Origin of the sequence: Bacillus nitratireducens, assembly GCF_036320425.1 — a bacterium.
Lineage (GTDB): Bacteria > Bacillota > Bacilli > Bacillales > Bacillaceae_G > Bacillus_A > Bacillus_A nitratireducens.
Window position 1 is genome coordinate 576,716 of record NZ_JAUMJO010000001.1, and the last position, 230,686, is coordinate 807,401.

The following is a 230,686-nucleotide window of genomic DNA, read 5'->3' on the forward strand; positions in this document are numbered from 1 at the left end:
AACATCGTTGTCTCCCCTTCTACACTTAACGTCCACGTGCTGCTTGGTTAATTGCGTATTGCGTATTAATCGCATTAATTGAGATACCATATAATTGGTTTGTTTTCATTAAATCTAGCATTTCTGTCGTTACATCCACGCTATTTCCATCTTTATTCGTTTGCATTAATTTCGTTTGAATCTTTGCATATGTATTTTTCATATTTGCTGTCGGTAAGTGCATTTCATTCGTTTGATATAAGTCTGAATTACTCTTTAAATCCGCAGCGTTTTTTTTGAATAGTGGATTATTCATATTCATTTGTTCAGCAAATGTTACACCTTGCGCTTTATAGCCCGGTGTATTCGCATTTGCAATATTACTAGAAACAGTATTTCGCTTCGTTACTAAATAATTCATATAATGACTAACATCACTAACTAAGTCCGGCATATTCCACACCCTTCTTTTTTCCATCATACCGCTTACGGCATGATGGAAGTTTCACTTCATTATTCATTTCCTTATATTTATTTATTAAAATATTATCTATCATGTACCCTTTCATATTTTATTCCATTTTCCCATTGTTGTCTTTAGAAAAATTAAAAAATATATAAAATAATATAAAAAACTGTATTTACCTAGTAATCTATATAACATTTCGATATAAGAACAATAAAATAACGTTCATTTTTTTATTGTTTAAATTATTGCTATTTTTCCATTACAGTCATAAAGTGAAACCTAAATCAGTGGAACGTCTTTATTCAAACAACAGAATGGATCCCCCTTGTAATAAGAGGAACCCGTTTCCATACTTTACAATTAATATTTACCGTAAAACGAATTAGCCTTCATTCGCCCATCATTTGTCATAATCATTTCTTCCAAAATCTTTTGCTTATCTCGAATATGTTGAGCTGCCTTTATTATTAATGGACTCACTTCCGCTGCAACATCTGCTCGCGTCTTTTCACCCAAAGTCTTCATCCAGCGATTTAACATAGCACTTTTCTCAGTAAATTCTTCAGCTGACACTTGTAATTCACCGATTTCATTAAAACAGCCGACAAACGCTTGATAAATGTCATTGTTCATTTTCAATTGCTCCGCGGTAACCATCTATTAAATCTTGTAACACTTTCACAATCGCATCAATATCGTTTGCTTCACGCGTTACTTTCATCGTCTGAATTTGAATGCTAATCCAATCGTATAAACCGAATAGGCTATCATACAAATCTTTAGTAATCTCAGGATTTAATTGAAGCTTTAGCTCTTCAAAAATACGTTCTAATTTTTCAAGGAGCGTATCTCCTTCTTGGAGTTTAAAAGTATTTAAAAGCTCTTCTAAATTACGAAACTCAACGATACATCTTTCATAAATAAAAATTGTATTTTTAATTGGATTACTCGTCATAATGTCATTTTGCATATAGCGTTGCCATGCTTGCATACGATCACTTCCTCAACTTTCATTAATCATCACTTTTTTGTTTTGTCATTGCTTTAATTGTTTTTAGTTGCTGATCTAACATCGATAACTGTTGTTCTAACTTTGAATATTTATCAATAATGGTCTCTTGTTTTTGTTTATTCAGCTTATCGATTGCATCAATTTTTTTATCTAGCTCTTTTATTTGCCCCTCTATACTTTTTGACCTCTGCCCTATTACACCTTCATCTCCTAAAATACCATCTAGTTTTTTTTCTATCTCATGCCCTAGTCCATTAAAGCCAAAGAAGAACTGTTTTGCAGTTTCTGGATTCTCCTTAAAAGCCTTACTTAGCTTTTCTTCATCGAGAACCATTTTTCCAGTTTTATCGACTTCAATTCCAAATGAAAACATAAATTTATCATCTTGTTTGTGTCTAAATACATTAGCCATAATATTACTAATAGAAAATGCAATATTATTACCTTGCATAGCTCCATTTTCGCCGGCAAATAAATCGAGCGTTGAAACAGCCTTATTATATTGATCTCTCATTTTTTTTATCATATTGATTGATTCTTTAATGTTTGAATCTTCAATCGTAACCTTAATTGGTTCAGTCGTTTCCTTTTCCAAATTAATAGTTAATCCTGGAATTGTATCAATTTTATTAGAGGGACTGCTATCAGTCATACCATTAATTATAAATTCGGCATTTTGAGGCGCTGTTACTTGTTTGGCAATTACATTTTTTCCATCTATCATTTCTGAAGTTACCAATCCAATGTCTTTTAATATTCCACCTTCACCATCAACTAATTTAATTTCTCCATTTTCCCCAGCAGTAGTTGATGTAAAAAACAACTGTCCACCTAATGAATATACAGACACTCCATAATTTCCATTATTCATTTTATTAACAAAATCCTTATATGTCATCTCTTTAGTAAGCTTAACTTCTTTATCGTTAATACGAAATGTAGCATCTTTTCCAATTTCCGAATCCAATTCGATTATATTTTTAGGATTTTCAGAATCAGATTTATCTATGAGTGTAGTTGTAATCTGATGTCTTTCCGCTACTTTTTTAACATTAATCGTATACGTTCCTGCAAGTGCGGAAGCATCAGCTTGAACATTAATAAATCCCTCTTTAGACACCCCCGCTTTCTTCTCATTCCCTTTAAACGCATACATCTCCTTGAATACTTGCATAAAACTACCGAATTCCTTTTTCATACTCGCATATACATTTCGTTCCGTAGCTAAGGTTTGTTTTTGATTATTGTAAGGCGTTTTTTTCATTTCTAAAGCCTGTAATTCTAAATTTACTAGATTAGAGGTATCAATAATATTGTTACCAAGATTCCATACTTGCTGTCTTCCACCTAAATTTGATACTGAAGTCCCCAAATTTTTCACTCCTTTTCTAGATATAATCTAAAATACTTGTCTTACTCATTGTACTAACCGCTTTTAATGTTGCCTCATACGTCGCATTTATATAAGCTAAATCTGAAATTGCTACCGCTAAATCTACATCTTCTATCTCTTTTCTATTTTCTTGAAGAGCTAGATTTTGTTCACTTAATATCGTCTTAAATGTGTCCACTGTATTTAATATTGAACCTACTTCAGTCGTACGATTCAATATATTATCTAGATTTTTTTTATTTTCTCCCATTACAGATTCCAGTGCATCTTGGTCTCCATTTTGCATAACATCTCTTATTTTTGTTAACGTTTTAATTACGGGTTCCAATAAATCTTTTCCATTGCGAAACATTTTGAGTTCATATCCATCATTTAATTTCCAGGTAACGTCATTTTCCCCACCTTGATATGTACCATCTTCTGCAAATGGTGGTTTTGAAGCACTATCTCCACCAAAAATATATCGCCCTTGTTCTTGTTTATTCGCTAAATACACCACTTGTTTTAAAAGCTGATCAATTTCTGCAGCGCTTGCTTTTAATTCATTAGGACTATTCGTCCCGTTTACCGCTTGCAAAGTTAATTGCTCCACTCTCGTTAAAGATTTCACAATACCTTGTAATGTATTTTCCGTTTGACTTAACACATTTCTAGAATCTGCTATATCCTTTTGCATCTGTTCAATATTTGCTAATGAATGTTGAATCGCAAATGATTTACTTGCTGCAAGTGGATCTTCACTCATGAGAAGATTTTTTTTACCGGAAGTTACTTGATTTCGGTAATATTGCTGTTGCACATTCAAATCCATCATCTGATTCTTTGCCCAGTTTGCATTTTGAAACGTCGATACTCTCATCCCTATCTTCTCCTTTATCTATATTTGACTTGGCAAGAGGAAGCAACTGCCACTTTGTACGGTTATTTTCTTTCTTACCATTCAACCGTTTCATTTCTCTGATCTTATACGGCTTGATCCACTAAAAGGCTCTGTCCGCTTCTATCCTATATTGGATCCATAAAAAAGCTTTTCAATTCTTCTACATGTTATCTAATAATCGAAAACAGACTGTCAAATACTTCATTCATTGTTGTAATAGCCTTAGAGTTTGCCACGAAGTATTTCTGGAAGGCCATTAAATTAACCATTTCCTCTTCCATGTTGACGCCTTCTATACTCATTTTTTCTTGCTGAATACCTTCTAATAAATCTTTATGAATATTTTGATAAGCATTCACCACATTTTTATCAGAAGCTACACCAACTATAAATTGGTCTAACGCTTGTTTATAAGAAAGACCTTCTTTATAATCTCCATCTGTAATTCCTGCCAGTTTATTTGCTGTTTCAGCAGAAATTTTCATTTTTGAAACATCTTTTGCGAATTCAGGATTTAACTGTCTATCTTTCGCATGATCTCCAACGAAGAAGTCTTTTCCCATCACTGTATTCACTTGATTTTTCACAGAACTCATTAAGTCTTCAATATTTTTCTTATAACTAGCAATCTTCGCTTTCGTATCTATTGCCGATTGAATTGCTCCACCTGTTAAAGGAATATCCGAGCCATAAATCGCAACAGTCATCGGTTCGTTCCCCTTATTTAATTGAAGTGGATATGTGTCTTGTCCATTTACTGTTAAAACGCCATCAATTCTAATATTCGCGATATTCAGATTCATAGATTCATAAGACACTTCTATATTGGCATATTTAGACATCTCTGTAATAATGCGATCACGTTCATCAAATAGTTGATTAGGTACTTGTGTCCCTGCTTGTCCAATTTTTTTATTCGCTTCTGCTAAACTAGCACCAAGACGATTAAATTCATTGACATGCGCTTCAATATCTTCTGTCGTCTGTATTTCTGCTGTATCTAAGTTTTTCGCAAGACGATTTACTTGACTTGTGAACTTTCCAGTTTCAGCAGCTAATGTACTGTAGTAGTTTGATTGTTCCGGATTTTTCGCAACTTCACGAAACGCATTAAAAAAACCATCCATTAAACTTGATAATGAATTTTTTCCTGTAGTTCCTACCATAGACTCTACTCGTGATAAAGTAGAATTCATAAATGCGTAGTAAGAGAACTGTGACAACTGATCATTAAATTGCTTCGTTTTCACTTCATCAGTAATTCGGTCAACACCTAATGTTTGTACACCATAACCAATTCTCTGTCCTGGCGTATGACCGTTACTAGCACCTACAGATCCTAAATTCACGGCTTGACGCACATAACCAGGTGTGTGAATGTTAGATAAGTTTTGTTTCGTCGTTTGTAATCCCATTTGAGCCGCTAGCATACCAGATAGCGGCGTATTATAATCAGATAACCTCATAATGCTTCACTTCTCCTTTACAATAGTTCATTCATAAAGATTTGCGAATTATTGTTTTTTTCCAAATTGTATTCAGAAACGGAATCCACAATAATTTCTGTAGTTTTTAATAATACGTTTAAGTGATATTGATTTTTCAAAAGAACCATTTTTATATTTTCGTCTAATTCATTTAAACTTTTTTGCAACTCTTCTATTTTTTCAATTTCTCCCGGTGGAAAATACAAAAATAGCGAACGCATACGCAATGGTTCAACTTTCTTTTCTTTACAAAACTGAACAACCATCTCCTCAAAAGAGCGAGATAATCCTTTTACACCTTCTATGTACTGTAATTGTTCCACTTGCAGCTTTTGAACTGCATTTATATTTTTATGTTTTAAATTCTCATATATTTGTTCTCCAAACGTTTGAATATTTTCATATGTTTTTTGAATAATAACAAGCTTTTCATATAATTGTATGTACATATAGCTTCCTTCCCTTTTACAAAACTAAATTTACAATTAAACCATGAATTTCTCCAATTTGATTTAACATTTCTAAATGTCCTGTTTTCGTATTAATTAAATTCATAACATCTTCCAATTCATTCAATCCCACTTCAGCTTGTTTTACAATTGTCATTTTCTGCGAATATCCATAACGCGGATGACGAGACATAACGTCTTTATATTGCAGTAAGTTATCAACATAAAAATTCAAAAATGATTTCACAGTATTTTTGTATTCCATAACATTATCGAGCGTTAACTCTAATTCAATTTTCGCTTTAATTTCCCCAATATTATCAACTAACGCTTCCATTTGTTCTAACAATTTATCTTTTTTCGGATCTGCATGCAAATTATCCGAAAATGCAAGTCCTGTCCTGACATTTGCTTCTTTCGGCATTTGAGTAGCAGGCGGTATATGCGATAAAATCGGATTGTACGAGATAGAACGTAGCATATATATCACCTATTTATTTTTTTATTTCTTTCAAAACTTAATCGTAAAATCCAGTTATTTATAATTATACTCTGAACACTCATATTTTGCAGTTATTTTTTATAAAAGATATGTTACAATTTAGCATGAGGTGGCACAAAACTATGAATATTTTTCTTTGTGGTTCAAATCAAGTAACAGCATTAGATCAAGAAGAAATAAAAAAATTTTTAATTGACTATGCTCAAAAACATAAAATTTATATATTATGTTATAAATCTATCGAAAATGAAGTTCTTCGTTTTTTCATTGAAAACGAAAGACTCGCTCAAAATTTATGCCTTTATACGCTACAACCGTTACATGTATTAACAGGCGAATTTCAAGAAGTCGTTGATTATTTAAAAAAACACGGAGCTGAATATATTGCTTTTGATCATCCTTCCGACTCTATTTATCGATCAGATTATATGTTTTTTGTAAAGCAAATCGTCGAAGATACTGATTTAGTTCTCTGTTTTTATAATGGAGATAAACATACGTCTGTCATTCCTATTGACATTGCAAAAGAAGCAGGAATTGACGCCGTTATTTATGATTTACCAGGCTTACATGAAAAGCAGATGAAAAAAAGCTTTGAACAAAAAATTCGTATGATGTAAAGGGGGAGGCACAATATCGTTATTGTGCCTATTGTAAATATGAAAACTGAACAAGATTATAATCATTTTATTACGAGTTTTAAACAGCTATTTAATATGGATATCGCTTGCTATAAGCAAGATAGAATGCACAGAAGAATCGATACTTTCATTTCAAGAAAAGGTTTTGACAATTATACAAACTTTTTAAATAGTTTACGCACTGATCAAACATTATTTTTAAGTTTTATTGACTACATTACGATTAATGTTTCAGAGTTTTTCAGAAACAAAGAACGCTGGCAAACGTTAGAAACGAAAGCTTTACCAAAACTGCTTGAACAAAATAACGGTAAATTAAAAGTTTGGAGTGCTGCTTGCGCTGCCGGTGAAGAACCGTATACACTTTCTTTAATCTTATCGAAGCATCTAGCTCCGTTTCGTTATAAAATTCAAGCCACTGATCTTGATTATCATGTTTTAGAAACTGCGAAACGTGGTCAATATACAGAACGCTCTTTGAAAGAATTACCTATTGATTTAAAACAACGTCATTTCACAAAAGAAGATGATACATATATATTGCATGAAAATATTAAACAGCAAGTCACATTTAAGCAACACGATTTATTAATGCAGGCATTTGATACAAACTACGATTTAATCATTTGTCGAAATGTAATGATTTACTTTACAGAAGAAGCAAGAATAAAGCTCTATGAAAAATTTAGTCGTTCTTTACGAAAAGGCGGCGTACTATTCGTTGGTAGCACAGAACAAATTTTAACACCCGAACGCTACAACCTTCAGCGTTTTGATACATTCTTCTATGAAAAAATATAGAAAAAGGTCGTCATAATTGAAATGACGACCTTTTTTATTATAGAATACGAATCAATATGATACCAATAACCCATACAAAGAGAAATAGAGCTGTAACAGACCATTTATGCTCTTGAATCGTATGTTTCAACGCATGAGATAATTGCGGCATATTCATTTCTGCAAGTGCTCTCCACACACTTGCATCAAGATCTTTAGAAATACGATCCGTACTGCTAATTAAAATTGTTTCGTTAGATAACTTTGTCATATAAGCTGTAATGACCGTGATCATTAAATTCATATTTCCTTCTGATGAATCTTGTTCCACTCTAGAAACGAGCGCACTTACATCAAGTAACGGAATATGCACTTTTCTTCCAAAAGAAAGCTGCACTTTAGCGAAATCATACGTACCGTCTAATAACGGAACTCCCTTTATATGTACTTGTTTAATAAGCCCCTGCAAACTCCTAACAATTTGTTCATATGTTTTTTCCGATTGCTTTCCTTCCTCAGACAGCATATGTAGCTTTGAAAACAACTGCAACACTGTATCCATTTCCTTAGAAAGCATTTCTTTTACAATCTTTCCATCACCTAAACTCGCAAGTAGAATCCCTATTTCATTATTTTTCGAAATGATTTGGGACTGCCCCGTAAATACAAGTTTACTTTGTTTTTGTTCTTTCTGAATTTCATGTTCTGAAATAGCGGCAGGTTGTTTTAATGAATGTAGCGTCTTATTTTCAATTGTAGTACGTTTAATTTCCATTTAAGCGCCTCCACTACTATCAATTTATTAGCCCCACTCTTTATTACTCTTTAAAACTAAAAATAGTACAAATAATCCTGACATAATAGCAAACACATTAGAGGCTTGTACTCCCTGTTCACTTTTTTCTTCTTTTTTCCCTTGTCGTTCTTCTATTTTTTCTTCCTTTTTAGAAACGACTTGATTATCATTTTTGCTTTTTGTATCTTTATGAGCCTTCCCATTATTTACTTCCTTATTGTCTGTCAACGGCTCTTTTATAACGTAGTTGATTTCTTCTTTCTCTTTCAACGGCTCTTTTACAAAATAGTTTACTTTCTCGTCTTGCTTTGGTATTTGAACAACTGGAAGTTTTTCTTCCAGAAGCGGAGTCTCCATTTTCGAATCTTCCTGCTTCTCAGTTTCCTTCTTATCTTCTAGTTTATTGTGATTCGTATGTTCTTCTATATTTTCATCATCTTTCACTTTTGGTTCGATAATAGAAATGATATATTCACTCTCTGTCACAAGCTTGTTACCTGCCGCATCTGTTATTTCCACAATAAGTTGATGCGGACCAATAAATGCTTCTGTTATTTCAATTATTTTCTGCCAATCCATGTCGTGTTTATTATAGTCTAATAAAAAAGTAATATCGTTACTTTTTTCTTTTCCCTTTAATATAACCCGCACTTCTGTAACAACCGATTCTATATCTATCGTCTTTACTCGTATATGAACAGATTCTCCCTTTTTCCGTTCAATAAAATCCTCGTTCGCCTCATCAATAGTAACCTTCTCTAACTTCGGTAATTCTTTATCTATAGTGGGTGTTTCATTATTTATTCGAATGAGCGGAACATTTAATTCATTCTCTACTACTTCTTCCTTCTCATCTTCTTTATAGCTTTCAACGAGCTGAAGAGTCCAATCACCTTGCAAATCATATATTCCGACTTTGTAATCGGCAACCCATCGTTTTGTTTCTTCTTCATATTCGAAAGATATTACTCTTTCCTGCCTGTACTGCACACCATTTTGTTGTAATTGCAATACACCTTTTACACTTTGAATATTTTTTTCATTTGGCTCTACAGCAATTCGCAATTCTTCGCCAACCTTTAATTCCTGCTTATTAACTGTAATGATTCCTCGGTCTGTTTCTATCTTTCTTTCTTCTCGTTGTTCTTTCTCATTCTCTACTGCTTTTCTTTCATCTTCAACCGGGGGCATTTCCGTTCGTTCTGGCTGTTCCAGATTTTCTATATGTTGCTCTTCTTTCTCATTCACTTCACTTATATTTTGCTCTTGTACAATTACTTCTTCCGCTTGCCCTTGCAATGGGAAGAAGTAATTGTACAAGAGCAAACTCACTAGAAAAAACTTTACGTTTTTCATCTATTTGTTCAAACTCCTATAGCGATTTCGTCACTTTTACTCCGAAAAACCCATCTACATTTACAAGCTCTCCATACGCAACCAATACGTCGTTCACATAAATTTGAATTGGTTCATCAATATCTTCATCCAGTACGACTGCTTCGTTTTCTTGTAAACTTAAAATATCTTGAATTGTCCTCACTGTACTTCCAAACACAAATTTAACATTCATTTCTACATTTTTTAGAATAGATGCATTCATATACACTGGCTCTACCTGTTTAACTTCTTGATATTCAATCGGCTGTATGGCTGGTGCAGGAATTTTTTCCTCTTCAATAACTTCTTCAACCATTTCTTCTTGCTCTTCCACCATCGGATAAAGAAGTCGTCTAACCATTTCTTTTGCTTCTGCAATTGATAGTATTTGATACATCTTTGACTGAAGAAGGTCACCAATTTCAATATTAAAGGTGATTTGAACAAGCTCGTCCACTTCCATCGCTTCTCCCAAATACTCCATTTCTTCTTTTAACGAAACAAATTTAACATCTGGTGGTGTCATATCCATCTTTTCTTTAAACATTTCTGACATTGCTGTTGCAGCATGCCCCATCATTTGGTTCATGATTTCTTTAATACCACTTAACTCTAATTCACTTAGTTCCTTCTCCGGATCAATTTCACCCGTTCCCATCATCATTAAATCTACCATCGTTAAAGCAACGTCTTTCGTAAATACGAATACGTTCTCATTCTTTAACCCTTCAACAAAATCGACATTTAATATAACAAAAGGAACTGGCACTCCGTTGTAATGACGAACATTAATCGCCTCTACATTTGGTGTACTAATAGAAACTGGTTGGTTTAAAAGCGTTGATAGTACTGTTGAAGCTGATCCAATCGAAATATTTGCAATTTCCCCAAGTACATCTTTCTCTTCTTGTGTTAACTGCTCTTTCTCAATCTGTTCTTCTACAACCTCAGCTTCCATAATTTCCGCTTGCTCTTCTATTCCTTCTTCCACACCACCAGATAATTGTAATAATTTTTTTATCATTTGTTTCGCATGTTCAACTGAAACAATTTGTACAAGTTTAGAATCTACAAGATTATCTATTTTTAATTCAAACGATACTTTAACAATTACATTACTTCCATCAATACCAGAGATTTTCCCCATCTCTTCCTGAAGTCTCCTAACTTTAATTGTAGGTGGAGACATATCTACTGTATCCTGGAAGAACTCCGACATAGATGTTGCTGCGAATCCCATCATTTGATTCATTGCTTCTTGTACTGCACTTAGCTCTAGTTCACCGAGCTCTTTCCCTTCTTCAACTACCCCTGTACCCATCATCATTAAATCAGCGATAGATAAAGCGACGTCTTGCTTTAAAACAAGAAGGTTTTCCATATCTAATCCTTTTGTGAAATGAATATTTAATACAACATGCGGAATTTCAACATCACTTGTATCATATAAATCCACCATTTCTATATGAGGAGTAGTAATACTTACTTGCCTATTTAAGATGGTTGATAATACCGTCGAAGCTGAACCAAATGATATATTTGCAATCTCTCCAAGAATATCGCACTCTTGAGGCGTTAATCGCTCATTTTCTTTCTCTAGTACAATAGTGCTCGTATCCCCTTTTGTGTGTTGCTCAGGCATTTCCCCTGCCTCCTCATTTCTGTTTTTCTTTCATGATATAAACTTTCGATTGCACTCGTTTTTTCACCAAATTTATTAGTCACATTGTGAACATGTATTTATTTCCACAACATTTGTAAAATGCGGTTATCACACACTTAATTAACAGTTCTAACTAAAAAGCTCCCCAATCGTATACAAGTGGGGAGCTTCCTTCATTCCTATTATAAACCTTCTGGGTTTAAAATGAGGACCACTCGTCCATCACCGAGAATTGTCGCGCCAGAGAAATAGTTAGAACTCTCTGCAAAGAAGTCACCTAATGACTTTAAGACTATTTCTCTCTGTCCGATAATCGTGTTGACAATAAGTCCATAGCTGCGATATGAATTACGAACAATTAATACTGGAACCATTTGACTATCATATGATGCAAACGCATCACCTTCTGTTTCCTCACCAAATACAGTGCTTAAATGTTTCACTTCAATAATTTGATCGCGATAATTTAAAACATCTTTTCCTTGTAACGATTGAATGTCTTCCTTTTGAATTCGAATCGCTTCAACTATATTACCAAGGGGTAACGCATAACGCGTATCGTTTGTTTGAACAAGCATTGATTGAATAATTGACAAAGTTAATGGAAGTTCAATTCTGAATGTACTTCCTTTTCCTTCCTCAGAATCAATAATTAAATGCCCACCTAGACTATGAATTGTATGTTTAACAACATCTAATCCAACACCACGTCCAGAAAGATCCGACACAACTTCCGCTGTACTAAACCCCGGTTGGAAAATAAGTTCATACACTTCACGATCCGTTAATTTATTTGCCTCTGTTTCTGTTATAACACCATTTTTAATCGCTTTTTCTAATACTTTCTCTTTATAGATGCCGTTTCCATCATCAGTAATTTGAATTACGACATGATTCCCACTATGGAACGATTCTAATTTAATAGTACCTGTTTCGTTTTTTCCAGCATCACGGCGTTTTTCAACTGTCTCAACTCCATGATCAATTGCATTGCGGATTAAATGAACAAGCGGATCACCAATTTCATCGATAACAATTTTATCAACTTCAGTATCTTCACCTGTAATTTGTAAATCTATTTTTTTCCCTAAATCTTTCGCTAACATGCGCACCATACGCGGGAAACGGTTGAAAACTGTTTCGATTGGTACCATACGCATATTTAATAGTACATTTTGAATATCTTTTGAAATATCCCCTAATCGATTTAAATGCTCGATTAACTCTTTATTTTGAATTGTTTCTGCTAATTCATCGATTCGTCCTCGCTCAATTACACTTTCTTCAAACATATTCATTAATCTTTCGATTTTTTCTAACTGAACACGAATAGAACGATTCTCTACTTTAGCATTTTTCGTTTTTGTAGTACTTTTCGTTGACGTATTGCTTACTTGTTGAGTTGGTAGCTCTAAAGGTGACTCCAACTGTGCAGTTTCAACCTGCTGAATCGTTTCTTCCACGGGTACGACTTCTTGTACTACTATTTCTTGTGCTTTGTGTTTCCCTTGTTTCACTTCTACTTTCTCAATTTCTGAAACGTGAAGCACTACCTGTTTCAACTCTTCCACACTACGATCCGTATTCATATATACTGTAAACTCAAATCCAAAAGCGTCTGCTTCAATTTCTTCAATGCTCGGAACCGTTTTTTGTATTTTACCTAAATTTTGTAACGCTTCCATACACATAATGGCACGTACAGCTTTTAAAATAGCTTGTTTTTCAACTGTTATGTGTACTTCATGCGAAACTGTATCATTGTTGTTTTTACTACCTTGCTCTGCATTTCCGTTCAATAATGCTTCTAATTTAAGTTTCGTTGATATGACATCTATATTACCTATTCCACCTTGCTGCACATCTGCAACCATCTTTTCCAAATTATCAATGCATTCAAAAATAACATCAATAATATTAACATTGACCATCATATTACCATGACGAATTTCGTCTAAAACACTTTCCATCTTATGCGTTAAATCCGCCATTTCTGTAAATTCCATACTCGCAGACATACCTTTAAATGTATGAGCTGAGCGGAATATTTCTCCTACGACTTCCATATCGGCAGGATTCCGTTCTAAATTTAGCACATTTTCATTTAGCGACTGTAAATGTTCTTCTGCTTCTTCAAAAAATATATTTAATAGATCTGTTTGCATTTTAATCCCCTATCTGTCTAACAAACATTTCATTTATGTATAACGATTTAGTGTTTTAAAACAAGAAAAAAGGGGTCCACATATCTATCTACTATCATTGTTTTGATTCCTTGTGGCACCCCTTCTATATTAGCTGTTTGCTACTTTTGTTAAAGCTTCGATTACACGATCCGCTTGGAATGGCTTTACAATAAAGTCTTTTGCCCCGCCTTTAATTGCATCTAATACCATACCTTGTTGTCCCATCGCGGAACAAATGACAACCTTTGCACTCGAATCAATTTTCATAATTTCTTTTAATGCTTCAAGTCCGTCCATTTCAGGCATCGTAATATCTAGTGTTACAATATCAGGTCGAATCTCTTTATACTTTTGGATTGCTTCTACCCCATTCTCTGCTTCACCGATAACCTCAAATTCAGAATTACTTTTCAACAAGTTTTTAATCATTGTTCGCATAAACATCGCATCATCTACAACTAAAATTTTATGTGCCATTCTTTTTGGTTCTCTCCTTACTATGTATAAAAATATCTTAATATTTTCACCTTATCATTCTCACTCATTATACAAAATAAAACGATAAAATTTAATATTTTTTAAAAGAAATTCTTTGTTTTTATTATTTTATTACTAAAATATAAATATATTATTCCTTAATATATATTACAACGCGGCGAGTCTTCATCCAACGAGGCGATCCTTTTTGCGGTCGTTTTCTCATCATGTCACTCCTCAAACTGCTAGGTTGCTTGTTTTTCTTTTTTCATCTTCGTTTCATACACGTATGTATCGAGTTTCAACTTTAATTTGGAAGGAATTTGTCATCGGTACAGCTCTGAAATTTCTTCTATTACAAACTTCTTCTCTGTATACAAATCCTCAATACCACGATACACTTTTTCAGATAGCGGTATTACAATCATATTTGCAATAATAGATCCATATAATGTCGTCAACATTGCAACGGCCATCCCTGTAGCAATTTGTGAAGTATCTTGTAAGTTTTGAAGCATAATGATAAGACCGATTAACGTTCCTATCATGCCATATGCTGGAGCGAAATCACCAATCTTATCTAATAATGTTGCTCCTTTTCTTAACTCATACACTTCAGTTTCAACATCTTTCATTAACACCTCTTTTAATTCCGCCTCATCATAGCCGCTTAACATTAAACGAATTCCCTTTTGAATAAAAAAATTGTCTACTTACTCTCCATCAACTTCTAATGAAAGTAACCTATGTTTTTTCGACCTTTTTGAAAAATCAACAAACAAATCAGTTAACTGTCCTGATTCTTCTTCTCTTCTATGAAAAACAGTAAAAATACTTTCCATATATTTTTTTATTTCTCCAAATCTATATGCCACAACGATTGTCGCTGTTGTCCCCCCTACGACAATTAAAATAGATGAAACATCTAAGAAGTTTTTAAAACCTTTTATTCCACCGCCGCCAAAGATGATTGCCGCTATTACATTCACAAAACCTACTATAATGCCAATTGGGCTAGAAATATCAAACTTCCTTTTTTTCTTTGTGGTCTAGCTAATACTTGATTTTCGTCTCCCATATTCCTGGACTTCCTTTTCATTTTTATAAAACATTTTTTTATTTTAATAATTCGTTTTATCGTATAATATTCATTATACCCTTATAATCTATTTATCGCAATATACTAATAAAATTGACACATTTCATTTCTATACTAGAATTATAATATAGCAATGTGAGGAGGATTCCTATGGAACATAATATTTTACAGGTCATTGCATTAGCAGAAAAACTAAAATACGAAATGCGACACAGTTGGCTTTCAAACGGACGTCAAGAAAGTGTTGCAGAGCATACTTGGCGTATGTCCTTAATGGCTATCTTAGTTGAGCCTTATTTGGATCAAAAAGTAAACATAGAAAAATTACTTAAAATGGTCATAATTCACGATCTTGTTGAAGCAGAAGCTGGTGACATCCCCGCCTTTGATACGATGAATAGCCGTGAATTACAATTACAAAAACAAAAAAACGAACAAGAGGCTATTTTAAATATTAAACGTACACTAGAAGGTTCTCTTGGCGAAGAATTATACGATTTATGGATGGAATTCGAAGCGAAAGAAACGTATGAAGCAAAAGTTGCTAACGCGCTTGATAAACTTGAAGTGAAAATTCAGCATAACGAAGCTGATATTGATACTTGGCTACCAATTGAGCATAAAATGACTTTCCAAGTTGGTAAACATACAGATTTTGACTCTTTTTTATCTAAATTACAAAAAATCATTGAACAAGACGGAGAAAAAAAATTACTCGCTGCTGGCATTGACGTTGAGGCATGCAAGCAGTAACCATTTAATTATGAAATAAGACACTCATTTCGAGTGTCTTATTTCATAATTGTTGATATTGCTTGCTTATAAATAAGTTGTTGTTTTCCATCTACTAACATTAATACTGTAAATCTATCTACTCCAACTACTTCCCCTACTATTCTTACTCCGCTCTTTAAGAATATAGTAACTGCACCTTTTTCTTCTTTTATTTGTTTATACAACTCTTCTTGTAAATGTTCCAATAACTGTTCTCTCCTTTATCAGTAAATAATCCTAATATAAAAAATTAAAGATCAATTACTTATATACTTTATCTTTTATATTCATAAACTTATTAATTAGTATATCTAAATCCCGACTAAATAACAAAACTTTATCATGATCCAATCCATGCCTAGCAACAAGTTGAATTAACTCTTTCTTTTTGTATTCTATTTTATTATGTAATTTTCCCATCTCCATCTCTATACTAAAACTCCTTTTTCCCATAATATTACTTGTAAAATTATAGTACATTTTTACCAATAAAAAAATGAAAAAATGGTTTTTTTTACAAATTTTATATTTATGAAAAGAAATTTTAATGTAATTGTAAGCTACATCCCCCTATTATACGCTTCCATATTGTTTTACCCTTTTCAAAAAGTGCTATGAAACTAAGTGTATGTCATATCTAAATTAGCTCACAGGCTCTTGTCTAATTAAAAGTAAGACTTGCTCCTTTTCCAAATAAAAAACATATCTTATAAAGTAATCCATTAGTTATATAGATTAATTTCCTAAAAAGGAGGAAAAAACATGAGCTTTGGTGGTAGTTGCGCTGGTTTCGGCGGTGGATTTGCTTTACTCATCGTGCTATTCATCCTTCTAATCATTATCGGATGTAGCTGTTGGGGTGGCGGCGGAGGGTTTTAAATATAATACGTATCCTTTTCGCTAAACTCTAAATGAATAAAATATGTTAACTAAAAACTATACGAAAACAGCTCATATTTGAGCTGTTTTTTCATACTTTCGTATGAATTTATGTCCATCTTTTTTGTGATTTCAACTAACAAGAAATCGTTTACTATGGAATAAGAAACATTTTTACTAAGGAGGATTATAATGATTAAAGGTCTTTATGAAGCACATTTACCTGTCTGTAATTTAAAAATTTCGATACCTTTTTATGAATCACTGGGGTTAAAATTATATAAAAGAGACAAAGATATCGCCTTCTTTTGGATTGTAGAAAATGAAAGTTGGATTGGTCTTTGGGAAGGAAAAGAACACAAAGTCAATTATCATCCATCCTTACGACATATCGCTTTCCAAGTAAGCTTACACGATTTAGAAAACGCAATACACTGGCTCAAACAGAAAAGAATTCCAGCGCGAAAAGACTTTGGAATGGAGCCAATTGAGCCAATCGTTTTTCCAGAATTAGCACACGCCTCCGTATATTTTAACGATCCTGATGGGAATAGTTTAGAATTCATTGCACAATTACCTGTTGGACTACCTAAAGCAAAGAAAATGTATTTAAGTGAATGGAAAAAGCATGTACAAACATCGCCAATAGATAGGGATTAATTTTTATGTCAGTGCAATCAGTTTCTTATTCCACACTTCTTAGAACAAATACAAACTTCAAAAAACTATTTTATGGTCAAACATTAAGTGTACTTGGGGATTGGTTTCATACTGTCGCTTTATTAACACTCGTCTATAGCATAACAGAATCTTCATTTATGTTAGCACTCACCTTTATGAGCAAGGGGTTACCTCAACTTCTTCTGAGCCCATTCATTGGCGGAATTGTAGACCGTTTTTCAAAAAAGAAAATTATGATTTTCACCGATATTTTACGAGGAATTTTCGTCCTCACTTATTTATTAGCAGTCTACAAAATTGAAATTATTTTCATTTCTAATATATGCTTATCAGTACTCTCTTGCTTATTCGAGCCTGCTAAGCAATCAACTCTAAAAAATATCGTACTTCAAAAACATTTAATAACCGCTAACTCTCTTTCTAGTACAATCAATGGTTTTATGTCTATTATGGGAGCGTCTTTAGGTGGGATCATTGCACAATCTTTAAGTATCGAGATTGCCTTTTTTATTAATAGCCTATCATACTTTATTTCAGCCTATATTATTTATAAAATGAGTATTCCTGCTCGTGATACTTTTACCACGAAAAAAGCATTTTTTACTGATATAAAAGATGGTTATACATACATATTACAAAGCAAAATTATTTTAACATTAATTCTTGTCGGCATTTCATGGGGCATTATTGGAGGTGCCTATCAGTTACTTCTAACAATCTATGCCGAAAAAATCTTCCACACTAACATTGGTATTTTATATACGATTCAAGGGGCTGGGCTTATGATTGGCAGTCTCCTCGTTAATCTTTATATGTCTAAAAATGAAAACAAAATGAAAAGAGCATTTGGTTGGACCTATTTACTACAAGGAATTTTCTTTCTCGGATTCATTCTATCCGATCAACTTATTATCGGTATCATTACATTACTCTGTATGCGTATAGCAGGGGGAATCATCGTTCCACTTGATACGACATTACTACAAACGTATACGCAAGAAAGCATGATTGGTAAAGTTTTTTCATTTCATTATTCCATCTACGGATCGTTTATACAGTTATCTATGTTTATTACAGGATGGCTTTTAGAAATCCTTTCTCCTCAAGTAATTGGTAGCTTGTTTGCTATGTGCTGTATTTTTATTAGTTTTATATGGCTTTTCTTGTTTTATCGCGGGGAACTTAGTGAAGAATCTACTATCACTTAATAGCATGTATATGTACATGCTATTTTTATTTATGTCGAAATACAAAGGAAAAAGGCGATTTATTTTCCTTACGTTCTAATTTTTTAGAATGTACAATAAATTTAGATTATAAGAAAGGAGATACCATAATGTTTGACGATAGACTTACTATTTCAGCTGAGCAGCAGAAGCTCATTTCCAATGCAACTCGTATTCAAATTCTTCACCTTTTAAAAGACGAGGCACTCACTGCAAAGCAAGTAGCTACTAAACTAAATAAATCTGCTGGTAGCGTTCATTATCACGTTCAAATTTTATATGATGGAGGATTACTTGAATTAGTAGAAACGAAAGAAAAACGAGGAATTATTGAAAAATATTACAAGGCAAAATCTGCTCATTTCTATATTGAAGAAAGCGGCACAGAGGGAACGAATACAGGCAGTCATATTGTATCTCATTTATTTTTAACTCCAGAGGAATTACAACAGCTTACTTGGGAAGTTACACAAGTTTTATTACGCTGGGAAAACAAAACCGCTCGCCAATCAAACTCCGAAGAGGAATACGCTATTTCCTGCAGGATTAAAAAACAATGAAAGAAAGGTCCAACTGCTTATGAAAAATAAATTATTATTATTGTCGGGAACAGGAATTTCTCGTTTAGGTGATTTTATGTATCTCATCGCCCTAAACGTAATGGTGTTAAATAGCACAAACTCCCCTGCTGCTGTAGCAGGATTATGGATTGTTGGTCCAATTGCTACCGTTGTTACAAAAATATGGTCTGGTAGTATAGTCGATCGATTAAACAAACGGTCCATTATGCTCATCACAGATATCATTCGAGCAGCTCTCATTGGCTGTATTCCACTATTTGATTCTATTTGGGCCATTTATATTTTTATCTTTTTGACTCGTATTGCTACATCATTTTTCGATCCAGCTTCATTTACTTATAAAACAATGCTCATACGAGCTGAAGAACGCGCTCAATTTAACGCTTGGAATAGCTTATTTACAAACGGGGCTTTTATTATCGGTCCAGCCCTTTCTGGAATACTTCTCACCACGTACTCAGCATCTTTTGTTATTTACTGCAACTCACTTTCCTTTCTACTTTCTACTATTCTCATTTACTTCTTGCCAAACATTACATTACAAACAAAGCAAAACGAAGAGATTGCAAATACTTTCGTACAAACATTACGAAGCGATTGGAAACAAGTTTTTTCATTCGCTCGAACGGAAACTTACATTATTCTCATATTCGTTTTATTTCAAGCTACTATGCTTGTTTCTATGGCACTCGATTCACAAGAAGTTGTTTTCACAAGACAAGTACTGTTTTTATCCGATATAGAATATAGCATGCTTGTTAGTATAACTGGTGCTGCGTACGTTTGCGGTTCATTTCTTGTCTCTCTCTTTGCCAAACGATTACCAATTCAACATTGTATCGGATTCGGTATGATTTTCACAGCAATAGGCTATGTGATTTTCGCCTTTTCAAATTCATTTATAATCGCAGCGAGCGGTTTCATTTTACTTGGCATTTCTTCATCATTTGCTGGTACTGGCTTTATCACATTTTATCAAAATAACATCCCGGTTCATATGATAGGACGTATTGATAGCGTATTTGACTCAATAAAAAATTTCATCCAAATCTTTTTCGTTTTAGCAATTGGGGCATCCGCACAATTTCTTTCCGTTCAAATTACTGTAATCATTAGCTCGTTACTCATTCTTTTCCTTTCCTGTTTATTAGCAATCCGGGTAATGACGCCTTCACGAGAAAAATATTTTAAAGCTACAGGGTCATCTTTGGAATATTAACCGCAACATAAAAAACGGCTATTTTTCCGCTTTTCATCCCGCTATTTGCCGGGCAGTAAGATCCCGGATTGGTGTGGCTAATAATCAGTGTAGGGATGAACAAAACCCCCACTGATTAAAATTTCACTTTATGTTAAAATATTTATTGGATTTAATTATGTAGGGGGGCTATTTTGGAGATTATATTCATTTTCATATGTATTATATTAGTAGCTTCTATTTTACAAACAAGTACAGGTTTTGGCTTTTCTATTATGGCAACACCTTTTTTACTCATGTTATTTCTACCACAAGAAGCTATACAAATAAATATCATTTTATCATTAATTATTTCCATATCACTCATTTGGAAAATAAGAATGGACATTGATTTTATTCTACTGAAAAGATTAATTTTCGGAAGTATAGTTGGTGTTCCTTTTGGTATTTTAATTTTCATTTCCATTAACATCAACACATTTAAATTAGCAATTAGCATCCTGCTCTTACTATTAACGTTGATGCTAATATGCAACTTTAAGATTAAATCAACAAAATCTAGAGATTTCTTAGTGGGTGGATTATCCGGTCTTTTAACGACAAGTATCGGTATGCCAGGACCACCCCTGTTACTTTACTTTACAGGAACTGATACGAAAAAAGAGAAGTTGAGAGCAACTACATTGGCTTTTTATCTGTTTATATATTTCATTAGTCTAGTAACTCAAATACTCTTTACTGGCACTAACAAAACAATTTGGGAATCAAGTTTTTATGCAACTCCAATTGTATTTTTAGGTTTGTTTATAGGTCAAATTATTTTTAAATGGCTTAATCAACGGATTTTCAAAATATTTACGTACATCCTTTTAAGTTGTACGGGGGTTTATCTTCTTATTGAAAGTTTGAACTTGTTATAGAGGGTGCTTTAGATAGTGCACAATAATAGATAAGTTCAAACGAAATTATTGCTGCATTTTCAAGTGCGATGGGGCATTCTATATCAAAACTTAAATAACTTTATTGGCAGTTTACAATTAGCAATAATCGTTCTTTCATAAGACAAATATTTTAAATCGAATACTAAATAAAACGATAAAAAGCGGCTATTATGCCGCTTTTTACATTAAATATTTTATAAAGCAAAGACCTGCACTTACTATCACGAATATATTAAAAAATAAGAAAAACCCTTTTTCAAAATCTGTATACTTTTCTACTTTTACTCCGCGTTTTTTTAACTCCATAACTATCATTGCAACTTCACGTGCATACTCAATACTTCCAAATTGTATATGAGTGTTATTATATTTGATCTCAAAGACATTTTTCATTTTTTTATGTTGCGAAATAGATTGTATATCCTCTATTGGCATGCTATGCTCATTTGTTTTTTTAAAATAACAATCTAATCCTTTCATGATTACTCTTTTATTTGTTAAAACGATATAATAATAAAAAGTAGCTCCTACGTAATATATATTTGGTATTACTTTATTATTTGTCATATATCCTTCGTCTACTAATAGTTCCTTCTCAATTTCTTCACCAGTTTGTAATTCGTTCCTAATTGATTCTTCTAACATTTGTAAAGTTATTTTTTTTAGTAGATCTCCATTTCTCACATAATACTTATCTATATTGATAGACTCATTCGCCTCTTTTTCTAAACGTACAATTTCTTCATCTGAATATTGGAGCTCATTTAACATCGACAATAATCTTTTATCCATATTACACACTCCCCTTCCACAGTTTTTGAAGTTTTTTCTTCCCTCGAGAAATTCGATTGTATATATAATCAGCCGTTACTTTTAATTCTTTTGCAATATCGTCAATGGAATACCCATCAATATACCTCTTTAAAAAGATATATCGATACTTCGTATTTAAATCTTGTACGATTTCCATAATCTCTTCTTCTTGTTCTATTTCATACCTATCATGGATACCTGTATCTACTTCTACATCTTTATCGATTTTGTTCTCTTTATATACTTTCTTTTTATATTCCAATGCCTTTAATTTAGTAATACCAATCATCCAAGATTTTAAGTTTCCCTTTTCTATATCAAATTGGTCGATATTAAACCAAATGACAGTAAATACATCGTTATAACAATCATCTACATATTGTTTCTCAATAGGGGTACTTAATGATTTATGAATAATGTATAAAACTAATTTTCCATATTGATCAATCACTTCTTTCAAAGCATCTTGATCACGTTTTTTCATAGCTATAATTAAATCCTCTTCAGAATCGAAAATCATAAACATCTTCCTTCCTCAGTTCCCCTTTAGCAGCTGCTTTTACTTACTATTGGCACTTCATTCTCATTTTCTATCACTTTTGTAAAAATTTATTAATTTTTATTTCTATGTATATGATAGCAAAAAAAAGACATTTCTCCTCAAAAAAAAGACAAACCCGCATTACAGGTTTGCCTTTTTACTTATTTCTTATTTAATCCTTTTTCATTTAAAAACTCTTTCATATGCATTCTTTTCTCTTTGGACATAAATGAACTCATTGATTCTGTCCATGTTACGTTTTTTTGATTTGACGATCTTTCTTTGTAATACGCACTCATCGTTTCATCATATTCGTTTAATAATTCATCATATTTCTTTTCATCGTATCCATTTTCATGAAGAATTGCTGCTACCGGTAATCGTGGTTTTACTCCATGCTCTTCATCTGGTACGCCGACTGTCATTCCGAATACCGGATATACTTTATCCGGTAAATGAAGCAATTCACTCACTTCTTTCGGGTTATTACGAATTCCGCCAATATAACAAATACCGTATCCTAAAGATTCAGCTGCAAGCGCTAAGTTTTGTGCAAAAAGTGAAGCATCTACCGTCGCAACGATAAAGTCTTCCACTCCTTCATGTTTTATCTCTGTACCATGTTTTTCACACGCCATTTCAAGTCGTTTTAAGTCTGCACAACAAACAAAGAATGCTGCGCAGTCTTTCACGTGACGATTCCCGGATAATTCAGCTAGTTTACTCTTTAGTTCCTGATCTGTTACATATATAATAGAATACGCTTGTACAAAATGTGAGGAAGCTGCATGCTGTGCCGCGTGCACCATTCTTTCTACTACCTCTTTTGAAATTGGTTCTTCTTTATATTTACGAACTGAAACGTGTTGCTCCATTTTATGTATAATCTCATTCATGAAAAACACTCCTTTTTTTCTCTTCATAATGAAAAATTAACACATCTTTTTCAATATTCACAACTTATAAGCACAAAAAGAGCAATTCTTTTTGAATTGCTCTTTTTTTAAACGTCTATCAATACGGTAAATGAAATTATATCGACAATAATTTAAATATATCAACGTTTTTTCGAATATATCGACTTACCGACAAATAACAACAGATTTACACCAAATTATTTCTTGTCTTATTACGCCGTTTTCAAAACCTTAATACCTTTAACGATATTCCAAATGAAGTAGTAAATCCCTACAAGAATAAACACTGCATACGTTATAACCATCCCAATTCCAACGCTCTCAGACTGATTGAAACTTAAACCGTATACTCCTGATAGTGCTAATCCTCCAAATAAAATTGCGTATGGGAAAATATGTGACCAAAATGCTTTTTTCGCATGATATTTCACTTCATCCTCCGCAACGAAGTACACGATAATTGGCAGTAAAAATGGTGCAAAAAAGATACTAAAGTAACATAGTGAAGATAATATATTATTTCCTTTCATCCGATTCACCTCTAAATAGTTTTTGTTATCTTCATTATGTCAGGAATGCATTCTAGAAACTATCGCTTTACCTTTCATGAACATGACATATTTGTAAGATTTCCCTCAAAAATAATCCCGCCTGAAATTTCAGGCGGGATTATTTTTCTCTATATTCGATTCATAAACCAATATTGCGTAATGGCTAAATACTCTCGTATATTCGATGGAATGACAATTCGCTTCGGTGTTTCGGCCGGAAGACCTTCTAATTGTAAACCTTGTTTTGCTGCTATTTTTTTCGCTCTAAACATATGGAAATCGTTTGTAACGATCATTCCTTTTTTCATTTTGTCCGGAATTAAAGGCTTTGAGAATTTAATATTCTCATCCGTGCTCGTCGAACGGTCTTCCATTATAATGCGGTCTTCTGCAATATTTTGTTTCATTAATCCTTGTTTCATCGCTAATGCTTCTGTAATATCTTCACCTTTTCCTTGGCCTCCAGATACAATAGCAATTGTTTTATCGTGTGATTTTAAATACTCAGCTGCTTTATCAATACGATATTGCAATGAGTACGATGGTTTCGTTCCGTTTACTTTCGAGCCTAATACAATTATGTAATCAGCATCGTAGGTGGCATTCATATGTCCATGCTTATAAATGTTATATTGTAAAAATCCCGCATAAACCGCGCAAACCATTATAATTCCTATAATATACTTAATTATTTTCTTCTTTCTCATATCCATATACTCCTATGCCCTTTGCTTCTTTCATCATAATATCCATTTATTTGTTTGTATACAGACAAATTCCAATTCACCCTAATTTATCCTCTAAAAAGTAATATTTATATTCCTTTTGGGAACAGTAAGTACAACTTTGCACGAAGGAGTGTCCCTATTGCTTCTCTTTTTATGTAACGTATCGTTCTTTTTTATCTTATTTTTACTATCACTTAAGATGCTCGGTAAATCTGCTTTGGCACAACTAACTCCTCATGATTTTGGTGCTATTATCTTTTTATCTTATTTAGCTTTTCAGGCCATACCAGTCTCTGGTGCTTTGCAAGCTTTTCTCGGTATGGTCGTTATTACATGTTTGCATTTGCTTCTTACAAAATTAAGCTTACTAAACAAACTAAATCGTTTCATTCTCGGACACCCTATTATTTTAATTAAACATGGTGATATTATTTTTGAGAACTTACAAAAAAGTAGATATCCAATTGCTGAACTACTGTCTAACCTTCGCGTTGCAGGGTATCCAAGTGTTCACGAAATTGAATATGCTATTTTAGAAGCGAATGGAGCCATTAGCATTTTACCAAAGCGTGAACTTGTACCATTAACTCCTAAAGATTTGAACATAGATGTTAAATATGCCGGATTACCAATTGCCCTTATTGTTGATTCACAAATTCAATACGATAACTTAAAGTTAATCCATAAAAACGAAAAGTGGTTACATGCAGAGTTAAAGGAGAAAGGCGTTACAAATATTAAAAACGTTGCTTTCGCTTCTGTGCAGGAGACAGATGGATCTTTTGCGATTAGTTTAAAAGAATGAAAAAATCCCCTTATTTGTTCAAGGGGATTTTCTTCATTATATTGCCGCTTTCTCACTCGCCATGTTTAACGGAACAGGATGTTTCATACGATTCATCGTAAATACGATAATCGCTGTCAATACTTCAGCTACTGGCATAACGAGCCAAATTCCGTTTATACCAAATAATTTCGGCATAATCCATAACAATGGAATAATAAATAGTAAACCTCTGCTCATTATGATAAGTACTGATTTTTTCGTTTGTCGCACCGATTGGAAGTACTCTCCATATACAATGTTATAGCCTAAAAATACATATTGAATAAAGAATAAACTAATACCTGTTAACGTTAACTCCAGTAGTTCTGGCGATTGTACATCAAATAAACCAATAATATATTTCCCGAAGAATAAACCGATAACAATTGCAATACCTCCGAGTACTACTGCAATTTTTACAGCAAACTGCAATCCTTCACGTAATCTTTCTGATAAATTTGCACCATAATGGAAACTAGCAATTGGTTGTAATGCTGCACCAACACCGAAGAATAATAGTAATGTCATTGCATGAATACTATTCACCATCGCATAAGAAGCTACACCTAGTTCTCCTGCATATTGAACGAATGCAATATTAAAACCAATTGTTACAATTGCAACTGTACTTTCTGCTGTAAAGCTTGGGAAACCAATCACCATAATTTGTTTAACCGTATCCCATTCAAAATGGAATTTCGTCCATTTTAATACACTACTTTTTCTAAAGAAGTGAGTTAATAACACAAGGAAACCAATCGCTGCCGAAAGAATAGTCGCTGAGGCAGCACCTGTTACACCCCATCCAAAGATAAAAATAAAGATATAGTCAAACACTATATTTAATACAGCCGTTACAACAAGACCTGCCATTGCTAAATTAGGATTTCCGTCATTTCGTATAAATGTACTTAAAATATTTTCTAACACGTATATCATTCCAAATGTTAATAACACGTGTAAATAGTCTAACGCATATGGTAAAATCACTTCATTTGCACCGAATAAGTATGCTATATCTTCTATTCTCCATAAGCAAATAGCTGCTAAACCAGCTACGATAATAACTGCCACTGTCATAGATTGAGTAAAAATAGACCTTGCTCTTTCCAATTTATTTTCCCCTAGTGCAATGGAATATAACGTTGCTCCGCCCATTCCAATCCATAATGAAATAGAGAAGAAAATTGAAAACGCTGGAATAGCTACGTTTACTCCTGCCAAGCCGTTTGCGCCAACTCCTCTACTAATCATGACCGCATCAATCACAATATTAACCGACATTAATACCATCCCAAGAACAGCTGGTATTAAATACGTGATAAATAAACTTTTAATTGGTTTTTCTCTTAATTTTTCTGTTGTTTCCATCATATAAATGCTCCTTTTTCAATGCTCTGTTCACAGTTTAAACCTTAAAGTTACTTGAAGGTCAATAGAGAATCAAAAAATATATAAGCCTATTTTTTATTTATTTTTTAACAACAGGTATTTGAATTTCCGTTACTTGCTCCTTCGGATTTTCTGTTACAGACCAGTCAATTAGCGCAAGCTCAAGTGCATCTCCGCTTACTTCGTATCCTTCGTTATCAATGTGCTTTAATAATTCCGTATACGTTGCGTCTGTTTCTTCATATGGTCCATGGTGATAAGAACAAGCAAATAAACCTTCTTTAATTTCATCAGAAGTCTGAACTTGAAAAGGCATATAATCCAAAAGAATAAAAATACTACTATACGCTTGAAACTCATTTTGAAGTAATGCTTTTTTTGAAACTGTTACACCGATATCTCCTGAAAATACACTATTATCAATTTGCTTCATATTTTTTTGCAGCGAATGGATATAATATTCAAACATATCATCTGTTGTATTGGGTGCAACCGCAATTGCTGTTATTTTTCTCTTCGATATCTTTTTAATTACAATTCGATCTGTTTCCGCTTTCGTCGCTTTCTTCATTAAATGAATTTTATGTTCCATTTTTGCCAAAGCATACTCGATTTCTCTTTGCTTTTTTCGCATCATTTCTTGTTGTTTTTCTAGTAAATTCAACGCATAAGACGGATTCCGTTCATCAATATATTTTTTTATTTCCTTTAATGGGATATTTAATTGGCGTAAAAATTTAATTGTATCTAATAGTGAAAACTGATCGATTGTGTAATAGCGATAATTGGTTTGCGGATCAACAATTGACGGATGAAAAATTCCTTTTTCGTCATAATAACGTAATGTAGATTCCGCTATATTATGCATTTTTGCCATTTCTCCAATGGTAAAACGTTTATTTAATAACATTTTTCTTTCTCCATTCATTATATGTAAACTTTATTACTTCCTATTATATATCTATATCTCCCATTTCTAAAACGAATCCTCTCATGAAAATCTGCTATTTTTTCATTGATTTTTAATAAATTTTATTATATATTAATTACAGGTTCAAATTACGAGTTCAAAAGAACTTGTAATCAGACCCTTTGTTTAATGGGTTTTACATATTTTCATTAGGCAAATTCCGAGAAATCGTATGATAAAAATAAAAATGATGAGGAGATGATCAGATGGAATTCGAATTTTTCTTTCAAATTGCACTTATTTTATTAAGTACAAAGCTTGCTGGTGATCTTAGTGTTAGATTAGGTCAACCTTCTGTACTAGGTAAATTAATTGTCGGTATCGTTATCGGTCCAGCTGTATTCGGTTGGATTGAAAATTCAGAGCTTCTAACACAATTAAGTAACGTCGGGGTTATTCTTTTAATGTTCATGGCTGGACTTGAAACAGACTTAGAAGAATTAAACGCAAATCGTAATTCTTCTTTAGCAGTTGCACTCGGAGGTATCATTCTTCCATTCGTAGGTGGTTACGTTTCCGGTCTTGTTATCGGAATGGAACAAGGGAACGCTGTATTTTTAGGATTACTTCTATGTGCGACAAGTGTTAGTATTTCCGTTCAAACACTTCGTGATTTAGGTAAAATGAAAACACGTGAAAGTACAACAATGCTTGGAGCAGCTGTATTTGATGACATTCTTGTTGTTATTTTATTAGCATTCGCAATGAGCTTCTTAGGTACAGACGATGTTAACTTAACAATGGTTATCTTGAAGAAAGTTGTATTCTTCGCCTCTATTATTTTAATCGGGTGGAAAGGTGTTCCAGCGATTATGCGTTGGTTATCACCACTACGCGTATCTGAGTCTATCGTGAGCGCGGCTCTTATTATCTGTTTCTCATTCGCATATTTCGGCGAATTATTAGGAATTGCTGGTATTATCGGTGCTTTCGCAGCTGGTATCGCTATTTCTCAAACGAACTACAAACATGAAGTAGAAAAGAAAGTAGAACCAATTGCTTACGCTATGTTCGTTCCAGTGTTCTTCGTTAGTATCGGTATGAATATTACATTTGACGGTATTGGCGATCAAATTTGGTTCATCCTAGCATTAACAGTAATCGCTGTATTAACAAAACTAATTGGTTGTGGATTTGGTGCACGAATGACTGGATTTGACGCAAAGTCTTCGGCAATTATCGGCGCTGGTATGGTTTCTCGTGGTGAAGTTGCTCTTATCATCGCAGGAACAGGACTTTCTTCTGGCCTATTAGCACAAGATTACTTTACAGCAATCGTTATTGTCGTTATTTTAACTACAATGATTACACCACCAATGTTAAAATACACTTTTGGTGCAAAAGATAAAGCAATGAAAGCAAGTAAATAAGTTTCATATAATAAAAGGAGATTACTATCTAATAAGATAGTAATCTCCTTTTTCATTTTATCTTTAAACAATCCCGTTCTTTTTTAACCAGTTTTCAAACATAGTTCGTGCTTCTTCATCATCGATATCATTACTAAATGAATACACCTTAATGCCGTAATCATCTATATATTCACCTAGTTTCATTTCCTCGACTTTCTTATAAAAATCGTCTACCTCATAGTGCGGAATATAAGCATCCCAAACTGGTTCATTTATTCTTTTGTACGCCGTCACTTCTAAATCATATCCATCTTCATAATATCCGATGTGATAATGTTGACTAGGATCATATTTCTTCATAAAAATTCCCCTCCCTTTGAAAATTTATCATATTTCACATAATAAACAAAAGCGAGCCGTATTACGGCTCGCTTCGTTCATTAAATGCGTTCCATCGCTGTCTTCAACGTTCCAACAACAAAGGCAATTTCTTCACTTGAAATAACAAGCGGTGGTGCTAACGTTAAGACGTTATTATATCCTGCTGTTGTCATACCGTTACGCCCAATAATAAGTCCTTTTTCTTTACAGGCATTTACAACAGTTGCGATTTTATCATTATCAATTGGCTCTTTCGTTTCTTTATCATTTACTAGTTCGATCCCAACTAATAGCCCTTTCCCTCTAATATTCCCAACAAGTGGATGTTCTCCGATTTCTTCTTTTAATTGCTCTAATAAAAGTGAACCCATTTGTGCAGAGCGCTCGATTAAATTTTCATTTTCCATAATCTCTAAATTTTTAAGCGCTAATGCACAAGCCGCTGGGTTTCCACCAAATGTATTAATATGGCGGAAAAATTCATATTCTCCCGTTCCTTTAAATGCTTCATAAATTTCCTTTTTCACAGCTGTTACTGATAATGGTAAGTATGCGCTCGTAATACCTTTTGCCATCGTAACGATATCAGGCTTAACGTCATAGTTCATAAACCCAAATGCTTTTCCTGTACGCCCAAAACCACAAATAACTTCATCACTAATGAGTAGTGCCCCGTGTTTTTGACATGTTTCGTGAACAGCTTTCATATAGTCTTGTGGCGGCATTAAAATACCTCCACCTGTAATGATTGGCTCCATAATAAATGCTGCTATCGTTTCACTTAATTCCCATGTCATGACACGATCGACTTCTTTTACACACTCTACATCATAAATATTTTGTGATTCCATTTCTGGCATACGGTAACAATCCGGAGGCGTTACGTGTAAAAATCCTGAAGCAAACGGCTCATATTGATATCTACGCTGCGCTTGTCCTGTCGCTGCCATTGTCGCCATTGTATTTCCATGATATCCGCGGTAACGTGACATAAACTTATAACGATGCGGTTCACCTTTTTGAGCATAATATTGCCTTGCTATTTTAAAAGCTGTTTCATTCGCTTCTGATCCACTATTAGAGAAGAATATAACATACTCTCCACCAAGCCACTCGTTTAACTTTTCAGCAAGCTTTATAGCTGGCTCATGTGATTGTGACATTGGAAAGTATGATAATGTTTGTAATTGCTTATAAGCCGCCTCTGCGAGCTCTTTTCTGCCATATCCACTATTCACACACCAAAGACCACTCATACCATCTAAGTATCTTTTTCCTTGTATATCTTCAACCCAGCACCCTTCTGCTTTTGCCCCTACCATTGTATTATTTGGACTAAAGGGACGCATTCCGTGCCAAACATATTGCTCATCTTTTGCTAATAATTCATCAGTCTGTTTCGTTTTCATCATTTCTTCCACCTTCCATAACAACTTATTTTTCACAAAGCTGCGCTGGTACCATGATGATTTAAATTTCTCCCTGCTTATTTTCATTCCACAAAATTTTGACAAATCCTACTAACAATACAGTAATATTTACAAGAAAAAGAAGCTTTTCTTATATATCGAAAAGCTCCTCTTTTTTTAATGTGAAGAAGCATCACTAATACCATGACCAGTATTAGATTTCACAAGAATTTCATCAAACTTCGCTGCATCTTCTTTCTTACTAGAGAAAACAGTTCCTAAATATGCTGCAAGGAATCCAAGTGGAATTGAAACAATTCCAGGTGTCGTATATGGGAATATCGCTTCCCCGACAAAAATAGCTTTTCCAGCTACAGGATTCCAAACGTTTGGACTTAACGCTACGAGAACGATTGCTGATACAAGACCGACAATCATACCACAAATCGCTCCCGTTGTATTAAAACGCTTCCAATAAATTGTGAATAATATGACTGGTAAGTTTGCGCTAGCAGCAACTGCAAATGCTAATGAAACTAAAAATGCTACGTTCAATGTTTGCGCAAATAAAGCGAGTATAATAGATACTATCGCTACTCCAATAGACGCATAGCGAGCCATTGACACTTGCTCTTTTTCCGTTGATTTTCCTTTGCGAATAATTTCATTATAAAAATCATGTGCGAATGCTGATGCTGCTGTTAATACTAGGCCTGCCACTACTGCTAAAATAGTCGCAAAAGCAATCGCCGATACGAAAGCAAATAAGAAATCTCCACCTAACGCTTTAGCTAATAAAGGTGCTGCCATATTACCAGCAGGGTTTGCTTTAATAATTGCCTCATTTCCTACAAACGCCGCTGCTCCAAACCCTAAGAAAATCGTCATAATATAAAACGCGCCAATTAACCACGTCGCATATACAACAGATTGACGTGCCGTTTTTGCATCACGTACTGTGAAAAAGCGAACAAGAATATGTGGTAATCCTGCTGTACCAAGAACTAGTCCTAAATTTAAAGAAAGTGTATCAAGACCATCCTTATACTTTACTCCTGGATTTAAAAACGAATCTTTTAATGGAGTAGCAGTTTTCATTTGAGCGAACATTTCAGTCACACTGAAATTAAATTTGGAGAAAACGATAACAGAAATAATAAATGTACCAGCCATAAGTAGTACAGCCTTTACAATTTGAACCCAGCTAGTAGCTGTCATACCTCCAAAAATAACATACACGGTCATAAGTGTGCCGACAATTAATACAGATGTCGTGTATTCGATGCCTAATAATAATTTAATAAGTGCACCCGCACCAACTAATTGTGCAATCATATAAAAAATTGAAATCGTCATCGTATTAAGTGCTGCAACTCCGCGAACTTTTTTCGCATCAAAACGTGCTGCAATCATATCCGCTAACGTGTACTTTCCTAAATTTCTAAGCGGTTCTGCAACAAGATATAGAACAACTAAATAAGCAACTAAAAAACCGATACTATAAAAGAATCCATCAAACCCAGTTAATGCGATTGCTCCGGCTATACCAAGAAATGACGCAGCAGACATGTAATCTCCAGCAATGGCCAGACCATTTTGCCAACCAGTTAATCCCCCACCAGCTGTATAAAACTCACTCGCATTTTTCGTTTTTTTCGATGCAAAATAGGTTATGACGAGCGTACCGAGAACAATAATTAAGAATAGTGCAAACGCAGTAGTATTCAAATTCAGCCCCTCCCTTTTTGCATATCTTGCAGAATTTTTTGCGAGATTTCATCAAAGGATTCTGCTTTTTTGCTATAAATCATACATAATGCCCACGTCATTATAAATTGCGCAAATGCAAATACCCACGCCCATGTAACATCACCAAACACCGGTGTATTAAGCACCTTTGAATAGGATGTTAAAATAGGTAATGTAATAAAAAAACTTAAAAAGAAAATACTCATCGGAACGATAAACTTCTTTTTCTTATTTAATAGCAATTGAAACTCTTCTGACTGAACAACCTCGGTATAATTCACCTCATTTTGCAACTTACGTGCTGACGTATCATCTCGTTTCATTCCCTGGTCCCCTCTCTTACTTGAAATGCACTTCCCCCTTGCATACATAAAGGTTGAATTTTACAAATATTCAGAAACTTATTTTCATTTTAGACAATCCGTACATTCCTGCAAAGATTTTTCGATAGACATTTTTCGGCATTTTCCCCTAAGTTTTTAATATACTTTTTCAACATAAAATTTACGTACTTCAATCCCGCACCAGTCAAACTTTGATACTAGTTAAAACAGAATAAAAAAGTAGTGCTTATCGCACTACTTCTGTTTTTTTCTCTTTTTCTAAATTACGAGCTGTTTCGCTTAATTCAACTTCTTTTCCATCTTTAAGCGTTCCAAATATAAAATCGAATACTGGATTTGAAACACCAAACCAAAACTTTTCATTTTTATAATGGTGTAATATATGCTGTTTTTTTAACCATCTTCCAAAATTAGTAAAGGGACGAATCGGTTTATGTGCAATATAATGTTTCCATTCATAAACGAGGAGCATGATAATCATTCCGATTCCAAATGAAAGTGTAACAGTAAAACTTTTTGTAATACCATATGATATAAGTAAATATACAGTAAAACTAGGTATACTAAACCATACAGGCAAAAATAAAAGTTTCAAATCATCTGGATATACGTGATGATCATAATGTAATCTTCTTAACATTTTTAATAAAAATGCGTTTTTAGGCGGCTTTAAATGGAATAAAAAACGATGTGTCATATACTCGTTAAACGTATAAAAAACAATCCCAAACACACACGCTAACATACCAATCCATGTGAAAAATTGCATTTTTAAAATAACGATAAAAATTAATAAAATACTATACATAATAACAATATCATGTTGCAAAAAGAATTCCTTTACCACTCTCTTCACCTTTCTTCCCCCTTTTCCCAAAAAACAGCCGTAACATATCGTTACGACTATTTCTTTACTATTTTATTCTATTCACTTTACAAATTTGCCTGCTGTTCTATTGTCGAGAAAAAAGTGTTCGGACCAAATATATTTTGCTTAGGGATAATGTGTTCTATTGCAAACACTGTTACTTCACCCCTTTGTACTTCTCCAATAATAAGCCCAAATATTTCATGATTTACTGCAAACGTTGGTTGTTTCGTTTGCAGCAACCTTGCTGCATTTTTAAATACCGCTTCATATAATGGGTTCCTGTCAGTAATTTCTTTTCGGATTTTTGGTGCTAGTGTGATGATAATTTCTTTTCCGTCAATAGTGGTTCGATACATAAAAATCTCCCCTTCAATCTTATGTGAACAACTGTAAAGCTTTGTATGCAAAATGGATAGAATATCCTACTAAAATAATACCTGCTCCGGCTGTAATATAGCCAAGTGCTTTTGGTTTTAATAAAGTTCTTCCAAAATGTACAGAAAAAGCAATATTTAAGTTCCACAAAATAATACCAATAATAATGCAAAGACTGTACAAAAAAGCTTCTTGTTTCGTTACCTTTGTAAGCAATGAGCTAAGTGTACTTCCGTATATGCCAAACCAAAAAACTAGATTTAATGGGTTGGATATCGCAATTAAAAATCCCGCCATAAAGGATTGTTTAAGTCCACCTACCTCTTCTTTGTTATATTCCATATTCGAGTGGGAGATTCCTTGTTTTACACTTTGAAATCCTAAATAAAATAACAGGAAAAACCCAGTGCAGTACATAAAAGCTTGTACATATGTATACATAAACACAGAAGATAAACCAAAATAAATAAGAAGCATAAACAAAATATCAGCAGTCATGCCCCCGATTCCAACAATCCACGCATGCCAAAATCCACGTTCAATTCCACGTTTTAACATTTCAATATTAATTGGACCTACCGGTGCAGCTAATGAAATACCCAATACTATTTGTTGTATAATTGCTCCAAACATCGCTCTATCCTTTCTACTTCTTTTACTACTAAGTAATGATGGAAATATAGAAAATAGACTAGCTTTCATAAAAATTATTCACTAATACAATACCCTTTTTTATCCAAAATATACAAAAGAGCCATCCAGTTGATGGCTCTTATTTCTCTATCTTATGATGAAAAGGACATTTATCTTTAATCGGTTCTATATCATCTCCAATAAAATATTGCTTCCATTCACGATGGTTAGGATCGCCATAGTGACTAATGTTAGGATGCTTCGGCAGCTGATCCCACTTTTCCACTCGCTCACGAACCATTTGTCTCGAATATGAGCCTTTAGGACGATCTCCTTCTAAGCCCTCGAAAATAGTTCGTGGCTGGAATCCAATAACGAGAGAATTTCCTAAGTGCCTAGTCTTTCGCTGTTTATAAGCCGGTGCATTTCCAAACGCAAATATCGGTTCACCACCAAATGAAAATTCCCATAAATAATGATCTGGATCTGTTGGAATTTGCTTCGGCCATGTTTGATCATCGTTTTCATGTAAATATTGTAGTACTTTCCAAAAATAATCTCGATAATATTCGATTGATTTCTCTTCACATTCCGGCTCTACAAAAAGAAAAAATCCTCTTCTTACAATTGGCCGTTCTTTCATTAACTCCAAAAAAGATAACATTGTATTGGGTAAATGCCCCCAATCATTATGAGAGAGAAATGAATAACGAAGTTCATTCTTTTTCAACGCTGTTAAACCGAAATAACACGGAAAAGTTGGTTCTAGCACGACATTCGAAAAATCATGAAATTCTTTTGCAACCCAATTCGGTATGTCGACTCTATTTTTCATTCCTTCATTATCTAATAAATAAGACTCATTCATTCTTTCACCTCATTATGTACAGCTTTCATTTAAGAATATTACATACGTGGCTTGTCCTATACCTTATTAAAAATTTGAGCGGGAAGTTATTTAAAAATACAAAAAATAAAACCGCTTACTTGACTAAATTCTACCAATTCGTGTATATTTAAATTAATCATTTAGCAGAATATTCTAGATTATAGCATTTTAAAATTATATTTTCTTTTTAATGAATTTCACTAAATGAAAAAAGTAATCGTTTTTTAGGAGGAATTGTAACATGCAAGGAAAAGTAAAATGGTTTAACAATGAAAAAGGTTTTGGATTTATCGAAATGGACGGCTCTGATGATGTATTCGTACATTTCTCTGCTATTCAAGGTGACGGCTACAAAGCTTTAGAGGAAGGTCAAGAAGTATCTTTCGACATTACTGAAGGAAACCGTGGACCTCAAGCTGCTAACGTAGTAAAACTTTAATCCAACATATGACAGGAGGTTACCTAACTTGGTAACCTCCTTTGTTATTCCTTTGTATATTTCCGTTTTACAGAGCAAAAACTATGTGAAATGCGCAAAATACAAAGGAGGCAATAACAATGGGTTCACATGTAAATGATTTTGAAGAAGTAAAATTCCGTGTAGAAACTGCACAAAAAATGGTAGGTTCTGCAACGATTTCAATGGATCCGGACACATTAGAGCATGCTTCTACTGCAGTAGAAGCAGCTCGCTCTCAGCTTGAAATTATGAAATCTGTTGCAACAGATTTAGATGAGCCATTTTTAATGAATGAGGAAAAGAAATTAAGTAAGTGCGAGCATCAATTACATGAAGCAAGGCACTAAAAAACATCCAGAGAGTTTTCTCTGGATGTTTTTTTATGACAACTGTTCTCCATATTTTTTCAACGTTTCTCCAACTGTACATTGTCGTATACAAAATGAATGGGCATAATATTTACTATTTGTTTTTCGATTATGTTCTCGCAAAAAACATCCTTCACAATACGTTTCTAATAAGTTATTCACCTCTGTAATGAGTTGCTTTTTATCCACTTTTGCACCTCTCTATTCGGTTATTTCTTTATGACTATCAATGACTGTCCCTTCTAAAGCTTGCGTTGCTAATTGATGCGCCTCTTTATTTTGTTTTCTTGATATCGGTTCACAAACAAGCTTTAATTTCATTTGCTTCGCTTTTTGTTCAATTTGATCTAAGTAATGATTTAAATGTTCATCATAGCAAGGCCATTCACCAGCTAATTGCTGCAGTACAACTTGAGAATCCCCCCGAAGTGTAACCGGTTCATATTTAATTCCTAATTCCTCGAGTGTATTCATCCCGTATAATAATGCTGCATACTCCGCTTCGTTATTATCATATATGCCTTCTATGTATGCATTGCGACGAATTCGGTAATTTGTATTTCCTTTTTTATAGTATACACATATACCAACCCCAGCTTCTTTCGTCTGTACATCATAACCACCATCAAAATAAACTTGAATTTCTTGAGGATCTTCCTCCACTTGCTTACTCAGTTTTTTCATTTCTTTTAATGACCATTCCGCGTCCATTTCATCGAAAAATAACAGTTCTTTCACCCTACCTGTTTTCTCAAAATCCTCCGCAAATTGAAGTACTTCTTCTATGTTCATATAATCTGTTGTTAATTCGGTTTGTAAACCACGCTTCGTTTTATACAACCAATGTATTTTATATTTCATACTAGATTCCCCTTTTATAAGACTTCTTATATGTAGCCAGCTAATGAAAGCCTCACTTTATTTTATTATATTGTATCAAGAGTCACAGCATTATATTCAATGTGATTACATACAAAAAGAGCTATCCCTTTAGGAATAGCTCTTTCATCTATTACATAAATCTTTCAAATTGTACTCGTTTATTAATCCAGTACATTACAGGCATACCAATTGCCATTACAACAAATTCACCAACTGCACAAGTTAACCAAGTCAACATGAATGGTAAATCAAATGCAAGATGAAGTTCAATTGCTATCATAAACATTGTAATTGTAAAAATAACTGTATTAAAAATCATACGAGCCCAAACACCTTTAATAAAGCGCATAGAAATAATAGTTGCAAGTAGCGCAAGAATCGATTGTCCTACTCCAAATACTAAATCGTAAGCGATCATAGGTGAGAAAAAGAGATTCGTTAAAAATACACCTAATACAATCCCGTAAATTGCTTTCTTATTGAATACAACGAGATGATTAAACATCTCTGAAATACGAAACTGTACACTGGTAAAGCCAAATGGCTGAATAAGCATAGAAACAGCAATATATAATGCCGCTAAAATACCATTACCGACTAATGTTCTTATATTCATGACAAAATCTCCTTAGTTTTTTTACGTGGGATGGTTTCGAACCACGTTATTCGTTTTTAAGCAACAAGGTTATATTGTACGCAATAGGCACTCTTTCGTCAATAGATTCCTATCATTTACTACCTTTTTTCTTTTGGACGACGTATAATAAAACATATGAAAGATTTAGGAGGTTTCACTTCATGACAGCAACAATTCAAAATGAAAAAGTGATCGTTTCCATTTCTGACAAAGGTGCAGAATTACAAAGCGTTCGCTTAAAAGAAGATAACACTGAATACTTATGGCAAGGCGATTCTACTTATTGGGGGCGCCGCGCACCAATTTTATTCCCAATTGTCGGCCGATTAGTAGATAATACATACTACGTAGATGGTAAACCATATTCTTTAACACAACACGGCTTTGCTCGTGATCTTACATTCTCTGTAAAAGAACAAAGTGAAACGAAAATCACTTATATTGTTACTAGTAATGAAGAAACATTAAAAAAATACCCATACGAATTCGAATTACTCGTTTCTTATGAGCTAGACGGACAAATCGTTCATGTAACATATGAAGTAAATAACCCTACTTCAAAAGAGATGTTCTTCTCAATCGGAGCGCATCCTGGCTTCAACTTCCCCTTATTAGAGGGCGAATCATTTACAGATTATCATTTATCATTTAATGGTTCTGAACGCTTAGAAACAAGCGTATTAGAAGGACCTTATCTTTCAAGTAAAAAGCAATTAATCGCTGAAAATACGAATGAATTACCACTTACATACGATTTATTCAAAAATGATGCACTTATTTTTGAAAATATGAATACGGATGAAATCTCTATTCGTTCTCATAAACATAATAAATTTGTAAAAGTAGAATTTGACGGATTCCCATTTGTCGGCGTATGGACACCAGGCGAGAACGCATCTTTCTTATGTATTGAACCTTGGTACGGGATTGCTGATGAAATAAATCCAGCAAAAGATTTCAAGGAAAAAAAAGGAATTCAATCTTTACAAGCGAATGAAACATTTACATGTCGTTATAGTATTACAATTGGCTAAGTTACTCTATCCCCTACTTTAAAGAAACATATAAGTAGGGGATCATCTTATAATTTGGAGGTTTCTCATTTTGATTGAAGTATATATTGATGGTGCATCAAAAGGAAATCCTGGTCCTTCTGGTGCAGGAGTGTTTATTAAAGGGGTTCAACCAGCTGTACATTTATCATTGCCCCTTGGGACAATGTCCAATCATGAAGCAGAATACCACGCTTTACTTGCGGCATTAAAATATTGCACGGAACATGATTATAACATTGTCTCTTTTCGTACCGATTCGCAACTTGTCGAGCGAGCTGTTGAAAAAGAATACGCAAAAAATAAAATGTTTGCACCACTATTAGAGGAAGCACTGCAGTACATAAAAAGTTTCGATCTCTTTTTCATTAAGTGGATTCCAAGTAGTCAAAATAAAGTCGCTGATGAATTAGCTAGAAAAGCTATCTTACAAAATTAACGGGGGTATGAGTGTGAAAAAAGATTGGATTGCTCCTCTTGCTTTATTATTTGTCTCTTTTATTTGGGGAGCTACGTTTGTTGTCGTCCAAAATGCTATGTCTTTCGTTGGTCCATTTACTTTTAATGGGATTCGCTTTTTATTCGCTGGAATTATTTTATTATTCGTTCAAATGATTTTCTCAAAAAAAGCTTCAAAACAGGATATAAAACAGAGTAGCCTCGCTGGATTAATCGTTGGATTCTTTTTATGCGTTGGCTATGTATTACAAACATTCGGCTTGCTTTATACAACTTCTTCAAAAGCTGGTTTTTTAACAGGGCTTAGTATCGTTATGGTACCAATTTTGTCTTTTATCTTTTTAAAACAAAAAGCTACCATTTTTATCGTACTTGGTATTGCTGTAGCAACAGCAGGTTTATACTTATTAACGGCTGGTGATTCTTTTCAATTAAACATTGGAGATATACTCGTTCTCGGTTGTGCAGTTGCTTTCGCTGCCCATATTCTTGTTAACGGCTTCTTTTCTAAGAAAATATCACCTTTATTGTTAAGCACATCGCAAGTATTAGCTGTCGGTATGTTTTCTTCTATTTGCGCCTTTTTGTTTGAAGATTGGGAAAAATTATTTTCAGTAGCACTATGGACGAATTCTTCTTTTTTATTTGCTCTATTTCTAACTTCCCTATTCGCGACATCCATTGCTTTTTTCATTCAAACATCGGCACAAAAACATACGTCTCCAACGAGAGTAGCAATTATTTTCGCAATGGAGCCCGTTTTTGCTGCATTAACAGGCGTTCTCGTTGCAAACGAACAACTTTCCATTTCTGCTATTATCGGATGCCTATGTATTTTCCTAGGCATGGTTTTTGTTGAATTACCTTCCAAAACAAAAAAAGAAGCGCAGGCTGCGTGAAGTTACGCTTGTAACTTCCGCATAAAAGCCTTAGCGCTTTTTTTATCTGTAATCTCTTCTTCTTTCAATCGTTCTAATAACGCAACAAAATAACTACCATCAAACTGTAATTGATGTTTAATCGTCGCTTCTATTGCTACGTTCACAATTCCATCAGACGCACCGGTGTATCCTTGTCCGAACATAATAAACCCTTGTGCTTCCTCTGATAATTTAAATCCTTTCGTATGTAAGAATGAAAGATAATCTTCTACTGTTTGCATGGTATTCCCACCTACTCAAAAATTCTCCACTTCCTATCATACATGTTTTTATACTCTATGAGAATGAAATTTCTTTGACAACTTTGTAAATCGCTCGTCTACTTCACTCACGATAGAGGATTCTCATACACTATTACGGAATATATAAAGTGAAAATTATTCTGTATTAAAGGGGAGAAACAATGAAACAAGCACTATTAATTATCGATGCTCAGCAAGAATTAATGGATGGAAATGAACAAGAAAAAGAAGTTTTTCGTAAAACGGAGTTACTATCTACACTAAATACAGCCGTACAGAAAGCGATAGATGCAAATGTCCTTATTGTTTTCGTAAGAGATATCGATGTTGCTTCTGGTAGCGGAGAAGGATTTGAAGTACATAATGAAATTAAAGTACCTCAGTCTGCAATCCTTATTAATAAAGCAGCAACAAACTCATTCTATGGCACTTCTCTACTTGAACTTTTAAAAGAAGAAAAAATTAATCATATTGTTATCGGTGGATGTAAAACAGAACATTGCATCGACACCGCAGTTAGAACAGCGACTGTACAAGGATTTGACGTTACATTAATTAAAAATGGTCATTCCACAACTGATTCTAACGTATTGTCTGCAGAGCAAATTATTGGTCATCATAATAAAACTTTACATGGACATTATAACGTTGATCATTTTTCAATGGTTAGAGATGTCGAGGAAGACCTTTTTCAACCTATTCATGATCAATATCGCGATTAAGTTGGCTATAAAAAAGAATCCTTTTCACGAAAGGATTCTTTTTTATCCAAAAATTTGTGCTGCAATACTGTATAGTTCTCCATTTCTTTTCAAAAATTGATCACTATTTTTCATCATAATTGGTGGTGTATTAACCTTTTGAAAACCAGTAATCTCTAATTCTTTCATGAAACCTTTCTTTCCTTCTGGTACATCAATTCTTAATTTACCATGATGCTCTCTTGCTAAATAATGTACAATTCTCATTGCCATCGCATCATTTTTAGCAACGACTGGTCCTAATATTTTATTTTCTGGTGTTTGTATACTTAAACCGTAACCTAATACATTTTGTTTGTTGTCCTTTACAACGATGCACTGTTCACTTTGGATAATTCTTTTCTTTAAAAATGCTTTTCTATTTGTTCCAAACGCATATTCATCTATTTTTATTATTTTTTCTAAATCACACTCTTCATAATTTATCATATAATCTTCATTTCCTACACAATGGTCATTCGCATTGTACGAGTTACATATGTATTTAGAAACATAACTAACAGCCCTGAATCCTAGTTTTTCATATAAATTTTTTCCCTCATCCGTAGCAATAAGCATAATGGGGGTTTGAGCTGATACGCTTTTAACACATGAATCCGTTATTATCTTTCCAATCCCTCTTCCTTTATAATCTGGATGTACAATTACCATTCCAATTGAGGCTAATGTCTCCCCGTATAGTATAATTGCTGCGCTAGCAATAAGCTCTTCCCTCTCATTTACTACACCATATACTATACCCGTATTCAAAATCGTCTCAATTTCCTCTCTGCTGTAATCCCAGCCAATATAAGAAGATAATGCTACAATATCCTCTATTTTTCCTTTCCTAAGACGCTCTACTCTAATTTCCAATTCAATCATACTCCATCCCCTTATCTAGACATTTAAATCATTATTATCAAATCAACTCGTACATGTTTCCCTTTATTTGTCACACACATATCCTATTTTGACCAAGACTATATTGTAAATGAGGTGACAACATGCCCATTACGAATCGATTTTCTACCACCACTAACGGCGCACTCGCTATTACAGGAAACACACTAGGTTTAAGTAAAATTAGCAATCTAAACCGTGCTGGTACAATCGGGGCAATTGGTGCATTCGTAACTACGAATACCGCTTTACAAGTACCTACTTTTCCTACTGGTACAACATTAAACTATACACAAAATAGTTCTACCGCTCTTTTAAATATCCCTGCTGGTAGTACTATTCTTTACGCAGAACTCGTTTGGGGTGGAAACTATTTATCTCGGGATCAAAACATTACGAGTGTATTAGGAAACCCCGTTTCTTTTACAACACCTGTGTCAACATACTCAATTACCCCTTCGGCTGTTACAGCTTCAAATCAAACTTTCGTTTCTGGATCTGTCACATTTGGATTTTATACACGTTCAGCAGATGTAACCTCACTCGTTCAAGCTACTGGATCTGGCTCTTATACAACAGGTTCTGTTCCTGGACTTGTAGATCCTTTAGACGCTTCTAATGGAGCCATTAATTCTGCAGGATGGACGCTTATTGTCGCTTATCAAAACGGTTCCTTACCCGCAAGAAATTTAACAATTTACGTAGCTGGTAACCGTGTTTCTGTAGAAACCGGTAGTGCAGATGTATCTGTCTCAGGGTTTTTAACACCTGCCGGGGGACCTGTAAGCGGGAGATTATTTTTAAGTTCTACTGAAGGGGATGCTGATTTAACTGGGGATCAAGCTTTATTTGGACCAAATTTCAGTTCATTAAATGCATTATCTGGGCCAAATAATGCTGTTAATAATTTCTTCGGTTCTCAAATTAATAATGCTGCAGGGAACTTAGATACAACTGGTACATTTGGAACGCGAAACCAGAGTGCCTCTACAGGTACAAATATCTCCGCTGGAAGACAAGGATGGGACATTACTTCCATTGATATTTCTCCTTATTTAACAAACTCCCAAGTATCTGCCGCAATCCGTTTAACTACTAACGGAGATGCATATATGTTAAATACAGTCGGTTTACAAATCAATATAAACTCACCTAATATACAAGCAACTAAAAACGTGAATAAAAGTGTCGCTACAATTGGAGATATTCTAACCTATACAGTTACTGTTCCTAACACCGGGCTTCTTCCTGCAAATAACGTTACTTTTACAGACGTTCTCCCTAACGGTACTTCCTTTATACCTGGGACTGTAACAATAGATAATGTCCCGCAAACAAACGCAAATCCTGCCGCCGGTATATCTCTTGGGACAATTAATAATGGCTCTTCTCGTACAGTAGCTTTCCAAGCGACTGTCGTTTCTCTTCCAAGTCAAAATCCTATCTCTAACACTGCTAATATTACATTTCAATATACACCAATTGCCGGAGGAACGACTTTTAACGGTCTTGCAACAAGTAACTCTGCAGGAACACAAATTAACCTCGCAGATATTAATGGGACAAAATCAGTTAACAAACTTTTTACCGATATTGGCGATACATTAACTTACAGTATTGCCTTGGCTAATATAGGAAATATCGCTGCAACGAACGTTATATATACGGATCCGATTCCTAGCGGGACTACTTTCATTCCAGGGAGCGTAACTGTTAACGGGGTTACTCAAGGGGGAGCAAACCCTGCTAATGGTATATCAATTGGATCTATTGCTGCAAATTCTACTACTACCATTTCATTTCAAGTATTCGTTCCTTCTATCCCCCAAACAAATCCAATATTAAATAGTGGTACAACAACATATCAATACATTCCTGTACCAAATCAGCCGGCAGTAGGTGGGACTGATACGACGAATATTGTCTCCACTCAAGTGAATAATGCTACTGTAACAATGACGAAAGCAGTAGATAAAAACTATGCAGATATTGGCGATACACTGACTTATACCGTTGCCTTTACAGGAACAGGTAATACGAATGCGAACAACGTTATTTTTACAGATATCATTCCTACAGGAACAACTTTTGTCCTCAACAGTTTAACAATAGATGGTACGACACAAGTTGGCGCAAATCCAGCTAACGGTGTGAATATAGGATCCATCCCAACTGGCACAACCAAAAACGTTTCATTTCAAGTAGTAGTTAATACAATACCTGCGTCAAATGTCGTATCTAACGGATCAAGCGCTTCTTATCAGTACACGGTCAACCCTAGCCAATCGCCCGTTACGAAAAACATTTCTTCTAATCTCGTTTCTACTCAAATTAACAATGCGAATTTATCATTAACAAAATCTACAAATAAACAATTCGCCACAATTGGCGAAACTATAAGTTATACAATCCTTATTTCAAACAGTGGAAATACGCCCGCTAATAACGTTCAACTAACAGATCCACTTCCAAATGGAACGATATTGACTCCAGGCACTGTAACGCTAAACGGCGTCTTGCAAAATGTAAATTCTCTCATTGCCTTACCTATCGGCACAATTCCTGGTGGAGCTACTTTCAACTTATCCTTCCAAGTAACAGTCATCAATATTACTGCACAAAATCCTATCATTAATAACGCTTTTGCCTCTTATATTTACACTGTAAACCCAAGCCTGCCACCAAATTCAAAAACAGCAAATTCTAATTCTGTTACATCAACAATTAGACTAGCAGATCTTCATGCCATTAAATCTGTAGATATAACATTTGCGGAAGTTGGAGATGAATTAACTTACACCTTTGCTGTTACAAACGATGGAAACGTTGCAGCGAACAACGTATTACTATCCGATTCCATTGCGAATGGTACTTCCTTTGTACCGAACAGTGTTATAGTTAACGGTGTTACTCAGCCGGGCGCAACACCAGCTAGCGTTAATATTGGTAGCATCAATGCTAATACTACAATTACAGCTTCATTCCGAGTATTAATAACTAGTATTCCAAACCCAAATCCTATCTCAAATAGCGCTTCCATCTCCTATAACTTTATTGTTGATCCAAATGCTTCACCTGTAAGTAAAAATACAACTTCAACTACTACATTTACTCAAGTAAACGATGCAAATGTCATTTCGGCAAAAACAGTGGATCGAGAGTTCGCTACCGTTGGAGATATATTAATTTATACCGTTATTTTAACGAATGCAGGAAGTGTTTCTGCTGATAGTCCAACTTTCGTAGATACAAATCCAGATGGCACTACCTTCATTCCAAACACTTTCCTTATTAACGGTGTACTTCAAAATAATGCAGATCCAAATATAGGTGTTCCGTTACCTGCCATTCCTGCTAACGCCTCACTTATGGTCTCTTATCAAGTAACTGTCACCTCTTTACCAGTCCAAAATCCAACGACAAATTCATCTAGTACACAATATAGTTTTATTCTAAATCCAGGCGATCCGCCAACTATAGAGACATCTTTAAGTAACACTGTAAGTACACAAATTAACTTAGCAAACGTAGTTATTGTCAAACAGGTAGATCTAACTATTGCTGATGTTGGGCAACCAATCACATATACAATTTCCTTAGCTAACCTTGGCAATACTACAGCAAATAATGTTGTTGTTACTGATATACTTCCTGCTGGTACAACTCTCGTACCAAATAGTATTTTTATCGGTGGTGCTTTACAACTAGGCGCAGACCCAAGTACCGGGCTTCAAGTCGGCTCCATTCCTGCAGGTGGTTTTACAACGATTGTTTTTCAAATAAGTGCAAATGGGATACCTTCACCAAATCCAGTTCAAAATAGCGCTTCACTTCAATATAGCTTTATTGCTGATCCAAATTTACCTGCTGTTGTGAAAAACGCTACTAGTAATATAGTAACTACACAAATTAATACTGCTAATATTGTTGCTATGAAACTAACGAGCACAAATTTCGCTGATGTTGGCGATGTCATAACGTATGCAACGATTTTAACGAATAACGGCAATACCCCTGCTTCTAGTGTAACGTTTACAGATATCATTCCAGCTGGTACCATCTTCCTTCCTAATACTGTAACGATTAACGGTGTCCCTATAGCCAACGCAAATCCTGCTAATGGTATTTTTATAGGTACGATAGGAGCGAATTCATCACGAACCGTTGCATTCCAAATTTCCGTACCAACTATCCCTGCTGTAAATCCGATTACGAATCAATCAGGCACAACATTCCAATATACGTATGATCCATCCAAACCAGCTGTCATGCAAATGGTTGCTTCTAACATTGTACAGACAACTATTAATAATGCCTCAATTGCCGCTACAAAATCTGCAGATAAACAGTTTGCTAACGTAAATGAAATTATTACGTACACAACTACTTTAGCGAATAACGGGAACACACTTGCATCAAACGTAGTATTTACAGATGCAATTCCAAGTGGGACGTCATTTATTCCTAATAGTGTAACAGTAAATGGGAATATACTTCCTAATGTAAATCCAGCAAGCGGAATTGCAATTGATCCAATAAATCCGAATACAAATACAATCATCTCGTTCCAAGTACAAGTAAATTCCATCCCGAATCCGAATCCAATCCCTAATCAAAGTAATACAGCATACCAATATGTCGTAAATCCTAACTTACCTCCAACATCCGCCAATGCGTTAAGTAATGTAATAACAACTCAAATTAATAACGCTACGATCGTCGCTACTAAATCAGTGAATACACCGACAGCTGCAATTGGAGATATCGTTACCTATACGATTGCAGTTACGAACACTGGAAATATCCCTGCTAGTGCAAATGTTTTAACGGATGGGCTTGGCGCAGGAGCTTCATTTATCCCAAACTCCGTAACTATCAATAATGTTCCACAACCAGGATTAGATCCATCACTTGGTATTCACTTAGCAGATATTCCACCAGGTAATACTGTATTTATTACTTTTCAAGCACAAATTTTAGCGATACCGCCTAGTGGCACATTAACAAATAACGCCCTTGTAAATTATGAATATACAGTGAATCCAAACCAATCACCTGCTGTTGGTAGTACAATTACAAACACAACGGTTACTCCAATTATTGATGCTACTCTATCTATAAATAAAACTGTCAATTCAACATTCGCTACTATTGGAGATACACTTACTTTCACTTCTAGCATTACTAATTCCGGTAACACTACCGCAAACAATGTTATTTTTACAGATTTAATTCCAGATGGTACAGCGTTTATTCCAAATAGTTTTACAGTAAATGGAACAACCATTCCTAATGCAAATCCACAAAATGGTATCAATATCGGTAACATAAATTCAAATGCATCAGTTATACTCAGCTTTCAAGTAAACATTACAACGATTCCAAATCCTAATCCAATCCCTAATAAATCATCGGTTCAATATAGTTTTATTGTAGATATTAATGAACCACCTGTTTCACGAACAGTTAAATCCAATAAAACTTTTACACAAGTAAATACTGCTTCCGTTATCGCAACAAAAACTGCAAGCAGTGCATTTGCTGCTGTCGGAGATACAATTACGTATACAACTACTCTCACTAATAGCGGAAATACTACCGCAAACACACCTGTTTTTATCGATATATTGCCACCTGAACTTTCATTCGTTCCTGATAGCGTACAAATTAATACCATCCCACAACTCGGATTTAGACCAGATAGCGGAATTTCTTTAGATTCAATTCCAGTTGGAGGAACGACAACCATTAGCTTCCAAGCTATTATCGGTTCAATACCGAATCCAAACCCTACATTGAACCAATCTAGCACAACATACTCTATCATTGTGGATCCTACCCAGCCGCCAGTGACAGAAACAGCTACAAGTAATCCAACTTTAGTGCAAATTAACGAAGCAATTATTCAAGCAACGAAAAGTGTGGATCGTCTATTTTCTGACATCGCGCCTGGAAATTCATTTTTAACGTATACAGTTTTATTAGAAAATGTCGGGAACGCAACCGCTACTAATATCATTTTTACAGATCCGATCCCAAATAATACAGTATTTATAGAAGATAGCGTTCGAGTAGGTGGGGTTTTATTACCTGGAGTAAATCCAGCTAACGGGATACCAATTGGGGATATTATTGCAGGAGATTTTATTAACGTCACCTTCCGCGTGCAAGTAGTTAGCATCCCAAATCCGATTTTCACAATTGGACCTGGGGGGCCAAACTCGCCGGTTGTAAACGGCGCTTCTATTGATTATCAATTTATGACAGGATCTAATTTGCCCCTAGTTTCAAGAAGTACAACATCTAATTCTGTTTCGACACAAATAAATTCTGGGGAAGTTGTGGCAATTAAATCTGCAGATAAAACTTTCGCGACGATCGGCGATACAATTTCTTATACAATTACATTAAGTAACCCTGGAAATGTCACTTCACAAAATATAATTTTCACAGATATTTTACCTGACGGAACAATATTTATTTCCGGGACTCTTACAAGCGATTCTGGTACACAGCAAATTGGAAATCCAGCTAGCGGGATACAGATTGAAAATATAAATCCAGGTGGAACGGCCATTGTTACTCTCAAAGTACTTGTTACAAACATTCCAAGTATAAATCCAATTTCTAATTTTAGTTCTGTACAATTTGCACATGTGGTCGATCCTAGCCAACCTGCCGTATCACAAACGAATGTATCTAATGCAGTTTCAACAACAATTAATAGCGCAATATTAAATACAACAAAAACTGTTGATAAATCTATTATTTCCGTCGGTGATACACTTACGTATACAACGACTATTACGAATACAGGAAATACACCAGCAACGAATATAACATTCACAAGCGCTATTCCAGCTAGCACTACATTCATACCAAATTCAGTTACAGTAAATGGAGTTCAGCAACCTGGTGCGCAACCAGCACTTGGAGTAAATTTACCAAATATCGCACCCGGTGAAACAGTAACTGTTACTTTCCAAGTAAATGTTATTTCTATTCCCCCTTCAAGTTCGATTATGGGTAATGACACAATTTTATATTCTTATACTGTTGATCCAAACGGAACTCCTGCGACAACTTCTACTTCAACAAATATCGTTACAAATCCAGTACTAGATGCTATGTTAACAATGGTAAAATCGGTCGATCAAACGCTTGTAACACTAGGTGATACGATTACCTATACAACAATTTTAACGAATAACGGTAATACAAATGCAACTACTATTACTTTCACTGATCTTATACCAGATGGTACAACGTTTATTACCGATAGCGTTACAATAGATGGCATCACACAAATCGGACTCGATCCTAATACTGGTATAACAATTGGATCAATTGGTCCTAACAGCTCCATCTCTATAGCATTCCAGGTTACCGCTACTTCTACACCCGTCCAAAATCCTATTGCCAATTCCGCGACTGCATCTTACACATTTATCGCTGATCCAAATGCACCGATTGTTTCAAGAAATGCTACTTCAAACACAACGTTTACTACAATTAATACAGCTACCATTCTTTCATCGAAACAAGTTGATAAAGCATTTAGCAGCATCGGAGACACACTCACCTATACTGTCACTTTAACAAACAATGGAAATTCCTCCGCACAAAATGTTATATTCACAGATACTGTGCCAAGCGGAACTACTTTTATTACAAACACATTTTCTATTAATGGAATTCCTCAAAGTGGTGCAAATCCAGTGAACGGTGTAAATATCGGACCTATAACAGCTGGGTCTACAGTAAATGTTTCCTTCCAAGTAAACGTGACCTCATTACCAACTGAAAATCCAATTGTAAATTTCTCATCGACATCGTACCAATTAGTCTCACCGCCTGATGCAGAAACTTCAATTAGTAATCCTGTTTCAACACAAATTAGAGAAGCCATATTATCTATGACGAAAAATGAAAGTGTATCCTTTGTAGATATCGGGCAAACTGCTTTTTACACTACTTCTATTACCAATGTAGGCAATACGGATGCAACTAATATTGTATTCACAGATGTATTACCAAGCGGACTCACATTTGTTCCTAACACATTAACTGTCGATGGCATTTTACAACCTAATGCGGATCCAAATACAGGTGTATTACTTGCAGCACTTCCACCAAATGAAATATATAGTATCGTTTTTCAAGTTACAGTGAACAGCATTCCACCTATTAATCCAGCACCGAATACAACATCCACGACTTATGATTTTACTGTTGATCCTGTTAATCCTCCCGCTTCAAGCACAGCTAATTCTAACACTACGCTTCTCCAAATAAATAACGCAAATATTATAAGTACAAAAACAGCAAATCTTACTTTTGCAGATGTTGGTAATACAATAACATTTACACTTAACCTTCCTAATACGGGGAATGTGGCTGCAACTGATGTTACTGTTATCGATATACTTGATAGCAATTTAAGTTTCGTTCCGAACAGTTTCACAGTTAATGGGCAAACCATTCCAAACGCTGATTTATCTACTGGTGTAAATATCGGTTCAATTAATGGTGGAAACACATCAATTGTCACATTCCAAGCCATCGTTTCAACCCTCCCAATCAACAATCCTATTTCTAATTCGGCCCTTACCACTTACCGTTATATTGTTGATCCAGATCAGCCGTTCATTTCAACTTCTAATCAATCTAATACAACGACAACACAAGTTAATAGCGCTATCCTTACTGCACAAAAAAATTCAAATGTGGAAACAGTAGATATTGGGCAAGATATTGTTTACTCAGTTACGATTACAAATAGCGGCAATGTTAGTGCGACGAATGTTATTTTTACCGACCTAATTCCAGACGGAACTTCCTTTGAACCGAATAGTTTTACACTTAACGGAACTACCATCCCAAATGCAGACCTAATTACAGGCGTTCCAATTGGTGATATCGCGCCAAACCAGTCTGTCATCGTAGCATTTCATATTAATGCCAATGAAATTCCGCCTATAAATCCAATTACCAATCAAGCTAGTGTTAGTTTCCAACATATCGTCAATCCAGCTAATCCTCCTGTTTCAAAAAACATCACTTCAAATAGTGTTACAACAACAATTGAAAGTGCTATTTTAAACACTATTAAAATAGCAGATAAAGCTTTTGCAACGATCGGTGATACGATTACGTATACAACCACTATTACGAATACAGGAAACATCTCTGCTAATAACGTTATTTTCTCAGACCCGATACCATCGTGGACACAATTTGTTGCAGGGTCAGTCATTGTTGATGGCACTTCATTATCATCCGCTTCTATCATTGACGGTGTTGGCATAAATACAATAACTCCAAATCAAATCGTTACAATTATGTTCCAAGTGCAAATCGTAAGCAATCCAACAACTTTCACACCTGAACTCCAAAACTTAGGATTTGTTAACTTCCAATATAACGTAGGAAACACATTACAAGCTCAGCCTGGCAATGTGGAAACGAACGTCTTCGTTACTTCTATTAATTCAGCGATACTTTCAGCTGTAAAAACTACTAATACAGCCTTTGCAAATATCGGAGACACAATCACTTACACTGTCCTTATTCAAAATAGCGGCAATACAACCGCTACGAATTTAAATTTCTCAGATCTTATTCCAGCTGGAACGACCTTTGTTGAAAATAGTTTTGCTGTAAATGGAAGTACTATTCCAGGGGCAAATCCGAATAACGGAGTTAATATCGGAACCGTTAGCGCCAGCAATTCCTTAGCTGTTACCTTCCAAGTTATAGTTACATCTACTCCACCTTCAAACCCAATTACAAACGTTGCATCTATTCAATACGAATTTATTGTTGATCCGGCCTCTCCTCCTGTTACCGGCACAATAACTTCTAATAGTGCTTCCACACAAATTAATAACGCGACTGTTACAACTATTTTAGAAGCAAATCGAACAATCGTATCTATCGGAGATATAATTACGTATACAGCAACATTAACGAATACTGGAAACTTCCCTGCAAATTCTGTATTACTCATTAACGGAGTTCCTGAAGGGGCATTATTTGTTCCCAATAGTGTCACGCTTAACGGGATTTCACTTCCAGATGTAAGTCCAGCTCTCGGTATTCCAGTTGGTATTATCGCACCAGGTGATTCAGCTACTATTACGTTCCAATTTCTTGCTAGTTCTATTCCACCGCAAGGAGTGATTATAAATCAAGCCATTACAAATTACACGTATATTGTCGATCCAAGTCAGCCCCCAGTTACAGCAACATCCTCCTCTAATTCTGTGAGTACAGCTGTAATTGATGCATCATTATCCGCAACTAAAAATACAGATTCTCTCGTACAATCTACTAACGGTACAATCACTTACACAGTAATCATTCAAAATAACGGAAATACAACTGCAAATACAGTTACTTTAACAGATTTGGTCCCAGAAGGAACTGTATTCATTCCTAATAGCGTTACCATTAATGCCGTTTCAGTTCCAGGTGCCGATCCAAACGTAGGAATACCATTAAACTCCATCGCACCGTCAGAAATCGTCACCGTCACATTCCAAGTTATCGTTCAATCCATTCCAAGCGTTAATCCAATTTCTAATACAGCCCGTATTGACTATACTTTTGTCGCCGATCCAACTGCTCCTAGCATCTCTCGAACAATTACATCTAATCCAGCTTTCACGCAAATTTCGGATGCAAATATCCTTTCTTTAAAAGCAGTCAATGCACAACAAGCAACAACTGGCGATATTTTGACCTACACGATTACACTAGAAAACAGTGGAAATATCCCGACAACCAATCTCTCATTTTTAGATTCTACTTCAGATGGTACTACATTCGTAGAAAATAGTTTTACCCTTAACGGAACTACTATACCTGGTGCAAATCCAAATGTAGGCGTTACTTTGCCTGACCTTGCAGCAAACGCTACTCATCTTATTTCGTTCCAAATTCTTATTAACAATTCATTCTCGGAAGATTCTATTCAAAACCAATCTAACACGACATATACAATCCAACCGAATCCTGGGCAACCACCAATTACTGAAACCTCTACAAGTAACATCGTTATTACAAATTTTGTGCAAGCACAATTGACACTCACAAAAACATCCAACCCCATAACTGTAGATATCGGCGGAACTATACTTTATATTTCTGAAGTGAAAAATATCGGCAATGTTGACGCAATAAATATTATTTTTACAGATTCTATTCCAGCTGGGACTACATTTGTGCCCGATAGTGTCACAATTAACGGTGTACTTCAGCCTGGTGCAAATCCAGAAAACGGAATACCAATTGGAACGATTCCACCAAACAGTTCCAAAACGATACTATTTCAAGTGCAAACAAATAATCCACCTACTGAAACCGAAATTGTAAATCAATCATCTGCTAATTACCAATATGTAAGTATCCCTATAGCTCCACCAGTAAATCGCTCTGCAAATTCTAATATCGTTACAACATCACTTCAAAATGCAAATATTATTTCTGTTAAAAGGGCGGATGTAACTTTCGTATCAATCGGGCAAAATATTACCTACACAAATACACTACAAAATATAGGAACCATTCCAGCTAACAATATTGTGTTCATTGATAACATTCCAGAAGGTACTATATTCATTGAAAATAGCTTATCAATAAATAATGTGATTCAGCCTGGTGCGAACCCTGAAAATGGAGTAAATCTCGGCACGATACAACCAAATGAAACAGTCACTATTTCATTCCAAGTACAACTTACAAGTATCCCTTCTGGCAACACAGTCATTAACATTTCAGACACTTCGTATGAATACCAAATTGACCCTAGTTCCCCTACTATTCAGCGTAGATCGTTATCAAATGCAGTAAATACTGAAGTGCGGACGGCAAATGTTAGTGCAATTAAATCCGCTAACAGATCTATTACACGCATCGGTCAAATTATCACATATACAGTCGCAGTCACAAACGCTGGTACAGTACCTATTACAAATGCTCTCCTAATTGACGCAATTGCTGCTGGCACTACATTCGTTCCAAATAGCATCCTTGTAGATGGCATACCAAGACCTGACGAAAATCCAATTACCGGAATTACCCTTGGTGTTATCCTTCCAAATAATACGATTATCGTTACATTCCAAGTAAATGTAGTCTCTATACCTTCACAAAATAATATTAATAATATCGCTGTCATTCACTACGAATATCAACCGGATCCAAGCTCACCACCAATTTCAGAAACGACCTCTTCCAATAGTACAAATATACAATTTATTGATGCTATTCTTATCGCTACAAAATCCGCTAATAAAGTATTAGCTAATATGGATGAAATCATTGAATATACAGTATTAATCCAAAATAACGGATCCACTACAACTAACTCCATCTTTTTTACAGATACTATAGAGGATGGAACAGTATTTATTCCAGGAAGTGTGATAGTTAACAATACTGTACTTCCTGCGGCAGATCCGAATATCGGCTTTTCCATTGCTAATATCGCGTCAGGTCAATCGACAACAATTACATTCCAAGTTTCCGTTACGAATTTACCTGCTGTAAATCCAACACCTAATACTGCAAACATCGTCTACGACTTTATCTTCAATCCTGACTTTGTACCAATTCAAAAATCTACTACTTCCAATACTACTTTCGTTCAAATTAATGATGCTGATATCGTTTCACTTAAAACTGTTGATTTGACTTCTGTAACGATTGGTGACATTTTAACTTATACAACAACTTTAACGAATACAGGGAATACGGATGCTACTGCTGTTGTATTTACAGACAATATCCCTGATGGAACAACCTTTATAGACGGTAGCGTTTTAGTAAATAACATTCCGCAGCTTAACGCGAATCCAAGTACTGGTATACTTGTAGGAACGATTGCCCCTAACATTTCTATCCCAGTCACATTTTCTGTTACCGCCGTAGCTCTTCCAGCTAGCGGTCGTATTCAAAATCAATCGACTTCTCGTTATACAATAAATGGTGAAGAACAAATATCGACTAGTAATATTACCTTCACTGAAGTTATTTCTGCTAATGTAATTGCGACAAAAACAACGCCTATCCAATATGCGGACTTACAAACTATCATCCCTTATACAATTTCAATTATAAATAACGGAAATATACAAGTGGAAAACATTATTGTTACAGATATCATCCCAGCAAATACGAGCTTTATAGAGAGTAGTGTTATTGTGAATGGAAACGCTCGTCCAAATGACAACCCACTTAACGGTATACCAATTGATAACATTCCGCCTAATACGACAGCAACTATTCTATTCCAAGTACGGGTTACTTCCATTCCGCAAACAAATCCAATCTCTAACACGAGTACAATTGAATACCAATACACTGTACCGAATCGACCGCCTATTACCGAAACTATTATTTCATCAGCTGCCGTAACAGCAATTAATCATGCGAATTTGAATAGTAATAAAGCTGTTGACCTTGCATTTGCAACGGTTGGTGATACGTTAACGTATACGATTACATTAAATCAAACTGGTAATGTTGCAGCAAATGATGTAATCATTCAAGATATTATTCCTCAAGGTACTACGTTTATAGAAAATAGCGTCATTGTCAACGGAGAAACTCTTCCGGGAGTTAATCCAGTAAGCGGCATACCAATTGGCACTATAATTGTAGGTGGAAATACTATCGCTTCATTCCAAGTAACTGTAACTTCTATTCCAACACCAAATGAGCTCAACAACAAAGCAATTACTACTTTTAACTATATAGTCAATCCAAATAACTTACCTGTTACAAATACGACTACAACAAATACTGTGACAACAACTGTCCAAAATGATAATGTCGTTGCCATAAAGTCTGTTAATGCCACGAATGCATTACCTAGTCAAACTTTAACGTATACAATTACGATTACGAATAGTGGTAATGTGACTATTGAAGATCTTCTTGCCATAGATACCGCACCAGTAGATACGACCTTCGTTACGGGCAGCGTTACGATTAACGGAATCAATCAACCTAATGAGAATCCTGAAAATGGTATTACGTTAGGAAACCTTGCTCCTAATGCATCTGTTATTATTACGTTCCAAATAACAATATCTTCTTCGAGCCTTCAACCTACAATCAATAACGATGCTTCCGTTTCCTATACTGTTATCATCGATCCAACCGAACCACCTATTACAATTACAAAGCAAACAAATACCGTTACAACAACACTCATTGATCCAATGGTGCGCATTGAGAAAAACGCTGACAGATCTATTGTCGTTACAGGGGATATTATTACATTCACATTAGAGGTATTTAATCATTCCCCAATTCCTACAGTAAGTACTTCCGTTTTAGATATGATTCCGGCTGGTACAACATTTATAGAAAACAGCGTAACAATTAACGGTACTCCGGTTCCAACTGTCCGTCCAGACACTGGTATTAATATCGGCGCTTTACCTGCAGGTTCAGTAGCAACGATAACATTTCAAGTTCTCGTAACTTCTATTCCTTCAAACAGTACAATTATCAATTCTGCAACAGTTACAGTTGCTTTCCAATTGACACCACAAGACCCAATTATTACCTTCATTGTTAATTCGAATATTGTTCGTATACCAGTTCAATTTGTAACTGCAACAGTCACGAAAAACGCTTCCGTTAGCTCAGCTTATTTAAATCAACATTTTGATTATACGGTGCGTATTACAAATACTTCCGAGATTTCACTCTCAAATATTTCCTTACAGGATACCATTCCAGCAGGTTTACAATTTATAAACGGCACTGTCTTTATTAACGGTGAACGCTCTCCACTAGCGAATCCGAATATCGGTTTCCTAGTCGCTACTAATTCGGAACCAAACGAAACAATTATCGTGTTATTCACAGTACAAGTGATAAGTCCACCTGTTAATAATGAATTTAAAAATACGGCCAATATTTCGTTACAACTTCAAGTCTCCCCTACCGACCCACCAATTACAGTAACCGTTACAAGCAACGAAAACATCGTCAACTTTGTTCCAGAAAATCCAGATGAAACACTTCCAAATTTAAATTGTTTCTTTGACGGTGAACGTTTTATACGCATTACTCCTCGGAATATACGAAACTACTTTTGGACTTGGATTTGGTGGCGGTAATCAAAAAAGAAAAAGCTTGTAGTTTGATAACATTCAAACTACAAGCTTTTTTCATTCTACAGACTACACGTCCTCTTTTAAAACGAATTCATCACACCACCTAATACTTGTACAACTTATACAAAGAGAAGAACATCTCAAGTTATTTTAGTTGTAATAAGCTGACCCGCTTCATTTATAGTAACTTTCCATTTTACTCCACCAGCAGTTTTCATAATTACACCTTTACTTGCTTCTAACTCAATATCTCCAAACATTCTTCCACCAGTTGTCGCTAACCAAGCATTTCCATTTTCCATAGAAGACCTTGCAAAAATACGATTAATTCGAAAACGCTTATGGTCTTGAGAGTACCCACTCAATGTAATTCTTACTTTATATAACTGATTAGCTTTCATATTCGATATAATTGTATCTCCAACATTTAATGGAACATCTGCCGCGATAATCCAACTCCCAGTTGCACTTAATGCATATTCAATTTTAATTTTTTTTGGGCTCTCTCCCCATCCAAAGTACATCCCAATACAATTCAACATTTTAATCGGATTTTTCGTAAAGTCCAATTCAATAACAACTGGATTACTATCTGGAACATCGATATAATTCACACTTTGTTCATCTATTAAATTAAAACAATTAGCGATATTTCCTCCGTAAGGCAATTTCCCACTTACTTGCTTAACACTATACTTCAGCTGGGCATTTACTAAAATATCATCTTGATTTCCTATTAAATGTGGTTTATTCAGCGTCAAAGGTAACTGAACCCGAAGTGATTCTTCATAAGTAGACTTACAAACATTGTATTGTCCGTTATCTACAATAGTTGTTGAAAGTAAATTTGAAAAAAGGTAGTTACGATGGGAATTAGAAGAAAATTCAATTACTATTTGTTCACTACTCATCCTGTACGTATCCCAAATCATACAGTTGAATGTATTATAAGCACCTGAACAACGAATTGCTTTTTTCGTTTGTTGTCTACATTGCACTTGAATATCATGAAACGTATTTCCTGAACTTTCATTTGGTAAATCACTATTCCCATCTACTTCTATTCCATACTGACATCCATCAATAAATATAGATTGAAATACATTTGCGTTAATCCAGCAAGGTGTATTTATATTGTCTACATATTCCGTTTTTAAATATATTGCAGTTTGAAAATTTTTAACTTGAACATAGTTAACTTGAAAGAAACTAATATAATCCCACGCTTTTTGACAATAAAAATGTATAGCTTTTCCTTTATATGATGGTGTGGTATTTATTATATTTATATTTGATATGACAGATTGATTAGGCACTTCTATTTGTTGTGAACCGGAAACATAAATAACAGATGACTGAAATACTTGATTAATAACTTGAATAGTACCGCCAGTTATAGAAGCATTACTTTGTAACTCAAACGCATTAAAATCTCCATCAATTTGCAGCGTTACGGTAGGATCTAACTCTAATCTTACGTTGGATTTAATAACAATCGGCTTCAATATTTTATACGTATTAACCCCTGTAATTCTTACCGTTGAAATTCGGTTCGCTACACAATAATTAATCGCTTGTTGAATCGCTAACGAACTATCACTTCCTGAATTCGGAACTGCACCAAAGCAATCAATATGAACACTATTTTCTGGCGCACACTCCTCTTGTGAAGAAATATATTCTGACAAAATAAATTCACTCCTCATATTGCCTTTTTCATATAATATGTGAGTTCTCTCTTAAAAGTTTGTATCATAAAAAAAACAAACGACCTCCACGGTCATTTGTTTAATTCATATATATCCTTCGTTTCTTCTACCATTTTAGTTAACGAGAAATTTCTTTCCGCTTTTTCTCGCGCTTTCACTCTAATATCATTCACCTTTTCTTCATTTCCTTGTAATTCCTCCAGCACGTCTGCAAATTCAGATTCGCAATATTCAGTTATTAAAACACCTGATTCTCCATCTATTACCGCTTCATTTATTCCACCGACATCTATTGAAACAATTGGTGTTCCTGTAGCCATTGCTTCAATTACTACCATTGGAAACACTTCACGAAAAGATAATAAAAGTAATACATCCATATTTCCTATAAACTTATGTGGCTCTGAAATATTTCCTAACATCTTTACACTTTGTAGCAAGTCATATTTTTCCATTTCTTTCATAATAGATTCTTTCTCTGGTCCATCACCAGCAATATAAAACATAAAATCATTTCTCTTTTTCAACACATTTGCAATTTTAATAAATAGTTGATGATTTTTCTCCTTGGATAATCTAGCTAATATACCTACTTTATAAGTAGATTCTTTCTTTTTCTGCTGGAATAAAAATTTTTCAATATCCACACCGTTGTAGATTGTCTTTACTTTCTCTTCAGCTACATGAATTGAAATTAAGTTATTCTTTTCAAATTCACTTACTGTAATAATATTGTTCACATATTTATTCATGACATAACGAAAAAGAATTGGCATTTTCTTTTCTAGTATCGTTACATTATGTTTCGTATACACGATTTTTATCTTTCTTTTAATAAACTTTTGAAGTAGAAAAGCATATAATACCATTCGCAAACTATTTGCATGAATAAGTTCTATCTTTCGTTTATAAATCTCTTTTCGTAAGTAATGAATATTTCTCAAATGATTCCATCGACTAAGTAACATGAAATTTTCTTTTCTGGTAAGAGATTGATATAATTCTCCCTCACCTGCAGCTGTATAAACCGTAATGTTTTCATATTGCAAATTGTTTTCCAATTTACAGAAGTAGCTCTCGGCTCCACCAGTTATCAATTTATCTGTCATCAATAATATATTCATACTTGCGTCTTCCCAACTACATTGATTTTATTTTTTCTGTAAGCATGATAAGCATACTTACTAAAATAAAAAAAGGTTTGCAATGAATTAAGTGGTTTTTGTGCTCTTAACAGCTTCCAATATCGGAAGGCCGCCCTTATTTTATTTCTCGAAACAGAATTTGTAACAATCCTATATTTTGCCAATACTTGCTGTATCCCTTTCGCTTCATATCCTTTACTTAATAAGTTCAGCCATAATGCTGTATCTTCAGGCTGCACACTAGGCATTTCAATACAAGGAATTTTCTCACGATCAAGCATCACTGTTAAACACCCAATAATTGTGTTTCCTACTAAATAATGATAATCAACAAATTCCGGTACGTTCACCTCTTTATTCAGGGCATTACTATTTTCATCAATTAAACTATAGGACGTATACGAAAACGCAACATTCATTCCTTCCATAAATAACAATTGCGTCTCCAATTTATTGGGTAGCCAAATATCATCACTATCTAAAAAGGCAATATACCTTCCTCTCGCTTCTTTAATCGCTATATTCCTAGCTTTAGCAGCACCCATATTTTCTTCTAATGATAATAACCGAATTCGCGAATCCCCTTCTATCATCTCTTTAATTTTTACAAATGAGTGGTCCGTTGAAGCATCATCAACGATAAGCATTTCCCAATTTTTATAAGATTGACTCTGCACAGATGTGATTGTCTCACCAATAAAACGTAAACTATTATAAGAAGGTGTTATTATAGAAACACAAGGCGCCTCGTTATGTACTGATAGACACTTTACCATCTATCATTCCCCTTCCTTCATATGTTGAAATGTATTTCACAACAACTGCTAAAAATAAAAAGAAAGCTTCGTTAATAATAAGTGACAATGACATCATCTGAAATAAAAATGCAATCATAGTCAATAAAAGATATGGTTTTTCACGAAATAAGTTATACTTAGTCAACTTCACCATTAGAATACATAAAAAAGCACTATATAAAAGGAAACCAATTGTACCCGATTCAGATAAAATTTCTAAAAATGTATTGTGTACATATAGTTTTTCATTGAACTGATACTCATAATAATTCGAAAAATTAAAAGCACCGATACCAATATATGGATTAGATAAAAAATATTTGAAAGCAGCTTCCCATAGTGTAAATCTGCCACTCCCATTATCGTGCGAAAAATCAGAAATCCGATCATGTAATATATCATCTAGTTTTCCACCCATTACTACATTCGCTAAACTAAAAATAACAATACTAAATATTACTAAACCTATTACTATTTTCACTTTTTTAGCAAAGCTGGACATACATATATATACAACCAGAACAAGCGCAATTGCTAAAATCCCACCTCTTGAAAATGTTAATAAACTCGTCGTAACACATAAAACCAATCCGATGATGTTGGTCATGTTATATAAATTTGTCATATAATACATAAAAAATATCGTATTATAAAAAATAAAAATGTTAGGATCATCTAATAACCCAATTAACCTCGGATATCCTCTATCTACTAATAATCCAGCATAAATTTCTCTCTCTTCTCCGCCAGATAATCCAAAATGTTGTAACCCGACTATATAAAGTATGAGACTTACAATATTAAATACTAATCCTACATAGACAATGGCTGACTCGAGCACTACTATTTCGGTGTTCCCCAGTAAATTCCTCATAATAAAATAACATCCTAAAACAAGCAATACGCCAAAAATCATACGAATACTAGCACTTAAATATATAGAAAGAATACCACTTAAACAATAAATGAAATAGAACAGTAAAAATACCACTTCATGAAAATATAGCTTTTGAATATGAAAGTCTTTAATTGTTAAACAAAAATAAATGACTAAGAAAATCATATATATTTTCAAGGAAAATCCTATATATATATTGTATTTACTTAACATAACAAACAAAATTAAAAGAAAAATCCATTTCATCGAAATTTGCATATTATTTTCCATAGGCTATATCCCCTGTTTCGTAATATAATCCTTTTCTCGTGTCTTTCGTATAAACGAAAGAATAAGTTTTTTCAACTCCTGATCATATAGGAATATACCAACTACTGCGATAAACGTATGAAGTACAAGTGCAATCAAATTGTACGTATGTAACATATATTGCACTCCAATAAAAGTTACACCAAAATAAATTGTATACGGTATTACAATTTGAAATACAATTTTCCCCTTCACTACACTTACTGTTATATATCCAACTAAGGCCACTATCTCAAATAAAACCATAGCATAAGCTGCTCCTATAACTCCCCAGATACTACTGAAGCTGTATAGCATAATTCCACCAATCACTAAAGCAACACACTGCACGACAGTTCTTTTCTTTTGCCCCCCACTCGTTGTTAAACCATCAGCGATAGCAATATTTATACTTTGTAACACAATAAGAAAAGATAATATTTGAAGTGGCTCTACTGCATTACTCCATTCCTCATGAAAAAATATAGAAATAAAATATGGTGCTAAATTATATAAGCCTATCGTCATACATATACCCACAACTGCCATTGATTTCATTTGAAGTATATTTAATTTCGTATGCTCTTCTAAATTATTTTGGTTATAATGTTTAAAGAGCACCGGGAAAAACGCTCCTGCAATTACCCCCGGCACTTGGTATAAAGCTGCTGGCATCCGATAGGCAACCGCGAAAACACCTACCATACTTAATGACAATGTATAGTTGAGTAAAATAGGTGCTAATTGTGGCGTACTCATTATTAAAAAACCACTTACAATAAAAGGTGCTAATTGCCAAAATAATCCTTTATGAACTTTTACTTTCATATTCATATTCGTTTTTCTTCTCATTACGAAAAAACTAAATAAACCACCGATCATATAACCAAAACCATATAAACTAGCCGTTATATACACTGGTAGTTCTCCAAAAATACAGAAACATGTAATTATGATGACAATAGATGCTGATACAACTTTAATAAGGGCTATATATTTCATACGTTCCATCAACTGAAAATACGCAATCCCTATATTTTGCCACGTTAGTCCTATTAACATTAAGAACATTACGTTCAACATCATATAAATTAAATCCTTATCCTCATACACAAAATGAATAGCTATATAACCAATTACCGAAATGACAATTAGAAGAATCATCCTTATCTTTATATACGAAGATAAAATTGCCTCTAAATCTACTCCTTCCTTTGCTCCTTCTCGAAGAAATGTATTACTAAGTCCTAAATCTGTAAAAAATAACATAACAAATGTTAATGCGATTGCAACACTAAACATCCCGTAATTTTGTGCATTAAAAAAGTTGGCTAAAGCAATTAAACTAATGGCTTGAAGAAGATTAGCTAAAATCGTACTATAAAATAGATGTACAATATTGTTTAGAATGGATCTACCCATACCAGTTCTCCTTTGCATGTAACCTACTTAGATTCGTTGTATATTCATCTATTATTTGTATAAAAACATATTTACTATGTTTTTTATCTTGCACCATTCCCATTCAATACAATTAAAACAGTTTTACATAAAATACGAATATCCATCCTAATCGTTTTCAGTTCAATATACTCCATGTCTAATTTCAACTTTTCTTGCGGATCAAGATTATATCCTCCATTTATTTGTGCCCATCCAGTTAACCCCGGCTTCACTATTAAACGATCCTTAAATTCTGGAATATAAGCATCAAATTGATTATAAAAATACTCCCTCTCTGGTCTAGGACCAACAAAAGACATATCACCTTTTAAAATATTTATAAGTTGTGGTAATTCATCAATTCTCGTTTTTCTTATAAACAATCCAATCTTTGTAATTCTTGAATCATTTTCGTTTGCCCATTGCGGTCCGTTCTTTTCAGCGTCCTTTATCATCGACCTTAATTTAAATAAATTAAACTTCTTTCCATTTATTCCTAAACGCTCTTGAAAGTAGATTGGAGCTCCAGGTGTTTCTAAAGCAATCATAATACAAAAGAACAACATAAGTGGTAACATTATTAGTAACAATATGAGTGAAAATATTATATCAAACAAGCGTTTTACACTTCGATTCAAAATGCTATCCTTTTCTTGAGCCGGAATAGTATACAACTTAGCTTGATTTGTTTCACGAATCATGGATCGTTACCCCCATATTCAAGAATATAAAACTATACCGATTAATTCACATTCTTTCCTCTTTATATCCGTTATTACTTTTTGTACTGTACGTAAGGAATCTTTTCGTTTTTTGACTGCCAAGACCACTCCATCGCATTTACCCGCAATAATGTGCGTAGCAGGAAGCTCAAATACTTCAGATGAATAAAAGAAAATGTAATCAAAATCTTCTTTCCACTTAGCAATTACATTATCAAATTCATCCATAGCAACTAAGGGCGTTCCGCTGTGTACCGTTTTTTTTGCAGGAATACAATACAAGTATTTAGACAAATCACTTGAAAAAGTTTCATAATTACATGGAGGGGAGCTTATTATATCGTTTACTGTTGTCGCAAGATCGCTTTGTAATAGTAGGTGTAGTTTAGGTTCCGAAAAATTCACATCGATAAGTAACACCTTTTTTTTCATTTCCGCAAACACTAGCCCCATATTTACTATAAGCGAGGCAACGACGCCTCTGTCTTTCGTTGAAGTAACTGAGAATAGTTGTTTTCCAGATTTTTTCAACTCATGATATACAGTATAAAACTGCTCTTTCATCAGAGCATCATGCGGATCGAATGGCAGATTTTTCTTTGTCTTAAACATCGACATGTTCACCTCGATATATAGATGATTGCTTATCAAACTCTGTAGGTTTCTTTTTTCTTTTCGGTTTCATATTTATATGACCAATAACAGAGACTGTCGTTATTTTCTCTAAATCCTGTTCCACGTATATCCGTTCATCAAAATAATCTCGAAATACAGCTAAACCTACACCAACAAAAAAACTAACAATTAAAGAGATAGGAATGATAAGTTGAAATTTCGGAAACAGCTTTTCAGCTTCTTCCTGTAACTCTCGGTCAGTTAATATTTTTACCCCCTGTACATTCGTATACTGTTGAAAGCTTTTTTGAGATTGTTCTGCCAATGACTTTACAATCTCTTTCACGATTTTAGGATCCGAATCTTTTACTGTAACAGTAACAATTTGTGAGTTGTCCGTATTCAACACCGAAATTTTTTGTGCTAATTCATAACTTGATTGTTCTAATTTCAAAGTGTTTTTTACTGTCGAAATAATAAGTGGACTTTTTAAAATGTCAACAAACGATGTTACAAGTTGCTTATTTTCTTGTGTTTTATTCGCTGTATTTTCCTTATTAAACTCATCTAAATTTCCAACAAGAATTTGCGCTGAATATTGATACGAAGGCTTTAGCACATACATAGAAATAAGAACTAGAGAAACGGTTAAACAACACATCGTCAAAATGATCGTTACGAATCTCCTTTTCAATAACTGTTGAAAATCTTTTATACTCATTTCTTGCTTCAATTATTTCACCGCCTTTGTCTGAATAACATCCTGCACATCATTTTCTACTAATAACTCTTTCCTCTCTCTATCCGCTCGCTTTGTTACATACTTTCCGACTCTAAATGCAAATTTTTCTACAAATACATACGAAATCGTTGCTAGTATAAGCGAAAGAATAAGCGACAAAATTAAAACAATAGGTAACGGTAATATTTCATGGAGCACGTATATAAGAGAAAACAAAGATATGCTATGGTACAAATAAAGACTGTAAGAAATCTTCCCCAAATATAACAAGTATTTATTATGCAGTAAGGACGACAAAGTTGATACTGACAAGCTTAATATGACAAATAGACATGCGCTTATCGCTACTACGAAGTCTCGAAATATAAAATTATTGAGCACTTTAATTTCTCCAATAAGCCCTTCATACATATAAAGTAAAATCGCAAATAAAAACCATGTAATTTTCGTATTTTTAGTACAATTACTATAAAAAGCTATTAAATTATTTTTATACTTCGCAACTAGTGCTCCTAGTAAAAACAGCACTGTGTAATGCAACGTTAATACATAGCTTGTTAATGTTAAACTTGAGCGAAATAATAATAATATCACGACAGAACATATACTAAAACTAAACAATGATAGCAATGAACCCCTTACTGTTTTGCGTAAACAAACCATCAAAACTAACGGGAAAATTATAGATATTCGCATTTCATGTACAAGTGACCAAATCACACTGTTATATGTATCTGTATTATATTTCCCAACCAATAAAACATGCTGTGCTATTAGACTTAAAGAACTTTCAATCGTCCATGAGCGATTAAACCATTCGCTTAAATAAGAAATACCATATTTACTTATTGTAGTCTGGCATATAATAGCTATGACTATTGCCACAATATACGGAATATATATTCTGCATATACGTTTTAAAAGGTATGATCCATAGCTACTATTTGTTTTTTGAATAGATTCATACAAAACAAATCCACTCAAAACAAAAAAGATAATAACAGATTCGTTACCACTACTAAAAATAAGACGTGCAGGCGTTTCTTTTAATAGATATACAACAAATGGTTTATTATCTTCATAACTGTAATTTTGAAATGCTGAGAAAATCATCAAATGATGACCAATCATTACTACCAATGAAGAAATTCCTCTTATAGAATCCAGTTCTTCATGCCTCTCCATCGTTTTACATCAACTCCTAATGAAATGATAATAATCATTTCAAAGCGACATCTTTATTCATATTCCTCTCCTTTCTTTTCATTCCAATTTTTCATATTAAAATGATTTTATAGTATAAATTTGAGTGTATTGTAACATTTTTTGTAATATTATGAATAGTGAATTTTCAAAATTGGTATATACCAATTTCAACCTCGAAAAATGGTTAATATTGTTAGAAAAACACTATAAAAATATGTTGCATACTTACAAAATTAAAGAGAGGACTAGTGTTTTTTCAAAATAAAATAAAAAAGATAGCCTTTATTTATAGGCTATCTTTTTTATTTTATTTAATTATTAGCACCATTATATGCTACATGTCGTTTCTCAATCCGTTCTTCAATTTCTTTCATATTCTCTTTATTAGTTAGTAGGGATTGTTTATTTTCTATTAATAATTGTTTAAAGGATTTTCTCACTTTTTTTCGCATGTTTATTTTCCTCCTTGGGGGATGGTTTATATAAAAGATAAGGAATTATCTGTGTGTTCTTATAATAATTGATTGTTGTGAATTCCATTTGAACTTCAGATGAAAATTCCGTTTATTTTCTGACAACTTTGTGAACAAAAAAAGAAAGGTTAATCAAAAATATATTTGATCAACCTTTCCATACTCTTTAAAGCATATTAATTAATATTTCAGGTCTTCCCCAATTCATTTCTTCACAAACAAATCGTAGTTTTTCTTCGTCCATTGTGTGCAATCCTTCTTCTAATGAGCATGAAATTGGAACTTCACAATGAATTTGCGCTAATTGTAATGAAATATTTAAGTTCTCTAAATCACTTTCAATTTTTGTACGCTGTGCTTTCGTTAATGACGCTACATTTTCTAGTACAGCTGATACTGTTCCGTGTTCTTGAATAAGCTTATATGCTGTTTTTTCACCGATACCTTTTACACCTGGATAATTATCACTCGTATCCCCCATGAAAGCTTTCGCATGGACAATTTGCCACGGTTCTACGCCTTTCTCTTCCATGATTTTCTCTGGTGTGTAATACTCGTAATTGCCAATTCCTTTACGCAGAAGCATAACTGTAACGTTCTTATCAACAAGTTGAAGTAAATCTGTATCACCAGTTAAAATATAAACTTCAGCCTCATTACAATATTGCTTTGCAAGCGTACCAATACAATCATCAGCTTCATAGCCTTTCATTCCGATGACTGGAATTGATAATTTAGCAGTCATTTCTTGCACTAAATCAAATTGTGGAATTAATTCTTCTGGCGGTGCTGCACGATTTGCTTTATAATTCGAGAACGATTCTGTTCTAAATGTCGTACTTCCCATATCCCAGCACGTTACAATGTGTGTTGGCTCAATTGCTTGTGTTGCCGTTAATAAATGCTTCATATAACCATGAATCCCATTCGTTGGGGTACCATCTTGTCTCTTCATAAATTGTCCGTAGACACTTGTTGCGTAAAAAGCACGAAATAATAGTGCCATACCATCAACTAATAATACTTTTTTCATAATACCTCTCCTACTAACAAAAAATAATAACCTCACGTTATCACATAAGGTTATATATAGATTACCATTCTACGTTTTTGTTCAACTTTGTCTATTATACATTGTTTTTTTATATTTAGCATCATTAACAAATTAGGACGTTCTACCACAACAAGTATGAAGTATTCCTGAATACGTATTTTTACCTGTCGAAACAACTACAGCTTTTGCAGTTCCGCCAACAATATACGTACCTTTGAAACATACATTTTCAAGTTCAAGTGGATTATAGTCTTTCATCCGTTTTAATGGAATAAATCGTTTACGTTCTAGATGATAGCAGCTTTCAAATTTCTCAATACTAGCATCGTTTCCTGTCAGCATAGATTCATTCACTAATAAATCATTTGCATAAATAATACGTACATCTGCTGGTACTGTATCGCCCTCTGAAAGAAAAATCATATCCCCAGGTACAAGCTCTTGTACTGGTAGCTTCATCATTTTCAATTCATTGTTTAGCCCTGGTAGGCTAGATGCTTCTACTCTAGAAACAGTAACTGTTTCACATTGTAATTCATCACTCACATTTTGTTTTGACAGACCTGGGATCATTTCACTTAGCTTCATCATTACTTCCGCAATACGTGCTCTTTTTGAAGTTAATTCATTTCGCCCGTATACTTGAATACGTTTTTGTGCCTCTTTCATAGATAGCCCGTCTCTTGTTGTTTTAAAATACGCAAATACAGATTTTACATCTCTTGTTGCGATTTCAATTAATAAATCTTTATTCTTTTGAAGCATTGTTTGTTCTTTCATTGCTTTTTTACTTAATTTATAAGTAGTGTTACCCACACTTTTATTTACATATAACATATTATCGTCTCCTCCTTTAAACATAGGAAGAAACGCTTTGTTTCTCAATTTATCCACTTTAGCGTGAAAGTGTCTAGCGCTGAAATACTTGAATAAACGCTACATTATGATAAATATAAAGGGAGGAACAAGTCGTTTCCTGCCTACATCATACATTTTTGATTTGAAGCATATGGGTAACGGAACCGAGTCAGAATTTGACATGCTCCTCACCTCCTCATTTATTTTTTAGTTATAATCTATACTATGAAATTATTCATAGCTTTGTAACAAAAAAAGACCCTTACTCATAAGAGAGCAAAGGTCATTGCATACACAAATAAGCGATTCCTAATATAATTAGAAATCTACAGACCTCTCCCTCGTCGAGTTTTAGCACTGTATAGCATAGGTTCATTACCAGCTACGTTAAGAAAAACCTTAATTCGATCATTCCTGTTGACCCATTGGCGTCTCTCGACATTTTTGGGCAGTAGCATTTCTCTATACAGGAGCCTCACCTAACAGAGACTTATTTTAATTACATAGAAAATGTTACTCTTATTTAAAATAGATGTCAACACTTTGTATGGAAACTTTTCCTTATTACGACAACTACCTCTAGTAGAGTACACTAATACGCATTCGACTACATAAAGTGAAACTTTAACCAGTTGGGGGGTTTGTTCATCCCCCACTGATTATTAGCCCTCACTAATCGGACTTTTACGGGCAGTTAATCTCCCAAATAACTTCTTTGTTCCAGCTGAATTTTGAGGTAAAAGTTTTACTGCCCACAAATATCGGGATAAATTACTTGAACACATATCGCAAAAAATTAGCACATAAAAAATAAAATCCTTACGTTAAAACGTAAGGATTTTAATATGTTACACAACCAGCAATTACAACTCCGATTGAAAGTGATAAAAACATAAGGAATAGACCGACTGCTTGATTATCTTCTTCAAGGCTTTTATTAATGTTAAAACGTGGTGTAAGCCATTCTGCTAAATAAAATACAACAATCTGTGCTAATATCCCAACTGCTCCCCACGAGACCATATCCAAAAGTGAAATAGAATTAGCAGCTGTTGAATATAAAACGATAGCTAGCCCAAGTACTCTTCCTCCAAGTACATAGCTTACCGCTTTGTTTCCTTGAGCCATTAACTTGAACTCTTTCACTTTCGTTGTTACTTCCATAAGAAAAAGGCCGATACATAGTAGTGCAAGTGATACTCCTAAATATAGTAAAAAATTAATCATTTATTTCCCTCCCTTTTTAATACCTACCGGTAAATAATACGATTCATTCCCTGTAATTTTTCCTCCAGCACGTATTCCGATACCGCTCGCTTTTCCAGCAATTAAAAACGCCCCAAATACATATGAGAGCTCTTCAATCCCTTTTTCAGTTTCAAGAACAACTACTGGAAGCTCTGTATATTCTTGAAATATCGGTAGTGACGTTTTATATGTTTCATGCACATTTCGAATTATAATACTTTCGTCTTTATCACGAATCGTAATCGTATCCCCTTCCCTACCAAACGAAGGTTTTTGAACGAAAGAATTCTTTTCCAAAAATAAATCCGGCTCTAAATATGTAGGTAGCATGTATTCTTTAATCCACTGTTGTTCCTCACTTGTGTAAAATAACCCCTCTTCTGCTAATCCCCAAATAAGACATTGAATTGATTTAGGCTGAAGTAAAAAAGCCGATACAGGATTTATAATAAAAAGCTTTCCTTCTTTCACAAGTTGCAAAAGTTCCACTCCTACCAAATCCCCTGTTTCCGGATCTCGATCTTCAATCAAATCTTCAATCGGATATGTTTGACGATACAAAACATCGATTCGTACACCATCTCCATCTACTAAAGCATCATCAGTAATTCTAAGCTCTGACATTGGCATCACTTTATTTTCAACTTGACATAACTGACTCAAATACATAGTCGTATTCCAATCTTCTATATGTTCATGATGAGATGTAAAAACGACATTTGGAGTCTCTATCCCTTTTGTCGCTTCCATTACAGCCTTTGTAATACCAGAAGACAGTAAACGCTCTTCATTTGCATTTGGATTATCATAGCCTAACTCTTCACAAACTTCCCCATTCATTTGAAAGCATTCTACAATAAAAGTTGGTGTATCACTATTAAACTCAAGCATTTTAATACAATTATCATCTGTTAAGGCAAAATCAAATCGTGAAATAACAGATTCCGGATACAGTCCTTTCATCCTAATAAAAGGCAAGCTTGTAGGTGGAAAACCAAATTCTAACAGCTGCTCGTCAGATAAACTCCGAAAAATTCTAGCAGTCTTAAAAAATATTTCCCCCATTCGTTCAGTCGCTACTTGCAACTGTTTCATAGTTTGCTCTGTTATTGGAAAAACATGAAACAAACTATACTCACTTTCATATAAATCCGACCAAAAATTCGGATATTTCGAATAAAACTCTTTTCGATCCCTTATGTATTGCGACATATTTTAGCCCCCAAATCCTCCCTTTGAACCGCTTCCAATTCCACCTTTAAATTCCGCAGACGATTGATAAGATTTAAACGCCGATGAATTTTTAAAAGTGGATTTATTTTGATAGTAACTCCCACCATAGAAGTAATGCCCACGATAACCTGAACTACTATCATCACACTGCCATACCCCAAGTTCATCATCCCAATCCCAATCTGAACAACTATTATCATTCGGTTTTGGGGGAAGATCTTGTGCGCAGCCAAATAAAGTGCCAGTCATTAAAGACGTTACGACACCACCTACTAGCCATTTCGTTTTTGTCACCTTCGCACTCCCCTTTTTAAATTCTATTCCTATTATATAGGATGGCATGATAAAGTAGAAGAAAAAGGAAGAAGAGGGATAAAATGCGCTTAGAATATCGACTTAATAACGAAACAAAAGGGTATCCTGCTTTATGGAACTACGCAAACATTTCTAATCCTGAAATCATCGCACGCATGACTTGTGAATATTTTATAAAAGATAAAAATACATATGTTGTTACTGCAACTTCAGTAGATCCAGACGGAGCAGCAGTTATATATATTCAAAAAGAAGAGTTTGCAAATGACCCTTCAGACCCTACATACTCCCACATCGGTTTTGAAGTTAGAGAACTAAGTGAAACGAGTTCATGCATAATAGATAGTAAAGATATATGGAACTATGAAGAAATTTTACCATCTCTTCATTCAGATATTATATATATTCAGCGCGACGGTATGCATATGGAGTTCACTTTAGATTCAAGAGAGATTGATGAAGACAGAAAGTGCTATATTTATTATGGAAACTTCACAGGTGAATCCAGATAAAGTAGATATATTTATGCAACAAAAAAACCTTACGTATAAAACGTAAGGTTTTTATTTAGCCCCACATATGCCGTTCTCTCTAGATGTCCATAAACCTGCTCTCACAGGTGGATGCTCTCACAAATGTTTGTAACTTCCTTCTTAAAAAGACGGCTTGTTAGCTACATTTAAATATTGAACTTCCATATTAAACTTATTGGTTTAAGACATGCATAAGCTACGTACACCGTAGGAATTTTATATAATGTTAGTTGAAATAAGACCCCCGCACGTGCCGCTCCTCGTAAATGTCCAAAAACCCGCTACTCGCAGGTGGATGCCCTCACAGTTACCGTACATCTTCCTCCACAAGGAAGGCTTGATGATGGTCGCTAAATATTGAGCTTCCGTATAACTAACATCGGTTTTAGACATAAATAAGTTACGCACACCGCAGGATGTATTATTTACTTGTCGTTATATTATCACATTGTTTCCAATGTGTAAAATACAAATTTTTTCGAGCAATCTCTTGCTTGTGACCTTATTTTAATACAAATTATTTTTGCATGCAAGTGATTAATCTTCTTCTTTTGCAATTTGATTTTCTGGATAAGAAATCCAATCACTCCAGCTACCTGCATACAATTTAACATTTTGGAATCCAGCTAATTTCAATGCAAGGATATTTGGACATGCTGTAACACCAGAACCACAATATACAATTGTTTCCTTATCTTTCGAAAGATTTTGGAATCGTTCTTGTTGTCCAGCTTTATTCTTAAATTGTCCTGATTGTACAATTCCATCCTTCCAAAAATAGTTTACTGCTGTCGGAATATGTCCTGCTTTTGGATCAACTAGTTCCTCTACACCAGCATAACGTTTTGGCTCTCTAGAATCAATTAACGTAACATCTGCACCTGCATGAATATTCTCTCTCACCGTTTCCATCGTTACAAGCATATGATCTTGTACATTTGCTTTGAATGTTTTTCGTATAGCAACAGGAATTTCCGTTGTTATCGGTAGTCCATTCTCTTTCCAAGCTGGAAATCCGCCATCTAATATATATACTTTCTCATGTCCTACATAGTTTAATAACCACCAGAGACGAGAAGCATTTGCACCCGCTTGACTGTCATATGCAATTACCGTCGTATGTTCACCAATACCAGCTTGTGAAAGCTTGTCTGCAAACTCCTCAATATTCGGCAATGGATGGCGACCACCATGTTCTGTTACAGGACTTGATAAATCTATATTCAAATCAAAATATAACGCATGAAGAATATGTTCTTCCTCATACTTTTCTCTACCCCAATTAGGATTCGCTAAATCAAAACGACAATCGATTATACGGACATTCTCATCTTCTATATGCTCACGTAACCATTCGACTGTAACTATCATCTTTAACGACCTTCTTTCTCTTGCAAACGACTTACATACTCCATAACCATTTCTTCTGTAACAAATTTACGCTGCAGTGTAACACCATTTTTTGCAAGATCATTAATTTGCTTTGTCACAACATTAATGACATCAACCGAAAATTCTTTCCCCTTTGACGCAAGAGATACGGCTGCTTCAATAGCTGCTTCACGCTGCGCATCTAATTGTAAACATGCTTTTACACTTTCATTTTGTTTACGAGAATGTGCTGTAATTGCTTTATGTACTTCCATCTTCTCTTCCCCCTAAATAAGTTATACGTTCTTATTCAATTCCATTGCAAGCCGAATCATATCACGACATACAATCCCATTTTCAATAATCTCTTCTTCATAATGCTTTGAAAAGTAATCAAAATCAATAGAAAAAATACGAAATCCACATTTTTGATATAACGTAAGTTGTGAAACGCTAGAATTACCTGTCCCAATTTCAATTTTGTGCATGTCATATCCTTTAGCTATTTCTATCGCATGCAACAACATCTTCTTACCAATACCTTTCCCTTGCATATGTTCTACAACCGCAATATTCATAATTTCCATCGTCTTTGGTCTTGTTTCTAACAACACATATACACCAACCACTTTCCCCTCTACTTTAGCTACATATACTATTCCTCTCTGTATATATGTAGCGATTTGCCGCTCGCTTGGATCAGCAAGCAAGAGTAAAGACTTTGGCACATTATCTTTAGAAACACGATTTAATACAACATCCATAAAAATTCCCCCTTCTCTATTGTTCTAAACCCTCCTTGTCTACCATAAGTAATAGAAAGGAGGGATTCACCATGGACAACAATGAGAAAAAATGCAACGTCATCTCCATAGATGGAAAGAAAAAGAAGAGCGACACATATTCCTATCCCAAATTAGTAGTCGAAAACAAAACATATGAGTTTTCTTCATTCGTCTTATGCGGTGAAACACCAGACGGCAGACGCTTAGTTCTTACTCATATGATTTCTACTGATGAATTCGCAGGGTTCGTAAAATCTTTAGATACTGTATTACAAAAGAAAATTGAACGAATCTTTTTTTCATAGCGACTATATAACATAAATTTCTTTTTCTATTTCTATTAACTGCTTTTGAAGCTCTTCTTTACTTTGCTCATATAGTGTTACATCAATTGTTTCAGCTAAAGCAAATAATATACTTTCATAATATTTCTCAACATCTTGTTGCATCACTTTTTGGAATAAATTCCATTTTGTATCCCACTCTTGCTTATAATGATGAACGAATAAATCTTCTTCATCAGCTACATAGTTTGATACGAAAGGTTCTAGTACTCCTTTAGCATCTTCTTGCATAAAAGCTTTATCATTTTTTTCAAAAAAGCTTTTCTCATTTTTAAAATGCGCTAGTGCCTTTTTGAAATCTTTTATTTCTATTGAAGGAAATGGCTCTTTATGTGTAATAACTTTATATTCATAATCTACTGTTCCACCCATAGAAATCGATTCATTTTCTCCTTTGCAGTTCACAACAATTTCATCCTTCGCGCGCTTCATCGCTTCATCTATCCACCTTTCAAGACGTAATGATGTCGCACGCATTTCTTGTAATAAATCATGTTGAATAAATGAAACTAATTCCATTACACACTGTTGCAACTGCGTTTTTACATTCCCATCCGTTCGAAGTGATGCTGGATTAATAAATTCAGTAAACACATCGTTATAGCGCAGGAATAAGCGTTGTTGTACGTAATAAAGCAATTCTTTCACTTCATTTTGCATTGCTTGTTCTTCAGCAAGCACACTATATGATGAAATAATATGAAGTAGCTGATCACGCTCTGCTTCATATTTTTTTGTTTGCTTCGCTTTCTCATCATTTCCCTGCTTTGCGCCATTTATCATATTTACTAGAAGCTGATTTGCTCCTTGCAATGCACTATATAAAGCATGCACAGATACAAGCATTAAATCCCTCATCATAAAGGATGTAAATGATTCTTCAAACTTAGCAATCCCAGAGTTTTGTAAGACGCCATACTTTTCTTTGTCAATACTTTTCCCTTGTTTTTCCTCAAGCGCACATAAACTTGAAATTGCAAATAAACGCGGATTTCTAATACCATATTGCAAGAGCTGATCTGCAATATAACCTTTTACCATTTCAAGTTCTTCTTCAGACTCTGCTAAATCGGCCGCATTAATTAAGAAGAACATTTTATCAAGCGCAAACGTATCCTTTACACGACCGAGCTGAATTAAAAATTCACGATCTGCACGAGAGAAAACATGATTATAGTATGTTACGAATAAAATAGCATCCGCATTTTTAATATACTGGAATGCAACATCCGTATGGCGGGCGTTAATCGAATCAGCTCCTGGTGTATCTACAAGAGCTACTCCTTGTCTTGTTAAAGCACAATCGTAATAAAGCTCCATATACTCAACAAAGCATGATTTTTCTTCATTAGCTACATAATCAGAGAATTCTTCTAACGTTACTTGTACTTGTTCCCCTAAATGAGCAGCAACTGCCTCATATCCTTTTTGTACCGCTCGTAAAAAGCTAAATGTTGTTTTTTGCTTCCCGCTCGGTGAAGGATATTTCATAATTTTATCAATTTGCGTTAACGCTTCATCTAACGTAGTAATCTCATAATGAAACAGCTTATAAACAGCTTTCACATCTTCTAATAGTGCTTGCTTTGATTTAAACTGAACAATTACTGTTCCGTGTGGTTTTTCCTCTGTAACCGGCAAAATTTGATTAATCGTTGCTGTCGTTGGGTTTGGTGATACAGGAAGCACCTTTTCACCGAGCAATGCGTTAGCAAATGATGATTTCCCAGCACTAAAAGCTCCAAATAATGCTACTGTAAATTGCTTCGTTTCTACACGCTGTCTTTTTCCAACTACTTCTTGCTGTAAATGTTTCAGTGTAGGCAATGGATCTAATATTGTTTCAGCTTTCTTCACTTTTTCTAATATACGCTGAATATTTAAAGCTGCCGTCCCTTTAATTTCTTCTTCACTAGCCATTTCGTTATCATTTACGATTTCTTGCTCTTGTAGCGTAAACTTCTCACTAACAATTTGTTTTTCACTTTGTAATATTTCGTCTATTCGCAATCCATCTGGTATAGAAATATGTTCATTCCAAACATCTCCTAAATAACTCTCATATTCCTCATACGCCTGAATGTATTGTAATTTCGTTTCTTTTGCTGTTTGTAACATCGTGTATTTTTCAATCTCTTCTTCAATACGAGCAACTTCTATCTTCGCTTTTTTCTGCAATGTACCCGTACTTTTCCCAAAGATTTGCTGGGATTTCATAAAGTATCTTTTTTTCAACTCATTTGCAACATCAGCGGTATATAGAAGTAAGTAATCACCAGTAAAGCCAGCCCCTTGTTTAATTGTCTCCGCCAATAATTCCGGCCCGAAAGCAATCTCTAGAGCATATATGTCCTTCCCAATTTCCTCTGTAAATAATCCCTCTTCTTTTAAGAAGGTTACAATGAATTCTTTCACATGAAAATCAAGTTGCGTTTCAACAGTCTTTTGAAGGGTGGAATGAAAAGCATCCACACGTCTCTGTTTTTCTTGCTCCGTCTTTCCCTTCGCAAATAGCAAACCAACTTTAAATTTCGTTAATTTCGTTTCTAAATACTCATTTGCCAATTCTCTCATTTCAAATGGCATTAAATACGCGTTATCTAATATAGCTTGTAAACCTTTAATAAATTCATTTCTTACATCAGACTCTTTACTCGATGCTCGATTTTTATTTTCAATTAACTCTTCCTTCTTTTCAACAATCTCTGAAAGCGACAGCGGTGAGACTAATTCTTCCGCATATTTTATAAGCTGTTTTTCATTTTCAGAAAGAATAAATGAGAAATGTTCTTGCAGTAAATATTCTGTTTCTCGCTCCATTCCCTTACTTACATACTGCTCTTTTTCTTTCATGATAGAAGAGATTAGTACTTCTAAACGTTGAATCTCATTGTATGGATGATTCATCATTCGCAATGATGTATAAAAAATACCATCCACTTCAATATCCCAGTTAGCAAAAGATTGTTTTACACTTTCTCTATACTCTTCAAAAGATAGTTCATTTTCTTTATGCTTATCTATTTGGTTTACAACAAGATAAACCGTTTTATTACGTTGTTTCAATTCTTTAACAAATTGTAAGTTTACTTCTGATTGGACATGGTTATAATCCATCATGTAAAAAATAACATCTGCAAGATGCAGTGTTGATTCTGTTGCTAATTGGTGAGCATCATCTGTAGAATCAATTCCTGGCGTATCAACTAACATAACTCCGTCAGGAATTGGTGCATCATTTCGATAAATATGAACACCAATTACCTCATCACCGTCTTTACATATTTGTTTTAATTCTTCTGCTGAATATGCGCCGTCATATTCATACTGCTCTCCAGACTTAATCGTAACAACAACGCGATCAGAACCTTTTTCAATTTTAACGACATTAGCACTCGTTGGAATTGGACTTGTCGGTAGTAATTGCGCTTTATATAGATGATTCATCATCGTCGATTTCCCTGCCGAAAAATGACCACAAAAAGCTATCATAAGCTGTTCTTGTTTATATTTTTGAATCACTTCAAACAACTTCAAACTATTCTCTGCATCTCCATGTTTTTGCCACTCTTCATAAAAACAAACAAGTTTTTTCATACCGTTTGTCTGTACTATGTTTGTCATCCCCTTGTTCCCCTTTATCCAAGATGTATATACTTTATCCCGCTATTTGTGTGACAATAATCATTTAGGACTGAGCATCCCCATGATTACAGTTTCACTTTACTATCATACTAAATTTTCAGCATATTCTCATTAAAAATAAAAAAATCCCTTTCATTCTTTTTACAAACGAAAGGGATTTTATGTAATATTATTCATTTTGTTGTTCCTACTCCATTTAATACATACTTTGTAACACCAAAATATATAGCAATCGTTCCTGCAACAAGTGCATACACCATATTAACACACCAACCTTTTTTGATAATGATTATCACTTTTAAATACATTTTATCATTAAAGAGAATCATTATCAACAAATTTCTAAAAAAGAAAGCTCCTTCGGGAAAAGGAGCTTTACTGCCTGTTTTAAAGAAGTTTAAAACTTGCTGTGCACTCTTATTATATCTCATAATACACAACTTAACAGCTTTAAAAATTGGAAATTGCCTATATACCCTCCTCTTTACATTTTGTATAATAAAAGGGAATTACTTAACAAGGAGGAAAATAATGACACAAAATATTTCACAAGGCGAGAGGATACATTCCATCGATATTATTAGGGGAATAGCTGTACTAGGTATTTTTCTTGTTAACTGGCCTGTTATCGCTGGGATTGACTCACGTGATCTTTCAGGAGTTTATGAGGGGCTAGATAGCTATATCCGTCTATTTTACGATATGTTTATTCAAACCAAATTTTATACAATTTTTTCGTTTTTATTCGGCCTAGGCTTTTACATTTTTATGACTCGTGCTGAAGCGAAAACAGATCGCCCAAAAACTTTATTTGTTCGTCGCTTACTTATTTTATTATTATTTGGTTTCTTACATTACGTTCTTTTATGGGACGGAGACATTTTACATACTTATGCAATCGCTGGATTTTTCTTATTTTTATTTTATAAGAGAGAACCTCGTACCATTTTAATATGGGCAATCGTTTTATTAAGTATTTTTCAGTTTTTCATGCTAATCGCTAGTATAGTGGTTGCCTTAGTACCAAAGGCAGAGTTAGGGTTTTCCTTACCGATCATGCCACTTGAAGACTTTGTGTCACAAATACAAAATCGTTTCCATGCATTTTATTCTGAAGGAATTGGACTAAACGCATTCATGCTCCCAGAAACAGTTGGACTATTTTTACTTGGTTTATACGCCGGCAAAAAAGATATTTTCCGCCGCACGAAAGAGTTAGATCCAAAGCTTAAAAAATGGCAAATCATTATGTTCATTTTGACATTACCAATGTGGTTCTTCATGGTCCGTTACTTCTTATCAAAACCATCTTATGAACCATTTTATATGCAGGCCTTTACAATGTTTAGTGGAAAAACATTATTCATATTCTATATTTTCACGCTCATGCGTTTATTACAAAAAGAAAGATGGCAAACATTATTACGTCCGTTCCAATATGTCGGACGAATGGCGTTAACAAATTACATCACGCATACGATTGTTACGTTACTTGTATTCGGCCTATTTTTCAAAAATTATTATCCCGCTCCATTATGGGTGGGACCACTATTTTGCATCGGCTTTTATACGTTACAAATCTTTATTAGCCGCTGGTGGCTTTCACGTTACCAATATGGGCCACTTGAATACATTTGGCGCCTTGGTACGTACGGTAAGATGATGCCACTTAAAAAGAAAAGCAAGGTCTCATAATGAGACCTTGCTTTTTTACGCTTCTCTTACTGCACTTTGCATAGACACTGGCTCTTCTTTTACTTTCACTTTACGCTGCGGCACCATATTAAATACGATATTTAAAAGTACTGCTGACGCACTTCCAAGTACAATTCCGTTATCCGTTAAAATACGAATATTTTCAGGAAGCTGTGAGAATAACGTTGGAACAACTGTAACTCCAAGTCCGATTCCGACAGAACATGCGACAATTAATAAATTTTCTTGTTTTCCAAAATCAACGCTACTTAACATTTTAATACCATATGCCATAACCATACCGAACATTGCTAGCATTGCACCGCCAAGTACTGATTTCGGAATAATTGTTGTGATAGCTGCGATTTTTGGAATGAACCCAAGAACAATTAACATACCACCGCAAGTATAAATAATAACGCGATTTCTTACTCCAGTTAATTGAACAAGTCCTACGTTTTGAGAGTAAGTTGTATATGGAAATGCGTTAAAAATTCCACCTAAAACCATTGCTAATCCTTCTGCACGATAACCTTTTGTTAATTCTTTTTCACCGATCTTTTTATTACAAATATCAGATAATGCAAAATATACACCTGTTGCTTCTACAATCCCTACGCAAGCAACGAGAATCATTGTAATAATTGGTGTTAATTCAAATGTTGGTGTACCGAAGTAAAATGGCTGAATACCATGGAACCAATCTGCCTCTCCAACCGCTTGCAAGCTTACTTTCCCCATAAATGCCGCAGCAATTGTACCGAACAACAGACCAAGTAATATAGAGATTGAACGGATAAATCCGTCAAAGAAACGATAGATAATGATGATAAATAATAAAACTCCAAATGCTAAAGCTAAATTTTCAAGACTTCCGAAATCTTTGCTGCCTACTCCTCCAGCCATATCATTAATAGCTGCTGGAACAAGTGTAACCCCAATGACTGTAACAACAGACCCTGTTACTACAGGAGGAAATAGTTTTACAAGTTTCCCAAATAATTTCGCGAAAATAACAACAAATAATCCCGCAGCAATAATTGCCCCATATACGGAAGACACACCGTATTGTTTACCAATTGCAATCATCGGCCCAACCGCTGTAAATGTACAACCAAGTACAACCGGAAGTCCAATACCGAAAAAGCGATTTGATAATGCTTGTAAAATCGTTGCAACGCCGCACATTAATAAGTCAATCGATACTAAATACGTTAATTCTTGTTGATTTAAACCAAGTCCTCCGCCGACAATAAGAGGAACAATAATTGCGCCAGCATACATGGCAAGCATGTGCTGCATACCAAGCGATGCTATTTTAAATGGGTGCTGCTTCATTGTTAATTCACCTCCGCAGTTTCTTGCTGTACAAATGTAACTGTGCCGTTATCAAGTGATGCAATTTCTGCTAGTGATTCAACACGAACACCCTGTTCACGCAGCTTCTTTCCTCCATCTTGAAATGCTTTTTCAATAACAATGCCAATTCCCGCAATACTTGCACCAGCTTGCTCTACTAAACTCATTAATCCTAAAGCAGCCTGGCCGTTTGCTAAAAAGTCATCAATGATTAACACACGATCATTTTCATCGATATGATTTCGAGATAATGAAATCTCGTTCGTTTCTTGTTTTGTAAATGAATATACTTTCGCCACATACATATTATCTTGTAACGTTAACGATTTACGTTTTCTTGCAAAGATTACTTTTACACCAAGCTCTAATGCAGCCATAACTGCTGGTGCAATGCCTGAAGATTCAATCGTCACGATTTTTGTAATGTTCTCTTCTTTAAAACGCTTAGCAAATTCTTTTCCGATCTCTTGCATAAGTACTGGGTCAATTTGATGATTTAAAAATGCATCTACCTTTAATACGTCACCAGATAAAACCTTTCCTTCGTTCAAAATCTTTTCTTGTAATACTTTCATGTTTGTTCCCCCTCTTATGCAATAAAAAACTCCAAAAGCCGCCACCACTCGTTACAAGTGAGAGACGCGCTTTTGGAGTTTCGCAAAAAAAGAATGCTAAACAAGCAAATATATTCGTCCTCACTCATAGTCAAAGTATTTACGGTACTTCGGTAGAAACTTGCAGGCCATATCCCCGCGATTATATGAGTGTAGCTAACTATTTATTTTATAGAAGGATTATAACGCACTTTTTATAATTTGGAAAGTATTTATTTTAAAAAACACGTACAAATTTTACAAAAACACTATTTTCGTTCGAGTTTTGCAAACTCTTACATTCTCTATTATAGCTTCGTTAAAATGACCGGCCCATCTTTTGTAATCGCAATTGTATGCTCATATTGAGCTGATAATTTACCGTCCATCGTTCTTGCAGTCCATCCGTTTAAATCAACTTTAGAATATCGCATACCTACATTTACAATCGGCTCAATCGTAATTACCATTCCCTCTTGTAGCTCAGGCCCTTGTCCTTGCTTCCCAAAATGAAAAATTGCTGGTTCTTCATGAATCTCTTTACCAATTCCATGTCCCGTAAAATCTCTTGCGACAGAAAAACCTTCAGCATTTGCATAACTTTCAATGGCATAGCCAATATCTCCTACATGGTTACCGATTACCGCCTGATCAATCCCTTTATACAAAGCATTCTCAGCTACTAACAATAACCTTTCTGCTTCATTAGAAATATCGCCAACTGTATACGTCCATGCAGAATCTGAAAGCGCACCATTTAAGTTTACTACCATGTCAATTTTCACAATATCGCCTTTAGTTAAAGGAACATCTGCCGGAAACCCATGACACATTTCATCGTTTACAGATGCACATATTGCATATGGATACCCGTTGTAACCTTTCTGCTCAGATGTTGCACCATGCTTTTCTAAATACGCTTCAACAAACGTCTCAATTTCTTGTGTCGTTATTCCTGGTTTTATCATTTTTCCAATTTCTCTATGACATGAAGCAAGTAATTTCCCAGATTCATGCATCAAATCTATTTCATTTTTCGTTTTAATTGTAATCATACTATCTCTACCTCTCCTTACTAAACTTGCTATTTACTACTAAACTTCAATCATACACATCCTCTTCCAAAATTTCAAAACCTCCAATTACAGCGAGCACAAAAACAAACATCATTTATTGCTACATCAAAATAAAAAACAGAAATTCTCCTCTGTTTTTTAATCATTTTTACATATATAATTCATTTTCAAAAACTCAAAACAACTACCATTTGTTTTCTGTATAAACGTTCCAACCGCTTCAAATCCCGCTCTTTTATACACTTTAATTGCTCTTTCATTAAATTTCGCTACTGATAGTGTTATATAGTTACAACCATATTTTTCTTCACTAAAATCTAGTCCAGCTTTTACGAACTTTAAACCGAATCCATTTCCAGTTATATTAGGTCTCATTCCTAGTCCGATATCAACCGTTCGAGTATTCATTCTGCAAAAGCTAAAAAAGCCAATAAGAGTACCATTTTCCTTCACAGCAAATGTGTCGTCCCCTCTACTCTCATCATGTAAAAATTCAGCTAAATCTTCTTGATCTGCCTCTATATCATAAAAAGAATACTTCCCTTCATAATGCCAGTTGTACGCAATTTCTTCCGCTTCCGTTTGCGACATTACTGTAAATATATAGCCCATTTCTCTCACTCCCTCATAAAAAAGAGCTGCAATTAAGCAGCTCCTGTTTTATAACTCATAAATCTCTTTATATTTAGCTTCTAAATAATCAGCTAAGTAGTTTGCATTTAGCCCTTCACCTGTTACATCTTTTAAAATTTCAAGCGGCTTTTTCGTTTTACCATATTGGTGAATATTTTCTGTTAACCATTCACGAATTGGTGTTACGTTTCCTTCTTCTAATAATGCATCAAAGTTCGGAATGTCTTTTATCATCCTTTCCTTAAATTGCGCTGCATACATATAACCAAGCGCATAAGATGGGAAGTATCCAAATGAACCACCAGCCCAGTGAACATCTTGCAATACACCTTGTGCATCGTTTTCTGGACGAATTCCTAAATATGCTTCCATCTTATCATTCCAAGCCGCTGGCAAATCCTTCACTTGTAATGTACCGTCAAACAATTCTTTCTCAAGTTCATAACGAACCATGACGTGAAGCGGATATGTAAGCTCATCTGCTTCTATACGAATGAACGATGGCTTCGATTCGTTAATCGCATCATAAAACTCATCTACTGATATACCATTGAATTGACCATCGCTATACTCTTTTAATAAATCATAATTTTTCTTCCAGAATGATTTATTACGACCGATAAAGTTCTCAAAGAATAATGATTGTGACTCATGAATACCCATAGATGTTCCACTACATAGCGGTGTACCTTCAAATTTCTCTGCAATATTTTGCTCATATACAGCATGACCACATTCATGAATTGTTCCAAACACTGCCATACGGAAATCTTTTTCGTCATAGCGTGTCGTAATACGAACATCTCCTCTATTTAATGTAATCTCAAATGGATGTACCGTTTCATCAAGACGACCTGCTTCAAAGTCATAATTCAATTGCTTTAATAGCTCTAATGTAAAGTTTTTTTGTTGTTCTTTTGAAAAATGTTCTGATAAAGCACTTGTCTTTAATCTCTTTTGCGACTCCGATATTTCTTTTACGAGCGGAACGATACGCTCACGTAGTTGACCAAATACGTGATCTAACACTTCTACTGTAATACCCGGCTCATACATATCTAATAATGTATTGTATTTATATGTTTCGTAACCCCAATATGTAATAAATTTCTTTTTAAATTCAACTATTTGTTCTAAATACGGACGGAACATTTCGAAATCAGATTTTTCGCGAGCTTCTTCCCACACACTCTCCGCTTTCGCTTCTAATTTCACATACGCTTCATATTCCGCTTGTGGAATTTTCTTATTTCTATCATATTCTTTACGACACTCTTCAACCATTTTCGTTGTCGTTTCAGAAAGTTTGTCTTCACGTATTAAAGCTTCAAGCTCTGTTAAATAGTTCCCCATCTCATCTGAAGTCGACATGGCAAACACTTCTGATGAAAGCATACCAATTACTTCTGAACGCTGGTCTACACCTTTTTTAGGCGCACCTGTTCTCAAGTCCCAAAACATTAAGCTTAATGCTTCTCCGTAATTCTGTATCTTCTTCACATATGTTAAAAATTGTTTTTCTACTTCATATGTAGCTACCGTCATCGTATAAAAACCTCCCTTTTCTACCTCAAACTTAATTCGACATGGAAATCTAAATTCCTTTTATAATAGAAAAAAAGCTTGGCAAGCGCCAAGCTTTCTCCTTATAATTCTTTACCTTCTACTGGTAGTACGTTTTTCACCGCTTCTACCACTTTCTCATCTTCTGTATCAGATAAGAAGATTGATATAGCACCTTTATCGTCGCTCGTACGAATTAAACGGCCAATCCCTTGACGAAGACGTAAAATCATATATGGTACATCTACATCCCAGAATGGATCATTTACATGTTTACGCTTCGCTTCAAACACAGGATCGTTTGGAGGGAATGGTAATGACCAAATAATAACGTGCGATAATGATGAGCCAGGAATATCTAAACCTTCCCATAAATGAACGGCACAAAGTACAGTCTCTTCTTCATTTTGGAAACGAGAAACGAGCTGACTAATTTCTTGATCCCCTTCATATAGGAATGGAACCGACATTTGCTCTTTACTTACATATTCTTTAAACGCTGCAAGCTCTTGTGTTGTACGGAATAATACAAGTGTACGTCCATTTGTTTTCTGTATATTTTCAAGTGTATATTGACACTTTCTTTCCCATTCATTTTCTTTCGTATGCGATAATAAGTTTACTGCCATTTGCTCCTCATAATCAAACGGTGAGGCAACTGAGAATGATAAGTAATCTTTTACCCCTAGGCTATTTGCTGTAAATGCGAATGAATCGTTGTTAGATAATGTAGCAGAAGAGAAAATATACGGAATCTTCTTTGAGAATACTTTTTCTTGTAACACTTCTTCAACTGCACGCGGCATAATAACTAACGTGAAGGCTCCATCACCTTCTTCACCCCATGTAATTACATTTTTCTCGTGCATGAACAGACGAAGTGAATGTTCTAACACATCTAAATGTTCATCTACGATATTTAAGTCGTATGTGTTTACTGTATGCATTTCACTTTCAAATACTAATGCGTCACCGACTTCACCGATTTTTGCGTAAAGTCTATTCGCCTCTGCAGTTACCTTTTCTGTCACATTAATTTCTAAACGATCAGAACCGGCAATTTCCTTTTTATTCTCTTGTAACACATCAAAGAATCGCTCTGTTTGCCAAATTGTTTCTTCCACTAAATGTGCAAACTCTTCGCGAATATCGTTTTGTAACAATCTCGTTAAAAGTTGCTCCATCATCGTTTGCTTTAAACGATACGTTAAAGCTTTTTGAGCTGCATATTCTACAAGATGTCCTTCATCGAATACAACACAGCTACTTTCAGGTAGTAATGGAATTTGTCCTTCACGTTTACGAGCATCGTACGTCCAAATATGATCCATATAGAAGTCTTGAGAGCAAATGATTAAATCTGCCGCTTTACGATAATGTTCACGAGAAAGAGTTTGTCCACAACGATGACGAGAATCACAAGTGAAGCAATCTTGGAAGTAATCCCAATTTACTTTTGACCATTCCTCATCATTTAAAAGTGGAAACTCTTTTCTGTCACCATAGTGAGTAAAGTTTTGCATCGTACCATGATCAAATACAAACTGTGGTAATTCATAATATACGTCTTCAATTACTTCTGGAGCACGCCCACTCATAACATCTTCTAGTTTTCGTAAACATAAATAATTATCCATTGATTTCGCAAGTCTTACATCAACAGATAGTCCTAATGCTTCAGATAACTTAGCAATGTCCCCTTCTTCCTTCACAAGCTGCTCAATTAACGTTTCGTCTGCACAAGCGATAATAGCTGGCTTCCCAGTATAACGTGCATAACAAATTGCATATAGAAGATATACAATTGTTTTCCCTGTTCCTACTCCCGCTTCTGCGAACATAACTTTTTTCTCTTGGAAAGCACGCTCTAACTGAAACGCCATAAAAATTTGTTCATCACGCTCTTCAAAGCCTTTTTCCGGAAGGATGTCGTAAAACACATCGCCAATCCACTCATTCAACTTATCATAAAAATTGTCTTGTTTTCCTACTTCAAATGGTAATCTCTTCTCAGTAAACATCCTTAGCCTCCAACCAAACAGTTTTTCTATAAAAAGATATAACAGCTGCTACACATATGTATACAGCTACTTTCCCCTGTTGCAATACATAGAAATACACGAAAAAAAATTTCCCTTTCGAAAAAGGAAAATTTTCTTCTATATTAATGACTTTAAATACCGTTTATCAATTGCTGTTTCATGTGAAAGAGCTGATAAATATTCTTCCTGCGCTTTTTGTATTTCATCTACAATTACGCCATGACTATCCACTTCTTTTCCGAGCTCATCATACGTACGGTGAATAGCTTTTTGAATCATCGATAATTGGAAACTATCCATATCACTTCCTCCTTTACGCATTACATAATAGCCAGTATATGCGCGCTGGAGGAGTTTTATACTATGAATTACGCGGTGGACGTTTTCCGAAGTATTGGTAGTAATCTGTACGGATAAATCCGTTAAACAGTTTACGCTTTTTCGATGCATCTTTTCCGTAACACTTCTCAAATGCCTCATAACTTGTTAATAAATACATTGACCACGTATCTAATGGGCGGAATACCTCTCCCATTTCTTTATATAATTTTTCAACAAGCGCTCTTTCACTTAAACGTTCTCCGTATGGAGGATTCGTTACAACATAGCCATAATCCTCTTTTGTCGTGAAATCTTTTACTTGCATTTGTTTAAATGATATAAGATCCCCTAATCCAACTTCTTCTGCGTTATCTTGAGCAACTCGAATCATACGATGGTCAATATCAGATCCAATGATTTGCAATGGTTGATTATAATTTGCTAAATCTTCAGCTTCTTGACGAGCTTCACGCCAATTTTGTTTACCAACCCAGCCCCATTCATCCGATGCAAAGCCTCGGTTAAATCCTGGTGCGATATTTTGTCCAATTAACGCAGCTTCAATTGGAATTGTTCCAGATCCACAGAAAGGATCAACGAAAGGACGATCTGGCTTCCAGTTTGTTAACTTAATTAAAGACGCAGCTAATGTTTCTTTTAAAGGAGCTTCCCCTTGATCCATACGGTATCCACGTTTATGAAGTCCAACACCACTTGCATCAATTGTTAATGTTGCAATATCCTTGAGCATTGCGATCTCAATACGGAATAACGGACCATCTTCTTCAAACCAAGTTGTACGTTTATATGTTGTTTTTAATTTTTCAACGACAGCTTTTTTAACGATACGTTGGCAATCTGAAACACTGAACAACTCAGATTTTAACGATTTACCAATTACAGGGAACTCTCCGTTCTCTGGAATATAATCTCCCCAGTTTAATGCTTTCGTTTTTTCAAACAGCTCATCAAATGTTGTCGCTTTGAATTCGCCAACTTTAATTTTCACACGGTCCGCAGTACGTAACCATAAGTTCGTGCGACAAATCGCCTTTTCATCTGCTTCAAATGTTACTTTGCTGTTTTCCACTTGGCATTCATAACCAAGATCACGAACTTCTCGGGCAACTAACGATTCAATACCCATTGCCGCTGTTGCAATTAAAGTAACTTTTCCCATTTGCATTCACCTCTTATGTATAGTTAAACAATAATTAATAGCAATTTGTCCTATTAATCATTACATTTTACGAAGAATTATCTCATTAACCATTTTAACTCATAATTTATAACTTCATACAAATAAAAAGCCCTCCTCTAACAAAGGAGAGCTGAGTTATTTCATAGTTGGTTCATAACGTTCTGTAAGCCATGTTCTGTTCCTTTGTACTGCAAACGGCCCACGCCTCGTACTCCGGTGGCAATCATCTATCTACAGGTTATGAAAACCTGTCCTTTTCCGTCGTTCATTTCCTTGGAAAAGATTCCCCTACCATTATTTGGGTTTCTCGCTCGTGGGGTTTACCTCGTTCCACTCCTATCATTTCTTCAAGGACTTCGTCACTGTGGCACTTTAAAGGTAGTCAAACCATATCCGAAAGGACTTAGGTTTTTTCCCTGCCGTTAAACCAGCTTCACAGCCAGAATACCCTAGCTTATGACTTGGCTAGGCACGAACACTACGACCATCTCAGGTCGTGCGAGCATGGACTTTCCTCTACAACGTTGGCGTTGCAGCGATTACCCAAACGTTATGACAAACATTAGTATAGTGGAAACAAAAAGATTTTGCAATGTTTTTTTCTATGTAAACTACTTTAACCTTTTTGTTACCCTAATTTATTCGTATAACTTACTTCCAAATACAGCTTTTTCTAAATTAGATAGACGTTTTAAAATATCCGTATTCGTATTGTTATATACTGGTTGTGCAACTGGTGTTTGTACTGGTTGTTGCGGAACTTGTGTTGCCGCTACTTTCTGCTCTTCTAATTCACGTTTTAAACGAACATTTTGTTGTTTTAATTGATCAAATTCCTTATGAAAGGCTTCATAATCTTTAATAATCATATCAAGAAACTTATCTACTTCTTCTTGTTGATAACCTCTCATACCTGTTTTAAATTCTTTTTCTAAAATATCTTTCGCTGTTAATTTAATTTTATCCGAAATCATTTTCTTCACCTCAAATTTTTGCCAAAGCTTTCATTAACTAAATTTTTTCAGAAACAATGCCTTTTGTCAATCAAATATGCAAGTACAATATTACATATTAATCTGCATTATTCCACTGTTCCTCTTCCATTATATCTTGTAAATCAGAAAAAAGAATGAAATAACTGTGATAATTTTCTATTTCTCCTTTTTTCTTAGCCGCTTCTACTATATATTTAGGGCTCCCAGGCTTTTCTTCATCATATACAGCTAAAAGTGCATCGCTTTTTGCAATAAAAAATTGATTCTTTAATTTAAATTGCTCTGGGCTTTCGTACTTCCGTTTCGTAATACTATCAATGTGATCTGCTTGCGAAAGAATAAATTCGTAATATTCACGGTTATCTTCCTTCCAATTTTCTTCTTGTTCTAAAAAAGGAGTAAATACCGCTAATTTTAAATCTGGATATTCTACTTGAATCTCAAAAACAACTTCAGCAGCCCATAATTCAACTCCTAACTGGCCGCTAATAATAACCCACTCCAAACCATCTTCTACAAAAGCAGTTAACTTACGATGAAGCGCCTTTTTTATACATTCTACTCCTGGATGATCATTTTTAAATATTCCAAGTTCAAATGGCTTATATCCTGTTACAGCAACGACTTTCATATCAACACTCCAATTACAAAAAAAGAACTAGCATTTCGCTAGTTCTAACATATCATTTACTTTTTAAACATTCCACCAACGTTTGGTCCGATATTTGGTCCTACATTCGGTCCAAATGGTGATACATTCGGTCCTGGTCCAAATGGTGACACATTCGGTCCTGGTCCAAACGGTGATACATTTGGTCCTGGTCCAAATGGAGATATTTGATGTCCATGGTGTCCATGACCACATGGTCCACATCCGCCACCAAATCCTGGATCACCAGGGTCTACAACATTTACGTTCGAGTTTGTTTGTGGGAAGAAGTTTTGATTTTTAATTTGTTGATGATGTACGTGTGTTGTATGTGTTGGGAAAATGTGTGGCACCACCGTTGTTGAAAAAGAATGTGTTACGCATTGCTTAGTCGGATGAATGACAGGAGCAGTTGTACAAATAGGTCCTACAGGCTTATGCCCTCCAAAACAAGGATGACAATGATGCATAGTTTTTCTCTCCTCTCTCATAAAGAAAATCTGATTACTCTTTACAATATGAGAAAAGAGGTAAAGCCGTTTGTTATATACACCCATTTATTTCATAGAAATTTGACTATTGCCCTACTTCATACATAATACTGTTATAGATACCCCCCACTATTATTTACCAAAAAAACCTCCAACTTGTTTCACAATACCCGTCACTTGATTCATCGCATTCATCATTTGTCCAGCTGTGTTCATCATTTTATTTACATCATAGTTGCCATCTGATGTTTTAAATTGGGAAACAAAGCTCGAAAATTGACTCGGTTGCTGTTGTTGCTTTTGTTTATTCATAGTTGGATACGGTTGTTTTGGTGGATAAAACATCGCTTGTTGATTTCCATAGGGAGATGGTGGCGGCATATAATATTGCGAATTGATATAAGGTTGTTGTTGATTCATGTAGGGTTGTTGTGATTGTGGCTGCTGTTGTTGATTCCCAAACGACACTTCAAATGGTTGATAATAATTTTGGTTCCCATAATGAGGCTCGAAAGGATACATATTATATCGTAAATATGTATCCTCATTATATTGGTACATATTTTGCTGTGCATATGGATTTGTTTGCTGATATACATTAGGTTGTTGAAACATGCATACTCTCCTCCTTCACATAAGTTTCTACATATAGAATATGTACCTATAAAATAAAATGTGTGACGGAGTATCTGTCTGTTTTTGTCGGAAGTTTAAATTTTTAAAAAAATTAGAAAGTAAACCCTTCCATGCTATGATAATAAGGAAGAAGATTCTCATGGGGGAGGAATCAACATGGTATTAGGGGATTTAAAACAAGCGTTTTCTCAAAAAAAGGGGTACTGTACAGAAAGTTCAAATGAACTACTAGACTTTGCGAGACATTGTTATCTCGAAGGAAAAATATGCATCTCAGATTACCGAACATTAATACGTGAATTAGAAATAAACGGCGCAACAAAACCTACAACAGCGACAGAAGCCTAAAAAAACAAGAGGGTTTTCCCCCTCTTGTTACTTACATTGATCTACGATATTTTGCAAAGTATACGAAATAGCTTGATGAGTTTCAAAGAAACGTTTACCTTTTCCCTTATTAACAAAACATTGTAGCACATTAGTTTGTAAATTCTCATACACTTGATCGATTTGTTGCACATGTATATACTTAGGCCGCTCTTCCTTTATCCATATATAAGCTAATTCTTTCCACACCTCTAACTCCGTATCTACCATATCAACAAATGGCTTCATATCCTTATAAAAATCATATTCATCCATTTCTCTTTTTTTTACATTGGCTTCATCATTATACTGCATTAACTTCTCCGAAGACTGGATTAATGCTTCATATTTCATTTTATTCCCACCTTATTATGCACTGACTACGACGTTTTGAAATGTCTTTACCCAGCTCCCTTTTTCTTCGTGATGCACTAATTTATTTTCCATATGCTCGATATGCATTTCTGTTATTTCTATCTTATTGCATATTTTTTCAACTTTATCCTTCAATGCGTGATTCATTCTAATCCCAATATTCATTTCCAGCAAATCGAGAGAACTTAACATTTGATCCATTTTTTTCATAACATCTTCCTTCTGAACCATCGCCATATTTAAAACGCCCCCTTCTTTGCCTTTCCTTTGTCATGTAATTTCGCCGATTGATTAGTTACTCCTGCTCACATGACAAAACTAGTTGATATTCGTCAAAGAAATCATTTTGTATGCCATTTTTAGAAATGGTAACAATACAAAAAGGAGGTGTATTACGATGGCAAAAAATAAAAATGAAAAAAAGAAAAAACAAAACAAACAACAAAACAAACCTGAGACTGGTAATCCAAAGCTTGATGGTCCAAATTTCCCCGCTACATAAAGTGAAACTTTAATCAGTGAGTGTTTTGTTCATCCCCACTGATTATTAGCCTTCACCAATCGAGCGTTTACGGACAGCAGGGCTTCCACCTAACTTCTTTGCTCCAGCCGAATTTTGAGGTGGGAGTTTTACCGCCCACAAATAGCTAATTTCCATTCTAACCTTCCCTATTTGCTTTCGATAAGTGCTGAGATTAAAGTCGTACTGCCAGCAAATAGCGAAGTAAAAAGTAATTTGTTGAAAAACATATTACTTTCAATCAAGAAGCCCCGCCTTCATGTAGGAAGGCGGGACTTCTTGATTATATCATGAACTCATCTATTCTTTTAACAAAACTACTTAATATAGAAAGAGTATGAATTTGCTCCCTCTTCATCCTATACCATTCTGTTATATTAATTCCTCCCTTTGGTTTTTCAAGTACAAATAACGACTCCACTTCCATCCCTTCACTAAACCAATCTTTTTCAATTAATTTTTCGTGAGCGACAATAGCGTACACATCTCTAAGGGCCGGTGTACTTGATTTTCTAATCTCTCTTATATTGCATTCATAATCCATCCTTGATCCCGTATGCCTAGTTTGCAATGCAAACTTATAAAAAGAATCTTTATACTTTGAATGAAATAATAACCAAGCTAACTTCTTCCCAAGTTCTATACGTTTTTGTAACGTTTCAAATTGATAAACTGAAAACCCATACATTCTCCCTTCCATCATTGGAAAAACAACTGCACTAATGTGAAGTATTTCTTGAAATTTGAACACTGCCGTATCAAATACATGTTTTTGAAAGTATGTATTCTCGATTACTGGTTTTTGAATTTTATTTTGTTCATTAATAATAAGTGCCGTCATAAGCCTATTGATATCTTTTTTCTCCCAGAAATATGACCATTCTTTTTCCATAAAAATTGATATGTTGAAAAATTGTAACAAATGAAAGAGCGGCTCACATCGCCTTTTACTTTCTTCATACAGTAATAGTTGAGGAAATGCATCTAAGAAAATGAGCCAATTGGCTTTCTCATAACATAGAAATAATCGCCTCTTAACTGTTTGGGACAGAAGATTAGAATAATATTCTCCTTCTAAATCTGTCATATTCCATCCCCCATTCCTTGAGACCATACTTGCTAAAAAAGACCATCGGATTTCTTTATTTCTCAAATAATATTCTTGGTAAGATTGTGTACGTGAAATGTTATCCACGTTAGCTACATCCGTTCTCTCCTTAATATTAAGAACCATAGCTTTCTCCTCTTCTGTACACAAAATATCATTACGGTTTTGTATAATTTTTTCGTAATCGTTCCAGCTAAACATGAATAAGTACCATACCTTTCTTGAAAAAGGTCACATCTTTTTTCATTTTTTGATATAATCACCTTTGTAAGTAATTCTTAACAAGTTGGGAGTGGACACAATATGACCATTCGTTACCCAAATGGAAAAAGGTACGATCAAGCTTCACAACCTCATAAGACACCAATAAAAAAACATACTTACAGTAATAGAGGTATGTCCCTTGAAGAGGAATTGAATGAAACCAATCAATATTACTTAACCCATAATATTGCATGCGTACATAAAAAACCTACACCTCTTCAAATTGTAAAAGTAGATTACCCCGCTCGAAGTGCTGCAGTGGTAAAAGAAGCGTATTTCAAACAACCTTCTACAACAGATTACAACGGTGTATACAAAGGGAAATACATCGATTTTGAAGCGAAAGAAACTAAAAATAAAACCAGTTTTCCACTTCAAAACTTCCACCTTCATCAAATTGAACATATGAAGCAAGTAGTCGCTCATAATGGAATTGCATTTGTTATTATTAAATTTACACTTTTTGATGAATTTTATTTATTAGATGCAAAACATATTATTGCATTTTGGAATCGTCAAAATACTGGTGGACGTAAATCGATTACAAAACAAGAAATAGAAGAGCATGGGTCTTTATTATCATGCGGTTATCACCCTCGAATTGATTATATCCGCGTACTAGACACGGTTTATTTTTCGTGATAGAGTCATCACTAAGGCTCTTTTTTCGACTTTTGGGGGAGAGAATGAAAGGTAGGAGAAAGTATAATGTCAGATAATTATCGTTCTCGTACAGAACGAAATCATGTAAAAAATCAAACGAAAGAAACTCATAAAGAAGAAAAGCCAAAGAAAAAAGGTTCCTTTTTTAAGAAATTCCTTATAGGTTGTCTACTTCTTGGTATCGTCGGCCTCGTAGCTGGCGTTTCGGCTTTCTTTGTTATGGTAAAGGACGCTCCGAAATTAGACAAATCAAAACTTGTCAATCCTTTATCAACAAAATTCCTTGATAAAAACGGGAATTTCTTCTATGAATACGGTGCTGAAAAACGAACCCATGTTACTTACGATCAAATTCCCAAAGTAATTGAAAGTGCATTCCTTGCGACTGAGGATGCTCGCTTCTATAAGCATGATGGAATTGATTTTAAACGTACTGGAATGGCAATTATGGAAAATGTCACTGGTGGCTTTGGCTCACAAGGTGGTAGTACGATTACACAGCAAGTAGTTAAAAACTATTTTCTAACGATGGACAAAACTGCAAAGAGAAAAGTGCAGGAATGGTACTTATCTTATAAGTTAGAGCAACAGTACTCAAAACATGAAATTTTAGAAATGTACTTAAATAAGATTAACTTAGGTAATCGCTCTTATGGTATTTCAACAGCTGCAAAAAAATATTATGGTAAAGATTTAAAAGACATACAATTACATGAAGCTGCGATGCTCGCTGGTTTACCCCAAGGTCCTAACATTTATGATCCAACAAAAGAAGAAAACGTTGAGCGAGCAACGAAACGTCGTAATATCGTATTATCTTTAATGAATCGACACGGGTATATAACGAAACAAGAAATGAATGACGCAATGCAAATCCCTGTAACACAAGGACTTCTTCCATCTTCAGAAGTGACTGAAATGAAGTACCAAGCATTTTTAGATGCGGTTGTAAAAGAAGTGGAAAAAGAATATCCGGATGTAAATATCGGTTCAGATGGTTTAACGATTCATACAACACTTGATCAAGATGCTCAAGATTATGCTGAAAAAATTATGGATGGCAATCTTATTAAGTATCCAAACGATCAATTCCAAGGATCATTCGTATTTATGGATACACAATCTGGAGAAGTTCGAGCAATTGGAGCTGGGCGTAAAGAAAGTAAGTCTACTTTCAAAGGTCATAATATGGCCACTGATTTAAAACGCCAAGTCGGTTCCACAATGAAACCAATTTTCGACTATGGTCCGGCAATTGAGAATTTACAATGGTCTACATACCATCAATTAAATGACTCAGAGTATACGTATTCCAATGGTAAAAAAATACGAAATGCAACAAATAGTTATAAAGGTGACGTTTCACTACGTGAAGCACTGAAAAAATCATTAAACATTCCGGCTTTAAAAACAGCTCAAGCGGTTGGTCTTCCTAAGTCACAAGCGTTTTCTGAAGGCTTGGGCATGACATTTAAAGACGGCAAAACATTTGAATCAACAGCAATTGGTAGTAACGATAGTTCTCCATTACAAGTAGCTGGGGCGTATGCCGCATTTGGCAATGACGGTGTGTATAATAAGCCTCACTTCGTAAAAGAAGTCATCTTCCCAGACGGGAAAAAGAAAAACTTTAAACCGAAAGAACAACGTGCAATGCACGACTATACAGCTTACATGGTGACTGACGTTCTTCGTGACGTAGTAAAACCTGGTTCTGGTGGTACAGGTCCAACAGCATACGTTTCAGGTATTGACGTAGCAGGTAAAACAGGTACACAAAACTTTGACGAAGACGTTATAAAAGAATACGGTATTCCAGCTGATGCAAACAGAGATAGCTGGTTCGCTGGATATACACCGCAATATACAATGGCAGTATGGACTGGTTACGAAAAAAATGGCCCAGAAAACTACATTAGTGATCGTTATACTAGAATTGCACAGCAAATGTTCCAAGTAATGATGAGCAAATTCGCTACAGATAACTCTCGTTTTGAACGTCCTTCTTCTGTTCAAGAAATAAACGGAGAGTTATATGTAAAAGGTGCGAAGAAAGATGCAATTAAACAAATTAAAGTAGATCCACCTAGTGGTCTTAATGTAGCTTTCGATGGAGCTAGCACAGTGACACTGAACTGGTCTGGACCATCATCAAATGTTGATGCATACGCAGCAAGCTATAAAGCTACTGACGGTTCTAGTGGTAGCTTGTCAGTAAGCGGTACGACTGCTACTCTTGGTGGTATTAAACCAGGTGTTACTTACAGCTTCTCTGTAGTAGCGAAAAAGGGGACTGGAACAAGTCCTGCAATTGACGCATCATTCACTGCGCCTGGCGGAACTCCAGATGCAAAAAAAGTTGAAGAAGAGGCTAAGAAGAAGGCTGATGAAGAAGCTAAGAAAAAGGCTGACGAAGAGGCCCAGAAAAAAGCCAATGAAGATAAACTAAAACAAGAAGAAGCTAAGAAAAAAGCTGATGAAGATCAGCGTAAACAACAAGAGCAGCAGCAACAGCAACAACAACAGCAGCAAGAACAACAACGTAAACAGCAAGAAGAAGCTCAAAAGAAAGCTGCTGAAGAAGAGGCTAAGAAGAAGGCTGACGAAGAAGCTAAGAAAAAAGCTGACGAAGAAGCTAAGAAAAAAGCTGACGAAGAAGCTAAGAGAAAAGCTGACGAAGAAGCTAGAAAAAAAGCTGAAGAAGAACAGCACCAACAGAATACCGGAGGAGATACACCTCACGCAGACGGAGATGTTGTTACATCAGAGTCTTAATAACAAAAAAGAAGTCCTTACTCTTAACGAGAAAAGGACTTCTTTTTTGTTATCATTTTCTTAACATGTAGCTTTTCTATTTCAATATACAGCTGTGCTAATTGAATATATGAATGATAATTACTCGGTTTCTTTATAATAAATGAGTATCTTTCTACAAAATTAACAGGTTGTGCTTCCAATTCATTCGTATTTACTTGCATCTCATTCAAACTATGAACAGGCTTCTCATTTAGCCAATATACAACCGATAGCAAGTGTGCTGCAAAAAGAATCATCGGGTACTCAGCTTCTTGTTTTTTTCGGTTTCGAAATAGTGTCGCAATTTCTTCATGCCTGCTTTTCCATACATTTAACACTGCCGGAATACTTGTTTCAATTTCATTCCACGGCTCATATTGTCTTTCAATATCAAATATAAAGTAAGTATTTTGTATTATTTCTTCAAAAGACTGGTCTGTATTATACGTAATCGAATTTGCATTCTTTTTAAAAAATGGTACGTACCGAAACTCTTTCGATATCTCTATAACTCGCTCCATCCTTTATTTCCCCTTCATTCGTTTCTTTCCTTCACGACATATTTCTAGTAATCGACACTCTTCACATTGTGGTCGCTGCGCCTTACAGTAATAACGTCCAAAGAAAATCATACGGTGGTGTGTAACTCCCCACTCATCCATTGGAATTTTCTTCATCAATGTCTTTTCCACTTCTAACACAGAATCTTTCCATCTACAAATTGCTAACCGCTTACTCACTCTCTCTACATGCGTATCAACAGCAATCGCTGGAATTCCAAATGCTACCGAAACAACTACATTCGCTGTCTTTCTCCCTACTCCTGGTAATTTCGTCAGCTCGTCACGGTCTTCTGGAACTTTCCCGTTATAATCATCTAGTAACATCCGGCACAATTTTTGAATATTTTTCGCCTTATTTCTAAACAATCCAATGGAACGTATATCTTGTTGTAATTCTTCTAAAGACACACTTAAATAATCTTCTGGTGTTTTATATTTTTGAAATAAGTTTTTCGTCACTTTATTCACAAGTGCATCTGTGCATTGTGCAGATAATGCCACTGCGATTACAAGTTCAAATGGATTATCATGAATTAATTCACAATGCGCTTCTGGATACATATCCGCCATTGTATCTAAACAATAACGAATTTGCGTTTTGTTCAACATATCTTTCCTCCTACACTACTGCTCCAACCAATTATAAAAAGGCACTTTCCCAGTAAATTTCGTCTCTTGTTTTGTCGTTTGTTGTGTGCGTTGTTGATTCGCTCTAAATTTCTGGCCTTGATTTTGCGCTTGATCTACCGTTTTAATTCCGTTCTTTTTCCACTCAAACAAAATACGATCAATATACCGGAAATTAAGTTTACCACTCATAACAGCTTCACGAAGAGCCGCTTGAATTAAATTCGGATGGTGTTGATCCTGATCTTCCCACATCCCTAATGTTTCACATTCAAATGGCGAAAGTGGTCTTCCGAATTCTTTTTCAAATACTGTATATAAATTTACTTGAATTTGTTTTTGTTCTTTTTGCTCTTCCTCTATAGATTCATTCATTAAAAAGTGCAATATTTTTTCCCACAGTGGTTGTAAAGAATAACTTTCACACATCATCGCTTCAGATCTTCGTCCACCTTCTAGTGCTAAAAAACCTTTTTGGATTAAAGTCTGAATCACTTCCATGCATTTCATTTCTGTTATCGTCATCCGTTCTGAAATCTCTGAAGGAGTCGGGAACGAATTACCTGATTCTAAAAATGTGTGTACATGAAGTACTACCATAAATTCCGTCTCATTTAAACCTAGCTTTTTATAATGCATCATAAGCAATTTAGGAATCGCTATGCTTCCCTGTTCAAACCATTGTAACATCATTTTCTTTTTCATCACCAAACACCTCGCTTTCTAGTATAACACACCTTTAGCCATTTCTTTTTGCCACAATTCGTCAAAAAAACCTCCCTATATATAGGGAGGTTTTTTGCCATTTACTACAAGAAACAGACGATTAAGCCTGTACTTTACTTTTCATGAACGTATGAATTCGTTCTAATGCTTTCTCAACTTGCTCAAGAGATGTCGCATACGATAATCGAACGTTATTTGGTGCACCAAATCCTGTACCTGGAACAAGAGCCACCTTTTCTTCTTCTAATAATGCTTTTGCCCACTCATCAACTGTATCATACCCAGCTAATGCTACGGCTTCTTTTACATTTGGGAATAAGTAAAAAGCACCTTGTGGCTTAATGCAAGTGAAACCAGGAATTTGAATTAATTTATCATAAATAATGTTCAATCTTTCTTCAAACGCTTGACGCATTGTTTCTACAGGTTCTTGTGAGCCTGCATACGCAGCAATTGCACCGTATTGAGCAATTGAAGTAGGGTTTGACGTACTATGACTCGCTAAGTTCGTCATCGCTTTAATAAGCTGCTTATTTCCTGCTGCATATCCAATACGCCAACCTGTCATAGAATGTGATTTAGATACACCATTAATAATAAGTGTTTGTTCTTTTAATGCATTAGAAAGCTGGGCAATTGAAGTATATTCCGCATCACCATAAATTAATTTTTCATAGATCTCATCTGAAACGATTAAGATATCATGCTCTAAACATACTTCTCCAAGCTGTTGCAATTCTTCTTTGCTGTAAATCATCCCTGTTGGATTGCTCGGTGAATTAATAATAACTGCTTTCGTTTTCTCTGTAATTACCCCACGCAGCTGCTTTGCTGTAATTTTGTACTCATTGCCTTCTAGACCTTCTACATAAACTGGCTTACCACCAGCAAGCTTTACTTGCTCAGGATAACTTACCCAATAAGGAGTTGGGATGATAACTTCATCTCCTTCATCAAGTAACACTTGGAATAATGTATATAATGCATGCTTAGCACCATTACATACAATAATTTCAGATGGATCATACGCAATTCCTTGATCACGAGTAAACTTCTTCACAATTTCTTGTTTTAACGCTTGTAATCCACCTGTTGGTGTATACTTCGTATGTCCTTCTAACATCGCTTTATGCGCAGCATCCATAATATGTTCTGGCGTATTAAAGTCAGGTTCTCCTGCTCCTAATGCAATTACATCATGACCTTCTGCTTTTAATGCTTGTGCCTTTGCTGTAATTTCTAAAGTTGCAGATGGTGTTAAAGCAGCTACTCGCTTTGCTAATTTCATTTGTAGTTCCCCCTACATCTATTTTTCAATGCTATATCGTCTTAAAAAGTTCCCATCTTTAAATTCAAGATAGTAGTAACTATAACGATTGTCATCATCAATATATGTAACTTCCCATAATGGTATATTGTTTTCAAAGCCTAATTTTGCTTTTAAAATTTCTTTCGGCTTACTTTTGGGTTCTTTACTTTCATCTCCGACTTGTTCAATCGTTCTTTGTAAAGCATCTTTTTCAGAAATACCTTCGCTCTTTTTCCTTACTATAGTTTCCCCTTTTTTCTCAGGCACCCAAACGATAAGTTGTTCTCCTTTTTCATCTGTACCTTGTACGACTGTATATGAAGATTCTCCGTTATAATAATCCACAGATTTTACCTTTGTAAGCTTTGCCTTTTCTTTTGCAATTTCTACAGATTTTGCCTCTTTAGGGATTTTCTTTTCCATTGCTTTATTATAAACATACGCCCCATATATTCCGCTAGCAACGATTACGATAACGATTGCAAAGATCCACTTTTTCATTGTATCACTACGTTCTGTAAATCGTAAATACAGCTGTTTCTTTATCTTTTTCGTCTAATGCTAATCCGAACATGAGGTCCTGCTCTTTTAACGTACGATTCAAACTATCAACGATTTTATACAAGTCAGACGAATATTTAATACGCGTCGTTGATAGGACTTCGATTTTCTTATCCATGAAAAAACTCCTCCGTTACACAAAAATTTCTAATTATAGAAGAACGCAATGCGGTTACAATAAGAGTACATTCTTTACAACCCCTGCTTCATCACCCATCTATTATAGCAGGACATGTACAGCAAAAAAAGGTTTCAAGTCGAAAACCGATACATTTTGTATACAAGAAGTAAGAAAAATAAAATTCCTCCTACCCACATTTTTTACGCCTGAAGTTTAAATGTACTTCAGGCGTATTTTTATTCCAATTTTATTCATTTGGCCGTTCCTTTAATTGTTCTAACAATTCTTCTAGAGGACCTTCATAGAGCGGGACAGTTGGGATTGATTGTAAAAAACGTTTTCCATAAGAAGAGCTTGTCAAACGACGATCTAATACAAATACAGTTCCCGTATCTGTATTTGTTCTAATAAGACGACCAAATCCTTGTTTGAAACGCAAGATTGCTTGCGGGAGCGCCAACTTAGCGAATACGTCTTCTCCTTGATTTTTTAACCACTCTCCTTTTGCTTCCATCATCGGCTGATGAGGAGGGGTAAAAGGAAGACGGACAATGACAAGACAACTCAGGGCATCTCCAGGTATATCTATCCCTTCCCAAAAACTACTTGTTCCTAACAAAATCGATTTGTCGAACTCCTGGAATTTGCGGATTAGACGACTTCGGCTCTTATTATTCACACTTTGCGTTAATAATAAATATCCTTCTAATGTCTCATCATTTTTCAAATTCGTATACGCTTCTTTCAACATTTCATACGAAGTGAATAAAACGAGCATTCTACCTTTTGTAGCTTTCGCTATTTTCGCAATATGTGCCGATATAGACTCAATATATTCTTCATTACTTGCTTTCTTAATAAAAGGTACATCCGTTGAAACCATTAATTTCATTTGCTCTTCAAAACGGAATGGTGATGGAACCTTTAATGTATTGGGAGCAAAATCATGTAAACCTAGCTCCTCTTTTATATAGTCGAATGAATCATTAACTGTTAACGTTGCTGATGTGAAAATAACACTCTTTTTCTGTGTTAAAAATTCATCAGCAAATCTTTCACCAATATGAACAGGCTGCGCATATAAAACTGTTGAATGAATCGTTCCCTTCGTTTCAGTCTCCATCCATGTCACGTATGAATTCTTTTCTAAAATGAGTAATTGTAAAGATTGTGCCATCTTTCTCAACAACTCAATTAAATGCATAAATTCACCTGTAACGACATGCATCTCCCATTCTAATTTACTTTGCAATATATCAACTTGCTTCTCAAGTGTAGTCAATAATTTTCTTACATCATACACAAATCGATTTGTTAACTCGGTAATGCTATCCCATAACTTACCTGTCTCTACTTCCGTGTTATATCGATAAATGAGCGGCATATTGCTCATCCCTTGTTCCTGCTTTGTTTGTTTAAATACGAAAGTCCGTAACATTTGAAATAGTTCATCCGCATCAAATTTCAATTCCTTCAAACTATGACTCACCATACGGAAAGTCGAACGAGATGCTTGCTCTGATTTTTTCATCATTTTATATACTTTAGAAAGTACATCATCTGTTTCTAGCGTACCAAGACGAGATAAAGCTAATTGAAAATACATGCATGAGAACTGTTCACCTAATGTTCTACTCGCCGCTTCCTCGATATGATGAGCCTCATCAAAAATAATATGTTCACATGAAGCAAACAGTGGTTCTTCACTTGAAAAATCTTGAAATAATAAAGCATGATTTGTAATAACGATATCTGCAAATAACGCTTTATTATTTGCTCTTTGATAAAAACAACGACTATACCAGTTGCTTTGCATCCCGCCTGGACTATGTACATCACTACAAATACGGTTCCAAAGTAACTTGCCGCCCTCAGGAATATTTAATTCATCACGATCGCCAGTTTCCGTTTGCAATAACCATACTAAAATTTTTGCCTTTGTGAGCGCCATATCATAATTTTTCTCTTCCTCTTGCAAAGCATATTCAAATTTGTGTAGACAAAGATAATGCTTTCTTCCTTTCAAAAGAGCTACTTCAAATGAAAATGACATTATTTTCTGCAATAACGGTATTTCTTTTTCTAGTATTTGTTGTTGCAGTTGTACAGTTTGTGTACTTATAATGACAGGTTCTTCTTTTTTCTTTGCAAAATAAATACTTGGAAGTAAATATGCAAGAGTCTTTCCGGTACCTGTTCCTGCTTCAATAAGTGAAAACCTAGAATCTCTTAGCGCTGTATATATTTCCTTCATCATAATCTGTTGGCTTTCTCTTTTTTGAAACTTTGGCATACTTAACTCAAGTTTATCCATTGTCTTATGTAAGAAAACATCAAATTTAGATGGGTATGTTTCACTGAGACTTAAAGAATAATTCCGCTTTCGAAGCGCAATATTTCGATACACTTCAAACCCCTCTGCCCTTTCTTTACCATGCATCATTTTCTTTAAAATATTTTCAGAAAGCACATCAGCTATATCACTTTGGAAAACATCACTTAATTCATAAAGCGATTGCAACGTGACAAGCGGTAACTTTTCGATTTCATTTAAAAATTGTATAAACAATTCCGCTGTTGCAAGAGCATCACTATCCGCACGATGTGGTTGATCGTGCTCTAGTTCATGTTTCTTAGCTAAATCACGTAATTTATAACTATCAGCTGTCGGCAAAAGAATTTGCGCCAACTCAACTGTATCAACTTTTGGGCAATGTACTTCTGTATATCCAGCCTGCCTTAATTCTTCCGTTAAAAAATTCCAATCAAAGTGAACGTTATGTGCAACGAAAGCTGCACCTTGTAATAGCTCAACAATCATCGGGGCTACATCTTGAAATAACGGGGCTTGCTTAACCAAACTCTCATCAATCCCTGTTAATTCTGTAATAAATGGTGGAATCTCTCTCTTCGGATTAATAAAAGATGAAAAAATCTCTAATATCTCTCCATCTTCCACTACAACAGCCGCAATTTGGGTGATTTTATCCTTCCCATCCTTCCAGGAGTTCCCTGTCGTCTCTAAATCAACAACGACATAACGCTTACTCATATATGTAACACCTCAATTTCTTACCTATCAAACACAAAATTATATAATGTTACTATACCACGTTTTATCTCATCTTAATGAAAAGATGCACAAAAAAGCTATCTCCAGAATAGAGATAGCCTTCCTACTTATAATATCGTGCCCGCTTTTTCAGCACCTAACATTTCAATAATTTGATTATCATCGTCTAACACTGCAATTTTTGGCTCTTGTTTATGAACATTTTCTTCTGCCACTAAACCATAGCAAATAATAATAACTTTATCCCCTGGCTGTACAAGCCTTGCAGCTGCACCATTTAAACAAACAACACCACTACCGCGTTCTCCTTTAATAACATATGTCTCTAAGCGAGCACCATTATTGTTATTTACAATTTGTACTTTTTCATTTTCTACAATATTTACTGCATCCATTAAATCTTCATCAATTGTAATACTACCTACATAATTTAAATTTGCTTCTGTTACTGTTGCGCGATGTAACTTCGCTCTCATCATTGTGCGAAACATAGATGCTCCCCCTTATTTAGCCGTTAATGTTATATTGTCAATTAATCGTACATTCTCAAATTTAACTGCAATTGCTAAAATGATTCGTCCTTCAATTTTATCCATTACTTGTAGTGAAGGATATGCATATAAATCAGCATAATCTACAGTGCCTTTCGTATATGTCTCAATATACTCTTGTACAAGAGTTGTAATGATTTCTGAATTACGTTCGCCTGCCTCAATTTTTTCTTTCGCTATACATAGACTGCGGTATAAATGAGGAGCCTCTTCACGCTCTTCTTGTGATAAATACACATTACGAGAACTCTTCGCTAATCCGTCCTCTTCCCTTACAATATCCACTGGTACGATCGTAACTGGAATATTAAAATCAGCGACAAACCCTTCAATGACAGCGACTTGCTGTGCATCTTTCATACCGAAATAAGCACGTGTTGGCAATGTGATATTAAATAGTTTCATTAGTACAGTCGCAACACCAGCGAAATGACCAGGTCTTTGTTTGCCACATAATACGTCGGTACGCTTCACAACTTCTACTGTTGTCGTTTGTTCTGCTGGATACATCTCTTCTACACTCGGATAAAATAAATAATCAACACCATTTTCTTTTGCTACATTTTCGTCTCTATCAATATCACGTGGATATCGATCTAAATCTTCGTTCGGTCCAAACTGTAGTGGGTTTACAAATACACTTAAAACTACAATTTCATTTTCTTCCCTTGCCTTACGTAATAAAGTAGCATGCCCTTCGTGTAAATATCCCATCGTCGGGACAAAACCGATGCTTTTTCCACTTGTACGAAGTTCGTTTGTAATTTGTTGCATCTCTTGCACTGTAGTTATGATTTTCATTATTGTTTTCCTCCGTATAACGCTAAGCATTCTTCCTCTTTCATTGTGAATGAATGTTTTTCTTCAGGAAATTGCCCTGTCTTTACTTCAGTAACGTATTGCGAAATCCCTCGCACAATTTCCTCTTGAACAGACGTATATTGCTTCACAAATTTCGGAACACGATTTACGCCGTACGAAATAAGATCATGGTATACAAGAACTTGCCCATCTACTTTTTGTCCTGCTCCAATTCCAATTGTAGGAATTGTTATTTGCGCTGAAATAAGTTCTGCTAATTGCATTGGCACACACTCTAACACAAGTGCTATCGCACCAGCTTCTTCACATTTTTTTGCGTCTTCTATTAATTTTTTTGCACTTTCAGCATCTTTCCCCTGTACTTTATATCCACCTAGCACTCCTACAGATTGAGGAGTTAAGCCTAAATGCGCCACAACGGGGATGCCCGCATTCGTCAAGTAGTGAATAGTTGATATCACTTCTCCAGCACCTTCTACCTTTAATGCATGTGCACCACTCTCTTGAACAATGCGACGTGCATTAACCATCGTATCTTGCAATGAGATATGATACGACATGAATGGCATGTCAGTTACAATAAACGTCTCTTTCGCGCCGCGGCGTACAGCTTTCGTATGATGAATCATATCCTCTACTGTTACTGGAACTGTTGAATCATATCCAAGTACAACCATTCCTAGAGAATCACCAACTAAAATCATATCGACTTTAGCTTCTTCTGCTAATTTAGCAGACGGATAATCATACGCCGTTAGCATTGTAATCGGCTCACCTTGCTCTTTCATTTTCAAAAAATCTGTTTTTGTTTTCAAAAACTACTCCTCCTTTATGCAGGAGAGAGGAGATGGCCGAAATCATATAAAAAACCCCTCTGGCCATAAAAGGGCAGAAGGGTTGTGTGTTAGTCGGCATTATTCATCCCTCTGTCCCAGTCCGTTATTGGATCAAGGCAGAATCCAAAGTATTATTTTTTCATACTGCGTAAAATAATGGTGCAGTTCGCTTTGATACTGCCCATATTCGAACTAATTATAGCAAACTCTGAAAAGGAATTGCTACATTTTTTTGAAAAAATAATTTTCTATTCTGATTACGGTATGTGAAATTTACAAATGTCTAAATGACAAAAAGAAGCTCCAAAATAGGAACTTCTTTTACTTAATTTCTATATCCGCAGAATGAATGTGATGTACGTGTCCTTGATGATCCTCAAGCATCAATACACCATCTTCTGTAATCCCTTTTGCTAATCCATTAATCGTTTGCTTCATCGTTCGAGCCGTAATTTCTTTTCCGATACTTATTGCGTAACTTTCCCAAAGAATTTTTATAACAGAGAAACCATTTTTTAAATACTCTTCATACAATTTTTCTAATTGTAAAAAGATTTGTTGCATAAGTTCCGCACGAACAATTGGCTTCCCTGACTCAATGGCTAACGAAGTTGCAATGTGCTGAATTTCCTCATCAAAATGCTCTTGTTTTTGATTTGCATTAATACCTATCCCCATAATTACAGCATTAATTTTATCAGGATCAGCTTGCATCTCCGTTAATATACCGACAGCTTTTTTACCTTGAATTAAAATGTCGTTTGGCCATTTAATCCCTACATCCACACCCGTACATTTTTCAATTGCTTGCGCCACGCTAACAGCTGCTAATAAAGTAAGCTGTGGTGCATGATGAACTGGAATAGATGGACGCAATATAATACTCATCCAAATTCCAGTCCCTTTTGGTGAATGCCATTTTCTACTTAAACGCCCTCTACCTGCTGTTTGTTCTTCTGCAACGACGATTGTTCCTTCTTCTGCCCCTTCATAAGCAAGCCTTGCTGCAATATGCTGAGTAGATTCAACTGATTCTTCAAAATAAACCGTTCTACCTATACGCTCTGTTTGTAATCCTAATTGAATTTCATTAGCAGTTACCTTATCTGGTTTACTAGCAATTCGATAACCTAAGCGGCGTACAGCTTCGAGTTCATATCCTTCATTACGAAGATCCTCCATATGCTTCCATACAGCAGTTCTAGAACAACCAAGTTTATCACTAAGTGTTTGACCAGATACAAATTCACCATCTGCTTCAGAAAAAACTTGCAATAACTGCTTTCTTATAGTAGATTGCATTTTTCTAGCCACTCCCTTATATTCTCTTTCTTATTGACTAAATCTCCTTGTACGATTGCTTCTTCAATGTTTTGAAGTATTTCGGCAACCCACGGACCTGGCTTTTTATCTGCCCAGCTTAATAAATCATTACCAGTCACATTCATTTCTTGACGATTTTTTATCGGCAATGCATGAAATAATGATTGTACTTGCTTAACAGACGCGCTATTATAACTTTCTATTATCGCTTCATATACTCTTTCCGCCATTTCAGCGATGTGAATTCCAGTTTTATAAAGAAGGACTGTATCCCATTCCTTCTCCTTTCTAGAACGAATTGCTAATAAAACCGCTACAATATCCTTAATCTTTTTATTCGAGAACTTCCATTGACGTAAAAAAACAGATGGATGCTCTTCTCCGATACAATATAAGAAAAATGCCCACGCCTCAATGTCTGTTTCAAAAGAATCCCATTTATACTGCGTAGCTTTCAAGAGTCTTTCTTCTGACATTTGTAAATATGGCAGATGAGAAAATAGCTTCGTTTCTACCAATTCTTGAAGCCCTTTCACACAATACGTACCCGTCAATAACTTTTCGAACTCAACTGTAATTCTTTCAATCGCTATATGTTCGAGCAAATGCCCATACGTTTCAATTGCTTGTTTCGTCTTTGTTTCTAACGAGAAACCTAACGTACTTACGAACCGAATACCACGCATCATTCGCAGTGCATCTTCTTGAAAACGGTCTGCAGCATCTCCAACCGTTGTAATTTCCTTCAGACGAATCGCTTCTTGCCCAGCAAATAAATCAATCATTTCGCCTTCCTCTGTCATTGCAATTGCATTCATCGTGAAATCACGTCGTTTTAAATCCTCTTCTAATGAACGGACAAATTGAACACTACTAGGTCTCCGAAAATCTTCATATTCGCTTTCTGTTCGAAAAGTAGTTACCTCATACGGTTCACCATTTTCTACAACAATTACAGTTCCATGCTCAAGACCAACCGGAACATTTCTTGGGAAAATAGCCATTACTTCTTCTGGTAAAGCAGATGTTGCGATATCAATATCTCCAATCGGTCTATCGATAATAAGATCGCGTACACTTCCACCAACGAAGTAAGCCTCATGTCCGTGCTGTTTTAATATCTCAATAATTGAACTAGCTTTTTTAAATCTTTTCATTCTTGTCATCCCTTAGTATGTCATAATAAATCGCCTCATACTGTGAAACGATTTTTTCCGAACGAAACTGCTCATATACAGATTTCATCGCCCGCTCCCCCATATTACGGTGAAGTTCTTCATTTTCTAGTAGTTGAATTGCTTGCTTAGCTATTCCATCTGTATCTCCAACTTCACATATGTATCCTGTTTCACCATGTTGAATGACCTCTGGAATGCCCCCAACCCTCGTTCCGATACTAGGCACACCACACGCCATCGCTTCTAATATAACGAGACCAAAACTTTCCTTTTCTGATAAAAGCAGCATTAAATCACTCATCGCAAGAAGCTCTGCAACATTATCTTGCTTTCCTAGGAATAAGACACGTTCCTCAATATGTAAACTTTTCACCAATTGTAAAATAGTACAGAACTCTGGTCCATCCCCAACAAGAAGCAATTTCGCATCTACTCCCTTTACAATTTTGGCAAATGACTGCACAACATCCTGTACACGCTTAACCTTTCGGAAATTTGAAATATGAATCAACACTTTTTCATTTTCTCGTATACCATATTCTTTTTTTAATTGAGACATATCACGTTTGAAATACACACGTTCGTCTACAAAATTGTATACCGTCTCAATTTCTTTATCTGGTTTTACAAGTTCATTCGTTTCTTCAATTAACGAATGTGACACAGCAGTAACTACATCAGATTGTTCAATACCAAAGCGAATTAAATTATTTAACGAAGGGTCGGAACCTAACACAGTAATATCTGTTCCATGTAAGGTTGTAACAATTTTAATGCGCTCTCCAATCATTTGTTTTGCTAAATATGCACAAATAGCATGAGGGATTGCATAATGCACATGTAAAATATCAAGATTTTCTCTTTGAGCAACCTCAGCCATTTTACTTGCTAACGCTAAATCGTAAGGTGGATATTGAAATACTGAATATTGATTTACTGCTACTTCGTGAAAGTAAATGTTTGGATATACTTTATTTAACCGGAATGGTACACCCGATGTAATAAAATGAATTTCATGCCCACGTTCCGCCAATTGCTTTCCTAATTCCGTTCCAACAACACCAGAACCACCTACAGAAGGATAACATGTAATACCTATTTTCAATCTCATTTACATCCCCCTATTAAATCAGCATGTAATAAAACCGGTTTCTTACTCATAAATCCTTCGGCATACATCACTCCAACTTCTTTCCCAAACATCTTCTCACGAGCAATTACTGTTTCAACGTAACCTTCAGTTAATGGCGTCTTAATACCATCACTTCCTGTTGAAAACTGACTTTCATACGCTTCTAACGCCTCCACCTTTTTAGAAAGGTATTCACTAATATCTATACAAAAATTCGGTTTATGAAAACCATTAATCATATAATTATAAAAAGACTCTACACGGTGCGGCGAAATCTCAGGCATATATTTACGAATTCCCGCTGAGAAGATAGCTTCTTCCACAAGTTTCGCGCAATTAGCATGGTCTGGATGACGATCTTCGTAATATGGTGCGAAAATTAGCGTCGGTTTATATGTACGAATAACCTTTACAATTTCACGTATATATTCTTCTTTCATATACAAACCACGGTCTGGCATTGCTAAATTAATTCTCGTTTTTACTCCCATAATACGAGCTGCAGCCTTTGCTTCTTCTTTTCTTAGTTCTACCGTTCCATTTGAAGAAAGATCAGCTTCTGTTAAATCGCAAATACCTACTTCATATCCTTGCTTCGTATACTTTGCAATGGTACCTGCCATGCCGATTTCAACATCATCGGCATGAGCACCAAACGCTAATATATGTAATCCACTCATAATTGTTCCCCTCATTTTCTTAACTTTCGGTAATCTAAATCTCCCCGCTCTAATGCATGCATTAGCATTTCAGCACTTGCCATATTCGTTGCTAGCGGGATGGCATATACATCACATAAACGAAGTAACGCATTGACATCAGGTTCATGCGGCTGCGCTGTTAGTGGATCCCGGAAAAAAATCACCATATCCATCTCATTTTTTGCAATCATAGCACCAATTTCTTGGTCGCCACCAAGAGGACCAGATTGATATCTTGTTACAACTAAACCAGTTGCCTCCATAATACGAAGGCCAGTCGTTCCTGTTGCAAAAAGTTCATGTTTTTCAAAGATTGGTTTATATGCGTACGCAAACGAAACCATATCATCTTTCTTTTTGTCATGTGCGATTAAGGCAATTTTCATCCGTTGTCTCCCCTTTAGTCGATAATATTTTCTAAACCGTACACAAGATGATCAAGGTTCATTACTGTTTCAATTGATAGTTTTACACCTGACATAAATGATGCACGATTGAATGAATCATGACGAACTGTTAACATTTGTCCATCTCCACCGAACATGACTTCTTGGTGTGCAATAAGCCCTGGTAGACGTACGCTATGAATGTGAATACCGTCTACATTTGCACCACGTGCTCCTTCTAATTGTTCTGTTTCATTAGGGTGTCCTTGCTCTTTTGGTACACGATTTTGACGGATTAATTCTACTGTTTTTACAGCCGTACCTGATGGTGCGTCTAATTTTTGGTCATGGTGTAATTCAATTACTTCAACATCTTGGAAGTACTTCGCTGCCATTTGTGAAAATTTCATCATAAGAACTGCACCAATTGCAAAGTTTGGAGCGATAATTGTTCCTACTTCTTTTTCTTTTGCATTTTCTGTTAATTGCTTTAGTTCTTCTTCAGTAAATCCAGTTGTACCAATAACAGATCGAAGTCCACGTTCAACTGCAAGTGTCACGTGTTTCTTTCCAATTTCTGGTGTTGTTAAATCTAACAATACATCTGCTTCTACTTCATCTAAACAAGTATGTAAATCCGCGTAAATAGGTGCATCTAGCGCTGGCATTCCAGGTAAATCAGAAATTTTTTCTCCGCCATGCTTATAATCAATTGCTGCTACTAAATTGAAATGCGCTGTTCTTTCCATTAGAAGGACTGCTTCATGTCCCATACGCCCTCTTGGTCCAGCGATAATTACTTTAATTTCTTTCATTATTCTTTCTCTCCCTCATCAATACGTGTCCAGCGATCTTTATCACGTGTATTAAATTTTTCCATTACAATGTTATGCGCTGTTTCTAAATCAATATTTAAACTATTTGCCATACAAATCATAACAAATAATACATCTCCAAGCTCTTCTTCAATACTGCGTTCTATCTCAGTCGTTTTCTTCGGTTTCTCACCATAATAATGATTAACCTCTCTTGCAAGCTCTCCCATTTCTTCCGTTAAACGAGCCATCATTGCAAGCGGACTAAAATAACCTTCTTTAAATTGACCGATATATGCATCTACTTCCTTCTGCATATCTTTCATCGTTTTTGCTTCCATACTAGTCACCTCTTATTCCTTCCTCTTTCATGTTAGCCAATTCATCGCGATTTGACAAATATTATTCTCTCATATCCCTATTTACGACTCTTTTTTGGATAGACTATAATAAAGTGAGACTTCTTTTGCGTGATTTTTGCAAAAGATTAGTTGAACCAATCGGGTTCCTACGGCTGGTTCGACCTTTTCTTCTTCGCTTTCCCCTCTACCAGCCGTTGGGACGGGGTAAAGTGAAACTTCTTTTGCGGTTTTTTGCAAAAGATTAACCTGAACCAATCGGGTTCCTATGATATTCACTATTTTTATTAGCAGCTAGAAATAACTTATTATGTTTTGCCGTTTTAAGCGGAGCAATTCCAATCATTGCATAACTAGGGGGATTTCTATATGAAAGCAAACTTGAAGATTCGAAATATCATTTTTATTTTAATCGGTTCCGCTATTTTTTCTTTCGGTATTGTGAATATCAATATTGAAAACCATCTTGCAGAAGGTGGGTTTACCGGTATTACGCTATTATTATATTTTCTATTTTCGCTTGACCCTTCCTATACAAACTTAATTTTAAATATCCCTATATTTTTTATTGGTTGGAAGTTACTCGGCCGAACAACATTTTTATATACATTAATCGGTACATTTAGCGTATCTTTATTCCTATGGATTTTCCAGCGCTACGAAGTACTCAACTTACATTTAAACTTGCAAAATGATATGACACTGGCTGCTTTATTCGCAGGGGCATTTATCGGTATAGGACTTGGAATTATATTTAAATATGGCGGGACTACTGGTGGCGTTGATATTATCGCAAGATTAGCCCACAAATATGTTGGCTGGAGTATGGGAAAAACGATGTTTATGTTTGATGCGGTCGTTATTATTGTCTCTATTCTTACATATTTATCATACCGCGAGGGCATGTATACGTTAGTTGCTGTTTTTATCGGGGCTAAAGTTATTGATTTTATGCAAGAAGGAGCTTATGCAGCAAAAGGAGCAACTATTATTTCTGATAAAAACGATGAAATTGCTGCAAAAATTTTATCAGAAATGGAGCGCGGAGCTACCTTTTTAAAAGCAGTTGGATCCTATACAAAAGTTGAACGAAATGTACTATATTGTGTCGTTGCAAAAAACGAAATCGTGAAATTAAAAAATATCATTACTTCTGTAGACCCTCACGCCTTTGTTGCTGTAAGTGATGTACATGATGTCGTTGGCGAAGGATTTACACTAGATGAAAATAAAAATCCGTTACATAATTAAATTCAACTAGAAAAGCTCTTTGGCTTTTCTAGTTTTTTATTATACATCTTTTAAGTTTCTCCAAATCCTCATAAATAAGCTCCAATAAACTCCGATTATAAAAAATTGAAGCTGGATGAAAGGTCGGAAAAATATAATATTCTTTTTCTGTCCATATAAATTCTGTACCGCTACTATCTTTCAATTGCTGCACGGATTGCTTTAACAATTCACCATGAACACTCGTAATTTTATTATTTTTGCCAACTAAACGCTGCAGTGCAATATTACCAAGTGTCACAATAACAGGCGGATGTATAAGTTCCAACTCATAGTCTAACAAAGGTGCATGGGCAAGTATTTCTCCTTGATTTGGTGTTCTATTGTACTTCTTCTGTATTATTTCGCCATTTCGTTCCCTTTTCTCTCTCCATTTATAAGGTCTACTCCGAACCGCACTCGTAATATATACCTCTTCCCTTGTAACGTGAATACGTTCTAAAAACTCCATTAAATGTTTTCCGGCTCTCCCGCTAAACGGGATACCGTTATGAATTTCCGTTTCACCAGGCGCTTCTCCAACAAGCATTAATTTCGGATTTCTAGGACCCTGTCCACTTAAAAAACCTTCTAATTGGTATGTAGCACTTCGCTCCCTCACTTGTTTAACTAAATGTTCTGGATATTCTATGTCTGTCACCTTCTTTCAACATTCCATACTTATCTTTTTTAACTAGTTCTATACCCCATATTATTTCTATTATTTCCATTTGTAACATGTTATAAGATTCATTCCACGAAACAAAAAAAAGACTATCATAATTGATAGTCTTTAATCGTCGCTACGCTGCATACCAGTATAAATTAATACAAGGCGTAATAATTCAAATACTGCTACAGCAGCTGCTGCTACATATGTTAATGCTGCCGCATTTAATACTTTACGAGCTTGACCGTACTCATCTGTCGATACGATACCAAGTGCTTCAATTTGTTGCATTGCACGTTTTGATGCATCAAATTCAACTGGTAATGTAACAAGTTGGAAAATAACACCTGCTGCCATTAAAATAATTCCTAGTAACAACAAACCAGACATTTGTGCAAATACACCAATTAGTACAAAAACCCATGACATGTTTGAACCAAAATTAGCAACTGGCACTAACGAATGGCGTACACGCATGAAGTTATAATCTTTCGCATCTTGAATTGCATGTCCTACTTCGTGTGCTGCTACAGCTGTACCAGCAACTGAATGTCCATAATAGTTATCTGTTGATAATCGAACTGTTTTTGCAGTTGGATCGTAATGGTCCGATAAATGACCCGGCGTTTCTTCTACAGCTACATTGTACAATCCATTTTCATCCAAAATTTTCCGAGCAACTTCCGCTCCCGTCATACCTGAAGTTGAATAAACTTGTGAATACTTGCTATAGGCACTACGTACTTTTGACTGTGCATACAACGGTATGATCAAAATGATCGCGAAGTAAATTAAATAAAACATCATAAACCTCCATTGAAGTTTTAATTATAGTACTTCTCATTCTATTTTTTTCTTACACCATTGTCAATAAATAAACCTTACAATCCGTATCTTTATTTATACACATTATCTATCTTTAGACTGCAAGTTACTTCTCCGTTTCTCTCTGTCGCCTTTATACTTTCTCCATCCAACATACGTTAAAGTGAAAAAAATAAGTCCTCCAGTAATGGTCATAAACCAAATGAGAGAGGGAGCAATCTCATCTTTTTTTACTGTATGAAATATTTTTTGCAAATCACCTTTAATAATCCCTAGTTGCATTTGTCCACCTTTCGTTTTTAACATAACGTTACGAAATTCATCCAAATAAGATAAATGTGCATTTACACGCTGCGCTTCGTTTTCTGGCAGGGCAATCATTAAACTCGGATAAATAATATTAAATTCATTTAAAAATGTATTTAGCGTCTGTTGGAACTGTCCATCATCTTCTTTTTTCATCGCTTTTTCTACTTGAGAAAAAGCATCCATTATCTTTCTTTCTCTTTCCATCCAAAGTGGCTGATATTTGGATACTTGTGCATCAACAGCAAGTTGTAACGCTAACATATTATCAACTTTAACTTGCTTATCTAAATCTTTCGCGAGAGATTGTTTCGCCGTATCGTATGCTAAAGAAATGACTCTAATTTGTCCCGGAGTTACTTTTAAATTATTTTCATTTTCCTTTGATAGAAACTGCTCTGAGAAATGGTACAGTACTTGTATTGCCTTCTCATCTTCATTTTTCTTTACTAACTGTAAAGAGTCGTCTAGCAATCCAGTTAGTTCACTCCACTCTTCAGCATATATACGTACTGGAAACATTATAATTAGAAATGCTATCAGTCCAATTAATGTTCTCTTCATCCCGGTCCCCCCTATAACTACTAGTACAAAATATGTGGAGTTGGACAAGAATAGAACAGAACAAAATCAAAAAATATATTATCTCTATGAAAACAAAAAAATTCTCTTTAAACAGAGAATTTTTTCTTTGAAACCCTTTTCTTTTTCACTAAATATTTATACACACCGTAACAAAGTATGCTTCCACTTAAAATCAATAATAAAATAATACATGCAGCATGCATAAAGAATTCTTCCGGTAACATTAAAATAATCGGATCTGTTTCAATATCAAACATCCAATAATCATTGCTAAATAAAAGCTTATGAAATAATACGAAACTCTTTTCAAAATCAATGGCAATCGGTAACGTAAGAGCTATCGGAAAAAGAATTGTAAGAATCGCTCCGTGGAGTAAAAACTTTTCTTTTTTCTTTTTTAGTAAATACGTTCCTCCTAATAAAGCAATTACAATCGTTCCATACATTATATATTGAATCTTTACTAAAATATTTTTAACATCCACAAAATGAATGCGACCATTTGTAGACATGTCTAATGTCGGCAATTGTAATGCACCTTCATAAAACGGAGATAAATATGTAATAAGCACATCATAGTTTCTTTTAATTTCATCTTTCGTCATATCCGCTAAGTCTGGAATATTTAAGAAATCAATTTCAAAATAATACAGCCATTTTCCATATACAACTACCATTGTCGCGAGAGCGAAAATAGAAAATGCTATGCTATATGAAACAACTAAAGTAATCAATCGATCCAATATGTTTATACCACTCTTATTTTTCTTCATTTTCTCCCCCTAAATGTCCTCACCATCATAAAGAAAACTGTTTTCGGTTCTCACGTAAGCAATAATAATATGTGATACACAGTACAGCAATACTTAGCCAAAACGTGAAATAACCAATTTTCTCTACAAACAAATGCATAATTCCGTATCTCGGCATTTGCCAAAATAAATAATCAATTGCATCATTATGTAACGTCCATATGCCAGCTACAATGAAATGCCATTTTTTTATCCGATAAAACGGAGCATATAACACTCCCTGCACCGCCATTGCAAAATGAGATAACATTAACATATATCCCATAAGACCAATAGGGCCTTTTACATAAATCATAACCCCATTTACAACAACAGCCCAAATACCATATTTTATTAAAGTAACTATCGCTAACGCCTCTATTAATCCCCAGTTCTTCTTTATCAAAAAAGCAATTAGAACAAAGACAAAAAAGAGACTCGCCATAGGACTATCTGGTACAAACGGCCAAAATATAGGTGAGGTTTCTTTTAATTGATTTCCATACCATATGAATCCGTAAATTGTACCTAATATGTTAACAACCAATAAAAATAATAGTACCGAACGTTGCCTTAACATTGCATACAAGTAAACCAAGCTGCATGTCCAACACCTTTCAAACAAAGTAATTCTTTCATCGAACTCTACTCTATTATATAGCAAACTTTCCGTCATCAAAATAAAAAGCTGACTACAGATTTTGTAGTCAACTTTTCGATTATTTTTTATTATACTTTGCAACGAATTCCGAAAGCTTTTTCAGTTCCTCATCTGTACCTTTAAATACCCCTTTAGGCATTGAACCTTTTCCCTCTTTCGCAATTTTAGCGATTTCTTCTGGTTTTAAAGTTAAGTTTTGCAGTGCCGGTGCTGCCGCCCCGCCCTGTAAATTGTCACCATGACATGTTAAACAAGTATTTTTTTGCATTAACTTGTAGCCGTCGTCATTTTTATCAACTGGTGCTGTTTTTACAATTGCTCCTTGTTTTTTTGCAGCTTCCCAGTCGTGGTGTGCTACAGATTCCCAAGTTAAAAAGATAATTGATGCAATTGCTAAAAGCATAAATCCAGTTGCCACAGGCCGTTTCAACGGGCGTCTTTCTGGGCCTCGGTCAAGAAATGGAGCTAACAGTAATGCTCCAAACGCAATCCCAGGCATGATAAATGCTCCAATTACAGTAAATGAGCCTGAAGCATACGAATACTTTAATAACTGATACAAGAATAAGAAATACCAATCTGGAAGTGGTATATATCCTGCATCTGTTGGATCCGCCATTCTCTCAAGCGGTGACGGATGCGCCACTGTTAAACATAAATAACCGATTAAAAAAACTGCACCAACCATCCATTCTTTTAACAAGAAATTCGGCCAAAACGCTTCTGTTTTCCCTGGATATTCCGAATAATCTTTTGGAATATTTGGTTTCCGAGCTACTGGTACTCGAGAATCTCCTACAAACTTCATCCCTTTGCCGCGATGCATAATCTCCCTCCTTTTGTTCTTTCCCCTTTAATTTAGCAATCTCTTATAGCGGACCGGAAATACCTTGTTTGCGAATCATGATGAAGTGGAAGGCCATTAAACCTAGAAGTGCTGCTGGTAAGAAGAAGACGTGAATAGCAAAGAAGCGAGTTAATGTTTGAGCGCCAACAATTTCGGAATGACCAGCGAGTAATGTTTTAATATAAGGACCAATGAGCGGCGTTTGCTCTGCGATTTGAATCCCTACTTTCGTAGCAAATAACGCTTTCATATCCCATGGTAATAAATATCCGGTAAAACCAAGACCTAACATAACAAAGAAAATAAGAACACCAACAATCCAGTTTAACTCACGAGGCTTTTTATACGCACCTTGGAAGAAAACTCTGAGTGTATGTAAAAACATCATTACAATTACGAGACTAGCGCCCCAGTGGTGCATACCACGAACAATTTGTCCATATGCAACTTCATTTTGTAAATAGTAAACCGATTCCCAAGCATTTTTAATATCAGGCACATAATACATCGTTAAAAACATTCCAGACAAAATTTGAATTACGGTAACGAAAAAGGTAAGTCCCCCAAAGCAATAGACGAATGCAGAAAAGTGATGCGCCGGGTTAACATGCTCAGGTACTTCATGATCAGCGATATCACGCCATATCGGTGTAATATCTAAACGTTCATCCACCCAATCATAAATTTTATTTAACATCTACTTTGCACCCCCTCTTGGCTTTGCTTTTCCTAAATAAAGTGTTCCATCTTTTACTTTGGATTCGTATACATCAAGCGGAGCAAGAGGCGGTGTGCCTTTAATGTTCACCCCATCTTTTGTGTAACGTCCCCCGTGACATGGGCAAAAGAATTGATTAGGATGGGCTTTGTCCGAATTCCAGTTCACTGTACAACCTAAATGTTTACACACTGGAGAAAATGCAACGATGTCTCCGCTTTCATCTTTATGCACCCAGGCAGATTTTGGCTCTTCAGACTTGTACCATCCGTCAACCTGCTTCACCTTAAAATCGAAGCGCTTCGGTTCTGTTGTAACATCCTTTACTTGTGCAACAGCAACCATATCTGTTCCCGCTTCTTTTCTTAACACCGGATCAAGCGCAAACCGCGTCATCGGCATTAAAATACCCGCTGCCATAAAGCCTCCTACCCCTGTAAGTGTGTAATTTAAAAATTGTCTTCTTGACACACGATGTTCTTTCTCGCTCACGAAAATTTCCCCCCTCTATCAGAAATTGTCCCCTCGTGAAAATATTATATAAAAAATAAAAACTAGGACACTATCATGATATAATACCCTCTTGTATAGGTCAATATCATACTACTCATAATAATAAGAACTTTCTGTTTATTATTATTTTACCCATCTTTCTTCCAACATTACCATAATATTTTTTATGTGGGCACGAATAACCTCTCTTTTCGCCTGGTCACTAAATTGCTCTAATGATAACGATGGAAACCAAAATAAATCCCCCTGCAACTCTTGCATATCTTCTTTCCATGAAAAATCACTTGTCACATAGGCAATATGCTTAAAACCTTGTCTTTGCAAATAATTTGTCCATTCTTGCAAACGATCTTTTTCGTTCTTTTGGCTCTCTACTAAATACGTAAATGCGGGCAGTAAAAGTACTCTTCCTTTATACTCCCTTTCCAGCTCCATACTCAAAGCCTCAATAAATTCACCTTGTTCTACAACCATTTTCATTTCTTTTGCTGTCGAAATAGACAAAAGGGGTATAATCCCTGTATCTACATACTCTCTTGCTTGCTCAAACTGTTCCACATCTTTTACAATCCATTTCAAATTTCTCCCCTCCCTCATTCAAAATAACAGAACTTTCACTTTATATATATTAAACCATACTAAAAGAGGTAAAAAAAGAAAAACTACCTATTTATTAGGTAGTTTTTCTTAAAAAGACCGAAATTTGTAAAGATTTAATAATTAAAATGAATTCTATAACGTTTTTAACTCTGCTGTTAACTTATGAAACGCTTCCTTATCTTGCTTATCCAAGGCTTCATCAATTTGTTTCAAAAGACGATCTCTTCTAAATGAGAATACACTTTCTTCTAAAAATCGTTCTGCAAGCAATCGATCTTTTTCATTCACTTCAATGTGCTTTGGCAAATATGGGTTTTCTTCTAATACAGCTACATAATTTGCATTTTGGAACGATGACTTAAAATTAAGTTGAATATAAATATCCTCATCTCGATTCAAACGAATATCATGAAACGACTTTTCTGCATCTGTTGTCATTACATTTTGTTTGAAAAAGTGAAACGGTGTGTCTTTCACACAATTCGCTGACATCACTAAGCCACGTGGACAATATTTTGCATGTTCTACGAAGTGGACTTTATGCATTAATTGATCGTGACTCATTAAATAATTCAAAATCCATACACATTCACGCTGTTTCAGTTGGTAATTATTCAAAAACCATTTTACAAAGTCCTTCTTCTCGTTTACAGAAACAGGGGTATTCATAGCGATTAAGTCCCTCCTCTGTCTTTCTCTTTTCTTTTTAGATTCAAGAAGCGGCATTCAGTTTCCTTCCAACTTACGAAAAATCCTCTAAATTATATAACAATTCTTCAATATGAATTTGTGTCGGGTCTAGTTGTATTAACTGAGTAAATACTTCTTTCGCCTCTTTTCGCATTCCTTCTTCCAATAAGAAATAACCGTACTCTTCCAAGAAATCTGGATGATTCTTAAAAGAAGTATATGCACTTTCATAGTGTTTTAATGCATCAGAATACATTTCTAATTGTTTTTTTGCAAATGCAAGATCCCAAAGTAGTTGTGTATCTGGTTCTCCACTGTCAATTGTACGCTCCACAACTGCAATTAGCTCTTCATATTTCTCTTGTTCTTTTAAGATATACGCATATTTTAATGTCGCACCTAAATGTCCCGGATCTAGCTCAAGCGCCTTTTGAAGCACTTCTTCAGCCTCCGTTATTTTACCTAATTTCGCTGAAATGTTCGCTAATTCTACATAAAAAGGAACCGAAAGCTCATCAACCTTAATTCCTTCGTGAAGTGTTTCATAGCTTTCTTGAAGCATACCTTCTTTTTCATAGCTTTTCGCTAAATACATGTATAAAGAAGCGTACTCAGGATCTAATTCTTTTAATTCTTGCCAAGCACCAATTGCTCTTTGATATTCTTCCCCTTGATATAAAGTGAAAGCATATCCAAATAACGAGTGAATATCTTTTTGCTCCTCTAGCCCAGCTTCATAGTAAGAGATCGCCTCTTCCCAGTTTCCAATCGCACTTAAAGTTTCTGCTAGACGAAGAGCAATGACAACACCACCCATAACTTTATGTTCTGCTAGTAACGATTCATAATAAGTAATCGCCTTCTGCTCTTCACCTTTACTACTATATAATTCTGCTAACCCAAACGTAATAACAGGTTCGTCTGGCATCATTTCTTTTGCCTTTAATAGTTTTTGTTCAGCTACATCATCAAAACCTTGCATTTGGAATAAATCCGCAACAAGTAATAGCGATTGAACATATAAATCATCATTTTCTGGAATATCATGAAGTACTTCGATCGCTTCATCTTCTTTATCTAAATCAATATATAATTCTGCTAAAAATAGCGTAAACTCACTTTCTTCCGGATATAGCAAGCGTAAATCATCTATAATTGCTAACGCCTCATCCATAAACCCAAGTGTATGATAGTAACGAGCAATATCATACTTCTCTTCATCATTAGCAACTCGTAGTTGTTCTTTTAATAATTGTAATCCTTTTTCTGCTTCACCGTTTTCAATATAAGAAACAGCTTGTTCGAAATTTTGCATAAACGTCTCCTTTAATTCAAAAAAATATTTCTCTTCTGTTCATTTATCATAAGCAACTAAATGTAAGAACGCAACCTTTTGGATGAACTGTCTCTTCCTATGCTTTCTCTTATAGCGCAGCTAATTGTTCAAAAAAGTTCGGATACGATACAGCGACCGCATCACTATTCTCTATTTTCACTTCTCCATCTATAATACAAGATGCGATTGCTAGCATCATCCCAATACGATGATCGCCGTGACTATTAACGGTATTTCCTTTTAAATTTTGTTTACCGTATATAATCATACCATCTGGTGTAGCTTCAATTTTCGCACCTAATTTTCCTAACTCATCCACAACAGTATCGATACGATTTGTTTCTTTTACTTTTAACTCCTCAGCGTCTTTGATAACGGTAATTCCCTCTGCCTGTGTTGCCAATAAAGCAATTACAGGAATTTCATCAATTAATCTCGGAATAAGCGATCCGCCAATCTCTATTCCTTTTAGTTTCGATGTTTCAATCGTAATATCCCCGCACGGTTCAAACTCTTCATTTCTCATATTATCGATAGAAATAAGTGCACCCATCTTTGTTAAAACATCTAAAATCCCTGTTCGCGTTGGATTTAAACCGACATTTTCCAATACAAGCTTACTATTTTGAACAATTGCACCAGCTACTAAGAAAAATGCAGCTGAAGAAACATCCCCTGGAACTTCTATGTCTGCTCCTTTCAGTTGTTGACCACCTTGTAATGACACGGTACGTTCATTAACATCTACTGTACACCCAAATGCACGTAACATCCTTTCTGTATGATCACGAGACTGCATAGGCTCTGTTACTGTAGTTACACCTTCTCCTTGCAAACCTGCAAGTAAAACTGCTGATTTCACTTGTGCACTTGCTACTGGTGAATGATAATGCATACCTTTCACCTTTCCACCACGAATAGATAAAGGTGTATATTGTCCATTTTCTCTACCGTCGATTTGAGCGTTCATCATACTAAGCGGTTCTGTAACACGTTTCATAGGACGATTTCCAATTGATGTATCACCGATTATCGTACTATGGAACGGCGTATTAGCTAAAATCCCAAGCATAAGACGAATAGTCGTCCCTGAATTCCCCACATCTAATACTTCTTTCGGTTCTTGTAAATTATGTAATCCTTTACCGTAAATCTTGACATCGTTACCACTCTGTTCAATCTTGACACCTAGTTTTTGAAAACATGCAATTGTACTTAAACAATCTTCTCCTAATAAAAAATTTGATACCTTCGTCGTCCCTTCTGCTATCGCCCCAAACATAACAGAGCGATGCGAAATAGATTTATCTCCTGGAACAACAATTTTCCCATTCAAACTATTTTTTCGTCCTACTAGTTTCAAACTGTATCCTCCTCACATTTTAAATAAGTTATATGTACAATAGTTCTTCTTATACGTCTACTTCTATTGTAACGTTTTCTTTCTTGAACGTGCAAACAACTCCCCTTATTGCAGCTCAAATGAAAAAGACTCCTGTAATAGGAGCCTTCACTATTTCTTAAGAATACGTTTCTTCTTTCTTCACTTGTTCTTTTACAAGTTCCGTAAGCAATTCAATAATCTCATCATTTTCTTCTTTTAATCCAACAGTAATACGAATACCATCATGCATACCAAACGCTGCACCAGAGCGAACGATATATCCTTTTTTCATTAATCGTTCGAAAGCTTCATTACCAGGTATACCGAGTTTCAAGAAAATGAAATTCGTTTGGGATGGATAATAGAACACATTATATTCCTTACAAAATGCATAATATTGATTTAATCCTTCGGTATTTTTCTTCACACAATCTTGTAAAAACTGTTGATCCTCTATTGCCGCTAATGCTACCGCTTGAGCGATAGTTGATGTGTTAAATGGCAGTCTCGCTACCTCTAGCTGCCCTATAAGCTTTGCATCCCCAATCGCATATCCAATACGAAAAGCAGCTAAACCATACGCTTTTGAGAATGTGCGTAGCACCATAAGATTTTCGTATTTTTCAAGAAGAGGCAATGTTTGCGGATAATCTTCTGCCCCAGCGTATTCATAATATGCTTCGTCCATAATAACGAGCGCTGACTTTGGAACTGATTCTAAAAATGAAAGTAATTTTTGCTTTTCTACATATGTACCTGTCGGGTTATTCGGATTACAAATCCATACAATCTTCGTTTTCTCATCTACTTGCTGTAACATTGCATCTAAATTGTGAATACCATTTTCAAGTGGTACTTCCCGAACTTCCGCTCCTTCAATAACAGCATGGTGATGGTATTGCGAGAACGTAGGATTTGCCATTACAACATTTGTTCCTTCATGTAGTAATGCACGGCTAATCATTTGAATGACCTCATCTAATCCACTACCAAATAGCAGTTGTTCCGCTTTTACACCTAAATGCTCTGCTACTTTCTCCCGAAGCTCAAAAGCCCCTCCGTCCGGGTAAAGTGCATATTGATTGGCTAACGAAGTTAATGCTTCTGTCACACGCGCAGAGCAGCCAAATGGATTTTCATTCGACGCTAACTTCACAATTTTTGACAACCCATATTCTCTTTTTACTTCTTCAATATTTTTCCCAGGTACATATGCTCTCAAAGTTAACAATTGCTCTTTTACTCTCACTTTTCTTCCCCCAGTCATTGATATGATTTATAATTCCTTACTGTCACCTTTAATCATAACCGTCACCATTACGAGAATACCTCTATATATGCATTTCATACCTGTTCTACAACTTTTCTAGACCATATCCTTTTGAAATGCTTCTAACGCAATATGAACAGTCTCATCTGAAATAGATACGACATTCACTACCCCATATTCCTGCATAAGTACCATATGAATTGTTCCTGCATTCGCTTTCTTATCTTGTTTCATCAGTTGAACGAGGCGTTCTACATTCAAATCACTTGGCATTTTCGGATAGCCGTATTTCAAGAACCACTGCTTCATCTCTTCATAAGCAAGATCAACCTTGTACACTTGCTCACTTAAAAATAAGGCAAATAACATCCCAACCGCTACTCCGTCACCGTGAGTAATATTTCCATATCCTAACTCTTTTTCAAGAGCATGTCCTAACGTATGCCCAAAATTCAAATGGGCCCGTACACCTTTTTCTGTTTCGTCTTGCGACACAATGTTCGCTTTTACAGGAATCGCCTTCGTTAATATGTGAATTAATTTTTCATCACGAATATCCGTTAATGTTTGCACTTCTTCTTTTAACCAATGATATAGCTTTACATCACCAATAAGAGCATGCTTTATCACTTCTGCATAACCTGATCTCCACTCTTTTTCAGGAAGTGAATGTAAAAATGGCGTATGATATACAACAGCTTCTGGCTGATGAAATGCACCAATCATATTTTTTCCTAGTGGATGATTAATTGCTACTTTCCCGCCTACCGCGCTATCGTGAGCTAATAAAGTCGTTGGAACTTGGACAAAGCGAATACCACGCATAAACGACGCAGCAACAAAGCCAGCCAAATCCCCAATCATTCCGCCTCCAAGTGCGATAATCAAAGAATTTCTATCTAATTTATTTTCAAGAGCCGAAGTGTGAGCCGCATAAAAATTTTCAAAAGACTTCTCTTTTTCACCACTCGGTACAACAAACGAAAACACGTCCTGCTCTACTTGTAATGCATCAACAACTGTCTGTAAATGTAGTGATGAAACAGCTTCATCAGAAATGATCATTATGTTAGATACAGCAGGATTCATCTTTTGAATAAGCGTTGTTAAATGTGACAACGCTTCTTTTCCAACATGTACATCATATTCTTTTGATTTCGTTTGAATATGTATGTTCTCCATTAAAATCCCCTCGCATATTCATTATGTTTCTCAATATTTTCACGTATAAGATCGATACGATCTAATCCAAATTGTTCAATTAAAGCCGTCGCGAGCTCCCAAGCGACAACAGCTTCAGCCACAACGCTAGCTGCTGGTACTGCACAACTATCTGAACGTTCAATACTCGCTGTAAAAGGTTCTTTCGTATCAATATCAATACTTTGAAGCGGTTTATATAATGTCGGTATCGGTTTCATCACACCACGCACAATAACCGGCATACCAGTTGTCATACCACCTTCTACTCCACCTGCATTGTTCGTCTTTCTTCTGTACCCTTGCACTTCATCCCAAAGGATTTCATCATGCACTTCACTTCCAGGTCTATGCGCGGCTTCAAAACCAATTCCAATTTCAACACCTTTAAAAGCGTTAATACTCATAATTGCCGCTGCTAATTTTGCATCTAATTTTCTATCATAATGTACATAGCTACCTACTCCAATTGGCATGCCTTCTACAACTACTTCAACAATACCGCCGATAGAATCACCATTTGCCTTCGCATCATCAATTGCTTGCATCATCTTTTTACCTGCTTCTTCATCTAAACAACGTACAGGAGATGCTTCTGTAGTACTTTGTAATTCCGCAATAGAGTTATACGTAATATTTTCTGCCTGTACACCACCAATTTCGATAACATGTCCCGCTACTTGTATACCTAATTCTGCTAATATCCTTTTTGCAACTGCACCAGCTGCAACACGAACTGTCGTTTCACGTGCTGAAGAACGCTCTAATACATTTCTCATATCTCTATGACCATATTTAATCGCACCATTTAAATCTGCGTGTCCAGGTCTAGGTTTCGTAACTTGCCTTTTCATTTCTTTCTCTTCCTGCTCAGTTAACGGCTCTGCGCCCATAACCTTTGTCCAATGGGTGAAATCACGATTTTCAACAACAAGTGCAATTGGGGATCCCATCGTCTTCCCATGCCTAACACCACTTACAATTTGCACTTGGTCTTTCTCAATTTGCATGCGTCTACCGCGTCCATATCCTTTTTGTCTTCTAGCTAATTCTTCATTTATATCATTCGCTACTAAAGATAATCCTGCCGGAACACCTTCTAAAATTGTCGTAAGTTGCGGACCGTGGGATTCACCAGCTGTAATATATCGCATACGTTATTCCTCTTTTCGCATATGTATTTATCCCGCTACATAAAGTAGCAATGGTATCTTTCATCATTCTATAAGAAAACATTGAAATTATATAGTAAATCGACTACTTGCTTTATCCTACTTGTAATCATTCTATCATTTTCATAACGTTATACCTTTTACTTTACATACCAATATATCATAACAGTCCTAACTTCGTAACAAATCAAAATAAAAAAAGTGCAAGAAGAATACCCCTATTCTTCTTGCACTTTTTACTATTATCACAGTTATTAAAGCGTTTACAAATTATTTTAAAATAATTAGTAAATCCATTGATTCATTAATTTTGAGTAGTCTACTAATTCTTCTTCCTTAAAGAAAATAGCAATCTCGCGCTCTGCACTTTCTAAAGAATCCGAACCGTGGATAATGTTTTTCGCAACAGTTACACCGAAATCTCCACGAATTGTTCCAGGAGCAGCTTCATGTGGTCGTGTTTTACCCATCATATTACGTGCTGTATCTACTACACCTTCACCTTGCCATACCATTGCGAATACAGGGCCAGATGTAATAAAGTCTACTAATTCACCAAAGAAAGGTCTTTCTTTATGCTCACCGTAGTGTTGTTCAGCAATTTCAGGAGTCACTTGCATTAATTTTGCACCAACTAATTGAAAGCCCTTTTTCTCAAAACGAGCTACAATTTCCCCAATGAAGGCACGTTGTACACCGTCTGGTTTTACCATTAGAAATGTTTTTTCCATAAAAAATCTCTCCACTTCTGAATTATGTATGTAATTGTATATCCCCACACACATATTAACACCCTTATCACAATTGTGCAATAGTTTTGAAATAGAGAGATTATTTTATTTTTTAGAAAAAACACTAAAATTTTCGTTTTCCAATATACTTTGCGACATTTTGCAAAGCATACTTCGCCTGTCCACGCGGGAGTGGTTTTATTATTTCTAATGCTTTATGTAAATAACGTTCACTAAACGAAAATGCTTTATCAATAGCTTCGCTCGCTTTAATATCATCAATAATTTCTTTCATTTCACTTGCTGCTGTATTTTCATTCACAGAAATAATTTTCTCACGAAGAACTGGATCTTCCATGGCATACAAAGCAGGTAATGTAATGTTACCTTGTAGTAAATCACCACCAGCAGGCTTTCCGAGCTTCTCTTCTGTCGATACGAAATCTAAAATATCATCAATAATTTGATAAGACATACCAACAAAATATCCATACCAAAATAGACGATTTACAGTATCACGATTAGCACCAGCAGCAATCGCTCCTAACTGACAACTCGCAGCGATTAATAATGCTGTTTTTCGTTTTATCCTTCTTAAATACGTTCTTAAATTTTGATCATAGTTATACTTATCTTTAATTTGTTCGATTTCACCTTTACAAACTTCTAAAATTGTATGAGATAGTGCCTGATGTGCATCTGGAATTTCTATATTTGTTATACATTCAAGAGACTTCGCAAACAAGTAGTCTCCTGTATACATTGCAATACGATCTCCCCATTTCGCATTCACTGTTGCGCTACCGCGTCGTAAAAACGCAGCATCAATGACATCATCGTGAACAAGAGAAGCCATATGAATAAGTTCTAATGCAACCGCAACATGCTTAATTGCATCTAACTTATAATCACCAAATTTCCCTGCAAGTAAAACAAAAACAGGGCGAATCCGCTTCCCACCTGCTTCAATAAGCTGTAATGCCGCTTCTTCTACTAACGGCTGCTCAGAAGCAACTGTCTTCTTCAATTCTTTTTCTATAACATTAATATCCGATCGTAAAAAAGAGTACATAAGTTGTAACTTCATATTGTTCACCTTAACCTAAAACGTCTTTTTTCTATTTTGATTCTGGTTTAAAACCTAAATGCATAGCTGCTACACCAAAAGTAAATGGTTTCACTTGCACATTCTTAAGCCCAGCTTCTTCAAACATACTCGCTAACTCTTTCATCCCTGGGAATGTACTAGCGGATTCCTGAAGCCATGAATATTCTTTATAACTTTTTGCAAACATCTTTCCAAATAACGGCATGATATATTTAAAGTATAAGACATACCCTTGACGAAAACCAATCATTGTTGGTTGAGATGTTTCTAAGCAAATCACTTTTCCACCAGGCTTTACTACACGCGTCATTTCTTTTAATACTTGCATGTAATCCGGAACGTTACGTAGCCCAAAACCAATCGTTACATAATCAAACGTATTATCTTCAAAAGGAAGTTCCATTGCATTTCCATGCATAAGTTCTACTTGCTTTAATTCTAAAGCTTCTACCTTTTGTTTACCGACAGCTAGCATATTTTCGCTAAAGTCTAAACCGTAAACCTTTCCATTTTCCCCTACAGCTCCTGCTAACGCAATTGTCCAATCAGCTGTTCCGCAGCAAACATCGAGTGCCTTACTCCCAGGTTTCACATCCATAATTTTCATCGTTTCTTTGCGCCATACCTTATGCCTTTGAAAACTAATTACAGAATTCATCACATCGTATTTATCAGAAATTTTCTCAAATACGTCATGTACTCTTTCTTCTTTTGATTGTTGCATGCTCGTACCTTCTTCCAATGTAAAGTTGCTTATGTCCTTGATTTATCTCTTAACATAGAAATTATTTCATTAACTTCTGTATGATTCTCTAAAAATTTTTCTTCCTGCTTTTTCATTTCCATAAGCCATTCATTAATAACTGTTTCCAGATTTTTATCATCATCCAATGAGATTTTTTGAACCGCTTGAAAAACAGGTGAATTTTGTTTATCAGCATACAATTGACACTCTTTTTGAAGACGATTTTTTCCTAATACATAAGTTATATATGGTTTCCAATTGGATAAATGAAAATGATCACATGTTTTTTGCAACAGCGCAGATTCAATTATTACTACACTTTCCATTATGTCTTGAATCGTCACATGGGCTTTTTGATATAGCATAATTTTATGCTCATTAATCTCCTTAATTCCTTCAGCAAGTGCGCGAATTAAGATAATATCACAATTCATTGACAATAAGTAATAGTATAGACCACTATAATAATCGCCTGCAAGCACTGTCAATTGACGACGCTTATGGAATCCACTCGTCTCTTCGTTTGCTTTATTTGATACTTTTTCATGTGTATCAAGAGCAATTTGTACAAGCATAATCGTTACTACATAATGATCAATTTGTTCTTTATGTATATTTGCATCCTTTAATGCACCGTATAACAGCGCTATTTTTTCTTCATCAATAAATGGTTCTTCAATATAGTTTATAAAATAAGGATGGCGTAATTTCTCCATCAATTTCTCTTTAATACCCGCATACCCTCCGTAGATGTCACACACAAAAAATCACCCTTGTTTTCTAATTCATAAAATTTATTATAACACATACATTCTATTTTCTATAACCAAAACTTGGCTACTTCTGCCAAACTGTCACCGAATGCAGCCTCCACCTTCATTCATACGAATCATCTTCATCACTAACAACTACAAACATTCATTTCCACAAAAGGCAGAAATAGTTTTCAACCTTTATATTCTTGCTCTTTCATACTAAAAATATATCATTTTTTTGCATATAAAAAAAAGAAAAGCAGTTTCCCGCTTTTCTTTACTTCGTCTTAATAAACGATAAAATTTCACTACGTGCTGCTGCATCATTTTCTAACACGCCGCGCACTGCAGTCGTTACTGTTTTTGCACCAGGCTTTTTCACACCACGCATCGTCATACACATATGCTCTGCTTCTACTACTACCATTACACCATGCGGCTCTAGTACTTCCATAATAGAGTTAGCTACTGTTGATGTAATACGTTCTTGTAGTTGTGGACGACGCGCAATTGTGTCTACAGTACGAGCTAATTTACTTAGTCCCGTTACTTTTCCACCTTGCGGAATATATGCAACGTGAGCAACTCCATAAAAAGGAACAAGATGATGCTCACACATCGAATAGAATGGTATATCTTTTACTAGTACAAGCTCTTCGTGATCTTCTCCGAATACTTTGTGTAAATGCTCTTTTGGATCCTCATGCATCCCTGAGAATACTTCTGCGTACATTTTCGCAACACGTTTCGGTGTATCAAGTACTCCCTCGCGATTTGGGTCGTCTCCGATTGCCTCTAAAATAAGACGTACTGCGTGTTCAATTTGTTCTAAATTAACTTTTGCCATCCGCTAGCCCTCCCGAAAAACCTAAAAGTGATACGAACACATTCTAGCATATTTATGTTTTTAAAAGCAAAAAGAAGAGTTTCCAAAAAGGAAACTCTTCTTCCCTGTTAATATGTAAGGATTATTTAACCGCATCTTTTAACGCTTTACCAGGTTTGAATGCAGGTACTTTACTTGCAGCGATTTCAATCTCCTCACCTGTTTGTGGGTTACGACCTTTACGAGCCGCACGCTCACGAACTTCGAAGTTACCGAATCCGATTAGTTGTACTTTATCACCTTGTTTTAAAGCTTCTAAGATAGAATCAAAAACAGCGTCCACTGCTTTTGTTGCGTCCTTTTTAGAAAGGGAACTCGCTTCTGCAACAGCATTGATTAAATCTGTCTTGTTCATGCCATTCACCTCCTCCCAAAGATAAGACTGTATAATGATCATAAAATGAGTCTTACTTTCATTTGTAGGCAATTTTTACAAATTCTATACTACAAAGATGTAGATAAATCATTATCAACGCCTATATTATACGATTCTCCTTTATAATTCAATATTTTTAAGGAAATTGTTACTCTTAAAATGTGAAAATCTGATGAAACTTGACAATTTACAACAAAATATTAGATAATGACTGTTTATTTTACTATTACATACTCCAAAATAAAAAAATCCCTCTACAATTAGAGGGATTTTTTCTTATAATATAATCGCAATCAATCCGCCAGATCCTTCATTAATAATTCTTTCTAGCGTTTCTTTTAATTTATAACGAGCGTTTTCTGGCATTAGAGATAACTTCGCTTGAATTCCTTCTCTAACAATAGAACTAAGAGAACGCCCAAATATATCAGAATTCCAAATTGATAGCGGGTCATCTTCAAAATCTTGCATCAAGTAACGAACTAGTTCTTCACTTTGTTTTTCAGTACCGATAATTGGTTCAAATGTTGATTCTACATCCACTTTAATCATATGAATAGACGGCGCAACCGCTTTTAATTTAACACCGAACCTTGAACCGTGACGAATAATTTCCGGTTCATCTAAGCTCATATCAGCTAATGCAGGCGCTGCTACTCCATATCCGGTTTGTTTTACCATACGCAGGGCATCCGCCACTTGGTCATACTCTGTTTTCGCATGAGATAAATCGAGCATAAGCTTTAATAAATGATCTTTCCCTCGAATCTCTACTCCTACTACTTCTTTTAAAATTTGATCATACAATTCATCTGGCGCATATAAATCAATCTCTGCCACACCTTGCCCCATATCGATGCCAGCTAGACTTGCTCGATCAATAAATTCATATTGACTAAACTGCCAAACGACACGGTCCACATCACGAAGACGTTTTATATCCTTTACAGTCTCTTGAACCGCTTCCTGATAACTTTGGCGTAACCAATGCCCTTCATTTAGCACCATCACCCAGCTCGGAAGGTTTACATTCACTTCTAAAACCGGGAACTCGAATAACGCTTCTCGAAGTACGTTATACACATCTGTTTCTCTTAAACTCTCTACACTCATCGCAATTACTGGGATATCATATTCTTCTGATAAACTTTGACGTAACTGCTCCGTATCTGGATGATATGGCTGTACAGTGTTGATAATCATAATGAAAGGCTTTCCTACTTCTTTTAACTCATTTACAACGCGTTCTTCTGCCTCTATATAATCTCTTCTTGGAATTTCACCAATCGTTCCATCTGTTGTAATAACGACACCAATTGTTGAATGTTCTTGAATTACTTTACGTGTTCCGATTTCTGCAGCTTCATGGAATGGAATAGGCTCTTCATACCAAGGAGTATTAATCATACGCGGACCATTCTCATCTTCATAGCCTTTTGCTCCTGGAACCGTATATCCAACACAATCTACTAATCGAATATTCACTTCAAGACCTTCATCTACTTCGATAGAAACCGCTTGGTTTGGAACAAACTTCGGTTCCGTCGTCATGATTGTACGACCAGCAGCACTTTGAGGCAGTTCATCCTGCGCTCTTTGACGGTCTGACTCATTTTCAATATTGGGAATAACAACAAGTTCCATAAATTTTTTTATAAATGTTGATTTCCCTGTTCGAACAGCTCCTACAACTCCAAAATAAATATCACCGCCTGTGCGTTCCGCAATATCTTTAAAAATATCTACCTTTTCCAAGTGATTCCCTCCCTCAATATTTTTGGGAATAATTCCGCGTTTATAGTCAACTAATACCTTCTCTAACGTTGCCTATAATATCTGATATAATATAATGGTATTCAAGAAGTTCGGACAATATATCATATAATTTTGTCCAATTTCATATGACTATTTAAAAAACACCTTTTGTTTGCATCGCAAGTTGTATAACATAAAAAACCTTTCTTCTAGAACTTATTCACTAAAAGAAAGGTTCATGACTTATGATTTTAAAAAAATTGGTTCGCCATTTTCCACTGTGTAAGGCAAAGAATATGCAGGGACAAACGGGGAATCTTTTAATAGTATATTCCGGATATCTTCCCCTTCTTTAAATTGCCCTTCATTTTTTTTCAACGTTTCATATAAATCAATTCTATAATCAACAAATAATTCTCCTTTTTCATTGATTACAAGAGGGAGACTTTTTCCAGAGTACGGACTTGTCACTTGAGGTACCTCTTTATACCCTAGTTTTTTGAAATCTAATTCATAAACACCATCTGTAATCACTTTTTTAAAAGGTGGATATTGATGTTCATCACGATACATCCTTAACTTTAATGCCACTTCTTGAATTTGTTCCGCCATCCTAACATCAATTAACTTTACTGTCGGATTTGTTTCAACATCTATTAATACATATTGATACACTCCCCCACTTTCATAGGCATTCCCTGGTGCCTCTTGTATGTATCTCGGAGCAATTTTTTGAAAATCAATTGGATATTTTTGATAAATCGGCGTACTCATATCACGCGTCTTAATTGGCAATAAACCATTCGTTTGTTCCTTATATGTAGTAATAGCTTTTTGAACAACTTGTAACTGATCTTCATAAGGAATAGCGTTTTGTTTCATATTTTCTCTCGGATACATACACCCTGTCAAAATGCTTATGCAACAAAATATTAAAATAATATGGATTTTTTTCACTGGTAATCACCTTTTCCTGCTAGTATGGACTGTTCCTTTTGTAACATTTACAGACTACACATCCTCTACTGCTCAATAGGACCACTAAATACAACAAGGAAAATAATAATTCCAGATACAATCATGAGGGTGTAGGCTACTAAAGCTGTAATCCCTTTCAAAATTTTATTCTTCATTTTATGCCTACTTAATAAAATAAAACTTACTGCAAGAAACATAAATCCAATTGCCCCTAAAGCAAACCACATTTTCATAAGCCCTTCCGACATATATACACCCCTTTACTTTTAATCTATTTTTATACTATTTTAACAAATTAAAATCTTTAAACAAATAAAATTCATCATTTTGCCGTGAATTGACGAAATTTATTTAAAATAATAAAACCGAAGCACGAAATGATGCGCTTCGGTTGACCAAATATGCCCTTACCAGCTCTATTCCCATTCTTTCATGACTATCATATGCATTCTCTAAACTCTTTGTTTCTCATAATTTATTTTTTAAACATTTTACTTAACGAACCAAAATCCGCTGGCATATTATTGTTAATGATAGCTTTTACAATTTGATCCTCTTGCTCTTTCGGCACTTCACGTCCTGCCATTAGAGCAACTTGATGAATCAATTGACGAAGCACTTGCTCATCACGCAAGTTCGCATTTTGTACAGATGATGCTAGTTTAAAAATATCTTCTTTATTCACTTTCGCTTCTTTTTCAATGTTACTAAAAATGTTGTTATCCATTTTTTTCACCCTCTCCTCAAGTTACTCTTCATCCTATGCAAAAATGAAAAATTGGTGAAAAAACCCAGAAAATAAAAAACGGTAGAAGTACAAAATGTACTTCTACCGTTTTTTTATAACAAATCAGGTATCGCCTCAACCTCATGTTTTCGAACACGTCCCATTAATGAGCCTACTGCATCTTTCACATTATTCCCATTAAATAGCACGTCATATAAAGCAGCTGTAATAGGCATTTCAACTTCCATTTTCTCTGCCAATTCATGAGCAGCTTTCGTTGTTCTTACACCTTCTACAACCATACCCATGCTTTCTAACACTTCTTCTAAAGAGTGCCCTTTTCCAAGCATATTTCCAGCGCGCCAATTTCGGCTATGAACACTTGTACAAGTTACAATTAAGTCTCCCATACCAGTTAGACCAGCAAACGTTAACGGATTCCCACCCATTTTTCTTCCTAAACGAGCAATTTCCGTTAAACCACGTGTCATTAATGCCGCTTTTGCATTATCACCTAGCCCTAGACCATCCGTTATCCCAGCAGCTAATGCGATAATATTTTTTAACGCACCACCAAGCTCAACTCCAACGATATCTGGGTTTGTATATACACGGAAATAGCTATTCATAAACAGATCCTGTACTTCCTCAGCCGCTTCCATACGTTTGGCTGCAGACGTAACAGTCGTCGCTTGGCGCAAACCTACTTCTTCAGCATGACTCGGTCCAGACAGTACAACAACATCTTTAATCAAGTTCTCTGGAATTTCTTCCTCAATCACTTCCGAAATACGTTTTGACGTACCTGGTTCGATTCCTTTACTTGCATGAATCCAAGTAATTGGTTCCGTAATAATCCCCTTCATCTCTTGCAATACGTCACGATACGCTTTCGTCGGTACTACTAGCAGGACTGTATTTACATCTACTAACGCTTCTTCTAAAGAAGAGTAGGCTGCGATTGTGCTTGGCAATGTAATCCCTGGAAGATATTTACTGTTCTCATGTTTCGTATTAATTTCATTCATGAGTTCAGGACGATTTCCCCAAATACGTACATCATGTCCATTGTCAGCTAATACCATCGCTAACGCTGTTCCCCAGCTACCTGCTCCTACTACTGTGATTTTTGTCATAAAATCACATCCTCTCCATTAGTCTCTTGCTCTAGCGATAATGTGAATCGGCGTTCCTACAAAACCGAACGCTTCACGTAAACGATTCTTTAAGAAGCGCTCATATGAAAAGTGCATTAATTCTGTATCATTTACAAATATAACAAATGTTGGTGGTTTTACCGCAACCTGTGTCGCATAGAAGATTTTCAGACGGCTACCATTATGAGTCGGTGTTGGATTCATCGCTACCGCATCCATAATTACATCGTTTAATACGTTCGTTTGTACACGGATGCTATGGCTTTCATTTACCTCATTGATAACCGGTAATAACGTTTGTGTACGTTTTTTCGTTTTCGCAGATAAGAATACAATCGGTGCATAATCCAAGAATTGGAAATGAGCACGGATGTTTTCTTCAAATGCTTTCATTGTTTTTTCATCTTTTTTCACTGCATCCCATTTGTTTACAACGATAATAACAGCTCGTCCTGAATCATGGGCATATCCAGCGATTTTTTTATCTTGCTCAATAATTCCTTCTTCTCCGTCTAAAACAACTAAAACAACGTCAGAACGTTCAATCGCTCTAAGTGCACGAAGTACACTATACTTTTCTGTACTTTCGTATACTTTTCCTTTTTTACGCATACCAGCTGTATCGATGATTACATAATCTTGATCATCTTTACTATATGGTGTATCGACAGCATCACGCGTCGTTCCTGCTATATTACTTACAATTACACGTTCTTGACCAAGAAGTGCATTTACAAGTGATGATTTCCCAACGTTTGGACGTCCAATTAAAGAGAAACGGATTGTTTCATCGTCATACGCTTCTTCTTCAATCTTTGGAAAATGATTTGCAGCTTCATCTAGCAAATCACCAAGTCCTAAACCGTGTGTACCTGAAATCGGGAATGGCTCGCCAAATCCTAATGCATAAAAATCATAAATATCACTACGCATTTCTGGATTATCAACCTTATTTACCGCAAGTACAATTGGTTTTTTAGAACGATATAAAATTTTAGCAACTTCTTCATCCGCTGCAGTTACACCATCGCGACCATTCGTCATAAAAATGATAACATCTGCTTCATCAATCGCTACTTCCGCCTGTTGACGAATTTGTGTCAAGAACGGCTCGTCTCCAATATCAATTCCACCTGTATCTATAATGTTAAACTCATGATTTAACCATTCTCCCGCACTATAAATACGGTCTCGCGTTATTCCTGGTATATCTTCTACGATTGAAACTCTTTCTCCAACAATCCTATTAAAAATAGTAGATTTCCCTACGTTCGGGCGGCCTACTATTGCTATTACTGGTTTCGGCATATACTTTCATCCTTTCAACTTGCTTCTGTTTATTATGTAAAAAACCCTTCTTTGTGCAAGAAGGGATTTGCATTCCAGAATAATTCTCAACGTATCAAAACACCTCATATTATACCACACGTTGCTAATGTTTCACAATAATATATACATTCTCTTGTAAGCGATGCGCAATACCATCTAAAATCGCCTCTAAATTATTTGCAACAAATTCTAGTTCTTCTGTCGATTCACAAGTAAACAAAGGAGCACCACCTGCAAATTTCTCCGGTTTTGTTGTAATAACCGCGAGAATAACACTTTCTAACATCATCTCTTATCTCCCCTTCCTTTCGGAGCTTCTGATGACATATGAACAGCACTCTCTAATGTTGGTACATTTCCAATTACCCCTATCGCTTTTTCTACATCTTGATCTTGCGGCAGAACAAAAATTCCAACTCTCCCATCCTCTAAATCACGCTTCGCTAACGGTACAAGTGCCGGCGTTCCAGAATCTCTATATATTCCTAAAGCAACAGAAACATCATGTAAAATAGCTTGACGTTGTCCTAAGTTCGAGATTGTAACCATCGCATCTATCGATTTCGGTTTTAAAATAAATCCCATTCCATATTTCATAATTTCTTCTTGCCTTACTGGTAATCCAATATTCATAATGTAAATATTATCAATATAAAGTCCCGCCCCTTCAAAACGAAGTGGAACGTGCTCAATTTCTACAAGATCATGAAGCCTTTTACCCGACATTAATTTTCTCGCAATGAAAAAACTTACCATACCAGTAATTACCCCAGCAATCCATGAATGGAATCCTATATACGCAAACGTTGTTACAAACGACGTTAACATCGCCAAATAGTTACGACTTTCAAAGACTAATGCAATCCCTTCAATGTATGTATTACCACGTGGTACGAGCTCATATCCATCTAATTGTTGAAGCGTATTTCTTTCCATATTACGCACATCACGAAATTGCGTCGCCGCTAACGTAAGAAATGTAATTGCAGAAAAATCTTTTTTCAAAATAGACGGAATCGCAATTGCCCCTAAGGCAGCCGCAATTAACCCCATCGCAATATGAATAATTTTCCCGTGAAGCCTCGTCGGATATTGCCTCGTATCGGTACGAAGCATTAACACCCTAGTTACCGTCCCGGCAATTACGCCACATAAAATGGCTGGTGTATATTCAGTCATGTATTACCCTCGCCCTTCTTTTACGCGTTTTCCTCTTAAATTGTTCCATATATACTGATACTTTTGTAATCCATAGTAAAATCGCCATAAATAAAGTAGAAACAGCAACGACATCAAAAAAGGCTAAACTGCCATATTCATAAGGAAAATGTAATTTATGAAAAATAAGAGTCACCAACAATTCTCCTTGTAACATCCCTATATACAAGGTGCACAATCTTAATATGCGATCCCCGTACAATAAAATTGATGCATACACAAGCGCACCACTTAGCAGCAACAACCTATCAACCACAATCCAAATCGGATCATATACTTCTAACAAATGAAAACTTGTATATAACATTGCAATAATAAGCGCCGAAAGTAAGGTGTATAATTTTTTCCAAATAGAGTATAGTGTGATACCTACAAAAGAAAGAATACAAAGCAAAAGGGCATTTACCGATACAGTAAAAGAAGCAATCGTCACATTTAACGGGGAACAAATAATAAAAATTAATATACAAGCACTTATCTTCCAACGAATAGGTTCTTTTTTCATAAAAAAGGTCACGACAATCCACCCTATCCAAGCCACAAAATAAAAAGTACTCCCATCCATCATTTCACCTCCTATGTTTTCCATTATGGGAACTTTTTATGAAAGTTAATCCTACCTTTTCTTTGTGCATAGTTTTTCTCATAACAGCAAAACTTTTAATAAGGAGGTGGAACTCACAATGGGTAAAGATCGCCAAGAACGAAAGCTAAGAGAATCACGCCGCGTTGAATCTGATCGCGACCAATCACTTCAATATCCTGGTGCAACTAGTCTTGATACACCGGAGCAAGCTCGAAAGCAAAATCAGCACTAAAAATAAAAAAGACGGTTTCAACATTGTATGAAACCGTCTTTTTTCGTAATTTTTTTAATAAATTCTATTCATAATATAATTCTTTTGTTTTCGTATTAATATCTCAATCACAAGATATTCTCTTTTTTCATTCGTAGAATTATATAGCGCAATATCTCACTTCTTCATTTTATAAAAAAAAACCAACCACACGGTTGATTTTTTTATCTCCTACTATAATGCGTAGTATCAATACCACGCTGCATTAACCAATGATACGTTTCGCCTTTTACAACAAGAGGTACAGATTGTAACTCTTCTATCGTCTTCGCGCCAAGAGCTGTCATAATAAATTTTAAATCTGTATGTAAAAGATCGATTTCATCCATTAACTTCTCGACACCATCTTGCATTAAAACACGTAAAAAGTACCCAGCAAACGCAGTTGTATTCGCCCCTAATGCGATTGCCTTTGCCACGTCAAGCGCTGTTTGTATACCCCCAGATGCAATAAAAGAGAGGTTATTATTTGTAGAGGTTGCTTCAATAATCGAGGTAGCTGTTTGTATGCCCCAGTTATTAAAATAAGAAAGCATTCGCTGTCTTCTTTCATTTTCAACGGCAGCAAAATTCGTACCACCTTGTCCACCAATATCAATTGCTGTTATACCTATACTCGCTAACTGCTGTACTGTTTCCTTACTCATTCCAAATCCCACTTCTTTTACAATGACAGGAACTTTACTTTTTAACACAATTTGTTCAATTCGCCGAAGTACACCCGTAAAATCACGGTCTCCTTCTGGCATCGTTAACTCTTGTATGACATTCAAATGAATTTGCAGTGCATTCGCTTCAATCATATCAACGGCACGCTCCGCCTGTTCGACAGTTGCCTCACTCCCCAAATTAGCAAAGAAAATGCCATTTGGGTTTACCTTTCTGACGATTTTATACGAAGCCGCCTCACTTTCATTTTTTAAGGCTGCCATTTGCGAACCTACAGCCATAGCAAGGTTATGATGTTTCGCTACATATGCTAATTGCTCATTAATATGTAATGTTTGCTCTCCTCCACCACCAGTCATCGCATTGATAAAAATCGGCGAACTTAGTGAAAGTTCGCCGATTTTTGTTTCACATGTTATAGTGTCATAACTTGAATTTGGCAAGCTTTGATGCACAAAATCAATATCATGAAAGCCATGCGTACGAGACTGACCAGTAGAAAGAGCATATTCAATATGATCTAATTTACGTTTTGCCCTTACCACTTGTACCCCTCTTTATTTCTTTAATTTTTTCAGTTGTTCACCAATAATATCACTTAACTGGAAAGTAGCCGAATCAGCATTTGGCTCATATTGGCTATAATCTTCTGTTACATTATTTTCTTCAAGCGTTTCTTTTATGCTTAAAGAAATACGTTTTTCTGCTACATGGACTTCAAGCACTTTCACTTTTACTTCTTGTCCCATTTCCAATACTTCATTTGGATTTTTCACGTGACGATTTGCAATTTGAGATACATGTACAAGCCCTTCAACACCAGGTAAAATTTCAACAAACGCACCGAATGTAACAAGGCGTTTTACTACTCCCTCACGAATATCTCCAGCTTTTATTTCGCCAGCAACATTTTCCCAAGGTCCTGGCTGAGCTGCTTTAATTGATAAAGAAATACGTTGTGTATCGGCATCAACAGATAGCACCTTTACTTTTACCTTTTGACCTTGCTCTAATACCTCAGAAGGTTGTTCTACACGTTCATGTGAAATTTGTGAAATGTGAACTAAACCATCCACACCACCAACGTTAACGAAAGCACCAAAATCCGTTAATCGTTGTACTGTCCCTTCAACAACATCTCCTTCTTTTAACGAAGAGATGGCTTCTTTTTTCTTAGAATCTAGTTCTAGTTCTACTACGGCTTTATGCGAAAGGATTACACGATTTTTTTCACGGTCTAATTCAACAATTTTCACCGCTAATGTTTTCCCTTTATAGTCAGCAAAGTCTTCTACATAATGTACTTCTACAAGTGAAGCTGGGATAAAACCACGAACACCAAGGTCCACAACTAATCCACCATTCACGATATCTTTTACAGTAACATCAAATACATAACCAGAATTAAATTTCTCTTGTAATTCTACCCACGCTTTTTCTGCGTCAACAGCACGTTTAGATAAAACAAGATCATCTTCTTCTAATTTAATAATTTTTAATTCAAGTGTTTGATCTAATTCTACAACATCGCTTGCTTTTTCAATATGAACGTTAGCTAATTCACTAATTGGAATTACGCCATCTGTTTTGTATCCAACATTTACAAGAACTTGTTTCTCTTCAACTTTCGTTACAGAACCTGTAACAACGTCACCAACTTGTAATTCTTTTGAATTCATAACTTCTTCATTCATTTTCTCTACCATGGAAATACCTCCCTACAGAATTGACAAAGCATTTTTATGTATATACGAAATGAAAACAAATGTTTTCATTTGCATGTTTAAGAATTTATCATCACATATTCTGTTTCAATACAGTTCACAAGAAACTATATTAAATCTATATAAATAGTATACAGCAAAATCATCTTGAAGAAAGTATGATTTGAAATATAATAGCGAATATATTCTGACAGTTTTTTTCCTCTGTAACTAACTTCTTACAAATTAGCCCATTTGTCAAGAAAAGAGACTTATAATTCACGTATCCTTTACATTTCAAAAAAAATAAAGAAAGAGGATAGTCCTCTTTCTTTATTTCGCAAATACTCCTGAAACAATACCCATAATTTTTTGGACAACTTCTTCAATTGATAAAGAAGTTGTATCTAATTCCAATGCATCATCAGCTTTTTTCAAAGGAGAAACTTCACGTTCTGAATCTAATTTATCACGCCTAGCAATTTCTTCTTTTAACTGCTCTAAATTAGAATCGAAACCTTTATTCATATTTTCTAAATGTCTTCTTTCTGCTCTTTCTTCTACAGAAGCAAGCATAAAGATTTTCACTTCAGCATCTGGTAGTACATGTGTACCAATATCACGACCATCCATTACTACGCCGCCCTTTTCAGCTAATTCTTGTTGACGACGTACCATTTCTTCACGAACAAGACGATGCTTTGCTACAATAGATACGCGATTCGTCACATCAGGTGTACGAATCACTTCAGAAACATCTTGTCCATTTAAAAATACAAGTTGTGTATTTTCCCCTTGTTGAAATTCAATATTCACATTTTTTACAACTTCCATTAACTTTTCTTCATTTTCAATATCCACTTTTTGTTCAAGGGCTGCATATGTAATAGCACGGTACATTGCGCCTGTATCAATGTAAACATATGAAAGTTTTTTTGCAACAACTTTTGCAACTGTACTTTTCCCAGCAGCTGCTGGACCATCTATAGCAATCGAAATTCGTTTATCCATTGTAACACCTCATTTTTCACTTATAAAACAAAACGAAAAGCAGGTATTCTCCCCCTGCTTCTTCCCATTTGCTTCACGTCATTAAATCCTCAATTATTGTAGCATAATCCACCATAGAAGAAAATGAAAACTACTTATTCACCTGTAAGATTTCCGCCCTATTTTTCGTGACGACACCTTCGTAATAAACAATTTTCGATAAATATTTCACTGATGATTTATGTATAAATAACAATTGCACAACACAAAGACAAATGAATTGTATTACTAATATACGAATAAAAATTTTCTCCATCTTTTTCAACGTAATTGCTACCTCCTATCCTATATTTACACATTTCGTTTCGTGATTTTATGCATCGTACATATAGTAGCTAACTTTATTGTCATTTTCGAGGCATACTTTTATACATTTCCATTGTCGAATTTACTCAAAACATGTTATGTTCTAAATGTATTTTTCAACTTGAAAGGGGTATAAGCATTGAAAAGAATCCTAGTTTTACACACAGGCGGAACAATTGCAATGGAGGAAGATAAAGAAACTGGGGTCGTACAACCAGGTGAAAAAAATCCTCTTTTAAAATTCATTCCTGATTTAGAAGGCGATGTTGATTTAATCGTTGAAGATGTCTTCCATCTACCATCTCCTCATATGACACCGAGCGAAATGTTACAATTACAAGTCATCATTGATGAAAGAGTAAAACAAGACAACATTCATGGCGTAGTCATTACGCATGGTACGGATACATTAGAAGAAACAGCCTATTTCTTAGATTTAACAGTGCAAGCAACTATTCCAATCGTTGTAACAGGCGCAATGCGTTCTAGTAATGAATTAGGTGCTGATGGTCTATATAACTTCTTATCGGCTGTAAAAGTAGCTAGCTGTAGTGAAGCTGCTGAAAAAGGTGTTTTAGTCGTATTAAACGACGAAATCCATTGCGCTACAAATGTAACGAAAACACATACAAGTAACGTGGCAACATTCCAGAGTCCACAGTATGGACCAATTGGTATGGTAACAAAGCGCGGCGTTGTATTCCATCACGCTTTAGTACATCATGAAACATATTCAGTAAATAAGGTTTCTAAAAACGTAGTTGTTCTAAAAGCATACGCTGGTATGGACGATACATTGTTAGCAGCAATTGAAAACCTTCCAGTAGACGGGATTGTTATTGAAGCACTTGGACAAGGTAATTTACCTCCAAGAACACTTCCTAGTCTAGAACGATTAATCAACAAAGGAATTCCTGTTGTATTAGTGTCTCGCTGTTTCAACGGCATCGTGCAAGATGTATATTCGTATGAAGGCGGGGGCAAACAATTAAAAGATATGGGTATTGTATTCACATACGGTTTAAATGCTCAAAAAGCACGTATTAAATTATTAGTTGCATTAGAGAATACAAATTCTCATGAAACAATCCAAAATATGTTTATGCACAATTAAAAAGAAGCTGTCGAAGTTTATTTCGACAGCTTCTTTTTATATTTCCCTTGATGCAATGGTTTGCGCAATCGCATCCCCATGAAATCTACCGTTCTCGATAAATATTTCATTTGCATTATTCCCAGCAGCAATTACACCTGCAATGAAAATATTTTCAGCGTTTGTTTCCATTGTATCCTCTGTATAAATCGGACGCCCTGTTTCTTCATCAATCCGAACACCCATCTTCGTTAAGAAGCTATGATCAGGATGGTAACCAGTCATCGCAAATACAAAATCATTTTGGATTGTATATGCCTCATCATCAACTGTATACGTTAATGTATGTTCAGTAATTTCTTTCACATGAGACTGGAAATGCATTTGAATTGTGCCGTTTCGTACTAATGCCTCAAACTCCGGCAGAATCCATGGCTTTATGCTTGATGAATACTCACTTCCGCGATATAGTACCGTTACACGCGCACCTGCTTTAACAAGCTCTAACGCGGCATCTACACTCGAGTTTTTCCCACCTATAACTACCACGTCTCGATCAAAATAAGGATGTCCCTCTTTAAAATAGTGCGCTACTTTCTCAAGTTTCTCACCTGGAACATTCATATAATTTGGATTGTCATAATATCCAGTTGCTATAACAATATATTTCGCGATATATATTTCTTTACTTCCGTCACGCTTTGTCGTCTCAACCCGAAAAACTTCTCCATCTTTTTGAACTTTCTCCACTCGTTCAAATGCATTTACACGTACAGATTTACGCTTTACTACTTCACGATAATACGCGAGCGCTTGGTTACGAAATGGCTTACGATTTTCTGTAATAAATGCAACTTCACCAATTTCTAATTTTTCACTAGATGAGAAAAATGTTTGATGAGTTGGATAATTATAAATTGCATTTACAATGTTTCCTTTTTCAATTACTAACGGATTTATCCCTACTTTTTGCAACGAAATTGCTGCTGCTAATCCGCACGGACCGCCTCCAATTATGATAGCTGTTTCTTTCTGCATACTCAGCTCACTCCTAGTCTTCTACCAATACACTATTTATAAAAACAAGAAAAAACCTACTTACAGCAGTAGGCACCTATCTTTATTGTATTCATTTTTCATATATTTGTCATCTAAACGAAACATACATCCGATAGACATCTGCTAAAAACTGCTGAAATTTAATGCCTTGTTTCCCTAATACATTCTCAGGATCAATCTTTCTAGCTGGATCAAGTGTTTTATGTGATACGATATCTTTTTTCGGATTCAAACCGAAGTTTTGGCATAAATACGCATGATACCACGTAAAACGAGTATATGCTTCCCAAAAGTTAACCTCACCGCCATAACAAAGTTCTACCCCAATGGCAGCCTTATTCGCATCATAACCATATAAGTCATTATCCGTCGGCACACCATATCTAACATGATACGCAACTTCATTTATAGGCACAATTTCCAATATCGTTTTGTCATCTATAAATGTATGCGCCGAAGCTTTCGGTTGTATTTCATTAAAGTAATCTCGATTCCCTATCGCATTGCTACCAGGATTCCCCGTATCATGACTTACAATAAACCTTACTTTAGAAAGAGGAATTCCCGGTCGTGAACTTCCATATCCAATATAGTTACGCTCTATAGGAAACATCGCCATTACTACCAACTCCCGCTGTAGAAAATTACCTTACTTCCTTATATGTATTCGGTAGCAATGTCCTTATAGCATATTTCTTATGCGAAGATAAAATCGAAAATATTTGATGTGAATACCATAAATAATAAAATACTTACAGCCACTCCATAAAAACCGTAAAACCAAACACAATCTTCTTTCGTATCTAAACCGAAAAATTTATTTACCGATTGTAATAATGTGCCACGCTTACTTTGTTTGTTTCGTAATACTTCCACTCGTTCTACAACATCTGCTGGCATCATAAATCTTTGGTCTACTGTCATTTTCATCATTTATCTCTCCTTAAAATCATTTCCGTTTTGCTTATCTAAGGAAAGTATAGCACGTTTGTTCGTGTAGAACAAGCGTTCTTTTTTTATTTTTTATTCTATTTTTCAACAAGCCAAGTAATAATTGTGAATATAAACGCGATAATTGGTCCAACTACAAATGCACCAAATATTAAAACAATAATCCTTCGCCGAACACCCGAACGATACTTGTCTTTCGGGCTCTCTTAACTCTTGCAAGTTCACCCTCTAACACCTTAACCTTTTCTTCTAATTGGTCTACCCGTTCCATCATTTCATTCCCCATATACAACACCTCATTTAATACTTCAACAAAAAAACGCGATTCCCTCGAAAGGAAATCACGCTTTCTCAAAACATTATATATTATACCCAACCTCTGAAGCGACTAGCCTCAGCCATTTTACGAACACCAATCATGTATGCAGCTAAGCGCATGTTCACTTTACGAACTTGTGATGTTTCATAGATTGAATCGAATGATTTTACCATTACTTTTTCTAAACGTTGTTCTACTTCTTCCTCAGTCCAGTAGTAACCTTGGTTATTTTGTACCCACTCAAAGTAAGATACTGTAACGCCACCAGCACTTGCTAATACGTCTGGAACAAGTAAAATACCACGATCTGTTAAGATTTTTGTTGCTTCTAATGTAGTTGGGCCATTTGCAGCTTCAACCACAATCTTCGCTTTAATCTTATCAGCATTTTCTTCTGTAATTTGGTTCTCAATTGCAGCAGGAACTAAAATGTCACAATCAAGTTCTAACAGTTCTGTATTTGAAATTGTATTATTAAATAGTTTTGTTACAGTACCGAAGCTATCGCGACGATCTAGTAAATAGTCAATATCTAATCCATTTGGATCATGTAGTGCACCGTAAGCATCTGAAATTGCAATTACTTTCGCGCCTGCATCATGCATAAATTTAGCTAAGAAGCTACCTGCGTTACCGAATCCTTGAACAACAACGCGTGCACCTTTAATATCAATGTCACGTTTTTTCGCAGCTTCACGAATACAAATTGTTACACCTTTTGCAGTCGCTGTTTCACGTCCGTGTGATCCACCTAATACAAGTGGTTTACCTGTAATAAATCCTGGTGAATTAAATTCATCGATACGGCTATACTCATCCATCATCCATGCCATAATTTGTGAGTTTGTAAATACATCTGGAGCCGGAATATCTTTTGTCGGACCAACAATTTGGCTAATTGCTCGTACATAACCGCGGCTTAATCTTTCTAATTCACGGAAAGACATTTCACGTGGGTCACAAATGATTCCACCTTTACCTCCACCATATGGTAAATCAACAATACCACATTTTAAACTCATCCAAATAGAAAGTGCTTTCACTTCATTTTCTGTTACGTTTGGATGGAAGCGAATTCCACCTTTCGTTGGACCAACAGCATCATTATGTTGTGCACGATATCCTGTAAATATTTTAACAGTCCCGTCATCCATACGAACTGGAATTTTCACTGTCATCATACGAATTGGTTCTTTCAATAATTCATATACTTCGTTTGGATAACCCAATTTTTCTAATGCTTCATTAATTACAATTTGTGTTGAATTTAACAATTCAAAATGTTGTTCCCCTTGTTGTTGTGTTTTCGTTTGAGTTCCCTTTTCGGCTACCATAGTAAGTAAACCCCCTGTAATTTCACTTGTTTAGTAAACCTTCATTGCCTAGTATACACCGTTAAATTTGGAATGCAATAGAAAACGCTAACAAATATATACAAACTATTTTGTGTTGCAAGCGTTTTCACTATTATTATAGTCCTTTTATTGCTTTTAGAAAAGTAAAATACTTAAATATTTAAATATTTTTTATTTTCATCAAAAATACTGATCCAATCTTCAAATACAGGTCGGCTAGTCTTGTTGCCTAAACTTCGCTTTATAGATTTTAGATTTTCCAATCTTCAGCTGAATAAAAATAAAACCTCAAGCTACGTTACATTAGCTGAGGTTTTGCTTTTTCACAAAGTAATTGTATATTTGTTCAATTGCTTGAGAATCCATTAATTCTTTACCATATTCCATTATGCGGTAAATTGTTGCTGTTGACGGATTACCGTATTCCGCTAAAATAGCTATAAAATCTGCCTTTAATAATTGAAATTGCTCTTCTTCTTCTATCCAAAGATAAAAACGATTATCCCATGTATACAACTTCCCATCAGTTACACCAAGGTTATATAAGCGATTTGACAAATTAATTACATCATCTAATGTAGCAAACTCGTAAAGTATATGTTCACTTTCATCAAGAGTCACTTGCATTTCAATAAACTCGTCACGGAACTCATCTTCTGTGTCCACTTCTTGATTTTCTTTCGTTACAATTACAACCATACCTTGAGCTTGTAGAGAAAATACTTCCACAGCAATCGGACCATCCGCTTCAAACCCTAATTCTTTATTTGCTTCTTGCATCATATCACGGAATAGTTGCTGTACTTTCGGTGCATTTCTCCACAAATCTTCTTTCGTTAATCCTCGTTCTGATAAATCATCAAATGTTAGGAAAATTTTGATCTTATTGTAATTTAAACGTTCCAGTCTCATCTCATACCCTCCCTACGTAACCATTGCATCTAATTTTTATTATATGAAATAGAAAATAGATGGTTCTTTTCGAACAACTATTCTGACATTCTTAACCATCCATCCCATTCTTCTTTCGTGTTACCAATAAGGATATTTTGAAGATTTAATTGATCCCCAATGCTTTTTCTTCCTATAAAACCAACAAAGAGATTTTTATTTTTTGCTTGCAACAAATCAATAAATCTTACTGCCTCTTCAAGTTCTCGCTCATCATCAAAAGATATAAACAAATACTTAGGTTGCAATTGTTCAATAGCTTGTAAAATACCTTCTTCATCTAAACTTGTCCCCATATACATTGCTTGATATCCTTTTATTCGTAAATACGTCGCGAAAATAAATCCTTTTAATATATTATTTTCTAAAACGAAAACTTTGTTAACGGAAGAATACACTGATGCATTATGATAAATCATTCCTAGACGTGTTTGTAAGAATGATACAACATATTTGAATTGTGACATTGTAATCTCATTATTATTTTTTAAAATTAACAACTTGTTTGCCACTTGAAGAATGATACTTATAACAACCTTTTCCGTTGAATATATACTAAAAACCTCGTTTAATAATACAGAAGTTGTAATTTCATCAAATTCTAACAAAGCTTGTAGTATATCGTCCACTAAAACAACTTCTTTATCAGTAATTTTTTCTATTTGAATGTTGTTCTGCAACCGATTCTCTTCTAATAACTGAACGGCTTGTCCAATCATCATCCCCCCAGAAACTTTGTTCATTAACCATTTCAAAATATGAATATGCTCTTCTGTATACAAACGATGCCCCGCATGATTTCTCTTTGGGGCAATAATATGATAACGTCTTTCCCATGCGCGGAGTGTACTCGGTTGAATTCCGAGTATATTCGAAACAGCTTTTATATTATAGTTTCCATTTGAAGTTGGCATTATTTCCCTCCACACAACGTAATGATATGTGTTTGAGAAGGTGCCCGAAAACGAAGAGGAAACAATGTTGTTCCATACCCATTACTAACAAAGAGTGTCATATTAAAATGCTTATATATACCACCCTTTAAATGTTTTTCAGATGGAAACAACCGAATTTGTCCTCCATGTGTATGTCCACTTAACACAAGCGAAATTTGTTCTTTACCGGACATTTTCTTTATTATATCAGGGTTGTGACTAATTAAAATGCGAAAACCTTCTTCTTTACAATCAGCCAATGCTAAATCTAAACGATCTCGTTCTAATCCAACATCATCGATACCGAGCAAGCAAATTTTCTCACCTACTTCAGACTCAAATACAACTCTTGTATTATCTAATACCTTCACATTATTCTCTAACAATAAAGCATCTAATTCGTGATATTCAATTTCATAATCATTATTTCCCCATACAAAATATACAGGGGCTACTTCTCTTAATTTTTGAATATTTAAAGAGATTTGCGATAAAGGTACTCCTTTTTCAGCTAAATCACCGCCAATAATTACGATATCTGCTTTCCCTTTTACTCGTTCAATTAGCGAGCTAGAAATGACCCTTCTATGAATATCCGAAATAAAAAAAATATTAACTTTTTGAAAACTTTCCGGAAATTCTTCGAATACTAATGTATGTTCCAGCACAGTATTACGCATCGCTTCTTTATACATTCCAAGAAGACATACAAAACCAATGCATATGAGAGTACATAATAATATAATCCATGTCATATATTTTTTACTCTCCCTCCTCGTAAAGTATAGTCCTTCATTTTATATGCAGCTATTATATATCACTCATTTAACTAGCTCTCTTACTTCGCAGACTTATCTTTTATAGGAATTTTTAATTCTTGTCCTACTCTCACTTCGTCTTCTTGTAAATCATTATATTTTTTAATTACTTCCATCCCGTTTTCATCTGAGAAATATTGCTTCGCTATACTTTCTAAACTTTCTCCATCTTTCACAATATGAGTTGCTACTTTCTCAGACTGCTTTTGAGATTCAGTCTTAGCTGAATCAAAGAAAATTACTTCAAACGCACTTTTCCCAGCATTATTACTATCACTTTTCACCTGTGTATATTTATCTGTATACCATAGAATACTAATAGGTAACAATATGAATAAAAATGTTAAAACTCGGACGAAAATATGATTCATTTTAAATTTTGGTTTTTTCTCTTTATTTCTACGAATTTCACTACGCGGCGGTAAACCTTCATCTTCTTCCACTCGCTCAACTTCTAACTCCTCTTCAAAATCAGGAATTCGTTTTCTCATGTTGTTCACCACCACCTTCCATTTATTTTCTTAATTGGAGTCCCATTATAAAATCAACAAGAAAGTGTGCAAAGATTGTAATAAACAAATTTCCTGTCCACTCGAATACATAACCAAAAACAAAGCTAATAAAGCAGACGAAACAAAACAAAAAAGGCTTCGTTATATACCGAATATGTAACACGGCAAAAATTAAACTCGCTATTACAATTCCAAAATGAGTCTGCACTACACCTCTAAATAAAAACTCTTCCGCAAAGCCAATAATAAACGTGATAACGAGTAAATGCATGACAGAGATTCCTTGAAACATTCTATCGTTAATGCCACCATCATCAAACCAAGATTCTGGAAACACTCGCATTGCAACATAATCTAATAACACAATACATATCGCTAATAAGCCACCTAGTACAAGTATAGAAATCGGTTCCCATTTCCACAAACTATAAACTTCTCTTTTATCTTGAAATAATATGTATGCTAATAAACAACCGATACCAATAATAATTAGTTGTGTTATGTATAGATTCAGTCTTATTTCCCTCGGACTCATATCTTCAACATTTTGCCTTTGAATGTTCATCATTCCTCCATCTTCCCTAGGCCGAAAAGCTTTTGTAACTCTGTTTCCCAATTATAGTCGAAAACTGACTGTTGCGCTCGTCTTTTTTTATAATCTATTTTTGTAATACCACAGTAATCACAACAGTTTTCTATCTCTTTTTCCTTTCTATAACCGAACTGTTGTAATAAATATTCACGCCTACATCCTTGAACTTGTATCCATGACTTCATATTTTCTAGCTCACTATATTTATTACGCAGTCTTACTTCCACTTCCGCTATTAATCTGTGCATTATTTCATCTGACAAGCTCTCTAGCAGAAGATTTCGCTGTTGTATGATTCCAAGATGTTCGAGATGATAACGGATAAAACGCCAATATTGTTCATTAAATCTTGCTGCATTATAACAAATTTCTTCTACATCTTCTATTGGTAATACTTTCGTTTGAAACATTCTTTCTTGTAGTAACGAAAATAAAAATTGTATTTGTGATTTACTTGGCAATTCATCTTCAATGATTGAAATTGGTAAATCATGATCCAATGGACTACATAACAAAATAGCTATACTCGGTTCACCATCCCTCCCCGCTCTTCCAATTTCTTGTAAATAGGAGGCTACATTTGTCGGATATTGAAAATGAATAATATATCTTGTATTCGCCTTATTGACCCCCATCCCAAAAGCACTTGTACATATTACAATTTGCAACTGGTCATTCATAAACTGTTGTTGAATTAACATACGCTCTTCATGTTCCATACCACCATGATAAAAAGCTACACCTGTAATTCCTTTTCCTCTTAAATACTCGGTTAAACGCTCTGTCCAGGCCCTACTTGAGCAATAAACAATACCAGGCCCTTGCAAATACATTATATGCTCAAAAAGCGCCTCTTTTTTTTCTTCTATCGTTTCCACAAATTGCACTTCCATCGCAATATTTGGACGATCAATTGAATACACATGCTCAGCGATATTTTTTAGATTTAAACTTTCCGCTATATCTCGCAGTACATCCTTTGTAGCAGTTGCTGTTAATGCTAGTACATTTGGAGATCCGATACTCTCAATTACTTTATCTAATTTTTTATAATCTGGCCGGAAATCATATCCCCATTGTGAAATACAATGCGCTTCATCTACGACAAATAATGAAATATGTATTTTTTTCAATTCTCTTATTAGAAGTTCCGACTGCAACATCTCTGGTGATACGAAAACAAATTTATAAAAAGATAGCTTTTTCATCGCTTCTCTTTTTTCACTTAACGTCCGAAAACTATTAAATGCAATAACTCGATTTTTCACGACATACTTTAATTGCGTAACTTGGTCTTCCATTAAAGATAATAATGGTGATACAACAAGCACCGTCCCCTCTTGCAGAAGCCCCGGAAGTTGATAACACATTGACTTTCCCCTTCCAGTCGGAAGCATTGCTACAACATCTTTTCCTTCCAATAAGTCCGTAATAACTCCTTTTTGCCCCGGACGAAATTCAGAATATCCAAACCACTTATATAAATATTCCTCAAGCTTCATTAATACCCTCCATCCGTGCCAATACAAGACGGACTTCAAAATAAGAGATCCCCTCTCCAACCGCTTGCTTCAACACACGCAATTTACGTGTTTGTAATGCTTCAATTACTTTTGATACTTTTTCTATTTTTTCTTTTTCCATAAACATCTCAATAGAAAATTCTTTTTCTCGTAAAGCAATCTCCACAAAATGATCTTCTATCGTGGCAACCTTTAAATTCCGAATTGTCGCTATTTCTTCTAAAGAGCGTCCTTGTCTCCAAAAATTATATGTTTTTTTCGTTGATAAGCTAAATAAATCAGCTTTCTCATTTGGATAAGAAATAATTTCAACTAATAATGGAAATTCATTTTCTTTATTGCGAACTTCTTGAATAAGGAAATGAATTGTACCCCAAAATAAAAAGTACACTCGAAATACATCTTGTTTCGTAATCTCCGCTAATTGTTGTAAAGTACACCCGATACGTTCATAGCCAGTTAACCGATATGTTATGATTGTCGCTTCTACTGAATTATTTTTTTGTAAAAGAGTATCCATCTCCTTCCACAATCTTTTAGCCAATTCATTTCTCGTATATGGTATTCCCGTGAGAAAACGTTTTACCCACATCATTATTTCTGTATCCTGTTGAATTGGAATAAATTTCGCATTCGCCTGTTGTATATTCGAAATGGTTTGAACGATTAATGATAATCTCTTCCAAAACGTTTCACCTATTTCACCATAGTGTAAACCATGTAAATACGTCGGAAAGGCAAATTCATCTTCCCATTTGTTTAATTGCATGATACCCGCAGTCGTTAACACGTATGTATTATCATCTATAGATTGAACTAAATCCGTCTGTAACAACTTGGCAACTTCTTGATCATAATCAGCTCTATTTAATGATTTATAAATCCCAAACAAAAAAGAAATTTGAAACATATTCCCATCTTGTAATGTTTGCGACGATCTCTTTCCTTTTAACAAATAATAAATCGAAGAAACGGTTCTTTCACCATTCAATTGTTTTAAACAATATAATAAAGTATATTGTAGCTGCATTACCGCTTCCACCTTTCAGTCTAACTTCATTCCTTTTTCAATACGATCGCATTTAACTTATCATATTCACACTACATGCTTGTATATATTCTATTGTATCAAACGAAATAACATTTAAGTATTTTGAAAATCTTATGAAATTATTCAAAAACAAGTTGACACCCTAATTGATAAGCATTATCATTATAATTTTATGTTGAAAAGTTTTAAAAACCGTTTTACAATAAGGTTATAATTTTTTGACGAACTTTTCACATACATATTATTAGGAGGGAAAAAAGATGGCAAAATATACAATCGTTGATAAAGATACTTGTATTGCATGTGGTGCTTGTGGCGCTGCTGCACCAGACATTTATGACTATGATGATGAAGGTATTGCATTTGTAACATTAGACGATAACCAAGGTATTGTTGAAATTCCAGATGTATTAATTGAAGATATGATGGATGCATTCGAAGGCTGTCCAACTGACTCAATTAAAGTTGCTGACGAATCATTTGATGGCGACTCTTTAAAATTCGAATAGTCTTTTATTAACTTCAAAAAATGCCCCTCATATGGATGAGGGGTATTTTTTGTTTTCTATTTTCATTCTATTTAATAAAAAAACATTAGTAGTCCATACTACTAATGGTTTTTTTATCCCGCTATTTGCGGGCAGTAAGACCCCTACCTCAAAATTCAACGAAAGCAAAGAAGTTAGGTGAGGGGCGGGCTGCCCGTAAATGCCCGATTGGTGAAGGCTAATAATCAGTGGGAGATGAACAAAGCCCCCACTGATTAAAGTTTCACTTTATATTTTATGCATTATTCATTTTTGCAAACACCCATACTTTCAGGCGTGAGAACAACGCTACAAATACAATTGTCACTACAATTCCTTTAATCAAATTAAATGGTAAGATTGCCGTTACAACAGTTGTTTTTATAGCATCACTAGACATAGCTGGTGAATTTAAAAACCAAGTGTAAGCTGGGAATATGATGATGTAGTTTAATACACTCATGATTAACGCCATTGTAATTGTCCCTAGCATTAATCCTGTAGTTAAACTCTTTACAGTACGATACTTTCTAAATAAGAAAGCTGCTGGTCCAATAAATAAACATCCTGCAATAAAGTTTGCAATTTCTCCAACTGGCACTCCCGTTAAGCTTCCTTGAATCCCGTAATGTAAAATATTTTTTATCGCTTCTACAATTACTCCTGCAATCGGTCCAAAAATAATCGCCGCAATTAAAGCTGGCACATCACTAAAATCAATTTTTAAAAATGGCGGAAGCCCTGGGAATGGAAAATCCAACATCATTAGTAAATACGCAATACTACTTAGCATCGCTACACTCACCATCTGCACTACACTGTTTTTTTGTTTCATCTTTCTCTCTCCTTTTCCATCGATCTTCTCATGGAAAGTGGAAAGGTTCTGCTATGCCTATTTTTTCATAGAACGAAAAAACCCCTTTGCGATTTACACAAAGGGAGAGTTTTAAGGCACATCAAACAGACGTTCAAATACTTATCTTTTTTGAACGCTTGAACCTCCATCTTCTCCCATCCAGACTATACTGTCGGCTTTGGAATCACACCAAATCCTGCCTTAACGGCTCGCGGGCTTAGAACGAAATTATTAACTGTTCATCACCGCCGGTCGGGATTTTCACCCTGCCCCGAAGATAGACCGATATTCTATTTTCCACTTCATTATACAACAACATGATCGTATTGTGAACAAAAAAAGTGTAACTTATTAAAAATAAGTTATTAACTTTATATAACAAAAAATACAATCAATATATTTTACAATATAACCCATATTTTTTATCCCGCATTAACGGGCAGTAAGACTCCCACCTCGAAATTCGGCGAATGCGAGGAAGTTAGGCAGGAGTCGGGCTGCCCGTAAAAGCCCGATTGGTTCAACTAATAATCAGTGGGGGATGGAAAAAACCCCCACTGATTAAAGTTTCACTTTATAATTCGGTATTTCTCTTATGAATCCCCCTAGTCATATATCGTTAAAAGTGATAAGATGTTGAATTGTTAAGATAAGAACATTTTCTGAGTTATGGAGGAAATGTCATGAAGAAAGATAAAAGACACTCTATTCGAGAAGCAATGAAAAAGAACTTAAGAAAAGAATACTTTTATTTGAAAAAAGAATTACTTTTCTACTGTCCAATTGATCTAGGCACATTCTCAAGAGAGACATACTACGCTACTTTTGACCAAGATGGCATAAGTATTTATCAGTACGATAAAAAAACAGAAAGTAAATTAAAATTGTGTGAGCGTCATCCATGGAAGAGTTGGAATAAGGTAAAAGTTGATCACTATTTAACAACTTCTCAATTTATTTTCCAAGGTGAGCGAAACTGGATTTTATCCCTTTTCCAAAAAGGAAAAGAAGCTCAAAAAATAATTGAAGAACATACATCTTTACAAATTGAAGTTGTTTCCCGTCCTTTTTCCAAGAAACTTCCTGGTTTCCGTTCTAATACACCATTGAATAAATACATCGGTAGCATTTGTTACACTGCACTTATTGCATTTTTATTAAAATGGATGATTCCATTTCAAGCACCACAAATCGCCCTGTATTCTCTTTCAATTGGCTTTATGCTTCTTGGTTTACTTTGTCTTACAATTGGTCTAATCGAACCAAGTATCGTACTATTTCGGACAAAAGAAAAAACAAGAACAAAAGTCTTTTACTTATATAGCTACTTAGCTATTTCTGGATTTATATGTGTCTTTATTTTTTGGTAAAAGAAACCGTCCCAAAAGATTTTTTGGGACGGTTTTTCATTAGGAATAGGTTACTCTTATCTTCGTATGTTATTGCTAAGTCAACATTTCTTGTCGAAACGTCGATATAAATTCATTTACTATCATATTCTTAAAAATCTATTCAAAAGTTATACTTCGGGAAGTTTCCTTTACTTAACGTATAGTTGTTGGTTCGGATAGATTCGCTCTTGTTGTAATCCATTTTTCACTTTGATTTCCTCAACTGTCATACTAAATCTCCGAGCAATACTAACTAAAGTATCACCTTTTTGTACAACATATAATGATGATGACACGACTTGATTTCTTTGTTCATTTAAAACAAGCAACGGATTCATCGCATTCCTTTTCTCCATCGTCCATCTTCCTTGATGCACTTCTAAATGCAAATGCGCTCCTCGCGATTCTCCTGTATTCCCTACCTCTCCAATTCGCTCTCCTTTTGAAATATTATCCCCTTGAACTACATATCTCTTATTTAAATGCGCATAAACAGCCTCATATTCTCCATGTTTAATAAACACAACATTTCCATAACTACTTGAAAAATAAGACTTTGTCACCTTACCATTTTGAATAGCTGCAACAGGCGTTCCAATGGACGCAGCTATATCAATACCATAGTGTTTCCCATGTCTTGTCCCAAAATAATCACTTACCTGCCCATCAACAGGCCATATCCACTGATTCTCTTCAGCGTAAACATGTAATTGAGATGAAAATAATATACTCAATATCACCACGCCACATTTTAACGCTTTCATATACATCCTCCGTTTTCTAATAACCGTCATACCTTCTCTATTGTGGGATATTACAGAAGAAAGTATACAAAAAAAGGAAGTGAATTACTCCACTTCCTTCTCTTTTTTATTGCGAAAAACAAGTGCACTGCGGTTATATTCCACATCTTTCACTTGTAAACGCGCATTTATTACTCTAGCTACCGCAAACAAATAATCAGATAACCTATTTACATACTTTAGAACAATGTCATTGGTTTCTCCTTCTTTTTGCAATGACACTATACAACGTTCTGCTCTTCTTATAACTGTACGTGCAATGTGTATTGCAGCTGATCCCTCGCTACCACCTGGTAAAATAAAACGTTCTAATGGCGGCGCTTCTTCTGTATAAGAATCAATTCTTCTCTCTAAATACTCGACCATCTCTATCGTTACTTTATAGGGGATTTTCTTCTCTACTATTGCTAAATCTCCTCCACAATCAAATAGTTCATGTTGAATATTTTCAAGCTCGTTATAAATGTCACGAAAACATTCCTCTTGCAATTTTGACAGCGCGTATCCGATATGAGAATTCGCCTCATCAATTGTGCCATAAGCTTCTACACGTATATGATCTTTATCTACTCGGCCACCTATTACACTCGTTTCCCCTTTATCTCCTGTTTTTGTATAAAGTTTCATTTCATTATGACACCTCTCTTTTTCATACTGATTATTAAAGAAAAAAACTCTACCATTCTTTATTTAATTGAACTTACAAAAAAATAAAAAACAGTAGAGCTTTTATTCATTATCACTTTTAAAAAACATATATATCTAAATTATACGATTTGGTAAATATACAGAGAATGTAGTTCCTTCTCCAACGACACTCGATACAGAAATCTTTCCATCATGACCTTGAACAATATTTTTAGCAATCGCAAGTCCGAGTCCAGTTCCAACCTTTTTCCCACGCGTTCTCGCTTTGTCAGCTTTATAGAACCGATCGAACAAGAACGGAATATCTTCTTCTGGAATACCCGCACCTGAATCCTGCACTTCAAAAGTAAGGCCACTATTTTCTGTATTAATTACAAGTGTAACATGTCCACCCGCATTTGTATGACGGATTGCATTATCAATTAAATTCGTCAATACCTGCTCCATACGATCTGCATCAAACGGATATTGTTCAATTGGGCTTTGGAAATCAACTGTTAATTGAACTTCTTTATCCTTTGCAATCCCTTGGAATTTACGACCAATTTTTTCGACAAATGGATGAATATCTAATTCACCAATATGTAACTCTACGTGACCACTTTCCATACGAGCTAAATCTAATAATTCATTTACAAGCTTACCTAAACGAACGGATTCATCATAAATGATTTGAACAAACTCATTAATTTCCTCTTTCGTTTGCACAATATCATCTAAAATCGCTTCACTATACCCTTGAAGCATGACCATCGGTGTACGAAGTTCATGTGATACATTCGCGATAAAGTCTTGACGCATCTTCTCAAGACGACGTTCTTCCGTCATATCACGCAACACTGCTACAGCCCCACGAATTTTCGTTTGATTGTAAAGCGGCGTCATAAGAACTACGTAGTTACCTTTTTGCAAATTAATTTCAACAACTTGTTGTTGCTCACTTTCTACAACAAGATGGAATAACTCAACAAGTTCAGAAGGTAGTTTTTTACTTAGCTCTATCTCTTTTTCTTCTTGCCACACTTGTAAGAAATGTTCGGCCGGTGGATTAATAACTACGACTGCCCCTTCTTGATTTAACGTAATAACCCCATCTGCCATACTACTCAAAATACTAGCTAACTGTTCTTTTTCTTGCTGCAAAGCATTCATATTAAACTTCAACTGTTTCCCCATTTGATTTAAGGCCGTTGCAAGCTCACCAATTTCATCCTGAGAAACCATAGGAGCCTTTGCATCAAACTTCCCACGTGCCACCTCAAAAGCAACCTCACGCATTTTACGAAGCGGTGCTGTAATTCGAGTAGATAAGAAGAACGCAAAGAAGGTTGTTAATATAATCGCAATCCCAGCCGATAAGAAAATAAAATCAGTCGTTCTCTCCATACCTTGTATCGGCACTTGTAATGATTCATATACGAACACTGCACTTTGATTTTTTGATTGCACCGGTTTTCCGACGATCATAATATCATTTTCAGTATTTTTATTCTTCCTGCTATTAGAAGCTTTTCTAATGTTATTTTTAATTTCTTTTTTGTCTTTAAATACAGCAGCTAATTCTTTATCTTCTTTTAAATCATCTATTGTTAGAGTAACTAACCCTTCTTGTTTCGGAGAAGAGGAAATCTCCTTACCATCTTCTACAATAATGATTCTTGAAAGTGGATCAGAGAATTTGTACGCGATATTCTCAATCGTTTTTACATCGGCACCTTCTTCAATTAGCTCTGAAACACTAGTTGCAACTTTTTGAAGCCTAGCTTCACTCATATCAACATAATATGTTCTAAAAAACTGCGAAAGTAAAATCGCAACAAATCCAAGAACAAACGAAACGAGAAGTAATATGGTCATCCATAACTTCCCTACTACACTTCTCCAAAGCATCAGTCGTTCACAACCTCAAACTTGTAACCAACGCCCCAAACGGTAACAATCATCTTCGCAGCATCTGGTGATTTTTTACTTAACTTCTCACGTAAACGCTTTACATGCGTATCAACTGTACGTAAATCTCCGAAGAATTCGTATTGCCATACTTCTTTTAACAATTGCTCACGGTCAAACACTTTATCTGGAGCTTTCGCTAAAAATAATAGTAATTCATACTCTTTCGGTGTTAAATTCACTTCATTACCATCTGCTGTAACACGGTGTGCATCATTATCAATTGTTAAATGAGGGAACACAGTAACATCTTTTGTCGTTGTATCTTGTGTAAAGAATGTTGTTGGTACAGCACGGCGTAATACTGCTTTCACACGAAGCACTACTTCACGAGGGCTAAATGGTTTCACGATATAATCATCAGTTCCTACCTCAAACCCTTGTACCCGATTCACTTCTTCACCTTTTGCTGTCAGCATAATAATTGGTGTCGCTTTCTTCTCACGAACCCCTTTGCACACTTCGATACCATCTTTACCAGGCATCATAAGATCTAACAAGATTAAATCATAATCATTTTGTAAGGCCATTTCTAAAGCTGTATCACCATTATCTGCTTCTTCAATTGTGTATTGCTCTCTTTCTAAATACATTTTCAATAAGCGACGAATACGATCCTCATCGTCTACAATTAATATTCTTGATTCATTTTCCATTTCTACCCGCTACGCATTTTAGCGCAACGGTTCACACCTACCCTTCTACAATATAATGTTGCACTTATTCTCATTTAACAAAATATTTTTTGAATGTTTCACTTTCCATATTATGCTTCACAAGAATAATAAAGTTTGTTCATTTTTTTTCCAAAACTATGTATTTTTTTTGAACAGTCTATTTGGTCCTCGACATCATTTTACAAAATCGACCGCTACTTTGTCATGTTTTTCTCAAAAAAGAAGAAAAGTTGACAAAAATAAAATAGGAAAGTGACATACACTCTCCTATTTTATTTCTCTATGCATATGAATGTAAACCCGCAATAATTAAGTTTACTACAATAAAGTTAAACATAATGATTGCAAAACCAATTACTGCAAGCCAAGCAGACTTTTCTCCATGCCATCCTTTAGATAAACGTAAATGTAATACCGCAGCATAAAAGAGCCATGTAATAAGTGCCCAAACTTCTTTGGGATCCCAACCCCAAAAGCGCGTCCAAGCAATTTGAGCCCAGATCATTGCAAAGATTAACGCTCCTAACGTAAACACTGGGAACCCTATCGCAATAGAACGATATCCGATTTCATCTAGTAAATCACTATTCGTATTCTTTACTAACGGCTGAAGTGCCGCTGATACTCGCTTACGCAAAACAAGTCTTAATACAATATAAAGTAGTGTTCCGACTAACACTGACCAAATAACAGTATTTAATTTTTTCGCATTTACAATTGCAGGGACTTCAACTGTTGGCTCTAATTTATTTTCTGTCATTAATTTCCCTTCATGCGGTCCAACTAAAGCCGGAAGATTGTACTTCATCTCCACTTGTTGTTCATTTTTATCAATCCATTGAAAATTCGCTTCATATTTCATACTAGAGAATACCGTTGTGATTGCAATAAATCCAACTGTACAAACAAGCGTATATACTACTGTCTCTAACCAAAAAGTTCGCTTACTTCTTGTCGATTGATCTACATTCTTCAGTAAGTACATTACGCCCGTAATAAAACTAATTGCTAAAATCGCTTGTCCTGCTGCCGCCGTCGTCACGTGAATATGTAACCAATTACTTTTTAAAGATGGAATAAGCGGAGATATTTCCCTTGGAAACATACTCGCATAAGCAATTAATAAAAGAGCAACTGGTAATGCAAATAATCCGATTATACTTACACGGTACATAAAATACATGACAATAAATGCTCCGACAAGCATCATGCCGAAAAATGTACCGAATTCAAAAAAGTTACTAACTGGCGCATGCCCTGATGCAATCCATCTTGTAACAAAATATACTGTTTGTGCAATAAACCCTAAAATTGTAATCGTTATTCCTATATTTGCCCATTTATTACCCTTTTCTTTAATTGCTCCTCCAAAAAATAAAGTTGCAATTAAATATAAGATGAACGCAGCGAACAGAAAATTACTACTTATTTGCACCATATCGTTTCCCCACCTTAACTAATTTTTTTATCATTCATTTTATCGTTTGGTTGTGGAATCGCTGTTCCTTCTAGTACTCTTTCAATATCTTTCTTTAAACTGAACCAATTTTTATTCGTATGGCCTGCAATCCACCATTCATCATTAACACGTTGTATCCAAATACGGCGATGATTCCAATACATACCTTGAATCACACCAACCATAAATATAAATCCACCTATACCAAGAATCCAAAGTGTTAAATCTTTCCTTACAGTAAGCGCTGTTGCATTTTGCATTTCCACACCTGCAAAGGACATTTTATACTTATTATTTCCATCAGGTTCTATATTTTGCTGAATTCCAACAAAACTCACTTCACCATCTGGTGTTTCTGGCGTAAACATTTTAAACACAAATGCAGGATTGTTTGGTAATTTCGTTTTTGTATTTGGTCTTCCATTCTCATCAAAATAAAAATCTGGGAAATAGCTTAATAATTCTAGAGAATACCCATTTCCTAAATCGTATTTTTCTGTAGGGTCTGCTAAATTCACTTTAATTGGTCCCCACTTTTGATTATTATCTTTGTTTTGCAAATGGAAGGACATGCTTTTAAATTCACTTTCTTTGTAATCCACCTGATAAACAGCAAATTGATCAAATTTCAGTGGTTCATTCACTCGAATTTCCGCTTCTTTTACTTTTTCCAGTTTCGGTTTTTGTCCTGCTATATTCTCGCCGACTGCTTTATACAATACAGCATTTGTTTGGAAATTTTTCACAATCATTTTATCACCTACACGGTCAATTGCTTCATCAAAAACTTCCTTGTCCTTACTTTTATCGTAAACTTCCTTTATAAATTTCTCGTTTTTTAAATAGTATTGACCATGCGTTCCCGGTATTTCTTTCGTTTCGCCATCACGTAACCAAAGTGCTTCGTCTACGTACATACTCGGTAAAAAACGGAGCATTGCACCGAATAAAAAGATAATGAGACCTATATGATTCACATATGGACCCCAGCGTGAAAACCGTCCCTTTTCAGCTAAAATGTTTCCGTCTTCCACTTTCACATTATAGTTCGTTTTCTTTAAATTCATTTGGACTCTTTCCAAATCACCATCTTGCGGTGTACCAGTGCCGTATAATCTCTGCCTCTTTAAAAAGCTAGGGTGTCTTTTCACCCCTTGCTTCTTTAAAGCTTTATAAAGGGGAATGACACGATCTAAACTACATATCACAAGTGAAATACCAATTGAAGCGATTAAAATCATATACCACCATGAACCGTATAAATTATTAAATCCTAATTGATAGTACAATTGCCCTAAAAATCCGTATTCTTGTTTATAATATTCAGCTGGTGCAATCCCTGGAGTTATGTACATTTCTTGCGGAAAAATAGTTCCAATCGCCGATGCAGCTAAAGTAATTACAATGAGCCATACACCCACTTTTACAGAAGAGAAAAAGCTCCAAATTTTATCAACTATCGTTTTTGTTTGCGTGAGAGATCTCCGAGCACTCCCCTCATAGCGCATATCCAATAGTTTTATATTTTCATTGCTTTCAAATGGTTTCCCACAAGCTTCACAAAAAACAGTTCCTATTGGATTAACATGTCCACATTCACACTTAATTTCTTTCAACACTCTCACCGCCCCTGTATCTATATGTACTATTGTATATTCTAACCTCGAGTTACCGCAATACTCAGAATTTTTAAACCGAAGGCGCTATAGGTAAGCACCTCTTATGTAAAGGCTTTCTTTATTACGGAGTAATCTTCTTTAAATATCCTTCTAACTGTTCTTTCGTTTGTTCACCTATAATTTGTTCGACTACTATTCCATCTTTATCAATCAAAAAGCTTGTCGGTAATGGTCCTACCCCATATGTGCCTATGATTTTTGTTCCTTTATCAATAGCAACTGGGAATTTCAAATCATATTGTTTCACAAAGTTCTTAACAGCAATATCCGTTTCATCTGCATCTAACGCAATAATTTCAACGCCTTTTTCTTTATACTTTGGATATAGTTCATTCATATAAGGCATTTCTTTCTCACAAGGTTTACACCAAGTGCCCCAAAAGTTTAAAAATACACCTTTTCCCTTTAAATCTTTTAATTCAATTTTCTTTCCTTCTAAATCTGTCACAACAAAGTTGGGTGCTTCTTTTCCAATTTGCATTTTCTCTTTATCAGCAAAGAATCCTTGATAAAGTGTAAATCCTACAGCACCGCTTAAAATGAGCAGAATAATAACGCGAAATAATAAGCGATTTTTTTTCATATTACCTCTCCTCTCCTCGGTAAATGATATGTATTCTCTTCTGTAAATGTTGTATTGAATAAATCACCAGCAGAGTACTCCACTGGTGAAATTTTAACTCTATAACTTATCTTGGCTTTGTAGAAGCAAGTGCGCGTAATTGTTTCACCTCATGAGGTGTCAATTCTCTCGCATCACCAGGTCGCAGACTTCCTACTTCTAAGAAAGCATAACGTTCACGCTTTAATTTTACTACTTTACAGTCTAACGCTTCAAACATACGACGTACTTGACGGTTACGTCCTTCATGAATCGTTAATTGTACAATTGCCGTCTCTTTACGCTTGTCCCAAGACGTAATTTTCACATTTGCTGGTGCTGTTTTCCCGTCTTCTAACATAACACCTCGCTCTAACATGCGAATTTTCTCACCTGTTAATGGCCCTTTAATTTTTGCAACATATGTTTTTTCAACTTTATATCTCGGGTGCATTAATACATTGGCGAAATCTCCATCGTTTGTCATCAATAATACGCCAGACGTATCATAATCTAAACGCCCGATTGGGAATAAACGTTGTCTGATTTCAGGGAAAAAGTCTGTTACAACACTTCTTCCTTTATCATCTGATACACTCGAAATTACACCAGTTGGTTTATATAGTAAAAAATAAATAGGTTCTTCTTTTTCAAGAGGGATGTTATTTACTTCTACTTTATCTTGAGGAGTTACTTTTGTTCCTAACTCCTTCACTATTTTCCCATTAACTTTCACTTTTCCTTGCTGAATTAATTCCTCAGCCTTTCTTCTCGATGCAATACCTGCTTGCGCAATCACTTTTTGTAATCGTTCCATTTCTTTTTTTCACCTCGAATTTATCTTACCTTACATTAGAAAGACTTGGCAACCGCATACGCTTTACGGCTATTCGCTCCTTCTCACTTAAACAACATAGCGATGATAATAAACATATAAAGGGCAAATCATGTTTTTACCCTTTATTATTGTCCATATTTTTCATATTTCTCACAATAAAAGTTCATCATTTTGTCAAAAATACCGCATAAAAAAACCACTATTAAACTACACGTTAATAGTGGTCGTATACGTATTATAAGCGAAATAGCGCAAAAAATGAATAGCATTACTGAAACAATAGAGAAACAAACACAATCGAGCAAATAATTCCGATTAAATCTGCAAAAAGTCCTACCTTTAATGCGTCTCCCATTTTTCTAATACCAACAGCCCCAAAGTATACTGTTAAAATATAAAAGGTCGTATCTGTGCTACCTTGCATCGTTGAAGCTAATCTTCCAATAAACGAATCTGGCCCATATGTAGCGATTAAATCAGTCGTAATACTTAAACCAGCAGAGCCAGAAATCGGACGAATAAGTGCAAGTGGGACAATTTCGGCTGGTACATGAATTAAATCTAACATCGGCTTCATTACCGATATCATCGCATCTAGAGCACCCGATGCCCGGAAAATAGAAATAGATACAAGCATTCCTACCATAAACGGCAAAATGGAAACTGCAATTTGAATTCCTTCTTTTCCGCCCTCTACGAACGATTCATACGTCGGAACTTTCTTTATCGTGCCATATAAAAGGATAAAACCAATTACACAAGGGATTACCCATAATGAAATTGTATTTACAATACTCATTTTTTCCGCCCCTTTCTACTCCTTCTTCGGTAAAAATAGCGGTCAATCCAAATTGCTCCGATCATCGATAACACTTGTGCTATAAATGTTACGCCAACAATTTCAGTAGGATTTGCTGATTCATAGGTCATTCGAATCGAAATGACTGTAGTAGGGATTAAAGTAATAGCTGATGTATTTAATGCTAGAAACGTCACCATAGAGCGACTGGCCGAATCCTTCCCTCCATTTAACTCTTTCAGTTGTTCCATCGCTTTAATACCAAGAGGGGTTGCTGCATTACCTAGTCCAAAAAAGTTCGCCATCATATTTGATAGAATAAATCCCATTGACGGATGATCCTTCGGTATTTCTGGAAACAATCTTTTTACTATCGGCATAAAAAGTGTAACTAACTTTTTTAACAACCCTGCTTCCTCTGCAATTTTCATTAAGCCAAGCCAAAATACTAAAACGCTAATAAGTCCAATACAAATCGTTACCGCATCTTTTGACCCTTCAAATACAGCTTTAGTTACTTCTTCCATCGTTCCGTTTATCATGGCATACACAATCCCTATGACTGCCATCGCTGCCCAGACGAGATTAACCATCTATCCCAACACCTATCATATAAGAAAAGATTTCTTTTACGTTATTCCAATACATTCCCGTTGTAGCTACTAACTTTCGTTTACTGTAAAACAAATTACGTTCTCCAACTTTCTCATTTCCTACATAAATTTCGGTCTTTCCAATCTTTACCCCATCCGTAAGTTTTGCACTTTTATCGAGCTCAACTTTTAATAACACGCTTTTTCTTTCCTCTTCAGTTAAAGGAACAGAAAAACTATTTTTCGTATAAACATGATTGGCGTATTTCTTTTCATTTATTTCAGCTAACGCTCCTTGTCCTAAAACTGTAGTTTGCTTGAAATGTTCAAAACCTTTGTCAAACAAATTCATATGATCATCCCAATCACTAGAAGCACTCAAAGTTACGACAATTAAATCTAGTCCATCTTTTGAAGCTGTTGTAACAAGTGTCCGTCCTGCTTTCTTCGTAAAACCTGTCTTTCCTCCTGTTGCAAATTCATAATAAGATGTCACAAGCTTATGTTTATTTTTCCATGGATAATCCCAAGAATCTGATTTATACGTTTTTGTTCCAAAAATTTTCTTAAAGGTCTCGTTCCCCATTGCATATTTCGTTAATAATGCCATATCATAAGCCGACGAATAATGCGATCCATCCCCATCCAAGCCATGCGGGTTTGAGAAGTGCGTATCTTTCATTCCGATTTCTTTCGCTTTTTCATTCATTAAATATACGAACCCTTCTATACTCCCTCCCACATTTTCAGCAATTACTTGTGCTGCATCATTACCTGATCTAAGCATTAACCCGTAGACTAAATCTTCTAACTTCACTTTTTGTCCAGGTTTTAAATAAATTGCTGATCCTTCTACTCGTACTGCTTCATTACTAACCGATACTAGTTCTTTCATTTTTCCTGATTCAGCAGCTAACAATGCTGTCATAATTTTTGTTATACTAGCAATTTTTTGTGGCTCATGTTCTAATTTCCCATAAAGTACACGACCAGATTGCTGTTCCATTAAAACTGCGTTACGAGCACTGACACCACCGTTCAATTTTGCATATGTAGGAATCGGCATAACACTTGCGTACATTATAATTAGCGTAATTATTATACAAATTCGTCTCATATTTCCCCCCACGTCCTTTTGGCACTTTTTGTACAAGTGTATGCTTGGCCTTTTAAAATATGAACGAAATCTTCCTTCCACCTCCAATAAAAAAGACGCATGGGATATGCGTCTAATACGGCGTCCATTCAATTTGCTTTGCACTTTCAAATCTCTTTTCTACATCAGGCCAATTTACAACATTCCACCAATTTTTAATATATTCATCTTTTCGATTTTGATATTGTAAATAATACGCATGTTCCCATACATCAAGTACAAGGAGTGGTATCGTATCCCACTGTGTAAACAATTGATGAAGCGTGCTTTGCAAAATTTCTAACCTTCCTGAACGGGGTACCCATACAAGAATCGCCCATCCTGAACCTTCCACTTTAGAAGCGGCTTCCGTGAAATGCTTTTGAAAACGTAAAAAACTTCCGAAATCTTGCTCAATTTGTTGTGAAAAAGCCCCTCTCGGACTTCCACCACCATCTTTTTTCATGTTATTCCAAAATATCGTGTGTAAGTAATGACCTGATCCATGAAAAGCTGCTTCTCTTTCCCAATGCTTAATTAAATCAAATTGATTTGTTTTTCTCGCTTCTTCCATCATCTTCTCTGCTTTATTTAATCCTTCCACGTAACTACGATGATGTTTATCATGGTGTAACATCATAATTTCTCGTGAAATGTACGGTTCTAACGCATTATATGGATAAGGTAATGGTGGGAGTGTATGCCCCCCAATCGGAACAGCTCGTTCGCTATCCCCTCTTTCACATAGTTCATATTCCTCTCCTTCTTGCACAAATACTTCCTGTAAATGGTGTTGAATATGTTCTACATCATCACTTATTTCATACATAAACTCGGCATTTGTGTCGTATTCATGCTCTTTCATACGCTCTAATAACGTTTGAATTTTATAAGCAAGCATATGGACATCGTACACTTCCATTGCACGGCTATCTAATACTTGAAGAACACTTTCACACCAGCTTTCTACTTCATGAAAGTAATCTGTAAATACACCTTGCTGACTCATGTCACACCTCCTTGATACTATCCACTTTAACTATATTCAATTAAAATCCCTTATATAACTGGACAAAAGGAAAAGAAGCTAAGTGTCCTTAGCTTCTTTTCCTTAATTAATATTTGTGCAGCATTTTTGTTTGATAATCTGTCTCATAATATTCTAGTTCTTCACGCATCAATTGAAATTTTCCTTCTAAATCCTTCATCATTCGTTCTATAGATCCAGGTGGTGTTTGCTGAAAAACAATAGAATTTTTCCCTGTATAAGCGGAACGACTATTTTCATACCAATGATCATTCTTTGGCGAAAAAAACTCTGCAATTACTTGATGATAAATCTTATATAAAACTTTTTCAGCTGCTGTCTTTCGAAATGGCTGGCTATTCAGCAAAACAAAACATGCATCAAGTCCTTCTTCACAAAAAACAAGAAGTCTTCTTATTGACCCTAATATCCCTTTATAATATTGCTCGTTTCCTGTTGGTGTTTCCTCCAATAAAGAAGGTAACGTATGATAATTTACATAATTAGTTATTAAGGAAATAACATCTTCTAAAAATATAGAAACTTGTTCTGTTTGATTTTCAACCATCAAATTAGACATGGCTTCTCTCTCCTTTGCCGTTTTACGCTATTTCTACTCTTTTATTTTTATGTAATTCAGCTAATATTTCTTGTACTTTCACCACTGTTCCTTCGTCAAAGTATCGTTGAAAGTCTGTTACTTCATTGAGATACAAGCGCTTCTGCGCACGTAGCTCTTTATTGTTCACTAAACAAGCGATTGCTACAATATCTCGTAAATATACGTCTTGTTCTTCTACTTTATAAACTGGATTTCCTTCAAAAGGGGTAATTTCTTGTACTATTTCTTCAAAATATCTAACATATAAGACAGAAAAGGTTTTCTCTTGATTATTTAATACATATGTCACTTCAGATCTATTAAAAAAATCTTCTGATGTATTCGGTTTTGCTTTTTCTAACTCATATCCTGCATAACCTATTATAATCATCAACTTCCCCTCTCTTCCTTCTTCCACCTTATTTTAACCTAATTTTCTGATAAACGAAATATTCTTTTAAGTATACCCTATATAAAAAATAGCTTCCCTATACAGGAATTTACCTTTTTATTTTTCTTGAAGTTTGTCATAATAATATTATTGTCTCAGTTTTCTTACACAAGGAGAGTTGTATTTATGTCGTTTTCATGGAAACGTTTCTTACAAATCGGGAAAATACTCTTCCCATTTGTTGTCTTAACAATTGTTTTCTTTCAGGCCAAAAAAGAATTAGCAGGCATTTCTTTTTTAGAAGCGATTGAAACAATTAAAAACATTCCAACTGGTGGAGTATTTTTAGCGATTACACTCGGTGCATTTGCCGTTTCAACAATGTTCTTTTATGACTTTGTTATGCTTCGTTACTTAAAAGCCGATATACCTGTACAAAAGATTTTCCGCATCTCATGGATTGCAAACACTTTAAATGGATTTATCGGTTTTGGTGGTCTTGTTGGTGCTGGTGTACGTACAATGTTATATCGTCCGCATATAAAAGATAATGGAAAACTTATTAAAAGCATCGCTTGGATGACAACCGCTTTTATTAACGGATTAGCCATTCTCTCGTTCCTCGGCCTTATTGGAATATTAGACACTAGTTTTATTCTGCATGAAAAACCGTGGTTATGGCCTGTTCTTATCTTCTTTGCTCTTTTCGTTCCTATATATATTGGATTTTCTAAAATTAAAAATAGAAAAACAAAACAGCTAGACGGACAAGAGGATGAAGAAGAAGAGAAAAATCCAACTGTTTTATATTCATTAGTTTCATTAGTTGAGTGGGTATCTGCTGGTATCGTTATGTACGTCATTTTAATATTGTTTGGAATTGATATTGAATTTCAAAAGTTTTTAGGTGTTTATGTAATTGCAGCTTTAGCCGGTGTCGTAAGTCTTGTCCCGGGTGGCCTTGGTTCATTTGATCTTGTTTTCATAACTGGACTCGGACAATACGGTATTGATACAGGTGTATTACTACCTGCTATGTTATTATATCGCCTTGTCTATTACATCTTACCATTCTGCCTTGGTCTCATTTTTGCAGCCTTTGAAATGACAGGAGCAGCCATTAAAAAAATTGAAGATAAACCATTTATTGCACCTGCATTAGAAACAACTGGTGTAATTTGGACTTTACAACGTGATTTTCTAGGGAAATTAGGTTCATGGGCATCCGCCGCTTTAACAGTCTTCGCTGGCTTGATGGTTATTCTATCAACAATATTACCAACTAGTATTAACCGAGCTCACGCCTTACATATTTTAGCTCCCAAGCACCTTATTCAATTTTCTTTTAGCTTATCATTAACATTCGGTATTCTCCTCCTGATTCTTTCGCGAGGAATATATTACGGAACAAAGCGTTCTTACTATATGACGATTGTTTCTTTAATTGGAGCAGCAATCTTTAATACCCTAAAAGGAATTGATATTGAAGAAACCTTTATTTTATTAATCGTACTTGCTGTGTTGTATATGCTTCGTAAAAGATTTGTACGCGAGAAAATGGAAGTCTCTCTTTCTGATATCGTAAAAGTATTTATCTTCTTATTGCTTACGTTATATTTATATAAAAACTTAGGCATTTTATTTGCAGGCGCAAAAGAAGCATTCCAACCCGATTTTGTCGTTCGAAATATTACACAGGTTAAACGAAGTGCATTAGCAGCCGCCTTTTTCGTTCCCACTTTTTTACTTATCGGTTCACTAATTGCCAATCGTTATCGTAGTGAATTTCCCGGGCAACCAGCTAATGATAAAAGGTTAGAAAACTTCTTAGAGGAACATGGCGGGAATGTACTTAGTCATTTAGGTTTTTTAGGAGATAAACAGTTCTTCTTTAGTAGTGATGGAAAAGCACTTCTTCTCTTTTCAATTACTGGGAAACGTCTTGTTGTACTTGGTGATCCAATTGGTGATCCATCCTCCTACCGTACTGTGTTACAAGAATTTTTAGCTGAAGCTGATCGATTTGGGTATATTTGCGTATTTTATCAAATTGAAAGTAAATGGATGAGCTTATACCATGATTTCGGCTATAACTTCTTTAAACTTGGCGAAGAGGCTGTCGTTGATTTAAATACATTTACAATAACAGGGAAAAAACGTGCTGGTATGCGAGCTACTTTCAACCGTTTTGAACGAGAAGGTTATACATTCTCTATTCATGAGCCACCATTCTCAGACGAATTATACGAGGAATTAAAGAAAGTGTCTGATGCTTGGCTTGGCGGAAAAAAAGAAAAAGGATTTTCACTTGGGTACTTCGATCGTGAGTATATTAGCCGTGCCCCTATCGCTACTTTATCTGATGCAGAAGGTAAAATAATTGCCTTTACAACCTTTATGCCAGTATATCAAAATGGCATATTATCTGTTGATTTAATGCGTTATTATCCAGACGCTCCTAGCGGCATCATGGATGCAATTTTTATCCACCTGTTCCACTGGGCAAAAGAAAATGAATACCATTCCTTTAATATTGGTATGGCACCACTCTCAAATGTCGGTTTATCAACGCAATCGTTCTGGTCTGAACGAGTTGCCGCTGCAATATTTAATAACGTTCGTTACACATATAGCTTCAGCGGTTTACGACATTTCAAAGAAAAATACAAACCTGCATGGAGTGGAAAATATTTAGCATTTCGAAAGAATCATTCTTTACCAATTACAATGCTCTCTGTAACAAAATTAATAGGAAAAAGAAAAAACAGCTAAGTACTTAGCTGTTTTTTCTTTTTTGCACTTGTATACTAAACTCTTTTGTATACTTCTTACCATTTATATAGAAATCTCCCCATATTTTATATGTTCCTTCTTCAGGAAATGTAATTCTATATTGTAATTGTTCATCCGTATCAACAGGAATGGCGTATAAAAAATGCTCCCTCGTCTCCTCAACGATATAAAGAGCGTTGACTTCACCTCTCCCTGAATTTAATTTCAGCTTTTCTCCCTTTTTCGCTTGAAACTGAAATGTTAATGTTGTTGCCTCATTCGGGTGTAATGCACCAAATAAAAGAGACACTTGATGCTCTCCTATATTTTTTGTAAGTACAGTATCAACAGGTAGTTTCTTTTTATTCTTGTCCTTGTTTTTCTCCTTTTTTTCTTCACCAAAATTTTTCTCGGAAAATGATTCTACGGACTTGTTTTCATCTTCATACAAAAATATCGTGTACTCTTCACCTTTCGCTACATCTGAAGAAAGCTTATACGATCCATTTCCAGCAAATATAGGCTTCGTTTGTTGTATGTTTTTCAAATTCCCATCTACTATCACTGCTCGAATTTGATCGTTCACACCACGAACTTCATTATTCATTTTATTTAGCAATTGAAACGAAATATCGGCTTTTTCATTTCCCTTTTTATTTTTCACATCCCATTTCACTTCTTGAACATCTCCGGTCGTTTCTACAGTTTCTTGATATTTTTTTATGTAAAATCCTCCTGCCACAATAAGTACTAGTGCAATAAGCCCAATGACAAGATTTTTCAAAATATCACCTACCATTTTTATTGTCTCTATCCATGCAAAACCTCTTAAGTATATATTCTAGATGATGATTCATGAAATCCTCCTATTTTGTACACATTACAAATATTAAAAAGGTTTTGATTGACAGGATTCGTAGTGTATAATGCAAATGATATTGATTTCTATCAATACATAATAAGGAGGACTTTTCATGAGTGTACATATTGAAGCAAAACAAGGCGAAATCGCTGAATCTATTCTATTACCTGGTGATCCATTACGTGCAAAATATATTGCTGAAACATTTTTAGAGGACGTTACTTGCTATAATAACGTGCGTGGTATGTTAGGTTTCACTGGAACTTATAAAGGAAAACGCGTATCTGTTCAAGGTACAGGTATGGGTGTTCCTTCTATTTCTATTTATGTAAACGAATTAATCCAAAGCTACGGAGTTAAAAATTTAATTCGCGTTGGAACTTGCGGTGCCATTCAAAAAGACGTAAAAGTACGTGACGTTATTATTGCGATGACGGCTTGTACGGATTCTAATATGAACCGTTTAACATTCCCTGGTTTTGATTTTGCACCAGCTGCAAACTTTGACCTTTTAAAGAAAGCTTACGATGCTGGAACTGAAAAAGGCTTACACGTTCGTGTTGGTAACGTTTTAACAGCAGATGTATTTTACCGTGAAAGCATGGACATGGTTAAAAAACTTGGAGATTACGGTGTACTAGCAGTAGAAATGGAAACAACTGCTCTTTACACATTAGCAGCTAAATACGGTGTAAATGCATTATCTGTATTAACGGTAAGCGACCATATCTTCACTGGTGAAGAAACAACATCTGAAGAGCGTCAAACTACATTTAACGAAATGATTGAAATCGCTTTAGATGCAGCAATTCAGCAATAGTACACTAAAGAACTCGTCATACGTCTGGCGAGTTCTTTTTTATGCTACAATACTTCGACAGTCACCGCACCTTCTCTTTATGTGACTTTCTATAAAAAACTACTTTAGAGAGAGACAGATTTCTCCCCTCTACTTTTTTGTAACCTTTGTTATAATTAAGAAATCATTTAAATTACAGTATTTTTCATACGAGGTGAAACAGTGAAGAACAGAAGCATCGTCTTTAAACTATTTTTATTAACGTCAACTTTATTTACAATTATATTTCTCCTTTTTTTCCTTGGACAATCTCTATTTTTAGAGAAGTTTTATATTAATAAGAAAGTAAAAACCGTTCAAACGGCTTTTGAAAAATTCGTAGATAATTACGAAAAAAGCGCCCAAGACTTTGAGGACACTAGAAAATTAAAACAAGAATTTCATGATAAAACAAATGCTGAAATCCAATTTTTAGATTCTAACGGGATTATTAAAAGTGATTACAGTTTTTCCATTGATGTGATTAACCCTAAAAATAATAAAACCTATTCCATCCCCCTTAACAACCTTTTAACACCTGAAGAATATAATAAATTCGTAAACTTAGGATTAAAAAAAGATGGAATAATTTATGTAGACGGACTACTCCGACCGAATGATATAATAACACCTCAAGAATTAATAACTAATAATACTAGATGGGTAAATGAACAATTCAATTCAGATTTTCAATCCATTAGTGGTAATCCATCTAAAAATAAACTTAAAAATCGATATGATACTACGGGTTCTCCAATCGAGTTCACTGGGATAATATCTAAATTACAGCTTCCTTCCAAGACTGAGATTCGTCTTGCAAAGGATTTTGAAACATTACAAGCTGTTCAATATTTTGCAAGAACTATTAGGCAAGGTACTTCTAATTCAAATCAATTAAACACGTATATTTTAGATAGTGGGGAAAATATAAAAAACAGTGTCTTTGTAAAGCCTATTATGAAAAACGGAGAAATTAAGGAATACGCTTTTGCGATAGCATCTTTACAACCTGTTAATGAAGCGATGCTCGTTTTAAAAGATTATTATGTCTATGCCTTAATTATCGTGTTTCTCGTTATTATTTTGTTATCCTTCTACTACTCAAAAATCATCGTTAAACCATTAATTAAGATAAATCGTGTTACAAAAAAAATGGCCAACTTTGATTTTAGCGAGAAGTTACCTGTTGCAGCAGATGATGAAATTGGTGGATTATCAGGTAGTATTAATACACTCTCTGTAAATTTAAAAGATCGAATCGACCGATTAAATGTTGCCAATACAAAATTACAACAAGATATTGAACGTGAACGTCAATTGGAAAAAACGAGAAAAGAATTCATTTCTGGTGTATCTCATGAATTAAAAACACCGCTTAGTGTTATTCGTAGCTTCGCTGAAGGTATACAAGATGGCGTAAGTAAAGATACGACATATTATACAAATGTTATTTTAGAAGAAACAGAAAATATGAACAGGCTTATTGTTGAAATGTTAGAATTAGCAAAACTTGAATCTGGTACGTACAAACTAGAAATGTCGACATTCTCAATCGGTGAATTAATTCAACAAGTCTATACAAAATTATTATTTAGCATGGAGGAAAAACATTTACAAGTGGACATCCACGCTGACTCTTCTCTATTTGTTAAAGCAAATCGTAGCCGTATTGAGCAAGTAGTTGTGAACTTGCTTAGCAATGCAATTCGATATACTCCAGATGGTGAAAGAATACACGTCTCTGTTGTAGAAACGGAAGATACAGTGAAAATCGAAATTGAAAACACAGGCAATCCTATTCCAGAAGAAAGTCTTGAAAAAATTTGGGATCGCTTCTACCGTTTAGATGCTTCTCGTAGCCGTCATACTGGAGGTACCGGCCTTGGGTTATCTATTGTAAAAAACATTTTAGACTTACACCGCGCTGAATACGGTGTGTATAATACAACTAATAGTGTTGTATTTTATTTTAATTTACAAAAAGTAAAAGAAGTCAAATAATTTGTCTTAATTTCACTAGGAGTTCACATGAAATTCACACTCTCCCTTTATAGTTAGAAACAAGTTAATCCTTTCCTTTACACATACAAAAGAGGAGAGTGCGTGAAATGAAACAAGCAGGACAACCAATTCAAAACGAAAAACAATTAGAAACTATCAAAAATATACTTTTACAATCTTCGAAACGTGATGGCTTATTATTCGTATTAGCTGTAAATTCTGGCTTGAAAGTAAGTGAAATCTTACAATTAAAAGTTAGTGATGTAATTGATGAAGACGAAAATGTTCGCCATTCCATTTTATTTTACAATGAAAAAGTAAAGAAACATAAATGGTTTGCTGTAAATGAAGACTTACAGCACGCAATCGAAGACTACATGAAAGAACGTAAAACTTGGAAACGTAATGAGCCATTATTAAAGTCTCAAAAAGGGACAAAGTCTATTACGAGACAGCATGCATGGTACATTTTAAACAAAGCTGCAAAAGAAGTTGGATTAGAAGGGATTAGCTCACATACACTTCGAAAAACTTGGGGCTATTGTGCATACAAATCAGGTGTTGATATCGCATTTTTACAACACTTCTTTGACCACAGTACTCCATCAAAAACTTTAAAGTATATCGGTATTGCTTAATAACTCTTATACATAAAAAAGGTTACCATTTATAAATCTGGTAACCTTTTTTATGTTTCATATTCTCTTTTCTTGTCTCTCCTATACTGTAGTGGTACTCTAATAGTAAGGGGGAGAAATTATGAACACATTAACAATTGAATTACCGAAAGAAACGGCTGAAAAACTTGATTTATTAAAGAAAGCTTATCAAAAGAAAACGGGTGCTACTATTTCTGAAAGCACTCTCGTTCAAACGCTTATCTCAAAGGAATTTATCCAAGCGATAACTCCTTTTGATTTACAACAAATCATCAATGGAAAAGAACAGCAGTAATTGCTGTTCTTTTTTTATTACTATTTAAAATATAAAGTGAAGGCGTTTACGGGCAGCGGGGCTCCCACCTAACTTCTTTGCTCCAGCCGAATTTTGAGGTAGGAGTTTTACTGCCCACAAATAGCAGGATAAAAAGTTTTTTACTTATTTTCCGAAAAACCATTGACAATGATAATGATAACCATTATCATTTATTACGAAGCCAACAATTGATGAATCAACCAAACGCTCAGTAACATTGTTACCCCTCTTTTTCATATAGAAAGGCACTGTACATTCCCCCTGTTTGTACAGTGCCTTTCTTGTTTATCATCATTCAAACAAATTTAATTGCTCAGGCTTCGGCTCACCATATGTAATGTTCATCATTTTCATAAGCTGTTTCGCATTATCCGCTGCATCTCCGCCCGAATTATTGTTAAATAGTACATATATGCCCTTTGTCTTCTTTTTTAATTGCTCTAGTCTCTCTACCCATTCTTCTAGTTCTTTATTGTTGTAGCGATATAAACAGCGAACCGCTCTCCAATTTTCCCCTTTATCCAGCCAACCATGAACATTTCGGCCATGAAAACGTAATAACGCCATGTCCGAGTTTGTTGCCTCTAATACAAGTGGTACTGATCCTATTCCTGCCTGAGGCTCATCGCAAATTGTATGAATCCATTTTTCTTTTTCTAAAAACTGTAACGTCTTATCTCTCATTTCTGGATAAAACCATGTTTGATTTCGAAATTCTATTGCACACGGTAAATCTTCCATTTTTTCTTTCGTGTATCGAAGTAAATCTACATTCTTCACTTTACAATCAAACCATGGTGGATATTGAAATAAAATCATTTTTAATTTATTCGCTTCTATTAAAGGAAGAATGGATTGTTTATACACATCAAACATCTCATCGAACGTAGAAAAAGGGATTTCCCCTTTCATATGTCCTGTCATTCCTTGATAGGCTTTTACTATAAAAGAAAAATCTTTCGGCGTTTCCATCGCCCATTTTGTATAATTCCGCGCAGGTTGCATCGCATAAAATGAACTATCTACTTCCACAATGGGAAAATGTTCACTATAAGTTCGCAATTTATTTCTATTTTCATAGGGATTTATATATAAAGAATCATGATCTCCCCATCCCGTTACTCCAATAAAAAGCAAACGAATTCCTCCCTTCTCAACTTCAGCCTACACTCATTCTATATTACTTCACAAAAATACCATCCGACCAATTTCACAAAGTAGCTCTTTCTTTAAGAGTATCCGTATAAAAATATGATATACTAAATGGAAGAATTTTTAAATTGAGGGGTTATTTATTTATGCTTCCAAACGATGGTATTGTATCTTATGAAAAACGAATAGAAGAACTAGAAAATAAAGTGCGGTTATATGAAGAGCTTGTGAATCAATTACCACATCATTTCACATACAAAAATCCACATATTGGTTTACAAATAAAGAAAACGAGAACGACTCATTCTATTCAAAACATACAAAAAGAGAATAAAAAGGCTGATTTTCAACTTACTTGCGATTCATTATTTTTATTTGAACAACTTGAAACATACTTTGTTCATATTTTTGATGCTTTTTCACATCATGTCACCTTTGTTGATAGTAAAGGAAATATAACTTTATGTAATCAAGCTGCAGCAGATGATTTTGGTGTAGTACGAAATGATATAATTGGAAAGCCAATTCAACAATTACTAAACTTGCCAGAAGAACAAATTAAAGCGATTGAAACATTAAGAACAGGAACAGAAATATATAATGAAGAAGTGTTAGACAAAAACTATGGTATTTTAAACAATCGAATTATTCGGGATTATAACGGAGAGATTTTTAGAGTTATTAGTGTCTTCCATTATTTAAACACAGAACGTGATGCAGAAAAATTTTCATTAGCAGGACGAATCGCAGCTGGGATTGCTCATGAAGTACGAAATCCCCTTACAACGGTACGTGGGTACTTGCAATTTCTACAAGATAGCGTTTCTCCATCCAATAAAGAATTGTTTAAAAGTCTACTCATTCCTGAACTAGATCGTGCAAATAGTATTATCACAAAATTTTTAGCCATTTCAAAAACGCGTGAATTTACTAGAGAACCTTTTCGGATCAATACGTTTTTACGCGAATATATTCAACAACTACTTGCTAGTGAAGTTTTTTTGCATAACATTTCTATTGACTATGATTTTTCTACGGAATTAGATGGCGTACTCGTCAATATTGATCGCCATGAACTCGTGCAAGTTTTTTTAAATTTATTTCAAAATGCTGTCGATGCTCAAGGTGAAGAACCTCTTTCTATTCAAATTACTAGTTATCGCTTAGATAATTTTGTTCGTATTACTTTCAAAGATAATGGAACCGGCATTCCTCCAGCTATTCAAGAATATATATTTGATCCGTTTTTCTCTACAAAAGACTCAGGAACGGGGCTGGGATTATCAGTAACGAAGAAAATTATTCAAAATCATAACGGTACGTTAAAAGTTTCTAGTGATCACAGTGGGACAACTTTTACAATATCTATCCCCTCGTTGCCCAAAAAAGATAATTAAAGTGTCGATAAACAAAAACAGTGGGGGCAGTTAAAAACTGCCCCCACTGTTTTTGTTTAACTCATCATTTTCCTAAAAAACTATACAAAATGAAACTTTAATCAGCGTTTTTTGCATCTCCTACTGCTGATTAACCCTAACTAATCAGCCTTTTGCTAGATAGAAATCCTTCAATCTCTTTAATTCCCCTTACTAAGTAGGTAAAACCCTTATTTTTTTTGAAATAGTAGTTTGTCCATCACGAATTTAGTTTTATTTTCATTTTATTATATTGAGACTATTTATTCTATAAAAGAAAGGAATGAAAAGATGAACAATAAAAATAGAGGGAAAGTATTCTTCGGTAACGATTGTTGCGAAGTCCGTGCTTGTAGTTTTATTAACATCTCTAAATCTGAACTTAAAGAATTTATTAAAATCCTTCAAGCTCTTGGACAAAATATTAAAGATATATTCCAAAATCCTTCCCAAAGTAATATTGATAAACTTATAGCTACCCTAGATAATCTACAAAAATTCCTCAAATGTTTAGACTTATCACCTGCACAAGAAAAAATCGGAACTTCTATTATTACTCACCTATTAACTATTCTAAAAACAAAACCTTTCTCGTGCGGAGCATTATACGTTGAACTACAAAGCCTGCTTAATTTTTTACTGTATATCGCTAAATTATTTAAAGTTAATTGCTGTACTATAGACAAACTTATTAAGCTGATTATAGAAATCCAAACCATTTTAGTTAAATATGGCTCTGGTTGCCTTGGTGGAGGCGCTACTGGCGCTACCGGTGCTACTGGACCTCAAGGACTTCGTGGGGCTACTGGTGCTACCGGTGCTACTGGACCTCAAGGACTTCGTGGGGCTACTGGCGCTACCGGTGCTACTGGACCTCAAGGACTTCGTGGCGTTACTGGCGCTACCGGCGCTACTGGACCTCAAGGACTTCGTGGGGCTACTGGCGCTACCGGTGCTACTGGACCTCAAGGACTTCGTGGCGTTACTGGCGCTACTGGTGCTACTGGACCTCAAGGACTTCGTGGGGCTACTGGTGCTACCGGCGCTACTGGACCTCAAGGACTTCGTGGGGCTACTGGTGCTACCGGCGCTACTGGACCTCAAGGACCTCGTGGGGCTACTGGCGCTACCGGCGCTACTGGACCTCAAGGACTTCGTGGGGCTACTGGCGCTACTGGACCGGCGGGCACACCAATCCCTGTAACTATAGCAGCAATAGGAAATTCTAATCCACAAACTATATCTCCTGGAACAAACATCCAATTCAATCAAGTTTTCGAATTAAATAATATAACTTTTAACGACACTTCAGATACTTTAACTGTTCTAGAAACAGGAGTATACGATATTAGTTTCTCAGCATCTACAACCTTCCCAGGTTCTTCACCATTTGGGTTCGGTATTTCATTCAACGGTCAACCACCTACTCGTAATTTTTCAACTAACGTTATCGGTAGTGCTGTTTCTTTCTCTACAATCGTTACTTTACAAGCTGGTACAACAATTGCTGTACAACCTACAGCAAATACTATTTCTATTCCTAACACTGGTGACACAACAGCTACACTATCAGTCTTCCGAATTTACTAACTTTTAGTTTTTATCTTATTTTTGAAAGACCAAGAATATTTGATTTATAGTAATTTGTATTATTTTGATTGTATGTTAAATCTCTCTTTTAATAAAAAGGAGTACTTATTTTGGAGGATAAGTACTCCTTCTTTACGTTTCTTTACTTCAAATTTACTTTAGCTTAATTCTCTTTTTGTATGATAAATAGTGAAGACAAAGACATGAAAGAGGGATGATAATGAGAATTATATCACTGACACGTTTTTGGTTTGTTCTTATGGTATGCATAATTTTATGTATAGGATTTCTTTTAACTCTAAAATATTCAAACATTTCAAAAGCAGAAAGAAAAACAGTTCCATACGAACTTCTGTATACAAAACAAAATGACATCCCTTATTCCTCTTCCACACAAAATGAAAAAAAGGTTATAAAAGGAATGCTTATTACAGAAGCTTCTAGTTACGAAGCGCTACTTCAAATTGCTGAAACGATTAAAGATCAGTATACAAATAAAGAAATTGATGAAATCACACTTTCTATTCACAATAAAAATAATGGTAATTATGAAGAAGAATTACCTTACGAACCTATTAGTAAAGGTACAGTAATCGTCACATACGATTCTCAATCCTTTGGCAGTACGAACATTATACTTAACGAGTAATATCATTTATTCCAATTGATATGTACTAATAACTAGTAAAGGTATACAAAGATTTCCACCGATTAAAGTTCCACTTTATTTTCCATACGAAAAAGAGGCGAATTTCGTTATTCGCCTCTTTCTTTTACCAAAATGATGGAATCCACTCTTTCACTTTGTCAAACCACTCTTGTTGCTCTTTTTTTCTTTGTTGTTCCTCTTCTTTTCGTTTTTTCTCTTCTTCTTTTCTTCGTTTTTCTTCCTCAATCATTTTTAATTGCTTTGTATAATCCGCCTCAGGTATTAGTGATAACTGAAATGCCTTTTGAGCTGGATTTACATTCGCTTTCCTCATAATGTCCCGGAACATTGTCGTTGTAATTTGGCTGCCTCCTGGCACATAATGCTCACTATCTGTTTTATCATACCCTACCCAAATCGCACCTACTAAATCCGGCGTGTATCCAACAAACCACGAATCCTTCGCACCAGTACTTGGTCCATTTACAAGCTGGGTAGTCCCCGTCTTGCCTGCGGTATCGATATTATTAACTTTCGCTTTTTCACCCGTTCCCCTTTCAATAACACCTTTTAATAAGTATGTCATCTTTTGGGCAACTTTCTCGTTCGTCACACGAGTTTCTTTCTTGTACCATTTTCCAATTGTTTCCCCTTCAGCATTTTGGATTTCTCTAATAGCATGAGCTTCTACTTGGACACCATCATTTGCCAATGTGCTATACGCTTGAGCCATTACAAATGGAGAAGTCCCTACATGCATACCGCCTAAAGCAATCGGATACGTACGATCTTCAGGCTCTAATGGAATACCAAACCGCTCTAAAGATTTCAATCCTTTATCTAATCCAATTTGCTCTAATAGCCAAACTGCTGAAACATTATATGACTTTGCCACTGCTTCATACATCGTCACATTACCATGGAACGTATGATCACTATTTTGTGGTGCATATTCTTTAATATTAAATGGTTCATCTTTTAAAACATCGTATACTTCATATCCTTGCTCTAACGCTGGTACATACACTGCAAGAGGCTTTAACGTTGAACCGGGCTGCCTTTTTAATTGTGTTGCATGATTAAACTGTAAAAATTGATATGGACCTCTACCTCCAACTAAAGCTGGAACACCGCCAGTTTTGGGATTCATAAGGACCACTCCAGTTTGCATAAGCTGATCTGAACCACTATCTTTAAAATAACTATCATTATTCACAACATCTTCAACCGCTTGTTGTTTTTTCGGGTCAAGTTCCGTATAAATACGATAACCACCTGCTAAAATTTCATTTTGTGTTAATTCATACTTGTCCATCGCTTCTCTAATAATATAATCTACGTATTGAGAATATTTCCCCTTATATTTATCGTCAACACCACGTCGTAATACAAGACCTGATTCTTTCTCCTGATTATATTGTTCTTCAGAAATATATCCTTGTCCCTTCATTAAACCTAATACGACATTACGTCTTTCAATGGATTTATTAAAGTTTTTATACGGCGAATACGCAGATGGCGCTTTAATTAATCCTGCAATCGTTGCAGCTTCTGAAATTGTTAAATCTTTTACCTCTTTATCAAAATAAGATTTAGCTGCTCTTTTTATCCCCCAAGCACCTTCACCAAAATAAATTTGATTCATATACATTTCTATAATTTCATCTTTTGAATAAGTACGCTCTATTTTTTTTGTTAAAAAATATTCCTTTATTTTACGTGAGTATGTGCGATCTTGTGTTAAAAATACATTTTTTGCAAGTTGTTGTGTAATTGTACTACCACCAGCCACAACTTCACCAGCTGTAATGTTCTTAAATACAGCGCTTATGATTCCACTATAGTAAATGCCATGATGACTAAAAAATTCCTTATCTTCTACTGCAACAATTGCTTGAACCATAATATCAGGAATGTCTTTCCTTTTGACCCCTTCTGTTTTAGAAGAAGCTAATTTAGTCGCAACTTCATTATTTGCATCATAAATTAAAGTCGGTTGTGGCACAGCTTGTTTTAATTCAGATATATCTTGAATGGAAATTATTATATTTACAGCAATAAATAGAGTAACGAGCAAACTTCCCAATACAATTAATGAATTGCGTAGTTTTTTCCTCTGATTGAACCACTCAAGCGTTTTTTTAAAGTGAGTGTTCTTCAATTTCATTCGTTCACTTCCTTCGTTTGTTTACACGCTTCTTTTTAAAAGGAAGAATATACCTCCTTTTAAATTTATTATAATAACGTAGTCTTTCCTATAGTGTAAAGCTTTTCTTTCACATTCATACTTTTTACAAGAAAAGGACATTCTACAAGTAAGATATTCACCATTAGTATTAATATTATTAATACAACAATGTGAGTTATGTTAAGTTTTTGTAAACTTTTCGATAAAATGTTTTAAAAAACGACAGTTTTTTGTTAGAATTGACTAGCCAATATATTTTACATATATTACTTTTGTGGGGGTAACTAATAATGGTCTTTAAATCAAAAAAAGATAAATTTTCTGAAATGTTAATGAATGTTTCCGAAAATTTAAAAGAAGGCGCGCAGTTTTTCGTGGAGTATAAAATTAAAAATGCTAGCGATTTAAAAGAGTTTTCTATGCGCATGAAAGATTATGAGTCAAAAGGTGACTCATTCATTCACGAAATCATTATGGAGTTAAACAAAGCGTTTATCACTCCTATTGAACGTGAAGACATCCTACAACTTGCAATGAGTATGGATGATGTATTAGACGGATTAGATCATAGTGCTGGTCTATTCGAAATGTATTCTATTACAGAAGCTGATGAATACATGATTAAATTCGTAGAAGCAATTAATCAATGTGCAATTGAAATTGCAAACTCTGTTGAACTACTGTCTAAAAAGAAATTAGTCGACATTCGTACGAACGCGATTAAGATTAAGGATTACGAATCACAATGTGATGATATTCGCCGTCATGCGATTAAGCACTTATTCTCTCGTGAAAAAGATCCGATTAAGATTATTCAATACAAAGAGATTTACGAAGAGCTTGAAGAAGTAGCAGATAGCTGCCAAAGCGTTGCAAACGTATTAGAAACAATCATTATGAAGAACGCGTAAGGAGTTTGATCATGGATACACTCTTGATACTGACCGTTTTAGTAGTCATTTGCGCTTTAGCTTTTGACTTTATCAATGGATTTCACGATACAGCAAACGCTATTGCAACGGCTGTTTCAACGAAAGCTCTAAAGCCTAGACATGCAATTGTTATGGCAGCTATTATGAACTTTTTAGGTGCGATGACATTTACAGGTGTAGCAAAAACGATTACAAAAGATATCGTTGACCCATTTGCTTTGCAAAATGGTTCCCTTGTAATTTTAGCTGCTTTGCTTGCGGCAATAGCTTGGAACTTAATTACTTGGTACTACGGTATCCCAAGTAGTTCTTCGCATGCAATCATTGGCGCAATCGCTGGTGCAGCAATTGCTGCTGCCGGTATTAGCTCATTAAACTTTAAAGGATTCATTAAAATTCTTGAAGCTTTAATCATTTCACCGATTATCGCTTTTGTTATTGGTTATATCGTATACAGTATTTTTAAAGTAGTCTTTAAAAACTTTAACTTAACGAAAACGAACAAAAACTTCCGTATATTCCAGATTTTCACTGCAGCATTACAAGCTTATACGCATGGTACGAATGATGCGCAAAAAGCAATGGGAATCATTACGATGGCTCTTATGGCCAATAACTATCATACTTCTGACGACATTCCGTTCTGGGTACAATTATGTTGTGCAATCGCAATGGGTCTTGGTACTTCTGTCGGTGGATGGAAAATTATTAAAACTGTCGGTGGACAAATTATGAAAATTCGTCCTGTAAATGGTGTAGCTGCCGATTTATCATCATCACTTGTTATTTTCGGTGCAACATTCATTCACTTACCGGTTAGTACGACGCACGTTATCTCTTCTTCTATTTTAGGGGTTGGTGCTTCTCATCGTGTGAAAGGTGTAAAATGGGGAACTGCAAAACGCATGTTAATTACATGGGTTATTACACTTCCAATTTCAGCTTCTTTAGCTGCGTTATTTTACTCCTTATTACACTTAATCTTTTAATTAAAAGTCGTCTTCCTTATTTTTCTAGGAAGACGACTTTTTTGTGAACAAGCCTATTTCTTATTAAAAAGCGTGTATAATGATTGGTGGATAAGTTATATAGAGGAGTTGGCAATTTTGGAATACATCATGTTACTTTTCATCGGACTAATCGCCGGGACAGTCGGGAGCCTAGTAGGGCTTGGGGGCGGAATTATTATCGTTCCGTTATTAATTGGATTACACAGTTTATCACCACAGCTCGCAGTAGGAACTTCTATGGTAACAGTCGTTTTTACAGGGCTGGCTTCTACCCTTACTTATATGAAGCATAAACGGGTAGATTATAAAAGTGGACTTATTTTATTTATCGGGAGTGGCCCTGGTGGTATTATCGGATCATGGGCAAACAAATTTTTAAACCAAGATACATTTTCTTTATACTTTGGGATTTTTCTTATATTCGTCTCCATTCTTCTTATACTACGAGACAAATTGAAACCTCTTTCCCTATCAAATATGACTGTAATTAAGCGATCTTTTACAGATAACGAAGGAAATACTGTAGACTATCAATTTCCACCATTTCTCGCTATCTTTATTGCCTTTATAGTTGGATTTATATCCGGATTATTTGGAATCGGTGGTGGTGCCTTACTTGTGCCAGCAATGATGCTCCTTTTTGCGTTCCCAGCACACATTGCTGTAGCAACTTCAATGTTTATCGTATTTCTCTCAGCAATTGTAAGTTCTTTAACTCACATCTCTCTAGGAAATGTCAGCTGGGCTTATGCATTAATTCTTATTCCTGGTGCATGGGTTGGCGGAAAAATCGGGGCTTATATTAACACAAAATTAAGCGGTAATGCCGTAATTAATTTATTACGTATCACATTAATTATTCTTGGAACTAGATTAATCATTACTTCATTTTTATAACGCGTTCTTTCTAGAATGCGTTTTTTCTTATACACATGAATATAAAAAGGCTCCTAGGAGAACAAATAAAACTAAACAAACACTTAATAACATAAAATTTGAAATATGTACTTTCTTCAAGTTGATCACTCCTATAGCTACGACTGTTATCTTTATGATAGCGAAAAAAAAGGTCGCATGCAGTTACAAAGTGCTAACAATGCAAAATCATTTATTACAAATTTTATCCTTATATTTCATTTCTTTGTATAATCTATCGATTCAATAAAAAAAGATGTCGTATTGACATCTTTTTAGTGAAGAAGTGACCATCCCATAAAGTCTTCATGTACTTGGCACGCCCTCTTATCATTTCGATCATATAATTCAGCATAACTATCTGTTTCTTCATCATAAGCCATCGTATAAATAATTTGGCCGTCTATTTCAACGGATAAAACGACTCCACCTTTCATCTCTTCTACATGAATGGTAGCATTCGCTGGAATTCTCATATCCGTCATCTTCATCGCATCTAACAATATACTAAACCCCCTACAGCGTATTCATTGCTAGTACTATTACACACTAAATAGTATACTACTGTAATAGCATACATTTCGTCAATGAAATTGCTGTTTAAAAAGCATATTGTCTTTATACATATACGCTAAAATATAAGAAATAGAAATGTTTTAATGGGGGGCTAACATTGATTCTACATAAGGGAGATGTATTATTCCGTCAAGGTGAGGACGGTCCATTATATTTTATAAAAACAGGTTTATTAAAAGTTATTCGGTTAGAAGCAGACGGAACACCATTTTTATTTAATATTATCGTTCCTGGTGAAACGATACCTCACCATTCTTTAATTTCACCGAAGGAATATCACGGTACCGCTATCGCTTTAATGAAAACAGAAGTTGAGCCTATACTTAGCAATGAATGGTACGATCAACTCCGGGCAAATCCTGCATCTTATGAAAATATCGCTATGCAATTACAATCGAAATTAAGAATGATGCAACAGCGTATCGATCAATTGACAACTGTCTCTCCTAAAGAGCGCCTTCATCGTTTACAAGAGTGGTTCACCTTATATTTAGGTGACATTCCTATTTATGAAATATTAACACAAACTGAAATTGGTCAGCTCATAGGTGTACGCCGCGAAACAGTAAATCGCTTATTAAGAGAACAAGCAAAAAACGAGGTAAAATAATACCTCGTTTTTTGTTTAGTAATGTTAATCTATTGTAAGCTTGCTGCGGGACCGAAAAATTCATAATGAATGTTCTCTTGTTTAACACCCAAATCAATTAATGCAGCATTTATATGCTTCATAAATGGTACTGGGCCACAGAAATAAAATTCTGCTTCAGTTGTTGGAATAATAGTTTGTAACCATTCACGTTCAATGAATCCTTCTTTGTCAAAATTCTTCATTTCCACATCTTGCTCTGACGGTGAAGAATAGCAAGTATATGCTTTCACTTGTTCATACTCTTTTTCTACTGTCTCAACATGCTCTTTCATCGCATGTGTATTACTATTTATCGCCGCATGAACAAAGCATACATTACGCTTTGATTCTTGTTCGATTATCGTATTTAACATACTCATCATCGGTGTAATACCTACTCCACCACTAATTAATACAACAGGTAATGTTGACTCCATATTTAACACGAAATCTCCCGCTGGTGCACTTACTGATAAGACATCTCCTTCCCCTACATGCTCATGTAAGTAATTAGATACTTTACCATCTGGTGTATCTACACCTTTTTCTTTCTTTACACTAATGCGATAGTATTCTTTTCCAGGAGCATCAGATAAGCTATATTGACGATTATGCGTATATGTTTCACCTTCAATATTTATTTGAATCGTTACATATTGTCCCGGGATGAATGATGAAACTTTCCCGCCATCTTCAGGTTTTAAATAAAATGATGTAATAACATCGCTTTCCTTCACTTTTTTAACAATCACAAAGTTGCGGAAATCTTTCCATCCCCCTTCTTTATGTGCAGCTTCTTCATACATACCCGCTTCAATGCTAATGAATGCATCAGCGATGACGCCATACGCTTCTCCCCATGCATTTAAAACTTCATCAGGTGCGCCTGCGACCTCTTTAATCGCTCGTAGTAAGCATGTGCCTACTATTGGATAATGCTCTGCTTTAATACCTAAACTTCTATGCTTATGACCGATTTGCTTTACAACCGGAATAATAGCCTCTAAATTATCAATGTACATTGCAGCTGCATAAACCGCATTTGCTAATGCTTGTTGTTGTCTTCCCTTTTTCTGATTCGTATGGTTGAAAATATTCAATAACTCCGGATGTTCCGAAAATAAAATTTGATAAAATCTCGTTGTAATTTCAACGCCTTTTTCCTGTAATAACGGTACTGTTGACTTAACGATTTCAATTGTTTTTGCACTTAACATTGTATCCCACTCCTCTATTTCTTTAACTGTTTTTAGTTTAACTGAATTGTATAATACATATTGTGATTTTAATCACTATTAACATGGTGTTTTTGTGAAAAATATATGAACAATGCACATATTAAGTAAATTTTAATTAGCCATCATTAATAGTGCTCAAAAAAAAGCTAACTAGAATTCTAGCTAGCCTACTACTTCGTTTGTATTGCTTGTTCAATTACTTGTATATTCTGCCCATCTCCAAACTCGGTATACCCCCACACATTCGTTTCACCTTTATATTTATTCACAAGTATATCCAAGTCATGATATACGCGATGAGCATAGACTACATACTCAATATTCTGAAGCTCCACACCTTTTTTTACAATTTCATAACTTCTATTCACATCACGTTTTATTTTTTCATTTTTTATTTCTTTATGTATATTTTTTAATGAAGGTTCTTGCTCTTGAAACCATTGTTTAAAATGTTTCCAATCCCCATCTGTATATTTCTCTGCCTTACCATAGTTCAAGAAATTATTATAACTTTCATGTGTCGTACGAACAAATTCAAGTGGCTTCTTCTTCTCTTGCACATCTTCTATTTGTGCTACTGTATTTACTCCAGCAGACTTATTCGCATAATACAATAGTACTTTCATAAGACTATAGCTCGCTATTGCCATTACAGTAATAGTTACCAATACACTTAACAATTTCTTCATATACAGAACTCCTTTTCTACTATGAATATTACAATGTACTGTTACACTTGTAACATTCTCTCGCAGAAATGTAATTCCTGTTTAAATTCTTCTTGTCATTTCGACACTATTTTCCTACAAATTTCTCTTTGGCAAATGCTCTTGTAAAACAATATAACCTTCATAAGCTGTATAACCGAGTATAGCCATTAATCCGATATAACAAGCAAAAACTGTCCATTTTGTTTTCGTATCAACTTTATAATAATTTTCTTGTTGTTCCTTTTCTATTTCCCATTCATTTAATTTTCTTTCCGACACTTCAAATGCTTCTCTTATATGAATTGTATACTCATCTTTTTCATCTTCATATGGGACATAATCAAGTGGCTCAAACTTTGGTAAAAGGTACTCTAGCACTTCGATTTTTTGAATTTCTCCTGTTTTTAATTCTTTCTCACGCTCTCTTTGTCTTAATACATTCATCTCATGATGAATCATATAAATCGTTCGATGCACCGCACCAGTTTCTTTTAATTCCTCTTCAAGCCTAGCAACATATTCTTTCATTCCATCGATTTTATATCCTAATTCCTTAATCGGTTCCTCTCTCTTTATTACTCTATACAATTCCATACAACCGATAATAACAATAAATCCACCTAAAATACTTTTGAAGTAAATAGAATATCCAAGTAGTACAACTAGCCCTGCTCCCCAAATTTTCGTACTTACAACTGAAATTATTCGTCCACCATCTAACGGAGAAACTGGAATTAAGTTAAAGAAATTAATCATACTTCCAAGTAAAATAATCAGCGCCCAAAACGGCTCTTTCGTTATTATATAAAGTGGGATCGCGGGTAAAAATGAAAGTAATCCGAAAAGAGGTCCCATATATGCAATGTAAGCTTCATCTTTTGCATTTTTCGGCATCTCTTTCATCCCAATAAGAGCTCCCATAAATGGTATGAAGATTGCTGGCGATGTTGGTATACCTTTTCTTCTAGCTGCCCATAAATGCCCCATCTCATGTACAAACAACAAATAAACGAGTGCTACCCCAAACTTCCAACCATATATGACTGCGTATGCACCAAGCGATAAAAACATACTAAATACTGTTGAAAATTTTGCTAACTTAAAAATGGCAAATACCCACTTTAACTTAGACAGTAAAAATAATCCTATTGCAACGATAATTCCCCATAACCCTTTTTTATTATTTTTCATATTCCTCTCCTTTATCTCGCTTTACTGAGTCATTTACACTCATCAAAACTTATTCTTGTCTTTATTATGACATATTTTTTTCTATTGTTAGAAATAATGTTTATTACATCCATTTTTAGCCAAAAATATAAATGAAAGGAGGTATATACAAATGAAATTACAATCTCTTATGATAGGCGCTCTATCGTTTTTAGCTTCAACTCTTATTTTTTATACCGTTAGCTACGTATTATTATTAGATTTGTTGCCAAATCACTTATTTATTGCTCTTATCATTCTTTCCGCTCTTATGATTTCTTTTCTTATTACACGAAAATCAATGAGTGAGACATCTGCAAAAGCAAAGTAATAGAGAGGGGAGTCTTTCCCCTCTCTTATCATTTCCTAGGAAAATCTATATAGGCTTTACGATTCACATTTATCTCGATTAGTAAAAGCTAATAATCAGTAGGGGATGCCCCCCACTGATTAAAGTTTCACTTTATCTTTGTAAATTCATTTTTTCACCATACTCTTTAACAATTTGAATAATGTTTCGAAATGCTCCTACTTTTTCTTTCTTACTATTTAATATTTGTAAATCGTAATTATCATAATAGCTTTCTAGTGCCTTTAATTGTGATTCTGAAGCATCTTTTATGGGAACAGTAACCTTCAATTCATACTGTTTATACCCTTCCTTTACTTTTTCAGCTGGAATTATTTCACTTTCTTTCGCTCCAATTAATTTTTGAACCTTTTCCGGGAAAATCAATTGCAAATAATATTCTTGTTCCTTCGCTAACTTATTATATAGTGATTGTGAAATCGTATATCTTACTGTATAATTCATTTTTTGATCACCCGCTTTAATATGAAACGCGGTAATCTGCCAATCTTTTTTCGTTACTTCCGTTAAAGGCCCTACCTGCATCTCATCTTCTTTTTGTTCTGGAATTTTTGGAAATATAGCCAAAAGTTTTTCCGTATCTTTTTCGTTCAGCATATACATAGCTTTTTTATATTGCACCCATCCCCGTCGATCTTCTCCTCTTAACCATGCATAATACGTTTCTATTTTCCCATCTCTACTAATTTGTATTTCATATTCTGGTTCACCAAAGCTACCTGTTACTTCTTGTTTTTCTGCTTTGTTTATAATATCCACCACTAACTCCGCATCCATTTTCTTTAATTTTTTTTCTTCTGTACCTTTTTGTATAACAGTTACTTGTAATGGTTCTTTCACTTCATTCACTGTCTCCTCTACTTGTTTCGATTCTTTCTTTTCCTCGGCTTGACCACACGACGCGAGTAAAATAACACATAAAAAAATTAAATACTTCCCTTTCAAATCGATTCTCCTTTTCCAATAAGAAATTCTTATGATCCTCATACATAAAACAAAAACGTTACATTATATAGAATGAGCTATACTATACACTGAAGGGAGGATTTTACAATGTCCATTAATTTTCATGATGCAAATAATAGGTATACGTATGCAAGTCGTAACGCACATATTTCATGGCAGGAAACAATAAACAATATTGTAGATGTGCAAAATAAACAAGTAATTGATATAGGTTGTGGTGGCGGCATTTATACGAAAGAACTTGCTCTTATGGGAGCCAAAAGTGTTGTTGGGCTTGATTTTTCAAAAGAAATATTACAAGCTGCAAAAGAAAACTGTAAAGGCTTCCCAAACATTTCATTCATTCACGGTGATGCGCACAACATTCCATACCCTAACGAAACATTCGACCTGATCATTTCGCGTGCCGTCATTCATCACTTACAAGATATTCCTATTTTTATACGAGAGGCTTCTCGCATATTAAAAAAAGACGGTATACTTATTTTACAAGACCGAACTATTGAAGATTGTACAATTCCAGGAAGCCCTGATCACATTCGTGGATACTTTTTCTCTGTATTTCCAAAACTCATTGAAATAGAATCAAAAAGAAGACCAAAAACCACTACTATACAGCAAGAATTACAACAATATTCTCTTCAAGCGTTCCCCATACAAACACAATGGGAAGTACGAAAAACACATAATTCTGTAGAAGCATTGCTGCAAGATTTATCCCCCCGAACTGGACGATCCATTCTATATGAATTAACAGATCATGAACTTTCTCAACTTCTACTTCATATCCAAACAGCATTGCAAAACGTCTCTCCTATTATCGAAAGAGATCGTTGGACCATTTGGAGCGCCATGAAATTGTAAGGAAGGAAGCCTCACAAAATAATGTGAGGCTTCCTTCTTTCATAATCTAATTTTGCAACACTCTTGATATCCTCCACTCCTGGCCTGTGCACTTCCACACTTCGGACATACTAAATATCTAGACTGATTTGTCAACAAACTACCTTTTTGAAAGAGTAAAACTTCTGCTTGTTTAAACGAACGCGAATAATATAACCACATAAAACCAATTATAGCAATAATGCCAAATAATACTCCCATCGCAAGCATTTCAGTCACCTCTTTTGGTTTGTTCTTTCCAGCAAGTGGATTGTTGTATTATTCTCTGTAAATTCTAACAATACCTTCTTTACTCCTATAAATATCGATTTTCTCCATAAACTTTACAATTCCCTATAATGTTTTACAGCATTTTTACAAACAGCATTCAACCTTATATTCTCAGCTATATTTCTACAGGAAAATATATTTCCCAAAAAATATGTTGACTTTCTAAAAAAAACGTGTGAAAATACTGTCAGAATACTTGAATAAAAATTCATTGACGAGAACGAGTACGTTATAGGACTGTTCCCCAGAGAGTTGGCGATTTGCTGAAAGCCAACGTTCAGTGCTTAACCGAAAATCATCTCCGAGAAGTAGAACCGAATGCTGAAGTAAGTTCTTACCGGATGTCCCCCGTTACAAGGAACACGTATCATGTTGTACGTTGCAAAGCCGTATGCATATAGATTCATTTCTACATGTATAAATTAGGGTGGTATCGCGGGTAAATATAACTCGTCCCTTTCTTTAGGGACGAGTTTTTTGTGTTCTTACAATGAATTTACAAAAAGGAGGAAAAACAATGAACACTGTATCAAAAAAACATGTTTTTTTCACAGGCCTTATGCTATTTTCTTTATTTTTTGGGGCAGGAAATTTAATTTTCCCTCCAATGCTTGGACAAAATGCTGGTGAAAACTTTTGGCCAGCGATGATTGGCTTTTTACTAACAGGAGTTGGTTTACCGTTACTTACTGTTATCGCTATTTCTTTATCAGGAAATGGAATGCAGCAACTTGCAAGTCATGTTCACCCATTATTCGGAATTTTCTTTACAGTAGTTGTATACATTGCAATCGGTCCATCTATGGGCATTCCACGTGTTGCTAATGTCGCTTATGAAATGGGGGTTAGTTCTTTCTTACCAGAAACTATTCGCTCTAGCAGCCTAGTGCTATTTTTATACACAGTCATCTTCTTTTCTATCGTATTTTGGCTTAGTTTAAACCCTTCTAAGCTCGTCGATCGTATCGGAAGTGTATTAACACCTATTTTATTACTCTCTATTTTTTTATTATTCGTTAAGAGTGTATTTACACCCCTCGGGCAATCTGGACCAGCAATGCAAGAGTATCAAACTTCTCCAATTTTCAAAGGTTTTATGGAAGGATACTTAACGATGGATACCATTTCAGCACTTGCATTTGGGATTATCGTTGTAAATGCAATTCGCTCAAAAGGTGTGAGTGATCGTAAATCAATTGCCATCGCAACAGCAAAAGCAGGACTTATTGCCGCTACTGGTCTCGTACTTGTATATGGTGCACTTGGCTGGCTCGGTACAACTAGTGTCTCTCTCGGATACGCAAAAAATGGAGGACAGCTACTTACCGCTATCGTACAACAATTATTCGGTCCATATGGTCTAATTCTGTTATCTCTTATCGTTACACTTGCTTGCTTAACAACATGCGTTGGACTTGTATCTGCATGCAGTCAATACTTCTCAACATTATTGACAAAATTTTCATACAAAATGTTAGCAAGTATCATTTGCTTGTTAGGATTATTAGTTGCCAACTTAGGTTTAACAAAAATTATCGCCATCTCTGTTCCTATTTTACTTGTTGTATATCCAGTCGCAATTGTACTCGTGTTATTATCATTACTTCATAAATATTTCGGTGGCTATCGATCTGTTTATGTATGTGCTTTAATCGGAACAGCAGTTGTTAGCGTTTTTGACGGATTAAAACAAGGGAATATTCCTGTTTCATTTATCACATCTTATTTTGAGTTTATTCCATTATATAATGAAGGAATTGGCTGGTTAGTACCAGCATTAGTTGGGGCTATTATCGGTTTTGCTATCGCAAAATTAAGTGGTGCAAAAACAGTGCCATTAACGGATCATTCACCTGAATCGAAAGCATCATAAAAAAACTCCCATTTCGGGAGTTTTTTACATTTGATAAGAAGTATGATTAAAGCTACTTACTTTATAAGCTTTCGTATAGTAATCAATATTCGTATCCACCGTTTCTACTTTTACAACATCATAGCAATCTTCTTGCTTTACTAGAAATAAATAATATTCTTCTGTCGCCTCGATAATTGCGATACGATCTGTTTCAATATCATATTGTTCACAAAGTGCTTGCAACGCATTCACATAGTTACCTAATTTTTTCGTTTCATCCATTCCAAATATCGTTTGAACTAACATACACTCTCTCCCCTTTGTATGTACTGTTAACACTTTAATGATAACGCTTACAAAGTTAACCGTCAACAAAAAGCTTTGACCATATATAGTCAAAGCTTCCTTTTTATTTCGTCAATTGGTGTCTAAACGCATAAATAACCGCCTGTGTCCGGTCACTTACATTTAGCTTATTTAATATATTACTCACATGTGTCTTTACTGTTTTAAGGGCAATAAACAACTCATCTGCAATCTCTTGATTACTTTTCCCCTCTGCAATTAATAACAAAATTTCAGACTCTCTTTCTGTTAACTCCTCATGCAAAGGTTGTTCTTTCTTCTGGCGCATACGAGACATCATTTTGCCAGTAACTTTCGGCTCTAATACCGTTTCCCCATCATAAGTAGCTCGTACAGCGTCTGCAATATCACTCGCTCTTGATGTTTTTAATAAATAACTTGTCGCTCCCGCCTCAATAACAGGATATAACTTTTCATCATCTAAAAAGCTCGTTACAACTACAATTTTCGCTTCTGGCCATTCTTGAATAATAGCGCGTGTCGCTTCAACCCCGTCCATCTCATCCATAACAAGGTCCATTAAAATAATATCCGGTCTTAATTGCAAAGCTAACTCTGAACCTTTTCTTCCATTTTCAGCTTCTCCAACTACTTCAATATCTGGCTGCGTCGATAAATATGCTGATACACCCATCCGAACCATTTCATGATCATCAACTAGTAATACTTTTATCATGATTCTCCCCCTCTCTCAATCATAATCGGTACTTTCACTTCTATTTGCGTACCTTTATTCGGAAAACTAAGAACTTTTAATGTACCACCAATTTCATGAACTCGCTCTTGCATTGATCTTAAACCGTATGAACCTGCCTTATTAACCCCAACTTTAAAACCAACACCATCATCAATAATTTTCAAAATCGCATATTGATCAATTTTACGTAGGCGTACTTCGGTTTTCTTTGCCTTCGCATGCCGTAAAGTATTAGACAACGCCTCTTGTACAATACGGAATAAATGATCTTCTACACCTTTTTTTAATTGAATTGGTTCAATTAACCATTCAATTTTCATATGTTGCTTTCTAGACAGTTCTGTTAATAATTCTTCTATACCCTCTGTTAGTTTCTTACCTTCTAACTGCACTGGGCGTAAATGAAGGAGCAATGCTCTCATTTCTGATTGTGCATTTACAACCATATTCTCAACAAGCTGCAACTGTTTTTTCGTCGTGTCTGGAATTTCAGCTACTTGTTCATTAATAGCTGACATCATCATCGACATTGCAAAAAGCTGCTGACTTACAGAATCATGCAGCTCCCTCGCCAATCGATGCCTTTCTTGGGAAATCGCTTCTTGTCTCATCTCTTCATTCCAATGAGCTCGTTCATTCGTTACTTTTTGAAATAGCCCAGCTTGCTCCTCTAATCGACGAGCAAGGCCGATTACTTTTCGTTCCACTTCATGAAATTCATCATCCGCAGTAAACGAAACATCACTCGGAAAATTCCCTCGCTCTACTTCAAATAGAAAAGTATTTAATCCTTGTATACGCTGCTCTATATAATAACCGATTGCATACCCTACAATTCCTCCGATAAGAAGACTGGTACTCATAATAAACAAGCCAATTGGAACAGAAGCAATGGATTCTTTCCATAGTAAATCATAAACTTGTTGTTCGCTTTTCCATACATATACAATTGTACAAATAAGTGAGATACTCACAGAGGACAACATAGAATAACGAATATACATCCACGAAATATTCCTTTGTTTTTTCATTATACTTTCCTCACTTCCGTATCGCCTACGACAAGCGAAGAAATAATTTTTATACGGCGAGGAGCTTCTTTATACTGTTCTGTTCTAAACGTAACATTACGGTTAAATCCTGTTTCTTCGTGTCCCGGCAAGAGCACTCGCCCAACAATAACAGAATGATTTAAAGACAGTTCGATATCATATGGCACATATAAACGAATATTACCAACGACTCCCCGAATAACAATTACCGTTTCTCCCTCTGGAATCATCGCAGTTGTTAAATCAATCTCGACATCACAAGCACCATATTGGACGTTAATATCCTCAAGTTCATAAATATGATCCATCATTCGTACATTACCTACGAACATATTTTTTATATACGGTTCTGTACGATATATTTGTTTTTCTTCATCTATATATCCCTTTTCTTTAATTTCAACTTTCATTGCTTTTTGCTGGTGCCCTTGTTGAATAAGTTGATAACCAATTAAAGCTAAACAAGCAAATACAACAAGTACGAATGCTGCTGATGAAAATAAGAAGAATAAGAATACAATACCACCGACAAATAAAAATACATTCCCTCTTACATATCGATTTTTCTTTCGGTAATGCCTTCCAAACATAATCATAATAAATGCAAATATTAGACCACCTGGTTCAAAATGTCCAAGTATCATATCAAGAAAAAGACCGAATCCAAATATGATGAGGAGCATCCCCATTAATTGCGTTTTTGAAAAGTGCTTCTTCATTTCAGCTCCCCTCCCTCTTTGTCACGTATACATAGAAGAAAAGGCATTGCTTTCCAACACCTTTTCTTCTATCACTATATCATAAGCCTGTTTTATTATATACTACAATTATTTTGTTAACTCTTTCGTTAATGATACTTCATTTTTCTCTTTCATTTCACGCTCTAGTTTTGCGATTTTCATATCAAATGTATCACGCTCATGCTCTTCATTTATACGAAGCTCTATGTCACGAATGTGATCTTCAATTTCTTCGAATCGTAAGAACGGATTATTTTCATCCATTTTATGGATGGCAGTATTCATACGGCGATTTGCATGCGCCATATTTTCACGTGCCATTAATTCCATACGCTTTGCGTTCATTTCTTTTAATTTATTTTTCATTTCTGAAAGACGACGCTCTAACTCATCAATTTGCTCTACAACGCCAGCATACATTTCTTCTAAGCGAGTTACTTGCCCTTCATAATACGCTACTTCTTCTAATGCACGTTCATGTAGTTGTAATTCGCCTGCTTCTTGTGCGATGATAGCTTGCTTTGATCTTTTATTAACAAAATAACGTGCTTGCTCAAGCTCACGAGCAAAGTTAGATTTTAATGTTTTATGACGCTGAATTAACTTCTCAATTTTTGTTATTTCACGCTCACTGTCGCGTAAATATTGGTTTAACATAGCAATTGGATTTTTTCTTTCTTTCTCATCTAACACATTATGAAAATCAGCTAAAATTGCATCGCGCACACGTCCGAATAAAGATTGTTTCATTATAATCTTCCTCTCTTCTACTTTATAATTTGATTTAATTTGATTTATTCTATATTAGTTTTTCATTAACTTGTTCCACTCATCTTCAAAGTTGCTATATGGTTTAGAACTTTCTGGAGCAGAATCAACAACTACATTTTTTTCTTTTTTCCACTCACGGTAACCGTAGTATAAAACTACTAATGCTGCGATACCGATTAATGCTGGGGAATGAGAAAGTGCAATGGACAAACCGATTAAACCAACAATACCCCAAGCTAACTTTCCAAAGAATGATTTAGCTCGCACAAATGATTTATAGCTCCAGTACACAACTCCTGCTCCAATGGCGAATCCTACAATACCAGCAAGACTACCAAGAGCAATTAAAGCCAAAATACCGGCTGCGATAAACGCTAGAAATTGTTTCATCTTGTGCTTGCCTCCCTTCGATTTGATACTCTTATCTTAACTATTTTTTCTTTTTTCCATAACGAGCTTAAGAACCGTTTTTAACTCAGACTTAAGACTGAGTTAAATTCAGCCTTTTGTAAAACATAAGGTAAGATAGGATAATTCCCTCTTTTACCTTACAAAAAAAGCCGTACAGAGAATATTCTCTGTACGGCTTCTTTTGCTACGAATAAAATTCATATTTAATTATGCTGTTTTATGATACTCTTTTTTTTCCGCCACTTTAGAAAATCTCGGGAAACCAATTAATATAGAAATGATCCCACATACTCCAACTAAGATCGGATAAAATGCATATGGTAACAATTCAATCGGAGATAACGCAGCAAATCCTGCCGCAGTTAACATTTGAGCACCATATGGGATTAACCCTTGCACACAACATGAGAAAAGATCTAATACACTCGCTGATTTACGTGGATCAATTTCATATTGATCTGCAATGTTTTTCGCAAGCGGACCTGTAAAGATAATTGAAATCGTATTATTTGCTGTACACATATTCGTCATACTCACTAAACCAGCAATACCGAACTCTGCGCCTTTTTTTGAACGAATGTTACGTGTTAAAAGATTCATTAAATATTGAATACCACCATTATATTGGATCAGTTCAACCATACCACCGATTAATATAGCAAGTAGTACTAGCTCCATCATACCGCCCATTCCAGTCGTTACACTTTTAAAGAAACTCTCTAACGTATAACTTCCATCTATAAGACCGATAACACCAGATAGTACCGTTCCACCAGTTAACACAATAAGTACATTCCAACCAAGTAGTGCTGTAATAAGTACTCCTGCATACGGTAAAATCTTTATCCAGTCAAAACTATGAGCTTTAACTTGTGTATCACTTCCTAAAGTAATGATTACTAATAGCACAATTGTAATAATAGCAGCTGGTAATACAATTAAAAAGTTCGTTTTAAACTTATCTTTCATTTCTGTTCCTTGTGAACGAACAGCAGCGATTGTTGTATCTGAAATAAATGATAAATTATCACCAAACATCGCTCCGCCCACAACAGTAGCCATCGCAAGTGCAATTGAGATATCAGTTTGCCCACTAATCCCTACAGCAATTGGTGCTAGTGCTGCAATTGTTCCCATTGAAGTTCCCATCGCTAATGAAATAAATGCCCCTATAACAAAAATTCCAGCAACGATAAATCCTGGTGGCAAAATAGATAACGCTAAATTAACAGTTGAATCCACTCCGCCCATTCCTTTTGCTGTTTCAGAAAACGCCCCTGCCAGTACAAAAATTAATACCATAATCATAATATCCGGATTTCCTGCACCTTTAGCAAATCGTTCTACTTTCACATTAAAGCTTTCTTTACGATTCATCACTAAAGCAATTCCTACAGCAATTGAAATTGCTACAAGTATCGGCAATTTATAGAAATCACCTGTAATAATTCCAGAACCAATAAATAGCGCCAAAAATATTCCAAGTGGTAATAACGCTAAACCATTTCCTCTCGTTTCTTTCAAAGTATCATCTCTCCCTAGTTTTCAACCTTTTCTAATGAACAACAAAAGACCTCTTCCAATAAGAAGAGGTCTTATACATCTATAAGAAACACTCTTCTCATCTTTCAAGCACATGCTTGCTGGATTTGGCACAGCACTCTAAAATCGAGTCCGCTGCCGAGGCATCGTAGGGCCAGTCCCTCCGCCTCTCTTTATAAGAAGGTTTCATATTTATTTTTTAATAATAATTTCTTCCCTAACTTTACTCGCTTACAAAACAAAAGTCAATTATTTTTTGTATAGATTTTTTTGGTAATTATACAAAAATATGAATACGCCAATCATTTTAACTTTTCAATTTCTTTATCTAATATTGAGATCCAAGAAAATTCTCCATTCTTTATCGTTGCTACAATCCATTTCGTTATACACCATGCTAATTCATATTCTTCCTTAGTAACATCACCTATACTATAAGCATCCTCTAACTCATCTTCATCCAATACATAAATCTCACCGCTCGGTAACAATACTACATCTAAGTATAAATCATCAAAATAAGGCAAACCACGATCGTCAATTTTAAATTCTTTCGTCACATCGATATAATATTGCACTAATTTTTGCTGATCATCTAACATAGCTGTAATTGCAAAGTTTTTGCCGTTTATAAAATATTGCATCCATGTATACCCATCACCTGCAATGCAAAGCTTTTTACCATTATATTCTTTATGACTAGGTTCTCTCACTTTTTTTATGTCCAGTATTCCTAACATTCCATCCTCTACTTGCTTAACCCTATAATCCTTCTCTATTAGTCGCTTCCACGAAGAACCGTCACCATATTTACGTTTCATTACGTCCGCTCCTCTTCTATATATAGAAAAGCCCCCACATATTATGTGAGAGCTTGTTCATATTATAATTAAGCTGCTTGACCCTTTTCAGATATCTCTTTTAAATAGGCTTGTCCTTTTTCAGCGTCATATTGACCTTCCCACTTAGACATAACTACAGCCGCTAAAGAGTTACCTACAACGTTAACTGCTGTACGAGCCATATCAAGAATACGGTCAATACCTGCAATAAACGCTAAACCTTCAGCTGGAATACCTACTGTACCCAGTGTTGCTAATAATACAACGAATGATACGCCCGGTACACCCGCGATACCTTTTGATGTAACCATTAATACAAGTAATAACGTAATTTGTTGTGTAATGGATAATTCAATACCGTACATTTGCGCTAAGAAAATTGCCGCAATCGCTTGATATAAAGTTGATCCATCTAAGTTAAATGAATAACCTGTTGGAATAACGAAAGATGTAATTGCTTTCGGACAACCGAACTTTTCCATTTTCTCCATAATTTTCGGTAAAACCGTTTCTGAACTTGCTGTAGAATACGCTAAGATCAGCTCGTCTTTTAAAATCTTAAAGAATTGGAAAATGTTTATTCCAAAGATTTTCGCTGTAAGTCCTAATACGACCACAACGAAGAATATCATTGCACCATATACTACAATGAGTAATTTCCCTAATGGAATTAATGAAGCTAATCCGAATGTAGAAACTGTAACACCAATTAATGCGAATACACCAAATGGTGCAAACTTCATAACTTGGTTCGTTACATAAAACATTGCATCTGCTACACCTTGGAAAAATTGTAGAACTGGTTTGCCACGCTCACCAACTGCTGCTACACCTAAACCAAATAATACTGAGAAGAAGATAATAGCAAGCATATCGCCATCAGCTAATGATTTCATAATGTTCGTCGGAACAATATTTACAAACGTATCCGCGAACGAATGACTTTGTACTTGCTCTGTCGTATGTGTATATTTAGAAATATCTGTTTTTGTTAACTTATCCATATCAACGCCTTTTCCAGGTTGGAAAATGTTTGCTATTAATAGACCAACAACAATTGCAAGTGTTGTAATAATTTCAAAGTAAATAATTGTTTTTCCGCCTAGTCGACCTAACTTTTTAATATCGCCAACACCAGCAACCCCAACAACAATACTCGCTACAACAATCGGTACAACAATCATCTTAATTAATCGGATGAAAATATCACCAATTGGTTGTAAGTACTTCACCACTTCCTGATTGCCAAAGAAAATCGCTCCAACTGCAATACCAAGCGTAAGTCCTATTAAAATTTGCCATGCAAGTCCTATTCTTTTCATACTTGTGGTAACCCCCTCTTCGATGTGTCACTCTATCTCTCATTCTATCTCTATAAAACATGAAATTAAGAGTATTACATATTATTCGACAATTCAATACATTTTGTCCCTGTTAAAAATCATAAATCAAAATTTAAAATCTGACAACAAAATAAGTTTGCCCACACGCAAATAATTTTCTTGACAAAAATAAACCTCATGTCAGAAAACCTCACATGAAATCGATTCCTCACTAGTGATTGATAGGTTTTTAAAGTACTGTTTCATTATGAAAAACTCCATCATTTCCCATGATTTTTTAAAAAAAATATAGAAATTGATACTTTTTCTATACATTTAAGAATTTTAACTTTATGACAAACGCTACAAAAAGATACTAAATTCCGACAAAACTTAGCAAAATTATAAAATTTTCTTTACATTATGATTACAACGATAGACACTCTTCTTCTTATGATATATAACTTTCATAGGGAAAGGAGCCAGACAACAATGAAAAAGAAATTTGCAGCGATTAGTGTTTTAGCAGCAGGAACGATTTTTGCTTCCCCGTTACTTTCACCTGTGTACGCTGAAACAAATCAAGATAAATTAACTGACATTCAATCCGAATTAGAAGGCAAACAAAATGACTTACAAAATAAATCAGCTGAGAAAGAACAAATAGAAAAAGAAATCCAAGAATTACAAAAGAAAATCGACGAATTAACTACTTCTATTAATAAAAACGAAGCTGAATTGAACGATACAAAAAAAGAAATTAGCAACACACAGCAAGTTATTACTGAAAAAAAGAAACATATAGAGCAATTACAAACGAATATAGATACACGACAGGAAGTTATTAAACAAAGACTACAATCTATGCAAGAAAAGCCTCGTACGAGTATCATTACAGAAGTAATAACAAGTTCTGCAAATATTGCCGATCTTGTTGATAATATGTATTCTGTAAGTTTAATTTTAAATAACGATACAGATATTGTGAAAAAGCAAACAAGCGATCAAAATGCTGTGACGACAGAAAAAGAGGCTGTTGAGAAAAAAGAGCAACAACTGAAAGCATCTGAGCAAAAATTAGAACAAAAACAGCAAGAATTACAAAGTAACCAACAACAGCAACAAACTTTTATTAACGATCTACATACTAAAGTAGCAAAAGTAGATTCAGAGATTGAAGGGTTAGAAGAATCAAAAGGCATTTTAGAAAACCAGCGTCAAGCTGTTCAAAAAGCAATTGAAGAAGAAAAACGTGCAGAAGAAGCGCGTAAAGCTGAAGAGGCACGTAAGGCTGAGGAAGCAAAAAAACAGCTCGCCGCTTCTGCTAAAGAAAGCACACAATCCGCACCAACACCGCAAGATACGAACAAAGGTGGATTTATTAAACCAGCCGCTGGATCGAAAACTTCAGGATTTGGTACACGTTCTTTAGATAACCATAAAGGAATCGATATCGCAGCTTCAGGAACAGTGCCTATCGTAGCTGCTGCAGATGGCGTCGTTATCCGTTCAGAATTATCATCTAGTTACGGAAACGTTGTATACTTATCTCACCGTATAAACGGAAAAACATATACGACAGTATATGCTCATATGAGTAGCCGTTCTGTATCAAATGGACAAACTGTAAAACAAGGCACTCAACTTGGATTTATGGGGAATACCGGACAATCCTACGGACAACATTTACACTTCGAACTTCATATCGGGGAATGGAATGTTGGTAAGACAAACGCAGTTGATCCGTCTCCTTATATCGGATTATAAAAAATCTCGGTGCATACCGAGATTTTTTGTTTACACTTCACACAATATAGGCATTCCACATAGACTACAACTAAATGCCTATATTTTGCGAGGTGATAAATATGAATACACAATTACAACAAGAAATAGAAGAAGCAAGAGAAACATACATTGGTCGGCTATTTACATTCGGCGGCTCAGCGTTATTTTTAATCGGTTCTTTTATCGCCGTTGTCACAGCTTATAAAGCATATAATCGCTTATTAAATACACCTACAACACAATAAAAAGACGGAGATTTCTCCGTCTTTTTATTATGCAAACATTTTAAATACGCCTATCGCATTTAAAAATACGATAATTACAGTTACCGGAATAACATAACGCAGCAAGAAGAACCAAATATTAAACAATGTTTTCCCTTTCGTTTCCGTAACTTCTAATTCTTTCATTAATAGCTCTTTACTCATTTTATTTGGTACAAATAGCGAAATGGCTAGTACTCCGAGTGGCAGTAATACATTACTTACCGAAAAATCGACGAAATCAAAGAATGTCTTACCAAATATTTTCACATCACTCATAATTCCAAACGATAACGCTGATGGAATTCCAACTGCAAAAATAAGAATACCAATTAATAACGAAGCTGATGGACGCTTCTTCTCATTATCTTTCGCAACAGATGCTACTACAATTTCAAGCATTGAAATCGCAGATGTTAAAGTCGCAAAGAAGAATAAAACTAAAAACATAATGAAGAAAAATTGTCCAAATGGAATTTTTGCAAAGACAGCAGGAAGAACGATAAACAGTAGTCCTGGTCCTTCTGTCGGTTTAACTCCTAATGCGAAAATCGCTGGGAAAATCGCTAACCCTGCAAGTACTGTAATAAATACAGTTAAACTTACAATAGATGTTGCTGATTTAGCTAAATGCTCTTCTTTCTTTAAATACGAACTATACGTTACCATTACCGAGGCACCTACCGTTAGTGAGAAGAAAGATTGCCCCATCGCATATAAAATCGTATCTGCTGTAAGCTTTGAAAAATCTGGTTTTAAGAAGAACTCTACCCCAGCCATAGCACCATCAAGTGTTAACGCACGAATAATGATAGCAATAAATAAAATGAATAATAGCGGCATCATGTACTTACTTGCTTTTTCTATGCCTTTTTCTACACCTTTACTAACAACAAAAATAGTACAAAGCATAAAGATGAATTGTGCCCCAATCGCACTTACTGGATTTGAAATTGTTTCACCAAACAATTTCCCATAATCGACTACTCCACTCCAGAAACTACCTGTAACACTATAGTATAAATAAAGTAAAATCCATCCACCTACAACACTATAAAAAGATAGTACACTAAAACAAGTAACAACCCCCATACGACCAATCCAAGGATATAACTTGCTATTCGGTACTAATATTTTATAAGCTGTAACTGCCTCTTTTTGGGTGCTACGTCCAATGACAAATTCCGCTATTAGAAGAGGCATACCTATAAATAAAGTTAATAGTAAAAATACAAGGAAGAATGCGCCTCCCCCACCATTACCTGCAACATATGGAAACTTCCATATTGCACCAAGACCTACTGCGGCTCCGGCTGCTGCGAGTACAAAGCCAATTTTCGACGTCCATTGCTGTGTTTCTTTCATCATAAATTCCCCTTTTCTGAATATTTAAACTTTTGTTAATTATATACTTTCATTTCATACTCGCACACCTCCTTCAGAAAATAAAAAAGTCCCCTACACGCAAATATGCATGTAGAGGACGATATATGTAATGTAAATACCGTGGTACCACCTCAATTGGATCAATAAATCCCACTTGTTCAAGTACAGGAAACATTCCGATACTCTATCCTTTTAACGGCGGAACCCGGGTTGCCTACTGCAATGTTCAGCATACCTCTCGCAAGCCCATTCTGTATATTTTATCGTACCGGGCTCACACCTTACCCCAGCTCTCTGAACGTATCAAATATACATACTCTTCTTGCTCATCGATTTCATCTATTGAAGTTACTAGTGATTATAAATTATATTTTTATATTTGTAAAGCACAATTCATTCACTATCCTACATGAAGTTCCCTCTCTAATTCTTGTAAAAAAATTTCTCTTTTTTGTTCATTTTGAACATATATCGACTTTAATACTTCTTGTAATAATATATTTTTCTTCCTTTTCTCTACTTGTAATTCTTTCACTTTTATTCTAACTTCATATAAAAAATCAAGATATGATTCATAGTTCTCATCATATTTATTTGCAATATCATCACGAATTTTTTTTGCAAGTTTCGGACTAGCCCCTCCAGTAGAAACAGCTACATTAAGCAATCCGCGATGAATTGCCGCCGGAAAATGAACATTTCCACTTTCCGGATTCGTAATAACATTTACCAATTGATTTGCCGAGGCATCTTCAGCAATTTGTTCATTTAGTACCGAATCGCTAGTCGCTGCAACTACTAAAAAAGCATCGTCGATATCGCTTTTCTCATACTCCCTTTGATACCAACGAATTTGCTTTTCTTCTACAAGTTTTACTAAATTCGCATCTAATTCTGTACTTATCACAATTATATCCGCGCCTTGTTTTAGTAAGGGAACAATTTTAAACCCTGCTACTTTCCCTCCACCAATGACAACTACACGTTTCTTATCAACTCGCACTGTAAGTGGATACATATTGTTCTCCCTCCAATATTCCCTCTGTTTTCTGAATTAACATCTCTCGAAACGCTTCATTCTTCCCTAAATATGGACTTATTTTTATCTCTTCCAACTCATATTGACGCACTTCTTTCTCAACATGTTTCATAAGTAAGCCTGTAAACAATAAATAAGGTAGTACAACAACGCTCTTTTCTTTTCGTTCTACAACTTCCCTCAATTTCTCCTCAAACTTTGGCTCCGCAGCTGCTAAATAACAAATTTCCACCTCTTTAATGTTCTCTTCTTTTTGAAATAAAGAAGAGATCCACTTCATGTCTTGTAAAGTTTCCGGATCACTGCTTCCTCTTGCAACGAGCAAAAGTGTTACTTCTTCTTCATAGTCTTTAATGCCACTTCCGTTATATACCGCTTTTACAAGCACTTCTGATACACCAAATGGATTACCATACACTATTTTGATACCCGGATATTCCTCGTTTAACTTTCGTAATTCAAGCGGAATATCTTTCTTTACATGTCCTGCCGCTAATAAAAAAACAGGAATAGCGACAATCTCTGTAGCACCACGCTTCACACATGTACGAAATCCTTCTTCAATAGAAGGACTCGCTAGCTCTAAAAAACAAACTTCTTGAATATTTGCCTCTACACGGTTCATACATGACGTAATAAATGCAACCGCTTCTTCTTTTGCTGCTTTCAAACGACTTCCATGACATATATACAAAACAGCCTTCATTTTACAATACTCCACTTACTGGATATGCATTTTCCGCTTGTTTCTCAAACCAATGTATCTTTTCTCGAAAACGGACAACTTCTCCAATAATAATCATACTTGGATTTTGAATTTTTTCTTTTTTAGCAACATCTATAATTGTTCCTAACGTCCCTGTAACAGTACGCTGCATAGATGTCGTCCCCCACTCAATGATAGCGGCAGGTGTACTTAGATCTTTTCCATGTTTTATAAGTTGTTCACATATATAAGGTAAATTACTAACCCCCATATAGACCGCTAATGTATCCACACCTTTCGCTAAACTTTCCCACTTCACTTCCTCTTCAGCACCTTCTTTCCGATGCCCTGTCACAATAGCAAAACTTGCACTTGCATCGCGGTGCGTTACTGGAATTCCAGCGTAAGCAGGAGCAGCTATCCCAGCTGAAATACCAGGAATAATTTCAAATGGGATACTTTGCTTCGCTAACGCTTCAGCTTCTTCTCCACCTCTTCCAAATACAAATGGATCTCCGCCCTTAAGTCTCGTTACAACTTTTCCTTTTTTCGCATATTTAATAAGAAATGTGTTAATTGTCTCTTGCTTCATCGTGTGATAATTTGGGAGTTTCCCGCAATAAATTAAATCCGCTTCAGGCTTTGCATAAGAAAGCAATTCTTTATTTACGAGACGATCGTACAAAATAACATCCGCCTTCTCGATGCATCTCAACCCTTTAACAGTAATTAAATCCGGATCACCAGGACCCGCCCCAACGATATAAACCTTCCCCATCATCTCTCCTCATTTCTACTATAAAATGAAACTTCCACTCTTCATCACGAATGGAAGTTACTATTATTTCGTATTACATGTTCTCTACTCATGAATAACAAATGCCGCTCCTTTTCGAATCTTCTTTTTTTCAAACAAAGAAATCTCTTTCACTTCTGGTAACGGTAAAAAATGTTTTTCAAGCTCAATTTCCGCAAGCTTAAATGCCTGTTCTTCACTCTGAGCAACGACAACAATTGGAACAATACTGTTTACTAATACAGCTTCAAATCGATATAAGTCCATATTGCCCTCCTAAGACGCTATTACTTCTTCTAATACACGATTTAGTACAATTTGTAATTCTTCCACTCCAACACGTCCGACGAAATCATAAAACGTTTCGGCTAGTAGTTTATTCTTTTGGAAATAATTCAAAAATGATACGAGAACATCAGGCAAATCTTCTCCATCTATTTTCCCTTTTAACTTTTCGTTATATGCTCCTCCGTCTAATAGCGTTCCGCCTACATATATTTCAAACGCCTCAACGATTCCCTTTTCCTTCGTTTTCAGTTTTATCCCTTGCAAACCAATATCAGCAATTTGACGTTGACCACATGAGTTCGGGCATCCTACCATATGAATTCGAACTGGAACATCGAGTGCGATTTGTGTATCTAAGTACTCTGCGATTTTACGTAATCTTTCTTTCGTTTCTACTAACGCAAGATTGCAATACTCAATACCAGTACATGAAACCGCATGACCGATAAACGATTTCGGATTTGCTGAAATTGCTTCAAACAACGGTTCACTTAATAATCCTGCAACATTTTCTGGCGGAACATTCGGAATAATGAAGTTTTGTGAGTTACAAGTACGAATTTGCCCGTTTCCATATTGCTTTGCAATTCTAGCAATCTCAAACATTTCTTCTGCATGTAAACGCCCTACCGGCACATTAAAACCGACATATTTTAACCCTTCTTGTTTTTGATCTTGGACGCCATAAAAGTATCCTGCATTCCATCCTTTGAGTGCACTTTCCCCTTTACTTTGCAATGTTCCTGTATACTCTATTAGTTTCTCTTTAAATTTCTCCGCACCCCAGTCAGCAACAAGAAATTTCAAACGTGCTAAATGACGCTTTTCACGATATCCAAAATCACGGAATATAGTAGCAATTGCAATTGCTATCCCCTTCACTTCTTCTGGTAAAACGAATACATCTAATTCTTCCGCTAAGTATGGACGAGCTGATAATCCTCCGCCTATTTTTATATGAAACCCAACCTTTTTCTCACCATTTATTTCTTTCGTAGCAGGTGTAAACGCCACACAGTTAATCTCTGCATTTGCTGAATTATAAATGTTAGAACTAATAGACATTTTGAATTTACGTGGTAGATTAGAAAACTCTTCATTATGTTGGAAGTAATCGTATATTTCTTTAACAATCGATGTTGTATCAAATAGTTCATTTCCATCAATTCCAGCAAGTGGATTTCCCGTAATATTACGCGTAATATCACCGCATGCCCCCGCTGAAGATAAACCAACTCTAGCTAGCCTCTTAAAAATATCCGGAATTTGCCCAATTTCTAACCAATGAAACTGAATCGCCTGTCTTGTCGTAATATCTAACACATCACGCCCATAATCTTTAGCAATGGAAGCCAGCACCTCTGCCTGCGCATTTGTAATAATTCCAGAAGGAATGTTGACACGCATCATAAAATAGCCCGCTTCTTTTGGTCTTTGCAAATACAATCCCGCCCATTTAAAAGCGTCCCACTCTTCTTTCGGAATAGATTCAAATCCATTCTCCGCATAGTAAGGAATATCATTAAAGATTTCTAATCCGTCTTTCTCTAATTTCCTTTTCTCTGTTTGATTTAATTTTTCATTATTAGCCCACACTTTTTCATAACTCATCTTTTATCCCCCTATATGAAACTACGCTCTTGTAAGTACTTCACAATTTGTTCTGCACATTCTTCAATAGAATACTTGTGCGTTTCTACAATTAATTCTGCTTGTTTTGGTTCCTCATACGGTGAATCGATACCTGTAAACTCTTTAATATCACCTTTTCTTGCCTTTTTATAAAGTCCTTTCGGATCGCGTTTCTCACACTCTTCAATTGGACATTTTACAAACACTTCTATAAACTCATCCGCTATCAAAAGGTCTCTAACTTGTTTTCGGTCTACTCGAAATGGTGAAATAAACGCTGTAAGGACAACAGTTCCTTGATCAACAAATAGCTTCGCCACTTCACCAATACGTCTTATATTTTCCATACGATCACTTTCAGAAAAACCTAAATCTTTATTTAAACCTTGGCGAATATTATCCCCATCTAGCACATAATTTCCGATATTCTTTTCAAACAGTTTACGAGCAACCGCATTCGCTACTGTAGATTTACCCGAAGCAGATAAACCAGTAAACCAAACTACAAAACTGTGATGCCCATTCTTCACTCTTCTCTCATCTTTTGAAACAGAAGCTGTATGCCAAGTAATATTCGTATCCATCTCATTCTCTCCCTATTCTGTTACTACTTCTTTTTTCAGACCTTTAATTAGCACTTCCACTACTTCTTTACGACTAAATGTACTTGGCGGAATCTCACCATTCCTTAACATTTCTCGTACTTTCGTACCTGATAAGATGACACGGTCTTCTTTTCCATGCGGACACGTTTTCGTTGAAGCCATCGCTTCACATTTCGTACAGTAAAAACTATGTTCAAAAAATAGCGGCGTAATTCCTAACTCTTCTACTGTAAAGTTCGTAAAAATTTCTTGTGCTTCATAAGTCCCATAATAATCTCCTACTCCTGCATGATCGCGCCCTACAATAAAGTGGGTACAACCAAAGTTCTTTCTTACTAGTGCATGAAATATCGCTTCCCTTGGTCCTGCGTAACGCATTGCTGCAGGAAATACGCCTAAAAAGACACGGTTTTTCGGATAATAGTTTTGAAGCAGTGCTTCATAGCTTTCCATCCTTACATCAGCAGGAATATCATCTGACTTTGTTTCTCCAACGAGTGGATTTAAAAAGAGACCGTCTACAATTTCAAGAGCAGACTTTTGAATATACTCATGGGCACGATGTACTGGGTTTCTCGTTTGAAATCCGACTACTGTTTTCCAACCACGTTTTTTAAATTCTCCTCTCGTTTCAATTGGATCTAAATGATAAGAAGGAAATGGATTATTCCCAAAACGTTTTGTAAGAATAATAGCTCCTCCAACGTAAACATTTGGTCGTTCATATAATTTCTTCACTCCTGGATGGGCCTCATCCGTCGTTTTATATACAAGTAACGCCTCTTTTTCTTTATCAGGTACAAAAATATCTTCTATTTGAATGACACCATATACATTTCCATCGTTAACAAGTTTTACTTCCTCTCCGGCTTTCAGACTTTTTGCTACTTCTTCTGTTACAGGTAATGTAATCGGTATACTCCACACGCTACCATTTGCTAAACGAAGCTTTTCTACGACTGAATCATAATCTTGCTTTCCTAAAAATCCTGTAAGTGGACTATATCCTCCTGTCGCCAGAAGTTCTAAATCACTAAGCGCAATTTTGTCTAGCTCAATTTCTTTTACAATGTTCGATATGTCATATGTTTCATCAATACGGTTTACTAATTCATTTGTTGTACTCATCTTTTTATATCCCTTCTTAGCTTTATTTCAAAATCTATCTTATTGAAAATGAAGGCCACACTCTGTCTTCATTTTCCCCGACCATCTTCCATCTCTTGAGTCACCACCATCTCCTACAGGTAATGTACATTTCTCACACCCAATACTTGGATATCCAACATCATGCAATTGATTATACGGCAAGTTATATTTGTATACATATCGCCAAACTTCTTTCCACGTCCAATGAATGAGTGGACAAACTTTAATAGATTGAAAACGATGATCTTGATTTATAAACTTTGTATGCTTACGCGTTTCTGATTGTTCCCTTCTTAAGCCCGATATCCACGCTTTTTCCGCTGCTAATGATTTTTCTAACGGTAAAATTTTTCTAATCTTACAGCAAAGATTCGGATTACTTTCCCATAACTTCTCACCATGCAACTTCGCTTGTTCATCAAGTGTAAGTTCCGGCTGTTTTTCCATAATATTTAATGAAGGAAATCGTTCTCGCACTTTTTGAATTAATTCATACGTTTCTTGAAAATGAACATTTGTATCCAAAAATACAACTTTAGCAGATGGATTTACTTGGTTTATAAGGTGCAGTAATACCATACCTTCTACTCCAAAGCTACATGCGTATACAATCTCATCCTTATACTCTTTATAAGCCCAACTTAATACTGACAGAGCGCCTTTCGTTTCATCTTCTTCAGAAAATGAAACACTATTTTCTTTCCACGTTTCGTACGTCAACATATTTTTTCCCCCTGTAAAAGCAAAAAGACGGCTTTAACCTATTAAAAATAGATTAAAACCGCCTCTAGTTTTTCTAGTCAGCGCTTTTTACTTTAAACGTACTTTTTCACTTTTTTCTAATTGAATCACTTTTCCATCTTGCACAACAATTGTAATTGAGCCATATTTCATATCAGCAAGCATCGCTTGAATTTTCTCAGATACTTCATCAAAATGTTCCCGTACACTCACGCGAACAGCCCCCCTTTTTATTCATAAAAAAAATCTTTCCCATTTCGAAAAGACTGTTCGGTAATATATTTTACCTTATCTTTCAAAATGGACTCCATTTTGCTGGATTTAGCACCTTGCTTTCTATAAGCAGGTTGCCGAGCTTCGTAGGGCCAGTTCCCTCAGCTTCTCTTGATAAGCTTTGTATTTGTATTTTATCACAATTCTGATTTTTTTCAATCCTAGTTTTCCGATATATTTAATTATTTTTATTTTTTTAAAAGGAGTTGCCTTTACTAGACAACTCCTTCTTTCTCATTCACACCAGCTCTTTAATACGTATGCGATCGTTCCCAATGATATTTTCATATGTTTCACGTTCTACGACAATTTGTGACGTCCCGCCTTTTGCAAAGACGACAGCTGGTCTACGAATACGATTATAATTATTCGCCATCGAGTACCCATATGCCCCCGTACAAGAAATTGCTAGTAAATCAGAAGAAGCAACTTGCGGTAAGTTAATATCCCAAATCAGCATATCTCCACTTTCACAGCATTTCCCAGCAATCGAAACGAGTTCTTCATTTTCATCATTCCCTCGATTCGCCAACATCGCCTCATAACGGGCTCCATATAGAGCTGGTCTTAAATTATCTGTCATCCCACCATCGACTGAAACATACTTCCGAATACCAGGAATCTCTTTCACCGATCCGACTGTATAAATTGTTGTTCCAGCATCACCTACGATACTACGGCCTGGTTCAATCCATATTTCTGGAAGCGGGTATTCACATACTGTAAACTGCTCTCTTATCGTACTTGTTACAGCCTCCACATACGTTTCAAGTGTTAACGGTGTATCAGACTCCGTATAACGTATACCGAAACCTCCGCCTACATTCAATACTTTCACTACATAGTTTGTTCGCTCTCTCACTTCTTCTAAAAATTGACGTAGTACTTCAATTGCTCGAACAAAACCAGCCGTTTCGAATATTTGTGATCCGATGTGCGAGTGAATTCCTAGCACATTATAATTTGATTTTTGCAAAGCTAGCTCAATTGCTTGCATCGCTTGACCATTTGAAACACCAAATCCAAATTTCGAATCCTCTTGACCTGTTGTTATATATTCGTGTGTATGTGCCTCTACTCCTGGCGTTACACGGATTAATATGTTCACAAACTTTCCATGTTGCACTGCTAAATCATGCAAAATTTCTAATTCCAAGAAATTATCTACGACAAAACAACCAATATTCGCCTGAAGAGCCATCACGATCTCTTCTTCTGTTTTATTATTGCCGTGAAAATGAATGCGCGATGCTGGAAATCCTGCTTGAAGCGCAGTATATAATTCCCCTCCTGAAACAACATCTAATGACATATTCTCTTCACGAGCTACTCGGCACATCTCCATGCACAAGAACGCCTTGCTTGCATATGCTACTTGATAAGAGAAACCACTTTCTTTAAAAGCACGATGAAACGCGCGGCACTTTCCTCGAATAGACTCTTCATCGTATACATAAAGTGGTGTTCCGTATTGTTTTGCTAGCTGCGTCGTATCGCACCCACCAATTTCTAAGTGTCCTTGCCCATTGATTCGGCTTGTGCCGTGTAAATACATTTGAATTCCTCCCTTATTTCCTCTAAAACTCATAACCCCAATCTGCTATTCATTGCAGCACGCTTTTAGATAGACAAAAAACGCGCGGAACAATGTTCACACGCGTTTCTTATTAGGAAAAATATATATTGAAAAAATAAACGAGTTGTTATCTCCTCAAAATAAGAAACCGCATCAACATCTCCAAATAGCTCTCCATAAAATAAATCTTATGACAGTACTACATTTATTCAATGCAGTCCCAATATATGAATAAGATGGTTATTCTTATATTTCGGCAATAGTCCCTTTCAACCTATGATCACAGATTCCATTAAATCTCCCATAGTTTACTCTTTCCTATCGCGGCCTCTACCTTTGAGAGTAGATGAGGTAAGTCTATTTAATTTTCAAACATCTAATTGTTGCTATTAACAATACCAAAGGACCATTTTATTTGTCAAACAATTTTTTATATTGTTTTTTTACAGTTTAATTTTGTATCATTTGGTAAGCGCTTTACTGAAACCTTTGTCACTTCCCATTCGCCCTCTTCGTTATTAAATGTAATCGTTACCTTCTCAAATGGTGGAGCAATTTTCCCAGCAACACGTTCATACTTCGTTACTTCAATACTCGCTTGAAATAAATATGTACCACTATACACTTTTTTTAAACTAATAATTTTAGGACATTGATAAGGCTTCAAGCTCCCATATTGTTTTTCAATTGCTTTATTTATTTTCGGAAATAAAACAGAATAAAGGGCATCTTCCATAAGAGGTGCATCATATTGTGCTACCGACACACTCGGTGAAGCAAAAAGTATAACACTACTGCATACTATAAAATATAATAATTTTCGCATTATAACCTCCGTTTTATTACTCGATTCTTTCTGTGCACGATAATTATCATACATAGAAACTCCGTTTTATTGTCTCCCACTGCCCTTTTTCTACTCAATTATTATAAAAAAGCCCACAACTCTCTTTTATTTTCGTATAATGATACTCATAGTATAATAAACATAATAATAAAGGACTGTTCGTATATATAAAATGAGGCGCTAATCAAACCGGCTCACAAGAACTGTCATGCTTTTAGGAGAGGAGTATATTATGCTACAAAATCTGTTTCCAAAACTGCGATTTGCACTAGTTGCAGTCGTTTTATTATGGATAAAAACATATATTGTGTACAAGCTAGCATTTGATATTAGAATTGATAACTTCTTTGAAGAATTTATGCTTTTTATTAACCCACTAGCTTCGTTACTTTTATTTTTTGGTTTCGCTTTACTTGCATCTAAGTACCGAAACCGAATTATTATTGTAATTAGTTTTATACTGTCATTTATTTTATTTGGAAATGCAATGTTTTACGGGTTCTATAACGATTTTGTTACTTTCCCTGTTTTATTCCAAACAAATAATATGGCTGACTTAGGGACGAGTATAAAAGAACTCTTTACGTATAAAACATTACTTTTATTTGCAGACGCAATTATTTTAATGTTTATTTCGCGTAAATTCCCATCATTTGGTGATAAAACACCACTTTCTCGCTCTGAGAAGCGAACTTTCTTTAGCGGTGTAACAGCATTATTAGCACTACAAATTGTTGTTTCAGTTATATATAAACCACAAATGTTCTCACGCTCATTTGATCGTCAAACTGTCGTGAAAAATTTAGGGTTATACACATATCATCTATTTGATATTACACTTCAATCTAAGTCTTCAGCTGAGCGTGTATTTGCAAGTGGAGACGGATTCTCTGAAATTAAAAACTATACAGACTCAAAAGATAAACAAGTTGATAAAAACTTATTTGGAGCTGCAAAGGGTAAAAATGTAATTTTAATTTCAATGGAATCTACACAAAGTTTTGTTATTAATAAAAAAATAAATGGAAAAGAGATTACTCCATTTTTAAATGAGTTTATTAAAGATAGTTTTTATTTCGATAACTTCTATCATCAAACGGGACAAGGTAAAACTTCTGATGCTGAATTTATCGTTGAAAATTCCCTTTATCCGTTAGACCGTGGTTCTGTATTCTTTACTCATGCGACAAATGAATACACTGCCACACCAGAACAATTAAAGAAATACGGATATTCTTCTGCTGTCTTCCATTCAAACGATAAAACGTTTTGGAATCGTGATGTAATGTATCCTGCGCTTGGATATGATCGTTACTTTAATTTAAATGATTACGTAGGAACGGAACAAATGTCTGTCGGTTGGGGATTAAAAGATAAAGAGTTCTTTGAGCAATCTATTCCAAAGTTAAAATCTTTACCACAACCGTTCTATACGAAATTTATTACGTTAACAAACCATTTTCCATTTCTTCTAAATCCAGAAGATCAATATGTTGATGAATTTAATTCCGAAAGTGGTGTTTTAAATCGCTACTTCCCAACCGTTCGTTACACGGATGAAGCTCTTAAATTATTTATTAAACAATTGAAAGACGAAGGACTGTATGATAATTCCGTTATTGTCATTTATGGTGATCATTACGGCATTTCTGAAAACCATAATGCAGCTATGGCTCAGTTCCTTGGGAAAGACGCTATTACACCGTTTGATTCTATGCAATTACAACGCGTCCCTCTCATTATTCATGTGCCTGGCCAAGAAGGAAAAGTCATCTCTAAAGTATCTGGTCAAATTGATATTAAACCAACGTTACTTCATTTACTTGGTATTAAAACAAATCAATCCGTAGAATTTGGAACAGACTTATTTACGAAAGAAAAAGATCCTCTTATGGTAATGCGGGACGGCAGTTTTGTTTCGGAAGATTATGTTTATACAAAAAATATGTGCTATAAAAGAAGCACAGGTGAAGAAGCTGATTTAACACTATGTCAGCCTTATATTGAAAAAGCAAAAACAGAATTAAAATTATCCGACAAACTCATTTATGGAGATTTATTACGATTTGATCCTAACAATCGATATAAAACCGGAACGATGACAACGAAATTTGAATAGTGTAGGAAGCAACTTTTGTAAAGTTGCTTCCTATTTTTTTACTTATTTTTCAAATTTCTCTTCTATACAATCTTTCACAAATTGGGAATTTCTTTCGTATGAGGAAGAAATTTATGGTATGATAAAATAAGTAAACTTTCATACACTAATTAAGAATTTATTACAGAAAGCAAGGGATCAGATTTTGTATAGAGCAGCTATTCCAAACTTATTTACGCTCGGAAATTTATATAGCGGATTTTTGTCAATCGGCTATGCATCTTTAGGATATTATAAATCAGCTGCTATTTTAGTACTTATCGGGATGATGTTAGATAGTCTTGACGGTCGTGTTGCTCGTTTATTACGCGTTGATTCACAAATGGGAAAAGAGCTTGATTCACTCGCAGATGTTGTAACGTTTGGCGCGGCACCTGCTGTGTTAATGTATTACACATCTTTCTCCAACTACGGAATCATTGGACTATACATAGCGGGATTATTCCCACTGTTCGGAGCATATCGCTTAGCACGATTTAATGTAACACCATCATCGACTTCTATGAAATATTTCACTGGAGTTCCGATTACTGCAGCAGGAGGGCTTGTCGCTTTCCTAACATTATTTTCACATACCATTCCAAAAATCGTTCTTATTACAGTATTTGTAACGTTCGCATTTTTAATGGTGAGTCGTATTCGTATCCCAAGTTTAAAAGATGTACCAATTCCACGATATAGCATAATTATTACATTATTTTTAATTGGGATCATTATCACAATGTATCAAACAGGGTTCGGTAATTTTTCGGTTTTCTTATTCATTGCTATTCCACTATATATTTTGTATATGCTATCTCAATTCATTAGACAAAGACCGTCTAAAAAAACGAATAAAGAAAAATAAAAAGAAACCTTCCGAATACGGAAGGTTTCTTTTTATTTTGTAACTAATAATTTTTGATTTACAGGTGTTACAGGTTCTTCATCGTTTAATACAGCTAAAATATTTCTCACTGCCATTTCAGCCATCGCATCACGAGTTTCGAATGTTGCATTTCCTACGTGAGGAGCAAGTACTACATTCTTTAATCCTTTTAGCTCTTCTGTAATTTTCGGTTCAAATTCAAATACGTCAAGAGCTGCACCTTCAATTTCATTCGTTTTTAGTGCATGAGCAAGTGCTGATTCATGCATAATTGGTCCACGTGAAGCATTTATAATATACGCTGTTTTCTTCATCATTTTAAACTGTTCTTCATCAATCATATGATGTAATTTCGGATTATAAGCACAGTTAATTGTAATAAAGTCCGCTGTTTGTAATAATTCTTCCAACGTTACGTATGTTGCTTCCAGTTCACTTTCAGCTTCAGGCTTTCGATTTGGTCCTGTATATAAAACATTCATTCCAAATGCTTTCGCACGCTTTGCAACTGCCTTCCCGATTTCTCCAAGGCCAATAATTCCGATTGTCTTACCGTGTACTTCGCGGCCCAAGAAGAATAACGGTGCCCATCCGTTAAATCCAGTTGTACGACATAACGTATCACCTTCAGGAATTCTACGTGCAGCTGCTAAAAGAAGTGCAAATGTTAATTCTGCTGTCGCTTCAGTTGATACTTTCGGTGTATTCGTTACCGCAATTCCTTTTTCCCCTGCATAGGTGAAATCAATATTATCGTAACCAGCACCGTAGTTTGCAACAATCTTTAAATGAGGTGCCGCATCAATAACTACTTTCGTCACCTTTGTAGAAAGTAGACTTAACAATGCATCTTTATCTTTTACACGCTCTGTTAATTCATCTAACGAAATTAATTCTTCTTTATCATACATTTCTACATCATGATCCTTTAATAGTTCTAATCCGATTGCTGGAATTTTCCCTGCTACTAATATTTTTGCCACTACTAACACCTCTTCTATAAAAAATAAGATATCTCTTATATTTCATTGTAAGAAATCCACATATAAAAACCAAGGAATTTGATTATAGTTTTGAAAATCGACACTTTTCCATTAAAAAAGAGGAGATACAAGTCTCCCCTCTTTTTACGCTTTTTCTTGCGATTCTTTTCCAAGCTTCACATCAATTGTTCCCTCTGCAACCGTATCGCTAATTTGCTCCTCAATAACTGACTGAGCAGTATTCGTTGTTTCAGAAGTATAAGATTGTTGCTGTGCACCTTGTACATTTTGTTTATTTTGTTGTTTCGCCATTTCTTACCCTCCTTTTTATTCTTTCTTATTTTGAACAAAAAGGGTGGTTTTCATCAAAAAATCGTTTTTTATTTTGAAACTGTTACTTCTTCTTCAAGCAATTTCATCGTTCTTACTCGTTTCGTAAAGGTAGCTATGTGGGAAATATCATGATTACGTAATGTTTTTATATTCTCTTCCACATACTTTCCTAAATCATTCGGATAATGAGCATCTGAGGAGAGAGTAATCGGAACTCCATGGTTAGCTAATACTTGTAAATAAAGCGGACTTGGACACATTTCGCGCACAGGATAGCGATAATACAATCCTGCATTTATTTCTGTTGCGGTATTCGTTTCTACTAACGCACGCGCAATTTCCTTATAATAAGAAAGCTGTTCATTCTCATCTAACCGGTAATTAAATACTTTTATGTTATCAAGATGAGCTATTATATCAAAGAGCTCAGAACGAACGGCACTTTCAACTGTAGCGAAAAAATTATGATATAGAGTATGTAACTCATGCTTACCAAAATACTCTTTCGTATCTGGATTATCAAATCCCCATCCCTCTATAAAATGGACTGAACCGATTACATAATCAAAGTCTCCTAATGCTAGTAACTCTTTTAACTCTTGTTCGCCGCCGATAAAATAATCCGCTTCAATTCCAAGTTTGAGCGTTACCCCTCGTTTACTCCATCGTTCTTTTGCCTCTTCAATCGCCTTTGTAAAATCATAAAGAGACGTTACTCTTACTTGGTCTAGCCATTCCTTCTGTAAACGACCAAGGTTTGAATCACTAATATCTACATATTTTTCATAATATCCTTTCGCCTCGTGAAAACGATATAAATGATCGACAATGCCAACTTCTTTTATCCCTTTTCGCAACGCCTCTTCTAAATATAAATCAATCCATTTCGCTGTAAATGGGCCTTCCTTTACACGTTTTTGCAGGCGTTCTTGTGTTTTCACAAGCCATTCCATAGAATGTTTTTCTTCTTTAAGCGGTTCATAATATTGTAGTGCATCATTTATTTTAGCAAGCCAGCCTATTGAATAAGGCCCTTCTTCTAAATGAAGGTGATAGTCCACTTTCATCCATATTCCCTCCTTATAATGTATCTATTTCTTTTCGATCTCCTACTCTCGAAAGCTTTCCATTTCTTTCTTTCACTTCTTGCATGACATCTTCTAATGAAATATTTTTTTCAGCTAATAGAACAAAACAGTGATAGAACACATCAACCATTTCTTTTACTAGTTCTTCTTTATCATTATTTTTAGACGCGATAATTACTTCGGTGCACTCCTCACCAATTTTCTTTAAAATTTTATCTTCACCTTTTGAAAATAAATAGTTCGTATATGATTCAGAGAGTGGATTTTTCTTTCGTTCTTCAATTGTTTCAAATAATAACTTAAGGATATCTTCCATATGTACCCCCTATATAATTTTATAGTGAAAACACGTTTTTTCTCCCGTATGGCAAGCAGGCCCTATTTGCTTTACGACAACAACGATTGAATCTTGATCACAGTCTAAATAAAGTGACTGAACATATTGGAGATTACCTGATGTTTCTCCTTTATTCCATAACGATTGTCTCGAGCGGGAATAAAACCATGTTTTTTTCGTTTCTAGCGTTCTTTCATACGCTTCTTTATTCATATAAGCTAGCATTAAAACTTCTTTCGTACCTTCTTCAATTACAACTGCTGGTAATAATCCTTTTGAAAAGTTAGGTTTCATAACCGCACCTCAACGTTTGCGTCTCTTAGTTTTCTCTTTACGTCCTGCACTGTCGCCTCGCCATAATGAAAGATGGATGCTGCTAATGCTGCGTCAACAGTTGTCTTTTGAAAGACTTCTATAATGTGATCCGCATGACCACATCCTCCAGATGCGATAACTGGGACGGAAACATTTTTTGAAATTGCTTCTGTTAACCGAAGATCATATCCATTTTTTGTTCCATCTGCATCCATACTCGTCAGTAAAATTTCACCTGCCCCTAGCTGGACAACGCGCTTTGCCCATTCGATTGCATCCATCCCTGTATCGACTCTTCCGCCGTTCACGTATACATTCCATTTATCTTCCTCTACTTTTCTAGCATCAATTGCTACAACAATACATTGTGAGCCAAAATGTTCTGCACCTTCCTGGACTAACTTCGGATTTCTCACTGCCGCTGAGTTTATTGAAACTTTATCTGCTCCAGCTCTTAGTAAATTGTACATATCTTTAACACTTGAAATCCCTCCGCCAACTGTAAGAGGGATAAATACTTTTGAAGCTGTTTTTTCTACAACATCTATAATCGTTTTTCGTCCTTCATGCGTTGCAGTAATATCTAAAAATACAATTTCATCTGCTCCCGCATCATTATATAAAGCAGCTATTTCAACAGGATCACCGACGTCTTGTAACCCTATAAAATTTACGCCCTTTACGACTCGCCCCTCTTTCACATCTAGACATGGAATAATGCGTTTCGCTAACATAACTTTGTTACCTCTAGCACTTCTTCTAAATCAATCGTTTTCTCGTAAAGCGCCTTCCCAATTATGACGCCGTATATATTCATATCATTTAATTTTTTCACATCTTGAATAGATGCCACTCCTCCAGAAGCAATGAGACGAATGCCTACGCTTTTTTGTAATAACTCCAATTGCTCAAAATTCGGCCCTGCCAGCGTCCCGTCTTTCGAAATGTCTGTAAACACAATCGTTTGAACACCTACATTCTCCATTTGCTTCGCTAAATAAATATAAGAAATTTCAGACATATCAAGCCAGCCTCTCGTTGCTACAAAACCATTTTTTGCGTCAATTCCAACTATGATTTTCTCTTTGTATAGACGAACTGCTTCTTCTAAAAATGCCTTATCATAAAGAGCAGCTGTTCCTAAAATTACTTTTTCTACGCCGACTAACAATAACTTCTCTACTGCCGCAAGTGATCGAACTCCTCCTCCAACTTGCACAGGAATACGTACCGCCCTGCATATCCTTTCAATTACGGGCAAATTTACTGACTCCCCAGCAATTGCACCATCTAAATCAACAATGTGTAGTATTTTCGCTCCAAACTTTTCAAATATGATCGCTTGCGCAACCGGATCTTCATTCATTACTGTTTCTTTACTAAACTCTCCTTGATAAAGTCTAACGCATCGTCCCTCTTTTAAATCGATAGCTGGGAAGATTTCCATGCTTCTACCACCCCTTTGAAATTTTTCAACATTTGCATTCCAATGTCACCACTTTTTTCAGGATGAAACTGTGCGCCGTATATATTTCCTTTTGCTACAAAACCAGGTACTTGCACTCCATACTCACTTGCCCCATACACAATTTCATTTGGACAATCTGCATAATAAGAGTGGACATAATATACGAAAGAACCGTCCTCTACTCCATTCCAAAGCGATATTTCTCCCTCTTTCTTTAACTCATTCCACCCCATATGTGGAATTTTATAAGGAACTTTTAACTTTCTAATGACACCTGGCAATAAATTTAATCCGTTACAATCTTGTAGTTCCTCACTTTTTTCAAATAAAAGCTGCATTCCTAAACAAATGCCCAAAAGTGGTTTTCCTGAACTCCCAAATTCTTTTAGCACACATACTAAATCTTTTTCTTCTAAAACGTCCATTGCTTTCGGAAATGCGCCTACTCCCGGTAAAATAACGCCATCACTTCTCAATATTTTTTCTTTATCATCCGTTACGATGTGCTCTGCTCCAATATATTTTAATGCTTGTTCCACACTGCGAATATTCCCGATTCCATAATCTATAATAGCAATCAATTACAACATCCCTTTCGTTGAATTTACACCAGTAATGTTGGCATTTCTTTCGACTGCTTCTCTAAGCGCCCTACCAAACGCTTTAAATAACGCTTCAATTTTGTGATGTGTATTGCTTCCGTATAAAATGCGAGCATGTAATGTAATATTGGCAGCATGAGCAACTGCTCTAAAAAATTCTTCCGTTAATTCTGTGTCAAAATCTCCAAGCTTCGGATTTGTTAATTCTCCTTGAAATACAATATATGAGCGTCCGCTTATATCAATTGCGACAAAACCTAAAGACTCATCCATCGGTACATATGCTGAGCCGTACCTGTTAATCCCCTCTTTATTTTGCAACGCTTCTTTCAAGCAAGTTCCGAGTACAATTCCAACATCTTCAACTGTATGATGCGCATCAACGAATACATCGCCTTCCGCCTCCACTTGCAAACCGAATCTTCCATGCCTTGCAAATAAAGTTAACATATGATCAAAGAATCCAACTCCCGTTTGCACAGAAACATTTTTGCTTTCATCGAGCTGCAAACTTAATTTTATTTTTGTTTCTGTCGTCTCACGTATTTGACTGGACTCACGCATTATTCTTCCTCCTCAAATCTTATTTGAATTGCTCTCGCATGCGCATGTAACCCTTCTTTATTTGCAAGTTCTACAATATGATGTTGTACATCTCTTAACGCTTCCTCCGTATAAGATAGAAAGCTTGATTTTTTCACGAAATCATCGACTGATAACGGTGAGAAAAACCTTGCCGTTCCACTTGTCGGTAACACATGATTCGGTCCTGCTAAATAATCACCGAGCGGTTCCGGTGCATATGGTCCAAGAAAGATAGACCCTGCATGTTTCACATACGCTAGAGTATTCATCGGCTCTTTTATATGTAACTCTAAATGTTCTGGAGCGATTTCATTCGATAACTTTAGTGCCTCCTCTAAAGAAGGAACGATAAAGATGGCTCCATTTCTATTTATCGATTCACGTGCGATTTCACTTCTTGGTAATGTCGCTAGCTGTCTTTCTATCTCTCTTTCTACTTCTTTCGCTAACTCTATACTCGTTGTAATGCAAATTGCTGTAGCTCTTACGTCATGCTCTGCTTGTGATAATAAATCAGCAGCGATATATTTTGCATTTCCTGTTTCATCAGCGATAACTACAATTTCTGATGGTCCAGCAATCATATCGATATTTACTATTCCGTATACTTCTCGTTTCGCTAGAGCGACGTACAAATTTCCTGGTCCAACTATTTTATCCACTTTCGGAATCGATTCCGTCCCGTATGCTAAAGCAGCAATTGCTTGCGCACCACCTATCGCATAAATTTCATCTACTCCTGCAAGGCTTGCAGCAACTAAAATATGTGGATCAATTCCTCCTTGCCTTGGTGGTGTCACCATTACAATTTTTTTCACGCCTGCGATTTTTGCTGGCAATACATTCATCAACACTGACGAAGGATACGAAGCAGTTCCGCCAGGCACATATACCCCTACATTTTCTAAAGGCCGAATGATTTGTCCTCTAATGATGCCCTCACTCGTGCAATCAAACATCGATTGTCTTTTTTGCTTTTCATGATACGAGATAATATTTTTCTTTGCCTCTTTTAACGCATCTAAAAATGAATTCTCTACAAACCTACGCGCTTGTTTTATTTCTTCCTCACTTACAAGAAACTCTTTAACCTCCACACCATCGAACTTTTTTGTATAGAAAGATACAGCCTCATCTTTACTCTCCCTTACATTTTGAACGATTTCGCTTACACTTCTTTGAACAGTTTCTTCTATTATATTCGCGTTTTCACGTAGCAATTTTATTTTCGATAACGCCTTTTGAAAATCTTCACAAACTATCTCCATTACATGTCCCCCTATTTTCCTGACAAAATTTCTTGCTCCATCATATTTATAATACCGAATATTTCGTCTTTTTTAGTTTTTAATGCAGCCTTATTTACAATCATTCGAGCAGATATAGAACACATTTCCTCAAATACAATGAGTCCATTTTCTTGTAATGTTTTTCCTGTTTCAACAATATCAACAATCGCATCTGCCAATCCAAGAATAGGAGCGATTTCTACAGAACCTTCTATTTTTATAATCTCTACATCCTCCCCTTTATCATGAAAATAGTTAGAAGTAATATGTGGATATTTCGTAGCAATGCGTTTCTTCCGGTAGCTCTTCGGATTATAAGTAGGAATAGAAGCAACACAAAACTTACACACACCTACTCCTAAATCCAACATTTCATAAATATCTTTCTCGTTTTCCATTAAAATATCTTTTCCAACGACCCCAATATCAGCTACTCCATGTTCTACATAAGTAGCAACATCTACTGCTTTCACTAAAATAAATGAGATATCTGTATTTCTACTTTGAAAGACAAGCTTTCGTCCTTTATTTTTGAGCTCCGAACAATCAATTCCAATCTGCTCAAACAACGGAATCACATGCTTCTCTAATCTTCCTTTCGTTAACGCAATTTGAATGTTACGCATGAAGTTTCTCCTTCTTTCTGGAATACCCATTTCTCTTTCCATACATATTCCACTAATGATTCGTTCTTTGCCTCTACGACCGTTACTATTTTATTTTTTCTGGCAAATTGAAAGGTCTCGTTTAAATTAGGGAATAAAGATAGCTCTACTTTTTTCCCGTCCTTTTGAAGTAAATTTCGTAATCTTTCCGCTTCTGCTAATCTATTTAACTCATAATGAATCATAATATCTATTTTCTTTCGTTCATATGGTTCTTGCTGCTCTTGCAGCGCCTTCACAATTTGATTGACTTGCACCGCGAGTCCAACAGCCGGCAGCATCTCTCCAAAATTCCCAATTAACTCATCATATCTTCCTCCACTAACAATTTCTTCTCCAATTTCATATATATACCCTTTGAAAATAACACCTGTATAATAATCCAAATGTTGAATCATACCTAAATCAATTGAGATGTAAGATCCATATCCTAGTTTTTCAATTGCTTCATATATTTCTTTCACTCTGGCAATCGCCATTTTCATTTCATTACTTGAGGCGAGCTTTTCCGCTTCCTCAATAACTTCTAAATTTCCAAATAGCCTTGGTAATTTCTCAAGTAATCTTACTGTTTCATCACATCGATCTAATTTCTTTTCTCTAATAAAATTTGATAGAGCAGCATAATTTTTACTTTCAATATATGTTCTAAGCACACTCTCTTCTTCATCACGAATGGAGAGTTTTTTTACAATACATTTATATAACTGTACTTGCCCAATCTCAATTGTAAAAGATTGCACCTTTAACTTTTGAAGTGCCTGAATAACACTTATTACGCATTCAATTTCAGCTCTTACATTATCAATCCCGATAATTTCAATACCACTTTGTACGATTTCATTATATTTTCCAGAATGGGACTCATTCGCCCGAAATACATTCCCGCTATACGTCAGTTTAAGCGGAGTATCCCACCTCTGCGTTCCCATC

Annotated in this window: 240 protein-coding genes, 3 other RNA genes, 2 pseudogenes, 7 riboswitches and 2 other annotated features (2 of these 254 cut by a window edge); of the genes and pseudogenes, 49 read left to right on the top strand and 196 right to left on the bottom strand. The window is 35.2% G+C overall.

Annotated elements, in window-relative coordinates; all coding sequences use genetic code 11:
• From flgC to Q3V31_RS03070, 9 genes are all read right to left on the bottom strand, one after another.
• Positions 1-5: the 5' end (the start) of a flagellar basal body rod protein FlgC gene (flgC, locus tag Q3V31_RS03030; RefSeq protein WP_000484667.1), read on the bottom strand. Its footprint begins 409 nt before the window's first position; the window shows 5 of its 414 coding nt (coding positions 1-5); its start codon is at positions 3-5; its stop codon lies beyond the left edge, outside the window.
• 20 nt (positions 6-25) lie between these two features.
• Positions 26-457, bottom strand: a complete 432-nt coding sequence (gene flgB / locus Q3V31_RS03035) for a flagellar basal body rod protein FlgB (protein WP_116733275.1) — start codon at positions 455-457, stop codon at positions 26-28.
• A gap of 351 nt (positions 458-808) precedes the next feature.
• Positions 809-1,081, bottom strand: coding sequence for a flagellar biosynthesis protein FlgG (locus Q3V31_RS03040; protein WP_141435195.1), 273 nt, complete (start codon positions 1,079-1,081; stop codon positions 809-811).
• Entirely contained in the window at positions 1,071-1,439 is a 369-nt protein-coding gene (locus Q3V31_RS03045; RefSeq protein WP_001149527.1) for a flagellar export chaperone FliS, read from the bottom strand. Before Q3V31_RS03045 ends, Q3V31_RS03040 begins: the two co-directional genes overlap by 11 nt.
• A 22-nt stretch (positions 1,440-1,461) precedes the next feature.
• On the bottom strand, positions 1,462-2,832 hold the full coding sequence (locus Q3V31_RS03050) for a flagellar hook-associated protein 2 (protein ID WP_329762287.1): 1,371 nt from the start codon (positions 2,830-2,832) through the stop codon (positions 1,462-1,464).
• 16 nt (positions 2,833-2,848) lie between these two features.
• Positions 2,849-3,712 (bottom strand): flagellar hook-associated protein 3, encoded by an 864-nt coding sequence (locus Q3V31_RS03055; protein ID WP_001266420.1) that lies wholly within the window; start codon positions 3,710-3,712, stop codon positions 2,849-2,851.
• A gap of 188 nt (positions 3,713-3,900) precedes the next feature.
• On the bottom strand, positions 3,901-5,199 hold the full coding sequence (gene flgK, locus Q3V31_RS03060; protein WP_329762288.1) for a flagellar hook-associated protein FlgK: 1,299 nt from the start codon (positions 5,197-5,199) through the stop codon (positions 3,901-3,903).
• 17 nt (positions 5,200-5,216) lie between these two features.
• Positions 5,217-5,669: a hypothetical protein gene (locus Q3V31_RS03065; RefSeq protein WP_329762289.1), complete on the bottom strand. Its 453-nt coding sequence runs from the start codon at positions 5,667-5,669 to the stop codon at positions 5,217-5,219.
• A gap of 16 nt (positions 5,670-5,685) precedes the next feature.
• Positions 5,686-6,150 (bottom strand): YaaR family protein, encoded by a 465-nt coding sequence (locus tag Q3V31_RS03070; protein WP_000946327.1) that lies wholly within the window; start codon positions 6,148-6,150, stop codon positions 5,686-5,688.
• 143 nt (positions 6,151-6,293) lie between these two features.
• On the opposite strand from Q3V31_RS03070, the gene Q3V31_RS03075 reads away from it, so the two are divergent.
• Positions 6,294-6,791 carry a flagellar motor switch protein FliG gene (locus Q3V31_RS03075; protein ID WP_097871737.1) on the top strand — a complete coding sequence of 166 codons (498 nt, stop codon included), beginning with the start codon at positions 6,294-6,296 and terminating at the stop codon, positions 6,789-6,791.
• A 39-nt stretch (positions 6,792-6,830) separates the two neighbouring features.
• Positions 6,831-7,613, top strand: coding sequence for a CheR family methyltransferase (locus Q3V31_RS03080; RefSeq protein ID WP_000846148.1), 783 nt, complete (start codon positions 6,831-6,833; stop codon positions 7,611-7,613).
• A gap of 37 nt (positions 7,614-7,650) precedes the next feature.
• On the opposite strand, the gene Q3V31_RS03085 is transcribed toward Q3V31_RS03080, so the two are convergent.
• The 6 genes and pseudogenes from Q3V31_RS03085 to Q3V31_RS03110 all read right to left on the bottom strand — a co-directional run bounded on the left by Q3V31_RS03085 (position 7,651) and on the right by Q3V31_RS03110 (position 15,169).
• Positions 7,651-8,367, bottom strand: coding sequence for a hypothetical protein (locus Q3V31_RS03085; protein WP_000403971.1), 717 nt, complete (start codon positions 8,365-8,367; stop codon positions 7,651-7,653).
• Positions 8,368-8,394: 27 nt separating this feature from the next.
• The gene (locus Q3V31_RS03090) at positions 8,395-9,744 is read right to left on the bottom strand and encodes a transglycosylase (protein ID WP_329762290.1); all 1,350 of its coding nucleotides are present in this window, start codon (positions 9,742-9,744) and stop codon (positions 8,395-8,397) included.
• 16 nt (positions 9,745-9,760) lie between these two features.
• Positions 9,761-11,407, bottom strand: coding sequence for a flagellar motor switch protein (locus Q3V31_RS03095; protein ID WP_329762291.1), 1,647 nt, complete (start codon positions 11,405-11,407; stop codon positions 9,761-9,763).
• A gap of 203 nt (positions 11,408-11,610) precedes the next feature.
• A complete protein-coding gene (locus tag Q3V31_RS03100) occupies positions 11,611-13,593 on the bottom strand; it encodes a chemotaxis protein CheA (protein WP_329762292.1) in 1,983 nt (660 codons plus the stop codon).
• A 129-nt stretch (positions 13,594-13,722) separates the two neighbouring features.
• Positions 13,723-14,091, bottom strand: coding sequence for a response regulator (locus Q3V31_RS03105; RefSeq protein WP_000940574.1), 369 nt, complete (start codon positions 14,089-14,091; stop codon positions 13,723-13,725).
• 245 nt (positions 14,092-14,336) lie between these two features.
• Positions 14,337-15,169, bottom strand: a pseudogene (locus Q3V31_RS03110) (MotA/TolQ/ExbB proton channel family protein).
• Positions 15,170-15,340: 171 nt separating this feature from the next.
• Here Q3V31_RS03110 and Q3V31_RS03115 point away from each other — a divergent pair.
• A complete protein-coding gene (locus tag Q3V31_RS03115; RefSeq protein WP_000400778.1) occupies positions 15,341-15,943 on the top strand; it encodes an HD domain-containing protein in 603 nt (200 codons plus the stop codon).
• Positions 15,944-15,981: 38 nt separating this feature from the next.
• Here Q3V31_RS03115 and hfq read toward each other — a convergent pair whose 3' ends face one another.
• The gene (hfq, locus tag Q3V31_RS03120; RefSeq protein WP_000400656.1) at positions 15,982-16,170 is read right to left on the bottom strand and encodes an RNA chaperone Hfq; all 189 of its coding nucleotides are present in this window, start codon (positions 16,168-16,170) and stop codon (positions 15,982-15,984) included.
• Between the two features lie 55 nt (positions 16,171-16,225).
• Positions 16,226-16,444: an aspartyl-phosphate phosphatase Spo0E family protein gene (locus tag Q3V31_RS03125; RefSeq protein WP_033656546.1), complete on the bottom strand. Its 219-nt coding sequence runs from the start codon at positions 16,442-16,444 to the stop codon at positions 16,226-16,228.
• A gap of 282 nt (positions 16,445-16,726) precedes the next feature.
• Between Q3V31_RS03125 and Q3V31_RS03130 the strand changes: the two genes are divergently transcribed.
• From Q3V31_RS03130 to Q3V31_RS03155, 6 genes are all read left to right on the top strand, one after another.
• Positions 16,727-16,843 (top strand): YjcZ family sporulation protein, encoded by a 117-nt coding sequence (locus tag Q3V31_RS03130; RefSeq protein WP_000007805.1) that lies wholly within the window; start codon positions 16,727-16,729, stop codon positions 16,841-16,843.
• Between the two features lie 192 nt (positions 16,844-17,035).
• Complete coding sequence (locus tag Q3V31_RS03135) at positions 17,036-17,503, top strand: VOC family protein (protein ID WP_329762297.1); 468 nt, start codon at positions 17,036-17,038, stop codon at positions 17,501-17,503.
• 5 nt (positions 17,504-17,508) lie between these two features.
• Positions 17,509-18,732: an MFS transporter gene (locus Q3V31_RS03140; RefSeq protein WP_329762298.1), complete on the top strand. Its 1,224-nt coding sequence runs from the start codon at positions 17,509-17,511 to the stop codon at positions 18,730-18,732.
• 128 nt (positions 18,733-18,860) lie between these two features.
• Entirely contained in the window at positions 18,861-19,310 is a 450-nt protein-coding gene (locus tag Q3V31_RS03145; protein WP_000459092.1) for an ArsR/SmtB family transcription factor, read from the top strand.
• Positions 19,311-19,329: 19 nt separating this feature from the next.
• Entirely contained in the window at positions 19,330-20,550 is a 1,221-nt protein-coding gene (locus Q3V31_RS03150) for an MFS transporter (protein WP_000791693.1), read from the top strand.
• A gap of 173 nt (positions 20,551-20,723) precedes the next feature.
• Positions 20,724-21,449: a sulfite exporter TauE/SafE family protein gene (locus Q3V31_RS03155; protein WP_329762299.1), complete on the top strand. Its 726-nt coding sequence runs from the start codon at positions 20,724-20,726 to the stop codon at positions 21,447-21,449.
• 201 nt (positions 21,450-21,650) lie between these two features.
• On the opposite strand, the gene Q3V31_RS03160 is transcribed toward Q3V31_RS03155, so the two are convergent.
• The 5 genes from Q3V31_RS03160 to Q3V31_RS03180 all read right to left on the bottom strand — a co-directional run bounded on the left by Q3V31_RS03160 (position 21,651) and on the right by Q3V31_RS03180 (position 24,999).
• Complete coding sequence (locus Q3V31_RS03160; protein ID WP_097871722.1) at positions 21,651-22,262, bottom strand: PH domain-containing protein; 612 nt, start codon at positions 22,260-22,262, stop codon at positions 21,651-21,653.
• Position 22,263: 1 nt separating this feature from the next.
• Positions 22,264-22,809: a sigma-70 family RNA polymerase sigma factor gene (locus tag Q3V31_RS03165; RefSeq protein ID WP_329762301.1), complete on the bottom strand. Its 546-nt coding sequence runs from the start codon at positions 22,807-22,809 to the stop codon at positions 22,264-22,266.
• 176 nt (positions 22,810-22,985) lie between these two features.
• Positions 22,986-23,720, bottom strand: coding sequence for an oxygen-insensitive NADPH nitroreductase (nfsA, locus tag Q3V31_RS03170; RefSeq protein ID WP_329762302.1), 735 nt, complete (start codon positions 23,718-23,720; stop codon positions 22,986-22,988).
• A gap of 233 nt (positions 23,721-23,953) precedes the next feature.
• Complete coding sequence (locus tag Q3V31_RS03175) at positions 23,954-24,271, bottom strand: magnetosome magnetite crystal formation protein family (protein WP_000678043.1); 318 nt, start codon at positions 24,269-24,271, stop codon at positions 23,954-23,956.
• A 149-nt stretch (positions 24,272-24,420) separates the two neighbouring features.
• Complete coding sequence (locus Q3V31_RS03180; RefSeq protein WP_001227665.1) at positions 24,421-24,999, bottom strand: YdcF family protein; 579 nt, start codon at positions 24,997-24,999, stop codon at positions 24,421-24,423.
• A 160-nt stretch (positions 25,000-25,159) separates the two neighbouring features.
• On the opposite strand from Q3V31_RS03180, the gene Q3V31_RS03185 reads away from it, so the two are divergent.
• The gene (locus Q3V31_RS03185) at positions 25,160-25,825 is read left to right on the top strand and encodes a DUF421 domain-containing protein (RefSeq protein ID WP_000923939.1); all 666 of its coding nucleotides are present in this window, start codon (positions 25,160-25,162) and stop codon (positions 25,823-25,825) included.
• A 36-nt stretch (positions 25,826-25,861) separates the two neighbouring features.
• On the opposite strand, the gene Q3V31_RS03190 is transcribed toward Q3V31_RS03185, so the two are convergent.
• Both Q3V31_RS03190 and Q3V31_RS03195 read right to left on the bottom strand, forming a co-directional pair.
• A complete protein-coding gene (locus Q3V31_RS03190) occupies positions 25,862-27,217 on the bottom strand; it encodes an MATE family efflux transporter (RefSeq protein ID WP_033656726.1) in 1,356 nt (451 codons plus the stop codon).
• Between the two features lie 100 nt (positions 27,218-27,317).
• On the bottom strand, positions 27,318-28,148 hold the full coding sequence (locus tag Q3V31_RS03195) for a MerR family transcriptional regulator (protein WP_000925938.1): 831 nt from the start codon (positions 28,146-28,148) through the stop codon (positions 27,318-27,320).
• Between the two features lie 266 nt (positions 28,149-28,414).
• Here Q3V31_RS03195 and Q3V31_RS03200 point away from each other — a divergent pair, with 266 nt between their 5' ends.
• Positions 28,415-29,578 (top strand): cation:proton antiporter, encoded by a 1,164-nt coding sequence (locus Q3V31_RS03200; protein ID WP_000393882.1) that lies wholly within the window; start codon positions 28,415-28,417, stop codon positions 29,576-29,578.
• 63 nt (positions 29,579-29,641) lie between these two features.
• Here the strand turns inward: Q3V31_RS03200 and Q3V31_RS03205 are convergent, their stop codons facing one another.
• From Q3V31_RS03205 to Q3V31_RS03240, 8 genes are all read right to left on the bottom strand, one after another.
• Positions 29,642-29,920 (bottom strand): DUF3986 family protein, encoded by a 279-nt coding sequence (locus tag Q3V31_RS03205; protein WP_329762306.1) that lies wholly within the window; start codon positions 29,918-29,920, stop codon positions 29,642-29,644.
• Positions 29,921-30,000: 80 nt separating this feature from the next.
• Positions 30,001-31,350, bottom strand: coding sequence for an aspartate aminotransferase family protein (locus Q3V31_RS03210; protein ID WP_329762307.1), 1,350 nt, complete (start codon positions 31,348-31,350; stop codon positions 30,001-30,003).
• Between the two features lie 177 nt (positions 31,351-31,527).
• A complete protein-coding gene (locus Q3V31_RS03215; protein ID WP_001098254.1) occupies positions 31,528-33,078 on the bottom strand; it encodes a solute symporter family protein in 1,551 nt (516 codons plus the stop codon).
• A gap of 2 nt (positions 33,079-33,080) precedes the next feature.
• The gene (locus Q3V31_RS03220; protein WP_000817363.1) at positions 33,081-33,422 is read right to left on the bottom strand and encodes a DUF485 domain-containing protein; all 342 of its coding nucleotides are present in this window, start codon (positions 33,420-33,422) and stop codon (positions 33,081-33,083) included.
• A 247-nt stretch (positions 33,423-33,669) separates the two neighbouring features.
• Positions 33,670-34,299 (bottom strand): sterol desaturase family protein, encoded by a 630-nt coding sequence (locus Q3V31_RS03225; protein WP_329762309.1) that lies wholly within the window; start codon positions 34,297-34,299, stop codon positions 33,670-33,672.
• A gap of 77 nt (positions 34,300-34,376) precedes the next feature.
• A complete protein-coding gene (locus Q3V31_RS03230) occupies positions 34,377-34,670 on the bottom strand; it encodes a cytoplasmic protein (RefSeq protein ID WP_329762310.1) in 294 nt (97 codons plus the stop codon).
• Positions 34,671-34,689: 19 nt separating this feature from the next.
• A complete protein-coding gene (locus Q3V31_RS03235) occupies positions 34,690-35,322 on the bottom strand; it encodes a LysE family transporter (protein ID WP_000466555.1) in 633 nt (210 codons plus the stop codon).
• Positions 35,323-35,461: 139 nt separating this feature from the next.
• Complete coding sequence (locus Q3V31_RS03240; RefSeq protein WP_001005930.1) at positions 35,462-36,190, bottom strand: YqcI/YcgG family protein; 729 nt, start codon at positions 36,188-36,190, stop codon at positions 35,462-35,464.
• Between the two features lie 262 nt (positions 36,191-36,452).
• On the opposite strand from Q3V31_RS03240, the gene cspB reads away from it, so the two are divergent.
• Entirely contained in the window at positions 36,453-36,650 is a 198-nt protein-coding gene (gene cspB / locus Q3V31_RS03245; protein ID WP_001161729.1) for a cold shock-like protein CspB, read from the top strand.
• Between the two features lie 119 nt (positions 36,651-36,769).
• On the top strand, positions 36,770-37,018 hold the full coding sequence (locus Q3V31_RS03250; protein ID WP_000534729.1) for a DUF2564 family protein: 249 nt from the start codon (positions 36,770-36,772) through the stop codon (positions 37,016-37,018).
• Between the two features lie 33 nt (positions 37,019-37,051).
• On the opposite strand, the gene Q3V31_RS03255 is transcribed toward Q3V31_RS03250, so the two are convergent.
• From Q3V31_RS03255 to Q3V31_RS03265, 3 genes are all read right to left on the bottom strand, one after another.
• Positions 37,052-37,228, bottom strand: coding sequence for a zinc-finger domain-containing protein (locus Q3V31_RS03255; RefSeq protein ID WP_329762312.1), 177 nt, complete (start codon positions 37,226-37,228; stop codon positions 37,052-37,054).
• Positions 37,229-37,240: 12 nt separating this feature from the next.
• On the bottom strand, positions 37,241-37,900 hold the full coding sequence (locus Q3V31_RS03260; RefSeq protein WP_000875540.1) for a ribonuclease H family protein: 660 nt from the start codon (positions 37,898-37,900) through the stop codon (positions 37,241-37,243).
• Positions 37,901-38,051: 151 nt separating this feature from the next.
• Positions 38,052-38,537: a QueT transporter family protein gene (locus tag Q3V31_RS03265; RefSeq protein ID WP_001026481.1), complete on the bottom strand. Its 486-nt coding sequence runs from the start codon at positions 38,535-38,537 to the stop codon at positions 38,052-38,054.
• 6 nt (positions 38,538-38,543) lie between these two features.
• Positions 38,544-38,588: riboswitch (PreQ1 riboswitch) on the bottom strand.
• A gap of 131 nt (positions 38,589-38,719) precedes the next feature.
• Between Q3V31_RS03265 and Q3V31_RS03270 the strand changes: the two genes are divergently transcribed.
• The 3 genes from Q3V31_RS03270 (at position 38,720) to Q3V31_RS03280 (ending at position 40,968) form a co-directional block, all read left to right on the top strand.
• Positions 38,720-39,592 (top strand): aldose 1-epimerase family protein, encoded by an 873-nt coding sequence (locus Q3V31_RS03270; RefSeq protein WP_329762316.1) that lies wholly within the window; start codon positions 38,720-38,722, stop codon positions 39,590-39,592.
• A gap of 70 nt (positions 39,593-39,662) precedes the next feature.
• A complete protein-coding gene (locus tag Q3V31_RS03275) occupies positions 39,663-40,049 on the top strand; it encodes a reverse transcriptase-like protein (protein WP_000573868.1) in 387 nt (128 codons plus the stop codon).
• Between the two features lie 13 nt (positions 40,050-40,062).
• A complete protein-coding gene (locus Q3V31_RS03280; protein WP_000711152.1) occupies positions 40,063-40,968 on the top strand; it encodes a DMT family transporter in 906 nt (301 codons plus the stop codon).
• A gap of 2 nt (positions 40,969-40,970) precedes the next feature.
• On the opposite strand, the gene Q3V31_RS03285 is transcribed toward Q3V31_RS03280, so the two are convergent.
• Positions 40,971-41,231: a DUF6123 family protein gene (locus tag Q3V31_RS03285; protein WP_001195213.1), complete on the bottom strand. Its 261-nt coding sequence runs from the start codon at positions 41,229-41,231 to the stop codon at positions 40,971-40,973.
• 182 nt (positions 41,232-41,413) lie between these two features.
• On the opposite strand from Q3V31_RS03285, the gene Q3V31_RS03290 reads away from it, so the two are divergent.
• Complete coding sequence (locus Q3V31_RS03290; RefSeq protein ID WP_000806342.1) at positions 41,414-41,974, top strand: cysteine hydrolase family protein; 561 nt, start codon at positions 41,414-41,416, stop codon at positions 41,972-41,974.
• Between the two features lie 42 nt (positions 41,975-42,016).
• Here the strand turns inward: Q3V31_RS03290 and Q3V31_RS03295 are convergent, their stop codons facing one another.
• Positions 42,017-42,877, bottom strand: coding sequence for a GNAT family N-acetyltransferase (locus tag Q3V31_RS03295; protein WP_097871713.1), 861 nt, complete (start codon positions 42,875-42,877; stop codon positions 42,017-42,019).
• Positions 42,878-42,999: 122 nt separating this feature from the next.
• Here Q3V31_RS03295 and Q3V31_RS03300 point away from each other — a divergent pair, with 122 nt between their 5' ends.
• Positions 43,000-58,032 carry a DUF7507 domain-containing protein gene (locus tag Q3V31_RS03300; RefSeq protein ID WP_329762327.1) on the top strand — a complete coding sequence of 5,011 codons (15,033 nt, stop codon included), beginning with the start codon at positions 43,000-43,002 and terminating at the stop codon, positions 58,030-58,032.
• 137 nt (positions 58,033-58,169) lie between these two features.
• Here Q3V31_RS03300 and Q3V31_RS03305 read toward each other — a convergent pair whose 3' ends face one another.
• From Q3V31_RS03305 to Q3V31_RS03375, 15 genes are all read right to left on the bottom strand, one after another.
• Entirely contained in the window at positions 58,170-59,717 is a 1,548-nt protein-coding gene (locus Q3V31_RS03305) for a glycoside hydrolase family protein (protein WP_071733705.1), read from the bottom strand.
• A gap of 92 nt (positions 59,718-59,809) precedes the next feature.
• Positions 59,810-60,862, bottom strand: a complete 1,053-nt coding sequence (locus Q3V31_RS03310) for a glycosyltransferase family 4 protein (protein WP_001023689.1) — start codon at positions 60,860-60,862, stop codon at positions 59,810-59,812.
• Positions 60,859-61,659: a glycosyltransferase family 2 protein gene (locus Q3V31_RS03315; protein WP_000237698.1), complete on the bottom strand. Its 801-nt coding sequence runs from the start codon at positions 61,657-61,659 to the stop codon at positions 60,859-60,861. The genes Q3V31_RS03310 and Q3V31_RS03315 overlap by 4 nt, the downstream gene beginning before the upstream one ends.
• Complete coding sequence (locus Q3V31_RS03320; RefSeq protein WP_329762328.1) at positions 61,634-62,848, bottom strand: O-antigen ligase family protein; 1,215 nt, start codon at positions 62,846-62,848, stop codon at positions 61,634-61,636. Before Q3V31_RS03320 ends, Q3V31_RS03315 begins: the two co-directional genes overlap by 26 nt.
• A 3-nt stretch (positions 62,849-62,851) precedes the next feature.
• On the bottom strand, positions 62,852-64,288 hold the full coding sequence (locus Q3V31_RS03325) for an oligosaccharide flippase family protein (RefSeq protein ID WP_141435191.1): 1,437 nt from the start codon (positions 64,286-64,288) through the stop codon (positions 62,852-62,854).
• Between the two features lie 83 nt (positions 64,289-64,371).
• On the bottom strand, positions 64,372-65,010 hold the full coding sequence (locus Q3V31_RS03330) for a sugar transferase (RefSeq protein WP_000617638.1): 639 nt from the start codon (positions 65,008-65,010) through the stop codon (positions 64,372-64,374).
• A gap of 18 nt (positions 65,011-65,028) precedes the next feature.
• Complete coding sequence (locus Q3V31_RS03335) at positions 65,029-65,649, bottom strand: CpsD/CapB family tyrosine-protein kinase (protein ID WP_016129038.1); 621 nt, start codon at positions 65,647-65,649, stop codon at positions 65,029-65,031.
• Complete coding sequence (locus tag Q3V31_RS03340) at positions 65,636-66,379, bottom strand: YveK family protein (protein ID WP_000807066.1); 744 nt, start codon at positions 66,377-66,379, stop codon at positions 65,636-65,638. The genes Q3V31_RS03335 and Q3V31_RS03340 overlap by 14 nt, the downstream gene beginning before the upstream one ends.
• On the bottom strand, positions 66,380-67,573 hold the full coding sequence (locus tag Q3V31_RS03345) for an acyltransferase family protein (RefSeq protein ID WP_000439459.1): 1,194 nt from the start codon (positions 67,571-67,573) through the stop codon (positions 66,380-66,382).
• A gap of 332 nt (positions 67,574-67,905) precedes the next feature.
• Positions 67,906-68,046, bottom strand: a complete 141-nt coding sequence (locus Q3V31_RS03350; protein WP_001228050.1) for an FbpB family small basic protein — start codon at positions 68,044-68,046, stop codon at positions 67,906-67,908.
• Between the two features lie 187 nt (positions 68,047-68,233).
• Complete coding sequence (locus tag Q3V31_RS03355) at positions 68,234-69,100, bottom strand: 5'-3' exonuclease (RefSeq protein WP_000757066.1); 867 nt, start codon at positions 69,098-69,100, stop codon at positions 68,234-68,236.
• A gap of 132 nt (positions 69,101-69,232) precedes the next feature.
• Positions 69,233-69,958, bottom strand: a complete 726-nt coding sequence (locus tag Q3V31_RS03360; RefSeq protein WP_000967616.1) for a P-type ATPase actuator domain-containing protein — start codon at positions 69,956-69,958, stop codon at positions 69,233-69,235.
• A gap of 351 nt (positions 69,959-70,309) precedes the next feature.
• Positions 70,310-70,473: riboswitch (M-box (ykoK) riboswitch) on the bottom strand.
• Between the two features lie 346 nt (positions 70,474-70,819).
• Positions 70,820-71,206 carry a DUF350 domain-containing protein gene (locus Q3V31_RS03365; protein ID WP_000606866.1) on the bottom strand — a complete coding sequence of 129 codons (387 nt, stop codon included), beginning with the start codon at positions 71,204-71,206 and terminating at the stop codon, positions 70,820-70,822.
• Positions 71,207-72,439, bottom strand: coding sequence for a glutathionylspermidine synthase family protein (locus Q3V31_RS03370; RefSeq protein ID WP_329762332.1), 1,233 nt, complete (start codon positions 72,437-72,439; stop codon positions 71,207-71,209).
• Between the two features lie 3 nt (positions 72,440-72,442).
• A complete protein-coding gene (locus tag Q3V31_RS03375; RefSeq protein ID WP_000169032.1) occupies positions 72,443-72,754 on the bottom strand; it encodes a hypothetical protein in 312 nt (103 codons plus the stop codon).
• Between the two features lie 83 nt (positions 72,755-72,837).
• On the opposite strand from Q3V31_RS03375, the gene Q3V31_RS03380 reads away from it, so the two are divergent.
• A complete protein-coding gene (locus Q3V31_RS03380) occupies positions 72,838-73,287 on the top strand; it encodes a hypothetical protein (RefSeq protein WP_001235544.1) in 450 nt (149 codons plus the stop codon).
• Positions 73,288-73,341: 54 nt separating this feature from the next.
• Here Q3V31_RS03380 and ssrS (Q3V31_RS03385) read toward each other — a convergent pair.
• The 5 genes from ssrS (Q3V31_RS03385) to Q3V31_RS03405 all read right to left on the bottom strand — a co-directional run bounded on the left by ssrS (Q3V31_RS03385) (position 73,342) and on the right by Q3V31_RS03405 (position 75,443).
• Positions 73,342-73,525, bottom strand: a non-coding RNA gene (gene ssrS / locus Q3V31_RS03385) — 6S RNA.
• A 21-nt stretch (positions 73,526-73,546) separates the two neighbouring features.
• A non-coding RNA gene (gene ssrS / locus Q3V31_RS03390) (6S RNA) lies at positions 73,547-73,729 on the bottom strand.
• Between the two features lie 116 nt (positions 73,730-73,845).
• Entirely contained in the window at positions 73,846-74,679 is an 834-nt protein-coding gene (locus tag Q3V31_RS03395) for a sulfurtransferase (protein ID WP_000637537.1), read from the bottom strand.
• Between the two features lie 2 nt (positions 74,680-74,681).
• Positions 74,682-74,954: a YpbS family protein gene (locus Q3V31_RS03400; protein ID WP_000451807.1), complete on the bottom strand. Its 273-nt coding sequence runs from the start codon at positions 74,952-74,954 to the stop codon at positions 74,682-74,684.
• Positions 74,955-74,975: 21 nt separating this feature from the next.
• Positions 74,976-75,443, bottom strand: coding sequence for a GNAT family N-acetyltransferase (locus tag Q3V31_RS03405; RefSeq protein WP_000383628.1), 468 nt, complete (start codon positions 75,441-75,443; stop codon positions 74,976-74,978).
• A 71-nt stretch (positions 75,444-75,514) separates the two neighbouring features.
• Between Q3V31_RS03405 and Q3V31_RS03410 the strand changes: the two genes are divergently transcribed.
• Positions 75,515-75,769, top strand: coding sequence for a DUF3931 domain-containing protein (locus Q3V31_RS03410; protein WP_000369740.1), 255 nt, complete (start codon positions 75,515-75,517; stop codon positions 75,767-75,769).
• 3 nt (positions 75,770-75,772) lie between these two features.
• On the opposite strand, the gene Q3V31_RS03415 is transcribed toward Q3V31_RS03410, so the two are convergent.
• Positions 75,773-79,432 carry a dynamin family protein gene (locus tag Q3V31_RS03415; RefSeq protein WP_000182145.1) on the bottom strand — a complete coding sequence of 1,220 codons (3,660 nt, stop codon included), beginning with the start codon at positions 79,430-79,432 and terminating at the stop codon, positions 75,773-75,775.
• A 194-nt stretch (positions 79,433-79,626) separates the two neighbouring features.
• Positions 79,627-79,884 (bottom strand): hypothetical protein, encoded by a 258-nt coding sequence (locus Q3V31_RS03420; protein WP_001270160.1) that lies wholly within the window; start codon positions 79,882-79,884, stop codon positions 79,627-79,629.
• Between the two features lie 100 nt (positions 79,885-79,984).
• Between Q3V31_RS03420 and Q3V31_RS03425 the strand changes: the two genes are divergently transcribed.
• Entirely contained in the window at positions 79,985-81,148 is a 1,164-nt protein-coding gene (locus Q3V31_RS03425) for a DUF418 domain-containing protein (protein ID WP_000193100.1), read from the top strand.
• A 15-nt stretch (positions 81,149-81,163) separates the two neighbouring features.
• On the opposite strand, the gene pbuX is transcribed toward Q3V31_RS03425, so the two are convergent.
• From pbuX to Q3V31_RS03490, 13 genes are all read right to left on the bottom strand, one after another.
• Positions 81,164-82,486, bottom strand: coding sequence for a xanthine permease PbuX (pbuX, locus tag Q3V31_RS03430; RefSeq protein ID WP_329762426.1), 1,323 nt, complete (start codon positions 82,484-82,486; stop codon positions 81,164-81,166).
• A 2-nt stretch (positions 82,487-82,488) separates the two neighbouring features.
• Positions 82,489-83,082 (bottom strand): xanthine phosphoribosyltransferase, encoded by a 594-nt coding sequence (locus Q3V31_RS03435; protein ID WP_000866479.1) that lies wholly within the window; start codon positions 83,080-83,082, stop codon positions 82,489-82,491.
• A 107-nt stretch (positions 83,083-83,189) separates the two neighbouring features.
• A riboswitch (purine riboswitch) is annotated at positions 83,190-83,291 on the bottom strand.
• A 117-nt stretch (positions 83,292-83,408) separates the two neighbouring features.
• Complete coding sequence (locus tag Q3V31_RS03440) at positions 83,409-84,155, bottom strand: type I methionyl aminopeptidase (protein ID WP_016129035.1); 747 nt, start codon at positions 84,153-84,155, stop codon at positions 83,409-83,411.
• A 159-nt stretch (positions 84,156-84,314) separates the two neighbouring features.
• Complete coding sequence (locus Q3V31_RS03445; protein WP_097871701.1) at positions 84,315-84,788, bottom strand: GNAT family N-acetyltransferase; 474 nt, start codon at positions 84,786-84,788, stop codon at positions 84,315-84,317.
• Positions 84,789-84,836: 48 nt separating this feature from the next.
• Positions 84,837-86,354 carry a carboxypeptidase gene (gene ypwA / locus Q3V31_RS03450; protein WP_016129034.1) on the bottom strand — a complete coding sequence of 506 codons (1,518 nt, stop codon included), beginning with the start codon at positions 86,352-86,354 and terminating at the stop codon, positions 84,837-84,839.
• 101 nt (positions 86,355-86,455) lie between these two features.
• A complete protein-coding gene (locus Q3V31_RS03455) occupies positions 86,456-88,393 on the bottom strand; it encodes an ATP-dependent DNA helicase (RefSeq protein WP_329762428.1) in 1,938 nt (645 codons plus the stop codon).
• 138 nt (positions 88,394-88,531) lie between these two features.
• On the bottom strand, positions 88,532-88,714 hold the full coding sequence (locus Q3V31_RS03460) for a DUF3921 domain-containing protein (RefSeq protein ID WP_000376894.1): 183 nt from the start codon (positions 88,712-88,714) through the stop codon (positions 88,532-88,534).
• Between the two features lie 61 nt (positions 88,715-88,775).
• The gene (locus Q3V31_RS03465) at positions 88,776-89,915 is read right to left on the bottom strand and encodes a THUMP domain-containing class I SAM-dependent RNA methyltransferase (protein WP_000521237.1); all 1,140 of its coding nucleotides are present in this window, start codon (positions 89,913-89,915) and stop codon (positions 88,776-88,778) included.
• Between the two features lie 180 nt (positions 89,916-90,095).
• Positions 90,096-90,487: RNase P RNA component class B (gene rnpB, locus Q3V31_RS03470), an RNA gene on the bottom strand.
• Positions 90,488-90,574: 87 nt separating this feature from the next.
• Complete coding sequence (gpsB, locus tag Q3V31_RS03475) at positions 90,575-90,910, bottom strand: cell division regulator GpsB (RefSeq protein WP_000622428.1); 336 nt, start codon at positions 90,908-90,910, stop codon at positions 90,575-90,577.
• 97 nt (positions 90,911-91,007) lie between these two features.
• Entirely contained in the window at positions 91,008-91,562 is a 555-nt protein-coding gene (locus tag Q3V31_RS03480) for an SLOG family protein (RefSeq protein WP_000869386.1), read from the bottom strand.
• A gap of 56 nt (positions 91,563-91,618) precedes the next feature.
• On the bottom strand, positions 91,619-92,050 hold the full coding sequence (locus tag Q3V31_RS03485) for a spore coat protein (protein ID WP_097809256.1): 432 nt from the start codon (positions 92,048-92,050) through the stop codon (positions 91,619-91,621).
• Positions 92,051-92,203: 153 nt separating this feature from the next.
• Positions 92,204-92,686 carry a YppG family protein gene (locus Q3V31_RS03490; protein WP_098218805.1) on the bottom strand — a complete coding sequence of 161 codons (483 nt, stop codon included), beginning with the start codon at positions 92,684-92,686 and terminating at the stop codon, positions 92,204-92,206.
• A gap of 177 nt (positions 92,687-92,863) precedes the next feature.
• On the opposite strand from Q3V31_RS03490, the gene Q3V31_RS03495 reads away from it, so the two are divergent.
• Entirely contained in the window at positions 92,864-93,055 is a 192-nt protein-coding gene (locus Q3V31_RS03495) for a YppF family protein (RefSeq protein WP_000242654.1), read from the top strand.
• A gap of 27 nt (positions 93,056-93,082) precedes the next feature.
• Here Q3V31_RS03495 and Q3V31_RS03500 read toward each other — a convergent pair whose 3' ends face one another.
• Positions 93,083-93,427, bottom strand: coding sequence for a YppE family protein (locus tag Q3V31_RS03500; RefSeq protein ID WP_000872965.1), 345 nt, complete (start codon positions 93,425-93,427; stop codon positions 93,083-93,085).
• Positions 93,428-93,442: 15 nt separating this feature from the next.
• Positions 93,443-93,685, bottom strand: a complete 243-nt coding sequence (locus Q3V31_RS03505) for a hypothetical protein (RefSeq protein ID WP_001252038.1) — start codon at positions 93,683-93,685, stop codon at positions 93,443-93,445.
• An 85-nt stretch (positions 93,686-93,770) separates the two neighbouring features.
• On the opposite strand from Q3V31_RS03505, the gene Q3V31_RS03510 reads away from it, so the two are divergent.
• On the top strand, positions 93,771-93,950 hold the full coding sequence (locus Q3V31_RS03510) for a phage portal protein (RefSeq protein WP_079999100.1): 180 nt from the start codon (positions 93,771-93,773) through the stop codon (positions 93,948-93,950).
• 301 nt (positions 93,951-94,251) lie between these two features.
• Here Q3V31_RS03510 and Q3V31_RS03515 read toward each other — a convergent pair whose 3' ends face one another.
• Positions 94,252-95,277 carry a DUF2515 domain-containing protein gene (locus Q3V31_RS03515; protein ID WP_002075221.1) on the bottom strand — a complete coding sequence of 342 codons (1,026 nt, stop codon included), beginning with the start codon at positions 95,275-95,277 and terminating at the stop codon, positions 94,252-94,254.
• A gap of 102 nt (positions 95,278-95,379) precedes the next feature.
• Between Q3V31_RS03515 and recU the strand changes: the two genes are divergently transcribed.
• Positions 95,380-95,982 carry a Holliday junction resolvase RecU gene (gene recU, locus Q3V31_RS03520; protein ID WP_000155584.1) on the top strand — a complete coding sequence of 201 codons (603 nt, stop codon included), beginning with the start codon at positions 95,380-95,382 and terminating at the stop codon, positions 95,980-95,982.
• A gap of 66 nt (positions 95,983-96,048) precedes the next feature.
• Complete coding sequence (locus Q3V31_RS03525) at positions 96,049-98,778, top strand: PBP1A family penicillin-binding protein (RefSeq protein ID WP_329762435.1); 2,730 nt, start codon at positions 96,049-96,051, stop codon at positions 98,776-98,778.
• Between the two features lie 23 nt (positions 98,779-98,801).
• Here Q3V31_RS03525 and Q3V31_RS03530 read toward each other — a convergent pair whose 3' ends face one another.
• The 17 genes from Q3V31_RS03530 to Q3V31_RS03610 form a co-directional block, all read right to left on the bottom strand.
• Positions 98,802-99,320 (bottom strand): YpoC family protein, encoded by a 519-nt coding sequence (locus Q3V31_RS03530; RefSeq protein WP_329762437.1) that lies wholly within the window; start codon positions 99,318-99,320, stop codon positions 98,802-98,804.
• A 3-nt stretch (positions 99,321-99,323) separates the two neighbouring features.
• Positions 99,324-99,971: an endonuclease III gene (nth, locus tag Q3V31_RS03535; protein ID WP_000933020.1), complete on the bottom strand. Its 648-nt coding sequence runs from the start codon at positions 99,969-99,971 to the stop codon at positions 99,324-99,326.
• A gap of 15 nt (positions 99,972-99,986) precedes the next feature.
• Positions 99,987-100,694: a DNA replication protein DnaD gene (dnaD, locus tag Q3V31_RS03540; protein ID WP_000728546.1), complete on the bottom strand. Its 708-nt coding sequence runs from the start codon at positions 100,692-100,694 to the stop codon at positions 99,987-99,989.
• 121 nt (positions 100,695-100,815) lie between these two features.
• Complete coding sequence (aspB, locus tag Q3V31_RS03545) at positions 100,816-102,003, bottom strand: aspartate transaminase AspB (protein WP_329762440.1); 1,188 nt, start codon at positions 102,001-102,003, stop codon at positions 100,816-100,818.
• Between the two features lie 18 nt (positions 102,004-102,021).
• Positions 102,022-102,525, bottom strand: a complete 504-nt coding sequence (locus Q3V31_RS03550) for a cell wall elongation regulator TseB-like domain-containing protein (RefSeq protein ID WP_000758748.1) — start codon at positions 102,523-102,525, stop codon at positions 102,022-102,024.
• A gap of 7 nt (positions 102,526-102,532) precedes the next feature.
• Entirely contained in the window at positions 102,533-102,703 is a 171-nt protein-coding gene (locus Q3V31_RS03555) for a YpmA family protein (protein ID WP_000358352.1), read from the bottom strand.
• A 250-nt stretch (positions 102,704-102,953) separates the two neighbouring features.
• Entirely contained in the window at positions 102,954-105,758 is a 2,805-nt protein-coding gene (dinG, locus tag Q3V31_RS03560) for an ATP-dependent DNA helicase DinG (RefSeq protein WP_329762491.1), read from the bottom strand.
• A gap of 128 nt (positions 105,759-105,886) precedes the next feature.
• A complete protein-coding gene (panD, locus tag Q3V31_RS03565) occupies positions 105,887-106,270 on the bottom strand; it encodes an aspartate 1-decarboxylase (protein ID WP_000490180.1) in 384 nt (127 codons plus the stop codon).
• 12 nt (positions 106,271-106,282) lie between these two features.
• Entirely contained in the window at positions 106,283-107,131 is an 849-nt protein-coding gene (gene panC, locus Q3V31_RS03570; protein WP_000692370.1) for a pantoate--beta-alanine ligase, read from the bottom strand.
• Positions 107,131-107,967: a 3-methyl-2-oxobutanoate hydroxymethyltransferase gene (panB, locus tag Q3V31_RS03575; RefSeq protein WP_000853120.1), complete on the bottom strand. Its 837-nt coding sequence runs from the start codon at positions 107,965-107,967 to the stop codon at positions 107,131-107,133. Before panB ends, panC begins: the two co-directional genes overlap by 1 nt.
• 342 nt (positions 107,968-108,309) lie before the next feature.
• Positions 108,310-109,290, bottom strand: coding sequence for a biotin--[acetyl-CoA-carboxylase] ligase (locus Q3V31_RS03580; RefSeq protein ID WP_001192070.1), 981 nt, complete (start codon positions 109,288-109,290; stop codon positions 108,310-108,312).
• The gene (locus Q3V31_RS03585; protein WP_000819496.1) at positions 109,275-110,468 is read right to left on the bottom strand and encodes a CCA tRNA nucleotidyltransferase; all 1,194 of its coding nucleotides are present in this window, start codon (positions 110,466-110,468) and stop codon (positions 109,275-109,277) included. The genes Q3V31_RS03580 and Q3V31_RS03585 overlap by 16 nt, the downstream gene beginning before the upstream one ends.
• Complete coding sequence (gene bshA / locus Q3V31_RS03590; RefSeq protein ID WP_001237358.1) at positions 110,455-111,600, bottom strand: N-acetyl-alpha-D-glucosaminyl L-malate synthase BshA; 1,146 nt, start codon at positions 111,598-111,600, stop codon at positions 110,455-110,457. Before bshA ends, Q3V31_RS03585 begins: the two co-directional genes overlap by 14 nt.
• Positions 111,597-112,301: a bacillithiol biosynthesis deacetylase BshB1 gene (gene bshB1, locus Q3V31_RS03595; RefSeq protein ID WP_000015676.1), complete on the bottom strand. Its 705-nt coding sequence runs from the start codon at positions 112,299-112,301 to the stop codon at positions 111,597-111,599. Before bshB1 ends, bshA begins: the two co-directional genes overlap by 4 nt.
• An 11-nt stretch (positions 112,302-112,312) precedes the next feature.
• Complete coding sequence (gene mgsA, locus Q3V31_RS03600; protein WP_000684753.1) at positions 112,313-112,708, bottom strand: methylglyoxal synthase; 396 nt, start codon at positions 112,706-112,708, stop codon at positions 112,313-112,315.
• Between the two features lie 14 nt (positions 112,709-112,722).
• Positions 112,723-113,523: a dihydrodipicolinate reductase gene (gene dapB / locus Q3V31_RS03605; RefSeq protein WP_000658792.1), complete on the bottom strand. Its 801-nt coding sequence runs from the start codon at positions 113,521-113,523 to the stop codon at positions 112,723-112,725.
• Positions 113,523-113,864, bottom strand: coding sequence for a nucleotide pyrophosphohydrolase (locus tag Q3V31_RS03610; protein WP_000387646.1), 342 nt, complete (start codon positions 113,862-113,864; stop codon positions 113,523-113,525). The genes dapB and Q3V31_RS03610 overlap by 1 nt, the downstream gene beginning before the upstream one ends.
• 387 nt (positions 113,865-114,251) lie before the next feature.
• On the opposite strand from Q3V31_RS03610, the gene Q3V31_RS03615 reads away from it, so the two are divergent.
• Positions 114,252-115,133: a YitT family protein gene (locus tag Q3V31_RS03615; RefSeq protein WP_000646622.1), complete on the top strand. Its 882-nt coding sequence runs from the start codon at positions 114,252-114,254 to the stop codon at positions 115,131-115,133.
• A 28-nt stretch (positions 115,134-115,161) separates the two neighbouring features.
• On the opposite strand, the gene Q3V31_RS03620 is transcribed toward Q3V31_RS03615, so the two are convergent.
• The 30 genes from Q3V31_RS03620 to Q3V31_RS03765 all read right to left on the bottom strand — a co-directional run bounded on the left by Q3V31_RS03620 (position 115,162) and on the right by Q3V31_RS03765 (position 141,049).
• Positions 115,162-115,803: a uracil-DNA glycosylase gene (locus Q3V31_RS03620; protein WP_083583299.1), complete on the bottom strand. Its 642-nt coding sequence runs from the start codon at positions 115,801-115,803 to the stop codon at positions 115,162-115,164.
• 141 nt (positions 115,804-115,944) lie between these two features.
• Positions 115,945-116,625, bottom strand: a complete 681-nt coding sequence (locus tag Q3V31_RS03625) for a zinc metallopeptidase (protein WP_000499538.1) — start codon at positions 116,623-116,625, stop codon at positions 115,945-115,947.
• 105 nt (positions 116,626-116,730) lie between these two features.
• A complete protein-coding gene (ypjB, locus tag Q3V31_RS03630; protein WP_000831607.1) occupies positions 116,731-117,516 on the bottom strand; it encodes a sporulation protein YpjB in 786 nt (261 codons plus the stop codon).
• Between the two features lie 107 nt (positions 117,517-117,623).
• Positions 117,624-118,310: a lipoprotein intramolecular transacylase Lit gene (gene lit / locus Q3V31_RS03635; RefSeq protein ID WP_000739732.1), complete on the bottom strand. Its 687-nt coding sequence runs from the start codon at positions 118,308-118,310 to the stop codon at positions 117,624-117,626.
• 25 nt (positions 118,311-118,335) lie between these two features.
• Positions 118,336-118,926 carry a lipoprotein heptaprenylglyceryl N-acetyltransferase LhaT gene (gene lhaT / locus Q3V31_RS03640; RefSeq protein ID WP_002100153.1) on the bottom strand — a complete coding sequence of 197 codons (591 nt, stop codon included), beginning with the start codon at positions 118,924-118,926 and terminating at the stop codon, positions 118,336-118,338.
• A 121-nt stretch (positions 118,927-119,047) separates the two neighbouring features.
• Positions 119,048-119,815, bottom strand: a complete 768-nt coding sequence (gene qcrC, locus Q3V31_RS03645) for a menaquinol-cytochrome c reductase cytochrome b/c subunit (protein WP_000554603.1) — start codon at positions 119,813-119,815, stop codon at positions 119,048-119,050.
• Between the two features lie 43 nt (positions 119,816-119,858).
• Positions 119,859-120,533 (bottom strand): menaquinol-cytochrome c reductase cytochrome b subunit, encoded by a 675-nt coding sequence (qcrB, locus tag Q3V31_RS03650; RefSeq protein ID WP_000932700.1) that lies wholly within the window; start codon positions 120,531-120,533, stop codon positions 119,859-119,861.
• Complete coding sequence (gene qcrA, locus Q3V31_RS03655) at positions 120,534-121,046, bottom strand: menaquinol-cytochrome c reductase iron-sulfur subunit (RefSeq protein ID WP_001290424.1); 513 nt, start codon at positions 121,044-121,046, stop codon at positions 120,534-120,536. It abuts the gene before it with no gap.
• A gap of 144 nt (positions 121,047-121,190) precedes the next feature.
• Positions 121,191-121,664: a YpiF family protein gene (locus Q3V31_RS03660; RefSeq protein WP_329762533.1), complete on the bottom strand. Its 474-nt coding sequence runs from the start codon at positions 121,662-121,664 to the stop codon at positions 121,191-121,193.
• Positions 121,665-121,799: 135 nt separating this feature from the next.
• Positions 121,800-122,336, bottom strand: coding sequence for a ReoY family proteolytic degradation factor (locus Q3V31_RS03665; protein WP_001095921.1), 537 nt, complete (start codon positions 122,334-122,336; stop codon positions 121,800-121,802).
• 73 nt (positions 122,337-122,409) lie between these two features.
• The gene (locus tag Q3V31_RS03670; RefSeq protein WP_001178813.1) at positions 122,410-123,672 is read right to left on the bottom strand and encodes a tetratricopeptide repeat protein; all 1,263 of its coding nucleotides are present in this window, start codon (positions 123,670-123,672) and stop codon (positions 122,410-122,412) included.
• Positions 123,673-123,781: 109 nt separating this feature from the next.
• Positions 123,782-125,056, bottom strand: coding sequence for a 3-phosphoshikimate 1-carboxyvinyltransferase (aroA, locus tag Q3V31_RS03675; RefSeq protein WP_016129025.1), 1,275 nt, complete (start codon positions 125,054-125,056; stop codon positions 123,782-123,784).
• 157 nt (positions 125,057-125,213) lie between these two features.
• Positions 125,214-126,326 carry a histidinol-phosphate transaminase gene (gene hisC / locus Q3V31_RS03680; RefSeq protein WP_001264004.1) on the bottom strand — a complete coding sequence of 371 codons (1,113 nt, stop codon included), beginning with the start codon at positions 126,324-126,326 and terminating at the stop codon, positions 125,214-125,216.
• Positions 126,327-126,443: 117 nt separating this feature from the next.
• Positions 126,444-127,529, bottom strand: a complete 1,086-nt coding sequence (gene aroB, locus Q3V31_RS03685) for a 3-dehydroquinate synthase (RefSeq protein ID WP_000427691.1) — start codon at positions 127,527-127,529, stop codon at positions 126,444-126,446.
• Positions 127,529-128,701: a chorismate synthase gene (aroC, locus tag Q3V31_RS03690; RefSeq protein ID WP_001269394.1), complete on the bottom strand. Its 1,173-nt coding sequence runs from the start codon at positions 128,699-128,701 to the stop codon at positions 127,529-127,531. Before aroC ends, aroB begins: the two co-directional genes overlap by 1 nt.
• Positions 128,702-129,003: 302 nt before the next feature.
• Positions 129,004-129,450, bottom strand: a complete 447-nt coding sequence (ndk, locus tag Q3V31_RS03695) for a nucleoside-diphosphate kinase (protein ID WP_000415879.1) — start codon at positions 129,448-129,450, stop codon at positions 129,004-129,006.
• Positions 129,451-129,574: 124 nt separating this feature from the next.
• Positions 129,575-130,537, bottom strand: coding sequence for a heptaprenyl diphosphate synthase component II (hepT, locus tag Q3V31_RS03700; protein WP_000776069.1), 963 nt, complete (start codon positions 130,535-130,537; stop codon positions 129,575-129,577).
• 31 nt (positions 130,538-130,568) lie between these two features.
• Entirely contained in the window at positions 130,569-131,282 is a 714-nt protein-coding gene (locus tag Q3V31_RS03705) for a demethylmenaquinone methyltransferase (protein WP_001187676.1), read from the bottom strand.
• Between the two features lie 29 nt (positions 131,283-131,311).
• On the bottom strand, positions 131,312-132,064 hold the full coding sequence (locus Q3V31_RS03710) for a heptaprenyl diphosphate synthase component 1 (protein ID WP_000332838.1): 753 nt from the start codon (positions 132,062-132,064) through the stop codon (positions 131,312-131,314).
• A gap of 271 nt (positions 132,065-132,335) precedes the next feature.
• Positions 132,336-132,905 (bottom strand): GTP cyclohydrolase I FolE, encoded by a 570-nt coding sequence (gene folE, locus Q3V31_RS03715; RefSeq protein WP_001151482.1) that lies wholly within the window; start codon positions 132,903-132,905, stop codon positions 132,336-132,338.
• Between the two features lie 121 nt (positions 132,906-133,026).
• The gene (locus Q3V31_RS03720) at positions 133,027-133,299 is read right to left on the bottom strand and encodes an HU family DNA-binding protein (RefSeq protein ID WP_001043860.1); all 273 of its coding nucleotides are present in this window, start codon (positions 133,297-133,299) and stop codon (positions 133,027-133,029) included.
• Positions 133,300-133,596: 297 nt separating this feature from the next.
• Complete coding sequence (gene spoIVA / locus Q3V31_RS03725) at positions 133,597-135,075, bottom strand: stage IV sporulation protein A (protein WP_000416521.1); 1,479 nt, start codon at positions 135,073-135,075, stop codon at positions 133,597-133,599.
• A gap of 243 nt (positions 135,076-135,318) precedes the next feature.
• Positions 135,319-136,032: a hypothetical protein gene (locus tag Q3V31_RS03730; RefSeq protein WP_000719826.1), complete on the bottom strand. Its 714-nt coding sequence runs from the start codon at positions 136,030-136,032 to the stop codon at positions 135,319-135,321.
• Positions 136,033-136,097: 65 nt separating this feature from the next.
• On the bottom strand, positions 136,098-136,301 hold the full coding sequence (locus Q3V31_RS03735; RefSeq protein WP_001289003.1) for a DUF2768 domain-containing protein: 204 nt from the start codon (positions 136,299-136,301) through the stop codon (positions 136,098-136,100).
• A gap of 227 nt (positions 136,302-136,528) precedes the next feature.
• Entirely contained in the window at positions 136,529-136,780 is a 252-nt protein-coding gene (locus Q3V31_RS03740; protein WP_000369757.1) for a stage VI sporulation protein F, read from the bottom strand.
• 113 nt (positions 136,781-136,893) lie between these two features.
• Positions 136,894-137,916, bottom strand: a complete 1,023-nt coding sequence (locus Q3V31_RS03745; protein WP_000161767.1) for an NAD(P)H-dependent glycerol-3-phosphate dehydrogenase — start codon at positions 137,914-137,916, stop codon at positions 136,894-136,896.
• Between the two features lie 18 nt (positions 137,917-137,934).
• On the bottom strand, positions 137,935-139,245 hold the full coding sequence (gene der, locus Q3V31_RS03750) for a ribosome biogenesis GTPase Der (protein ID WP_001125886.1): 1,311 nt from the start codon (positions 139,243-139,245) through the stop codon (positions 137,935-137,937).
• A gap of 124 nt (positions 139,246-139,369) precedes the next feature.
• Complete coding sequence (locus tag Q3V31_RS03755) at positions 139,370-139,555, bottom strand: capping complex subunit for YIEGIA (protein ID WP_000979049.1); 186 nt, start codon at positions 139,553-139,555, stop codon at positions 139,370-139,372.
• Positions 139,552-140,445: a YIEGIA family protein gene (locus Q3V31_RS03760; protein ID WP_000141600.1), complete on the bottom strand. Its 894-nt coding sequence runs from the start codon at positions 140,443-140,445 to the stop codon at positions 139,552-139,554. The genes Q3V31_RS03755 and Q3V31_RS03760 overlap by 4 nt, the downstream gene beginning before the upstream one ends.
• Positions 140,438-141,049 (bottom strand): YphA family membrane protein, encoded by a 612-nt coding sequence (locus tag Q3V31_RS03765; protein WP_000349106.1) that lies wholly within the window; start codon positions 141,047-141,049, stop codon positions 140,438-140,440. The genes Q3V31_RS03760 and Q3V31_RS03765 overlap by 8 nt, the downstream gene beginning before the upstream one ends.
• Positions 141,050-141,167: 118 nt before the next feature.
• On the opposite strand from Q3V31_RS03765, the gene Q3V31_RS03770 reads away from it, so the two are divergent.
• Positions 141,168-141,302, top strand: a complete 135-nt coding sequence (locus Q3V31_RS03770) for a YpzI family protein (RefSeq protein ID WP_000513901.1) — start codon at positions 141,168-141,170, stop codon at positions 141,300-141,302.
• 203 nt (positions 141,303-141,505) lie between these two features.
• Here Q3V31_RS03770 and Q3V31_RS03775 read toward each other — a convergent pair whose 3' ends face one another.
• From Q3V31_RS03775 to Q3V31_RS03790, 4 genes are all read right to left on the bottom strand, one after another.
• On the bottom strand, positions 141,506-142,555 hold the full coding sequence (locus Q3V31_RS03775; RefSeq protein WP_000251052.1) for a type 2 isopentenyl-diphosphate Delta-isomerase: 1,050 nt from the start codon (positions 142,553-142,555) through the stop codon (positions 141,506-141,508).
• A 12-nt stretch (positions 142,556-142,567) separates the two neighbouring features.
• A complete protein-coding gene (gene rpsA, locus Q3V31_RS03780) occupies positions 142,568-143,716 on the bottom strand; it encodes a 30S ribosomal protein S1 (protein ID WP_000229578.1) in 1,149 nt (382 codons plus the stop codon).
• Between the two features lie 330 nt (positions 143,717-144,046).
• On the bottom strand, positions 144,047-144,724 hold the full coding sequence (gene cmk / locus Q3V31_RS03785) for a (d)CMP kinase (RefSeq protein ID WP_000361260.1): 678 nt from the start codon (positions 144,722-144,724) through the stop codon (positions 144,047-144,049).
• A gap of 130 nt (positions 144,725-144,854) precedes the next feature.
• A complete protein-coding gene (locus Q3V31_RS03790; protein ID WP_000738046.1) occupies positions 144,855-145,028 on the bottom strand; it encodes a YpfB family protein in 174 nt (57 codons plus the stop codon).
• Positions 145,029-145,208: 180 nt separating this feature from the next.
• Between Q3V31_RS03790 and ansA the strand changes: the two genes are divergently transcribed.
• The gene (gene ansA, locus Q3V31_RS03795) at positions 145,209-146,183 is read left to right on the top strand and encodes an asparaginase (RefSeq protein WP_000822015.1); all 975 of its coding nucleotides are present in this window, start codon (positions 145,209-145,211) and stop codon (positions 146,181-146,183) included.
• 36 nt (positions 146,184-146,219) lie between these two features.
• Here the strand turns inward: ansA and Q3V31_RS03800 are convergent, their stop codons facing one another.
• The 12 genes and pseudogenes from Q3V31_RS03800 to Q3V31_RS03855 all read right to left on the bottom strand — a co-directional run bounded on the left by Q3V31_RS03800 (position 146,220) and on the right by Q3V31_RS03855 (position 156,207).
• Complete coding sequence (locus Q3V31_RS03800; protein ID WP_001168498.1) at positions 146,220-147,200, bottom strand: YpdA family putative bacillithiol disulfide reductase; 981 nt, start codon at positions 147,198-147,200, stop codon at positions 146,220-146,222.
• Between the two features lie 109 nt (positions 147,201-147,309).
• Entirely contained in the window at positions 147,310-147,840 is a 531-nt protein-coding gene (locus Q3V31_RS03805; protein ID WP_001240649.1) for a peptidoglycan recognition protein family protein, read from the bottom strand.
• Between the two features lie 77 nt (positions 147,841-147,917).
• Entirely contained in the window at positions 147,918-148,154 is a 237-nt protein-coding gene (locus Q3V31_RS03810) for a DUF3961 domain-containing protein (RefSeq protein ID WP_002075213.1), read from the bottom strand.
• A gap of 95 nt (positions 148,155-148,249) precedes the next feature.
• A pseudogene (locus tag Q3V31_RS03815) lies at positions 148,250-148,458 on the bottom strand (hypothetical protein).
• A gap of 80 nt (positions 148,459-148,538) precedes the next feature.
• Positions 148,539-149,825 carry an NAD-specific glutamate dehydrogenase gene (gene gudB / locus Q3V31_RS03820; protein WP_000225168.1) on the bottom strand — a complete coding sequence of 429 codons (1,287 nt, stop codon included), beginning with the start codon at positions 149,823-149,825 and terminating at the stop codon, positions 148,539-148,541.
• 324 nt (positions 149,826-150,149) lie between these two features.
• Entirely contained in the window at positions 150,150-150,758 is a 609-nt protein-coding gene (locus tag Q3V31_RS03825) for a genetic competence negative regulator (protein ID WP_001235405.1), read from the bottom strand.
• Positions 150,759-150,835: 77 nt separating this feature from the next.
• Positions 150,836-151,711, bottom strand: coding sequence for a MerR family transcriptional regulator (locus tag Q3V31_RS03830; RefSeq protein WP_001143289.1), 876 nt, complete (start codon positions 151,709-151,711; stop codon positions 150,836-150,838).
• Entirely contained in the window at positions 151,711-152,487 is a 777-nt protein-coding gene (locus Q3V31_RS03835; RefSeq protein ID WP_000219850.1) for a metallophosphoesterase, read from the bottom strand. Before Q3V31_RS03835 ends, Q3V31_RS03830 begins: the two co-directional genes overlap by 1 nt.
• 83 nt (positions 152,488-152,570) lie before the next feature.
• Positions 152,571-153,041 carry a LysM peptidoglycan-binding domain-containing protein gene (locus Q3V31_RS03840; RefSeq protein WP_001231537.1) on the bottom strand — a complete coding sequence of 157 codons (471 nt, stop codon included), beginning with the start codon at positions 153,039-153,041 and terminating at the stop codon, positions 152,571-152,573.
• 22 nt (positions 153,042-153,063) lie between these two features.
• Positions 153,064-153,627, bottom strand: coding sequence for a CPBP family intramembrane glutamic endopeptidase (locus Q3V31_RS03845; protein WP_001025786.1), 564 nt, complete (start codon positions 153,625-153,627; stop codon positions 153,064-153,066).
• Positions 153,627-155,156, bottom strand: a complete 1,530-nt coding sequence (locus Q3V31_RS03850; protein ID WP_000762983.1) for a RecQ family ATP-dependent DNA helicase — start codon at positions 155,154-155,156, stop codon at positions 153,627-153,629. Before Q3V31_RS03850 ends, Q3V31_RS03845 begins: the two co-directional genes overlap by 1 nt.
• Positions 155,146-156,207 (bottom strand): YpbB family protein, encoded by a 1,062-nt coding sequence (locus Q3V31_RS03855; protein ID WP_016129020.1) that lies wholly within the window; start codon positions 156,205-156,207, stop codon positions 155,146-155,148. Before Q3V31_RS03855 ends, Q3V31_RS03850 begins: the two co-directional genes overlap by 11 nt.
• A 281-nt stretch (positions 156,208-156,488) precedes the next feature.
• On the opposite strand from Q3V31_RS03855, the gene Q3V31_RS03860 reads away from it, so the two are divergent.
• A complete protein-coding gene (locus Q3V31_RS03860; protein ID WP_001151994.1) occupies positions 156,489-156,737 on the top strand; it encodes a ferredoxin in 249 nt (82 codons plus the stop codon).
• Positions 156,738-157,011: 274 nt separating this feature from the next.
• Here the strand turns inward: Q3V31_RS03860 and Q3V31_RS03865 are convergent, their stop codons facing one another.
• Positions 157,012-157,590: an ECF transporter S component gene (locus Q3V31_RS03865; protein WP_000810848.1), complete on the bottom strand. Its 579-nt coding sequence runs from the start codon at positions 157,588-157,590 to the stop codon at positions 157,012-157,014.
• Positions 157,591-157,754: 164 nt separating this feature from the next.
• Positions 157,755-157,894: riboswitch (FMN riboswitch) on the bottom strand.
• A 400-nt stretch (positions 157,895-158,294) separates the two neighbouring features.
• Between Q3V31_RS03865 and Q3V31_RS03870 the strand changes: the two genes are divergently transcribed.
• Positions 158,295-158,981: a hypothetical protein gene (locus Q3V31_RS03870; protein WP_000710840.1), complete on the top strand. Its 687-nt coding sequence runs from the start codon at positions 158,295-158,297 to the stop codon at positions 158,979-158,981.
• Positions 158,982-159,151: 170 nt separating this feature from the next.
• Here the strand turns inward: Q3V31_RS03870 and Q3V31_RS03875 are convergent, their stop codons facing one another.
• The 14 genes from Q3V31_RS03875 to Q3V31_RS03940 form a co-directional block, all read right to left on the bottom strand.
• Positions 159,152-159,766, bottom strand: coding sequence for a peptidoglycan DD-metalloendopeptidase family protein (locus tag Q3V31_RS03875; RefSeq protein WP_000645529.1), 615 nt, complete (start codon positions 159,764-159,766; stop codon positions 159,152-159,154).
• Between the two features lie 84 nt (positions 159,767-159,850).
• The gene (locus Q3V31_RS03880; protein WP_000781249.1) at positions 159,851-160,432 is read right to left on the bottom strand and encodes a cob(I)yrinic acid a,c-diamide adenosyltransferase; all 582 of its coding nucleotides are present in this window, start codon (positions 160,430-160,432) and stop codon (positions 159,851-159,853) included.
• Positions 160,433-160,567: 135 nt separating this feature from the next.
• Positions 160,568-162,343 carry a sensor histidine kinase ResE gene (gene resE / locus Q3V31_RS03885; protein WP_097871685.1) on the bottom strand — a complete coding sequence of 592 codons (1,776 nt, stop codon included), beginning with the start codon at positions 162,341-162,343 and terminating at the stop codon, positions 160,568-160,570.
• Positions 162,343-163,059 (bottom strand): DNA-binding response regulator ResD, encoded by a 717-nt coding sequence (gene resD, locus Q3V31_RS03890; RefSeq protein WP_000426861.1) that lies wholly within the window; start codon positions 163,057-163,059, stop codon positions 162,343-162,345. Before resD ends, resE begins: the two co-directional genes overlap by 1 nt.
• Before the next feature lie 301 nt (positions 163,060-163,360).
• Positions 163,361-164,518, bottom strand: coding sequence for a cytochrome c biogenesis protein ResC (resC, locus tag Q3V31_RS03895; RefSeq protein WP_000250068.1), 1,158 nt, complete (start codon positions 164,516-164,518; stop codon positions 163,361-163,363).
• 14 nt (positions 164,519-164,532) lie between these two features.
• Positions 164,533-166,158 (bottom strand): cytochrome c biogenesis protein ResB, encoded by a 1,626-nt coding sequence (resB, locus tag Q3V31_RS03900; RefSeq protein WP_097871681.1) that lies wholly within the window; start codon positions 166,156-166,158, stop codon positions 164,533-164,535.
• Positions 166,159-166,279: 121 nt separating this feature from the next.
• Complete coding sequence (gene resA / locus Q3V31_RS03905; protein WP_000742204.1) at positions 166,280-166,801, bottom strand: thiol-disulfide oxidoreductase ResA; 522 nt, start codon at positions 166,799-166,801, stop codon at positions 166,280-166,282.
• A 106-nt stretch (positions 166,802-166,907) separates the two neighbouring features.
• Positions 166,908-167,636, bottom strand: a complete 729-nt coding sequence (gene rluB, locus Q3V31_RS03910) for a 23S rRNA pseudouridine(2605) synthase RluB (protein WP_000440549.1) — start codon at positions 167,634-167,636, stop codon at positions 166,908-166,910.
• Positions 167,637-167,925: 289 nt separating this feature from the next.
• Entirely contained in the window at positions 167,926-168,456 is a 531-nt protein-coding gene (spmB, locus tag Q3V31_RS03915) for a spore maturation protein SpmB (RefSeq protein ID WP_000029515.1), read from the bottom strand.
• A complete protein-coding gene (gene spmA / locus Q3V31_RS03920; protein WP_000247803.1) occupies positions 168,453-169,049 on the bottom strand; it encodes a spore maturation protein SpmA in 597 nt (198 codons plus the stop codon). Before spmA ends, spmB begins: the two co-directional genes overlap by 4 nt.
• A complete protein-coding gene (locus tag Q3V31_RS03925) occupies positions 169,042-170,166 on the bottom strand; it encodes a D-alanyl-D-alanine carboxypeptidase family protein (protein WP_001252604.1) in 1,125 nt (374 codons plus the stop codon). Before Q3V31_RS03925 ends, spmA begins: the two co-directional genes overlap by 8 nt.
• 112 nt (positions 170,167-170,278) lie before the next feature.
• On the bottom strand, positions 170,279-171,193 hold the full coding sequence (locus Q3V31_RS03930) for a superoxide dismutase (protein WP_097871679.1): 915 nt from the start codon (positions 171,191-171,193) through the stop codon (positions 170,279-170,281).
• 106 nt (positions 171,194-171,299) lie between these two features.
• Positions 171,300-171,791 carry a YpuI family protein gene (locus Q3V31_RS03935; RefSeq protein ID WP_000067564.1) on the bottom strand — a complete coding sequence of 164 codons (492 nt, stop codon included), beginning with the start codon at positions 171,789-171,791 and terminating at the stop codon, positions 171,300-171,302.
• A gap of 22 nt (positions 171,792-171,813) precedes the next feature.
• Entirely contained in the window at positions 171,814-172,203 is a 390-nt protein-coding gene (locus Q3V31_RS03940) for a hypothetical protein (protein ID WP_000583797.1), read from the bottom strand.
• A 186-nt stretch (positions 172,204-172,389) separates the two neighbouring features.
• Here Q3V31_RS03940 and mprF point away from each other — a divergent pair, with 186 nt between their 5' ends.
• Entirely contained in the window at positions 172,390-174,975 is a 2,586-nt protein-coding gene (gene mprF, locus Q3V31_RS03945; RefSeq protein ID WP_000010885.1) for a bifunctional lysylphosphatidylglycerol flippase/synthetase MprF, read from the top strand.
• A gap of 4 nt (positions 174,976-174,979) precedes the next feature.
• Here mprF and Q3V31_RS03950 read toward each other — a convergent pair whose 3' ends face one another.
• Positions 174,980-175,774, bottom strand: coding sequence for a hypothetical protein (locus Q3V31_RS03950; RefSeq protein ID WP_000232585.1), 795 nt, complete (start codon positions 175,772-175,774; stop codon positions 174,980-174,982).
• Positions 175,775-175,949: 175 nt separating this feature from the next.
• Between Q3V31_RS03950 and deoD the strand changes: the two genes are divergently transcribed.
• From deoD to Q3V31_RS03970, 4 genes are all read left to right on the top strand, one after another.
• Positions 175,950-176,657: a purine-nucleoside phosphorylase gene (deoD, locus tag Q3V31_RS03955; RefSeq protein ID WP_000110707.1), complete on the top strand. Its 708-nt coding sequence runs from the start codon at positions 175,950-175,952 to the stop codon at positions 176,655-176,657.
• Between the two features lie 201 nt (positions 176,658-176,858).
• Complete coding sequence (locus Q3V31_RS03960; protein WP_000797522.1) at positions 176,859-178,676, top strand: sensor histidine kinase; 1,818 nt, start codon at positions 176,859-176,861, stop codon at positions 178,674-178,676.
• A 107-nt stretch (positions 178,677-178,783) separates the two neighbouring features.
• Positions 178,784-179,314: a tyrosine-type recombinase/integrase gene (locus tag Q3V31_RS03965; protein WP_000806230.1), complete on the top strand. Its 531-nt coding sequence runs from the start codon at positions 178,784-178,786 to the stop codon at positions 179,312-179,314.
• Between the two features lie 121 nt (positions 179,315-179,435).
• Positions 179,436-179,630 (top strand): DUF3924 family protein, encoded by a 195-nt coding sequence (locus Q3V31_RS03970; protein ID WP_001094855.1) that lies wholly within the window; start codon positions 179,436-179,438, stop codon positions 179,628-179,630.
• 144 nt (positions 179,631-179,774) lie between these two features.
• Here Q3V31_RS03970 and Q3V31_RS03975 read toward each other — a convergent pair whose 3' ends face one another.
• Positions 179,775-179,900, bottom strand: coding sequence for a hypothetical protein (locus Q3V31_RS03975; RefSeq protein WP_001117482.1), 126 nt, complete (start codon positions 179,898-179,900; stop codon positions 179,775-179,777).
• A gap of 42 nt (positions 179,901-179,942) precedes the next feature.
• Positions 179,943-180,788, bottom strand: coding sequence for a DUF72 domain-containing protein (locus tag Q3V31_RS03980; protein ID WP_000897351.1), 846 nt, complete (start codon positions 180,786-180,788; stop codon positions 179,943-179,945).
• 161 nt (positions 180,789-180,949) lie between these two features.
• Here Q3V31_RS03980 and Q3V31_RS03985 point away from each other — a divergent pair, with 161 nt between their 5' ends.
• The 3 genes from Q3V31_RS03985 (at position 180,950) to Q3V31_RS03995 (ending at position 184,457) form a co-directional block, all read left to right on the top strand.
• Entirely contained in the window at positions 180,950-182,200 is a 1,251-nt protein-coding gene (locus tag Q3V31_RS03985) for an ATP-binding protein (RefSeq protein ID WP_088007688.1), read from the top strand.
• Between the two features lie 309 nt (positions 182,201-182,509).
• Positions 182,510-183,808 (top strand): Gly-Xaa-Xaa repeat protein, encoded by a 1,299-nt coding sequence (locus Q3V31_RS03990; protein ID WP_329762544.1) that lies wholly within the window; start codon positions 182,510-182,512, stop codon positions 183,806-183,808.
• A gap of 220 nt (positions 183,809-184,028) precedes the next feature.
• On the top strand, positions 184,029-184,457 hold the full coding sequence (locus Q3V31_RS03995) for a hypothetical protein (RefSeq protein ID WP_001220309.1): 429 nt from the start codon (positions 184,029-184,031) through the stop codon (positions 184,455-184,457).
• A gap of 124 nt (positions 184,458-184,581) precedes the next feature.
• Here the strand turns inward: Q3V31_RS03995 and Q3V31_RS04000 are convergent, their stop codons facing one another.
• Complete coding sequence (locus tag Q3V31_RS04000; protein WP_097872594.1) at positions 184,582-186,624, bottom strand: transglycosylase domain-containing protein; 2,043 nt, start codon at positions 186,622-186,624, stop codon at positions 184,582-184,584.
• A gap of 311 nt (positions 186,625-186,935) precedes the next feature.
• On the opposite strand from Q3V31_RS04000, the gene Q3V31_RS04005 reads away from it, so the two are divergent.
• The 3 genes from Q3V31_RS04005 to Q3V31_RS04015 all read left to right on the top strand — a co-directional run bounded on the left by Q3V31_RS04005 (position 186,936) and on the right by Q3V31_RS04015 (position 189,484).
• Complete coding sequence (locus Q3V31_RS04005; protein WP_000231441.1) at positions 186,936-187,556, top strand: DUF47 domain-containing protein; 621 nt, start codon at positions 186,936-186,938, stop codon at positions 187,554-187,556.
• An 11-nt stretch (positions 187,557-187,567) separates the two neighbouring features.
• Positions 187,568-188,566, top strand: coding sequence for an inorganic phosphate transporter (locus Q3V31_RS04010; RefSeq protein WP_000380280.1), 999 nt, complete (start codon positions 187,568-187,570; stop codon positions 188,564-188,566).
• A gap of 117 nt (positions 188,567-188,683) precedes the next feature.
• Positions 188,684-189,484 (top strand): sulfite exporter TauE/SafE family protein, encoded by an 801-nt coding sequence (locus Q3V31_RS04015; protein WP_000455750.1) that lies wholly within the window; start codon positions 188,684-188,686, stop codon positions 189,482-189,484.
• Positions 189,485-189,777: 293 nt separating this feature from the next.
• Here Q3V31_RS04015 and Q3V31_RS04020 read toward each other — a convergent pair whose 3' ends face one another.
• Entirely contained in the window at positions 189,778-190,005 is a 228-nt protein-coding gene (locus Q3V31_RS04020) for a hypothetical protein (RefSeq protein ID WP_000883005.1), read from the bottom strand.
• Positions 190,006-190,175: 170 nt separating this feature from the next.
• Here Q3V31_RS04020 and Q3V31_RS04025 point away from each other — a divergent pair, with 170 nt between their 5' ends.
• Positions 190,176-190,688, top strand: a complete 513-nt coding sequence (locus tag Q3V31_RS04025) for a Crp/Fnr family transcriptional regulator (protein ID WP_000600572.1) — start codon at positions 190,176-190,178, stop codon at positions 190,686-190,688.
• A gap of 29 nt (positions 190,689-190,717) precedes the next feature.
• On the opposite strand, the gene hmpA is transcribed toward Q3V31_RS04025, so the two are convergent.
• From hmpA to Q3V31_RS04040, 3 genes are all read right to left on the bottom strand, one after another.
• Positions 190,718-191,926, bottom strand: a complete 1,209-nt coding sequence (gene hmpA / locus Q3V31_RS04030; protein WP_097872595.1) for an NO-inducible flavohemoprotein — start codon at positions 191,924-191,926, stop codon at positions 190,718-190,720.
• A gap of 191 nt (positions 191,927-192,117) precedes the next feature.
• Positions 192,118-192,636, bottom strand: a complete 519-nt coding sequence (locus tag Q3V31_RS04035) for a hypothetical protein (protein WP_000735541.1) — start codon at positions 192,634-192,636, stop codon at positions 192,118-192,120.
• A 114-nt stretch (positions 192,637-192,750) separates the two neighbouring features.
• Complete coding sequence (locus Q3V31_RS04040) at positions 192,751-193,848, bottom strand: site-2 protease family protein (RefSeq protein ID WP_000794484.1); 1,098 nt, start codon at positions 193,846-193,848, stop codon at positions 192,751-192,753.
• Positions 193,849-193,999: 151 nt separating this feature from the next.
• Between Q3V31_RS04040 and Q3V31_RS04045 the strand changes: the two genes are divergently transcribed.
• Entirely contained in the window at positions 194,000-194,197 is a 198-nt protein-coding gene (locus Q3V31_RS04045) for a hypothetical protein (RefSeq protein WP_090813083.1), read from the top strand.
• A gap of 132 nt (positions 194,198-194,329) precedes the next feature.
• On the opposite strand, the gene Q3V31_RS04050 is transcribed toward Q3V31_RS04045, so the two are convergent.
• Positions 194,330-195,181, bottom strand: a complete 852-nt coding sequence (locus Q3V31_RS04050; RefSeq protein ID WP_000677048.1) for a YhfM domain-containing protein — start codon at positions 195,179-195,181, stop codon at positions 194,330-194,332.
• 108 nt (positions 195,182-195,289) lie between these two features.
• Between Q3V31_RS04050 and Q3V31_RS04055 the strand changes: the two genes are divergently transcribed.
• Complete coding sequence (locus tag Q3V31_RS04055; RefSeq protein ID WP_000026271.1) at positions 195,290-196,066, top strand: class I SAM-dependent methyltransferase; 777 nt, start codon at positions 195,290-195,292, stop codon at positions 196,064-196,066.
• Between the two features lie 39 nt (positions 196,067-196,105).
• On the opposite strand, the gene Q3V31_RS04060 is transcribed toward Q3V31_RS04055, so the two are convergent.
• Complete coding sequence (locus Q3V31_RS04060) at positions 196,106-196,315, bottom strand: hypothetical protein (protein WP_000880630.1); 210 nt, start codon at positions 196,313-196,315, stop codon at positions 196,106-196,108.
• Between the two features lie 262 nt (positions 196,316-196,577).
• Positions 196,578-196,836 (top strand) — a binding site (T-box leader).
• Positions 196,837-196,892: 56 nt separating this feature from the next.
• Between Q3V31_RS04060 and brnQ3 the strand changes: the two genes are divergently transcribed.
• Entirely contained in the window at positions 196,893-198,248 is a 1,356-nt protein-coding gene (brnQ3, locus tag Q3V31_RS04065) for a branched-chain amino acid transport system II carrier protein BrnQ3 (RefSeq protein WP_097872597.1), read from the top strand.
• Between the two features lie 24 nt (positions 198,249-198,272).
• On the opposite strand, the gene Q3V31_RS04070 is transcribed toward brnQ3, so the two are convergent.
• The 9 genes from Q3V31_RS04070 to gltP all read right to left on the bottom strand — a co-directional run bounded on the left by Q3V31_RS04070 (position 198,273) and on the right by gltP (position 205,973).
• The gene (locus Q3V31_RS04070) at positions 198,273-198,629 is read right to left on the bottom strand and encodes a DUF3992 domain-containing protein (RefSeq protein WP_141435259.1); all 357 of its coding nucleotides are present in this window, start codon (positions 198,627-198,629) and stop codon (positions 198,273-198,275) included.
• Between the two features lie 10 nt (positions 198,630-198,639).
• Positions 198,640-199,272 carry a response regulator gene (locus Q3V31_RS04075; protein ID WP_000598709.1) on the bottom strand — a complete coding sequence of 211 codons (633 nt, stop codon included), beginning with the start codon at positions 199,270-199,272 and terminating at the stop codon, positions 198,640-198,642.
• Positions 199,269-200,324 (bottom strand): sensor histidine kinase, encoded by a 1,056-nt coding sequence (locus tag Q3V31_RS04080; protein ID WP_097872598.1) that lies wholly within the window; start codon positions 200,322-200,324, stop codon positions 199,269-199,271. The genes Q3V31_RS04075 and Q3V31_RS04080 overlap by 4 nt, the downstream gene beginning before the upstream one ends.
• The gene (liaF, locus tag Q3V31_RS04085; protein WP_000716083.1) at positions 200,324-201,064 is read right to left on the bottom strand and encodes a cell wall-active antibiotics response protein LiaF; all 741 of its coding nucleotides are present in this window, start codon (positions 201,062-201,064) and stop codon (positions 200,324-200,326) included. Before liaF ends, Q3V31_RS04080 begins: the two co-directional genes overlap by 1 nt.
• Before the next feature lie 108 nt (positions 201,065-201,172).
• A complete protein-coding gene (locus tag Q3V31_RS04090; RefSeq protein ID WP_000814139.1) occupies positions 201,173-201,835 on the bottom strand; it encodes a PspA/IM30 family protein in 663 nt (220 codons plus the stop codon).
• Positions 201,836-201,889: 54 nt separating this feature from the next.
• Positions 201,890-202,246: a lmo0954 family membrane protein gene (locus tag Q3V31_RS04095; RefSeq protein WP_000808645.1), complete on the bottom strand. Its 357-nt coding sequence runs from the start codon at positions 202,244-202,246 to the stop codon at positions 201,890-201,892.
• A gap of 228 nt (positions 202,247-202,474) precedes the next feature.
• A complete protein-coding gene (locus Q3V31_RS04100) occupies positions 202,475-203,791 on the bottom strand; it encodes a Na+/H+ antiporter NhaC family protein (RefSeq protein ID WP_044739197.1) in 1,317 nt (438 codons plus the stop codon).
• A 94-nt stretch (positions 203,792-203,885) separates the two neighbouring features.
• A riboswitch (SAM riboswitch) is annotated at positions 203,886-203,991 on the bottom strand.
• Positions 203,992-204,111: 120 nt separating this feature from the next.
• Complete coding sequence (locus Q3V31_RS04105; RefSeq protein ID WP_097872599.1) at positions 204,112-204,630, bottom strand: ribonuclease FAU-1 family protein; 519 nt, start codon at positions 204,628-204,630, stop codon at positions 204,112-204,114.
• A 68-nt stretch (positions 204,631-204,698) separates the two neighbouring features.
• Positions 204,699-205,973: a glutamate/aspartate:proton symporter GltP gene (gene gltP / locus Q3V31_RS04110; protein ID WP_097872600.1), complete on the bottom strand. Its 1,275-nt coding sequence runs from the start codon at positions 205,971-205,973 to the stop codon at positions 204,699-204,701.
• Positions 205,974-206,465: 492 nt separating this feature from the next.
• Between gltP and Q3V31_RS04115 the strand changes: the two genes are divergently transcribed.
• Entirely contained in the window at positions 206,466-207,740 is a 1,275-nt protein-coding gene (locus Q3V31_RS04115; protein ID WP_329762563.1) for a murein hydrolase activator EnvC family protein, read from the top strand.
• Between the two features lie 101 nt (positions 207,741-207,841).
• Complete coding sequence (locus Q3V31_RS04120) at positions 207,842-208,006, top strand: hypothetical protein (protein WP_002135196.1); 165 nt, start codon at positions 207,842-207,844, stop codon at positions 208,004-208,006.
• Between the two features lie 27 nt (positions 208,007-208,033).
• On the opposite strand, the gene Q3V31_RS04125 is transcribed toward Q3V31_RS04120, so the two are convergent.
• The 12 genes from Q3V31_RS04125 to Q3V31_RS04180 all read right to left on the bottom strand — a co-directional run bounded on the left by Q3V31_RS04125 (position 208,034) and on the right by Q3V31_RS04180 (position 219,041).
• The gene (locus tag Q3V31_RS04125) at positions 208,034-209,389 is read right to left on the bottom strand and encodes a sodium-dependent transporter (RefSeq protein ID WP_141435260.1); all 1,356 of its coding nucleotides are present in this window, start codon (positions 209,387-209,389) and stop codon (positions 208,034-208,036) included.
• A 111-nt stretch (positions 209,390-209,500) separates the two neighbouring features.
• Positions 209,501-209,749 (bottom strand) — a binding site (T-box leader).
• Positions 209,750-209,810: 61 nt separating this feature from the next.
• Positions 209,811-210,428, bottom strand: a complete 618-nt coding sequence (locus tag Q3V31_RS04130) for an NAD(P)-binding protein (RefSeq protein WP_097872603.1) — start codon at positions 210,426-210,428, stop codon at positions 209,811-209,813.
• Complete coding sequence (locus Q3V31_RS04135) at positions 210,403-211,155, bottom strand: sirohydrochlorin chelatase (protein WP_016129008.1); 753 nt, start codon at positions 211,153-211,155, stop codon at positions 210,403-210,405. Before Q3V31_RS04135 ends, Q3V31_RS04130 begins: the two co-directional genes overlap by 26 nt.
• Before the next feature lies 1 nt (position 211,156).
• Positions 211,157-211,933 carry a uroporphyrinogen-III C-methyltransferase gene (gene cobA / locus Q3V31_RS04140; RefSeq protein WP_097872604.1) on the bottom strand — a complete coding sequence of 259 codons (777 nt, stop codon included), beginning with the start codon at positions 211,931-211,933 and terminating at the stop codon, positions 211,157-211,159.
• Positions 211,934-212,017: 84 nt separating this feature from the next.
• Positions 212,018-212,218 carry a DUF3906 family protein gene (locus Q3V31_RS04145; protein ID WP_000366913.1) on the bottom strand — a complete coding sequence of 67 codons (201 nt, stop codon included), beginning with the start codon at positions 212,216-212,218 and terminating at the stop codon, positions 212,018-212,020.
• Between the two features lie 9 nt (positions 212,219-212,227).
• Complete coding sequence (locus Q3V31_RS04150; protein WP_098425911.1) at positions 212,228-213,850, bottom strand: nitrite/sulfite reductase; 1,623 nt, start codon at positions 213,848-213,850, stop codon at positions 212,228-212,230.
• 11 nt (positions 213,851-213,861) lie between these two features.
• A complete protein-coding gene (gene cysC, locus Q3V31_RS04155) occupies positions 213,862-214,455 on the bottom strand; it encodes an adenylyl-sulfate kinase (protein WP_000380514.1) in 594 nt (197 codons plus the stop codon).
• 12 nt (positions 214,456-214,467) lie between these two features.
• On the bottom strand, positions 214,468-215,604 hold the full coding sequence (gene sat / locus Q3V31_RS04160; protein ID WP_016129006.1) for a sulfate adenylyltransferase: 1,137 nt from the start codon (positions 215,602-215,604) through the stop codon (positions 214,468-214,470).
• A 39-nt stretch (positions 215,605-215,643) separates the two neighbouring features.
• A complete protein-coding gene (locus tag Q3V31_RS04165; protein WP_097872606.1) occupies positions 215,644-216,348 on the bottom strand; it encodes a phosphoadenylyl-sulfate reductase in 705 nt (234 codons plus the stop codon).
• Positions 216,349-216,435: 87 nt separating this feature from the next.
• Positions 216,436-216,579, bottom strand: a complete 144-nt coding sequence (locus tag Q3V31_RS04170) for a YezD family protein (RefSeq protein WP_000116159.1) — start codon at positions 216,577-216,579, stop codon at positions 216,436-216,438.
• Between the two features lie 72 nt (positions 216,580-216,651).
• A riboswitch (SAM riboswitch) is annotated at positions 216,652-216,760 on the bottom strand.
• A 117-nt stretch (positions 216,761-216,877) separates the two neighbouring features.
• On the bottom strand, positions 216,878-218,194 hold the full coding sequence (gene lysA, locus Q3V31_RS04175) for a diaminopimelate decarboxylase (protein WP_097872607.1): 1,317 nt from the start codon (positions 218,192-218,194) through the stop codon (positions 216,878-216,880).
• A 180-nt stretch (positions 218,195-218,374) separates the two neighbouring features.
• Positions 218,375-218,556: riboswitch (Lysine riboswitch) on the bottom strand.
• Positions 218,557-218,645: 89 nt separating this feature from the next.
• Positions 218,646-219,041, bottom strand: coding sequence for a DUF3888 domain-containing protein (locus Q3V31_RS04180; RefSeq protein ID WP_001228834.1), 396 nt, complete (start codon positions 219,039-219,041; stop codon positions 218,646-218,648).
• 253 nt (positions 219,042-219,294) lie between these two features.
• Between Q3V31_RS04180 and Q3V31_RS04185 the strand changes: the two genes are divergently transcribed.
• On the top strand, positions 219,295-221,181 hold the full coding sequence (locus Q3V31_RS04185; RefSeq protein WP_000940049.1) for an LTA synthase family protein: 1,887 nt from the start codon (positions 219,295-219,297) through the stop codon (positions 221,179-221,181).
• A gap of 184 nt (positions 221,182-221,365) precedes the next feature.
• Positions 221,366-222,067, top strand: coding sequence for a CDP-diacylglycerol--serine O-phosphatidyltransferase (pssA, locus tag Q3V31_RS04190; RefSeq protein ID WP_000285415.1), 702 nt, complete (start codon positions 221,366-221,368; stop codon positions 222,065-222,067).
• 32 nt (positions 222,068-222,099) lie between these two features.
• Here the strand turns inward: pssA and Q3V31_RS04195 are convergent, their stop codons facing one another.
• The 12 genes from Q3V31_RS04195 to hisZ form a co-directional block, all read right to left on the bottom strand.
• A complete protein-coding gene (locus tag Q3V31_RS04195) occupies positions 222,100-223,071 on the bottom strand; it encodes an NAD(P)-dependent oxidoreductase (RefSeq protein WP_097872608.1) in 972 nt (323 codons plus the stop codon).
• A gap of 144 nt (positions 223,072-223,215) precedes the next feature.
• Positions 223,216-223,383 carry a DUF4025 domain-containing protein gene (locus Q3V31_RS04200; RefSeq protein WP_001118885.1) on the bottom strand — a complete coding sequence of 56 codons (168 nt, stop codon included), beginning with the start codon at positions 223,381-223,383 and terminating at the stop codon, positions 223,216-223,218.
• A gap of 68 nt (positions 223,384-223,451) precedes the next feature.
• The gene (locus Q3V31_RS04205; RefSeq protein ID WP_071735029.1) at positions 223,452-224,471 is read right to left on the bottom strand and encodes a histidinol phosphate phosphatase domain-containing protein; all 1,020 of its coding nucleotides are present in this window, start codon (positions 224,469-224,471) and stop codon (positions 223,452-223,454) included.
• Between the two features lie 13 nt (positions 224,472-224,484).
• Complete coding sequence (gene hisE, locus Q3V31_RS04210) at positions 224,485-224,808, bottom strand: phosphoribosyl-ATP diphosphatase (RefSeq protein WP_000389488.1); 324 nt, start codon at positions 224,806-224,808, stop codon at positions 224,485-224,487.
• A 9-nt stretch (positions 224,809-224,817) separates the two neighbouring features.
• Entirely contained in the window at positions 224,818-225,123 is a 306-nt protein-coding gene (hisI, locus tag Q3V31_RS04215; RefSeq protein WP_000803983.1) for a phosphoribosyl-AMP cyclohydrolase, read from the bottom strand.
• Entirely contained in the window at positions 225,120-225,878 is a 759-nt protein-coding gene (gene hisF, locus Q3V31_RS04220) for an imidazoleglycerol phosphate synthase cyclase subunit (protein WP_000880091.1), read from the bottom strand. Before hisF ends, hisI begins: the two co-directional genes overlap by 4 nt.
• Complete coding sequence (gene hisA, locus Q3V31_RS04225) at positions 225,872-226,591, bottom strand: 1-(5-phosphoribosyl)-5-[(5-phosphoribosylamino)methylideneamino]imidazole-4-carboxamide isomerase (protein WP_000402279.1); 720 nt, start codon at positions 226,589-226,591, stop codon at positions 225,872-225,874. The genes hisF and hisA overlap by 7 nt, the downstream gene beginning before the upstream one ends.
• Entirely contained in the window at positions 226,564-227,193 is a 630-nt protein-coding gene (hisH, locus tag Q3V31_RS04230; RefSeq protein WP_000560329.1) for an imidazole glycerol phosphate synthase subunit HisH, read from the bottom strand. Before hisH ends, hisA begins: the two co-directional genes overlap by 28 nt.
• Positions 227,194-227,778: an imidazoleglycerol-phosphate dehydratase HisB gene (gene hisB, locus Q3V31_RS04235; protein ID WP_001209300.1), complete on the bottom strand. Its 585-nt coding sequence runs from the start codon at positions 227,776-227,778 to the stop codon at positions 227,194-227,196. It lies immediately after the preceding gene.
• Positions 227,778-229,067, bottom strand: coding sequence for a histidinol dehydrogenase (gene hisD / locus Q3V31_RS04240; protein WP_000406986.1), 1,290 nt, complete (start codon positions 229,065-229,067; stop codon positions 227,778-227,780). The genes hisB and hisD overlap by 1 nt, the downstream gene beginning before the upstream one ends.
• Positions 229,068-229,078: 11 nt before the next feature.
• Complete coding sequence (gene hisG / locus Q3V31_RS04245; protein ID WP_001244495.1) at positions 229,079-229,714, bottom strand: ATP phosphoribosyltransferase; 636 nt, start codon at positions 229,712-229,714, stop codon at positions 229,079-229,081.
• Positions 229,690-230,686: the 3' portion of an ATP phosphoribosyltransferase regulatory subunit gene (hisZ, locus tag Q3V31_RS04250; RefSeq protein WP_000170310.1), read on the bottom strand. It continues 266 nt past the right edge of the window; only the last 997 of its 1,263 coding nucleotides appear in the window; its start codon lies off the right edge, out of view; the stop codon is at positions 229,690-229,692. Before hisZ ends, hisG begins: the two co-directional genes overlap by 25 nt.

What these genes read in the sequence shown, in the direction of transcription:
- flgB (WP_116733275.1), bottom strand. Translation starts at nt 457, where the DNA reads ATGGAAAAAAGAAGGGTGTGGAATATGCCGGACTTAGTTAGTGATGTT.
- Q3V31_RS03040 (WP_141435195.1), bottom strand. Translation starts at nt 1,081, where the DNA reads ATGAACAATGACATTTATCAAGCGTTTGTCGGCTGTTTTAATGAAATC.
- Q3V31_RS03045 (WP_001149527.1), bottom strand. Translation starts at nt 1,439, where the DNA reads ATGCAAGCATGGCAACGCTATATGCAAAATGACATTATGACGAGTAAT.
- Q3V31_RS03055 (WP_001266420.1), bottom strand. Translation starts at nt 3,712, where the DNA reads ATGAGAGTATCGACGTTTCAAAATGCAAACTGGGCAAAGAATCAGATG.
- flgK (WP_329762288.1), bottom strand. Translation starts at nt 5,199, where the DNA reads ATGAGGTTATCTGATTATAATACGCCGCTATCTGGTATGCTAGCGGCT.
- Q3V31_RS03065 (WP_329762289.1), bottom strand. Translation starts at nt 5,669, where the DNA reads ATGTACATACAATTATATGAAAAGCTTGTTATTATTCAAAAAACATAT.
- Q3V31_RS03070 (WP_000946327.1), bottom strand. Translation starts at nt 6,150, where the DNA reads ATGCTACGTTCTATCTCGTACAATCCGATTTTATCGCATATACCGCCT.
- Q3V31_RS03075 (WP_097871737.1), top strand. Translation starts at nt 6,294, where the DNA reads ATGAATATTTTTCTTTGTGGTTCAAATCAAGTAACAGCATTAGATCAA.
- Q3V31_RS03080 (WP_000846148.1), top strand. Translation starts at nt 6,831, where the DNA reads ATGAAAACTGAACAAGATTATAATCATTTTATTACGAGTTTTAAACAG.
- Q3V31_RS03085 (WP_000403971.1), bottom strand. Translation starts at nt 8,367, where the DNA reads ATGGAAATTAAACGTACTACAATTGAAAATAAGACGCTACATTCATTA.
- Q3V31_RS03090 (WP_329762290.1), bottom strand. Translation starts at nt 9,744, where the DNA reads ATGAAAAACGTAAAGTTTTTTCTAGTGAGTTTGCTCTTGTACAATTAC.
- Q3V31_RS03095 (WP_329762291.1), bottom strand. Translation starts at nt 11,407, where the DNA reads ATGCCTGAGCAACACACAAAAGGGGATACGAGCACTATTGTACTAGAG.
- Q3V31_RS03100 (WP_329762292.1), bottom strand. Translation starts at nt 13,593, where the DNA reads ATGCAAACAGATCTATTAAATATATTTTTTGAAGAAGCAGAAGAACAT.
- Q3V31_RS03105 (WP_000940574.1), bottom strand. Translation starts at nt 14,091, where the DNA reads ATGGCACATAAAATTTTAGTTGTAGATGATGCGATGTTTATGCGAACA.
- Q3V31_RS03115 (WP_000400778.1), top strand. Translation starts at nt 15,341, where the DNA reads ATGGAACATAATATTTTACAGGTCATTGCATTAGCAGAAAAACTAAAA.
- Q3V31_RS03125 (WP_033656546.1), bottom strand. Translation starts at nt 16,444, where the DNA reads ATGTACTATAATTTTACAAGTAATATTATGGGAAAAAGGAGTTTTAGT.
- Q3V31_RS03130 (WP_000007805.1), top strand. Translation starts at nt 16,727, where the DNA reads ATGAGCTTTGGTGGTAGTTGCGCTGGTTTCGGCGGTGGATTTGCTTTA.
- Q3V31_RS03135 (WP_329762297.1), top strand. Translation starts at nt 17,036, where the DNA reads ATGATTAAAGGTCTTTATGAAGCACATTTACCTGTCTGTAATTTAAAA.
- Q3V31_RS03140 (WP_329762298.1), top strand. Translation starts at nt 17,509, where the DNA reads ATGTCAGTGCAATCAGTTTCTTATTCCACACTTCTTAGAACAAATACA.
- Q3V31_RS03145 (WP_000459092.1), top strand. Translation starts at nt 18,861, where the DNA reads ATGTTTGACGATAGACTTACTATTTCAGCTGAGCAGCAGAAGCTCATT.
- Q3V31_RS03150 (WP_000791693.1), top strand. Translation starts at nt 19,330, where the DNA reads ATGAAAAATAAATTATTATTATTGTCGGGAACAGGAATTTCTCGTTTA.
- Q3V31_RS03160 (WP_097871722.1), bottom strand. Translation starts at nt 22,262, where the DNA reads ATGGATAAAAGATTATTGTCGATGTTAAATGAGCTCCAATATTCAGAT.
- Q3V31_RS03165 (WP_329762301.1), bottom strand. Translation starts at nt 22,809, where the DNA reads ATGTTTATGATTTTCGATTCTGAAGAGGATTTAATTATAGCTATGAAA.
- nfsA (WP_329762302.1), bottom strand. Translation starts at nt 23,720, where the DNA reads ATGAATGAGATTATACATAAAATGGAGCAACACGTTTCAGTTCGTAAA.
- Q3V31_RS03175 (WP_000678043.1), bottom strand. Translation starts at nt 24,271, where the DNA reads ATGAAAGGAAATAATATATTATCTTCACTATGTTACTTTAGTATCTTT.
- Q3V31_RS03180 (WP_001227665.1), bottom strand. Translation starts at nt 24,999, where the DNA reads ATGAGAAAGAAGAAAATAATTAAGTATATTATAGGAATTATAATGGTT.
- Q3V31_RS03190 (WP_033656726.1), bottom strand. Translation starts at nt 27,217, where the DNA reads ATGGAAACAACAGAAAAATTAAGAGAAAAACCAATTAAAAGTTTATTT.
- Q3V31_RS03195 (WP_000925938.1), bottom strand. Translation starts at nt 28,148, where the DNA reads ATGTTATTAAATAAACGTTTTACCATTGGAGAAATGGCAAAAATGCAT.
- Q3V31_RS03200 (WP_000393882.1), top strand. Translation starts at nt 28,415, where the DNA reads ATGGAATTCGAATTTTTCTTTCAAATTGCACTTATTTTATTAAGTACA.
- Q3V31_RS03205 (WP_329762306.1), bottom strand. Translation starts at nt 29,920, where the DNA reads ATGAAGAAATATGATCCTAGTCAACATTATCACATCGGATATTATGAA.
- Q3V31_RS03210 (WP_329762307.1), bottom strand. Translation starts at nt 31,350, where the DNA reads ATGAAAACGAAACAGACTGATGAATTATTAGCAAAAGATGAGCAATAT.
- Q3V31_RS03220 (WP_000817363.1), bottom strand. Translation starts at nt 33,422, where the DNA reads ATGAAACGAGATGATACGTCAGCACGTAAGTTGCAAAATGAGGTGAAT.
- Q3V31_RS03230 (WP_329762310.1), bottom strand. Translation starts at nt 34,670, where the DNA reads ATGTATCGAACCACTATTGACGGAAAAGAAATTATCATCACACTAGCA.
- Q3V31_RS03235 (WP_000466555.1), bottom strand. Translation starts at nt 35,322, where the DNA reads ATGTTTGGAGCAATTATACAACAAATAGTATTGGGTATTTCATTAGCT.
- Q3V31_RS03240 (WP_001005930.1), bottom strand. Translation starts at nt 36,190, where the DNA reads ATGAATGAGTCTTATTTATTAGATAATGAAGGAATGAAAAATAGAGTC.
- cspB (WP_001161729.1), top strand. Translation starts at nt 36,453, where the DNA reads ATGCAAGGAAAAGTAAAATGGTTTAACAATGAAAAAGGTTTTGGATTT.
- Q3V31_RS03250 (WP_000534729.1), top strand. Translation starts at nt 36,770, where the DNA reads ATGGGTTCACATGTAAATGATTTTGAAGAAGTAAAATTCCGTGTAGAA.
- Q3V31_RS03260 (WP_000875540.1), bottom strand. Translation starts at nt 37,900, where the DNA reads ATGAAATATAAAATACATTGGTTGTATAAAACGAAGCGTGGTTTACAA.
- Q3V31_RS03265 (WP_001026481.1), bottom strand. Translation starts at nt 38,537, where the DNA reads ATGAATATAAGAACATTAGTCGGTAATGGTATTTTAGCGGCATTATAT.
- Q3V31_RS03270 (WP_329762316.1), top strand. Translation starts at nt 38,720, where the DNA reads ATGACAGCAACAATTCAAAATGAAAAAGTGATCGTTTCCATTTCTGAC.
- Q3V31_RS03285 (WP_001195213.1), bottom strand. Translation starts at nt 41,231, where the DNA reads ATGCAAACAGTAGAAGATTATCTTTCATTCTTACATACGAAAGGATTT.
- Q3V31_RS03290 (WP_000806342.1), top strand. Translation starts at nt 41,414, where the DNA reads ATGAAACAAGCACTATTAATTATCGATGCTCAGCAAGAATTAATGGAT.
- Q3V31_RS03295 (WP_097871713.1), bottom strand. Translation starts at nt 42,877, where the DNA reads ATGATTGAATTGGAAATTAGAGTAGAGCGTCTTAGGAAAGGAAAAATA.
- Q3V31_RS03300 (WP_329762327.1), top strand. Translation starts at nt 43,000, where the DNA reads ATGCCCATTACGAATCGATTTTCTACCACCACTAACGGCGCACTCGCT.
- Q3V31_RS03310 (WP_001023689.1), bottom strand. Translation starts at nt 60,862, where the DNA reads ATGAATATATTATTGATGACAGATAAATTGATAACTGGTGGAGCCGAG.
- Q3V31_RS03315 (WP_000237698.1), bottom strand. Translation starts at nt 61,659, where the DNA reads ATGGTAAAGTGTCTATCAGTACATAACGAGGCGCCTTGTGTTTCTATA.
- Q3V31_RS03320 (WP_329762328.1), bottom strand. Translation starts at nt 62,848, where the DNA reads ATGGAAAATAATATGCAAATTTCGATGAAATGGATTTTTCTTTTAATT.
- Q3V31_RS03325 (WP_141435191.1), bottom strand. Translation starts at nt 64,288, where the DNA reads ATGGGTAGATCCATTCTAAACAATATTGTACATCTATTTTATAGTACG.
- Q3V31_RS03330 (WP_000617638.1), bottom strand. Translation starts at nt 65,010, where the DNA reads ATGATTCGTGAAACAAATCAAGCTAAGTTGTATACTATTCCGGCTCAA.
- Q3V31_RS03335 (WP_016129038.1), bottom strand. Translation starts at nt 65,649, where the DNA reads ATGTCGATGTTTAAGACAAAGAAAAATCTGCCATTCGATCCGCATGAT.
- Q3V31_RS03345 (WP_000439459.1), bottom strand. Translation starts at nt 67,573, where the DNA reads ATGGAGAGGCATGAAGAACTGGATTCTATAAGAGGAATTTCTTCATTG.
- Q3V31_RS03350 (WP_001228050.1), bottom strand. Translation starts at nt 68,046, where the DNA reads ATGCGAAAAAAAGTGAGAAAATCCTTTAAACAATTATTAATAGAAAAT.
- Q3V31_RS03355 (WP_000757066.1), bottom strand. Translation starts at nt 69,100, where the DNA reads ATGAAAAAAGTATTATTAGTTGATGGTATGGCACTATTATTTCGTGCT.
- Q3V31_RS03360 (WP_000967616.1), bottom strand. Translation starts at nt 69,958, where the DNA reads ATGTTATATGTAAATAAAAGTGTGGGTAACACTACTTATAAATTAAGT.
- Q3V31_RS03365 (WP_000606866.1), bottom strand. Translation starts at nt 71,206, where the DNA reads ATGATTAATTTTTTACTATATTTAGGAGTATCACTTGCACTACTATGT.
- Q3V31_RS03370 (WP_329762332.1), bottom strand. Translation starts at nt 72,439, where the DNA reads ATGTCGCAATACATAAGGGATCGAAAAGAGTTTTATTCGAAATATCCG.
- Q3V31_RS03380 (WP_001235544.1), top strand. Translation starts at nt 72,838, where the DNA reads ATGCGCTTAGAATATCGACTTAATAACGAAACAAAAGGGTATCCTGCT.
- Q3V31_RS03395 (WP_000637537.1), bottom strand. Translation starts at nt 74,679, where the DNA reads ATGATAGTTACAGTCGAATGGTTACGTGAGCATATAGAAGATGAGAAT.
- Q3V31_RS03400 (WP_000451807.1), bottom strand. Translation starts at nt 74,954, where the DNA reads ATGGAAGTACATAAAGCAATTACAGCACATTCTCGTAAACAAAATGAA.
- Q3V31_RS03405 (WP_000383628.1), bottom strand. Translation starts at nt 75,443, where the DNA reads ATGGATGTTGTATTAAATCGTGTTTCTAAAGATAATGTGCCAAAGTCT.
- Q3V31_RS03410 (WP_000369740.1), top strand. Translation starts at nt 75,515, where the DNA reads ATGGACAACAATGAGAAAAAATGCAACGTCATCTCCATAGATGGAAAG.
- Q3V31_RS03415 (WP_000182145.1), bottom strand. Translation starts at nt 79,432, where the DNA reads ATGACAAACATAGTACAGACAAACGGTATGAAAAAACTTGTTTGTTTT.
- Q3V31_RS03420 (WP_001270160.1), bottom strand. Translation starts at nt 79,884, where the DNA reads ATGAGATATAATAAGAGTGCACAGCAAGTTTTAAACTTCTTTAAAACA.
- Q3V31_RS03425 (WP_000193100.1), top strand. Translation starts at nt 79,985, where the DNA reads ATGACACAAAATATTTCACAAGGCGAGAGGATACATTCCATCGATATT.
- pbuX (WP_329762426.1), bottom strand. Translation starts at nt 82,486, where the DNA reads ATGAAGCAGCACCCATTTAAAATAGCATCGCTTGGTATGCAGCACATG.
- Q3V31_RS03435 (WP_000866479.1), bottom strand. Translation starts at nt 83,082, where the DNA reads ATGAAAGTATTACAAGAAAAGATTTTGAACGAAGGAAAGGTTTTATCT.
- Q3V31_RS03440 (WP_016129035.1), bottom strand. Translation starts at nt 84,155, where the DNA reads ATGATTACAATTAAAACGAAAAATGAAATAGATTTGATGCATGAATCT.
- Q3V31_RS03445 (WP_097871701.1), bottom strand. Translation starts at nt 84,788, where the DNA reads ATGGGCTATATATTTACAGTAATGTCGCAAACGGAAGCGGAAGAAATT.
- ypwA (WP_016129034.1), bottom strand. Translation starts at nt 86,354, where the DNA reads ATGACGGTAGCTACATATGAAGTAGAAAAACAATTTTTAACATATGTG.
- Q3V31_RS03455 (WP_329762428.1), bottom strand. Translation starts at nt 88,393, where the DNA reads ATGTTTACTGAGAAGAGATTACCATTTGAAGTAGGAAAACAAGACAAT.
- Q3V31_RS03460 (WP_000376894.1), bottom strand. Translation starts at nt 88,714, where the DNA reads ATGGATAGTTTCCAATTATCGATGATTCAAAAAGCTATTCACCGTACG.
- Q3V31_RS03465 (WP_000521237.1), bottom strand. Translation starts at nt 89,915, where the DNA reads ATGGGAAAAGTTACTTTAATTGCAACAGCGGCAATGGGTATTGAATCG.
- gpsB (WP_000622428.1), bottom strand. Translation starts at nt 90,910, where the DNA reads ATGATTTCGGATAAAATTAAATTAACAGCGAAAGATATTTTAGAAAAA.
- Q3V31_RS03480 (WP_000869386.1), bottom strand. Translation starts at nt 91,562, where the DNA reads ATGAAAGTCGTTGCTGTAACAGGATATAAGCCATTTGAACTTGGAATA.
- Q3V31_RS03485 (WP_097809256.1), bottom strand. Translation starts at nt 92,050, where the DNA reads ATGCATCATTGTCATCCTTGTTTTGGAGGGCATAAGCCTGTAGGACCT.
- Q3V31_RS03490 (WP_098218805.1), bottom strand. Translation starts at nt 92,686, where the DNA reads ATGTTTCAACAACCTAATGTATATCAGCAAACAAATCCATATGCACAG.
- Q3V31_RS03495 (WP_000242654.1), top strand. Translation starts at nt 92,864, where the DNA reads ATGGTATTAGGGGATTTAAAACAAGCGTTTTCTCAAAAAAAGGGGTAC.
- Q3V31_RS03500 (WP_000872965.1), bottom strand. Translation starts at nt 93,427, where the DNA reads ATGAAATATGAAGCATTAATCCAGTCTTCGGAGAAGTTAATGCAGTAT.
- Q3V31_RS03505 (WP_001252038.1), bottom strand. Translation starts at nt 93,685, where the DNA reads ATGGCGATGGTTCAGAAGGAAGATGTTATGAAAAAAATGGATCAAATG.
- Q3V31_RS03515 (WP_002075221.1), bottom strand. Translation starts at nt 95,277, where the DNA reads ATGTTTAGCTGGAACGATTACGAAAAAATTATACAAAACCGTAATGAT.
- recU (WP_000155584.1), top strand. Translation starts at nt 95,380, where the DNA reads ATGACCATTCGTTACCCAAATGGAAAAAGGTACGATCAAGCTTCACAA.
- Q3V31_RS03525 (WP_329762435.1), top strand. Translation starts at nt 96,049, where the DNA reads ATGTCAGATAATTATCGTTCTCGTACAGAACGAAATCATGTAAAAAAT.
- Q3V31_RS03530 (WP_329762437.1), bottom strand. Translation starts at nt 99,320, where the DNA reads ATGGAGCGAGTTATAGAGATATCGAAAGAGTTTCGGTACGTACCATTT.
- nth (WP_000933020.1), bottom strand. Translation starts at nt 99,971, where the DNA reads ATGTTGAACAAAACGCAAATTCGTTATTGTTTAGATACAATGGCGGAT.
- dnaD (WP_000728546.1), bottom strand. Translation starts at nt 100,694, where the DNA reads ATGAAAAAGAAAATGATGTTACAATGGTTTGAACAGGGAAGCATAGCG.
- aspB (WP_329762440.1), bottom strand. Translation starts at nt 102,003, where the DNA reads ATGAAATTAGCAAAGCGAGTAGCTGCTTTAACACCATCTGCAACTTTA.
- Q3V31_RS03550 (WP_000758748.1), bottom strand. Translation starts at nt 102,525, where the DNA reads ATGAAAAAGTGGATCTTTGCAATCGTTATCGTAATCGTTGCTAGCGGA.
- Q3V31_RS03555 (WP_000358352.1), bottom strand. Translation starts at nt 102,703, where the DNA reads ATGGATAAGAAAATCGAAGTCCTATCAACGACGCGTATTAAATATTCG.
- dinG (WP_329762491.1), bottom strand. Translation starts at nt 105,758, where the DNA reads ATGAGTAAGCGTTATGTCGTTGTTGATTTAGAGACGACAGGGAACTCC.
- panD (WP_000490180.1), bottom strand. Translation starts at nt 106,270, where the DNA reads ATGTTTCGCACAATGATGAGAGCGAAGTTACATCGCGCAACAGTAACA.
- panC (WP_000692370.1), bottom strand. Translation starts at nt 107,131, where the DNA reads ATGAAAATCATAACTACAGTGCAAGAGATGCAACAAATTACAAACGAA.
- Q3V31_RS03580 (WP_001192070.1), bottom strand. Translation starts at nt 109,290, where the DNA reads ATGCAATCTACTATAAGAAAGCAGTTATTGCAAGTTTTTTCTGAAGCA.
- Q3V31_RS03585 (WP_000819496.1), bottom strand. Translation starts at nt 110,468, where the DNA reads ATGAAAAGATTTAAAAAAGCTAGTTCAATTATTGAGATATTAAAACAG.
- bshA (WP_001237358.1), bottom strand. Translation starts at nt 111,600, where the DNA reads ATGAGATTGAAAATAGGTATTACATGTTATCCTTCTGTAGGTGGTTCT.
- bshB1 (WP_000015676.1), bottom strand. Translation starts at nt 112,301, where the DNA reads ATGAGTGGATTACATATATTAGCGTTTGGTGCTCATGCCGATGATGTT.
- mgsA (WP_000684753.1), bottom strand. Translation starts at nt 112,708, where the DNA reads ATGAAAATTGCCTTAATCGCACATGACAAAAAGAAAGATGATATGGTT.
- dapB (WP_000658792.1), bottom strand. Translation starts at nt 113,523, where the DNA reads ATGAAAGAAATTAAAGTAATTATCGCTGGACCAAGAGGGCGTATGGGA.
- Q3V31_RS03610 (WP_000387646.1), bottom strand. Translation starts at nt 113,864, where the DNA reads ATGGAAGCAAAAACGATGAAAGATATGCAGAAGGAAGTAGATGCATAT.
- Q3V31_RS03615 (WP_000646622.1), top strand. Translation starts at nt 114,252, where the DNA reads ATGAAAGCAAACTTGAAGATTCGAAATATCATTTTTATTTTAATCGGT.
- Q3V31_RS03625 (WP_000499538.1), bottom strand. Translation starts at nt 116,625, where the DNA reads ATGTTTTATTTAATTTACTTCGCGATCATTTTGATCATACCGTTGTAT.
- ypjB (WP_000831607.1), bottom strand. Translation starts at nt 117,516, where the DNA reads ATGAAGAGAACATTAATTGGACTGATAGCATTTCTAATTATAATGTTT.
- lit (WP_000739732.1), bottom strand. Translation starts at nt 118,310, where the DNA reads ATGAAGAAAAATAAGAGTGGTATAAACATATTGGATCGATTGATTACT.
- qcrC (WP_000554603.1), bottom strand. Translation starts at nt 119,815, where the DNA reads ATGCATCGCGGCAAAGGGATGAAGTTTGTAGGAGATTCTCGAGTACCA.
- qcrB (WP_000932700.1), bottom strand. Translation starts at nt 120,533, where the DNA reads ATGTTAAATAAAATTTATGATTGGGTGGATGAACGTTTAGATATTACA.
- Q3V31_RS03660 (WP_329762533.1), bottom strand. Translation starts at nt 121,664, where the DNA reads ATGAGGGAGGGGAGAAATTTGAAATGGATTGTAAAAGATGTGGAACAG.
- Q3V31_RS03665 (WP_001095921.1), bottom strand. Translation starts at nt 122,336, where the DNA reads ATGAATACCCCTGTTTCTGTAAACGAGAAGAAGGACTTTGTAAAATGG.
- Q3V31_RS03670 (WP_001178813.1), bottom strand. Translation starts at nt 123,672, where the DNA reads ATGCAAAATTTCGAACAAGCTGTTTCTTATATTGAAAACGGTGAAGCA.
- aroB (WP_000427691.1), bottom strand. Translation starts at nt 127,529, where the DNA reads ATGGAGAACATACATATTCAAACGAAATCAAAAGAATATGATGTACAT.
- aroC (WP_001269394.1), bottom strand. Translation starts at nt 128,701, where the DNA reads ATGCGATATATTACAGCTGGTGAATCCCACGGTCCGCAACTTACGACA.
- ndk (WP_000415879.1), bottom strand. Translation starts at nt 129,450, where the DNA reads ATGGAAAAAACATTTCTAATGGTAAAACCAGACGGTGTACAACGTGCC.
- hepT (WP_000776069.1), bottom strand. Translation starts at nt 130,537, where the DNA reads ATGAAGTTACAACTTATGTACTCTTTTTTACGATCGGATATTAATGTT.
- Q3V31_RS03705 (WP_001187676.1), bottom strand. Translation starts at nt 131,282, where the DNA reads ATGCAACAATCAAAAGAAGAAAGAGTACATGACGTATTTGAGAAAATT.
- folE (WP_001151482.1), bottom strand. Translation starts at nt 132,905, where the DNA reads ATGGCAAAAGTTAATTTAGAACAAATTGAACACGCAGTACGTCTTATT.
- Q3V31_RS03720 (WP_001043860.1), bottom strand. Translation starts at nt 133,299, where the DNA reads ATGAACAAGACAGATTTAATCAATGCTGTTGCAGAAGCGAGTTCCCTT.
- Q3V31_RS03735 (WP_001289003.1), bottom strand. Translation starts at nt 136,301, where the DNA reads ATGTCGGAAGGGCTTATGAAAATGTGGTTTGCTTTAGGGGCAATTGGA.
- Q3V31_RS03740 (WP_000369757.1), bottom strand. Translation starts at nt 136,780, where the DNA reads ATGGATAACAACATTTTTAGTAACATTGAAAAAGAAGCGAAAGTGAAT.
- Q3V31_RS03745 (WP_000161767.1), bottom strand. Translation starts at nt 137,916, where the DNA reads ATGACAAAAATCACAGTAGTAGGAGCAGGTAGCTGGGGAACAGCGTTA.
- der (WP_001125886.1), bottom strand. Translation starts at nt 139,245, where the DNA reads ATGCCGAAACCAGTAATAGCAATAGTAGGCCGCCCGAACGTAGGGAAA.
- Q3V31_RS03755 (WP_000979049.1), bottom strand. Translation starts at nt 139,555, where the DNA reads ATGATGTTAGAAAGTGTTATTCTCGCGGTTATTACAACAAAACCGGAG.
- Q3V31_RS03760 (WP_000141600.1), bottom strand. Translation starts at nt 140,445, where the DNA reads ATGACTGAATATACACCAGCCATTTTATGTGGCGTAATTGCCGGGACG.
- Q3V31_RS03765 (WP_000349106.1), bottom strand. Translation starts at nt 141,049, where the DNA reads ATGGATGGGAGTACTTTTTATTTTGTGGCTTGGATAGGGTGGATTGTC.
- Q3V31_RS03770 (WP_000513901.1), top strand. Translation starts at nt 141,168, where the DNA reads ATGGGTAAAGATCGCCAAGAACGAAAGCTAAGAGAATCACGCCGCGTT.
- rpsA (WP_000229578.1), bottom strand. Translation starts at nt 143,716, where the DNA reads ATGGTAGAGAAAATGAATGAAGAAGTTATGAATTCAAAAGAATTACAA.
- cmk (WP_000361260.1), bottom strand. Translation starts at nt 144,724, where the DNA reads ATGGATAAACGAATTTCGATTGCTATAGATGGTCCAGCAGCTGCTGGG.
- Q3V31_RS03800 (WP_001168498.1), bottom strand. Translation starts at nt 147,200, where the DNA reads ATGCAGAAAGAAACAGCTATCATAATTGGAGGCGGTCCGTGCGGATTA.
- Q3V31_RS03805 (WP_001240649.1), bottom strand. Translation starts at nt 147,840, where the DNA reads ATGGCGATGTTTCCTATAGAGCGTAACTATATTGGATATGGAAGTTCA.
- Q3V31_RS03810 (WP_002075213.1), bottom strand. Translation starts at nt 148,154, where the DNA reads ATGATGAAAATGACAGTAGACCAAAGATTTATGATGCCAGCAGATGTT.
- gudB (WP_000225168.1), bottom strand. Translation starts at nt 149,825, where the DNA reads ATGGTAGCCGAAAAGGGAACTCAAACGAAAACACAACAACAAGGGGAA.
- Q3V31_RS03825 (WP_001235405.1), bottom strand. Translation starts at nt 150,758, where the DNA reads ATGAGACTGGAACGTTTAAATTACAATAAGATCAAAATTTTCCTAACA.
- Q3V31_RS03830 (WP_001143289.1), bottom strand. Translation starts at nt 151,711, where the DNA reads ATGCCAACTTCAAATGGAAACTATAATATAAAAGCTGTTTCGAATATA.
- Q3V31_RS03835 (WP_000219850.1), bottom strand. Translation starts at nt 152,487, where the DNA reads ATGACATGGATTATATTATTATGTACTCTCATATGCATTGGTTTTGTA.
- Q3V31_RS03840 (WP_001231537.1), bottom strand. Translation starts at nt 153,041, where the DNA reads ATGAGAAAACGAATTCCTGATTTTGAAGAGGAGTTAGAAGTTGAGCGA.
- Q3V31_RS03845 (WP_001025786.1), bottom strand. Translation starts at nt 153,627, where the DNA reads ATGAACATTCAAAGGCAAAATGTTGAAGATATGAGTCCGAGGGAAATA.
- Q3V31_RS03850 (WP_000762983.1), bottom strand. Translation starts at nt 155,156, where the DNA reads ATGAAGCTTGAGGAATATTTATATAAGTGGTTTGGATATTCTGAATTT.
- Q3V31_RS03855 (WP_016129020.1), bottom strand. Translation starts at nt 156,207, where the DNA reads ATGCAGCTACAATATACTTTATTATATTGTTTAAAACAATTGAATGGT.
- Q3V31_RS03860 (WP_001151994.1), top strand. Translation starts at nt 156,489, where the DNA reads ATGGCAAAATATACAATCGTTGATAAAGATACTTGTATTGCATGTGGT.
- Q3V31_RS03865 (WP_000810848.1), bottom strand. Translation starts at nt 157,590, where the DNA reads ATGAAACAAAAAAACAGTGTAGTGCAGATGGTGAGTGTAGCGATGCTA.
- Q3V31_RS03870 (WP_000710840.1), top strand. Translation starts at nt 158,295, where the DNA reads ATGAAGAAAGATAAAAGACACTCTATTCGAGAAGCAATGAAAAAGAAC.
- Q3V31_RS03875 (WP_000645529.1), bottom strand. Translation starts at nt 159,766, where the DNA reads ATGAAAGCGTTAAAATGTGGCGTGGTGATATTGAGTATATTATTTTCA.
- Q3V31_RS03880 (WP_000781249.1), bottom strand. Translation starts at nt 160,432, where the DNA reads ATGAAACTTTATACAAAAACAGGAGATAAAGGGGAAACGAGTGTAATA.
- resE (WP_097871685.1), bottom strand. Translation starts at nt 162,343, where the DNA reads ATGCTTTGGAGAAGTGTAGTAGGGAAGTTATGGATGACCATATTACTT.
- resD (WP_000426861.1), bottom strand. Translation starts at nt 163,059, where the DNA reads ATGGAAAATGAATCAAGAATATTAATTGTAGACGATGAGGATCGTATT.
- resC (WP_000250068.1), bottom strand. Translation starts at nt 164,518, where the DNA reads ATGGTGCAAATAAGTAGTAATTTTCTGTTCGCTGCGTTCATCTTATAT.
- resA (WP_000742204.1), bottom strand. Translation starts at nt 166,801, where the DNA reads ATGAAAAAAAATCGCTTATTATTTCGCGTTATTATTCTGCTCATTTTA.
- rluB (WP_000440549.1), bottom strand. Translation starts at nt 167,636, where the DNA reads ATGGAACGATTACAAAAAGTGATTGCGCAAGCAGGTATTGCATCGAGA.
- spmB (WP_000029515.1), bottom strand. Translation starts at nt 168,456, where the DNA reads ATGAGTATTGTAAATACAATTTCATTATGGGTAATCCCTTGTGTAATT.
- spmA (WP_000247803.1), bottom strand. Translation starts at nt 169,049, where the DNA reads ATGGTTAATCTCGTCTGGGCAGCGATGGCAGTCATAGGGATTGTGTAT.
- Q3V31_RS03925 (WP_001252604.1), bottom strand. Translation starts at nt 170,166, where the DNA reads ATGAGACGAATTTGTATAATAATTACGCTAATTATAATGTACGCAAGT.
- Q3V31_RS03930 (WP_097871679.1), bottom strand. Translation starts at nt 171,193, where the DNA reads ATGAGTCAGCAAGGTGTATTTACAGATTACTTTCATGAAGTAGAAAGC.
- Q3V31_RS03935 (WP_000067564.1), bottom strand. Translation starts at nt 171,791, where the DNA reads ATGTCTAATTTGATGGTTGAAAATCAAACAGAACAAGTTTCTATATTT.
- Q3V31_RS03940 (WP_000583797.1), bottom strand. Translation starts at nt 172,203, where the DNA reads ATGATTATAATAGGTTATGCAGGATATGAGTTAGAAAAAGCAAAACCG.
- mprF (WP_000010885.1), top strand. Translation starts at nt 172,390, where the DNA reads ATGTCGTTTTCATGGAAACGTTTCTTACAAATCGGGAAAATACTCTTC.
- Q3V31_RS03950 (WP_000232585.1), bottom strand. Translation starts at nt 175,774, where the DNA reads ATGGTAGGTGATATTTTGAAAAATCTTGTCATTGGGCTTATTGCACTA.
- deoD (WP_000110707.1), top strand. Translation starts at nt 175,950, where the DNA reads ATGAGTGTACATATTGAAGCAAAACAAGGCGAAATCGCTGAATCTATT.
- Q3V31_RS03965 (WP_000806230.1), top strand. Translation starts at nt 178,784, where the DNA reads ATGAAACAAGCAGGACAACCAATTCAAAACGAAAAACAATTAGAAACT.
- Q3V31_RS03970 (WP_001094855.1), top strand. Translation starts at nt 179,436, where the DNA reads ATGAACACATTAACAATTGAATTACCGAAAGAAACGGCTGAAAAACTT.
- Q3V31_RS03985 (WP_088007688.1), top strand. Translation starts at nt 180,950, where the DNA reads ATGCTTCCAAACGATGGTATTGTATCTTATGAAAAACGAATAGAAGAA.
- Q3V31_RS03990 (WP_329762544.1), top strand. Translation starts at nt 182,510, where the DNA reads ATGAACAATAAAAATAGAGGGAAAGTATTCTTCGGTAACGATTGTTGC.
- Q3V31_RS03995 (WP_001220309.1), top strand. Translation starts at nt 184,029, where the DNA reads ATGAGAATTATATCACTGACACGTTTTTGGTTTGTTCTTATGGTATGC.
- Q3V31_RS04000 (WP_097872594.1), bottom strand. Translation starts at nt 186,624, where the DNA reads ATGAAATTGAAGAACACTCACTTTAAAAAAACGCTTGAGTGGTTCAAT.
- Q3V31_RS04005 (WP_000231441.1), top strand. Translation starts at nt 186,936, where the DNA reads ATGGTCTTTAAATCAAAAAAAGATAAATTTTCTGAAATGTTAATGAAT.
- Q3V31_RS04010 (WP_000380280.1), top strand. Translation starts at nt 187,568, where the DNA reads ATGGATACACTCTTGATACTGACCGTTTTAGTAGTCATTTGCGCTTTA.
- hmpA (WP_097872595.1), bottom strand. Translation starts at nt 191,926, where the DNA reads ATGTTAAGTGCAAAAACAATTGAAATCGTTAAGTCAACAGTACCGTTA.
- Q3V31_RS04035 (WP_000735541.1), bottom strand. Translation starts at nt 192,636, where the DNA reads ATGAAGAAATTGTTAAGTGTATTGGTAACTATTACTGTAATGGCAATA.
- Q3V31_RS04040 (WP_000794484.1), bottom strand. Translation starts at nt 193,848, where the DNA reads ATGAAAAATAATAAAAAAGGGTTATGGGGAATTATCGTTGCAATAGGA.
- Q3V31_RS04045 (WP_090813083.1), top strand. Translation starts at nt 194,000, where the DNA reads ATGAAATTACAATCTCTTATGATAGGCGCTCTATCGTTTTTAGCTTCA.
- Q3V31_RS04055 (WP_000026271.1), top strand. Translation starts at nt 195,290, where the DNA reads ATGTCCATTAATTTTCATGATGCAAATAATAGGTATACGTATGCAAGT.
- Q3V31_RS04060 (WP_000880630.1), bottom strand. Translation starts at nt 196,315, where the DNA reads ATGCTTGCGATGGGAGTATTATTTGGCATTATTGCTATAATTGGTTTT.
- brnQ3 (WP_097872597.1), top strand. Translation starts at nt 196,893, where the DNA reads ATGAACACTGTATCAAAAAAACATGTTTTTTTCACAGGCCTTATGCTA.
- Q3V31_RS04075 (WP_000598709.1), bottom strand. Translation starts at nt 199,272, where the DNA reads ATGATAAAAGTATTACTAGTTGATGATCATGAAATGGTTCGGATGGGT.
- Q3V31_RS04080 (WP_097872598.1), bottom strand. Translation starts at nt 200,324, where the DNA reads ATGAAAAAACAAAGGAATATTTCGTGGATGTATATTCGTTATTCTATG.
- liaF (WP_000716083.1), bottom strand. Translation starts at nt 201,064, where the DNA reads ATGAAGAAGCACTTTTCAAAAACGCAATTAATGGGGATGCTCCTCATC.
- Q3V31_RS04090 (WP_000814139.1), bottom strand. Translation starts at nt 201,835, where the DNA reads ATGAAACAATCTTTATTCGGACGTGTGCGCGATGCAATTTTAGCTGAT.
- Q3V31_RS04095 (WP_000808645.1), bottom strand. Translation starts at nt 202,246, where the DNA reads ATGAAACAATTTCTAGCGTTTATCGCAGCCGGTATTTTGGCTTTAATT.
- Q3V31_RS04105 (WP_097872599.1), bottom strand. Translation starts at nt 204,630, where the DNA reads ATGAAACGTAAATATGGTGACGGTTCTTCGTGGAAGCGACTAATAGAG.
- gltP (WP_097872600.1), bottom strand. Translation starts at nt 205,973, where the DNA reads ATGAAAAGAATAGGACTTGCATGGCAAATTTTAATAGGACTTACGCTT.
- Q3V31_RS04115 (WP_329762563.1), top strand. Translation starts at nt 206,466, where the DNA reads ATGAAAAAGAAATTTGCAGCGATTAGTGTTTTAGCAGCAGGAACGATT.
- Q3V31_RS04120 (WP_002135196.1), top strand. Translation starts at nt 207,842, where the DNA reads ATGAATACACAATTACAACAAGAAATAGAAGAAGCAAGAGAAACATAC.
- Q3V31_RS04125 (WP_141435260.1), bottom strand. Translation starts at nt 209,389, where the DNA reads ATGAAAGAAACACAGCAATGGACGTCGAAAATTGGCTTTGTACTCGCA.
- Q3V31_RS04130 (WP_097872603.1), bottom strand. Translation starts at nt 210,428, where the DNA reads ATGTATCCACTTACAGTGCGAGTTGATAAGAAACGTGTAGTTGTCATT.
- Q3V31_RS04135 (WP_016129008.1), bottom strand. Translation starts at nt 211,155, where the DNA reads ATGAAGGCTGTTTTGTATATATGTCATGGAAGTCGTTTGAAAGCAGCA.
- cobA (WP_097872604.1), bottom strand. Translation starts at nt 211,933, where the DNA reads ATGGGGAAGGTTTATATCGTTGGGGCGGGTCCTGGTGATCCGGATTTA.
- Q3V31_RS04145 (WP_000366913.1), bottom strand. Translation starts at nt 212,218, where the DNA reads ATGGACTTATATCGATTTGAAGCTGTATTAGTAAACAGTATTGTTCCA.
- Q3V31_RS04150 (WP_098425911.1), bottom strand. Translation starts at nt 213,850, where the DNA reads ATGAGTTATGAAAAAGTGTGGGCTAATAATGAAAAATTAAATCAAACA.
- cysC (WP_000380514.1), bottom strand. Translation starts at nt 214,455, where the DNA reads ATGGATACGAATATTACTTGGCATACAGCTTCTGTTTCAAAAGATGAG.
- sat (WP_016129006.1), bottom strand. Translation starts at nt 215,604, where the DNA reads ATGAGTACAACAAATGAATTAGTAAACCGTATTGATGAAACATATGAC.
- Q3V31_RS04165 (WP_097872606.1), bottom strand. Translation starts at nt 216,348, where the DNA reads ATGTTGACGTACGAAACGTGGAAAGAAAATAGTGTTTCATTTTCTGAA.
- lysA (WP_097872607.1), bottom strand. Translation starts at nt 218,194, where the DNA reads ATGTATTTACACGGCACAAGCCGAATCAATGGGCAAGGACACTTAGAA.
- Q3V31_RS04180 (WP_001228834.1), bottom strand. Translation starts at nt 219,041, where the DNA reads ATGCGAAAATTATTATATTTTATAGTATGCAGTAGTGTTATACTTTTT.
- Q3V31_RS04185 (WP_000940049.1), top strand. Translation starts at nt 219,295, where the DNA reads ATGCTACAAAATCTGTTTCCAAAACTGCGATTTGCACTAGTTGCAGTC.
- Q3V31_RS04200 (WP_001118885.1), bottom strand. Translation starts at nt 223,383, where the DNA reads ATGGCGAAACAACAAAATAAACAAAATGTACAAGGTGCACAGCAACAA.
- Q3V31_RS04205 (WP_071735029.1), bottom strand. Translation starts at nt 224,471, where the DNA reads ATGAAAGTGGACTATCACCTTCATTTAGAAGAAGGGCCTTATTCAATA.
- hisE (WP_000389488.1), bottom strand. Translation starts at nt 224,808, where the DNA reads ATGGAAGATATCCTTAAGTTATTATTTGAAACAATTGAAGAACGAAAG.
- hisI (WP_000803983.1), bottom strand. Translation starts at nt 225,123, where the DNA reads ATGAAACCTAACTTTTCAAAAGGATTATTACCAGCAGTTGTAATTGAA.
- hisF (WP_000880091.1), bottom strand. Translation starts at nt 225,878, where the DNA reads ATGTTAGCGAAACGCATTATTCCATGTCTAGATGTGAAAGAGGGGCGA.
- hisA (WP_000402279.1), bottom strand. Translation starts at nt 226,591, where the DNA reads ATGGAAATCTTCCCAGCTATCGATTTAAAAGAGGGACGATGCGTTAGA.
- hisB (WP_001209300.1), bottom strand. Translation starts at nt 227,778, where the DNA reads ATGCGTGAGTCCAGTCAAATACGTGAGACGACAGAAACAAAAATAAAA.
- hisD (WP_000406986.1), bottom strand. Translation starts at nt 229,067, where the DNA reads ATGGAGATAGTTTGTGAAGATTTTCAAAAGGCGTTATCGAAAATAAAA.
- hisG (WP_001244495.1), bottom strand. Translation starts at nt 229,714, where the DNA reads ATGCGTAACATTCAAATTGCGTTAACGAAAGGAAGATTAGAGAAGCAT.